This is a genomic window from Cupriavidus taiwanensis LMG 19424 (assembly GCF_000069785.1).
GTDB lineage: Bacteria > Pseudomonadota > Gammaproteobacteria > Burkholderiales > Burkholderiaceae > Cupriavidus > Cupriavidus taiwanensis.
This window is the reverse complement of record NC_010528.1, coordinates 561,783-788,183: the sequence shown is the minus strand read 5'-3', so window position 1 is coordinate 788,183 and position 226,401 is coordinate 561,783. Positions and strand designations below refer to the sequence as shown.

Annotated in this window: 205 protein-coding genes, 1 tRNA gene and 1 pseudogene (2 of these 207 running past the window's edge); 99 read left to right on the top strand and 108 right to left on the bottom strand. The window is 68.0% G+C overall.

Features of this window, described 5'->3' with window-relative positions:
- On the top strand, positions 1–1,995 hold the 3' portion of the coding sequence (gene cphA, locus RALTA_RS03670) for a cyanophycin synthetase (RefSeq protein ID WP_012352070.1). Its footprint begins 576 nt before the window's first position; the window shows 1,995 of its 2,571 coding nt (coding positions 577–2,571); its start codon lies beyond the left edge, outside the window; its stop codon occupies positions 1,993–1,995.
- A gap of 60 nt (positions 1,996–2,055) precedes the next feature.
- Here cphA and RALTA_RS03665 read toward each other — a convergent pair whose 3' ends face one another.
- From RALTA_RS03665 to RALTA_RS03650, 4 genes are all read right to left on the bottom strand, one after another.
- Positions 2,056–2,715 carry an amino acid ABC transporter permease gene (locus RALTA_RS03665; protein ID WP_012352069.1) on the bottom strand — a complete coding sequence of 220 codons (660 nt, stop codon included), beginning with the start codon at positions 2,713–2,715 and terminating at the stop codon, positions 2,056–2,058.
- A 96-nt stretch (positions 2,716–2,811) separates the two neighbouring features.
- The gene (locus RALTA_RS03660; RefSeq protein WP_012352068.1) at positions 2,812–3,633 is read right to left on the bottom strand and encodes a transporter substrate-binding domain-containing protein; all 822 of its coding nucleotides are present in this window, start codon (positions 3,631–3,633) and stop codon (positions 2,812–2,814) included.
- 203 nt (positions 3,634–3,836) lie between these two features.
- Positions 3,837–4,748 (bottom strand): glutamate/aspartate ABC transporter substrate-binding protein, encoded by a 912-nt coding sequence (locus RALTA_RS03655; RefSeq protein WP_012352067.1) that lies wholly within the window; start codon positions 4,746–4,748, stop codon positions 3,837–3,839.
- Between the two features lie 105 nt (positions 4,749–4,853).
- Positions 4,854–6,137, bottom strand: a complete 1,284-nt coding sequence (locus RALTA_RS03650) for a D-amino acid dehydrogenase (RefSeq protein ID WP_012352066.1) — start codon at positions 6,135–6,137, stop codon at positions 4,854–4,856.
- A gap of 144 nt (positions 6,138–6,281) precedes the next feature.
- Between RALTA_RS03650 and RALTA_RS03645 the strand changes: the two genes are divergently transcribed.
- Both RALTA_RS03645 and RALTA_RS03640 read left to right on the top strand, forming a co-directional pair.
- A complete protein-coding gene (locus tag RALTA_RS03645; protein WP_012352065.1) occupies positions 6,282–7,247 on the top strand; it encodes a LysR substrate-binding domain-containing protein in 966 nt (321 codons plus the stop codon).
- A gap of 83 nt (positions 7,248–7,330) precedes the next feature.
- Entirely contained in the window at positions 7,331–8,650 is a 1,320-nt protein-coding gene (locus RALTA_RS03640; protein WP_012352064.1) for a hemolysin family protein, read from the top strand.
- Here the strand turns inward: RALTA_RS03640 and RALTA_RS28980 are convergent.
- The 6 genes from RALTA_RS28980 to RALTA_RS03615 all read right to left on the bottom strand — a co-directional run bounded on the left by RALTA_RS28980 (position 8,532) and on the right by RALTA_RS03615 (position 14,921).
- On the bottom strand, positions 8,532–9,662 hold the full coding sequence (locus tag RALTA_RS28980; protein WP_012352063.1) for a phosphatase PAP2 family protein: 1,131 nt from the start codon (positions 9,660–9,662) through the stop codon (positions 8,532–8,534). The genes RALTA_RS03640 and RALTA_RS28980 overlap by 119 nt on opposite strands.
- The gene (locus RALTA_RS03635) at positions 9,655–10,554 is read right to left on the bottom strand and encodes a DUF1653 domain-containing protein (protein WP_012352062.1); all 900 of its coding nucleotides are present in this window, start codon (positions 10,552–10,554) and stop codon (positions 9,655–9,657) included. Before RALTA_RS03635 ends, RALTA_RS28980 begins: the two co-directional genes overlap by 8 nt.
- A gap of 202 nt (positions 10,555–10,756) precedes the next feature.
- Positions 10,757–10,846: transfer RNA gene (locus tag RALTA_RS03630), tRNA-Ser, on the bottom strand.
- Positions 10,847–10,934: 88 nt separating this feature from the next.
- A complete protein-coding gene (gene serS, locus RALTA_RS03625) occupies positions 10,935–12,239 on the bottom strand; it encodes a serine--tRNA ligase (protein WP_012352061.1) in 1,305 nt (434 codons plus the stop codon).
- Between the two features lie 75 nt (positions 12,240–12,314).
- Positions 12,315–13,709 (bottom strand): replication-associated recombination protein A, encoded by a 1,395-nt coding sequence (locus RALTA_RS03620; protein ID WP_012352060.1) that lies wholly within the window; start codon positions 13,707–13,709, stop codon positions 12,315–12,317.
- 78 nt (positions 13,710–13,787) lie between these two features.
- On the bottom strand, positions 13,788–14,921 hold the full coding sequence (locus tag RALTA_RS03615) for an ABC transporter ATP-binding protein (protein ID WP_012352059.1): 1,134 nt from the start codon (positions 14,919–14,921) through the stop codon (positions 13,788–13,790).
- A 152-nt stretch (positions 14,922–15,073) separates the two neighbouring features.
- Here RALTA_RS03615 and RALTA_RS03610 point away from each other — a divergent pair, with 152 nt between their 5' ends.
- Positions 15,074–16,717 carry an ABC transporter permease gene (locus RALTA_RS03610; protein WP_012352058.1) on the top strand — a complete coding sequence of 548 codons (1,644 nt, stop codon included), beginning with the start codon at positions 15,074–15,076 and terminating at the stop codon, positions 16,715–16,717.
- 104 nt (positions 16,718–16,821) lie between these two features.
- On the top strand, positions 16,822–17,493 hold the full coding sequence (locus RALTA_RS03605; RefSeq protein WP_012352057.1) for a hypothetical protein: 672 nt from the start codon (positions 16,822–16,824) through the stop codon (positions 17,491–17,493).
- Between the two features lie 97 nt (positions 17,494–17,590).
- Here the strand turns inward: RALTA_RS03605 and RALTA_RS03600 are convergent, their stop codons facing one another.
- Together RALTA_RS03600 and RALTA_RS03595 are read right to left on the bottom strand one after the other, a co-directional pair.
- Positions 17,591–18,628: a Fe(3+) ABC transporter substrate-binding protein gene (locus RALTA_RS03600; protein ID WP_012352056.1), complete on the bottom strand. Its 1,038-nt coding sequence runs from the start codon at positions 18,626–18,628 to the stop codon at positions 17,591–17,593.
- 185 nt (positions 18,629–18,813) lie between these two features.
- Positions 18,814–19,167 (bottom strand): hypothetical protein, encoded by a 354-nt coding sequence (locus RALTA_RS03595; RefSeq protein ID WP_012352055.1) that lies wholly within the window; start codon positions 19,165–19,167, stop codon positions 18,814–18,816.
- On the opposite strand from RALTA_RS03595, the gene RALTA_RS30165 reads away from it, so the two are divergent.
- Positions 19,148–19,285: a hypothetical protein gene (locus RALTA_RS30165; protein WP_012352054.1), complete on the top strand. Its 138-nt coding sequence runs from the start codon at positions 19,148–19,150 to the stop codon at positions 19,283–19,285. The two genes, RALTA_RS03595 and RALTA_RS30165, sit on opposite strands and share 20 nt — an antisense overlap.
- A gap of 27 nt (positions 19,286–19,312) precedes the next feature.
- Here RALTA_RS30165 and RALTA_RS03590 read toward each other — a convergent pair whose 3' ends face one another.
- Both RALTA_RS03590 and lolA read right to left on the bottom strand, forming a co-directional pair.
- The gene (locus RALTA_RS03590) at positions 19,313–19,750 is read right to left on the bottom strand and encodes a hypothetical protein (protein ID WP_050976436.1); all 438 of its coding nucleotides are present in this window, start codon (positions 19,748–19,750) and stop codon (positions 19,313–19,315) included.
- Between the two features lie 8 nt (positions 19,751–19,758).
- On the bottom strand, positions 19,759–20,394 hold the full coding sequence (lolA, locus tag RALTA_RS03585; RefSeq protein WP_012352052.1) for an outer membrane lipoprotein chaperone LolA: 636 nt from the start codon (positions 20,392–20,394) through the stop codon (positions 19,759–19,761).
- A gap of 66 nt (positions 20,395–20,460) precedes the next feature.
- Between lolA and RALTA_RS30160 the strand changes: the two genes are divergently transcribed.
- Entirely contained in the window at positions 20,461–21,222 is a 762-nt protein-coding gene (locus RALTA_RS30160; protein WP_145987324.1) for a DUF948 domain-containing protein, read from the top strand.
- Between the two features lie 49 nt (positions 21,223–21,271).
- Here the strand turns inward: RALTA_RS30160 and RALTA_RS03575 are convergent, their stop codons facing one another.
- Complete coding sequence (locus tag RALTA_RS03575) at positions 21,272–23,608, bottom strand: DNA translocase FtsK (RefSeq protein WP_012352050.1); 2,337 nt, start codon at positions 23,606–23,608, stop codon at positions 21,272–21,274.
- A gap of 233 nt (positions 23,609–23,841) precedes the next feature.
- Here RALTA_RS03575 and trxB point away from each other — a divergent pair, with 233 nt between their 5' ends.
- From trxB to RALTA_RS03560, 3 genes are all read left to right on the top strand, one after another.
- The gene (trxB, locus tag RALTA_RS03570) at positions 23,842–24,807 is read left to right on the top strand and encodes a thioredoxin-disulfide reductase (RefSeq protein WP_012352049.1); all 966 of its coding nucleotides are present in this window, start codon (positions 23,842–23,844) and stop codon (positions 24,805–24,807) included.
- Positions 24,808–24,915: 108 nt separating this feature from the next.
- Complete coding sequence (locus tag RALTA_RS03565) at positions 24,916–25,590, top strand: Smr/MutS family protein (RefSeq protein ID WP_012352048.1); 675 nt, start codon at positions 24,916–24,918, stop codon at positions 25,588–25,590.
- A 12-nt stretch (positions 25,591–25,602) separates the two neighbouring features.
- Positions 25,603–26,244: a trimeric intracellular cation channel family protein gene (locus RALTA_RS03560; protein ID WP_012352047.1), complete on the top strand. Its 642-nt coding sequence runs from the start codon at positions 25,603–25,605 to the stop codon at positions 26,242–26,244.
- A gap of 74 nt (positions 26,245–26,318) precedes the next feature.
- Here RALTA_RS03560 and glnK read toward each other — a convergent pair whose 3' ends face one another.
- Both glnK and RALTA_RS03550 read right to left on the bottom strand, forming a co-directional pair.
- Positions 26,319–26,657 carry a P-II family nitrogen regulator gene (glnK, locus tag RALTA_RS03555; protein ID WP_006162803.1) on the bottom strand — a complete coding sequence of 113 codons (339 nt, stop codon included), beginning with the start codon at positions 26,655–26,657 and terminating at the stop codon, positions 26,319–26,321.
- 246 nt (positions 26,658–26,903) lie between these two features.
- The gene (locus RALTA_RS03550; RefSeq protein ID WP_041232066.1) at positions 26,904–28,952 is read right to left on the bottom strand and encodes an NAD(+) synthase; all 2,049 of its coding nucleotides are present in this window, start codon (positions 28,950–28,952) and stop codon (positions 26,904–26,906) included.
- 204 nt (positions 28,953–29,156) lie between these two features.
- On the opposite strand from RALTA_RS03550, the gene RALTA_RS03545 reads away from it, so the two are divergent.
- Positions 29,157–30,398, top strand: coding sequence for a GNAT family N-acetyltransferase (locus tag RALTA_RS03545; RefSeq protein WP_012352045.1), 1,242 nt, complete (start codon positions 29,157–29,159; stop codon positions 30,396–30,398).
- Between the two features lie 12 nt (positions 30,399–30,410).
- Here the strand turns inward: RALTA_RS03545 and RALTA_RS03540 are convergent, their stop codons facing one another.
- Both RALTA_RS03540 and ppa read right to left on the bottom strand, forming a co-directional pair.
- Positions 30,411–30,983: a cytochrome b gene (locus RALTA_RS03540; protein ID WP_012352044.1), complete on the bottom strand. Its 573-nt coding sequence runs from the start codon at positions 30,981–30,983 to the stop codon at positions 30,411–30,413.
- 134 nt (positions 30,984–31,117) lie between these two features.
- On the bottom strand, positions 31,118–31,645 hold the full coding sequence (ppa, locus tag RALTA_RS03535; RefSeq protein ID WP_012352043.1) for an inorganic diphosphatase: 528 nt from the start codon (positions 31,643–31,645) through the stop codon (positions 31,118–31,120).
- Between the two features lie 230 nt (positions 31,646–31,875).
- On the opposite strand from ppa, the gene RALTA_RS03530 reads away from it, so the two are divergent.
- The 5 genes from RALTA_RS03530 (at position 31,876) to RALTA_RS03510 (ending at position 36,753) form a co-directional block, all read left to right on the top strand.
- Positions 31,876–33,312 (top strand): aldehyde dehydrogenase family protein, encoded by a 1,437-nt coding sequence (locus RALTA_RS03530; RefSeq protein WP_012352042.1) that lies wholly within the window; start codon positions 31,876–31,878, stop codon positions 33,310–33,312.
- Entirely contained in the window at positions 33,305–33,547 is a 243-nt protein-coding gene (locus tag RALTA_RS03525) for a hypothetical protein (protein WP_010813008.1), read from the top strand. Before RALTA_RS03530 ends, RALTA_RS03525 begins: the two co-directional genes overlap by 8 nt.
- Positions 33,548–33,592: 45 nt before the next feature.
- On the top strand, positions 33,593–34,351 hold the full coding sequence (locus RALTA_RS03520; RefSeq protein WP_012352041.1) for an SDR family oxidoreductase: 759 nt from the start codon (positions 33,593–33,595) through the stop codon (positions 34,349–34,351).
- A gap of 85 nt (positions 34,352–34,436) precedes the next feature.
- Entirely contained in the window at positions 34,437–35,744 is a 1,308-nt protein-coding gene (locus RALTA_RS03515) for an MFS transporter (RefSeq protein WP_012352040.1), read from the top strand.
- Between the two features lie 172 nt (positions 35,745–35,916).
- Entirely contained in the window at positions 35,917–36,753 is an 837-nt protein-coding gene (locus RALTA_RS03510) for a hypothetical protein (RefSeq protein WP_012352039.1), read from the top strand.
- A gap of 77 nt (positions 36,754–36,830) precedes the next feature.
- On the opposite strand, the gene RALTA_RS03505 is transcribed toward RALTA_RS03510, so the two are convergent.
- The 6 genes from RALTA_RS03505 to RALTA_RS03480 form a co-directional block, all read right to left on the bottom strand.
- Positions 36,831–42,719: a hybrid sensor histidine kinase/response regulator gene (locus tag RALTA_RS03505; RefSeq protein ID WP_041232065.1), complete on the bottom strand. Its 5,889-nt coding sequence runs from the start codon at positions 42,717–42,719 to the stop codon at positions 36,831–36,833.
- Positions 42,720–42,846: 127 nt separating this feature from the next.
- Positions 42,847–45,060 carry a methyl-accepting chemotaxis protein gene (locus RALTA_RS03500; protein WP_012352037.1) on the bottom strand — a complete coding sequence of 738 codons (2,214 nt, stop codon included), beginning with the start codon at positions 45,058–45,060 and terminating at the stop codon, positions 42,847–42,849.
- 105 nt (positions 45,061–45,165) lie between these two features.
- Positions 45,166–45,729, bottom strand: a complete 564-nt coding sequence (locus tag RALTA_RS03495) for a chemotaxis protein CheW (RefSeq protein ID WP_012352036.1) — start codon at positions 45,727–45,729, stop codon at positions 45,166–45,168.
- Between the two features lie 52 nt (positions 45,730–45,781).
- Complete coding sequence (locus RALTA_RS03490) at positions 45,782–46,153, bottom strand: response regulator (RefSeq protein WP_012352035.1); 372 nt, start codon at positions 46,151–46,153, stop codon at positions 45,782–45,784.
- A gap of 38 nt (positions 46,154–46,191) precedes the next feature.
- Entirely contained in the window at positions 46,192–46,707 is a 516-nt protein-coding gene (locus RALTA_RS03485) for a response regulator (RefSeq protein WP_012352034.1), read from the bottom strand.
- Positions 46,708–47,045: 338 nt separating this feature from the next.
- The gene (locus RALTA_RS03480) at positions 47,046–47,216 is read right to left on the bottom strand and encodes a rubredoxin (RefSeq protein WP_010813017.1); all 171 of its coding nucleotides are present in this window, start codon (positions 47,214–47,216) and stop codon (positions 47,046–47,048) included.
- Between the two features lie 241 nt (positions 47,217–47,457).
- On the opposite strand from RALTA_RS03480, the gene hemL reads away from it, so the two are divergent.
- The 5 genes from hemL to RALTA_RS03455 all read left to right on the top strand — a co-directional run bounded on the left by hemL (position 47,458) and on the right by RALTA_RS03455 (position 51,752).
- Positions 47,458–48,750: a glutamate-1-semialdehyde 2,1-aminomutase gene (gene hemL, locus RALTA_RS03475; RefSeq protein ID WP_012352033.1), complete on the top strand. Its 1,293-nt coding sequence runs from the start codon at positions 47,458–47,460 to the stop codon at positions 48,748–48,750.
- A gap of 101 nt (positions 48,751–48,851) precedes the next feature.
- Positions 48,852–49,478: a LemA family protein gene (locus tag RALTA_RS03470; protein ID WP_012352032.1), complete on the top strand. Its 627-nt coding sequence runs from the start codon at positions 48,852–48,854 to the stop codon at positions 49,476–49,478.
- Between the two features lie 13 nt (positions 49,479–49,491).
- Entirely contained in the window at positions 49,492–50,352 is an 861-nt protein-coding gene (locus tag RALTA_RS03465; protein ID WP_041232064.1) for a TPM domain-containing protein, read from the top strand.
- 20 nt (positions 50,353–50,372) lie between these two features.
- Positions 50,373–50,876: a TPM domain-containing protein gene (locus RALTA_RS03460; RefSeq protein WP_025582730.1), complete on the top strand. Its 504-nt coding sequence runs from the start codon at positions 50,373–50,375 to the stop codon at positions 50,874–50,876.
- Positions 50,877–51,080: 204 nt separating this feature from the next.
- Positions 51,081–51,752: a methyltransferase family protein gene (locus tag RALTA_RS03455; protein ID WP_012352029.1), complete on the top strand. Its 672-nt coding sequence runs from the start codon at positions 51,081–51,083 to the stop codon at positions 51,750–51,752.
- A gap of 71 nt (positions 51,753–51,823) precedes the next feature.
- Here RALTA_RS03455 and RALTA_RS03450 read toward each other — a convergent pair whose 3' ends face one another.
- From RALTA_RS03450 to RALTA_RS03440, 3 genes are all read right to left on the bottom strand, one after another.
- A complete protein-coding gene (locus RALTA_RS03450; RefSeq protein WP_012352028.1) occupies positions 51,824–53,083 on the bottom strand; it encodes an MFS transporter in 1,260 nt (419 codons plus the stop codon).
- Between the two features lie 173 nt (positions 53,084–53,256).
- Positions 53,257–55,557 carry a spermine/spermidine synthase domain-containing protein gene (locus RALTA_RS03445; protein ID WP_012352027.1) on the bottom strand — a complete coding sequence of 767 codons (2,301 nt, stop codon included), beginning with the start codon at positions 55,555–55,557 and terminating at the stop codon, positions 53,257–53,259.
- 67 nt (positions 55,558–55,624) lie between these two features.
- Positions 55,625–56,521, bottom strand: coding sequence for a phosphatase PAP2 family protein (locus tag RALTA_RS03440; protein ID WP_240989978.1), 897 nt, complete (start codon positions 56,519–56,521; stop codon positions 55,625–55,627).
- Between the two features lie 323 nt (positions 56,522–56,844).
- Here RALTA_RS03440 and RALTA_RS03435 point away from each other — a divergent pair, with 323 nt between their 5' ends.
- The 4 genes from RALTA_RS03435 (at position 56,845) to RALTA_RS03420 (ending at position 61,477) form a co-directional block, all read left to right on the top strand.
- The gene (locus tag RALTA_RS03435; protein WP_041232063.1) at positions 56,845–57,813 is read left to right on the top strand and encodes a LysR substrate-binding domain-containing protein; all 969 of its coding nucleotides are present in this window, start codon (positions 56,845–56,847) and stop codon (positions 57,811–57,813) included.
- 1,134 nt (positions 57,814–58,947) lie between these two features.
- On the top strand, positions 58,948–60,324 hold the full coding sequence (locus RALTA_RS03430) for a sigma-54 dependent transcriptional regulator (RefSeq protein WP_012352024.1): 1,377 nt from the start codon (positions 58,948–58,950) through the stop codon (positions 60,322–60,324).
- 32 nt (positions 60,325–60,356) lie between these two features.
- Positions 60,357–61,091: a class I SAM-dependent methyltransferase gene (locus RALTA_RS03425; protein ID WP_012352023.1), complete on the top strand. Its 735-nt coding sequence runs from the start codon at positions 60,357–60,359 to the stop codon at positions 61,089–61,091.
- A complete protein-coding gene (locus tag RALTA_RS03420; RefSeq protein ID WP_012352022.1) occupies positions 61,088–61,477 on the top strand; it encodes a GtrA family protein in 390 nt (129 codons plus the stop codon). The genes RALTA_RS03425 and RALTA_RS03420 overlap by 4 nt, the downstream gene beginning before the upstream one ends.
- A 30-nt stretch (positions 61,478–61,507) precedes the next feature.
- Here the strand turns inward: RALTA_RS03420 and RALTA_RS03415 are convergent, their stop codons facing one another.
- Together RALTA_RS03415 and RALTA_RS03410 are read right to left on the bottom strand one after the other, a co-directional pair.
- Positions 61,508–62,530, bottom strand: coding sequence for a glycosyltransferase family 2 protein (locus tag RALTA_RS03415; RefSeq protein ID WP_012352021.1), 1,023 nt, complete (start codon positions 62,528–62,530; stop codon positions 61,508–61,510).
- A 110-nt stretch (positions 62,531–62,640) separates the two neighbouring features.
- Entirely contained in the window at positions 62,641–63,879 is a 1,239-nt protein-coding gene (locus RALTA_RS03410) for a glycosyltransferase family 87 protein (RefSeq protein WP_012352020.1), read from the bottom strand.
- A gap of 1,155 nt (positions 63,880–65,034) precedes the next feature.
- Here RALTA_RS03410 and RALTA_RS03405 point away from each other — a divergent pair.
- From RALTA_RS03405 to RALTA_RS03335, 15 genes are all read left to right on the top strand, one after another.
- Entirely contained in the window at positions 65,035–65,220 is a 186-nt protein-coding gene (locus RALTA_RS03405) for a Flp family type IVb pilin (RefSeq protein WP_012352019.1), read from the top strand.
- An 86-nt stretch (positions 65,221–65,306) separates the two neighbouring features.
- Positions 65,307–65,480 (top strand): Flp family type IVb pilin, encoded by a 174-nt coding sequence (locus RALTA_RS03400; RefSeq protein ID WP_012352018.1) that lies wholly within the window; start codon positions 65,307–65,309, stop codon positions 65,478–65,480.
- Positions 65,481–65,531: 51 nt separating this feature from the next.
- Positions 65,532–66,065, top strand: coding sequence for an A24 family peptidase (locus tag RALTA_RS03395; RefSeq protein ID WP_012352017.1), 534 nt, complete (start codon positions 65,532–65,534; stop codon positions 66,063–66,065).
- Positions 66,066–66,140: 75 nt separating this feature from the next.
- Positions 66,141–67,553 carry an ATP-binding protein gene (locus RALTA_RS03390; protein WP_012352016.1) on the top strand — a complete coding sequence of 471 codons (1,413 nt, stop codon included), beginning with the start codon at positions 66,141–66,143 and terminating at the stop codon, positions 67,551–67,553.
- Positions 67,554–67,597: 44 nt separating this feature from the next.
- Positions 67,598–68,437, top strand: a complete 840-nt coding sequence (cpaB, locus tag RALTA_RS03385; protein ID WP_012352015.1) for a Flp pilus assembly protein CpaB — start codon at positions 67,598–67,600, stop codon at positions 68,435–68,437.
- A gap of 65 nt (positions 68,438–68,502) precedes the next feature.
- Positions 68,503–70,368: a type II and III secretion system protein family protein gene (locus tag RALTA_RS03380; protein ID WP_012352014.1), complete on the top strand. Its 1,866-nt coding sequence runs from the start codon at positions 68,503–68,505 to the stop codon at positions 70,366–70,368.
- A 34-nt stretch (positions 70,369–70,402) separates the two neighbouring features.
- Positions 70,403–70,741, top strand: coding sequence for a hypothetical protein (locus tag RALTA_RS03375; protein WP_012352013.1), 339 nt, complete (start codon positions 70,403–70,405; stop codon positions 70,739–70,741).
- 23 nt (positions 70,742–70,764) lie between these two features.
- A complete protein-coding gene (locus tag RALTA_RS03370; RefSeq protein ID WP_012352012.1) occupies positions 70,765–72,021 on the top strand; it encodes a pilus assembly protein TadG-related protein in 1,257 nt (418 codons plus the stop codon).
- A gap of 9 nt (positions 72,022–72,030) precedes the next feature.
- Positions 72,031–72,540: a TadE family protein gene (locus RALTA_RS03365; protein WP_012352011.1), complete on the top strand. Its 510-nt coding sequence runs from the start codon at positions 72,031–72,033 to the stop codon at positions 72,538–72,540.
- Positions 72,537–72,995 carry a TadE/TadG family type IV pilus assembly protein gene (locus RALTA_RS03360; RefSeq protein WP_012352010.1) on the top strand — a complete coding sequence of 153 codons (459 nt, stop codon included), beginning with the start codon at positions 72,537–72,539 and terminating at the stop codon, positions 72,993–72,995. The genes RALTA_RS03365 and RALTA_RS03360 overlap by 4 nt, the downstream gene beginning before the upstream one ends.
- Before the next feature lie 23 nt (positions 72,996–73,018).
- Positions 73,019–74,212, top strand: a complete 1,194-nt coding sequence (locus RALTA_RS03355; protein ID WP_012352009.1) for an AAA family ATPase — start codon at positions 73,019–73,021, stop codon at positions 74,210–74,212.
- A gap of 58 nt (positions 74,213–74,270) precedes the next feature.
- Positions 74,271–75,641: a CpaF family protein gene (locus RALTA_RS03350; RefSeq protein ID WP_012352008.1), complete on the top strand. Its 1,371-nt coding sequence runs from the start codon at positions 74,271–74,273 to the stop codon at positions 75,639–75,641.
- Between the two features lie 45 nt (positions 75,642–75,686).
- Entirely contained in the window at positions 75,687–76,664 is a 978-nt protein-coding gene (locus RALTA_RS03345) for a type II secretion system F family protein (protein WP_012352007.1), read from the top strand.
- 75 nt (positions 76,665–76,739) lie between these two features.
- Entirely contained in the window at positions 76,740–77,714 is a 975-nt protein-coding gene (locus tag RALTA_RS03340) for a type II secretion system F family protein (protein ID WP_012352006.1), read from the top strand.
- Positions 77,715–77,922: 208 nt separating this feature from the next.
- Positions 77,923–78,696 carry a metallophosphoesterase gene (locus RALTA_RS03335; RefSeq protein WP_012352005.1) on the top strand — a complete coding sequence of 258 codons (774 nt, stop codon included), beginning with the start codon at positions 77,923–77,925 and terminating at the stop codon, positions 78,694–78,696.
- 116 nt (positions 78,697–78,812) lie between these two features.
- Here the strand turns inward: RALTA_RS03335 and groL are convergent, their stop codons facing one another.
- The 14 genes from groL to leuC form a co-directional block, all read right to left on the bottom strand.
- Positions 78,813–80,456: a chaperonin GroEL gene (gene groL / locus RALTA_RS03330; RefSeq protein WP_012352004.1), complete on the bottom strand. Its 1,644-nt coding sequence runs from the start codon at positions 80,454–80,456 to the stop codon at positions 78,813–78,815.
- 47 nt (positions 80,457–80,503) lie between these two features.
- Positions 80,504–80,794: a co-chaperone GroES gene (gene groES / locus RALTA_RS03325; protein ID WP_008644494.1), complete on the bottom strand. Its 291-nt coding sequence runs from the start codon at positions 80,792–80,794 to the stop codon at positions 80,504–80,506.
- Positions 80,795–81,161: 367 nt separating this feature from the next.
- Positions 81,162–81,788, bottom strand: coding sequence for an isochorismate family cysteine hydrolase YcaC (ycaC, locus tag RALTA_RS03320; RefSeq protein WP_012352003.1), 627 nt, complete (start codon positions 81,786–81,788; stop codon positions 81,162–81,164).
- 104 nt (positions 81,789–81,892) lie between these two features.
- Positions 81,893–82,198 (bottom strand): YciI family protein, encoded by a 306-nt coding sequence (locus RALTA_RS03315; RefSeq protein ID WP_012352002.1) that lies wholly within the window; start codon positions 82,196–82,198, stop codon positions 81,893–81,895.
- Between the two features lie 11 nt (positions 82,199–82,209).
- Positions 82,210–82,665: a nuclear transport factor 2 family protein gene (locus RALTA_RS03310; RefSeq protein WP_242405249.1), complete on the bottom strand. Its 456-nt coding sequence runs from the start codon at positions 82,663–82,665 to the stop codon at positions 82,210–82,212.
- Positions 82,658–83,377 carry an ABC transporter ATP-binding protein gene (locus tag RALTA_RS03305; RefSeq protein ID WP_041232062.1) on the bottom strand — a complete coding sequence of 240 codons (720 nt, stop codon included), beginning with the start codon at positions 83,375–83,377 and terminating at the stop codon, positions 82,658–82,660. The genes RALTA_RS03310 and RALTA_RS03305 overlap by 8 nt, the downstream gene beginning before the upstream one ends.
- Positions 83,378–83,379: 2 nt before the next feature.
- Complete coding sequence (locus tag RALTA_RS03300) at positions 83,380–84,186, bottom strand: ABC transporter ATP-binding protein (RefSeq protein WP_012351999.1); 807 nt, start codon at positions 84,184–84,186, stop codon at positions 83,380–83,382.
- A complete protein-coding gene (locus tag RALTA_RS03295) occupies positions 84,183–85,172 on the bottom strand; it encodes a branched-chain amino acid ABC transporter permease (RefSeq protein WP_012351998.1) in 990 nt (329 codons plus the stop codon). Before RALTA_RS03295 ends, RALTA_RS03300 begins: the two co-directional genes overlap by 4 nt.
- Positions 85,173–85,174: 2 nt before the next feature.
- Positions 85,175–86,062: a branched-chain amino acid ABC transporter permease gene (locus RALTA_RS03290; protein ID WP_012351997.1), complete on the bottom strand. Its 888-nt coding sequence runs from the start codon at positions 86,060–86,062 to the stop codon at positions 85,175–85,177.
- A 39-nt stretch (positions 86,063–86,101) separates the two neighbouring features.
- Positions 86,102–87,262, bottom strand: a complete 1,161-nt coding sequence (locus RALTA_RS03285) for an ABC transporter substrate-binding protein (protein WP_012351996.1) — start codon at positions 87,260–87,262, stop codon at positions 86,102–86,104.
- Positions 87,263–87,332: 70 nt separating this feature from the next.
- Positions 87,333–88,256, bottom strand: coding sequence for an NAD(P)-dependent oxidoreductase (locus RALTA_RS03280; protein WP_012351995.1), 924 nt, complete (start codon positions 88,254–88,256; stop codon positions 87,333–87,335).
- 16 nt (positions 88,257–88,272) lie between these two features.
- Positions 88,273–89,265 carry a Bug family tripartite tricarboxylate transporter substrate binding protein gene (locus tag RALTA_RS03275; protein WP_050976435.1) on the bottom strand — a complete coding sequence of 331 codons (993 nt, stop codon included), beginning with the start codon at positions 89,263–89,265 and terminating at the stop codon, positions 88,273–88,275.
- A 54-nt stretch (positions 89,266–89,319) separates the two neighbouring features.
- Positions 89,320–89,958, bottom strand: coding sequence for a 3-isopropylmalate dehydratase small subunit (gene leuD / locus RALTA_RS03270; RefSeq protein ID WP_012351993.1), 639 nt, complete (start codon positions 89,956–89,958; stop codon positions 89,320–89,322).
- Between the two features lie 19 nt (positions 89,959–89,977).
- Positions 89,978–91,393 carry a 3-isopropylmalate dehydratase large subunit gene (gene leuC / locus RALTA_RS03265; RefSeq protein ID WP_012351992.1) on the bottom strand — a complete coding sequence of 472 codons (1,416 nt, stop codon included), beginning with the start codon at positions 91,391–91,393 and terminating at the stop codon, positions 89,978–89,980.
- Positions 91,394–91,442: 49 nt separating this feature from the next.
- Between leuC and RALTA_RS03260 the strand changes: the two genes are divergently transcribed.
- Complete coding sequence (locus tag RALTA_RS03260) at positions 91,443–92,297, top strand: IclR family transcriptional regulator domain-containing protein (RefSeq protein WP_012351991.1); 855 nt, start codon at positions 91,443–91,445, stop codon at positions 92,295–92,297.
- Positions 92,298–92,322: 25 nt separating this feature from the next.
- Here RALTA_RS03260 and RALTA_RS03255 read toward each other — a convergent pair whose 3' ends face one another.
- From RALTA_RS03255 to RALTA_RS03240, 4 genes are all read right to left on the bottom strand, one after another.
- A complete protein-coding gene (locus RALTA_RS03255; RefSeq protein ID WP_012351990.1) occupies positions 92,323–93,162 on the bottom strand; it encodes a dioxygenase family protein in 840 nt (279 codons plus the stop codon).
- Between the two features lie 20 nt (positions 93,163–93,182).
- A complete protein-coding gene (locus RALTA_RS03250; RefSeq protein ID WP_012351989.1) occupies positions 93,183–94,829 on the bottom strand; it encodes a class I adenylate-forming enzyme family protein in 1,647 nt (548 codons plus the stop codon).
- Entirely contained in the window at positions 94,826–95,623 is a 798-nt protein-coding gene (locus RALTA_RS03245) for a citryl-CoA lyase (protein ID WP_012351988.1), read from the bottom strand. The genes RALTA_RS03250 and RALTA_RS03245 overlap by 4 nt, the downstream gene beginning before the upstream one ends.
- 123 nt (positions 95,624–95,746) lie before the next feature.
- A complete protein-coding gene (locus RALTA_RS03240; protein WP_050976434.1) occupies positions 95,747–96,019 on the bottom strand; it encodes a hypothetical protein in 273 nt (90 codons plus the stop codon).
- 285 nt (positions 96,020–96,304) lie between these two features.
- Between RALTA_RS03240 and RALTA_RS03235 the strand changes: the two genes are divergently transcribed.
- Complete coding sequence (locus RALTA_RS03235) at positions 96,305–96,937, top strand: TetR/AcrR family transcriptional regulator (RefSeq protein WP_240989914.1); 633 nt, start codon at positions 96,305–96,307, stop codon at positions 96,935–96,937.
- Between the two features lie 30 nt (positions 96,938–96,967).
- Here the strand turns inward: RALTA_RS03235 and RALTA_RS03230 are convergent, their stop codons facing one another.
- The gene (locus RALTA_RS03230; protein ID WP_012351985.1) at positions 96,968–97,906 is read right to left on the bottom strand and encodes a hypothetical protein; all 939 of its coding nucleotides are present in this window, start codon (positions 97,904–97,906) and stop codon (positions 96,968–96,970) included.
- Between the two features lie 440 nt (positions 97,907–98,346).
- On the opposite strand from RALTA_RS03230, the gene RALTA_RS03225 reads away from it, so the two are divergent.
- On the top strand, positions 98,347–98,775 hold the full coding sequence (locus tag RALTA_RS03225; protein ID WP_012351984.1) for a hypothetical protein: 429 nt from the start codon (positions 98,347–98,349) through the stop codon (positions 98,773–98,775).
- 82 nt (positions 98,776–98,857) lie between these two features.
- Here RALTA_RS03225 and RALTA_RS03220 read toward each other — a convergent pair whose 3' ends face one another.
- The 3 genes from RALTA_RS03220 to RALTA_RS03210 all read right to left on the bottom strand — a co-directional run bounded on the left by RALTA_RS03220 (position 98,858) and on the right by RALTA_RS03210 (position 102,135).
- Positions 98,858–99,145: a helix-turn-helix domain-containing protein gene (locus tag RALTA_RS03220; protein ID WP_012351983.1), complete on the bottom strand. Its 288-nt coding sequence runs from the start codon at positions 99,143–99,145 to the stop codon at positions 98,858–98,860.
- A gap of 249 nt (positions 99,146–99,394) precedes the next feature.
- A complete protein-coding gene (locus tag RALTA_RS03215) occupies positions 99,395–101,653 on the bottom strand; it encodes a xanthine dehydrogenase family protein molybdopterin-binding subunit (protein WP_012351982.1) in 2,259 nt (752 codons plus the stop codon).
- A gap of 17 nt (positions 101,654–101,670) precedes the next feature.
- On the bottom strand, positions 101,671–102,135 hold the full coding sequence (locus RALTA_RS03210; RefSeq protein WP_012351981.1) for a (2Fe-2S)-binding protein: 465 nt from the start codon (positions 102,133–102,135) through the stop codon (positions 101,671–101,673).
- Positions 102,136–102,449: 314 nt separating this feature from the next.
- Here RALTA_RS03210 and RALTA_RS03205 point away from each other — a divergent pair, with 314 nt between their 5' ends.
- On the top strand, positions 102,450–103,544 hold the full coding sequence (locus RALTA_RS03205) for an acyltransferase family protein (RefSeq protein WP_012351980.1): 1,095 nt from the start codon (positions 102,450–102,452) through the stop codon (positions 103,542–103,544).
- Here RALTA_RS03205 and RALTA_RS03200 read toward each other — a convergent pair.
- Together RALTA_RS03200 and RALTA_RS03195 are read right to left on the bottom strand one after the other, a co-directional pair.
- Positions 103,541–104,428 (bottom strand): c-type cytochrome, encoded by an 888-nt coding sequence (locus RALTA_RS03200; protein ID WP_012351979.1) that lies wholly within the window; start codon positions 104,426–104,428, stop codon positions 103,541–103,543. The two genes, RALTA_RS03205 and RALTA_RS03200, sit on opposite strands and share 4 nt — an antisense overlap.
- A 98-nt stretch (positions 104,429–104,526) precedes the next feature.
- A complete protein-coding gene (locus tag RALTA_RS03195) occupies positions 104,527–104,925 on the bottom strand; it encodes a nuclear transport factor 2 family protein (protein WP_012351978.1) in 399 nt (132 codons plus the stop codon).
- 334 nt (positions 104,926–105,259) lie between these two features.
- Between RALTA_RS03195 and RALTA_RS03190 the strand changes: the two genes are divergently transcribed.
- The 9 genes from RALTA_RS03190 to RALTA_RS03150 all read left to right on the top strand — a co-directional run bounded on the left by RALTA_RS03190 (position 105,260) and on the right by RALTA_RS03150 (position 120,150).
- The gene (locus RALTA_RS03190; protein WP_012351977.1) at positions 105,260–108,643 is read left to right on the top strand and encodes a diguanylate cyclase; all 3,384 of its coding nucleotides are present in this window, start codon (positions 105,260–105,262) and stop codon (positions 108,641–108,643) included.
- 98 nt (positions 108,644–108,741) lie between these two features.
- Positions 108,742–109,443, top strand: a complete 702-nt coding sequence (hutC, locus tag RALTA_RS03185; protein ID WP_050976433.1) for a histidine utilization repressor — start codon at positions 108,742–108,744, stop codon at positions 109,441–109,443.
- 173 nt (positions 109,444–109,616) lie between these two features.
- Complete coding sequence (gene hutU / locus RALTA_RS03180) at positions 109,617–111,302, top strand: urocanate hydratase (RefSeq protein WP_012351975.1); 1,686 nt, start codon at positions 109,617–109,619, stop codon at positions 111,300–111,302.
- A 194-nt stretch (positions 111,303–111,496) separates the two neighbouring features.
- Positions 111,497–112,816 (top strand): MFS transporter, encoded by a 1,320-nt coding sequence (locus RALTA_RS03175; protein ID WP_012351974.1) that lies wholly within the window; start codon positions 111,497–111,499, stop codon positions 112,814–112,816.
- Positions 112,813–113,796: a formimidoylglutamase gene (gene hutG, locus RALTA_RS03170; RefSeq protein ID WP_012351973.1), complete on the top strand. Its 984-nt coding sequence runs from the start codon at positions 112,813–112,815 to the stop codon at positions 113,794–113,796. The genes RALTA_RS03175 and hutG overlap by 4 nt, the downstream gene beginning before the upstream one ends.
- A 552-nt stretch (positions 113,797–114,348) precedes the next feature.
- Entirely contained in the window at positions 114,349–115,659 is a 1,311-nt protein-coding gene (locus tag RALTA_RS03165; protein WP_012351972.1) for a dicarboxylate/amino acid:cation symporter, read from the top strand.
- Positions 115,660–115,824: 165 nt separating this feature from the next.
- Positions 115,825–117,780: a sensor histidine kinase gene (locus RALTA_RS03160; protein ID WP_012351971.1), complete on the top strand. Its 1,956-nt coding sequence runs from the start codon at positions 115,825–115,827 to the stop codon at positions 117,778–117,780.
- The gene (locus tag RALTA_RS03155) at positions 117,770–119,089 is read left to right on the top strand and encodes a sigma-54-dependent transcriptional regulator (protein ID WP_012351970.1); all 1,320 of its coding nucleotides are present in this window, start codon (positions 117,770–117,772) and stop codon (positions 119,087–119,089) included. The genes RALTA_RS03160 and RALTA_RS03155 overlap by 11 nt, the downstream gene beginning before the upstream one ends.
- Before the next feature lie 464 nt (positions 119,090–119,553).
- Positions 119,554–120,150, top strand: a complete 597-nt coding sequence (locus RALTA_RS03150; RefSeq protein ID WP_012351969.1) for a helix-turn-helix domain-containing protein — start codon at positions 119,554–119,556, stop codon at positions 120,148–120,150.
- A gap of 4 nt (positions 120,151–120,154) precedes the next feature.
- Here the strand turns inward: RALTA_RS03150 and RALTA_RS03145 are convergent, their stop codons facing one another.
- Together RALTA_RS03145 and RALTA_RS03140 are read right to left on the bottom strand one after the other, a co-directional pair.
- The gene (locus RALTA_RS03145) at positions 120,155–121,240 is read right to left on the bottom strand and encodes an ornithine cyclodeaminase (protein WP_025582827.1); all 1,086 of its coding nucleotides are present in this window, start codon (positions 121,238–121,240) and stop codon (positions 120,155–120,157) included.
- 37 nt (positions 121,241–121,277) lie between these two features.
- The gene (locus RALTA_RS03140; RefSeq protein WP_012351967.1) at positions 121,278–122,156 is read right to left on the bottom strand and encodes a dimethylarginine dimethylaminohydrolase family protein; all 879 of its coding nucleotides are present in this window, start codon (positions 122,154–122,156) and stop codon (positions 121,278–121,280) included.
- A 174-nt stretch (positions 122,157–122,330) separates the two neighbouring features.
- Here RALTA_RS03140 and RALTA_RS03135 point away from each other — a divergent pair, with 174 nt between their 5' ends.
- The 7 genes from RALTA_RS03135 (at position 122,331) to RALTA_RS03105 (ending at position 129,516) form a co-directional block, all read left to right on the top strand.
- Positions 122,331–122,750 (top strand): Lrp/AsnC family transcriptional regulator, encoded by a 420-nt coding sequence (locus RALTA_RS03135; RefSeq protein WP_012351966.1) that lies wholly within the window; start codon positions 122,331–122,333, stop codon positions 122,748–122,750.
- Between the two features lie 157 nt (positions 122,751–122,907).
- Positions 122,908–124,044, top strand: coding sequence for an HPP family protein (locus RALTA_RS03130; RefSeq protein WP_012351965.1), 1,137 nt, complete (start codon positions 122,908–122,910; stop codon positions 124,042–124,044).
- Positions 124,045–124,619: 575 nt separating this feature from the next.
- Entirely contained in the window at positions 124,620–125,804 is a 1,185-nt protein-coding gene (locus tag RALTA_RS03125; RefSeq protein ID WP_012351964.1) for an AI-2E family transporter, read from the top strand.
- A complete protein-coding gene (locus tag RALTA_RS03120) occupies positions 125,804–126,502 on the top strand; it encodes a paraquat-inducible protein A (RefSeq protein WP_012351963.1) in 699 nt (232 codons plus the stop codon). Before RALTA_RS03125 ends, RALTA_RS03120 begins: the two co-directional genes overlap by 1 nt.
- Positions 126,499–127,236, top strand: coding sequence for a paraquat-inducible protein A (locus tag RALTA_RS03115; RefSeq protein WP_012351962.1), 738 nt, complete (start codon positions 126,499–126,501; stop codon positions 127,234–127,236). Before RALTA_RS03120 ends, RALTA_RS03115 begins: the two co-directional genes overlap by 4 nt.
- Positions 127,223–128,899, top strand: coding sequence for a PqiB family protein (locus tag RALTA_RS03110; protein WP_012351961.1), 1,677 nt, complete (start codon positions 127,223–127,225; stop codon positions 128,897–128,899). Before RALTA_RS03115 ends, RALTA_RS03110 begins: the two co-directional genes overlap by 14 nt.
- Positions 128,896–129,516 carry a PqiC family protein gene (locus RALTA_RS03105; protein WP_012351960.1) on the top strand — a complete coding sequence of 207 codons (621 nt, stop codon included), beginning with the start codon at positions 128,896–128,898 and terminating at the stop codon, positions 129,514–129,516. The genes RALTA_RS03110 and RALTA_RS03105 overlap by 4 nt, the downstream gene beginning before the upstream one ends.
- On the opposite strand, the gene RALTA_RS03100 is transcribed toward RALTA_RS03105, so the two are convergent.
- Positions 129,513–130,043 carry a nucleoside 2-deoxyribosyltransferase gene (locus tag RALTA_RS03100; protein WP_041232060.1) on the bottom strand — a complete coding sequence of 177 codons (531 nt, stop codon included), beginning with the start codon at positions 130,041–130,043 and terminating at the stop codon, positions 129,513–129,515. The two genes, RALTA_RS03105 and RALTA_RS03100, sit on opposite strands and share 4 nt — an antisense overlap.
- A gap of 150 nt (positions 130,044–130,193) precedes the next feature.
- Here RALTA_RS03100 and RALTA_RS03095 point away from each other — a divergent pair, with 150 nt between their 5' ends.
- From RALTA_RS03095 to RALTA_RS03075, 5 genes are all read left to right on the top strand, one after another.
- Positions 130,194–131,135 carry a 2-hydroxyacid dehydrogenase gene (locus RALTA_RS03095; RefSeq protein ID WP_012351958.1) on the top strand — a complete coding sequence of 314 codons (942 nt, stop codon included), beginning with the start codon at positions 130,194–130,196 and terminating at the stop codon, positions 131,133–131,135.
- 71 nt (positions 131,136–131,206) lie between these two features.
- Positions 131,207–131,401, top strand: coding sequence for a DUF1059 domain-containing protein (locus tag RALTA_RS03090; protein ID WP_012351957.1), 195 nt, complete (start codon positions 131,207–131,209; stop codon positions 131,399–131,401).
- A gap of 223 nt (positions 131,402–131,624) precedes the next feature.
- The gene (modA, locus tag RALTA_RS03085) at positions 131,625–132,392 is read left to right on the top strand and encodes a molybdate ABC transporter substrate-binding protein (protein ID WP_012351956.1); all 768 of its coding nucleotides are present in this window, start codon (positions 131,625–131,627) and stop codon (positions 132,390–132,392) included.
- Positions 132,393–132,411: 19 nt separating this feature from the next.
- Positions 132,412–133,122, top strand: coding sequence for a molybdate ABC transporter permease subunit (gene modB / locus RALTA_RS03080; protein ID WP_012351955.1), 711 nt, complete (start codon positions 132,412–132,414; stop codon positions 133,120–133,122).
- 22 nt (positions 133,123–133,144) lie between these two features.
- Complete coding sequence (locus RALTA_RS03075; RefSeq protein ID WP_012351954.1) at positions 133,145–133,867, top strand: sulfate/molybdate ABC transporter ATP-binding protein; 723 nt, start codon at positions 133,145–133,147, stop codon at positions 133,865–133,867.
- On the opposite strand, the gene RALTA_RS03070 is transcribed toward RALTA_RS03075, so the two are convergent.
- From RALTA_RS03070 to RALTA_RS03050, 5 genes are all read right to left on the bottom strand, one after another.
- Entirely contained in the window at positions 133,837–134,376 is a 540-nt protein-coding gene (locus tag RALTA_RS03070) for a class IV adenylate cyclase (RefSeq protein WP_012351953.1), read from the bottom strand. The genes RALTA_RS03075 and RALTA_RS03070 overlap by 31 nt on opposite strands.
- A 15-nt stretch (positions 134,377–134,391) precedes the next feature.
- Positions 134,392–134,991 carry a LysE/ArgO family amino acid transporter gene (locus RALTA_RS03065; RefSeq protein WP_012351952.1) on the bottom strand — a complete coding sequence of 200 codons (600 nt, stop codon included), beginning with the start codon at positions 134,989–134,991 and terminating at the stop codon, positions 134,392–134,394.
- Positions 134,992–135,043: 52 nt separating this feature from the next.
- Positions 135,044–135,838 (bottom strand): TOBE domain-containing protein, encoded by a 795-nt coding sequence (locus RALTA_RS03060; protein ID WP_025583632.1) that lies wholly within the window; start codon positions 135,836–135,838, stop codon positions 135,044–135,046.
- 104 nt (positions 135,839–135,942) lie between these two features.
- Positions 135,943–136,767 (bottom strand): tyrosine-protein phosphatase, encoded by an 825-nt coding sequence (locus tag RALTA_RS03055; protein ID WP_012351950.1) that lies wholly within the window; start codon positions 136,765–136,767, stop codon positions 135,943–135,945.
- A 37-nt stretch (positions 136,768–136,804) separates the two neighbouring features.
- The gene (locus tag RALTA_RS03050) at positions 136,805–137,050 is read right to left on the bottom strand and encodes a hypothetical protein (protein WP_012351949.1); all 246 of its coding nucleotides are present in this window, start codon (positions 137,048–137,050) and stop codon (positions 136,805–136,807) included.
- Positions 137,051–137,358: 308 nt separating this feature from the next.
- Here RALTA_RS03050 and RALTA_RS03045 point away from each other — a divergent pair, with 308 nt between their 5' ends.
- A complete protein-coding gene (locus RALTA_RS03045) occupies positions 137,359–138,876 on the top strand; it encodes a DASS family sodium-coupled anion symporter (RefSeq protein WP_012351948.1) in 1,518 nt (505 codons plus the stop codon).
- 43 nt (positions 138,877–138,919) lie between these two features.
- Positions 138,920–139,615 (top strand): transglycosylase domain-containing protein, encoded by a 696-nt coding sequence (locus RALTA_RS03040; RefSeq protein ID WP_012351947.1) that lies wholly within the window; start codon positions 138,920–138,922, stop codon positions 139,613–139,615.
- Positions 139,616–139,662: 47 nt separating this feature from the next.
- Here the strand turns inward: RALTA_RS03040 and RALTA_RS03035 are convergent, their stop codons facing one another.
- From RALTA_RS03035 to tssH, 15 genes and pseudogenes are all read right to left on the bottom strand, one after another.
- The gene (locus RALTA_RS03035) at positions 139,663–140,349 is read right to left on the bottom strand and encodes a TagF domain-containing protein (protein WP_012351946.1); all 687 of its coding nucleotides are present in this window, start codon (positions 140,347–140,349) and stop codon (positions 139,663–139,665) included.
- Positions 140,328–144,152: a type VI secretion system membrane subunit TssM gene (gene tssM / locus RALTA_RS03030; protein ID WP_012351945.1), complete on the bottom strand. Its 3,825-nt coding sequence runs from the start codon at positions 144,150–144,152 to the stop codon at positions 140,328–140,330. The genes RALTA_RS03035 and tssM overlap by 22 nt, the downstream gene beginning before the upstream one ends.
- A gap of 12 nt (positions 144,153–144,164) precedes the next feature.
- Positions 144,165–145,442 carry a type VI secretion system protein TssL, long form gene (tssL, locus tag RALTA_RS03025; RefSeq protein ID WP_012351944.1) on the bottom strand — a complete coding sequence of 426 codons (1,278 nt, stop codon included), beginning with the start codon at positions 145,440–145,442 and terminating at the stop codon, positions 144,165–144,167.
- Complete coding sequence (gene tssK, locus RALTA_RS03020; protein ID WP_012351943.1) at positions 145,439–146,782, bottom strand: type VI secretion system baseplate subunit TssK; 1,344 nt, start codon at positions 146,780–146,782, stop codon at positions 145,439–145,441. The genes tssL and tssK overlap by 4 nt, the downstream gene beginning before the upstream one ends.
- 4 nt (positions 146,783–146,786) lie before the next feature.
- A complete protein-coding gene (gene tssJ / locus RALTA_RS03015; RefSeq protein ID WP_242405247.1) occupies positions 146,787–147,281 on the bottom strand; it encodes a type VI secretion system lipoprotein TssJ in 495 nt (164 codons plus the stop codon).
- Positions 147,282–147,322: 41 nt separating this feature from the next.
- Positions 147,323–147,583, bottom strand: coding sequence for a PAAR domain-containing protein (locus tag RALTA_RS28975; RefSeq protein ID WP_012351941.1), 261 nt, complete (start codon positions 147,581–147,583; stop codon positions 147,323–147,325).
- Between the two features lie 70 nt (positions 147,584–147,653).
- On the bottom strand, positions 147,654–148,073 hold the full coding sequence (locus RALTA_RS03010) for a hypothetical protein (protein ID WP_012351940.1): 420 nt from the start codon (positions 148,071–148,073) through the stop codon (positions 147,654–147,656).
- Positions 148,074–148,140: 67 nt separating this feature from the next.
- A complete protein-coding gene (locus RALTA_RS03005; protein WP_085960188.1) occupies positions 148,141–149,598 on the bottom strand; it encodes a hypothetical protein in 1,458 nt (485 codons plus the stop codon).
- A gap of 105 nt (positions 149,599–149,703) precedes the next feature.
- Positions 149,704–151,165, bottom strand: a pseudogene (locus RALTA_RS03000) (hypothetical protein).
- Positions 151,166–151,266: 101 nt separating this feature from the next.
- A complete protein-coding gene (locus RALTA_RS02995) occupies positions 151,267–153,606 on the bottom strand; it encodes a T6SS effector phospholipase Tle3 domain-containing protein (protein ID WP_012351936.1) in 2,340 nt (779 codons plus the stop codon).
- 33 nt (positions 153,607–153,639) lie between these two features.
- A complete protein-coding gene (locus RALTA_RS02990; RefSeq protein WP_012351935.1) occupies positions 153,640–156,246 on the bottom strand; it encodes a type VI secretion system Vgr family protein in 2,607 nt (868 codons plus the stop codon).
- Positions 156,247–156,376: 130 nt separating this feature from the next.
- On the bottom strand, positions 156,377–156,862 hold the full coding sequence (locus RALTA_RS02985) for an Hcp family type VI secretion system effector (RefSeq protein ID WP_012351934.1): 486 nt from the start codon (positions 156,860–156,862) through the stop codon (positions 156,377–156,379).
- A gap of 128 nt (positions 156,863–156,990) precedes the next feature.
- A complete protein-coding gene (gene tssC / locus RALTA_RS02980) occupies positions 156,991–158,484 on the bottom strand; it encodes a type VI secretion system contractile sheath large subunit (RefSeq protein ID WP_012351933.1) in 1,494 nt (497 codons plus the stop codon).
- Between the two features lie 49 nt (positions 158,485–158,533).
- Complete coding sequence (tssB, locus tag RALTA_RS02975) at positions 158,534–159,067, bottom strand: type VI secretion system contractile sheath small subunit (protein ID WP_012351932.1); 534 nt, start codon at positions 159,065–159,067, stop codon at positions 158,534–158,536.
- Positions 159,068–159,083: 16 nt separating this feature from the next.
- Positions 159,084–161,822: a type VI secretion system ATPase TssH gene (tssH, locus tag RALTA_RS02970; RefSeq protein WP_012351931.1), complete on the bottom strand. Its 2,739-nt coding sequence runs from the start codon at positions 161,820–161,822 to the stop codon at positions 159,084–159,086.
- A gap of 387 nt (positions 161,823–162,209) precedes the next feature.
- Here tssH and RALTA_RS02965 point away from each other — a divergent pair, with 387 nt between their 5' ends.
- From RALTA_RS02965 to RALTA_RS02945, 5 genes are all read left to right on the top strand, one after another.
- Complete coding sequence (locus RALTA_RS02965) at positions 162,210–162,968, top strand: TagK domain-containing protein (protein WP_242405245.1); 759 nt, start codon at positions 162,210–162,212, stop codon at positions 162,966–162,968.
- Positions 162,961–163,482, top strand: coding sequence for a type VI secretion system baseplate subunit TssE (gene tssE / locus RALTA_RS02960; RefSeq protein ID WP_012351929.1), 522 nt, complete (start codon positions 162,961–162,963; stop codon positions 163,480–163,482). Before RALTA_RS02965 ends, tssE begins: the two co-directional genes overlap by 8 nt.
- A 4-nt stretch (positions 163,483–163,486) precedes the next feature.
- On the top strand, positions 163,487–165,367 hold the full coding sequence (gene tssF / locus RALTA_RS02955) for a type VI secretion system baseplate subunit TssF (RefSeq protein ID WP_012351928.1): 1,881 nt from the start codon (positions 163,487–163,489) through the stop codon (positions 165,365–165,367).
- A gap of 2 nt (positions 165,368–165,369) precedes the next feature.
- Positions 165,370–166,410, top strand: a complete 1,041-nt coding sequence (gene tssG, locus RALTA_RS02950; protein ID WP_012351927.1) for a type VI secretion system baseplate subunit TssG — start codon at positions 165,370–165,372, stop codon at positions 166,408–166,410.
- A gap of 62 nt (positions 166,411–166,472) precedes the next feature.
- The gene (locus RALTA_RS02945; RefSeq protein WP_041232277.1) at positions 166,473–167,468 is read left to right on the top strand and encodes a type VI secretion system protein TssA; all 996 of its coding nucleotides are present in this window, start codon (positions 166,473–166,475) and stop codon (positions 167,466–167,468) included.
- A 16-nt stretch (positions 167,469–167,484) separates the two neighbouring features.
- On the opposite strand, the gene RALTA_RS02940 is transcribed toward RALTA_RS02945, so the two are convergent.
- Genes RALTA_RS02940 through RALTA_RS02920 form a run of 5 tightly spaced genes read right to left on the bottom strand, consistent with a single transcriptional unit; the run spans position 167,485 to position 173,616 of the window.
- Positions 167,485–167,709, bottom strand: a complete 225-nt coding sequence (locus RALTA_RS02940) for a formate dehydrogenase subunit delta (RefSeq protein ID WP_012351925.1) — start codon at positions 167,707–167,709, stop codon at positions 167,485–167,487.
- Positions 167,706–168,581, bottom strand: coding sequence for a formate dehydrogenase accessory sulfurtransferase FdhD (gene fdhD / locus RALTA_RS02935; RefSeq protein ID WP_012351924.1), 876 nt, complete (start codon positions 168,579–168,581; stop codon positions 167,706–167,708). Before fdhD ends, RALTA_RS02940 begins: the two co-directional genes overlap by 4 nt.
- A 15-nt stretch (positions 168,582–168,596) precedes the next feature.
- Positions 168,597–171,476, bottom strand: a complete 2,880-nt coding sequence (fdhF, locus tag RALTA_RS02930; protein ID WP_012351923.1) for a formate dehydrogenase subunit alpha — start codon at positions 171,474–171,476, stop codon at positions 168,597–168,599.
- Positions 171,477–171,511: 35 nt separating this feature from the next.
- Positions 171,512–173,074, bottom strand: a complete 1,563-nt coding sequence (locus RALTA_RS02925) for a formate dehydrogenase beta subunit (RefSeq protein WP_012351922.1) — start codon at positions 173,072–173,074, stop codon at positions 171,512–171,514.
- On the bottom strand, positions 173,071–173,616 hold the full coding sequence (locus tag RALTA_RS02920; RefSeq protein WP_012351921.1) for a formate dehydrogenase subunit gamma: 546 nt from the start codon (positions 173,614–173,616) through the stop codon (positions 173,071–173,073). Before RALTA_RS02920 ends, RALTA_RS02925 begins: the two co-directional genes overlap by 4 nt.
- A 161-nt stretch (positions 173,617–173,777) precedes the next feature.
- On the opposite strand from RALTA_RS02920, the gene RALTA_RS02915 reads away from it, so the two are divergent.
- A complete protein-coding gene (locus tag RALTA_RS02915; protein ID WP_012351920.1) occupies positions 173,778–174,878 on the top strand; it encodes a substrate-binding domain-containing protein in 1,101 nt (366 codons plus the stop codon).
- Here RALTA_RS02915 and fdxA read toward each other — a convergent pair.
- The gene (gene fdxA / locus RALTA_RS02910) at positions 174,875–175,204 is read right to left on the bottom strand and encodes a ferredoxin FdxA (protein WP_012351919.1); all 330 of its coding nucleotides are present in this window, start codon (positions 175,202–175,204) and stop codon (positions 174,875–174,877) included. The genes RALTA_RS02915 and fdxA overlap by 4 nt on opposite strands.
- A 137-nt stretch (positions 175,205–175,341) precedes the next feature.
- Positions 175,342–175,809, bottom strand: a complete 468-nt coding sequence (locus RALTA_RS02905) for a hemerythrin domain-containing protein (protein WP_012351918.1) — start codon at positions 175,807–175,809, stop codon at positions 175,342–175,344.
- A 333-nt stretch (positions 175,810–176,142) separates the two neighbouring features.
- Here RALTA_RS02905 and RALTA_RS02900 point away from each other — a divergent pair, with 333 nt between their 5' ends.
- Together RALTA_RS02900 and RALTA_RS02895 are read left to right on the top strand one after the other, a co-directional pair.
- Entirely contained in the window at positions 176,143–176,790 is a 648-nt protein-coding gene (locus tag RALTA_RS02900; RefSeq protein WP_012351917.1) for a recombinase family protein, read from the top strand.
- 46 nt (positions 176,791–176,836) lie between these two features.
- A complete protein-coding gene (locus RALTA_RS02895; protein WP_012351916.1) occupies positions 176,837–177,268 on the top strand; it encodes a hypothetical protein in 432 nt (143 codons plus the stop codon).
- 16 nt (positions 177,269–177,284) lie between these two features.
- Here RALTA_RS02895 and RALTA_RS02890 read toward each other — a convergent pair whose 3' ends face one another.
- The 8 genes from RALTA_RS02890 to RALTA_RS02855 all read right to left on the bottom strand — a co-directional run bounded on the left by RALTA_RS02890 (position 177,285) and on the right by RALTA_RS02855 (position 185,431).
- Complete coding sequence (locus RALTA_RS02890) at positions 177,285–178,232, bottom strand: glycosyltransferase family 4 protein (protein ID WP_012351915.1); 948 nt, start codon at positions 178,230–178,232, stop codon at positions 177,285–177,287.
- Positions 178,225–179,232 (bottom strand): glycosyltransferase family 9 protein, encoded by a 1,008-nt coding sequence (locus tag RALTA_RS02885; RefSeq protein ID WP_242405258.1) that lies wholly within the window; start codon positions 179,230–179,232, stop codon positions 178,225–178,227. The genes RALTA_RS02890 and RALTA_RS02885 overlap by 8 nt, the downstream gene beginning before the upstream one ends.
- A 116-nt stretch (positions 179,233–179,348) precedes the next feature.
- Positions 179,349–180,335: a glycosyltransferase family 2 protein gene (locus RALTA_RS02880; protein ID WP_012351913.1), complete on the bottom strand. Its 987-nt coding sequence runs from the start codon at positions 180,333–180,335 to the stop codon at positions 179,349–179,351.
- Complete coding sequence (locus RALTA_RS02875) at positions 180,322–182,079, bottom strand: carbamoyltransferase family protein (RefSeq protein WP_012351912.1); 1,758 nt, start codon at positions 182,077–182,079, stop codon at positions 180,322–180,324. Before RALTA_RS02875 ends, RALTA_RS02880 begins: the two co-directional genes overlap by 14 nt.
- The gene (locus RALTA_RS02870) at positions 182,060–183,301 is read right to left on the bottom strand and encodes a glycosyltransferase family 9 protein (RefSeq protein ID WP_012351911.1); all 1,242 of its coding nucleotides are present in this window, start codon (positions 183,299–183,301) and stop codon (positions 182,060–182,062) included. Before RALTA_RS02870 ends, RALTA_RS02875 begins: the two co-directional genes overlap by 20 nt.
- A complete protein-coding gene (locus tag RALTA_RS02865; RefSeq protein ID WP_012351910.1) occupies positions 183,298–183,951 on the bottom strand; it encodes a D-glycero-alpha-D-manno-heptose-1,7-bisphosphate 7-phosphatase in 654 nt (217 codons plus the stop codon). The genes RALTA_RS02870 and RALTA_RS02865 overlap by 4 nt, the downstream gene beginning before the upstream one ends.
- Positions 183,948–184,718 (bottom strand): SDR family oxidoreductase, encoded by a 771-nt coding sequence (locus tag RALTA_RS02860; protein WP_012351909.1) that lies wholly within the window; start codon positions 184,716–184,718, stop codon positions 183,948–183,950. The genes RALTA_RS02865 and RALTA_RS02860 overlap by 4 nt, the downstream gene beginning before the upstream one ends.
- 200 nt (positions 184,719–184,918) lie before the next feature.
- A complete protein-coding gene (locus RALTA_RS02855) occupies positions 184,919–185,431 on the bottom strand; it encodes a hypothetical protein (RefSeq protein ID WP_012351908.1) in 513 nt (170 codons plus the stop codon).
- 387 nt (positions 185,432–185,818) lie between these two features.
- Between RALTA_RS02855 and RALTA_RS02850 the strand changes: the two genes are divergently transcribed.
- Genes RALTA_RS02850 through RALTA_RS02835 form a run of 4 tightly spaced genes read left to right on the top strand, consistent with a single transcriptional unit; the run spans position 185,819 to position 189,884 of the window.
- On the top strand, positions 185,819–187,090 hold the full coding sequence (locus RALTA_RS02850) for a glycosyltransferase family 4 protein (protein WP_012351907.1): 1,272 nt from the start codon (positions 185,819–185,821) through the stop codon (positions 187,088–187,090).
- Between the two features lie 52 nt (positions 187,091–187,142).
- A complete protein-coding gene (locus RALTA_RS02845; RefSeq protein WP_012351906.1) occupies positions 187,143–188,171 on the top strand; it encodes a UDP-glucuronic acid decarboxylase family protein in 1,029 nt (342 codons plus the stop codon).
- Between the two features lie 29 nt (positions 188,172–188,200).
- Positions 188,201–188,965 (top strand): PIG-L deacetylase family protein, encoded by a 765-nt coding sequence (locus tag RALTA_RS02840; RefSeq protein WP_012351905.1) that lies wholly within the window; start codon positions 188,201–188,203, stop codon positions 188,963–188,965.
- Positions 188,966–188,981: 16 nt separating this feature from the next.
- Positions 188,982–189,884: a glycosyltransferase family 2 protein gene (locus RALTA_RS02835; protein ID WP_012351904.1), complete on the top strand. Its 903-nt coding sequence runs from the start codon at positions 188,982–188,984 to the stop codon at positions 189,882–189,884.
- 21 nt (positions 189,885–189,905) lie between these two features.
- Here RALTA_RS02835 and RALTA_RS02830 read toward each other — a convergent pair whose 3' ends face one another.
- Positions 189,906–192,608 carry an ABC transporter transmembrane domain-containing protein gene (locus RALTA_RS02830; RefSeq protein WP_012351903.1) on the bottom strand — a complete coding sequence of 901 codons (2,703 nt, stop codon included), beginning with the start codon at positions 192,606–192,608 and terminating at the stop codon, positions 189,906–189,908.
- 219 nt (positions 192,609–192,827) lie between these two features.
- On the opposite strand from RALTA_RS02830, the gene RALTA_RS02825 reads away from it, so the two are divergent.
- A complete protein-coding gene (locus tag RALTA_RS02825; protein ID WP_012351902.1) occupies positions 192,828–193,436 on the top strand; it encodes a UdgX family uracil-DNA binding protein in 609 nt (202 codons plus the stop codon).
- Positions 193,437–193,442: 6 nt separating this feature from the next.
- On the opposite strand, the gene RALTA_RS02820 is transcribed toward RALTA_RS02825, so the two are convergent.
- On the bottom strand, positions 193,443–193,724 hold the full coding sequence (locus RALTA_RS02820) for a hypothetical protein (RefSeq protein ID WP_012351901.1): 282 nt from the start codon (positions 193,722–193,724) through the stop codon (positions 193,443–193,445).
- Positions 193,725–194,015: 291 nt separating this feature from the next.
- On the opposite strand from RALTA_RS02820, the gene RALTA_RS02815 reads away from it, so the two are divergent.
- A complete protein-coding gene (locus RALTA_RS02815) occupies positions 194,016–194,399 on the top strand; it encodes a hypothetical protein (protein WP_012351900.1) in 384 nt (127 codons plus the stop codon).
- A gap of 188 nt (positions 194,400–194,587) precedes the next feature.
- Here the strand turns inward: RALTA_RS02815 and RALTA_RS02810 are convergent, their stop codons facing one another.
- Entirely contained in the window at positions 194,588–195,529 is a 942-nt protein-coding gene (locus tag RALTA_RS02810) for a quinone oxidoreductase family protein (protein ID WP_041232058.1), read from the bottom strand.
- Between the two features lie 213 nt (positions 195,530–195,742).
- Here RALTA_RS02810 and RALTA_RS02805 point away from each other — a divergent pair, with 213 nt between their 5' ends.
- Positions 195,743–196,756 carry a LacI family DNA-binding transcriptional regulator gene (locus tag RALTA_RS02805; RefSeq protein ID WP_012351898.1) on the top strand — a complete coding sequence of 338 codons (1,014 nt, stop codon included), beginning with the start codon at positions 195,743–195,745 and terminating at the stop codon, positions 196,754–196,756.
- A gap of 214 nt (positions 196,757–196,970) precedes the next feature.
- Complete coding sequence (locus RALTA_RS02800; RefSeq protein WP_012351897.1) at positions 196,971–197,915, top strand: LysR substrate-binding domain-containing protein; 945 nt, start codon at positions 196,971–196,973, stop codon at positions 197,913–197,915.
- Positions 197,916–197,969: 54 nt separating this feature from the next.
- On the opposite strand, the gene RALTA_RS02795 is transcribed toward RALTA_RS02800, so the two are convergent.
- The 7 genes from RALTA_RS02795 to xseA all read right to left on the bottom strand — a co-directional run bounded on the left by RALTA_RS02795 (position 197,970) and on the right by xseA (position 206,069).
- Complete coding sequence (locus tag RALTA_RS02795) at positions 197,970–199,061, bottom strand: porin (protein ID WP_012351896.1); 1,092 nt, start codon at positions 199,059–199,061, stop codon at positions 197,970–197,972.
- Between the two features lie 55 nt (positions 199,062–199,116).
- Entirely contained in the window at positions 199,117–199,509 is a 393-nt protein-coding gene (locus RALTA_RS02790; protein WP_012351895.1) for a 5-carboxymethyl-2-hydroxymuconate Delta-isomerase, read from the bottom strand.
- Between the two features lie 2 nt (positions 199,510–199,511).
- Positions 199,512–201,248, bottom strand: a complete 1,737-nt coding sequence (locus RALTA_RS02785; protein ID WP_012351894.1) for an amidohydrolase — start codon at positions 201,246–201,248, stop codon at positions 199,512–199,514.
- Between the two features lie 60 nt (positions 201,249–201,308).
- On the bottom strand, positions 201,309–202,289 hold the full coding sequence (locus RALTA_RS02780; protein WP_012351893.1) for a tripartite tricarboxylate transporter substrate binding protein: 981 nt from the start codon (positions 202,287–202,289) through the stop codon (positions 201,309–201,311).
- 45 nt (positions 202,290–202,334) lie between these two features.
- On the bottom strand, positions 202,335–203,429 hold the full coding sequence (locus RALTA_RS02775) for a porin (protein ID WP_012351892.1): 1,095 nt from the start codon (positions 203,427–203,429) through the stop codon (positions 202,335–202,337).
- Positions 203,430–203,901: 472 nt separating this feature from the next.
- The gene (gene sodB / locus RALTA_RS02770; RefSeq protein WP_012351891.1) at positions 203,902–204,483 is read right to left on the bottom strand and encodes a superoxide dismutase [Fe]; all 582 of its coding nucleotides are present in this window, start codon (positions 204,481–204,483) and stop codon (positions 203,902–203,904) included.
- Positions 204,484–204,683: 200 nt separating this feature from the next.
- Positions 204,684–206,069 (bottom strand): exodeoxyribonuclease VII large subunit, encoded by a 1,386-nt coding sequence (gene xseA / locus RALTA_RS02765; protein WP_012351890.1) that lies wholly within the window; start codon positions 206,067–206,069, stop codon positions 204,684–204,686.
- 1,084 nt (positions 206,070–207,153) lie between these two features.
- Between xseA and RALTA_RS02760 the strand changes: the two genes are divergently transcribed.
- The 7 genes from RALTA_RS02760 to RALTA_RS02730 all read left to right on the top strand — a co-directional run bounded on the left by RALTA_RS02760 (position 207,154) and on the right by RALTA_RS02730 (position 212,476).
- On the top strand, positions 207,154–207,774 hold the full coding sequence (locus tag RALTA_RS02760) for a MotA/TolQ/ExbB proton channel family protein (RefSeq protein ID WP_012351889.1): 621 nt from the start codon (positions 207,154–207,156) through the stop codon (positions 207,772–207,774).
- A 23-nt stretch (positions 207,775–207,797) separates the two neighbouring features.
- Entirely contained in the window at positions 207,798–208,223 is a 426-nt protein-coding gene (locus RALTA_RS02755; protein ID WP_012351888.1) for an ExbD/TolR family protein, read from the top strand.
- 135 nt (positions 208,224–208,358) lie between these two features.
- Entirely contained in the window at positions 208,359–209,462 is a 1,104-nt protein-coding gene (lpxK, locus tag RALTA_RS02750) for a tetraacyldisaccharide 4'-kinase (RefSeq protein ID WP_012351887.1), read from the top strand.
- Positions 209,443–209,646, top strand: a complete 204-nt coding sequence (locus tag RALTA_RS02745) for a Trm112 family protein (RefSeq protein WP_012351886.1) — start codon at positions 209,443–209,445, stop codon at positions 209,644–209,646. Before lpxK ends, RALTA_RS02745 begins: the two co-directional genes overlap by 20 nt.
- A gap of 10 nt (positions 209,647–209,656) precedes the next feature.
- Positions 209,657–210,466: a 3-deoxy-manno-octulosonate cytidylyltransferase gene (gene kdsB, locus RALTA_RS02740; RefSeq protein ID WP_012351885.1), complete on the top strand. Its 810-nt coding sequence runs from the start codon at positions 209,657–209,659 to the stop codon at positions 210,464–210,466.
- A gap of 393 nt (positions 210,467–210,859) precedes the next feature.
- Positions 210,860–211,525, top strand: a complete 666-nt coding sequence (gene adk, locus RALTA_RS02735; protein ID WP_012351884.1) for an adenylate kinase — start codon at positions 210,860–210,862, stop codon at positions 211,523–211,525.
- A gap of 192 nt (positions 211,526–211,717) precedes the next feature.
- Entirely contained in the window at positions 211,718–212,476 is a 759-nt protein-coding gene (locus RALTA_RS02730; protein WP_012351883.1) for a 3-hydroxyacyl-CoA dehydrogenase, read from the top strand.
- Between the two features lie 18 nt (positions 212,477–212,494).
- Here RALTA_RS02730 and RALTA_RS02725 read toward each other — a convergent pair whose 3' ends face one another.
- Complete coding sequence (locus tag RALTA_RS02725; RefSeq protein WP_012351882.1) at positions 212,495–213,301, bottom strand: helix-turn-helix transcriptional regulator; 807 nt, start codon at positions 213,299–213,301, stop codon at positions 212,495–212,497.
- Between the two features lie 159 nt (positions 213,302–213,460).
- Here RALTA_RS02725 and RALTA_RS02720 point away from each other — a divergent pair, with 159 nt between their 5' ends.
- A complete protein-coding gene (locus tag RALTA_RS02720; RefSeq protein WP_012351881.1) occupies positions 213,461–214,240 on the top strand; it encodes a class I SAM-dependent methyltransferase in 780 nt (259 codons plus the stop codon).
- Positions 214,241–214,271: 31 nt separating this feature from the next.
- Here RALTA_RS02720 and RALTA_RS02715 read toward each other — a convergent pair whose 3' ends face one another.
- Positions 214,272–215,189, bottom strand: a complete 918-nt coding sequence (locus tag RALTA_RS02715; protein ID WP_012351880.1) for a LysR family transcriptional regulator — start codon at positions 215,187–215,189, stop codon at positions 214,272–214,274.
- A 104-nt stretch (positions 215,190–215,293) separates the two neighbouring features.
- On the opposite strand from RALTA_RS02715, the gene RALTA_RS02710 reads away from it, so the two are divergent.
- Positions 215,294–216,319 (top strand): bile acid:sodium symporter family protein, encoded by a 1,026-nt coding sequence (locus tag RALTA_RS02710; protein ID WP_012351879.1) that lies wholly within the window; start codon positions 215,294–215,296, stop codon positions 216,317–216,319.
- A gap of 75 nt (positions 216,320–216,394) precedes the next feature.
- Here the strand turns inward: RALTA_RS02710 and RALTA_RS02705 are convergent, their stop codons facing one another.
- Positions 216,395–217,915, bottom strand: coding sequence for an N-acetylmuramoyl-L-alanine amidase (locus RALTA_RS02705; RefSeq protein WP_012351878.1), 1,521 nt, complete (start codon positions 217,913–217,915; stop codon positions 216,395–216,397).
- Positions 217,909–218,421 (bottom strand): tRNA (adenosine(37)-N6)-threonylcarbamoyltransferase complex ATPase subunit type 1 TsaE, encoded by a 513-nt coding sequence (gene tsaE, locus RALTA_RS02700; protein ID WP_025583544.1) that lies wholly within the window; start codon positions 218,419–218,421, stop codon positions 217,909–217,911. The genes RALTA_RS02705 and tsaE overlap by 7 nt, the downstream gene beginning before the upstream one ends.
- 16 nt (positions 218,422–218,437) lie before the next feature.
- Between tsaE and queG the strand changes: the two genes are divergently transcribed.
- Positions 218,438–219,652 carry a tRNA epoxyqueuosine(34) reductase QueG gene (queG, locus tag RALTA_RS02695; RefSeq protein WP_012351876.1) on the top strand — a complete coding sequence of 405 codons (1,215 nt, stop codon included), beginning with the start codon at positions 218,438–218,440 and terminating at the stop codon, positions 219,650–219,652.
- A 20-nt stretch (positions 219,653–219,672) separates the two neighbouring features.
- Here queG and RALTA_RS02690 read toward each other — a convergent pair whose 3' ends face one another.
- Positions 219,673–220,566 (bottom strand): AEC family transporter, encoded by an 894-nt coding sequence (locus RALTA_RS02690; RefSeq protein ID WP_012351875.1) that lies wholly within the window; start codon positions 220,564–220,566, stop codon positions 219,673–219,675.
- A 359-nt stretch (positions 220,567–220,925) separates the two neighbouring features.
- Here RALTA_RS02690 and RALTA_RS02685 point away from each other — a divergent pair, with 359 nt between their 5' ends.
- The 6 genes from RALTA_RS02685 (at position 220,926) to plsY (ending at position 225,302) form a co-directional block, all read left to right on the top strand.
- The gene (locus RALTA_RS02685) at positions 220,926–221,468 is read left to right on the top strand and encodes a chalcone isomerase family protein (RefSeq protein ID WP_242405257.1); all 543 of its coding nucleotides are present in this window, start codon (positions 220,926–220,928) and stop codon (positions 221,466–221,468) included.
- Positions 221,469–221,572: 104 nt separating this feature from the next.
- A complete protein-coding gene (locus tag RALTA_RS02680) occupies positions 221,573–222,541 on the top strand; it encodes a tripartite tricarboxylate transporter substrate binding protein BugE (protein ID WP_012351873.1) in 969 nt (322 codons plus the stop codon).
- 103 nt (positions 222,542–222,644) lie between these two features.
- Complete coding sequence (locus tag RALTA_RS02675; RefSeq protein WP_012351872.1) at positions 222,645–223,124, top strand: methylated-DNA--[protein]-cysteine S-methyltransferase; 480 nt, start codon at positions 222,645–222,647, stop codon at positions 223,122–223,124.
- The gene (gene xerD / locus RALTA_RS02670) at positions 223,121–224,059 is read left to right on the top strand and encodes a site-specific tyrosine recombinase XerD (RefSeq protein ID WP_012351871.1); all 939 of its coding nucleotides are present in this window, start codon (positions 223,121–223,123) and stop codon (positions 224,057–224,059) included. Before RALTA_RS02675 ends, xerD begins: the two co-directional genes overlap by 4 nt.
- Before the next feature lie 19 nt (positions 224,060–224,078).
- The gene (locus RALTA_RS02665) at positions 224,079–224,570 is read left to right on the top strand and encodes an aminoacyl-tRNA deacylase (RefSeq protein WP_012351870.1); all 492 of its coding nucleotides are present in this window, start codon (positions 224,079–224,081) and stop codon (positions 224,568–224,570) included.
- Between the two features lie 123 nt (positions 224,571–224,693).
- On the top strand, positions 224,694–225,302 hold the full coding sequence (plsY, locus tag RALTA_RS02660) for a glycerol-3-phosphate 1-O-acyltransferase PlsY (RefSeq protein WP_012351869.1): 609 nt from the start codon (positions 224,694–224,696) through the stop codon (positions 225,300–225,302).
- Between the two features lie 140 nt (positions 225,303–225,442).
- Here the strand turns inward: plsY and RALTA_RS02655 are convergent, their stop codons facing one another.
- On the bottom strand, positions 225,443–226,401 hold the 3' portion of the coding sequence (locus RALTA_RS02655) for an ATP-binding protein (protein WP_012351868.1). 313 nt of this gene lie beyond the right edge of the window; only the last 959 of its 1,272 coding nucleotides appear in the window; its start codon lies off the right edge, out of view — the gene reads right to left on this strand; it ends in the stop codon at positions 225,443–225,445.

Below are 226,401 nucleotides of genomic sequence, written 5' to 3'. Positions count from 1 at the left end.
CGCACCAGCGCCGTGGCCGAATCGATCGCGCAGGACAAGGAACTGACCAAGTCCCTGCTGCACGCCGCCGGCGTGCCGGTGCCGCTGGGCCGCTCGGTGCGCAGCGCCGAGGAAGCCTGGGCCGCGGCACAGGAAATCGACGCGCCGGTGGTGGTCAAGCCGCGCGACGGCAACCAGGGCAAAGGCGTGGCGGTGCGCATCCGCACCCGCGAGGAAGTGATGACGGCCTACGAGGTCGCCTCGGACATCAGCTCCGACGTGATCGTCGAGCGCTATATCCCCGGCCACGATTTCCGCCTGCTGGTGGTCGGCAAGCAGTTGGTGGCGGCGGCGCGCCGCGATCCGCCGCAAGTGATCGGCGATGGCGTGCATACGGTGCGCCAGCTGGTCGACGAAGTGAACCGCGACCCGCGCCGCGGCGAAGGCCATGCCACCTCGCTGACCAAGATCCGCTTCGACGATATCGCGCTGGCCACGCTGGCCAAGCAGAACCTGACCGCCGACTCCGTGCCGGCCGCCGGCACCCGCGTGGTGCTGCGCAACAACGCCAACCTGTCCACCGGCGGCAGCGCCACCGACGTGACCGACGACGTCCACCCGGACATCGCCGCGCGCGCGGTGGCCGCGGCGCAGATGGTGGGCCTGGACATCGCCGGCGTCGATGCGGTCTGCGAGACCATGCTCAAGCCGTTCGAGGAACAGGCCGGCGGCATCGTCGAGGTCAACGCCGCGCCGGGCCTGCGCATGCACCTGCAGCCGTCCTACGGCAAGGGCCGCGCGGTCGGCGAAGCCATCGTCTCGACCATGTTTGCCGACGGCGACGACGGCCGCATCCCGGTGGTGGCGGTCTCCGGCACCAATGGCAAGACCACCACGGTCCGCCTGATCACCCACATCATGGCCACCAGCGGACTGCGCATGGGCATGACCGGCACCGATGGCGTCTATATCCAGGGCGAGCGCATCGACACCGGCGACTGCAGCGGCCCGCGCAGCGCGCGCAACGTGCTGCTGCACCCCGACGTGGACGCCGCCGTGTTCGAGACCGCGCGCGGCGGCCTGCTGCGCGAAGGCCTGGCCTTCGACCGCTGCGACGTGGCGGTGGTCACCAACGTCGGCGAAGGCGATCACCTGGGCCTGTCCTACATCAACTCGGTGGAAGACCTGGCGGTGCTCAAGAGCGTGATCGTGCAGAACGTCGCGCCGCACGGCATGGCCGTGCTCAACGCCGCCGACCCGATGGTGGTGCGCATGGCCGACGCCTGCCCCGGCAGCGTCACCTTCTTCGCGCACGACCCCGACCAGCCCGCCATGGCCACGCACCGCGCGCAGGGCAAGCGCGTGGTGTTCGTCGATGGCGCCGAGATCGTCGCCGGGGAAGGCGATGCCGAAGTGCGCATCGCACTGGCCGAGATCCCGCTGACGCGCAACGGCACCATCGGCTTCCAGGTCGAGAACGCGATGTCGTCGATCGCCGCCGCGTGGGCCCTGGGCATCGACTGGTCGGTGATCCGCCGCGGGCTCGCCACCTTTGTCAACGACGCGCAGACCGCGCCCGGACGCTTCAATGTGTTCGATTACCGCGGCGCCACGCTGATCGCCGACTACGGCCACAACCCGGATGCGATCCTGGCGCTGTGCAACGCGATCGAATCCATCCCCGCCAAGCGGCGGGTGGTAGTGATCAGCGGCGCGGGCGACCGCCGCGACGACGACATCCGCCGCCAGACCCAGATCCTGGGCGGCGTGTTCGATGAGGTCGTGCTGTACCAGGACCAGTGCCAGCGCGGCCGCGCCGACGGCGAAGTGCTGGCGCTGCTGCGCGAAGGCCTGCAGGGTGCGCAACGCGCCAGCCAGGTCGAGGAGATCCGCGGCGAGTTCCTGGCCATCGATACCGCGCTGTCGCACTTGCAGCCGGGCGACCTGTGCCTGATCCTGGTGGACCAGGTGGAAGAGGCGCTGGGGCATATCGCCGGCCGTATCGCGCAGGGCTAACGGTGCGTTGATGCAAAAAAGGCCAGCTCCGTGGAGCTGGCCTTTTGCCTTGGCGCGTTCTCAATGCCTGCCCGGCAGCGACAACCTCCGTTCCAGCTTGTGCTGCAGCCCGGACAAGGCCGTGCTCAGCACCCAGTAGATCGCCGCGACTGCCAGGTAGAGCGGCAATGGCTGGTAGGTGGCGGCAATCACCTCCTGCGCGGTGCGCAGCAGCTCGGTCACGGTGATGACCGAAACCAGCGACGTATCCTTGATCAGGCTGATCAGGCTGTTCGACAGGCTCGGCACCGCCAGGCGCAGCGCCTGCGGGCCGATCACGTAGCGCAGCGCCTGCGCCGGCGTCAGGCCCAGGCTGTAGGCGGCCAGCCACTGCCCACGCGCCACGCCGAGGATGGCGCCGCGCATGCTCTCCGACAGATAGGCGCCGACGTTCAGGCTCAGCGTCAGCACGCCCGCCGGCGTCGGCTCCAGTGCGATGCCGATCCCGGGCAGCCCGTAATAGACCACGAAGATCTGCACCAGCAGCGGCGTGCCGCGCATGATGCTGACATAGCCGCGCGCCACCGCCTTGAGCACCCGGCTATGGCTGATGCCCATCAGCGCCACCACTGTGCCCAGCATCAGCCCGAACACCATCGACCACAGTGCGAACTTGATGGTCAGCAGCGTGCCCTGCAGCAGCACGGGCAGGGAGTCGATGACGAGCTGGAGAGCGGACATGGCGTGGCGGCGCGAAAAGGATCAGCAATAAAGGCACAAAGCAAAGCGGCGCGGCAGCCATGCAGGCCGCCGCGCCGCGACATGATACCGCCCTGATTACTTGACCGGCTTGCCGGCGGGCTTGGTCACGTCGGTGCCGAACCACTTCACCGACAGCTTGCCGAGCGTGCCGTCCTTGGCCAGCTCATCCAGTGCGTGGTTGATCGCCTGCGCGAACTTGGGGTTGTCCTTGCGGAACGGGATGGCCACCTGCGTGGTGGCACCCGCCACGATCGCGCCCGGCCGCAGCGGCAGGTTGGTGGTCTTGACCAGGTACGCGACCATCAGCCGGTCATTCAGCGCGGCGTCGACGCGCTGTGCCGCCAGGTCGCGCAGGTACTCCGGCGCGCCGGGATAGGTCTTGACGTCGATGCCGGCCACGGACTTGGCCAGGTCGTTATAGTTGCTGCCCAGGCTGACGCCCAGCTTGTGGCCCTTCAGGTCTTCCAGCGACTTGAACTGGCGCTTGTCATCCTTGCGCTGGATCAGCTGCGCATCCGAGTAGACGTAGGGCGTGGAGAAATCCAGCACCTGCTGGCGCTGCGGCGTGACGTTGACCTGGTTGACGATCACGTCGAATTTGCCCGCCTGCAGGCCGGCGATGATGCCGCTCCATTCAGTGGTGACGAACTCCGGCTTGACGCCGAGCTTGCCGGCCACCGCCCGCGCCACGTCGACGTCGAAGCCTTCCAGCTCGTTCTTTGCGCCACGGAAGCCGAACGGGGGATAGGTGCCCTCCAGCCCGATCTTCAGCACGCCGGCCTGCTTGACGGTGTCGAGCAGGTCGGCGGCATGGGCCGCGGTGGCAGCCAGTCCGGCGCCGGCCACCAGGGAAGCGGCCAGCAGGGATTTGAACCAGCCAGTACGAAGCGATCGCATATGTTCTCCAGTCGATGCGGATAAGCAGTGTGGGGCAGCGCCGGCCGGCCTCTTTTGGAGCGCCGCCGGCTGTTGTGCTGCTATGAGCCTATATCGGGCTCAACACTACCGCAAACACTATCGAATGCTAAATATCGATTCATCATGGCTAAATAACCGCGAGGCCCGGTTCCCCTCCCGCGGTCCGCCCCGCCCTACTCGGCCTACTGGTAAGCCTTGTCGTTGGGCGCCGCAAACAGCGCCTTCATGTCGGCCGACAGCGGATAATTCATGTTGATGCCGCGCGGCGGGATCGGTGCCATGAACCACTTGTTGTACAGCTTCTCGGCGCGGCCGCTGGTCTGCAGGTCGGCGATCACGCCGTCGGCCAGCTTCTTGAACGAGGGATCGTCCTTGCGGAACATGCAGGCGTAGTTCTCGGTCTGCAGCGGCGCGCCCACCACCACCCAGTCGGCCGCGTTCTTGGCCTTGGTGCGCTCCCCATACAGCAGCGGCTCGTCCATCACGAACGCGGCGGCACGGCCGGTTTCCAGGATCAGGAAGGACTGGCCGTGGTCCTTGGTGCTGATCAGGTTCATGTTCATGGCCTTCTCGCCGTTCATCTTGACCAGCAGGCGCTCGCCGGTGGTGCCGGCGGTGGTGACCACGTTGCGGTCCTTCAGGTCGGCAAACTCCTTCACGCCCGAATCCTTCTTGGTCAGCATCTTGATGCCGTAGACGAACAGGCTGTTGGAGAACGCCACCTGCTTCTGCCGCTCAAGGTTGTTGGTGGTGCTGCCGCATTCGATGTCGATGGTGCCGTTCTGCACCAGCGGGATCCGGTTCTGCGAGGTGATCGGGGTCAGGCGCACCTGCAGGTTGGGCATCTTCAGCTCGCTCTTCACCTTGTCGACGATCTGCAGCAGGATCTCGTGCGAGTAGCCCATGACCTCCTTGCCGTCGGTGTACGAGAACGGGATCGACGATTCGCGGTAGCCGAGCGAGATCACGCCGCTGTCCTTGATCTTCTTCAGCGTGTCGCCGTCGGCGGCATGGACGGCGCCGGCGGCCAGCAGCAGCGTGGCGGCCGCAAGCGCGCGGCGGGTGGCGGATCGGTGGGGGTGCAGCGTTTGCATGTGGCGCTCCTTGTAGTGGGGCTTGGTCATTGAGGCATGTTTCATGGACAGCTTCAGGTACTGCGGACTTACCGGTACGGCAATAACCCATGCTCGGCCGCGGCGCTAGGCGCGCGCCGCGTCGAAATCTTCTGCGTCGATGGCGGGGCGGCGCCCCGCCAGGCGGTCGGCCAGCAGGCCGGCACTGCCCATCGCCAGCGTAAACCCCAGCGCGCCGTGGCCCAGGTTGAGCCAGAGCCCCGACACCCGCGACGGTCCCACCAGCGGCAGGCCGTCCGGCGTGGCCGGGCGCAGCCCGGCCCACGGCTGCAGCTGCGCCAGCGGCTCGTCCGGCACGATGCCGGGAAACAGCGCGCGGGTCTGCGCCACCAGCGTCCCGACCCGCTCCGGATCGATGCGGGTGCCGCCGCGCACCAGGTCGGCCATGCCCGCCACCCGCAGTGTATTGCCGATCCGGGCATAAACGATCTTGTTGGCGAAATCCGTCACGCTGATATGCGGCGCCCGCGCGCCGCCGGCCAGCGGCACCGTGATGCTGTAGCCCTTGAGCGGCCACAGCAGCGGGCGTACGCCCAGCGGACGCAGCAGCGGCACGCTGCCAATGCCGCCCGACATGATCACCACGTCGGCGGGCACCACGCCGGCCGGCGTACGCACCCCGGTGACGCGCCCACCCTGCTGCACCAGCCCTTGCACGACGGTGCCAAAGCGCAACGACACGCCGGCGTAGGACCCGTCTTGCAGCAACCGTGCCAGCGACAGGCAGAAGCGATGGCAGTCTCCCACCTCTTCGCTCGGGGTATGGATGGCGCCGGCGATCTGGTCGCGGATACCCGCCAGCGCGGGCTCCAGCGCCACGCAGGCGTCGCGGTCCAGCGCCTGTTGTTCGCAACCCAGGCTGGCCTGGTAGTCCAGCAGCCGGCAGGCCGACTCAAACGCCGCCGCGTCGCGGTGCACCACCAACTTGCCGCGCCGCGCAAAACTGAAGCCGGCGCCGCCGTCGTCATGCTGGTGCCGGGCCACGAAGGCCTGCATCAGGTCGCGCGAATAAAAGCCCAGCCGCAGCAGCTTGCGCGTGGTCGCCTCGCTGGTGGCAGCGTTGCAGGCCGACATGAAGGCGGCCAGCCAGCGCCATTGCGCCGGGTCCGCCGCCGGGCGAAAGCGCATCGGCGAATCGCGCCGCAGCAGCCAGCCGGGCACCTTGGCCATCACGCCCGGTCCCGCCAGCGGCGCCACGTAGCTGTAGCTCAGTTGCCCGCCGTTGGCAAAGCTGGTCTCCTCGCCGGGCCCGTCGTGGCGCTCCAGCACCGTCACCTGGTGGCCATCCTCGGCCAGGCGCCATGCCGTCGTCATGCCCACCACGCCCGCGCCCACGATCACCACCCGCATTGCCTTTCCTTTGCTTGCGTTCATCAGGCAGAGCGTAGTGCAAGCGCGCCGGCTTGCCCAATGCGAATACGTGCCAGAATATGTCTTCAGGCTATGGCCGTGACCGCCGCCTTGCCCCGCCCTTTCCACCACACCCCAGATGCCATGCGCCTGCGCCAGATCGAAGTGTTCCGCGCCGTGATGCTGACCGGCACCGTCAGCGAGGCCGCGCGCCTGCTGCACGTGTCGCAGCCGGTGGTCACACGCGTGCTGCAGCATGCCGAGGCCTCGCTAGGCTTCCGGCTGTTCGAGCGCGTGCGCGGGCGGCTGCAGGCCACGCCCGAAGCCAACGCGCTGTATGGGGATGTCGAAAGGCTATACGGCGAGATCGAACGTGTGCGCCGGGTCTCGGAAAGCCTGCGCCACAAGGGCGCCGGCCGGCTGCGCGTGGCCGCGACGCCGAGCCTGGCCAACCCGCTGCTGGTGCCGGCGGTACGCAGCTTCTGCGCTCGCCACCCCGACACGCAGGTGCAGGTGCTGACGCACCATACCGACGAGATCGTCGGCGCGCTGCTGGCCAACCAGATCGACCTGGGCTTCGCTTTCGCCCCGCCCCGCCACGAGGCCATCTCGAGCGAGCCGGTGGCCAGCGGCCGCATGCTGCTGGCGGTGCCGCGCGCGCAGCCGCTGCCCGCCGGCGGGCGCCGCCGCGTGGTGCCGATGCAGCGGCTGATGGAGCGGGCCTTCATCGGCTATGACGACAACAGCTCGCTGGGCCTGCTGGTGCGCCAGACCCTGGCCCGGCACGCGCTGGAACCGCGCTCGACGCTGGAGGTGCAGACCTACTCGCTGGCGCTGGCGCTGGTCGACGCGGGCCTGGGCATGACGCTGCTGGACCAGTACACCGCGCTCAGCGCCAGCGCGGAGCGCGTGGCGCTGCACGACGTGGCGCCGGTGCTGCCGTTCGAGATCCAGATGCTGCGCGCCAGCCACCGCGCCGGCTCCAGCCTGGCCGACGACCTGCGCGACCAGTTCGCGCTGGCCGCCGCGACGCTGGCCGCAACGCTGCCGCTGCGGCTGGAAGCGCCGACCGCAAGCTTCGACGCCGCCCCCGCCAGGCGCCGCGACTGACGGGAGCACAGATTGACAGCCGCGCGCGCCGTGCACCATCATCAAGCCGCCTGCAGGCACAACCTGCCAGCGCAATCCTGCCTATGTTCGTCCTGACCCTGATCCTGCTCGTCCTTGTCAGCGCCTTTTTCTCGATCTCCGAGATCGCGCTGACCGCTGCCCGCCGCACCAAGCTGCAAGTGCTGTCCGAGCGCGGCGACGGCCGCGCCACGCGCGTGCTGCTGCTCAAGGAAGAGCCCGGGAATTTCTTCACCATCGTGCAGATCGGGGTCAACAGCGTCGCCATCCTGGCCGGTATCCTGGGCGAGAAGCATGTGTCCGACCTGCTGCTCGAAGCGCTGTCGCCCTATATGCAGGTGGTGCACGCGCAGCGCGCCGCCAACATCGGCTCGTTCCTGATCGTGACGCTGCTGTTCATCCAGTTCGCCGACCTGATCCCCAAGCGCATCGCCATGACCTTTCCCGAGGCCTGCGCGCTGGCGGTGATCGACCCCATGCTGACGCTGCTGCGCGTGCTCAGGCCGCTGGTCTGGGTCTTCAACGCCGCCGCCGACGCCATGCTGCGGCTGCTGCGGCTGCCGACCAAGCCGGTCGACCAGATCACCACCGAGGACATCGCCGCGATGGTCGATGCCGGCGCAGAGGCCGGCGTGCTGCACAAGCATGAGCTGCACCTGATCGAGAACGTGTTCGAACTCGACTTCAAGGGCATCACCGCGATCATGACGCCGCGCGACGAGGTGGTCTACCTGAGCCTGGACGAGCCCGCCGACAGCGTGCGCCGCAAGCTGGTCAACCAGCCGCATGCGCAATACCCGGTGTGCGGGCACGACCTCGACGACGTGCAGGGCTATATCGACTCCAAGGACATCCTGCAACTGCTGCTGGCCGATGAAAGCGCCTCGGTGATGGGCAATATCGGCCGCCACCACGACAAGAACGTGCTGGTGATCCCCGACACGCTGACCCTGTCCGAGTCGCTGACGCGCTTCCGCGAGATGCACCAGAGCTTCGCCGTGGTCATGAACGAATACGGGCTGGTGGTGGGCATTGTTACGCTCGACGACATCGTCGGCGCGCTGATGGGGGACATCCTCTATTCGAGCGAAGACGAGCAGATCGTGCGGCGCGACGACAGCTCATGGCTGGTCGATGGCCTGACGCCGCTGGTCGACCTGAAGAAGGCGCTGGAGCTCGATACGCTGCCCGGCGAGGACTACGTCGATACCGCGGCCGGGCTGGTGATCTATGCGCTCAAGCGCATCCCGAAAAAGTCCGAGTCGATCACCGTGGCGGGCTATCGCTTCGAAGTGCTGGACATCGACCATCACAAGATCGACCAGTTGCTGGTGTCGCGCCTGCCGCAATCAACGGAGCCGGACGCAGCGGCAACGCCTGCGTAGCAGCGTCGGCCTGGCGATAGCGCTGGAGCGTATCCGGCAGCCGGGACCACGCCACGTAGCCGAACGCCGCCACCACCGCGACCGCCGCCACCACGCCAAGGCGCGACGGCGCCACCGAGCCATGCGGCGCCGGCCCGTGCAGCGTGCGGTAGGCCGTGCCAAGCAGCGCGATCCACGCCAGGCCGAGCGCATAGCCCGCGGCCACATCGGACAGCCAGTGCATACCCAGGTACAGCCGCGACACGCCGATCGCCGCCACCGCCACCACGGTCAACGCCAGCACCGGAATGCGCACGCGCCACGGCTGGCGCAGGCACATCAGGAAGGCCAGGAAGCCGTACGTCACCATGCTGCTGGTGGCGTGACCGCTGGGGAACGAGTACGACTCGAGGCCGCTGTAGATGCTGGCCGGTCGCACGCGCGCCATGCCGAGCTTGAGCGCCATCACGCAGGCGCGCGCGCCGAGCAGCGCGGCGGCCCAGTACAGCGCCACGGTCCAGGCCCGGCGCCAGCACAGCCACGCAAACACCGCCACGCCCACCGCCACGGAAATGCGCGCGCCGCCCAGCTCGGTCACGGCCACCATCGCCAGGTCTAGCCAGTCGGTGCGCAAGGCCCGCAGCCACGCGAACACCTGATGATCGATGCGCACCACCTCGGCGTTTTCCGCGACCTCGCCAGCGAGCCAGACCAGCACGCCGCCGCAGGCCAGCAGCACGGCACCGGCCAGCAGCACCAGCAGCAGCTCGGCCATGTCGCGCTCGAGCACGCGCAGCGTCATCGCGCCCATCCGCCGCGGTCGCGCGCCGACCCGCGACGACAGCGCGCCCGCGCCCCACGCGCGCCAGCGGTCCAGCCAGCGCACCACGGGCCGCAACAGGGCGACCAGCAGCGGCACCAGGCTGAGCAGCAGCAGCGTTACCAGCGCAAACAGCGCCAGCAACCCCAGCGCCGTGCCGGGTGTGAGCCAGCCGTGGATCAGGCCGCTTGCATGCGCTGCCGCGTCAGTCACCAGCCGCCTCCGCCGCGGCCACGCTGCGGGCGATATTGGCCCGGGCCGGGGCCTCGCAGTCCGCGAAGGCCGCGGTCAGGAACAGTTGCGGGCGCTGCGCCAGGTGGCCCAGGAATGCCGCGCGCCGGCGCATGAATTCTGCAAGCAGCGCATCGCCCTGCTTGCCGGTGCGCGCGGCCAGCAGCGCGTGGTTCTCGGCAAAGACGTCCTGGCTGTGGCGGTCGAACACGTCGGGCGGCGCGGCCAGCCTGAACAGGTCGAGATCGAGCACGATTGCCGCATCCGCGCTGCTCGGGCGATGCTCGCGCGTATCGAGCACGATCTGCGCGGCGCGCTCCCGCACCCCGCGCGCCTCGCCGGGCGCGATCGTATCGATCATGGCGGCCGAGGCGGCTTCGTTGTGCTCGCAGCCGGCCACATAGACCGCGTCGTGGCACAGCACCGCCAGCGCCTGCGCGCGGTCCAGCGCCACGCCGCGCGCGTGGGCGGCCTCGAACATCTCCAGGATATGGCGGCGGTCATGGTAGCGGCGGTACGGCGTGTCGTGCAGCGCCAGCACGTCGAGCACCGCCTGGCGCGGCAGGAAGTCCAGGCAGGCCAGTGCCGCCGGCCAGTCGGGCGCGAAGCGCGGCACCTTGCCGTGCGGCGTCGCCACCGGTTCGCTGAACACATCGGCGCGGCGCACCCACAGCAAGGACGGATCGCGCATGGCGCGGTAGACCACCACCGGCGCCAGGTCGGCCTCGAAGCGGCCGATGCCTACGGCGGTGTAGGCACCGCCCTTGTAATGCCGGTAGGGCATGCCGTAGACGAGGTCGGGATCGGCCGGCAGTTCGGCCGGATCGCCATGAAAGGCCGGTGCGGTCACCGGGCGGTCGGAGGGCTGGGTCATGATGCGGATCCTGCGTTGCGGATCGCCATGATAGTGCACCGGCCGCCGCGCCCGGGGGGACCGCCGGTAACGACGGTGCGCCGCCGCGGCACAAGCCCGGCCGCGGAAAAAACAAAACCGACGCGCACTTTCGTGGGCGTCGGCCTGAGTTTTACTACGCTGTTGTTGCCTGCCGGTGGTCGATGCCGACAGCTTCTTGTTTTGGCGGAGAGGGTGGGATTCGAACCCACGGTACCGTCGCCGGTACGCCTGATTTCGAGTCAGGTACATTCGACCACTCTGCCACCTCTCCGGTAACTTGTTGCCGTGTGGCGAAACCGAAATTATAGCCATGCTCTGCCAGCCGATGCAAGAGGCTGGCGGCAGTTTTTTTCGGCGCCTTACAGTTCCGGCTCCAGGCGGGTGGTGCCGCCCATGTACGGCTGCAGCGCGGCCGGCACCGTGACCGAGCCGTCGGCGTTCTGGTAGTTCTCCAGGATCGCCACCAGCGTGCGGCCGACCGCCAGGCCCGAGCCGTTCAGCGTGTGCACCAGTTCCGGCTTGCCCTGCCCCGTGCGCATGCGGGCCTGCATGCGGCGCGCCTGGAAATCGCCCATGTTGGAGCACGAGCTGATCTCGCGGTAGGTGTTCTGCGCGGGAATCCAGACCTCCAGGTCGTAGGTCTTGGTGCTGCCGAAGCCCATGTCGCCGGTGCACAGCACGATGGTGCGGAACGGCAGCTCCAGCTTCTTCAGGATCGCCTCGGCATGGCCGGTCAGCTGCTCGAGTGCGTCGAAGGACTGGTCGGCGGGCACCACCTGGACCAGCTCGACCTTGTCGAACTGGTGCTGGCGGATCATGCCGCGGGTGTCCTTGCCGTACGAACCGGCTTCGGAGCGGAAGCACGGCGTATGCGCGACGAAGCGCAGCGGCAGCTTATCGCCGGCGACGATGGCATCGCGCACGATGTTGGTCAGCGGCACCTCGGCGGTTGGGATCAGGTAGAAGTTCTCGATGCGCTCCCCTTCCTCGCTACCCACCTTGCGCGGCACCTTGAACAGGTCTTCCTCGAACTTGGGCAGCTGGCCGGTGCCGCGCATCGACGCGGCGTTGACGATGTACGGCACGTACATCTCGGTGTAGCCATGCTCCTGCGTGTGGGTATCGAGCATCAGCTGCACCAGCGCGCGGTGCAGGCGCGCCATGCCGCCGCGCAGCATCGAGAAGCGCGATCCGGTGACCTTGACCGCGGTGTCGAAATCCAGCCCCAGCTTCTCGCCCACGTCGACGTGGTCGCGCACGGCAAAGTCGAACTGGCGCGGCTCGCCCACGCGGCGCACCTCGACGTTCTGGGTTTCGTCGTTCCCCACCGGCACGCTCTCGTGCGGCAGGTTGGGAATCGACAGCATCAGCTCGCCCAGGTGCGCCTGGATCTCGTCCAGCCGCGCGGCCGAGGCCTTGAGCGTGTCGCCGATGCCGCCCACTTCCGCCATCACGGCCGAGGCATCCTCGCCCTTGCCCTTCAGCATGCCGATCTGCTTGGACAGGCTGTTGCGGCGCGCCTGCAGTTCCTCGGTCTGGGTCTGCAGTTGCTTGCGTTCGGCCTCGAGTGCCTGGAACGCCGCCACGTCGAGTTGGAAGCCGCGCGTGGCAAGGCGTTGCGCCACGGCGTCGATGTCTTTGCGGAACAGCTGGATGTCGAGCATGTTGCTAAGGTGGAGTGCAGGGCCAGCGACATGCCGGCGGACCCGCCATTTTACTGCACACCCGTTAGCAGGCCGTCAAACCTGTTCGCCGGACTTGCCGCCCTTGCCGTCGCCCCTCGCGCCGTCCTTCCCGCCGTCCTTCGCCCTGGCGGCGCGCTGTTCGCGATGCCAGGCCTCGTCCAGTTCGCGCAGGTGGCGCAGCTTCTCGGCGATCTTGCCTTCGAGCCCGCGCGGCACCGGCTGGTACCAGCCCTGCGCCTTGAGGTCGTCCGGAAAGTAATGCTCGCCGGCGGCATAGGCCTCCGGTTCATCGTGCGCGTAGCGGTAGGCGTGGCCGTAGCCCAGCTCCTTCATCAGCCGGGTCGGCGCGTTGCGCAGGTGCACCGGCACCGCGCGCGACTTGTCCTTGGCGACGAAGGCGCGCGCGGCGTTGTAGGCGTTGTAGCCGGCGTTGGACTTGGGCGCGACGGCCAGGTAGATCAGGGCCTGGCCCAGCGCCAGCTCACCCTCCGGCGAGCCCAGCCGCTCGTAGGTCTCGGCCGCGTCCAGCGTGATGCGCGCGGCGCGCGGATCGGCCAGGCCGATATCCTCCCACGCCATGCGCACGATGCGGCGCGCCAGGTAGCGCGGGTCGGCGCCGCCGTCGATCATGCGGCAGAACCAGTACAGCGCGGCGTCCGGGTCCGAGCCGCGCACCGACTTGTGCAGCGCGCTGATCTGGTCGTAGAAGGCATCGCCGCCCTTGTCGAAGCGGCGCAGGTTCTCCGACAGCGCACTGCCCAGCAGCGCGGTATCGATCTGCGCGGCACCGGCATTGCGCGCGGCGCGCGCGACGATCTCGATGTTGTTCAGCAGCTTGCGCCCGTCGCCGTCGGCCGAGGCCACGATCAGCTGCAGCGCTTCGTCCTGCCAGCCGACGCCGCCCAGTTCCTCCGAGGCCCGCAGTGCCAGCTGGGTCAGCTCGGCATCGTCCAGGCTCTTGAGCACATAGACCGCCGCGCGCGACAGCAAGGCGCCATTGACCTCGAACGACGGATTCTCGGTGGTGGCGCCGATAAACGTGAACAGGCCGCTTTCCACATGCGGCAGGAATGCATCCTGCTGGCTCTTGTTGAAGCGGTGCACCTCGTCGACGAACACCAGCGTGCGCCGTCCATGGGCGCGGAACTGCTCGGCCCGTTCGACCGCCTCGCGGATGTCCTTGACCCCCGACAGCACCGCCGACAGCGCGATGAATTCGGCGTCGAACGCATCCGCCATCAGCCGTGCCAGCGTGGTTTTGCCCACGCCGGGCGGCCCCCACAGGATCATCGAATGCGGCTCGCCGGACTCAAACGCCACGCGCAGCGGCTTGCCCGGGCCCAGCAGGTGCTGCTGCCCGATGACCTCGTCGATGGTGCGCGGGCGCAGGCGCTCGGCCAGCGGTTGCCGGGAACGGTCGGGAGATTCGGAAAACAGCGTGTCCGCCACGGTAGTCAGGCCCTGTCAGTGCGCAAGATGCAGAACGCCACAGTGTAGACCATCGGCAGCGGCCGCCGGCGCGCGCGCTCAGGCGGCAAACGCCACCACGTCCTCGATCTCGACGCGGATGCCGATGCGCTCGCCCACGGCATGGTTGTGGTGCGAGGGCACCAGCGCCAGCACACGGCCGCCGCTGGCCAGGCGCAGCGTGTACAGGATCTCCGCGCCACGGAAGGCCTTGTGCACCACCTCGGCACGCATCGGGCTGGCGTCGTCGTGGATGATGTCGTCGGGACGCACCAGTACGTCGACCGCCGCGCCGGCAGGCAGGTCCAGCGGCACCGCCGGGCGCAGCAGCCCCAGTTCCAGCTCGATCTGCGCGCTGTCGCGCACGCGCCCCGCCATCAGCACGCCCTGGCCGATAAAGCCGGCGACAAAGCGCGATGCCGGGCGGTGGTACAGGTCATGCGCACTGCCCCATTGCTCGATGACGCCGTCGTGCATCACGCCGATCTCGTCGGCCATGGCAAAGGCTTCATGCTGGTCGTGCGTGACCAGGATGGCGGTAGTGCCCTGCGCCTTCAGGATCGCGCGCACCTCCAGGCTCAGCCGTTCGCGCAGGTCCACGTCAAGGTTGGAGAACGGCTCGTCGAGCAGCAGCAGTTCCGGGCGCGGCGCCAGCGCGCGTGCCAGCGCGACGCGCTGCTGCTGGCCGCCGGACAGTTCGTGTGGATACTGGCGGCCGGCACCGGCCAGGCCCACCAGCTGCAATACCTCTTCCACCCGCGCCGCGCGCTCGGCCCGGCTGGCGCGGGTCAGGCCGAAGCCGACGTTGGCCGCCACGTCCAGGTGCGGAAACAGCGCGTAGTCCTGGAACACCATGCCGATTCGGCGCTGCTCGGGCGCCACCAGCGTGCCTGACGATGACACGGTCTGGCCGTCCAGCACGATGCGCCCATCCTGCAGCGGCTCGAAGCCCGCAATCGCCCGCAGCACCGTGGTCTTGCCACAGCCGCTGGGGCCTAGCAGGCAGGCGACATGGCCGCGCGCCACCGAGAACGACAGGCCCTTGACCACGGCGTGGCGGCCGAAGGCGTGGCGGATACGATCCACCTCGATGACGGCCGGGGCGGGGACAGCGGCACCCGGGGCATCGGCACGGGAGGCCGGACGGCTGCGGGCCTGGGCGCCGGGCAGTCGTGAATAGGAATCGGTTCGCATGTGCGCATTATAGGGACGTGCGGAGTCCCTGCGGCCCGCGTACGCCCTCCCCGTGGCGCGCCGACGGTGCCGGCATTGCTAGAATGCGTCAGCCCGCACACCGCGCCACCAGGCTCGGGTTCGGCGGGCGGCACTTTGCTCACTGTTCCCGCATGCTTCTGTCCAGCCGCCGCCATTTCCACCCCCTGACCCTGGCCACCGTGGCGATGGCGCTGCTGATCGCGGTGCCGGTGCTCGTGATTGCGTCCGCCGTGCTGCTGCCCGCCGGCGATACCTGGCGCCACCTGATCGACACGGTGCTGGCCGAGTACGTGCTCAATACCCTGTGGCTGCTGGGCGGCGTTGCTGCCGGCGTGCTGCTGCTGGGCGTGACCAGCGCCTGGCTGGTATCGACCTACCGCTTCCCGGGCCATGCCGTGATGGAATGGGCGCTGGTGCTGCCGATGGCGATGCCGGCCTATGTGATTGCCTACGCCTACACCGACGCGCTGCAGTTCGCCGGCCCGGTGCAGGGCTGGCTGCGCGAGCTGACCGGCTGGCGCGCGCGCGACTACTGGTTTCCGGAGATCCGCTCGCTGGGCGGCGCCATCGCGCTGTTCTCGCTGGTGCTTTACCCGTACGTCTACCTGACCGCGCGCGCCGCCTTCCTGCAGCAAACCCAGAATACGCTGGAGGCCGCGCGCCTGCTCGGCCACGGCACCTGGAGCCGGCTCTGGCGCGTGGTACTGCCGCTGGCGCGCCCGGGCATCGTCGCCGGCACCGCGCTGGCGATGATGGAAACGCTGGCTGATTTCGGCACGGTGGCCTATTTCGCCATCCCGACCTTCTCCACCGGCATCTACCGCGCCTGGTTCTCGCTGGGCGACAAGAACGCCGCGGCGCAGCTGTCGGCCTGCATGCTGCTGTTCGTCGCCGCGATCCTGCTGATGGAGCGCGCCAGCCGCGGCCGCGCGCAGGTGTTCGGCAACCAGCGCCGCGCCGCGGCCTGGACCCTCGACGGCCCCCGCGGCTGGCTGGCGCTGGCGGCGTGCCTGGTGCCGGTGCTGCTGGGGTTCCTGGTCCCCGCGCTGATGCTGTGTCGCATGGCCCTTACCGATGGCGACGCGCAGTTCGGCCCGCGCTTCGTCGGCCTGGTGCGCAACAGCTTCCTGCTGGCCAGCGTCACCGCGCTCGCCGCGGTGGCGGTTGCGCTGGCGGTGGGCTACGCCGCGCGCGCGGTCAACGGCAAGCGCAGCTGGCTGATGCGCGGCCTGACCCGGGTGTGCGGCATGGGCTATGCGCTGCCGGGCTCGGTCATCGCGGTGGGCGTGCTGGTGCCCGTGGCGCGGCTGGACAATGCGCTGTCGGCCTGGCTGCAGCAGCAGTTCGGGGTGTCAGCGGGACTGCTGCTGACCGGCGGCATCGCCGCGCTGGTCTATGCGCTGCTGGTGCGCTTCCTGGGGGTGGCGCTGCAGACCGTCAATGCCGGACTGGGCAAGATCACGCCCAGCATGGACGCCGCCGCGCGCAGCCTGGGCCACGGCCCTGGCGCCACGCTGCGGCGCGTGCATTTGCCGATGCTGCGCGGCAGCCTGCTGACCGCCGCGCTGATCGTCTTCGTCGACGTGATGAAGGAATTGCCGGCCACCTTCGTGATGCGGCCGTTCAATTTCGACACCCTGGCGGTGCAGGCCTACAACCTCGCCGCCGACGAGCGGCTGACCGAGGCCGCTACCGCCTCGCTGGTGATCGTGGCGGTCGGCCTGCTGCCGGTGATCGTGCTGTCGCGCACGATCCGCCGCCAGGCGCAGCGCTGAGCCGCGACGGTCGCGCTAAAGTCGCGCCGTTTCCGCGCCGATAGCCTCTTATGGCCCGGCAACCGCCCGGGCGGACCCGCGGCGTGCCCGCCGCGCAAGAGCCTATGCTGCGATATCACATCCTGCTGTTCAAGTTGAACCGGCTCAGCCGCAACAAGCTGAGCGGCGTGGAAGAAGTCTCGCTGGCCGGACAGCTGGCCGAGATGATCGGCGCGGCCGACACCGCCGCGCGCGTGATCGACGACCTGTTCGATCATGACAACCCGCAGGTACGCCGCATCGCCCTCAATGCGATCCGCCGCGCGCGGCAATTCTCGGCGCCCGCGCTGCAGCCGGCGCTGGTGCGCCGCATGGCCGATGCCGAGGCGGCGGTGCGCCACGATGCCGTGTGGATCGTGCAGGAAACCCGCATGGACGGCGCCGAGCTGCGCGCCGCGCTGCGCCGCCTGGCCGGCAAGGTGCAACTGCCGTGGGACGCCGAACGTGCCCGCGCCAATCCCGGCGACACCGCGCTGGCCGCGCAGGTGCGCGCCCGCATGGCGCTGGACAAGCTGCTGGAGAAGAGCGCCGCGGAGCGCAACCAGGCACTGGCGGCGATGGCGCTTGGATCGACCTCGGACCAGCCCTATGCCGAAGGCACGGTTGGCCATAAAGGGCTGCTGCATCGGGCGCTGGTGCGCCGGCAGGCGGGGCGGCGGCTCAACAGCAGCGTCAGGCTGACGTTCCGCAAGGTCGAACCGACGCAGGTGACGGGAAACAAGCGGTTTTTGCTGTGACAGCAAGGTCTGGCTGCTGACGACTTGGCAACCGCATGTTTGCAACCACTCCCGCGCGCGGGAGTGGGAGCAAACCAAGGCAAGCAATCCTTCGGCTTTACTTGAACCCAGCCCGATCCACCAGCTTCTGCGCCTGCGGCTGGTACTTGCCCAGCTCGGCCACGTTGATGGCATCGGACTTGAACTCGCCCAGCGCTTCGAGCACGGGGTTGTTGACCTTCACGCCCTTCACCACCGGCCATTCGTTGTTGCCGTCGGCGAAGTAGCGCTGCGCCTCATCGCTGGCCAGGTACTCCAGGAACTTGACCGCCGCTTCCTTGTTGGGCGCGTGCTTGAGCATGCCGCCGCCGGAGACGTTCATGTGCACGCCCTGGCTAGACTGGTTGGGCCACACCACGCCCAGCTTTTCGGCCACGGCCTTGTCTTCGGGCTTGGTCGACTTCAGCAGGCGCGCGATGTAGTAGGTGTTGGCGATGGCCACGTCGCACTCGCCGGCGGCAACCGCCTTGAGCTGGTCGGTGTCGCCGCCCTTGGGCACGCGCGCCAGGTTGGCGGCCACGCCGCGCGCCCATTGCTCGGTGCGGGCCTCGCCGTCGTGGGCGATCAGGCTGGAAACCAGCGACAGGTTGTAGACATGGCCGCTGGAACGCGTGCAGACCTTGCCCTTCCACTTGGGATCGGCCAGGTCTTCATAGTTGGCGACGTCGCCGGCCTTGACCGCGGCCTTGTTGTAGGCGATCACGCGGCCGCGGGCCGAGAAGCCGAACCACTCGCCGTTGGGATCGCGGTAGTTGGCCGGAATGCGCGACTCCAGCACCTTCGACTTCACCGGCGCGAACACCCCGGCCTGCTGGGCGCGCCACAGGCGCCCGATATCGACCGTGATGAACACGTCCGCCGGGCTGTTGGCGCCTTCATTGCGGATGCGTTCCAGCAGCGGATCTTCCTGGCCTTCGATGCGGTTGATCTTGATGCCGGTCTGCTTGGTGAAGTTGGCGTACAGCGCCTCGTCGGTCTGGTAGTGCCGCGCGGTGTAGAGGTTGAGCACCTTTTCCTGGGCCGCCGCGGCAAGCGGCAGCGTCAGCAGGGCCAGTGCCGCGGCACGCGGCAACAAGGTTCGGATGGTGGTTTTCACGCGGTTGGCTCCCCAGCATGGTTTTGGGCAGCCGCCGGGCACTCCCAAGGCCGCCCGGTGTTTGGATTCCGGTCAGCGGAAAACAATATTGATTCTTGTTCAGGCGGTCAAATTACATTTCTGTCATGTTGGCCGGCGCTTGCGCCGGCTCAAGATGACTCGTCAACAACGGCACGCAGGCGGCCTCAGCCGCGCCGCACCCAAACCACCTTGCCGGCCTTGATGCCAAGCGTGCGCCGCTGCGGGTTGTAGTCCATGGTGCCCGGGAATTGCTGGCCGTCGCGTTCGCCCAGGCGCCATGCGCAGCCCTGCAGCAGGCCGATGACCTCGGCCTCGGGCCTGCTGACCAGCGCCTCGTCAGCCAGCTTGTCCGCGGCACAGCCGGCCGGCGTGCCGAGCGAACCTTGCGGGCCGGGCGCCGGTGCCGGCGCTGCCGGCTCCGTCGGCGCGGCCGCGCAGCCTGCCAGCAACGCGCCGCCCGCGGCCAGCCACAGCAGTTGATGGGTCCGGCTGCGCATCATGGCAAGCATCGTAATCATTGGGGGGTTCCTGTCAGGGTTGGCGAGTCAGAGGATTCTGGAGGATATCGTCGCGGCGTATGACCGGTTCGCCAACCAGCGCGATGGCGAGCTGAAGATCGCCATCAAGCCGCACTGAGCGAAGCCGCACTGAGCGGGCGAGGTGCTAGCCCCTGGCGCGGTCGGCCAGGGTTTTCATCGCATCGGCCGGCAGCGGGCCGTGGCAGGTACGCTCGCCGCCGGCTTCGCTGACCACCAGCCACACCTGTCCGGGCTTGTCTGTCGGGTGCAGCAGCCAGGACGCGCCGCGCGCGTTGCTGCTCGGCGGCAGGTCTTCCAGCACGCCGGTGCTGGCTGATTGCAGCATCACCGCGCATTCGTTGGCCGGCACGCGCGTGGCCGAGAGGAAGGCCGGATTGCCGACCACCTCTTGCAACGCCGAATCCGGCGCGCGCAGGAAGGCATCGACATCGAACTTGCTGGCGCCACCGCCGCTGCTGGCGCATGCCGCCAGCGCCAGCACCCCGGCACAGGCCAGCAACACCTTGCCAGCATGGCGATACGTTGCGCCAGCGCTTGCCGACCCTTCGTGCGCATCCATCATGGCGGCCCTCATTGCTTCATCACGTCGGCGCCCTTGGGCACCGTGAACCGGAACGCATCGGCCGCCAGCGGCGGGTTCTTCTGCATGCCGGTGAAGGTCAGCAGCGTAGTGTTGCCGAACGCATCGCGCAGCTCCATCGCCTCGAGATTGCCGGCCTTGAAACCGATGCCGATGCGCTCGAACTGCGTGTCCTTGGCCTTGGGCGTCAGCTCCAGCCATTCCACGCCATCGCGCGTCGGCCCGTTCCTGACCACGAAGTTCTTGTCGAGGTCGTTGCTGCCGAACAGGATCGCCGCCGGGCTGGAACCCAGCGCGCCGTCGAGCTTGCGCTCGGTGACCTGGTTCAGGTCCTTGTCATAGATGTACAGGGTCTGGCCGTCGGCCTGCAGCAGCTGCTCGTACGGCTTGGTATAGCGCCAGGTGAACTTGCCCGGGCGCGAGAACACGAAGGTGCCGCTGGACGTGCCGGTCACCTTGACATTGGCGCCCTGCCCCTTGACCTGGCGCTGCGTGAATTCGCCGCGCGCGCTCTTCACGCCGGTCACAAAGCTCTGCAGCTGGTCGGTGGCGGCGGCATGGGCCGGCGCCTGCATGGCGAACATCGCCAGCGCGGCGCAGGCCGACACGAGGATGCGGTTGCGCATGATCTGGATCCTGGTTGTTATCGAATGCGTTGCCACGGTGCGGCGCCTGCTCAGGCAGCCCGCTGTATGGTCAACGTCTGGTTAGAGCAGGCAACTGGTGCGGGATTCCGCGCCGCGGGTAACCGGATATTACGGCAGATGGTGCGCGAACTGCGCCGGTTCGGGCACGAAAACTCTCAATTTGCGGTAAAGGGGCGAGTCAGGCGAAATTCGTATCGAGACGAAACACATCCTTACCTGCCTTGGAAGACAATGCCAAGCATGCACGTAGAGCACTCGCCACGCTGCCTCTTGCCTGTTGCTTCGCCGGGAGGCGGCCAGACACACTGGGCCGGCAATATGACCACAAGCAAACCTACGGCCGGGCGTCAGCCATTCCGGCACGACGCCCGGCGCCTTGACCGCGACGAGATGAAGAGGATCGCGACGCGCCAGGTCAGGATCGAACTCGAAGCCCGGCAGGAAAAGAACGCTGCCAAGCCTGTAAATCCTGCCATGGTAGTCACGGGCATTCTGGCCGGTATAGCGTTCGTCTTTTCCGTGATGTCGTGGCTGAATGAGAGCACCCAGGACAAGATCGACAAGGCCACTGGGCCGCTCGCCTCCGGGATAACGGAGATGGATCGCCGCCTCACGGGTCGCCTCGATGCTGTCGATGCACGCATCGACCGCCTGGAGGTGCGGGTCGAAAAGGAGTTTGAAAACGTCAACGCCAAATTAGAGAGCGTCAATGCGAAGGTCGACAACGTCAACACGAAGGTCGAGAACCTCAACGCGAAGGTCGAGAACATCAACGCGAAGCTCGATTTGGTGCTCAAGCGCCGCTAGCACACAGGATGGGCAATCTACGGCTAGCCGGGATGCCCGCCTCTGCTAGTCACTCATCATCCCGCGCGGCAGCACCGCCCTGTACCAGGATGTCGCGGTTGCCGTTGCCCGACATGGCCGAGACCAGCCCGGCCTTCTCCATGTCCTCGAGCAGCCGCGCCGCGCGGTTGTAGCCGATGCGCAGGTGGCGCTGCACCAGCGAAATCGACGCGCGCCGGTTCTTCAGCACCACCTCGACCGCCTGGTCGTACAGCGGATCGGCTTCGCCGCCGCCTCCGCCGATGCCGGCGCCGCCGCCAAAGCCGTCGCCACCGCCGCCGTCATCGGTCAGGCCGCCTTCCAGGATGCCCTCGATGTAGTTGGCCTCGCCGGATTCCTTGAGCTTCTCCACCACCCGGTGGACTTCGTCGTCCGAGACAAAGGCGCCGTGCACGCGCACCGGCAGGCCGGTGCCTGGCGCCAGGTAAAGCATGTCGCCCATGCCCAGCAGGGTTTCGGCGCCTTGCTGGTCGAGGATGGTGCGCGAATCGATCTTGCTGCTGACCTGGAACGCGATCCGGGTCGGCACATTGGCCTTGATCAGGCCGGTGATCACGTCCACCGACGGGCGCTGCGTGGCCAGCACCAGGTGCAGGCCGGCGGCGCGCGCCTTCTGCGCGATGCGGGCGATCAGCTCTTCCACCTTCTTGCCGACCACCATCATCAGGTCGGCCAACTCGTCGATGACAATGACGATGGTGGGCAGCTTTTCCAGCGGCTCGGGCGCGTCCGGGGTCAGGCTGAACGGATTCGGGATCTTCTCTTCCTTTGCCGCGGCCTCGTCGATCTTCTTGTTGTAGCCGGCCAGGTTGCGCACGCCCAGCTTGCTCATCAGCTTGTAGCGGCGCTCCATCTCGCCGACGGCCCAGTTCAGCGCGTTGCCGGCCTGGCGCATGTCGGTCACCACCGGGCACAGCAGGTGCGGGATGCCCTCGTAGACGCTCATTTCCAGCATCTTCGGGTCGATCAGGATCAGGCGCACGCTTTCGGGCTTGGCCTTGTACAGCAGCGACAGGATCATCGCATTGATGCCCACCGACTTGCCCGAGCCGGTGGTGCCGGCCACCATGCAGTGCGGCATGCGCGCCAGGTCCGCCACCATCGGCTTGCCGGCAATGTCCTTGCCCAGCGCCATGGTCAGGCTGGACGCGCTCTCGTTGTAGACCTGCGAGCCCAGGATTTCCGACAGGCGCACGGTCTGGCGCTTCGGGTTGGGCAGCTCCAGCCCCATGTAGTTCTTGCCGGGGATGGTCTCGACCACGCGGATCGACACCAGCGACAGCGAACGGGCCAGGTCGCGCGCCAGGTTCACCACCTGGCTGCCCTTGACCCCGGTGGCGGGTTCGATCTCGTACCGGGTGATGACCGGGCCCGGGTAGGCCGCCACCACCTTGACCTCGACGCCGAAGTCCTTGAGCTTTTTCTCGATCAGGCGCGAGGTGAATTCCAGCGTCTCGGCGCTGACGGTCTCCTGGTGCGGCGGGATCGGGTCCAGCAGCGACAGCGGCGGCAGGTCCGAGTCCTGGATGTCGGCGAACAGCGGCTGCTGCTTCTCGCGCTCGACGCGCTCGTGCTTGGGCACCGCCTGAGGGCGCACGATCTGCACCGGCGCCGCCTCTTCGATGCGCACGCGCTGCACCTCGACGGTTTCCTTGCGCTCGGTCTTGGCGGCCTCGCCGATGATGCGGTCCTGCTTGCTCTCGCGGCGGGCCTTGAAGCCCAGGAACAGGGTTTCGACAAAGCCGCCGATCTGCTCGGCCACGGTCAGCCACGAGAAATGGAAGAACAGCGACAGCCCGATCGCCAGCAGCAGCAACAGCAGCAGGGTTGCGCCGGTAAAGCCCAGCGCCACCTGCAGCCAGCCGCCGAGCAGGTCGCCCAGCACGCCGCCGGGGGCGCGCGGCAGCGCGGCGCGCAGCGGATACATGCGGATCGCCTCCAGGCCCATGCTGGAGAACAGGGTCAGCACAAAGCCGATCCAGCTGACGGTAACGCCCTGGCGGTGCAGGCTGTGGTCGGTGCGTTCCGGCAGCTCGGCGGTCAGCGTGCGCCAGCCGCGCCAGCAGCGGCGCACCAGCAGCACCGCCAGCCAGTAGGCGGAAAAACCGAAGATGAAGAACAGCACATCCGCCACCCAGGCGCCGACGCGGCCGCCCAGGTTATGGATATCGGCCACCTGGTTGGCATGGGACCAGCCCGGGTCGGTCTTGCTGTAGCTGGCCAGCACGCACAGGAAACCGAGCGTGACAGCCAGCAGCAGGAACCAGCGGACTTCGCCCAGCAGTTTGCCGATGCGGGATGGCAAGGCTGAGGGATCGGTGCGGGTGGTCGTGGTAGCTCGGGCCATGCCTGGTTGAAACTCGCGTGTTAGGGGATTCCGGAGGGTTTCGGACCGATGCCGCCAGCGCCCGGCGGTCACTCGGCAGGTGACTGGCAGGCATCGTGGCGGCCATTTTAACGTGGCCCGACACTATCGCACCCATTGGAATTTGCAACAGTGAGCAAATGCGGCTCCTCTTATAATGTCGCTTTCGAGCAATGCCGGTGGGCACCATGCCGCACCGGCCACAGGAACGCATCATGGCAAAACACGCAAAAGTGCTGATTCTCGGTTCCGGTCCCGCCGGCTACACCGCCGCGGTCTACGCGGCCCGCGCCAACCTGGAACCGGTGCTGATCACCGGCCTGGCCCAGGGCGGCCAGCTGATGACCACCACCGACGTCGAGAACTGGCCGGGCGATGCCAAGGGTGTCCAGGGCCCCGAGCTGATGCAGCGCCTGCTGGCGCACGCCGAGGAATTCAAGACCGAAATCATCTTCGATCACATCCATACCGCGAAGCTGGTGGACGAGCACGGCAAGCCGGCCCGCCCCTTCACGCTGATCGGCGACGCCGGCGAGTACACCTGCGACGCGCTGATCATCGCCACCGGCGCCTCGGCCCAGTACCTGGGCCTGCCGTCCGAGGAATCCTTCATGGGCCGCGGCGTGTCCGCCTGCGCCACCTGCGACGGCTTCTTCTACAAGAACCAGGAAGTGGCCGTGGTCGGCGGCGGCAATACCGCCGTGGAAGAAGCGCTGTACCTGTCGCATATCGCCAGCAAGGTCACCGTGATCCACCGCCGCGACAGCTTCCGCGCCGAACCGATCCTGGTCGACCGCCTGCTGCAGCGTGAAAAGGAAGGCCGCGTGGTGATCCGCTACGACAGCGTGCTGGACGAAGTGCTGGGCGACGAGTCCGGCGTTACCGGCATCCGCGTGCGCGGCACCAAGACCGGTCAGACCGAAGAGCTGAAGCTGGCCGGCGTCTTCATCGCCATCGGCCACAAGCCCAACACCGACCTGTTCACCGGCCAGCTGGCCATGGAGAACGGCTACCTGGTGACCAAGTCGGGCCTGCAGGGCGACGCCACGGCCACCAGCGTGCCGGGCGTGTTCGCCGCCGGCGACGTGCAGGACCACGTCTACCGCCAGGCCATCACCAGCGCCGGCACCGGCTGCATGGCCGCGCTGGACGCGCAGCGCTTCGTCGAAGCCCTGAAGTAAGCCCCCCGCCGGCGGCCATTGCCGCCGCCGGCGCGTCACCCGGGCACGGGCCCGCCCGCGGCCCCGCCAGTCGATATAATCGGCGCCGAGCCTCCGGAGATTTTTTCAATGACGCACGGCGCCCGCAAACCCGACCGACCGCCCCAACGCCTCGGCCTGAACGACCTTGCCAGGCTGCGCGACACCCTCAAGGCCGAGACCGAGCGCCGCGAGGCCGAGCGCCTCGCCGCCGAGCAGGCGGCCGCGCGCGCCCGCGCCGAGGCCGACGTCTTTCGCACCAGCGTGGGCCAGGTCAGCCAGCTGCGCGACCGCAACCGCGCCCACCATCCCCCCAGCAAGCCCGCCCCCGTGCCGGTGCAATCCCAGCGCAACGACCAGGCGGTGCTGCAGGCGTCCCTCTCCGACGAATTCGATGTGGAAAGCCTGCTCGAAACCGACGAGACGCTGTCATTCCGCCGGCCTGGCATCGGCATGGACGTGGTGCGCAAGCTGCGCCGCGGCGAATGGGTGCCGCAGGACAAGGTCGACCTGCACGGCCTGCGCAGCGACGAGGCGCGCGAGGCGCTGGCCGAGTTCCTGCGCCGCTCGGTGCGCAACGGCGTGCGCTGCGTGCGCGTGATCCACGGCAAGGGCCTGGGTTCGCCCGACAAGCTGCCGGTGCTCAAGGGCAAGGTGCGCAGCTGGCTGGTGCAGAAGGAGGAAGTGCTGGCCTTCGTGCAGGCGCGCGAAGCCGAAGGCGGCGCCGGCGCGCTGATGGTGCTGCTGCGCCAGCCGCGCGCCTGACGACACGCCCGGATGCACGTTCCGCTCGCGTTGCTGATGGGGCCGCTGCCCCTGATCCTCCACATCATGGAGGTGATCGGCGTGCTCGCCTTCGCGGTCTCGGGGGTAGTCGATGCGCGCAAGCAGCGCCTGGACGTGGTCGGCACCTTCGTGGTGGCCTTTGCCACCGCCTTCGGCGGCGGCACCGTGCGCGACGTGCTGCTCGACCGGCGCCCGTTCTACTGGGTCGACCATGAAGGCTATGTGCTGCTGATCTTCGTGATGTCGTTCGGCGCGTCGTTCGTGCTGCGCGTGGTCAGCCGCGTGGCTTCGGACCGGGCCATGATCGTGGCCGACGCCATCGGGCTGGGCCTGTTCTCGGTGACCGGCGCCTCGCTGGCGCTGGTGGCGCAGATGACTCCCACCGTGGCGGTCATGATGGGCATCATCTCCGCCGTGTTCGGCGGCGTGGTGCGCGACGTGCTGTGCAATGAAGTGCCGATGATCCTGCGTGACCGCTCGCCCTATGCCACCTGCTCGTTCATCGGCTGCTGGATCTATATCGGACTGACCTGGGTCGAGGTACAGCAGGAGGCGGCGCTGCTGACCGGCGCGCTGGCGATCATCGCCATGCGCCTGGTCTCGGTGCGCTATGGCTGGAAGCTGCCGAGCTGAGCTGGCGGCCGGCGCGCACGCACCAATGAAAACGCCGCCCTGCAAGGCGGCGTCTCGCTGAGCTGGCCGATGGCTCAGACGGCGGCTTCGTCCTGCTCGCCAGTGCGGATGCGGATCACGCGCTCGATCTCGGTGACGAAGATCTTGCCGTCGCCGATCTTGCCGGTGTGGGCGGCCTTGACGATGGCGTCCAGCACGGTGTCGAGCTGGTTCTCGGCCACCACCACTTCGATCTTGATCTTGGGCAGGAAGTCGACCACGTACTCGGCGCCGCGGTACAGCTCGGTATGCCCTTTCTGGCGGCCAAATCCCTTTACTTCGGTCACCGTCAGCCCGGTCACGCCGACATCAGCCAGGGCTTCACGCACCTCGTCGAGCTTGAACGGTTTGATGATGGCGGTAATCTGCTTCATGACTGGCCCCTGTTTATCGTTTGTTCACGCGCCTGGCGGCGCATCGCCGCGGACGCGGCGCTCTCCGGAGGGCATTTTAACAGCCCTTGGGCGCTTGCATTTTTGCCTGCGGCACATGCGGCGCGGCGGTTGCGTGGCCAAGCGTGCATCCGGAGCCGTCCGCGCCTGTGGATAACCCTGGGGACAGGCACTGGAGAACCTGTGCACAACGCCGCACTCCAGCACCATGTCCGCCGACCGCGGCGCTCAATCCGGCACCTTCTCCAGGTCCGCGAGCCACACCACCGACTCCGAGTCGCTGGGCGCACGCCAGTCGCCGCGTGGCGACAACGAGCCGCCCGACCCCACCTTGGGCGCATTCGGCACGCACGAGCGCTTGAACTGGCTGGTGCGGAAGAAGCGGTCCAGGAAGATCGCCAGGTTGCGCTTGATGTCGGGCAGGCCGTACTGGTTGCGCGCCACGTGCGGGCCGTTGGGCCAGATGCCGCGCTCGCGGTCGCCCCAGGCATGCAGTGCCAGGAAGGCGATCTTGGACGGGGTAAAGCCAAAGCGCAGCGTGTAGTAGAGGTTGAAGTCCTGCAGCTCGTACGGGCCGATGGTGCTTTCGGTCTTCTGCTCGGGGCCGTGGTTGCTGTCGCCGGGGACCAGCTCGGGGCTGATGTCGGTGTCGAGCACCGCCAGCAGCACGTCCGAGCCGCCCGCGCCGACCTGCCCGGTCTCGGCGACCCAGCGCACCAGGTGCGAGATCAGCGTCTTCGGCACGCTCGCGTTGACGTTGTAGTGCGACATGTGGTCGCCCACGCCATAGGTGCACCAGCCCAGCGCCAGCTCGCTCAGGTCGCCGGTGCCGATCACGATGGCATGGTTGTAGTTGGCCAGCCGGAACAGGTGGTTGGTGCGCTCGCCCGCCTGCACATTCTCGAAGGTCACGTCGTAGACCTTTTCGCCGGCGGCATAGGGGTGGCCCAGGTCCTTCAGCATCGCCAGGCACGATGGCCGGATATCGATCTCGGTGGCGGTGCAGCCGACCACCTGCATCAGCTGGCGCGCCTGCTGCAGCGTGCGGCCGCTGGTGGCAAAGCCGGGCATGGTGTACGCGAGGATATTGGCGCGCGGCAGGCCCAGCCGGTCCATCGCCTTGGCGCAGACCAGCAGCGCGTGGGTGGAATCGAGCCCGCCCGAGACGCCGATCACCACCTTGCTGATCTTGCTTGCGGACAGCCGCTGCACCAGCGCCTGCACCTGGATGTTGTAGACCTCCATGCAGCGTTCGTCGCGCTGGCGCGGATCCGCCGGCACGTACGGGAAGCGCGCCACGTTGCGCTCCAGCGGCAGCGACTTTTCCAGCGTCAGGTCGAGCGGGAAGCGCACGACGCGGAACTGGTCCACCTCGGCCTTGTGCCGCCGCACCGAGTGGCCGAAGGTCACCTGGTGCATGCGCTCGCGCGAGAGCCGCTCGACGTCGATATCGGCGAACAGCAGGTGCGAGGTGTCGGCAAAGCGCTCGGACTCGGCCAGCAGCTCGCCGTTCTCGCAGATCAGCGCCTGGCCGTCCCAGGCCAGGTCGGTGGACGACTCGCCCTTGCCGGCCGAGGTGTACAGGTAGGCCGCCAGGCAGCGCGCCGACTGCTGCGACACCAGCTGGTGCCGGTAGCCCGACTTGCCGACCACGATATTCGATGCCGACAGGTTGACCAGCACCGTAGCCCCGGCCAGCGCCGCGAACGACGACGGCGGGATCGGCACCCATACGTCCTCGCAGATTTCGGCGTGGAAGCGGAAGTCGGGGATGTCCTCGATGTCGAACAGCAGGCCGGCGCCGAACGGCACCTGTTGGCCCAGCAGCTCGATCGAATCGACCGCGGCGTTGTCGGCGGCGCTGAACTGGCGCGCCTCGTAGAACTCCCAGTAGTTGGGCAGGTAGGTCTTGGGCACCACGCCCTGGATGCGCCCGCGCGCCACCACCACGGCGCAGTTGAACAGCTGGTGCTCGACCCGCAGCGGCATGCCCACCACCAGCGCCACCGGCAGCTTGCGCGAGGCTTCGACGATGGTCGCCAGCGCCGCCTGGCAGGCATCCAGCAGCGCGCGCTGGTGGAACAGGTCGTCGCAGGTATAGGCCGACAGCCCCAGTTCCGGGAACGCGACCAGCACGGCGCCGCGCTGCGCCGCCTGCGTCGCCAGGGCAATGGTCTCGTTGGCGTTGAAGGCCGGGTCGGCGACGCGGCAGACCGGCACGCCCACCGCGACGCGCGCAAAGCCGTGCGAATACAGGTTGAAAAACAGGTTTTTCATATCGGGCCTTGGTATTGGGGAGTCGTGCGGCGGCCCGTGGGACCAGCCGCAAGCGTGCGGATCGCCCGGTGCATCCATGGATGCCTGGGAAAGCACTATTGACCAGGACGCTCCATTTTACGACGCCGGCCCCCCGCCTGCCGCGTGCCACCCCGGCGCGGGGTTTCCGGTAGACTCGACCGGTCCACAAAGGGAACTGGTGCAATGCAGTCTGAATCATGCGTGCCCGGGCAAGGCCAGCCGGCACGGCAAACGCGCAGCGAAGCGGGCGATGCCGCCCCGGAGTACCGTACCGAGATCGTCTCCGACCTGGGCCAGGTCGATGCCGCGGCCTGGGACGCCCTGGTGGGCCGCCACGCCGACGCCACGCCCTTCCTCAGGCACGCCTTCCTGCACGCGCTGCACGTCAGCGGCAGCGCCTGCGCCGAGACCGGATGGCATCCGCGCTACCTGACGTTATGGGCGCCGTCGGCGGCGGGCCGCCCGGAGCGGCTGGCCGCCGCCATGCCGCTCTATGCCAAGGCGCATTCCTATGGCGAGTATGTCTTCGACTGGGCCTGGGCCGACGCCTATGCGCGCAACGGCATCGAGTACTACCCCAAGTGGCTGGCGGCGATCCCGTTCACCCCGGTACGCGGCGCGCGGCTGCTGGCCGAAGACGCCCATGCGCGCCGGCTGCTGCTGCAGGTGGCGCTGGCGCTGGCCGCCGAGAGCCAGATGTCGTCGCTGCACATCCTGTTTCCGGACGAGGCCGAGGCCGCGCTGATGGAGCAGGCCGGCATGCTGATGCGGCACGGCGTGCAGTTCCACTGGACCAACGACGGCTACGGCAGCTTCGACGACTTTCTCGCCACGCTGTCGCAGAAGAAGCGCAAGAACATCCGCGCCGAGCGCCGCCAGGTGGCGCAGGCCGGCATCACCTTCCGCCGCCTGCGCGGCGCCGAGATCGACGACGCGGCGTGGAAGTTCTTCAACCGCTGCTATCGCCAGACCTACCGCGAGCACCATTCCACGCCCTACCTGAACCTGGACTTCTTCCGCCGCATCGGCGCCGCCATGCCGCAGCACCTGCTGCTGGTGATCGCCGAGCGCGCCGGCCAGCCCATCGCCAGTTCGCTGGTGGTCTACGACGCGGCGCCCGAGGTCAGCACGCTTTACGGGCGCTACTGGGGCGCGCTGGAATACCACCCGTGCCTGCATTTCGAGACCGCGTATTACCAGCCGCTCGAGTTCTGCATCGAGCACGGCATCGGCACCTTCGAGGGCGGCGCACAGGGCGAGCACAAGATGGCGCGCGGCTTCCTGCCGGTGCCCACGCGCTCGGCCCACTGGCTGGCGCACCCGGCATTCGCCGATGCCGTCGAGCGCTTCCTGGCGCGCGAGCGCCAGGGCATCGACGCCTACCTGGACGAGCTGGGCGAACGCAACCCGTTCGCGCGTGCCTGACGCCTGCGTCGCTCAGCGCCACATGCGCCGCAGCGTGCCGTCGCCCAGCATGTAGTGGTGGAACAGCGCCGCCATCGCGTGCAGGCCAATGACCAGGTAGAACGCGGTGCCCAGGGTTTCGTGGATTTCCTTCACGCTGTCCTTCAGCGCCGGGTCGGGCGCGACCAGCGCGGGCACTTCGATCCCCAGTGCAGGCAACGCCAGCAGATGGCCGCCGGCATTCATCGCCAGCAGGCCCAGCAGCGGCTGCGCCAGGATAAACAGGTACAGCACCCAGTGCATGGCTGCGCCGGCGCGTTGCATCCAGCGTGCGCCCGGCTCCGGCGCGGGCGCGCCGCGCAGCAGGCGCCACAGCAGGCGCGGCACGGCCAGCACCAGCACCAGCGCGCCGGCCCATTCATGCACCGCCATGGCGAGCGCGCGTGGCGGCGTGCCTTTGGCGAAGCTGCCCTTCAGTTCGATCGCGGCATAGGCCAGCGCCACCAGCACGAACACCGCCCAATGGAACGACACCGCCAGCCTGTCATAGCGGCGCAACGACGGCAGCGTCTGCGGCGAAGCCTGGATTTCGGTGACGGGATGCATAAGGACTCCTGTTGTCATTACCCGCACAGCGTAGCGCACGCCGCCTGGCCGGGTCCTAACGTGTATCAAGCGCGCGGCAATAAAAAACCCCGCCTAAGCGGGGCTGCTGCAGATCGGTTCAGCGACGGTTCAGCTTACTTCTTGTAGTTGGCGACGCCGTCGGTGATTTCCTTGTGGGCTTCCTCGATGCCGGCCCAGCCTTCCACCTTGACCCACTTGCCGGCCTCCAGTGCCTTGTAGTGCTCAAAGAAGTGCTTGATCTGGTCGAGCAGGTTTTGCGGCACGTCGGAAAGGCCCTTCATGTAGGCGGTGGCCGGCGACAGCTTGTCGACCGGAACGGCGACCAGCTTGGCGTCCACGCCGGACTCGTCGGTCATCTTCAGCATGCCGAGTGCACGGCACCGCACCACGGCGCCGGCCAGGATCGGGAACGGCGACAGCACCAGCACGTCCACCGGGTCGCCGTCGCCCGACAGCGTCTGCGGGATGTAGCCGTAGTTGGCCGGGTAGCGCATGCCGGTACCGATGAAGCGGTCGACGAACAGCAGGCCGGTTTCCTTGTCGGCCTCGTACTTCACCGGATCGCTCTGGGCCGAGATCTCGATGATGACGTTGAAATCGTTGGGGATGTCCTTGCCCGGGGATACGAGATTGAAGCTCATGCGGTTCTCCAGATGCGTGCGGTGTGTGTTGGATGGCGGGCATTATAGCGGCTCATGCCTGACCGGTTGCTGACAAGCCGCCGCCCGTTCTGACTTCGCAGGCCCGCTGCAACGCGTTGCAGCGACGCCGGCGTCGGCGATAATGGCGCATTCTTCAGCCGTCGCTGAATAGCGCAGCGCCCCCGCTGCCCAGCCTTCTCTTGTTGCACCCTGTTGCCCCGGAGCCACCCATGCACGCCCAGCACTTCGTCGCCAACCGCCTGATCGCGCCCGACAACGGCCTGCGCATCAAGGTGTTCGATCCGTCCAACGGCGAGCCGTTCGCCGAGATCGCGCGCGGCAACGCCACCGATATCAACGTCGCCGTCCATGCGGCGCGCCAGGCCGCCGACGGTGCCTGGGGCCAGATGGCCCCGGCCGAGCGGGTGCGCCTGCTCAACCGCGTCGCCGTGGCGCTGATCGCCCACGAAGAGGAACTGGCCGCGCTCGAGGCGCGCGACACCGGCAAGCCGCTGCGCCAGGCGCGTGCCGATGCCCGCGCGGTCGCGCGCTACTTCGAGTTCTACGCCGGTGCGGTCGACAAGCTGCACGGACAGACCATCCCCTACAACCCGGGCTACACCGTGCTGACGGTGCGGGAGCCGCACGGCGTGACCGGCCACATCATCCCGTGGAACTACCCGCTGCAGATCTTCGGGCGCAGCGTCGGCGCGGCGCTGGCCGCCGGCAACGCGTGCGTGGTCAAGCCGGCCGAGGATGCCTGCCTGTCGCTACTGCGCGTGGCGGAGATCGCCGCCGAGGCCGGCCTGCCCGAAGGCGCGCTCAACATCATCACCGGCTACGGCCACGAGGCCGGCGCAGCGCTGGCGCGCCACCCCGGCATTCAACACATCTCGTTCACCGGCTCGCCCCAGACCGGCAAGCTGGTATCGCAACTGGCCGCCGAGAACCACGTGCCGGTCACGCTCGAGCTGGGCGGCAAGTCGCCGCAGATCGTATTCGCCGATGCCGACCTGGACGCGCTGGTACCCGTGGTGGTCAACGGCATCGTGCAGAACGCCGGCCAGACCTGCTCGGCCGGCAGCCGCCTGCTGGTGGAGCGCCCGGTCTACGACCTGCTGCTCGACCGGCTGGCTTCGGTGTTCGAATCGCTGCGCGTGGGCCCGTCGGAACTGGACCTCGAATGCGGGCCGCTGATCAGCCGCAAGCAGCAGCAGCGCGTGTGGGACTTCGTCTCGGATGCGCAGCACGCCGGCGTGGCGGTGATGGCGCAGGGCCAGATCGTGGGCGAGGCGCCCGAGGCCGGCTACTACCAGGTGCCGATGCTGTTCCGCGACGTGCCGCCCGCGCACCGGCTGGCGCAGGAAGAAGTGTTCGGCCCGCTGCTGGCGGCCATGCCCTTCGACACCGAGGCCGAAGCCATCGCGCTGGCCAACGGCACGCCCTACGGGCTGGTCGCCGGGGTCTGGACCCGCGACGGCGGGCGCCAGCTGCGCCTGGCGCACAAGCTGCGCGCGGGCCAGGTCTTTATCAACAACTACGGCGCCGGCGGCGGCGTGGAGCTGCCCTTCGGCGGCAGCGGCCAGTCCGGCTACGGCCGCGAAAAGGGCTTCGAGGCCCTGTACGGATTCACCACCCTGAAAACCATCGCCATTCAACATGGGTAACATTAATTTCCTGTCGGTCGCCTTTGCCATCTTCTTTTTCTGGATGGCCTGGCATGTGCGGAACAAGCGCGCCACCAATCCTTCCGGCATGCCGCGGCTGCAGGTGTTCAAGCGCAAGTGGGGCGACGTGGTCGGCGACCGCGTGCACTGGTGCCTGTATGTCGCGCTGCCGTTCCTGCTGGCGCTGATGATGGTGGCGAATGCCCTGAGGGGGCGCGGGCCGTTTTCGCACTAGCCCCGCCTTGCACCGAACATCACCAAGATACTGAGGAGACAAGCCATGAGACTGGCCAACAAGGTAGCGATCGTCACCGGCGGCGGTTCCGGCTTCGGCGAAGGCATTGCCCACACCTTCGCCCGCGAAGGCGCCAACGTGGTGGTGGCCGACCTGCGCGAGGATGCCGCCGAGCGTGTCGCCGCGGCGATCCGCGACGCCGGCGGCCGCGCCCGCGCGGTGCGCGCCGATGTCTCGCGCGAAGCCGACACCGAGGCCATGCGCGACGCCGCCCTTTCCGTCTTCGGCGACGTGAACATCGTCGTCAACAACGCCGGCACCACCCATCGCAACAAGCCCATCCTGGAAATCACCGAAGACGAGTTCGACCGCGTCTATGCCGTCAATGTGAAGAGCATCTACTGGTCGGCGCGCGCGTTTATCCCGCATTTCCGCCAGCGCGGCGGCGGCGTGTTCGTCAATATCGCTTCTACCGCCGGCATCCGGCCGCGGCCGGGGCTGGTCTGGTACAACGGCAGCAAGGGCGCGGTGATCACGGCGAGCAAGGCCATGGCCGCGGAGCTCGGCCCGGACAATATCCGCGTCAACTGCGTCAACCCGGTGATCGGCGCCACCGCGCTGCTCGAGGAATTCATGGGCATGCCCGACACGCCCGAAAACCGCGCCAGGTTCCTCGCCACCATCCCGATGGGACGCATGTCGACGCCGCAGGACGTGGCCAACGCCTGCCTGTACCTGGCCTCGGACGAAGCCGCCTTCATCACCGGCACCTGCATCGAAGTGGACGGCGGCCGCTGCGTCTGAACCCGCGCCAGCTTTCCCGCTTGCCCAGTCGTACGGTAGCTGCAAGAACGCGTCATACAGAAACGCCATTTCCTCAGGAGACAGCATGACAACGACCGCAGTGAACCCCGGCGTCAGCGACGCCGCCTTTGAAGACGCCACCTACCGCAAGGTGAGCTGGCGCCTGGTGCCCTTCCTGTTGCTGTGCTACGTGGTGGCTTACCTGGACCGCGTCAACGTGGGCTTCGCCAAGCTGCAGATGCTGAACGACCTGAAGTTCAGCGAGACCGTCTACGGCCTCGGCGCGGGCATCTTCTTCATCGGCTACTTCCTGTTCGAAGTGCCGAGCAATGTGATCCTGCACAAGGTGGGCGCGCGCATCTGGATCGCGCGCATCATGATCACCTGGGGCGCGATCTCGGCGGCGATGATGTTCGTCACCACGCCGACCATGTTCTATGTGCTGCGCTTCCTGCTGGGCATTGCCGAGGCCGGCTTCTTCCCCGGCATCATCCTGTACCTGACCTACTGGTACCCGGCCAACCGGCGCGGGCGCACCACCACCTTCTTCATGACCGCGATCGCGCTGTCGGGCGTGATCGGCGGGCCGCTGTCGGGCTGGATCATGCAGTCGTTCGACGGCCACAACGGCTGGTCGGGCTGGCAGTGGATGTTCCTGCTGGAAGGCATTCCGTCGATCCTGGTGGGGCTGTGGGTGCTGGCCTACCTGGATGACCGCATCGCCCACGCCAAGTGGCTGACGACCGAGGAAAAGGCGCTGCTGGAGCGCAATATCGCCAGCGACAACGCGCACAAGGAGGACGCGCCGATCCGCACCGTGCTGGCCAGCCCGCGCGTGTGGCTGATGAGCGCGATCTACTTCTGCTTCGTGATGGGCCTGTACGGCGTCAGCTTCTGGCTGCCCACCATCATCAAGCAGACCGGAGTCAAGGGCGCGCTCGACATCGGGCTGCTGACCGCCATCCCCTATGGCTGCGCGGTGGTCGGCATGGTGCTGATGGCCTACAGTGCCGACCGCAGCGGCGAGCGCCGCTGGCATATCGCGCTGCCGGCGCTCGCTGGCGCGCTGGGACTGGTGCTGTCGGTGCAATGGCACGGCGACACCACGCTGGCGATGGTGGCGCTGACGCTGGCGACGATCGGCATCCTGACCACGCTGCCGCTGTTCTGGAGCCTGCCCACGGCGTTCCTGGCGGGCACCGGCGCGGCCGCCGGCATTGCGCTGATCAACTCGCTCGGCAACCTCGCCGGCTTTCTCAGCCCGTATGCGGTGGGCTGGCTCAAGGACCTGACCCATAGCACGGATTCCGGCATGTACCTGCTGGCCGTGTGCCTGGTCGTGGGCGCCGCGCTGACCCTGTCGGTGCCGAAGCGCCTGGTGAGCCAGCCATGAAGTCGCGCGCGCGTCGCTTACCGGCCGAATGCGCCGTCGGCTGACGCGGATGTAGGACCACGCCCGGCAGTGTCGCCTGTTCCTGGGCCCTAGCATGGAAAAGAGACACCCGGAGTGATCCCGACGGGGTCCTCCGGGGTATCTGATTCCCAAGCTTGCCCAGGAGGCCACGATGCCGCAACTGCCCCCGTTTGCCCCTACCCGTTCACTACAGGTTGTCGAAGCGCGCCTGGCACGCCGCACGCGCGTGAAACGCCTGGTGCTCGCGCTCGGCGCCGGCGCGGTCGCCCTGCTGGCCCTGGTGCCCGCCGCCAGCCATGCGCAGGCACCCGTGGTCGATGCCAACCCCGCGCCGGCAACCCCGGCCGCGCCAGCGACTGCTGCACCGGCCCCTGCGCCAGGCGCCATGGCACCGACGCCAGGCGTCACCACGCCGCCCGCCACGAGTGTGCCGCCAGCCGCCACCGTACCGCCTGCCACCACCGTGCCGCCAGCGGCCACCATGCCGCCTGCTGCCGAGCCCGCACCGGGCATAGCGGCGCCGGCCACGGCTGCCCCGCCGCCGACCGCCTCACCGATGCCCGCGCCCACCGGCACGCCGCCGGCGGTGCCCGCGCCACCGCCCGTGGCAGCGCCGGCACAGCCGCGCCCGCCCCTGACCGTGCCGCCTGCGCCGCCGGCGCGTGACGCGATGGTGCAGCGTCAGGCCGGCCAGGTGGCCTATATCTGCGGCGGCGTGGCCGAAGACGAGCAGGTCGCGCTGCAGTCGCAGGCGCGCAAATACAACATGAGCCTGCTGTTCACGCAGGGCGCGCGCGGCGAGTACCTGTCGGATGTCGACGTCAAGCTGATGCGCGGCGGCCGCGAAGTCGCCAGCTTTGTCGCGGACGGACCGCGTTGCCTGTTGAAGGCGCCCTCGGGCACCTACAACGTGCGCGCGACCTACCAGGGCCGGACCAAGACCATGACGGTCAGCACCAATAGCAAGAATGCGCAGATGCGGTGGTAGTGGGGCTGAAGCACTGATGCGCTTTGCATGACCGCTTGGGTACTCCCTCTCCCGCTTGCGGGAGAGGGGAGCAAACCCTAGCCTGGTGCCCCATCCCCCAGCATCTGCGCCACCGACCCCGCCGTCCCCGCCGCCCGCTCGCCCAGCAGCCGGTGCAGCGTGCCCAGCAGTTCATCCTCGTTATACGGCTTGCCCAGGTACACGTTGACGCCGATTTCCTCGGCGTAGCGCCGGTGCTTGTCGGCCGTGCGCGAGGTGATCATCACCAGCGGCAGATGCGCGGTGCGCGCGTCGGAGCGCACGTTGCGGGTCAGGTCGAAGCCGTCCATGTGCGGCATCTCGATATCGACCAGCATCGCATCCGGCATCACGTCCTGCAGTTGCTTGAGCGCGTCGACGCCGTCGCGCGCCAGCACGACGTGGTAGCCGGCGCGGCCCAGCAGGCGCTGGGTGGCCTTGCGCACGGTCAGCGAATCATCCACGACCATCACCGTGGCCTGCACCGCGAGGCCGGGCACGGGCTCGGCGGTGCCGTCGTTCGCCAGTTCCGCGACCGCGCCCATTCTCGGCGGCACGGGTGGCGGCGTCACGGCAGGCGCCTGTGGCGCTTGCTGCAGCGCCGGCGGATCCAGCGGCAGGGTCCGGCCGCGCTCGCGCACAAAGCGCTGCGCCAGCACCACCGGGTTGTAGATCAGCACGATCTCGCCATCGCCAAGCGTGGTGGCACCGGCGATGCCCTCCAGCCGTGCCAGGTGCGGGCCGATGTGCTTGACCACCACTTCGCGGTTGCCGACCACATCGTCCACATGTACGGCGACCCGCTCGGCGCCACTGCGCACCACCACCACCGGCGAGTACTTGCGCCCGCCGCTCACGGCCTGGCCTTGTTCCAGCAGGGCGCCGAAGTAAAAGAACGGCACCTCGGCGCCCGCTACGTTCAGGTTGCCGTGGTTGTATGCGTCCAGCAGCGACGGCGCCCGCAGTTGCTGCACCTGGTCGATCATGCCGCTGGGCACCGCATAGCGGCGCCCGCCCAGCGCGATCACCAGCACCTGCGTGATGGCCGTGGTCAGCGGCAGGTGCACGGTAAAGGTGGTGCCCTGCCCCGGCTGCGACGCCAGCGTAATGCGCCCGCCGAGCGCGACGGTCTCGGCGCGCACCACGTCCATGCCCACGCCGCGGCCGGCCAGCTCGGACACCGCCTGCGCGGTGGAAAAGCCGGGGGTGAAGATCATCTCGGTCAGGCGCGCCTCGCTGGCGTCGTCGTCCGGCGCCAGCAGCCGGCGCTCGACCGCGCGGGCGCGGATGCGCGCCAGGTCCAGCCCGCCGCCGTCGTCGATGAAATGCAGCACCACCTCGTTGCCTTCCTGCTGCACCTCCAGCGTGAGCGCGCCGGTGGCGGGCTTGCCCGCGGCGCGGCGCTGCGCGGCGGGCTCGATGCCGTGCGCCACCGCGTTGCGGATCAGGTGCTCGATCGGGCCGGCCATGCGGTCCAGCACCGAGCGGTCGATCTCCACCGTGCCGCCCTTGATCAGCAGCCGCACTTCCTTGCCGGTCTCGGCCGCGGCCTGCCGCGCCACGCGATAGAGCCGCTCGGCCAGCGCGTCGAACTGCACCATGCGCGCCTGCATCAGTCCGCGCTGCAGCCCGCGCGTGAGCCGTGCCTGCGCGGCCAGGTCGCCGGCCGCGCGGTCGAAGCCGCGCTGCAGGTTCTGCTCGACGGTGGCCACGTCGTTGACCGACTCGGCCATCATCCGCGTCAGTTCCTGGAAGCGCGTAAAGCGGTCGAACTCGAGCGGATCGAATTCCTGCTTGTGCTGCGCATCGGCAATGCGCGAGGCCATCTGCGATTCGGCCTGGATCTCGATCTCGCGCAACTGGCCGCGCAAGCGCGCGACGTTGTCGTTCAGTTCGCCCAGGTAGGCGCGCATCGCCTCGAGCTCGCTGTCCAGGCGCGCGCGCGTGGCGCCGACCTCGCCGGCCTCGTTGATCAGCGTGTCGAGCGCGCGCGCCTGCACGCGCACCAGCGCGCGCTGCGGCTCGGCCGCCGCCAGCGGTGCGAGCGGAGCCAGCGCAGCTGCCGGCGGCATCGGCACCATCACGTCGGATGGGCCGGGCACCACGGGCAGTGCGGGCGCAGGCGCCTCTGCGGACGAATCGCCAGCCCCGTCGGCGGCTTGAGGCTGTGCCATGGCGGCGTCGGCCGCTGGCGAGGGCTCGGCCAGCCCGTTGACCACATCGGGATCGTCCGCCGGCAGCAAGCGGCCGGCCTGCAAGGCTTCGGCATGTGCGAGGATGCGGTCGTACCAGGCGTAGAGCCGCTCGAACACCTTCGCCGCGACCGGCTGCTGCGCCTGCCCGCGCAGCGTGCTGTCGAGCAGCGTCTCCATCTCGTGCGCGGCCTGCCCCAGCGCCATCGCGCCGGCCATGCGGGCGCTGCCCTTGAGCGTATGCAGCGCGCGCAGCACCAGGCCTCCATGGCGCGCGTCGTCGGGCGCGGCTTCCCAGCCGCGCAACAGCTTGCCCAGTTCGGGCAGCGAGCCCTGCGCCTCTTCCAGGAAAATCTGCACCAGGGCCGGATCCGGTGCGGCGCCGGCGTCGGCGGCCGGCGCCTCGGGCGCGCGCTGCAGCGTTGGCGCGGTCGGCAGCGCGATCACCACCGCATCGTGCGCGGTGACAGGCGGCGCTGCCGGGGCTTCATCAGCTGCCTCGGCTTCGGCAGCCGGCGGCAGGCGGCCAAACACTTGCGCCATGGCGTCATCGGCCTCGGTCGGCGGCGGCGCGGGCAGCGCCACGCGCGGGCGCAGCAGCGCGCGCTCGCCGAACTCCACCAGGCTGCGGCGCAAGGCGGCATCGGCCTGCGGCCAGATGCCGGCGGCAAACTGGTGCAGCATGCCGCGCATGCGCTCGGCGGCCTGCTCCAGCAGGCGGAAATCGCCCGCATGCATCGCCACCGGATGCGAGCCCAGCTGCAGCAGCAACGCTTCCAGCGCCTCGGCGATCTCACGCACCGGCTCCAGGCCCACGGTCGATGCGCTGCCCTGCAGCGTGTGCGCGACGCGCAGCGCCAGCTCGCTCGGGCACGGGTGGGCTTCATGCCGCCATTCGGAGATGTCGGTGGCAAACTGGCGCAGCAGGTCATCGGCCTCCTGCAGATAGACGTTGTACAGCGCCAGGCCGATGCGCACCGGGCCGATGACCTTGTAGTGATCGTCCTCGTCCGACAGGCCGCCGGCCAGGCGGAACGGGATCACGTTGTCGTCGGACGTGCCGGTGTCGGCAGAGGCGCCGGTCCCGGTGTCCGCGCTTGCGGCCGCCTCCGCATGTTCGTCCGGCGCGTCGTCGCCGGCCACTTCAGGCGCGGCCGGCGGCATCTCCGTGGCGGTACCGGCATCGCGCACCGCTTCGGCGGCCGCGACCAGCGGCGCGATGTCGTGCCACGCCGCGGCATCGCCGTGCAGCCGCGCCACCCACGCCGACAGCTCGGCGTGGGCGCGACGCAGCAGCGCCAGCAGCGCCGGAGCGGGCTCGCGCGCTTCGGCCAGCCACAGGTTCATCACCTGCTCCACCGCCCACGCCGCTTCGCCGTAGCGATGCAGGCCGACCATGCGGCTGGAGCCCTTCAGCGTATGGAACGCGCGCCGCAGCCGGCTGAGCATGTCGGCATCGCGCAGCGCCTCGACGCCGGTGCCAAGGTCGCCGGCGATGCCGGCCAGCACCTCGTCGGCCTCGTTCAGGAAGATGTCGAGCAGTTCGGCATCGAGGGCGGCATGGTCGCCGGCCGCGGGCACGGCCGGCGTGGTGGCGCTGGCCGGCACCGGCGCGGGCTCCGCCGGGATGGCGGCAAGCGCCATCACCATGCGCGCCCCGGCATCGTCGCTGCCGGCTAGCCAGGCGTTGCATTGCGTGATGGCGTCGGCGGCCTGGCGGCGCAACGCGGCATCGTCATCGATGGCGGCCTGGTCAGCCAGCGCCTGCAGCGCGGCGCGCAGCCGCTGCACCGCCGGTGCATCGGGCACGGCACCGGCGCGCAAAGCTTCGTCGGCGGCAGTGCGCGCCGCTTCCAGCGGATCCTGCGGCGCCTGTGCGTCGCCGCCGGGCGCGGCCTCCGGCAATGCGTCGGCGCGGCGCGCGCGGCCGAATTCCAGGGCATCGGCGAACGCATGGACCACGCCCAGTTCCGCCGCCACCGTGCGCAGCAGCGCCGAGCGCGCGCTGGCGTCGGCAAGCTCGCCGCCATCGGCAAGCCGCGTCCTGACGGCGTCCACCGCGGCGCTGGCGTGCGCGGCCTCGCCAGCCAGCGCGGTGGGCAGCGCCGGCGACGCCTGCAGCTGCGCCAGCGTTTGCGCCAGCGCGGCGAAGGCCTGTTGCGCGTCGCGCAGGTGCGCGGCGCCGTCGGCCCGCGCCGCATTGCGGTCATAGCTGTCGAGCCAGGACTCGCCGCTGTCCAGTTGGGCGCGCAGTTGCGCCACGGCTTCGCTGCGCAGCGCCTGCGCGCGCGCCTCGTCGACCATGCGCGCCAGCCAGGCCGGCGCGGCGGCGGCAGGGTCTGCCAGGCAGGCGGCCAGCGCTTCGCACTGTGCGGCGAAGCGCGCCGCGGCCGGATGGGCGGACTGTCCGTGCACGCGCCACGGCAGCGCCAGCGCGCGCGACAGGAACAACGCGATGCCGGCGGGGCCCAGCGCATCGCCGGCGCCGCGCTCGCGTCCCGGCATGGCGGCCTGCGCCAGGCAACGCTGCAGCGCCGGCTGCGCCAGCGGCTGCGCGGCCTCGGCCAGCGCCGCCAGCGCGATCTCCCACGCGGCCTGGTCCGCGGCGGCGGCGCGTTCCAGCCCGGCCGCGGCCTGCTGCAGGTTGCGCGTGTCGATCGGGTCGAGCCAGCCGTAGTAGCGCAGCCGGAAATCGGCATGGGCCTGCGCGTGGGCGGCATCGAGGCGGAACGCCGCCAGGGTGCGCGCGATATCGGCGCGCAGCGCCGCCGCGTCGCCATCGCCTCCTTCAGCCAGCCCGCTGCAGACCAGCAGGAACACCGCGTCGTTCAGCAGCGCCTGCGGCACGCGCACATGGCCCTGCTGGTACTGGCGCAGCAGCAGGTTGGCGCGGCCGGCAAAGCGCTTGGCCAGCAGGTCCGAAGGCAGCAGGCCCAGCGCCAGCGCGCGGCACACCAGCCCCAGCACATGCCAGACGCCGCGGTCGGGATGGTCGGCGGCGCGGCGCGCTTCCTGCTCGTTGGCGCGCAACGCATCCAGCGCCGCGTGCAGCGGCAGCCAGGCTTCGCGCAGCAGCGCCGCGTCGGCGCACGGCGTGGGCAGGCGCAGCGCCTTGAGCAGGGCCGACTCGAACTGCTGGCGCGCGCGCGTGACCGCGGCCGGCCCCTTCGCCGGCAGCAGCATGCCGGGCAGCATCTGCAGTTCGTCGAGCCACAGGTCGGCGGGGTGCACGCGTTCCTCGCCCAGCGTGGCAAGCACGGCGGCATAGGGCTGGAACAGGCGCAGCGGGGCCTCGTCGTCGCCGGCCATCAGGTCATCGACATACTCGGCCAGCGCCTGCACGCCGGCGCGGAATACCGCCAGCGCCTCGGGGCCGGCGGCAACGGTGCCGGCGTCGATGGCATCGAGCAGGCGGCGCAGCGCCTGGCAATACGGATCGGTCCCGCGCAGCCCGACGATATGCACGGCACCGGCCGCCTGGTGCAGATGCTGGCCGGCCAGCCGCAGCGAGGTGGTATCGCGCGCGCCCAGCGCCTCGGGCGCCTGGCACACTTCATCGACATAGTGGCCCAGCTCCGCGGCGGCGTCTTCGAGCGCGCTGCGCAGGCTGGGTGCCAGCCACGCCAGGCCGGACAGGTCGCGCGCGGCGCCGCCGTCGGGCACCGGCTGCGCGCTCGCCGGCAACGGTGCGGGTTCGGGTTCAGGCAGGGCGTCGGCGGCGGCAACGTCGCGCGGGACGGGAACATTCAGGGACATGACGGCTTCCAGTGCGGCGCCGGCACGGCAGCCGCAGGCCGCCCGCCGCAACGGGCGGCGGACGCGGAGTTGGCATAAGGCGCGGGGCCGCGGTGCGCGGAAGCGGTCGCAGGCGTCATCCGGCCACTCAGGCGATCTTGAAGCGCGACACCGAGTTGCGCAGCTCCTCGCTCAGCAGCGTCAGCTGGCGCACCGATTGCGCGGTCTGGCGCGTGCCGGTGGTGGTCTGCTCGGTGACCTGCAGAATGCGTTCGATATGGCGCGCCACGGTGGTGGCCAGGTCGGCCTCGTGCGAGGTGGACTGCGAGATCTGCTCGATCAGCTCGGCCAGCTGGCGCGACACGCGCCCGATCTCGACCAGCGCGGCACCGGCGTGGTCCGACAGCCGCGCGCCTTCGACCACGCCCTGGGTGCTTCGCTCCATGGCGTGCACCGCGTCCTGGGTATCGGTCTGGATGGTGCGGATCAGCGCACCGATCTGCTTGGTAGCCTCGCCGGAGCGTTCGGCCAGCCGCTGCACTTCTTCGGCCACCACGGAGAAGCCGCGCCCGGCCTCGCCCGCCGACGCCGCCTGGATGGCGGCGTTCAGCGCCAGCACGTTGGTCTGCTCGGTAATGTCCGAGATCAGCTCGACGATTTCACCGATCTCCTGCGACGACTCGCCCAGCCGCTTGATCCGCTTGGAGGTTTCCTGGATCTGCTCGCGGATGTCGTTCATGCCGGCAATGGCGTTCTGCACCGCCTGCTGGCCCTGTTCCGCGGCGGACAGCGAGGCGCGCGCGACGTTGGCGGATTCGGCCGCGCCACGCGATACCTGCGTGATGCGGTCGGCCATCTCCACCACCGACTCGCCGGTCTGGCGGATCTGGCGCGACTGCTCTTCGGTGGTCGACACCAGCTGGGTCGAGGTGGCCTGCACCTGCCCCGAGGCCTGCGTCACCTCGCCCGCGGTCTGCTGCACCCGGCCGACCAGCTCGCGCAGTTCTTCCACGGTGTAGTTGACCGAGTCGGCGATCGCGCCGGTGATGTCCTCGGTCACGGTGGCCTGGCGCGTCAGGTCGCCGTCGGCGATGTCCTGCAGCTCGTTCATCAGCTGCAGAATGGCCTTCTGGGTGTTGTCGTTGTTGCGCTTTTCGTCGAGCCGGCGGGCCTCGGCCTCGCGCTCGCGCGCTTCGGCTTCCAGTGCGCGCATGCGCGAATCGCGCAGGTACAGCGCGGCCAGCCCGACCAGGCACAGCAACGTCAGCGCCGCCGACACCACGGTCGCGCCCAGCGTCAACGGGCGGCTCCGCGCCGACTCCGCATACGCGCGCTGAAGCGCCGACAGTTCGGCGCGCAGCGCCTCGTTGTCGTTGAAGATCTGCTGCTGGGCGCGCTTGGCGGCGATCAGGCCGGGCAGGTTCTGCAGGATGGTCTGGGTGGTCTTCTGCACGGCCTCGAAGTGCTGCGACAGCTGCTGCAGGTAGCCGCGCGTCTCCTCGTCGGTGGCGGCGGACAGCCGCAGCGCCTCGCTGCCGTTGAGCAGGCCGTCCAGGGTCTCGCGGAAGGTGTTGGTGTCCTTGCCCAGCAGGAATGCGGTCTCGGGGTTGACGCCTTCGCCGGCCAGGAACTCGTTCAGGTTCTTGCCCAGGCGCTGGGTCAGCATCACCAGCTGCGCCGAGGCCGCCACCTCGCGCGCGTTGGCGCCGGACTGCAGCTTGATCGCGGCCACCTGTTCGGCCGCTTCGAGCAGCTCGGGGTTGGAGGCGTTGAAGATCTGCAGGGTCTGGCCGATGGTGGTCAGCACCGGCTGCTGCGCCAGCACGTCGGCGGCGCTTTTCTCGGAACGCTGCCAGGACTGCATGGCAGCCTGCAGCAGCGGCTCGGCCGCGCCGGTGGTGGCGCGCACGCGCTTTTCGTCGCTGCCTTCCTGCAGCGCCTTCAGGTCGCCAGACAGCGCGTCCCGGGACTGGCGCAGCTGCGTGAAGGCCTGCGCATTGCCCAGCAGCGCGACCGGCACCGCCTTGCCCAGGCGCTGCGAGTGCATCAGCATGTCGCCGGCCACCTCGATCTGCGCGGCGGCGTTGTTGGCGATGCGGTTATCCAGGTACACCGAGCCCAGCAGCGCCACCAGCGACACCACCACGCCCACGGTCAGCAGCCGCTGCTGCGAGGCGAACGGCATGCGGCCGAGCCAGCGGCCGAGGTGCTCCAGCGGCGTCGCACCCAGTCCCGCCGCGGCGGGCGGCACGGGCGCGGGCTCGGGACCCGCTGCATAGGCGATGTCCGGCCCACCCGCGAGGCTGGTGGCAGCGTCGGCTGCCGGCGTGCGCCGGCCCAGCCTGAATGTCTTGAAACCCATGGCACCCTCTTCCGTTTTATCGTTGTCATCCCCGGCGGCTCGTGCCGGGTGCGGCAGGCGCTGGCCTGCGCGCCGTCATTGTCCGTGCCTGGCGTGACCGGCGCCTCAGGCGGCCGCGCGGCCTGCTTGCAGGAAGGCCGGCGCGTCCAGCAGCGCGCGCACGTCCAGCACCTGCCAGTCGCGGCCCTCGCGGTCGGCATAGCGCGGCCCTTCCCATGGCGACGCCGCATCGGGTCCGGCGGCGGCAGCGTCGCCGTGCGGCAGGCCCAGGTCCGCCGCATGGCGCAGCCCGGCCACGCGCGTGGCCAGGATCGCGCAGGCGCGTTCCGCGTCGCGCGACAGCACCACGATCTTGCTGCCTGGCTGCACGGGCGTGGGCGCGCCGCCGCAGAACAGGCTGAAATCGATCACCCCCAGCAGGCTGCCGCGCGCGTTGACCAGGCCGCTGTACCACGGCTGGGTCAGCGGCACCGGGCTGGGCTGGCGCATGTCCAGCACCTCGCCGGCATCGGCCAGCGGCACCAGCCAGTGGCGCGCGCCCACCTGCAGCGCCAGGTAGCTGTCGGCGGCCGGCAGGCTGCGCGCCTCGCGCAGGCGCCGGGCCAGCATGGCCTGGTAGTCCTGCAGGCGCGTGTGGCGGGCGCGGAGGTCTTGGCGTGGCGCGTTCATGGCGGTCCCCGGAACAAGTGGCAGTGCTTGCCGTGCGGCCGGCGCTGGCGGCTCAGTGCGCCAGCGCGGCGATCTTGCCCAGCAGCTCTTCGCCGTCGACGGGCTTGACGATGTAGTCAGACGCGCCCTGGCGCATGCCCCAGATGCGGTCGGTGTCCAGGCCCTTGCTGGTGCACATGATCACGGGGATGTCCTTGAAGCGGTCGTCGCGCTTGATCGCGCGGGTGGCCTGGTAGCCGTTCTGGCCCGGCATCACCACGTCCATCAGGATCAGGTCGAAGGCTTCGGCCTGCAGGCGGGCGAAGGCCTGCTCGCTGTTGCTGGCGACCGCAACCTTGAAGCCGCGCTTGCCGAGCAGGTCGGACATGAACAGGGCTTCGGTCGGGGAGTCGTCGACGATCAGGATCTTGTGAATGGCGGTCATGAGGTTTTCCTTCGATTCGTACATGGCGTGGCTGCCGTTCAGGCGGGCAACGCCTCGCCCGCGGGCCGGCATGGCAGGCAGGCCTGCACGGCCTGCAGCAGCGCGTCGCGGGTAAATGGCTTGGCCAGGTGGTCATGCGCGCCGACCAGGCGGCCGCGCGAGCGGTCGAACACGCCGTCGCGCGACGACAGCATGATCACGGGGATGGCATGGAAACGCGGGCTCTTCTTGATCAGCGAACAGGTCTGGTAACCGTCGAGCCGGGGCATCAGGATGTCGCAGAAGACCAGGTCGGGGTGCAGCTCGCCCACCTTGGCCAGCGCCTCGAAGCCGTCCTCGGCCAGCATCACCTGGTACCCGGCCTGCATCAGGAAGATCTCCGCAGTACGGCGGATGGTGCTGGAATCGTCGATGACCAGCACCTTGCGGCGCGGCGGCGAAGCGGTCTCTGGCGTGAGATCCGGCGCGGTATCCGGAACAGGAACGCCAGGCGCCACACCCTGTGCGCCGGCGGTATTGACCCGCTGGTTTTCTTCTATATGAGCGACCCGCATGTTGTTCCCGCGACCAGCGGCTCCTGGCGGAGCGCCGGCAAGCACCAGAGAACACCCGTGCGGAGCAACGCGACCCATGCGCGCCCCCCACGGACCCCCAAATTCTTTTTATTTCCCTTCCAAGGCCGGACCGAGCCCGGCAGCGGCGATGCGTGATCCCCGCATCTGCCCGCCGTCCTCCCCACCGCGGGCGGAGGGACGGCCAGTCACTTTTGCAACAGAGTGTGACAAGACGCCGGGGGGCCGTCAATCCGGTGCGGCCAGCCCCCGGCGGCGTTCTGTCGCATCGGCGCGACGGGCGCGCCGGCCGTGTCGTTGTTCTTCTGGATAGAGGCCGCTCAGATCGCGACCATCTCGAAATCTTCCTTGCGCGCGCCGCATTCCGGGCAGGTCCAGTTGATCGGCACGTCTTCCCAGCGGGTGCCGGGGGCGATGCCGTCTTCCGGCGCGCCTGCGGCTTCGTCGTAGATCCAGCCGCAGATCAGGCACATCCAAGTCTTGTATTCCATAACAGGCTCTGGCCACTCTCCATTAAAATCCAGCGCAGATGGTACCGAAACCGTGCCGCCGGCGCCAGCCGCGCGAGGGCCGGAATCGGGCCAGATCCGCCGTGTTCGCACCCGTTAGCGCCTTGTTAGCGCACGATTGGCAGGCAATTGCAGCGAACTTCCGCTGTTTTTGCCGCATGTCAACGTCCGGGCCCAGGCCCGCCGAGCACGATCCCTGCAGTCCAGTCCTCACCTCAACGCCATGTCCCGTAATCAGCAGCTTTTCGACCGCGCCCAGCAGACTATCCCCGGGGGCGTCAATTCGCCCGTGCGCGCCTTCCGTTCGGTAGGTGGCACGCCGCGCTTCATCACGCGCGCCGAGGGGCCGTACATGTGGGACGCGGACGGCCAGCGCTATATCGACTACATCGGCTCGTGGGGTCCGATGATCGTCGGCCATGCCCATCCGGAGGTGGTGCGCGCGGTCCAGGAAACCGCCGCGCACAGCTTCTCGTTCGGTGCCCCGACCGAGGCCGAGATCACCATGGCCGAGGAAATCTGCAAGCTGGTGCCGTCGATCGAGCAGGTGCGCCTGGTCTCCTCCGGCACCGAAGCCACCATGAGCGCGCTGCGCCTGGCCCGTGGCTTTACCGGCCGCGACCTGATCATCAAGTTCGAAGGCTGCTACCACGGCCACGCCGACAGCCTGCTGGTCAAGGCCGGTTCCGGCCTGCTGACCTTTGCCGACACCACCCGCAACGCCCCGTCGTCGGCCGGCGTGCCGGCCGACGTGACGCGCCACACCATGGTGCTGGAGTACAACAACGTCGAGCAGCTGGAACAGGCCTTCGCCAAACATGCCGGCGAGATCGCCGCGGTGATCGTCGAGCCGGTGGCCGGCAACATGAACCTGGTGCGCGCCAGCGATGCCTTCCTGCAGGCCATGCGCGAACTGTGCACGCGCGACGGCGCGGTGCTGATCTTCGACGAAGTCATGACCGGCTTCCGCGTGGCGCTGGGCGGCGCGCAGGCGCACTACGGCATCCGCCCCGACATGACCTGCCTGGGCAAGGTCATCGGCGGCGGCATGCCGGCGGCGGCCTTCGGCGGACGGCGCGACATCATGGCCAGCCTGGCGCCGCTGGGCGGCGTGTACCAGGCCGGCACGCTGTCGGGCAACCCCCTGGCGGTGGCGGCAGGCCTGACCACGCTCAAGCTGATCCAGGCGCCCGGCTTCTATGACCGCCTGGCCGCGCAGACGCGCAAGCTGGCCGACGGCCTGGCCGAAGCCGCCCGGGCGGCGGGCGTGCCGTTCTCCGCGGATGCCGTCGGCGGCATGTTCGGGCTCTATTTCCGCGACGGCGTGCCCGCCAGCTTCGCCGAAGTCACCCAGAGCGACACTTCCCGCTTCAACCGCTTCTTCCACGCCATGCTTGACCACGGCGTCTACCTGGCGCCGTCGGCGTTCGAAGCCGGCTTTGTCTCCGCGCAGCACGACGACGCCATCCTGGACGCCACCTTCGACGCCGCGCGCAAGGCCTTCGCGGCGGCCTGACGCCATGCGGCCCGCCCGGCGCCAGGTTGCGCCGGCGGCCCACGCGTGACGGCAAGGGCGGTGCGCTACACTTGGAGTTCGTCCAATCGCCGGAGCCTCCGATGCGCGCATCCTCGTCCCCTTCGCTGTCCACCCGCTCGCCGCTGTCCGTGTTGCGCTGGCTGGTGCTGGCGGTCCTGGCCAGCCTGCTGTCGGCGTGCGGCTACAACGACTTCCAGGCCAAGGACGAGGCGGTCAAGGCGGCCTGGGGCGAAGTCATCAACCAGTACCAGCGCCGCGCCGACCTGATCCCCAACCTGGTCAACACCGTCAAGGGTTACGCCTCGCACGAGCGCGAAACGCTGGAAGCCGTGACCAAGGCGCGCGCCGCCGCCACCAGCATCCAGGTCTCGCCCGAAACCCTGAACGACCCCGAAGCCTTCAAGCGCTTCCAGCAGGCGCAGGGCGAACTGTCCGGCGCGCTGTCGCGCCTGCTGGCGGTGTCCGAGAACTACCCCCAGCTCAAGGCGGATGCCTCGTTCCGCGACCTGCAATCGCAGCTCGAGGGCACCGAGAACCGCATCACCGTGGCACGCCAGCGCTATATCGCCGCCGTGCAGCAGTACAACGTGCTGGCGCGCAGCTTCCCGACCAACCTGACGGCGATGATCTTCAAGTACCCGGTCAAGCCTTCGTTCACGGTGGAAAACGAGAAGGCCATCTCCACCCCGCCGGCGGTCAAGTTCTGACGGCATGGCAGCCATGCGCCATCTCCGGCGTTGGTGCGCCCGGCACGGCTGGCTGGCCGCCGCCCTGCTGTGGCTGGCGTCCCTGCTGGCCGTTCCGGCGCTGGCGGCCGACGGCTTCGTCGCGGTGCCGCCGCTGACCCAGCGCGTCACCGACCTGACCAACACGCTGACGCCGCAGCAGCGCGGCGCGCTGGAAAACGTCCTGGCCGAATACGAGCAGCAGCGCGGCAGCCAGATCTTCGTGCTGATGGTGCCCACCACCGATCCGGAGCCGATCGATGCGTACAGCATCCGCGTGGCCGACGCCTGGCGCGCCGGGCGCCAGGGCATCGACGACGGCGTGATCGTGCTGATCGCCAAGGACAACCCGCCCGGCCTGCGCAAGATGCGGCTGGAGGTGGGCCGCGGCGTGCAGGGCTCGCTGACCGACGCCATGTCCAAGCGCATCCTGCAGGACGTGATGGCGCCCCACTTCCGCCAGAACGATTTCTACGGCGGCCTGGCGGCGGGCATCTCGGCGATCCAGGCCACCATCGACAAGGAAGGCCTGGCCGCGCCGCAGCGCAAGGCACAGCAAGCCTCGGCGCTGGACGAATGGCTGCCGGCGCTGCTGCCGCTGGCGATCATCGTGTTCTTCTTCCTGAGCGCCATCCTGCGCCGGCGCGGGCCGCAGATCGTCACCACCCGGCGCGGTCGCGACGTGATCGCCGGCGGCCTCGGCGGACTGGGCGGCTACACCATGGGGCAAGACTGGGGCCGGCGCAGCGGCGGCTGGGGCGGCGGCGGCTTCGGCGGCGGCGGTGACAGCGGCGGAGGCTTCGGTGGCGGGGGCGGAGGCGGCTTCGACGGCGGCGGCGCGTCCGGCAACTGGTGACAGCACGAGGAACGACGACCATGCCGCATCTCAAACGCGCCCTGCACCATATCGCCACCACGGCCGGCACCACCCGCAAGTATTTTCCGCCGGAAGCGCAGCAGCAACTGCACCACGCCGTGCATGCCGGCGAATCCAGCCACCGCGGCGAGATCCGCGTGGTGATCGAGGCCAGCCTGCCGGTCGGCCACGCCTGGGCAGGGGTCACGCCGCGCGAGCGCGCGCGCTTCCTGTTCGGCGCGCTCGAAGTCTGGAACACCGCGGACAAGACCGGCGTGCTGCTCTACATCAACCTGGCCGACCACGCCGTCGAACTGCTGGCCGACCGCGGCATCGATGCCAGCGTGGGGCCCGCCACCTGGCGCGAGCTGTGCGATGAACTGGCGCAGGGGCTCCGGCAGGACCTGTCGGTGCGGCCGGTGCTGGCCACGGTGGCGCGCATCCATGGCTTGCTGGCCACGCACTTCCCGTCGGACGGCGGGCCTAACCCGAACGAGCTGGACGACCGGCCGGTGTTTCTCTAGGGTAGCGCCGCTGCCCATCTATTCGCAACGGCGGTCGCTGTGGCATCCGGACATTGGTCGGCATGCCTAAGGTGCCCGCGCGTTCCATTGGAGAAACATACTTCTACCCGATATGGCGCCTGTCGCGCGCGGGCTACCCTTGGTGGACAGCTGCACTAAAGCCAGCGAAGCGGAGCGCCAAGCTTCCGCGTACAAGGGGAAGCCATGCAGGAATACCAGGCATACAAGGATCAGTGCGGCCCTGGCCTCGCGACCAAAATAAATCTTCGGGAATTCCTGATCGAGGCCGGTCTCAGAAGCACCACCGCCATACTGCTTGCTGGGTTCGCATACGTGGCGGTCCAGCAATGGCTCGCTGACCCGACGCGAATCACGCTGCTGCTGCTGGTGTTCGCAAATTGCCTGACCCTCGGGCTATCCCTGTTTGTCAGGGTTCCCAAAAAACGAGACTGGCATCCGGTCACCGTCCTCTGCTCGCTAGGCGCTTCCTACTATTTCCTTGCCATTCAGCTGGCGCCGGGGGATCGCCTGGTACCGGAAATATTTGGCGCTGGCCTTCAAGCCGCAGGGCTCGCCTGGCAAATCTATGCAAAGTTCACGCTTCGGTTTTCGTTCGGGATACTGCCTGCCAATCGCGGCATCGTATCGCACGGGGCTTACCGAATCGTGCGGCATCCGATCTACCTGGGATACGCCATTGCTGACATCGGCTTCCTGCTTACGAATTTCGGCGTGCAAAACTTGCTGGTCTATGCCGGACTATACGCCTTGCAGTATGTCCGGATCACTCGGGAGGAAGCGCTGCTCTCTAACGATTCCGAATACCTTCGCTATCGCGAAAAAGTGCGGTACCGCGTATTGCCGGGCATTTACTGAGGATTCGCCCGGCGACTGGAGCGCGATTCCGGCTCGTCTGCGATAGCCCGAGGGGATCGCGCCAGTCGGCATCAACGAGGTTGGCGCGCCCCCATCAGGTACCACACGGCCGCCAGCATCTGAAGTACCACTAGTCCGCCCCACGCCGTCAGGTGCGCGGCCTTCGGGTAATGTCCGGCGGTCGCGGCCCAAAAATCCAGCACGTGGCCCACGCCCACCTGGCAGGCAAAGGTCGACAGGAACACGGTCAGCGTCAAGGCAGTCGTTGCCCGACCGATCAGTGCATCCGGGAAGCTGCGCGCCAGCACTGCGTAGGTCAAGATGCCACTGGAACCGAACACGCCGTAGGCCGCCCACATCAGAACCGGCGGCAGCGGCACCTCAGCCATCAGCAGCAGCTGGACCACGATAAAGCCAGTCATGCCGGCGCCGGCAAAGGCATAGAGGCTCACGCCCAGACGCTCCAGGTGGCGCGCGGCCCAGCCCGAGCCGACGCAGCCTGCCATCATGGCAAAGCCGATCACCGACACCAGCCGCGCGCTGGTGCCTGCGTCGTAGCCCGGCACATCGCGCAGGAAGGCGCCCACCCACAGCGTCTGCACCGCCAGGAATACGCCCTGGTTGAGCAGCGTCAGCGGCACCACGCGCCAGAAGCGCTCGCTGCCCAGGATCTGGCGCGTGCCGCGCAGCTGCTCGCGCAGGCTTTCCTTGCCGACCCGGGGCTTGTCCGGCGCGCTGACCCACAGCAGCGCCGCCATCGCCAGCGACACGCAGGCGAGGCCGATGCTGACCGTGCGCCAGTCGGTATACGACAGCAGCCAGGTCAGTGGCGTGCCGACGAGCACCGCACCAAGGCCGCCGATGGCCATCACCACGCCGTTGAGCAAGGGCATGCGCGACAGCGGGAACCACATTGACAACGCCTGGATCGCGGCACCCAGGCACACCGACACGCCCACGCCGATCAGCAGCCGGCCTGCGGCCAGTCCTGCCATGCCGGGCGCGAGCGCGAACACCAGCGAGCCGGCCACCGCCACCAGCAGCATCGCCGCCTCGGTGCGGCGCGGGCCGTAGCGGTCCAGCAGGATGCCCGCCGGCAGCTGGGCGCAGGCGAAGCCAAGGAAATAGAAGCTGGTGAGCAAACCCAGGTCACCGGCATTGAGGCCGAGTTCACGCGTCAGATGGGGGGCAAAGCCCAGGTTGACGCCGCGGAACAGATAGGAAATCAGAAAGCCCAGCGAAAACACGGCCAGCACGCGCCAGCGGGCGTGCGCACCGGCTTCGGGCCGCACCTGCGGGGATGTGGAAGACAAGGTGGAAGTCGTAGTCATATGGCCTGCATTGTCTTCCCTCTGACATGGCAAAGCCAACGAAAGATACCCACCGCAATTGTGAATAGAATTTGACGTCCATGGCGAAGCGATTTTCCGCCGATGGCGAGCGCACCCTCCGTAAATGAACTGGATGCTCAGCCGATTGCGCTGGAGAGCAGCAAGAACGACGTTCAGTCAAGCCGGAGCGGCTGACGCCATTCGGTGCCCATATTGTCATCAGTGATTGGCGTCAGCCCGGCCGTCCTGGCCAGGATGCGCGGGCAAGCCTCCATGGCATCGACGCTTCCCGATCCGCCGCCCTGCTCAATGGATCGCCACACGGCATTCAAGGTATCGGTCAGCACGCGGCCCTGCTGGCGACTCGGATCCAGGATAGGGCGGCCGTCGATGCGATAGGCTTCCAGCGTGCGTCGCCAGTGCTCGAAATCCCACGCCAGCGGCGCGCGCGACACCACCATATGGTTGCTGAAGCGCGCTCCATAGGGAAACGCCAGGCATGCAGTTCGTTGGGCCCGTTCCGAGTCAGTGGTGTTGTAGTACAGAATGCCGCTTCGCTTCAGATGGTGATCGGCCAGGCGCAGAAACTCCACTGACAGCAGATTGGTGGCATTGGCCCGAAAATGCCAGGTGGTATTCGAAACGATGGCGTCGAAGCGACGCTCCGGATGCAGGCGAAGCCAGCGGCGGCCGTCGTCGACGACGATGGTCACCTTGGGATTGCGGAGAACCGAGGCCACCTCCGGATTGCGGGCAAGCAGTTCCACATAGCCCGGATTGATCTCGACAATGGTCAGCGAGCGGACTTCCGGGTTGTTGGCGATCACCTGCGCCCACGATCCCGAGGAAAGGCCGATCATCAGCACGTCGCGTGGGTGAGGATGGAACAGGTTCAGCGCGTAGGGCCGCAGGATTCCGTTGGTGTCATGCACCAGGTCCACGTTGAAGCGGCCGTCGTACATGCCGCCACCGTACACAGTGCCTTCCTGGTCCACTGTGATGATGCCGCTGCGATTCTCGATCACTTGCACAAAGGGTCCCCTGGCTTCGGGCGCGCCTTTCCACAACAGTGTTTCCAGCACTGTCCCGCTAAGCGGGGGCAGTGCCACCATGGCCAGCACGCCCGTTGCGCAGGCGGCTCCACCGTGCCAACGCTTCAGGCGCGATGGCAAGGGCAAGCAAGCATCCAGCAACAGCGAACACGCCACCCCGGCGCCGACCAGCACCACGGCAATGCTGACCAGGCCCATATGCTCCATCAGCACGAAGCCGGTGACGACGCTGCCCGCGGCGGACCCGACGATATTGGCAAGATAGAGCAGCGCGGTACGCATGCCGGCGTGACCGTCGGCCGCGACACCCCAATGGGCCAGGCACGGAAGCAGCGAGCCCCAACTGCGTGCCACCAGGTACACCATCAGGAGCAAGGCACCGAGCAGCACACCATTAGGGAGTTGCAAATGTGCCAGCACGGGCAAGAACAGCAGGCCCGCCAGGTTGGCTTTGAGCAGCGCGCCCGCCAGGCGCCGCATGCCGTGCTCGATCGCGCCGTCACACCATTCGCCCGCCTGGCGCGACCCTGAAGCAATGCCTACCAGGAACGCGCCCAGGATGGCGCAGAAGGCGAAGGCGCTGCCGCCCGACGCATAGGAGACCGTACGGAAGAAGAAGATCTCATACGACAGCGAAATGGCTCCGCCGATACAGGCCAGCATCAAGACGACAGGGAATTTCAACGCAGGCGCGGTCGTTGGTGTATTCACGGCCCGCTTCCGGCTGACGTGCAGGCCCTTGCCTTCGCGCCAGTACGTGAACAGTGCTCCGAAAGCGACCGCAATATTCAATCCGACCGCCACATATACCGCGCCTTGCATGCCCAGGAAGGGAAACAGCACTACCGCGCAGGCAAGGCAGGCGGCCCCCGCGCCCAAGGTGTTGACGTAGTAAAGCAGCCCCACCGAATTGCCAACATTGCCGGAACGCGGCGCCAGGTGGCCGACAAGCACCGGCAGGGTGGCGCCCATCAGCAGCGTCGGCACCAGCACCAGCGCCAGCGTCATGGCCGCTGTCACAGCCAAGGGCAAGCCAAGCACCAGCGTACCGACCCGATCGAAAATGTCGAGTGACACCAGACCAAAAACGCCGGTAAGGAGTTCGATGGCAGCGAGCAGCGGAAGCAGTGCCAGGCCGCGCCGCCTCGATAGCAGTCCACCCGCAAGGCTGCCCAGACCGAGCCCGAGCATGAAAGCGGTAACGACTATCGTCACCGACTCGATATTCACGCCGAGAATGCGGAACAGCGCGCGCTGCCAGACCAACTGGTAGATTAACGCGGGGAAGCCAGAGAAAAAGAAGAGCACGCAAAGGATTCGCCGCCAGCGCACTTCCTGGCCTGGCGTTGCCGCACGGGGCCGGCCCAATGCTTCCCGGGTTCCCGCCGGGACGGCGGCATCGATGGGATTGCCTGGTTCCATGACCCTTCCCCGAAGGTTATTGTTATCGTTGCCCGCTGGCCGACGCTCTCCCGCGCCCGCCTTCCCCTCAAGCCAGCTGTGCCGGCGCCGCTTGACCGAGCCTCGCCGGCGTGCGCCGCCCGGCGAATGCATGCAGCATGCCTGCGGTCAACGCCCATAGCCCGACACCTGCGACCACATCCACAAGGTAGTGCCCTCCCTCCGTGGGCGTGGAAAGAATCATCAGGCCGTTCAATACGCAAGCCAGGACGAAACCGATCTTCGACCAGCGCATCGCCTGGATAAAGATCAGGGCCAGCGCGGTGTGATAGGACGGCAGCGAAACCAGGCCCTGCATTTGACCCAAATCGAACACCTGCAGGGTGCCGTCGCGCAATTGGGCGAAGTGCGCGACCGTGGCAAGCTCGTCTGCACTGGCCATGCCGTAGCTGACATAGGCGCCGGCCGCGGGCCAAGGCGCGGCGATCAGCAACAGCAGCACGCAAGACAACATCAAATTCGCAAGGAACTCGCGCAGATAGCTGGCCTGCCCGAGCAGACCGGTCAGGATGGGAATGAGTACCAGCTGGGCGAGTCCGCTGATGTAGGCAAGCTTCAGAACGTAATCAATACCCGGATGGGCACGCACCCAGGCGTATGTCCGCGGCCAGTCAAAGCCGAGCACCTGATCGAGCGCCGCCAGCCGGCCATCCACCAGCGGGGGCGCCAGTGTCACCAGCAGATATGACATGACACCCATGACGTTGGTGAAAGCGATCAGCAGCGCGCCGCTGTGCGCCACCAGCGCCAGACGCCGATAGTGCAATCCGCGCAACGTAGCGTCGATACGGGGATGGGAGGCGATCAGGCCCAGCGTCATGGCAATCGCAGCCAGCACAGCCACGCCAAGGCAACTACCGCTCAGGCTGGCGCTGGTCACGGAACGCCCGCTCGCGGCGAGCCAGGCTCCGTCGAGTGCCAGCACAAGCAAGACCACTCCCCATCTCAGCGCATCCCCACGGGTAAAGACCCGAGTCCCCGTTGTCATTCTTGTCGCCCCCCGGCATGACCTGACGGCAATTCGCGATGCGTCGTCGCCAGGCAAAGCTGATAGGGGCAAGATACTGTGCGGCGTGCAGGACAGGCATCGTCCTTTAGGCGAATCAACCTTAAGAGCTAGGAGACCACGCGCCGCCTCCATCGCCGGCAGTCAATTCGCTGTCGTCCAATGTCCCGCAGGTCCTTGCCGTGATTCCCTTCGGGGGCAACCGGAAATTCCGCGGCAATTGTGAGTAGAATTTGACCACCATGGCCAAGGCCCCAGCCAGAGCTTCCACACGCCCCGTCCACCTGCCGCCGCTGCAAGCGCTGCGTGCACTGGAGGCCGCCGCGCGCCACCGCAGCTTCTCGCGCGCGGCCGAGGAGCTGGCCCTGACCCACAGCGCCATCAGCCATCACGTCCGCGCGCTGGAAACCAGCCTCGGCACCAAGCTGTTCCAGCGCAGCGGCAGCCAGATGGCGCCCACCAGCGTCGGGGCGCGGCTGGCCGAACAGGTGCGCGGCGCGCTCGACGACATCGAAAGCGCGCTGCGCGAGGCTGGCAACAGTGCCGGGCCGCCGGTGATCCGGCTGCAAGTCAGCGTGATGGCCGACCTGGCCAATGCCTGGCTGATCCGGCGCCTGCCCAGCCTGCACGCCCAGGTGCCGTCGCTGGACCTGCACTTGCGGCTGCATGCGGAGATCACGCCCCCGGACCCATACAGCGTCGATGTCGGCATCTGGCACCAGCGCATCGACCTGCCCGGCTTCGAGTGCCACAACCTGATCGAAGACCACGTGATCGCGGTGGCCAGCCCGGCGCTGCTGGCGCGCTACCCGGGCTTTACGCTGGCCGACGTGCCGCGCCTGCCGATGCTGCGCTTTGCCCTGCGCCCGTGGCGCGACTGGCTCGAGGCCGCCGGCCTGCCCGGCGACGAACCGGAGCGTGGCCCGATCTTCCAGGACGCCGGCCTGATGCTGCAGTCCGCCGTGGCCGGCCTGGGCGTGGCGACGGCGCGCGCGCAGCTGGCGCACGACTACCTGGCCAGCGGCGAACTGGTGCAGATCGGCCCCACGCGGATCCCGTCGAGCCTGCACTACTGGGTGACCTGGCGCGAAGGCAATCCGCGCGAGAAGGCCATCCAGCAGTTTCATGCCTGGCTGCAGGAACAGGTGCGGCTGGAAGGCGCGCAGGCGTCCACGCTCGCCGCCGGCAATGCCGTGCAGTTTCATCCGTGAAATTGTTTGGCCCCGCGATGTTGGCAATACGAATCATTTTCGTCTAGGCCCGCCAAATCAAAGGCTTGTCGCCTGTCAGGCCCACCCGCCCCGTACCACGCAAGAACCCCGACGCGTGGTCGGCACGATGTCCGAGTTTCACGGATGCAACCATTTGGTCCCGCTTGCCAGCCTGCGTGGAAATCTTGCTCTGCCCATCCAAACAGATGAGAAGCGGCTGAGCTGCCCAGCCACGATTCGTCCGAAGGCCTGTCAACGCGCCGGTTTTCTCCATCCCGCCAGTACTGCCCGCGCGTGCGCGGCACCAAAAGGCTGAGGTCGGCGCGGTCGCCCCATGTCGGCGAAAGATGTATGCCCTTCAAATCCTTGTAACGGAAATGAAACTGTTTTGCGGGATGGTGAGGTGCAGTATCGGAGCCCTCCGTCACGGGTGTTTCCAATTTTGCACTCCCTCGTTTAGGTGGGCCCTGCACGCTGGAAATGCCTCCTCCCGCACCCCATCCGCCGAATCCGTGCCCGATACGTTGCTTTGCCGCGGATAGATTTTTTGCGTTGCAACACGAAATGCCCGCGCGGCGTAACAAGAGCGGAACGTTTTGCGCCGCGCCGCGCCGGCGATGCCTCCACCCAGATATCGCATTACCTTTCTTTTCAATGACTTACCACGCTCTGGCACAGTCGTCGCAGATATGTCGGCGCGAACAGAAGCCCGGCACAAAGGGGAAGTCTGAAACGAGAGCGGCAAGCACACTGGCACGCGTTCGCCGAGGATCAGTTTCAGGACGACCCCCGCAACCCAGGGCGGGGAATTGGACTGGCGCTGTAAGCGGGGGCCACGCGGCAGGAACTGGCCCGCATCGGCACCCGCCATGACATGGGGTCGACAAGATAAAGCGGAGGTCATTCAGGCGCACGGGCCGCGAGCGCAAGCAAGCGGTCCGTGCCACCTGAATCCCGCGGCAAGCCGGCATGCCGGTGCGCCCGGACAAGAACGGGGTGGAACAACAGAAATTGGGGAGCGCGCCGCGCGCGGCATCGCCACGATGCGGCCGGCGCAAGCCTTAGAGCCAACGGGACCAGCGGCCGGCCATGCCGGCCGCCAGTTCCGCAAAAACAAGAATCCGGGGAAATCTCATGAGCGCGTACGCCAACCGCCCGCTGCTGTACCTGTCGCAGCACCATGACGCCACGCTGTGCCGCCTGTTCGCCCAGCGCGGCTGGAAAATCAGCTTTGCGTCGAACCTGCAGGACCTGCAGGCCATGCCTCCGACCAGCCAGCCCCTTGCCGCGCTGCTGGACCTGCAAGGCGGTTTCGGCGATGCCGAACTGGAAACCTTCGAGCCCTGGCTGGCGCAGCGGCATATCGGCTGGATCGGCATCGTCGCCGGCCAGCACGCGCTGAGCGAAACCGCGCGCCGCTTGCTCGGCCTGTATTTCGTCGACTACCACACCGCGCCGCTGGAGCAGCCGCGCCTGGCCGAGGCCCTGGGTCATGCGCTCGGCATGGCCCGGCTGCGGCCCGGCGCGCAGCATGAAACCGTGCGCACGGCCCGGCCCGACGGCATGATCGGCAGCTGCCCGGCCATGCAGTCACTGTTCCGCGGCATCGAGAAGGTGTCGCGCTGGGATACGCCGGTGCTGATCTCGGGTGAGTCGGGCACCGGCAAGGAACTCGCCGCCCAGGCCATCCACCGTGCCTCGGCGCGCGCCTCGCGCCCCTTCATTGCGGTCAACTGCGCGGCAATCCCGCCTACGCTGCTGATGTCGGAACTGTTCGGCTACGAGCGCGGCGCCTTTACCGGCGCCACCAAGCGCAAGCCCGGGCGCATCGAGATGGCACAGGGCGGCACGCTGTTCCTCGATGAAATCGGCGACATGCCGATCGAAAGCCAGACCAGCCTGCTGCGCTTCCTGGAGACCGGGCGCATCGAGCGGCTGGGCGGCACCGAGTCGGTCGAGGTGGACGTGCGCATCATCTCCGCCACCCACGTCGACCTGGAAGCCGCGATCGCCGCAGAGCGCTTCCGCGGCGACCTGTACCACCGGCTGTGCGTGCTGCGCGTGCGCCAGCCGCCGCTGCGCGAGCGCGGCAGCGACATCCTGCTGATTGCCGAACACGTGCTGGACACCGTGCGCAAGCAATCGCCGGCGCGCATCCGCGGCTTCTCGCCGATGGCGCTGCGTGCGATCCAGCTGCACACCTGGCCCGGCAACGTGCGCGAACTGATCAACCGCATCCGCCACGCGGCGGCCATGTGCGAAGACGGCGTGATCCAGCCCGACGACCTGGAGCTGGCCGCCCCCGCCGAAGACCGCCCGCTCACGCTGGCCGCGATCCGCGAGGCCGCCGAGCAGAACGCCATTGTCGAAGCGCTGCAGCGGCACCATGAACGGCTGATCGACGTGGCCGCCGAACTCGGGATTTCGCGGGTGACGTTGTTCCGGCTGATGCGCGACTACAAGCTGCAGGTGAAGAAGGGAGACCTGGGGTTGATCTGCGTGCAGGGCTAGCACCGCCACGCTCCCATTGAAGGATCGGATCCATGTCCCCTGACGCGTACCTTGAAATGGCCGACACCGAGGCCAGTCATTGGTGGTTCCGTGGCCGGCGCGAGATCGTCGCCACCATCCTCTCTGGCCTGGCCTTGCCGCGCCAGGCGTCGATCCTCGAGATCGGCGCGGGCACCGGCGGCAATCTGGCGATGCTGTCGCAATTCGGCCAGGTCAGCGCGGTGGAAATGGACGGCACCGCACTTCGCCTGGCACGCGAGAAAGCCGGCGACGCCTATGACCTGCGCCTTGGCAAATGTCCCGACCAGATGCCGTTCGCAGGGCACAGCTTCGACCTGGTCTGCCTGCTCGACTGCCTGGAGCACATCGCCGACGATGCCGGCTCGCTGGACTGCGCGGCCAGGCTGATGAAGGCGGGCGGCGCGGTCTTCCTGACCGTGCCCGCCTACCAGTGGCTATGGAGCGCGCACGACGTCTTCCTGCATCACCAGCGCCGCTACAGCAAGCGTTCGCTGCACGCGCTGGCCAGCCGCTGTGGCCTGCATGTGGAACGGATGTCTTACTTCAACACGATGCTGTTCCCGCTGGCCGTCGCCGCGCGCATGGGCGACCGGCTGCGTGGCAGCCGCCACGCGACCGGCGCCGGCCTGCCGGCCGCGCCGGTCAACCACGTGCTGCACCGCGTGTTCCGCGCGGAGCGCCACTGGCTCGCGCGCGGCTCGCTGCCGTTCGGCATTTCGCTGATGGCCGTGCTGCGCGCATCGTGAACGCCGGCGGCACCGCGCCCGGGCTGCACCGCTTCACGCGGTTCGTGGTGTCCGGCGCCACCTCGACCGGCGTGCATGTCGCCATCACCGCCACGCTGGTGAACCTGCTCGACGCCTCGCCGGTAACGGCCAACGGCCTCGCCTTCGTTTCCGCCACGTTGTGCTCGTACTTGCTCAATACCCTGTGGAGCTTCTCCTCGCGCCTGCACCACCGCACCCTGCGGCGTTTTGCCGGCGTCTCGCTGCTGGGGCTGGCGCTGACCGTGGGTATTTCGTGGACCGCGCAATGGCTGGGGGCCAGCTATTGGACAGGGCTGGCTGGCGTGGTGCTGACCGTGCCGATGCTCACCTACCTGCTGCACCGGACCTGGACCTACCGCGATTGAGCCGCCGCAGGACATCCGCGGCGGCGGCCTTCAGCGGCCATTGCTGACGTGGCCGCGATCGATGCGGATCACGCGCCGTCCCGACGCCACGCTCCTGCCCTGCCCGGTTTCCTGGTAACGCCGGCGCACCAGGTAGATCGGCCGGCCCTTGGCCTCGTCGTAGATGCGGCCGACATATTCGCCGACCACGCCCAGGCCGATCAGCTGGATGCCGCCGAGAAACAGCAGCACCGACAGCAGCGACGCATAGCCCGGGACATCGATGCCCAACACCAGCGTGCGCGCCACGATAAACGCGCCGTAGCCGAACGCCCCCAGCGCGATCGCCACGCCGATGTAGGTCCAGCTGCGCAGCGGCATGGTGCTGAAGCTGGTGATGCCCTCGAGCGCGAAGTTCCACAGGCGCCAGCCCGAGAACTTGGAATGCCCGGCGCTGCGGGGCTCGCGCTCGTACGGCACGATCACGGTGCGGTAGCCAACCCAGGCGAACAGGCCTTTCATGAAGCGTCGCCGCTCCGGCAATTGCTTGAGGGCGTTGACCACCACGCGGTCCATCAGGCGAAAGTCTCCCACATTGACTGGCAGCTTCTGGTCGGACAGCTTGTTATGGACGCGGTAGTAAGCACCTGCCGTCACGCGCTTCAGCCAGGAATCACACGCCCGGCTGCTGCGCTGCGCCAGCACTACCTCTGCGCCTTCGCGCCAGCGCCTGACCAGTTCGGGGATCAGCGAGGGCGGGTCCTGAAGATCGGCGTCGATCGGGATCACCGCATCGCCCAGTGCCTCGTCCAGGCCCGCAGTCAGGGCCGCTTCCTTGCCGAAGTTGCGCGTCAGATCAACGACCCGCACGCGAGGATCCCGGTGCGAGTATGCAATAAGCTGGTCCAGGGTGTCGTCCGAGCTGCCGTCATTGACCAGCACGAGTTCGAAGCGGATCGCATCGATGGCTTCGAGCACCGGAATGACACAGTCGAAAAACCTGCCGATGCTGTCCGACTCGTTGTAGCAAGGCACCACCAAGGAAAGCAGCCTGACATCATATGGACCCGACATGGTTTTTCTCCCCGAGACGCCGCATCTTGTGCGCGTCGTGTCATGCTTGCGCTATCCAGCGCTTGTCTTCGGCCCGGCGAAACTATCGGATAGCCGCCGTAGCTCTGTGATCAGGCATCGCCCGATGCCTTGCCAGCCCGTTCCAGCCGGACGCGCCAGACGGCAAGCGCCAGCGCCAGCAACAATACGAGCGGCATCATCGGTATCCCGACCCACTCTCCCGCCAACAGGCCGTACAGAGGCAGCAGCCACAACAGGATCAGCAGCTCGCGCTCGCCGGGCAGCCAACCGTGGCGATGGGCATGAAGGCCCAGCCATGCGATGGCGATACCCAGGAAAGCCAGGTCGTAGTCGTAAAGGTAGGGAGGAACCAACAGCATGGCAGTACATAGCAGCGCTGCACGCAGTGCAAAGCTGCACGGGCGTGACCAAGCGTAGATCACCGCAGCCACTGCCGCGCAGGCGCACGTCGCATGCATGACATAGGGCACGGCAACGCCTCCGAGCAGCAGCTTGACGGCCGCAAATACCGTTGGCATCCGCACCAGCATTGCCGAACCGTCCTCGACCGCCGCGCGTGCAACGCCCGTTGCTTTCAGGAATGCGAGAAAAGGTTCGACCCCGAAGCACACCAGCGACAGGACGGCCAGCGCCGTCGCGCTCGCTATCAGTCCGAGCAACGCACGCCATGCGCCCGCGCAGAACAAGGCAAGCGGGAACATGATCGCAAGGTGTGGCTTGACCGTAAGCAGCCCGAGCAACATCCCGGCCAGCATCGGGCGCCGGTGCAGGAGTGTCAGAGCCAGGCCGGCGGTGCCGGCCAGCCAAAGCGAGTTCTGCCCAGTCGCAACGCCGATGGCGACGCCCGGGAATCCTAATGCGGCAATCCAGGCGCCGCGCCACGGCAATGTCCGGGACATTGCCAGCCCGTACCAACCGAAGCCCCCCAACAGGAACACCAGGGCAGCGCACCAGTAGGGCAACAGGCCAAGCGGCAGCAGAGGCAGCAGGAATGTAGGCGGATAAAACCATGGCAGCTTGCCATCGCCGGCCGCCAGGTCAGGCATGACTGAGATCTCTCTGGCGTGCAACAGGTCAAAGTTGTACGGCGCTGCTGCGCCCTGCTCGAGCGCCACGCTCGCCGCACTCCAGAAGACGACAAAATCCGCGCCCGGCTGGATGAGCCCCGGAACAGTCAAGACCCAGGCTCGGAACATCCAGATACCAAGGAACGACACGTAGCAGATCAGCCCCGCGCACGTATACAGCCATAGACGGCCCGCATCGAGCCAGTGCCCGCCTGGCGCGCCGATCGGTTGCTTGCTGTCCATCAGGTTAGGGAAAGCCATGTCGCTCGCTCCGCAGACTCACGTTGTCGCGCAGCCGCCGCTGCCCGTGCTCGATCGCAGCGTGTAGCGTGCCTGCCTGCGTGCAAGCATGCGCACGCGCCATCGACCTCGCAGGAGCGCCGCCAACAGCCGGCCTCCGCGGTTCAGTGTTGTCGCTCAGGCGGGGGAACGCAAGCCAGCGGGGATGCCTGGACGCGCACCTTCCCGGACTCAGCGAGCGCATCCTCGCACGACGTTTCCATCCTGAATCATGAGGCCTGGTCTGGCGTGGAACGTCGATGCCACAAGGGGTAGCGAGGATCCTGCAGCCTCTTCTCAAAACAGCTCGCAGGGTACCGCGCAGCCGTGATGTTTCTATTCGGAAACGCTGGCACCAGGCAGCGCTTCCTCATCCATCAGGCGGCCCAGGGCAGCGACGCTCAGGCGAGCGGGCCAGGCAGGTCATCCAGGCGCCCGAGGCACTGCACGCGGCCCACCTCACGGGCTCATGCTTTTGGCTGAGTTCAGTGCGCCATGCCGGCCGGCAGCGAGCGGTGCGCCGGGATGTGCACTAGTGCATCGGTCGAGTCATCCGAATTAGCTTGCACGGCGCGCGTTTCCGGCTGGCAACGAAGCACGCCCGGAACGCCGCTGCGGTGCAGAACAGGCACGCACCGATGCCGCACCGATAGCTGGAAAGCCTTGTGGGACAACGGCTTCACGCCAGCTGGCCCGCGCCTTGCCTATGCCAAGGCACGCTGCATCGCCATCAGCATCGGGGTTGCCGCGATGCCGGCGCGATCTGGCCGACAACACAAGAAATATACGGGGAGCTTCACCATGCCTGCCGTCCACCAATCGGCGTTGCCGCACATGCAAGCCAGGCACCCTGCCGCTGCCCGGCTGGGCGGCAGCGTGCCGTTCCGTTGCATGGCCCGCGCCCAGCATGCACAGCATGCTGCGCGATGCATGCACGCCTCGGCAGAGCGTCGGTTGCAGGCGCGCAGCCCTCTGGGGATGCACGGTCCTGGCCGCTGGCCGTTCCATGCGTGCGCCATCTGCGCGCCGCCCGCCTCGCGCGCCCGCCGGTTTTGAGCTGGCCATGCCAGCTTTCCCATACAGCGGTTTCGCTGTCCTGCAGTACCGAGTGGTTCTTCTCGATCAAAGGAGATTGTCATGCAAGCCCTGACCACCATGTTCCAGCAGTTCCTGCGCGACGAAGACGGGGTAACGGCCATTGAATACGGCCTGATTGCCGCTCTCATCGCCATTGTCATCATCGTGTCGGTCCAGACCGTTGGCACGCAATTGAACAGCGTGTTCAGCAAGATCGGCAGCTATCTCACGTCGGCCAACACCTGACCGGCGCGCCCGCATGGTCGTCCGCAAGGCCGGCCATGCGGGATCCACCACGCTCAACGTAGCACTGACGCTAGCAGGAGCGCGCGATGCAAAAGCTCTTCACCGCCATATCGAAGCTATCGCATGACGACGCAGGCGTCACGTCCATCGAGTACGCGTTGCTCGGCATGCTGATCGCGGTCGCCATTGTCAGCACGGTCTCGACGGTCGGCGACGCCGTGAAGCTCATGTACGAAATGATCGCCTCCAGGATGCCTTGACGCATCCGGACCAACGAACACGCTGCCATCCAACCTTGCCAGCCTGACGCCATGCAATCCGCCACTCTCGCGACCTTAGTGGGCCCCATCACGATCGGCATCGTGACGATAGCCGCGGCCATCGACCTGGACCGTCGTCGCATTCCGAACTGGCTGACTTTCGGCGCATGGCTCGCGGCCCTGCCGATGCAGGCAGCCATCCACGGCATGACCACGGGGTCGCTCGCATGGCTCTATGGCTGGCTGGCCGGCCTGGCGATATTGCTGCCTTTCTACCTTCTGCGCGGCATGGCCGCGGGCGACGTCAAGCTGATGGCAGCCGTGGGCGCCTGGCTTGGCGCAGGCATGGTGCCGAAGATCGCGCTTGCGACCTGGCTGATCGGCGGCGTCTGGGCGCTGGCGCTGATTCTGTTCACCGGCCAGGCCCGCGCAACGCTGTCGAGGGTCGGCCACATGCTGCTGAGCATGGCCGTTCAGCATCGCGCAGCGCCCACGCAAAGGGAGGCCAGGACATCAGCCGGCTCCCTGCCCTACGGCGTTGCCATCGCAGCAGGCACGCTGGCCATGCTCTTTGCCGGCACGTGAGGCGGCCATGACTATCGCGCCGGCCGCGGCGGGCGCGCTGAAGTGAACTTGCGGATCAGAATACAGGGGACGGCAATGATCGAGCATCACGAATCGCGCCACGCCACGCGGCTCCTGGAGCCCGTCGCGAGCGGCAGGAGCGCCGAACATGACACGCTGCCGCTGCCGGCCTGGTACGCGCTGCCGCGCACCGTCGCCGACACCGGCCTGGACATCGCCCAGCTGCTGGGCCTGTTGATGAAGGCGGCCTACCTGCACCGTACTGTCACGCTGGCGGTACTGACTGACACGCTCAAACTGCCGGCGCTGGTGGTGAATGAAGTGGCCGCCGTGGCCGTGCGCGAACGCTTGCTGGAAGTCGCGCATCGTGGCGCCAGCGACCTGGACGTCCGCTTCCGCCTCACCGACGCGGGATATGCGCGCGCGGCGGAAGCGTCTGCGCGCTGCAGCTACCTGGGAGCGGCGCCGGTCACGCTGGAGGCCTACATAGCCGCCGTCACTAGCCACTCGGTCAGCCATGCAAAGGTGGGCAAGGCGGATGTCACTGCCGCCTTTCACGACCTGGTGGTTCCGTCCCGCCTGCTGGACGCGATCGGCATGGCACTCAATACATGCCGCGCGCTGATGATCTATGGTCCCGCCGGCAGTGGCAAGACCTACCTGGCGCAGCGCCTGGGCATGCTGTTGCCCGGCGCCGTGCCGGTGCCGCACGCCATCACCGTCGCCGGAGAAATCGTCCAGGTCTTTGACCCGCTGGTGCATGTTCCCTTCGACAACAGCGACGCGTCGCTGGCGCATCGCTCGCTCGACCGCCGCTGGGTCTTGTGCCATCGCCCGGTGGTGCTGTCGGGCGGGGAACTGACGCTGTCCATGCTGGACCTGCGCTATGACCGCACTGCCGGCTTCTACCAGGCGCCCCCGCACATGAAGGCCAACAACGGCATCTACATCGTCGATGACTTGGGCCGCCAGCTGGTCGGTGTCGCCGACCTGCTCAACCGGTGGATCGTGCCGCTGGACCGGTCAGTCGACATGTTTACGCTGAACACGGGCGTGCGCTTCTCCGTGCCGTTCGACGTCTGGCCGGTGTTCTCGACCAATCTCGAACCGGCGGCGCTGGGCGACGATGCCTTCCTGCGCCGGCTGGGCAGCAAGCTCTATGTGGGGCCGTTGTCGGTGGACGACTACCGCGAGGTCTATCACCGCACCGCCGCCGAGTTCGGACTGACCAGCACCGACGCGGTCTTCGGCTTCCTGGTCGACAACCTGCACTACGCCAGCGATACGCCCTTGCTTGCCTGCATCCCTCGTGACCTGCTGCGTCTGGTGGATTCAGGCGTGCGGTACCACGGCCACGCCGCGCAGGTCACTGAAGCCGGCCTGCTGTCCGCCTGGCAGAGCTACTACGGGTTGCGCACCGCGGCCGCGCCGATGCCGCCTCCGGACACAACGCACCAATGGGCGGACGATCACCGCGCCGCAAGCTGAATTGCACTACCGAATACTCGGGACAACTGTAGGGGAGAGTCATCATGAAGAACACACGCGCAATCCTGATGCTGCTGATCGCCCTGGTCGCCGGCGTGGCCGCAGTGGTATCGGCGTCGCGATGGCTGGTCCAGCAGTCGTCCAGCTCAGTCAAGCAGGTGGTGGTGGCGGCCAATGACCTCAACCTGGGCCAGCCGCTCAACGGCGCCCAGTTGCGCATGGTCAGCTGGCCGGCGGGCAGCGTGCCGCCCGGGGCCTTCACTGACCTGAAGGCGCTGGAAGGACGCGTGGTCCGCACCAGCCTGCAGCGCGGCGAGCCCATTCTCGACGCCAAGCTTGCGCCGGTCGGCACCAAGGGCGGCCTGTCGGCGGTGATCAACGACGGCAAGCGCGCCATCACGGTCCGCGTCAACGATGTGGTGGGGGTGGCCGGCTTCGCGCTGCCGGGCAACTACGTCGACGTGATCGTCAACACCAACGAGGAAGCGAAGAGCAGCCAGAACAGCAGCATCTCGAAGATCGTGCTCGAGAAGATCCTGGTGCTGGCGGTCGCACAGCAGGTCAGCCGCGACGAAACCCAGCCCAAGGTGGTCAACGCCGTGACGCTCGAAGTCACGCCCGACCAGGCCGAGAAGCTCGACGTGGCGCGCAGCGTAGGCACGCTCTCGCTGGTGCTGCGCAACCAGATGGACGTGGCCGACATCAGCACCGGGGGCGCCACCAAGGGCACGCTGCTGGGCAAGGCACCGGAGGCGCCGGCCAAGGTTGTGACCAAGACCGAGACCCGCACCGTGGTGAAGACGCGCACGGTGGCGGCAGCGCCCGCACGCGGCAACTGCGTCGGCGTGCTGTCAGGCATGCAGGGCGGCGTCGAGTGCTTCTGAGCACCGGCACCATGGCATCCAACGAATTCCGAGCCGCAATACAGCTCTCCGGGGGGAGACTCAAAATGAACCAGACACGATCCGACGCCGCAGGCGGCACCCGCATCCTGGTGCTGGCCGCCATCCTCTGCACGCCACTGGCCGCCGCGGCGCAAGCCGCGGTCGAGGCAGGCAACCTGACCAAGGCCACCGCACCGGCTGCCGCCAAGGCGCCGCAGGGCCCGATGCAAATGACCATCAGCATGACGCCCGGCGCCGCGCCGGCCGCGCAGGCTCCGGCCGCGCCTTCGGCGGAAGCGCGCGGGCCCAACTGCACCGGCGCCATCCGCAGTGAATCCAGCGTGGTGGTTCCGGTCGGCAAGTCGCAGCTGATCACGCTGCAGGAGCCGGTACGCAACCGTACCCTGGGCAACCCCAGCGTGGTGCAGGCCACCATGGTGTCGCCGCAGACGCTCTATGTGCTTGGCCGCACCGTGGGCACCACCAACATGATCGTGCAGGGCCGCAGCGGCAGCTGCAGCATCATCAACGTGGTGGTCAACGCCGATTCCGGCGGGCTGCAGACCTCGCTCGGCCAGCTGCTGCCGGGCGAGCCTGGCATCCGCGTGACCACCGCCGCCGACAATCTCGTGCTGACGGGCAGCGTTACCAACGCGCAGGCGGCGCAGCAGGCCATGGAGATCGCACAGGCCTACGCCAATGCGGCACAGGGCGGCGACGGCAACAAGAAGGGCAGCGTGCTGAACATGATGTCGGTCGACACGCCGCAGCAGGTGATGCTTGAAGTGAAGGTCGCCGAAGTGTCCAAGACGCTGCTGAACCAGCTCGGTTCCGCGGTGAACCTGCAGGGCGGCTTCGGCTCCTGGAGCGGCGGCCTGGTGACGTCGCTGCTGACCGGCGCGTCGGCGGCGGTCTTCGGCAGCAAGGCCAACAACCGTCCGTTCGAGTTCGCCCTCGACGCGCAGAAGAACGACAGCCTGGTCAAGATCCTGGCAGAACCGAACCTGGTTACCATCAGCGGCCAGGAAGCAAGCTTCCTCGCGGGCGGCAAGATCTATATCCCGGTGGCGCAGGCCAACGTGCTGAACGGCGCCGGCACCGTCACGCTGCAGGAAGAAGAATTCGGCGTGGGCCTGAAGTTCACGCCCACGGTGCTGGCCAATGGCCGCATCCACCTGAAGGTGGCACCGGAGGTGTCCGAACTGTCGCCGACCGGCGCCACCATCCGTGGCGGCACGCTGGCGGGCCAGACCATCCTGCCGGTGATCACCACCCGCCGCGCCTCCACCACGGTGCAGATGCGCGACGGCGAGAGCTTCGCCATCGGCGGCCTGCTGACAGACAGCGCGCGCGGCTCGCTCAAGGCGCTGCCGGGTGCCGGCGAAGTACCGGTGCTGGGCACGCTGTTCCGCAGCACGCAATACCAGCAGGACCTGTCCGAGCTGGTATTCATCATCACGCCGCGCCTGGTCAAGCCGATGCAGACCAACAACTACCCGCTGCCGACCGACAGCTTCTCCGCGCCCAACCCGCTGTCGCTGTACTTCATGGGCAATATGGAAGGCGACGGCAAGCGTCCGACCCAACCGGCCCCGGCACCGTCGCAGCCCGCCGCGCCGGCCGCGGTCCCCGCCGCACCGCCGGCGGCACCGCGCAGCGAAGGCGCGCCGACCACCGCGGTCTCGGCCGTGCCGACCGGCAGGCCGCTGGACGAGCCGACGCCGGCTGCACCGCCGGCCCCGGCGGCAGCCAGTCCGCGTCCGTCCCCGCTCGCCCCCGCTGCCCCCGCGCGCAGCAGCGCGGTGGCGCCGGCACCCGCGGAGGACGCCGCCGCGCGCATTGCCCGCATCGAAGCGACCGCCGCCCGGCTGGCGCAAGCCAGGACCGCGGCGGCGGGCACCACCGGCCGCACCGCATCGGGCGGCAACTGACCCGACGCGCCAACCGCAGAACCGGAGAACGACCATGAACAAGACCCTGAAGCTTTCGCGCAGCGCCGCCGTCGTGGTGCTGGGCGGCCTGGCCTGCCTCGGCCTGTCGGGCTGCATGACGACTACGCCCGTGTGGGACGGCCAGCGCGGCGTGGCGCTGGCCACCGTCACGCAGATGCAGATCATCAATCCCGACGCGCCGGCCGGCCTGCCGACCGTCACCGGCACCGACGGCAAGACCGCCGTGGCGGCAATGAAGAACTTCGACCGCTCGCTGTCCAATGGCCAGCAAGGCGGATCGCCGTCCATGACCATCGACTTCGGCGCCGGCGGCTATGGCGGCGTTGGCATGAGTGGCGGCGGCAGCCGCTGAACCACAGGACCGCGGAGGCTATCATGTCTACATCGGGCTTCGCACGGACCACGCTGACACGGCGCAGACGCCAGCGTGGCGCCGTGGCGATCATCGTCGGGCTGTCGCTGGCCGTGCTGATCGGCTTTGTCGGGCTGGCACTCGACCTGGGCAAGCTCTATGTGACCAAAAGCGAACTGCAGAACAGCGTCGACGCCTGCGCACTGGCGGCCGCGCGCGATGTCACGGGGGCCACGCCCCTGCTCGTGTCCGAGGCCGCCGGCCTGACCACCGGCACCCGCAACGCCGCCCTTTTCCAGGGCAAGGCCGTGGAGATGTTCGAGAACCTCAACGTCTCGTACAGCGACACCCCTGACAACACCTTCTATACCAAGGACAAGGTCCCCTACTCGCTCGACAAGATCAAATACGTCAAATGCACGGCCGAGCGCACCGGAATTGCCCAGTGGTTCATCCAGGTCCTCAACACGCTGCCGGGGATGAATATCCAGCCCAGCACCGTCAATGCGATGGCGGTCGCCACCACCACCAGCGCGCAGACGGCCTGCGCCATCCCGGTCTACATCTGCACGCCGCAGACCGCGAATCCGGTCAGGACCGCCTACAACCGCGGCGACTGGATCAAGTCGAAGGACGAGAAGGATCCCTACGGTCCCGGCAGCTTTGGCTGGGCTGACCTGACTCCTCCCGGAGGCGGCGCCTCCGAACTGGCGGACTTGCTGGCCGGCTCCGGACAGTGCGACCTGTCGGTAGTGGGCTCCAAGGTCGGCCAGCCGGGCAGCATCTCGTCGCTGATACCGGCGTGGAACACCCGCTTCGGCATCTATACAGGCTCCTACAAGGGACCGCAGGACGGCACACCGGACTTCACCGGCTATGCCTACAGCGTTACGAAATGGAATCCGCCGAACGGCGGCAACGCCTACGCCGACTTCATCCAGAAGCGCGGCACCAACGAGCCGTACCAGACCGACACCAACAGCGGGCTGTCGACCCAGGGCTCGGCTTCGACCAAGGCGGTCCATCAGGCCGGCGCCGACCGCAGGCTGGTACAGGTGCCGGTGGTGAACTGCAATGACCTTGCCTCGACCAAGCAGGCCACGGTGGAATCCTGGGCCTGCATGCTGATGGTGCAGCCGATGCAGAATCCCAGCATCAAGGACGTGACCTACATCGAGTACCTTGGCGATTCGAAGGATCCCACCAGCCCGTGCGCGACCCAGGGCGTGCCCGGAGCGAGCAACGGCAAGGGCCCTCGCGTGCCGGTGCTGGTGCAATAGGAGCCGATCATGAAGCGATGCAGGCAACGCAGGGGCAATCGCCGCGGCGCGGTCGCCGTGGAGTTCGCGCTGGTCCTGGTGCCCTTGCTGACGCTGGTGACCGGCGTGGCGGAGTTCGGCCGCGCCATCTACCAGTACAACGCCCTGGCCAAGGCCACGCGTGACGCGGCGCGCTTTTTGTCGCAGTACGCGCCCACCGAGCCCAACTACCCGGTGGACAAGGCCAAGTGCATTGCCGTCTATGGCAAGACCACCTGCGGCGGCACCGCGCTGGTGAACGGCCTCAGCACGTCGATGGTGGTGGTCTGCGACCGGGTGGATTCGAGCGGCTGCGCCGGCAAGCAGTTTGCCAATGTCGCCATCTACGAAGGCGGCGGCAATTCCGGCACGCCGGCGGGCACCATCAATCTGGTGGCAGTGAAGATTTCGGGCTTCACCTACTCGCCCATGCAGCGCTACCTCAATGTGGGCGCGCTGGCGTTCTCCGACATCACCACCGTAATGAGGCAGGTGCTATGAGCCCGATCCGCGCCCCGCGCCCACGTTCTGGCCAGGCCGGCGCAGCCGCCATCGAGTTCGCGCTGGTCGCCAGCATCTTTTTCATGCTGCTGATCGGCATTGCTGAATTCTCGCGCGTGCTGTTCTACTGGAACACTGCCGGCGAAGCCACCCGGCTGGGCGCACGCATCGCCGTGGTGTGCGACGTCACCGACACCGCCATCAAGGACCGGATGACGCTTCTCATGCCACTGCTGAAGGCCAGCAACATCCAGGTCGCCTACGAGCCGAGCGGCTGCGACGCCGACGCCGACACCGCACGCAATTCCTGCCGCTCCGTCACCGTCAGCGTGGCCAACGTCTCGGTCAAGACCTTTATTCCGGTGGTGCCGATCACGGTGTCGCTGCCTCCGTTTACGACCACGCTGCCGCGGGAAAGCCTCGACTCCTCCACCAGCGGCAAGATCTGCAACTAGCGCGCATGAACCAGGAGCACGCCATGCTCAGAATTCTGATCGTTTCCGAAGACGCCGACCGGCTGGCCGAAATCCACCGGATCAGCGCCACGGTGGGCAACTTCCAGGCCATGACGCTGCAGGAGGGCCTGGGCCGCTTCCCCTTGCATGCCAGCCGGCTGCGCCTGGCCGACCTGTTGATCCTGGAGTTGCCCGCCATCAGCGCGCAGCAAATGCAGGCGGTCGAACTGCTGCGCCAGCAGCATCCCGGGCTGCCGTGCATCCTGGTCACGCCGGCGCCCGGTTCGGAGGTGCTGATCAAGGCGATGCGCGCCGGTATCCGCGACGTCCTCCCATGGCCGCTGGACAAGGCGCAACTGTCCGAGGCGCTCAGGCGCGTGGAAGCCACTCACGTGCCGCGCGCGCAGGACACCGCGCAGGTCATCTCCATGATCTCCTGCAAGGGCGGTGCCGGCACCAGCTTCATCGCGGCCAACCTGGGCGATGCGCTGGCGCGGCATCTGGGCAAGCGCGTGCTGGTGGTCGACCTGAACCGCCACTTTGGCGACCTGACCTATATCGTCAGCGACAAGATCCCGCCGTCGACGCTGCCCGAGATCTGCAGCCAGATCGACCGCATGGACAGCGCCTTCCTCGAGGCCTGCCTGGTGCATGTCGACAACGGCTTCGACATGCTGGCCGGCGCCGCCGACCCGGTCAAGGCCAGCCAGATCCAGAAGGACAAGCTCGAGTGGATCCTCTCGGTGGTACAGCCGGCCTACGACTTCGTGATCTTCGACCTGGGCCAGACCATCGATCCGCTGTCTATCGGCGTGCTGGACCACAGCGACCGCATCTGCGTGGTGGCCGAGCCCGCCATCTCGTTCGGTCGTCCGGGGCGCAGGCTGCTCGACATCCTGAGCGCCCTGCACTACTCCGCCGACAAGGTTCGCCTGGTGCTCAACCGCACCGGCCGCAAGCACGAGATGCCGCGCGCCACCATGGAAGAAATCTTCGGCGTGAAAGCCGCCTTCACCCTGCCCGACGACCCGGCGGCCGTGGACGAGGCCATCAGCCACGGCGAGCCGGTGGCCAAGCTGAGCCGGCGCAGCGCCATGACGCGCGCGCTCCACGCCATGGCCACGCAGCTGTGCGCCCCGGCCGAGGCCGAGCGGCGCACCCGTGCCGAAACCGTATCGCCGCTGCGCCGGCTGATGCTGCGGGCGAAGAGCACCTGATTCCACCAATTGCCCCGACAGGCCACGGTCAGCCGCACCCGTCAACGAGGAGTCCATCATGTCGATCCGAGAACAACTGGCCAATGCCGGGCCCGCCTTCGCTGCCAACGGCCACGCCGCGATCCAGTTTGCGACCTCGGCCGCCTCCGTATCGGGCGGCTACCACCAGCTCAAGCGCGACGTCCACGAGACCGTGCTCGACCGCGTCGAGCTGGAGCGGCTGGCACGCTATCCGCAGGAACAGGTGCGCCAGGAGATCACCGCGCTGGTCAACCTGATCGTCGACGAACAGAAGGTGCTGCTCAACGACACCGAGCGCCGCCAGCTGACCGTCGAGATCTACGACGAGATGTTCGGCTTCGGCCCGCTCGAGCCGCTGCTGAAAGACCCGACCGTGTCGGACATCCTGGTCAACACGGCGCGCCAGACCTATGTCGAGCGGCGCGGCAAGCTGGAGCTGACCGACGTCGTGTTCTACGACGACGCGCACCTGATGAAGGTGATCGAGAAGATCGTGTCGCGCGTCGGGCGCCGCATCGACGAAACCAGCCCGATGGTCGACGCGCGCCTGCCGGACGGCTCGCGCGTCAACGCCATCATTCCGCCCTCGGCCATCGACGGGCCGCTGCTGTCGATCCGCCGCTTTGCCGTGAATCCGCTGCAGGTGGCCGACCTGGTCAACCTGCGCAGCCTGACGCCGCCGATGGCGCAACTGCTGCAGGCGCTGTCGCAGGCCAAGGTCAACGTGCTGGTGTCGGGCGGCACCGGCAGCGGCAAGACCACGCTGCTGAATATCCTGTCCGGCTTTATCCCGGAAGACGAGCGTGTGGTCACGATCGAGGATGCCGCGGAACTGCAGCTGCGCCAGCCCCACGTGCTGCGGCTGGAGACGCGGCCGCCCAACATCGAAGGCAAGGGCGAAATCACGCAGCGCGCGCTGGTGCGCAACGCGCTGCGCATGCGCCCGGACCGCATCATCCTGGGCGAAGTGCGCGGCGGCGAGGCGCTGGACATGCTCAACGCGATGAACACCGGCCATGAAGGCTCGCTGACCACCATCCACGCCAACACCCCGCGCGATGCGCTGACACGGCTGGAAAACATGGTCAGCATGGCGGGCCTGACCATGCCGGCCAAGGCCATGCGGCAGCAGATCGCCTCGGCCATCACGGTGATCGTGCAGGCCGCGCGCATGACCGATGGGCGCCGCAAGATCATCAGCATCCAGGAAATCACCGGCATGGAGGGCGACATCATCAACATGCAGGAGATCTTCACCTTCCAGCGCACCGGGGTGGACAAGGACGGTACCGTGCGCGGCAACTTCCGCGCCACCGGGGTCTATCCCAAGTTTGCCGAGCGGCTGCGCGTGTTCGGCGTGGGACTGCCTGACGATACCTACGACCCCGCCAAGCGCTACGAAGTCTGACCCGCCACGGCCCATGCCAATACGATCCATCCGGGGGAGAAACACATGAGCACGATCTTCTACGCCTTCGGCATCCTGCTGTTCGTCGCCGTGGTGCTCTGCGTCGAGGGCATCTACCTGTGGTGGAACAATGCCCACGGACCCGCGGCCAAGCGTATCGAAGCGCGGCTGCGGGCGCTGTCGGCCGGCGGACACGTCGGCGCCGAGCAGCTCTCGATCCTGAAGAAGCGCCTGCTGGCCGACTCGCCGCGCCTGCAGCAGTGGCTGATGCGGGTGCCGCGCATCGGCGCGCTGGATCGCTGGCTCGAGCAGTCCGGCAGCACCTGGTCAGTGGCACAGTTGTTCGGGTACTGCGCCCTGGTGGTGCTGTGCACGGTCGCACTGATTCCGCTGTTGCCGCTACCGGCTTCACTGGTGATGCTCGGCGCGGTGCTGGCCGCCATGCTGCCGGTGCTGCACGTGGTCCACCTGCGCGCCAAGCGGCTCAAACAGCTCGAAGCCCAGCTGCCCGATGCGGTCGACATGATCAGCCGCGCCCTGCGCGCCGGGCACTCGTTCAGCGGCGCCCTCAGCATGGTCGGGCAGGAAATGAAGGCGCCGATCGGGCCGGAGTTCCGCACCACCTTCGAAGAAATCAACTACGGCGTGGCGCTGGACGAGGCCATGACCAACCTGGCCATGCGCGTGCCGGTGGCCGACCTGCGCTACTTTGTCATCGCAGTCCTGATCCAGCGCGAAAGCGGGGGCAACCTGGCCGAAATCCTCGACACGATCGGCACCATGGTGCGCGAGCGCCTGAAGCTGTTCGACAAGATCCGCGTGCTGTCGGCCGAAGGCAAGCTGTCGGCATGGGTGCTGGGCCTGCTGCCCTTCGGCACCGCCGGCATGATCCTGGTGATCAATCCCGGTTTCATGAACGTGCTGTGGGAAGACCCGCTGGGGCTGCGCATGATCGGCGGGGCGCTGGTGTCGATGACCTTTGGCGTGCTGTGGATGCGCAAGATCATCCGGATCCGGGTCTGAGACACCGGCAGCGATGATCTCGGCGCAACACCAGAAGAAGCAGGGCTTGGACAGCCATACTGACGGGAGTCCATCATGCAAGAGATTTTCCAGGGGTTCCAGGGCGACCAGGTGATCGTGCTCGCACTGATCTTCGTGGCCGCGTTCGGCACGGTGTTCGGCGTGCTTTATGCACTCGCGCCCCATCGGCTGCGCGGACGGGCCGAGCAGATCGCCGGCCAGGCGGGCCCGTTCGAGGCTGACCAGGGCCGCCAGCAGGCGCTGATCGAAAAACTGGTGAAGTGGGCGCAGCCGATATCGCGGCTGTCGTTGCCCAAGGAGGGCTGGGAGAACTCGCAGCTGCGCGTGCGTTTCATGAATGCCGGCTGGCGCAGTGCGAGCGCCGCGCCGCTGTACTTCGGCGCCAAGACGGTACTTGCCGTCGCCCTGCCCATGCTTGGCCTGCTGGCGGTCAGCAGCCAGCCCGGACAGCAAAGCCAGCAGCTGATGTTCGCACTGCTGGCGTTGCTTGGCGCCACAGGCTACTACCTCCCCAACGTAGTGCTTGCCCGCAAAGTCTCCCAGCGCCAGCGCACCGTCTTCGAAGAATTCCCCGACGTGATCGACCTGCTGACCGTCTGCGTCGAGGCCGGCCTGGGCCTGGACGCGGCGCTGATGCGCGTGGCCGACGAGCTGGCGCTGCGCTGCCCCGTGCTGGCCGATGAACTGCAGCTGATGCTGCTGGAACTGCGCTCGGGTTTTTCGAAGGAAAAGGCACTGACCAACCTGTCGTTGCGCACTGGCGTGGAGGACGTGGACAAGTTTGCGTCGATGCTGATCCAGGCCGACCGCTTCGGCACCAGCCTGGGCGAATCGCTGCGCGTGCTGTCCGACATGCTGCGCACCAAGCGCCGCATGCGCGCCGAGGAGCAGGCCGCCAAGATTGCGCTGAAGCTGCTGTTTCCGCTGATCTTCACCATCTTCCCGTCATTGCTCCTGGTGTTGCTCGGGCCGGCCTTCATCCAGATATATCGCGTGCTGCTGCCGACCATGGCAGGACAAGGAGGTTAAACCCCCGGGGAACCCCGACAGTTTCCCCCGGCTGTCTCCCGGTGCAATGCCGGCAAGACAGTCACTTGCCCGGAACCCAGGTTCCGGGCTTTTTTGCTTTGCGAGGCGGATCCCGGGGCTTGACCGGACGGGCTGGCTTCTGAAGAATGCAGGCAATCCCCCCGGCGCCGAGGTCACGCAGCGCCCGCCCTACCCGCCTGGAGTCCCGATGAAGCTACGCATCCTGAGCGACCTCCACATCGAACACAACCTGCCCCAATCCGTGCCCGCATGCGACGCCGACCTCGTGATACTGGCCGGCGACATCGCCAACGGCCGCGACGGCATCGACTGGGCCATCGGCACGTTCAGCCAGCCGGTGGTCTATGTGCCGGGCAACCACGAGTACTACGAGAGCAATTTCGACACCGTCGACCAGCAGATGGCCGAGGCCGCGGCAGCGCATCCGCGGGTGCGCCTGCTCAATGGCGACGTCGCGGAATTCGACGGCGTGCGCGTCATCGGCACCACGTGGTGGACCGACTACACGCTGTTCGGCACCGACCGGCGCGACGAGGCAATGCAGGCGTGCGCGAAAGCGATGTACGACCACCGCTTGATCGAAGTCCGCGGCGACGACGGCCACATGCGCCAGTTCACGCCGCAGGACGCGCTGGCACGCCACCTGGCCGCGTCCGACTGGCTGTCGGCGCAGCTGGCGCGGCCATACGCCGGCAAGACGGTCGTGGTCACGCACCACGGCCCGGACCTCGGCAGCCTGGACCCGCGCTTCTCGCACGACCTGGTCTCCGGCGGCTTCCTGTCACGCCGCCCAGACCTGGTGGCGCAGGCGGACCTGTGGATCCACGGCCATACCCACACCAGCTTCGACTACTGGGTCGACAACTCGCGCGTGGTGTGCAACCCGCGCGGCTATGTCAGCCGCCGTACCGGCGAGCTGGAGAACAAGTCGTTCGACTGGTGCTGCGTGGTAGAGGTCTGACGCGCGCCTGCCCGCGCCCTACCGCGCCGGCCATCCAAACAAAAACCCCCGCGGACTCGCGTCCGCGGGGGTTTTTTATCGCAGCCTGCCCTGGCGGGCAGTGGGCTGGGGATGGATTACATCATGCCTTCCATACCGCCCATGCCGCCCATGCCGCCCGGCATTGCCGGAGCCGACTCTTCCTTCGGCGTTTCGGCCACGGCGCAGTCGGTGGTCAGCATCAGCGAAGCCACCGAAGCGGCGTTCTGCAGTGCGGTGCGGGTGACCTTGGTCGGGTCCAGCACGCCCATTTCCACCAGGTCGCCGTACTCGCCCGAAGCGGCGTTGTAGCCGTAGTTGCCCTTGCCTTCGATGACCTTGGCAACGACCACCGAAGCTTCTTCACCGGCGTTCAGCACGATCTGGCGCAGCGGCTCTTCCATCGCGCGCAGCACGATCTTGATACCGGCGTTCTGGTCGGCGTTGTCGCCTTGCAGAGCCGAGATCGCGGCGCGGGCGCGCAGCAGGGCCACACCACCGCCGGGGACGATGCCTTCTTCCACCGCAGCGCGGGTGGCGTGCAGGGCGTCTTCCACGCGGGCCTTCTTTTCCTTCATTTCGACTTCGGTGGCAGCGCCAACCTTGATCACGGCAACACCGCCGGCCAGCTTGGCCACGCGCTCTTGCAGCTTCTCACGGTCGTAGTCCGAGGTCGCTTCTTCGATCTGGGCGCGGATCTGCTTCACGCGGCCTTCGATGCCAGCAGCGTCGCCGGCGCCATCGATGATGATGGTGTTTTCCTTGCCGATTTCGATGCGCTTGGCCTGGCCCAGGTCGTTCAGGGTGGCCTTTTCCAGCGTCAGGCCGACTTCTTCGGCGATGACGGTGCCGCCGGTCAGGATGGCGATGTCTTCCAGCATGGCCTTGCGGCGGTCGCCGAAGCCCGGAGCCTTGACGGCGGCGGTCTTCAGGATGCCACGGATGTTGTTGACCACCAGGGTCGCCAGGGCTTCGCCCTCGACGTCTTCAGCGATGATCAGCAGCGGGCGGCCGGCCTTGGCCACTTGCTCCAGCACCGGCAGCAGGTCGCGGATGTTGCTGATCTTCTTGTCGAACAGCAGCACGAACGGGTTGTCCAGCGCGACAACCTGCTTTTCCGGGTTGTTGATGAAGTACGGCGACAGGTAGCCGCGGTCGAACTGCATGCCTTCCACGACTTCCAGCTCGTCGGCCAGCGACTTGCCGTCTTCGACGGTGATCACGCCTTCCTTGCCGACCTTGTCCATGGCTTCGGCGATGCGCTCGCCGATCGAGGCGTCGCTGTTGGCCGAGATCGCGCCGACCTGGGCGATTTCCTTGCTGGTGGTGGTGGGCTTGCTGATCTTCTTCAGCTCTTCCACGGCAGCGCCGACAGCCTTGTCGATGCCGCGCTTCAGGTCCATCGGGTTCATGCCGGCGGCGACGAACTTCATGCCTTCGCGCACGATCGACTGGGCCAGCACGGTTGCGGTGGTGGTACCGTCACCGGCGTTGTCGCTGGTCTTGGAAGCCACTTCCTTGACCATCTGGGCGCCCATGTTCTGCAGCTTGTCCTTCAGCTCGATTTCCTTAGCCACGGACACGCCGTCCTTGGTCACGGTCGGCCCGCCGAAGCTGCGCTCCAGCACCACGTTGCGGCCCTTCGGGCCCAGGGTCACTTTAACGGCGTTGGCGAGGATGTTCACGCCTTCGACCATCTTGGCACGGGCGGCGTCGCCGAACACTACGTCTTTTGCTGCCATGTTCTGAATCTCCTGAAATCTGTACGGGTGGGGCTACAAGTAACGGATTACTTGTTGACCACGGCCATGATGTCTTCTTCGCGCATGACCAGCAGTTCCTGGCCATCCACCTTCACGCCCTGGCCGGCATACTTGCCGAACAGCACGCGATCGCCGACCTTGACGTCCAGGGCGATGTTGTTGCCCTTGTCATCCTTCTTGCCGGGACCGATTGCCAGCACTTCGCCTTGATCGGGCTTCTCGGCAGCGTTGTCGGGAATCACGATACCGGACGCGGTCTTGGTTTCGTTGTCCAGACGCTTCACGATCACGCGGTCGTGCAGAGGACGCAGATTCATACGGACTCCTAGATACAAAGTGAGTTTTTGATCACAAATCGGCCGGCTACCGAGGCGACGGCCGTCAGAAATGTTCAGGTGTCGCAGAGGGCTGTTAGCACTCCCCCCTGACGAGTGCTAATTATAGGGACGGGGTAGGGGCATTTCAAGACAGGCGCCGGATGCGGGTTTTCCCGGGGACTGGCGCAGCGCACATGGGCAGCGCATATGGGGGGCGGATGGCGCCGGAAGCGATTCCGGCGCCCAGTGCAATCATGTCGGTGATGCGGCACGAATCGGACTCGCACCGCATCGACTGCGGAATAGGCCTTATTGCCTGCCATTGGCCAGCGCGGCGCCAGGGGCTTCGCGCGTGGCCGGGGTGATGTTATTTGCCGCCCTTCACGGTGGTGTACGCCGTAATCAGGTTCCGATAGTCGGGAATATGGTTGGAGAACAAGGTCCCCAGCCCCTCGATGTCGTTGCGCCAGTCGCGATGAAGCTCGCAGGCAACGCCGAACCACGTCATCAGTTGGGCGCCGGCCTCGGCCATGCGGTGCCACGCGGATTCGCGTGTCACCTCATTGAACGTTCCCGATGCATCGGTCACCACGAACACATCGAAGCCTTCTTCGATCGCTGACAATGCCGGAAACGCCACGCAGACCTCAGTCACCACGCCGGCGATCAGCAACTGCTTCTTGCCGGTTGCCTTCACTGCCTTGACGAAGTCCTCGTTGTCCCATGCATTGATCTGCCCGGGGCGCGGAATGAAGGGCGCATCGGGGAACATCGCCTTCAGTTCCGGCACCAGCGGCCCGTTGGGTCCGTCCTCGAAGCTGGTGGTCAGGATCGTAGGCAGCTTGAAATACCTGGCCAGATCGGCCATGGCGAGAACGTTGTTCTTGAACTTGTCGGGGTCGATGTCGCGCACCAGCGACAGCAGGCCGGCCTGGTGATCCACCATCAGTACCGCCGCCTGGTCCTTGTCCAAACGCTTGTAGGTCTTGCTCATCTTCCTCTCCTGTGAATGCGCGTCCGGTTCGGTTGGACACGCGTGGTGAAATCTTCTGCATGGCGCTGCAATCCATGCACGGCTGCCTGCTCACGCCCGGTGAACTAAAGCGGGCGCTGTGCGCCTGGATAGTTGTCCACCCGCAGCAGGAACGGATGGATGTGGATCTCTTTCCACACGCCCGCCCGGTGGAATGGATCGGCCCGGTTGAAGTCGATGACCTGCTGCTTGTCCTGCGCACGCACAAGGAACAGGCTGCCGATCATGCGCGCGCCATCGTCGGACATCAACGGCCCGCACATCACGCACCGGACCTCCGCGGTTGCCAGGTAGGCGCGATGTGCGTCGTAGCTGTCGAGCCGGCGCTGCAGGGCATCGGCGTGGTCAAGGCAATGAATGATGAAGTCCATATCCCATATACCTATTGAAATGCCTGGCCTGGCGCCGCAGCAGCCGGCGCGGGGATCGGCGTCGAGGCCCACGCCAGCATCTGCCACGCGCCCTCCTGCCGCTTCCACACGCTGAGGAAGCGGTTGTCGAGCGTGCGCTCCACGCCGTCGACCACGGCAACCAGCAAGGCCTTGCCCTCCATCACGGCGATGTCGTTGTAGATTTCCTGCCCGACCTCTCGTACCGATGCCTGCAGGTAGCGCACCCGCCCGCTGCGCAGCGATGCCAGGTATGCCTGCTTGTCTTCGCGCAACGCCGAGGAGTGGGTATAGCTGAGTTCATCCGCAAGCAGGCCTTCCAGCCCCGCAATATCGCCCGCGAGCATCGCGCGGTATCGCGCGGCATCCGCCTGCCTGAGCGCAGCGAGATCTTCCATATACCCTCCGGTCTTCGTGTCCGTTTTGCCCATGCCGGTGCCCTCAGCCATGCAGATACGCCTTCACCAGCGTCTTGTCGTTCAGCAGCGCCTGCCACTCTCCGCGCCGCACTTCGTGGATCACCCGCCCCACCGAAAGCACGTAGGCGCGGTCGGTCATCTCCGCGGCAATCGCCACGCTCTGTTCCACCAGCACGATGCTCAGCCCGCGCTCGCGCAGCCGGTTGAGCACGGCCAGGATTTCCTTGACGATGCGCGGCGCCAGGCCCGTGGTCAGCTCGTCCATGATCAGCAGGTCGGGCTGCAGCAGCAGCGCGCGGGCGATCGCCACCATCTGCTGCTGCCCGCCCGAGAGCAGGCCAACCTGGCCGCCGCCGCGCTCGCGCAGCAGCGGGAACAGTTCGCAGACTTCGTCGTGCGTGAAGCGCATGGCGCCACCGCGCGCGCGCCTGCCGGCTTGCTCGGCAAGGCGCAGGTTGTCGCGCACCGACAGTTCGCCGAACAGGTTGCGGTTCTCCAGCACTACGGCAATGCCATGCTCGAAGCGGCGATGCCCCGGCACGTGGCCGATTTCCACCCCGTCCTTGACGATGCTGCCCGCCAGCGGCCGCACCAGCCCCGACAGCGTGCGCACCAGCGCGGTCTTGCCCGCGCCGTTGGCGCCGACCACGGCCACCGCCTCGCCCCGCCCCACCTCGATGTCGATGTCATGCAGCACTGGCACGGGGCCGTAGCCGGCGCGCAGGCCTTTCACTTTCAGCATGGTCAGACTCCCATATAGGCTTCGCGCACGCGCGGGTCGGCCTGCACGGCCTGCAGCGTGCCGCTGGCAATGATTTCCCCGTAATACAGAACGTGGGCGGTGCCGCAGATCGTCATCAGCCCCATGTCGTGCGACACCAGCAGGATGGTCATGCCTTCGCCGTTCAGTCGCAGGATCCACGCGCGCAGCAGTTCGATTTCCTCGCTGTTCAGCCCCGAGGACGGTTCATCGAGCAACAGCAGGCGGGGTTCGCCGATGCAGGCGCGCGCCAGCTCGACGATGCGGCGCTGGCCCGCGGGCAGCGCGCCGGCACGGTGCTGCAGCAGGCCTTCCAGACCGAACTTTCGTGCGCATGCCAGCGCGGCTTCGTGCATCGACTGCAGCTCGCGCCGCGACAGCGGCGAACGCAGCATCGCATGCACCACGCCCGAACGCGTGGCCTTGTGGCAGCCGGCCATCAGGTTTTCCAGCACCGTCATGTGCTCGAATACCTGCGGCGTCTGGAACGTGCGCACCAGTCCGGCGCGGCTGCGCTGCTGCACGCTGTCGGCGGTGATGTCGCGCCCCGCCAGCAGCACCTTGCCGCCCCTGGGCCGCAGAAAGCCGGAGATGATGTTGAAGCAGGTGGTCTTGCCACTGCCGTTGGGGCCGATCAGGCCGACGATGCCGCCGGCCGGCACATCGAACGCAACATTGCGCAGCACGTCAAGGCCGCCAAAGCTGTGCGCGACCGCTTCGACCCGCAGCAGGGCCTGCGCGCCTGCCGCACCCGCGGCACTGGTGCCGAATTCAGCGATGGCGGATTTCATCGGACCTCCTTCAATGCGGGGTTCTGCGTGCGGCCGAAGCTGCGGCGATGCAGGCGGCCAGCCATGCCCGCGAGCCCACCCATGATCCCGCCGGGCATCAACGTGACCACCAGCACCAGCACCGCGCCAAACAGCACCTGGTGGAAATCCCCCAATCCGCTCAGCAGCTCCGGCACCAGCGACACAAACAATGCGCCGATCACCACGCCGTAGGTGGAACGCGCGCCTGCCACCACCGGCACCAGCAGGAACACGATCGAGCGCTCCACCGTAAAGCTCTGCACGCTGACGAACGACACATAGTGTGCAAACAGGCTTCCTGCCAGCGAGCCGAGCATGGCCGACAGCACGAACATCGCGGTCTTCAGCCGGTGCATGTCGATGCCGAGCACCTGCGCTGCCGGCGCCGCATCGCGCATGGCGCGCATGGCCAGGCCGGGGCGGCCCCTGACCAGGTTGTCCACCAGCCAGAGCAGCAGCGCCACCAGTGGCCAGGCAAAGTAGTAGTAGCGCTCCGGCGTATCGAGCAGGAAGCCGAACAGCGACAGCTTGGGGATGCCACCGATGCCCAGCGTACCGCCGGTCAGCCAGTCCCATTCGAAGAACAGCACATTGGCGATGCTGCCGACGGCCAGCGTCGCCAGCGCCAGGAAGAAGCCGCCCAGGCGCAGCACCGGCAGGCCGATCGCCGCGGCCAGCGCCGCGCTGGCCAGCAGGCCCGCCGCGGCACCGGCCAGCGCCGGCCATCCCAGCACCGTCGTGCAGTAGGCCGAGGCATAGGCGCCGATGCCATAGAACGAGGCCTGCGCAAGGTTGACGATGCCGCATTGCCCCAGCAGCAGGCCGACGCCCAGGCCGCCCACGGCCAGGATGGCGGCGAAGTTGAGCAGGTCGATGTGGTGGCGCGACAGCAGTTGCCCGGCCAGCGCCCACGCTACCACCGCGGCCACCACCAGCCAGCGCGTGGCGTTGGATGATGCATTCATGCTTATCCTCCCTTGCGCCCCGCGCGGCCCAGCACGCCGTTGGGGAGCAGAATCATGATGACGACCAGGATCGACAGCGCGACCACGTCGCGATAGCCCGACGGAAATCCCACCACCGCCAGTGATTCGGTCAGCCCCAGCAGCAGCCCGCCCACCACCGCGCCCAGCGGATTGCCCAGCCCGCCGAGGATGGCCGCGGCAAAGCCTTTCAGCGTCAGCCCGATGCCCATCTGGTAGTTCATCGACAGCAGCGGTGTCACCAGCACCCCCGCGACGGCGCCGAAGCCGCCGCCAAGCAGGAAGGTCAGCGTGCGCATGCGGCGCACGTTGATGCCGGTGGTGGTGGCCCCGTCGGGGTCCAGCGACGCCGCCGTCATGGCCAGGCCGACCAGGGTCTTGGTGTAGAACAGCCTCAACGCCGCCACCAGCAGCACGGCAATGCCCACCAGCGCCAGGGCGTGCACGGGCGCGGTCGCACCCAGCAGCTCCACCACACCCTCGCCGCCGATGGCCGGCAGCAGGTGCGAATCACGCCCGCCGAAATACAGCGCCGCGGCCGACAGCGCGAACGCCAGGCCGATGGTCAGCAGCAGGAAGCTCTCCTCGCCGGCGCCGCGGCGCATCATCGGGCGCACGAACAACGTGTCGATGGCCAGGCCGCTGGCGGCGCCGGCGGCAATGCCGCCGGCAATCGCCACCGGATAAGGCAGGCCCAGCGACTTGAGCGCGAATACCGCAACCAGCGCGCCGATCACCGCAAACTCTCCCTGCATCGCATTGACGATGCGCGTGCCCTTGAAGATGATCGATATGCCCACGCCGATCAGCGCGTAGACGAAGCCGTTGGTGATCCCGGACAGGACCGCCTGGATAACTAGGGTGTCAGACATTGCCGATCCTTTTGCCGATGCGTTTTGCCGCTACACCGGCTAGGGCCGGGCCTTGTAGTCCAGGCGCACGAACTGGCCCTTCTGCAGCTTCGAGTAAGTAAAGCCGGCCAGCGTCATGCCGCCCATATCGGGCGCAGAAAAGTCATAGCCCATCGTGACGCCCTGGTAAGGCCGGCGCAGCGCGCCGCAGAGCTTGTCGCCGGCCACATCGGCGCCCGCCGCCTTCAGGCCGCTGGCCAGCGCCATCACCGCATCCCAGCCCACGGCGGCGAAATGCTTGGGCAGCTTGCCGTACTCCTTACGGTAAGCCTCGACAAACTCCTTTTGCGCCGGCAGCGGATCTTCGGAAACGATGAACTCGGGATGGATGATGTTGTCGGCGGCCTCGCCCATGCCCTTGACGGTCTCGTAGGTGGCGGTGCCGTGCACGGAGATGATCGGCGCTCCAACCTTCAGCTGGCGCACATTGCGGAACGGCGCGGGCGAGGTCGAGATGACGACGATCGCGTCCGGCGTGGCGGCCTTGAGCTTGGCAGCCTGCGTAGTGACGTCGGTGGCGGCGATCTCGAATTTCTCGACCTGGACGAAGGTGACGCCGTACTGGCGGTCCAGCGTCTTCATGCTGCTCCACACCACCTGCCCGTAGCCCGAATCGTGCAGCACGCCGATGCGCTTGAGGCCGTTGTCGCGCGCATAGGACAGCACCGCGCGCGCATTCAGTTCCTGCGAGGGCGTCAGGTGGAAGACGCAGGTACGCTCGCGTTCCACCGCCGGCCCGAGTCCGGAGAACGCAAACAGCGGCACCTTCTGCGCCTGCGTGATGCCGCCGATGGCCACGGTCTGCGCGATGCCGGACGGGCCGACGATGGCGCGCACCTTGTGCGTGTGCAGCAGTGCGTTGGCCTTGGCCACGGCGGTATCCGGGCTGGAGCCGTCGTCCTCGACGACCAGCTCCAGCGGCCGCCCGCCGATACCGCCGCCGGCATTGATGACTTTCTGCGCCAGCAGCGCGCCTTCGCGTTCGGCCAGCCCCACGGCGGCGAGGCCGCCGGTCGTTGAAAACAGGCCGCCGATGCGCACCGGCTCCGCGCCGGGCCTGGCCTGGGCCAGCGCCGGCTGCTGCGCCAGCCCGAACATCACTCCGGCGACAGCCGCGCACAGGACGCCGTGCGGCGTCCGGATGATTTGCTTGAGGTTCATGTCTCCATCCTTTTTGTCATGATTCATGGGTTCCGGGCGCGCTCTCGTGGCGCGCCTCAGTTGACGGCGGCTAGCGCGCCTCCCCGTCCGGCGCACTGCTCCAGGCCGGCACATCGGCCAGCGCGGCAATGTCGAGATGGCTCAGGTCGCGCTGCTGCATCATCCCCAGGTACTGCCGCACCAGCGACGAGATCGGCAGCGCCACGGCGTTGTCGCGCGCCACGGCAAGTGCCAGGTCCAGGTCCTTCACCACCAGCGAGATCGGCCCCGCGGCGCCGTATTCGCGCTGCTTGAGCTTGTCGGCCTTGGTGCGGTAGTGCGCGCTGCCGACGATGCTGTCATTGATCGCATCGACCATCAGCGCGCGGTCCAGCCCGGCGCGCTCGCCGAAGGCCAGCCCTTCGCCGAGCACCGCGGTGCTCATGAACACCATCATGTTGATCATCAGCTTGATCACCCGCGCCTCGTCGCCGCCGCCGACATAAGACTGGCGCGCGGTCAGGCAGGCCAGCAGCGGCTGCACCGCAGCGAACGCCTCGCGTGGCCCGGACACAAAGCAGCTCAGCTGCGCGCTCGCGGCCAGCGACACCGTGCCGGACACCGGCGCGCGCAGCCAGCTGGCGCCGCGCTGCGCCAGTGCTTCGGCCACCTCAGCCGAGGCTTCCGGCGATACCGTGCTCATGTCGACAAAGACCTGGCCCGCGGCCGCCGCAGCGGCAATGCCGCCGTCGGACAGGAACAGCGCGCGCAAGCTGCTGTCATCGAAGATGGTAGAGAACACCACATCGGATTGCGCTGCCGCATCCCGCGCGGACAGCGCGGCATTGGCACCCGCTGCAACGACCGGCTCGCACTGGGTGGGCACCTTGTCGAACACCGTCAGCGCGTGGCCGGCCTTCAGCAGGTTCAGGCACATCGGCCTGCCCATGGCGCCGATTCCGATCCAGCCGATGCGCGGCGATGACGAGGTGCGTTCGTGATTCACGTCTTTCATGTCCTTGCCTTCCTGCCTACTCGACCTTGACGCCCGACAGCGAAACGACCTTGCGTGTCTGCTGCGTCTGCGTCTCGATGTAGCGCGCAAACTGTTCCGGCGTCAGCTTCATCGGCACCATGCCCTGCGCCGCAAAGTGCTTCTCGACAAAGTCCTGTTCGTCGAGGATTTCGCGGATGGTGGCATTGAGCTTGTCGACCACCGCGCGCGGCACCTTGGCCGGCGCCAGCACGCCGTAGACCGCGGAGATGTTCATCTCCTTGTAGCCGGCTTCTTCGAAGGTGGGCACTTGCGGCAATGCGCGCGTGCGCTTGTCGCCGCTGACCGCCAGCACCTTGAGCTTCTTCGCCGCGACAAAGCTCTGGATCGTCGGCAGCGCCGGGAACGTCATCAGGATCTGTCCGCCGACGACATCGGCCACCGCGGGCGCTGAGCCCTTGTACGGCACGTGCACGAGGTCCGTGCCGGCCAGCTTGTTGAACAGCGCGCCCATCAGGTGCGGCTGGCTGCCGGCGCCAAACGAGCCGTAGCTGAGCGCCTGCGGGCGGGCCTTGGCATAGGCCGCCAGGTCCTTGACGCTGTCTACCGGCAGGCTGCCCGATACCGCCATCACCAGCGGCACATAGCCGATCGCCGCCACCGGCGCGAAATCGCGCGCGACGTTGTAGGACACCGAGGGCAGCACCACCGGATTGAGCACGAAGGTGGCGTCGTTGGTCAGCAGCAGCGTGTAGCCATCGGGCTGCGCCTTGGCAACCGCGTCGGCGCCGATCACGGTGTTGGCGCCGCTCTTGTTCTCCACTACTACCGGCTGGCGCAGCTTCTCGGACATGCGCTGGGCCAGTTGCCTGGCGATGATGTCGGTGGTGCCGCCGGGTGCGTACGGCACCACCATGCGGATCGGCTGTGCGGGATAGGCCTGTGCCAGGGCGGTGCCTGCGCCGGCGAAGCAGGCCAGGCCAAGCAGGGCCGCGCACAGCGTGCGAGGGGTGTGAGTGTTCCGGTCCATCATGTCTCCATCTGTCGTTGTGGGGCTTTCCGGCTCGTGCGGCCGGATCTCCGTTCAGTTGAACAACCAGGGTTCGCGCTGCCGCCGCGCTTGTTCGTATGCGTCGATCTGCGCGGCATGGCGCAGCGCGAGGGCGATATCGTCCAGCCCGTTGAGCAGGCAATGCTGCTTGAACGAGTCGAGCATGAAAGGGATCACGTCACCGGCCGGCGTGATGACTTGCTGTGTGGCCAGGTCCACCTTCAGCCGGTAGCCGGGCGTGGCGGCCACTTCGGCAAAGAGGCGGTCGACCACCTCGGGCGCCGCCACGATCGGCAGCAGGCCGTTCTTCAGGCAGTTGTTGTAGAAGATGTCCGCAAAACTCGGGGCGATCAGCGCGCGCAGGCCGAAGTCTTCCAGTGCCCACGGCGCATGCTCGCGCGAGGAGCCGCAGCCGAAGTTCTCGCGCGCCAGCAGGATCGACGCGCCGCGGTAGCGCGGCTGGTTCAGCACGAAGTCCGGGTTCAGCGGCCGCGTGCTGCAGTCCTGCCCGGGCTCGCCGTGGTCAAGGTAGCGCCATTCGTCGAACAGGTAGGGGCCGAAGCCGCTGCGCCGGATGGACTTCAGAAATTGCTTGGGCAGGATGGCATCGGTATCGACATTGGCGCGGTCCAGCGGCGCGACAAGGCCGTCCAGGGTGGTAAAGGCTTTCATGGCTCGGCTTCCTCCGGGGTTACAAGGCGCGGACATCGACGAAATGCCCCGCCACGGCGGCCGCGGCGGCCATCTGCGGGCTCACCAGGTGGGTGCGCCCGCCCGGTCCCTGCCTGCCTTCGAAATTGCGGTTGGACGTGGACGCGCAGCGTTCGCCCGCCGCAAGGCGGTCGTCGTTCATGCCCAGGCACATCGAACAGCCGGGCTCGCGCCATTCGAAGCCGGCCGCGATAAATACCTGGTCAAGGCCCTCGGCCTCGGCCTGGGACTTGACCAGGCCCGAGCCCGGCACCACCAGTGCCTGCCGGATGCGCGGCGAGACATGCCGGCCCCGCACGACGTCCGCCGCGGCGCGCAGGTCTTCGATGCGCGCGTTGGTGCACGACCCGATAAAGACCTTGTCCACCGCGACGGATTCGATCGGCGTGTTCGGCAGCAGGCCCATGTAGCGCAGCGCCGCCTCGATACTGTTGCGCCGCACCGGGTCGCGCTCGTCGCGCGGATCGGGAACGCGTTCGCCGACGGGCACCACCATTTCCGGCGAAGTCCCCCACGTCACGTGCGGGCGGATGGTGGCGGCGTCCAGATCCACCACGGTGTCGAAGGTCGCGCCCGGATCGCTGTGCAGCGTGCGCCAGTATTCGACGGCCGCGTCCCACATCCGGCCCTGCGGGGCCTGCGGGCGGCCGCGCAGGTACTCCAGCGTGGTCTCGTCCACGGCGACCATGCCGGTGCGCGCGCCGGCCTCGATCGCCATATTGCATACGGTCATGCGCGCTTCCATGCTCAGGCCGCGGATGGTGCTGCCGGCGAACTCGATGACATGGCCGGTCGCCCCGGCCGTGCCGATGCGCCCGATCAGCGCAAGCGCGATGTCCTTGGCGGCAACACCCTTGCCCAGCTCGCCTTCCACGCGCACCAGCATCGACTTCGGCTTCTTCATCCACAGGCATTGCGCGGCCAGCACCTGCTCCACTTCCGAGGTGCCGATGCCGAACGCGAACGCCGCGAAGGCGCCGTGCGTGGAGGTATGCGAATCGCCGCAGGCGATGGTCATGCCCGGCAAGGTCGCGCCGCGCTCCGGCCCCACCACGTGCAGGATGCCCTGGCGCGGATCGTCCATGCCGAAGTTGACGATGCCGTTCTCTTCGCAGTTGCGGTCGAGCGCGTCAACCTGCGCGCGGCTCACCGGATCGGCGATGCCCTGGCTGCGCGCGGTGGTGGGCACATTGTGGTCGGCGGTGGCCAGCACCGAGGCGGCGCGCCACACCTTGCGCCCGTTCAGGCGCAGCCCTTCGAAAGCCTGCGGACTGGTCACCTCGTTGACCAGGTGGCGGTCGATATAGACCAGCGCGGGGCCGCCTGCCTCCTGGTGGATCACGTGGCTGGCCCAGAGCTTGTCGAGCAGGCTCGCGGGGCGGTTGGGGTCGGTCATGATGTCTCCTTGCTGGTCCTCAATTCATTGCTGCGGATAGAATGCGTGCATGACTTCCGCCGCCAAACCCACTGCCCCCGCCGACAACGACCCTCCGCGCAAGCTCGAGGAAGGCCATCGCGACTACGTTGCGGCGCTGGCGCGCGGCCTGGCGGTGATCCAGGCATTTACCGACACCACGCCGGAAATGACACTGAGCGAAGTCGCCCAGGCCACCGGCATGACGCCCGCCAGCGCGCGCCGTGCCTTGCTGACGCTGCAGGCACTCGGCTACATCGGCGCCAACGGACGGCGCTTCGTGCTGCTGCCCAAGGTGCTGTCGCTGGGTGCTGCCTTCCTCAGCTCGATGAACCTGCGCGACATCGTCCAGCCCTTCCTGCAGGAAGTGGCCGAGCGCTTCCGCGACTCGGTCTCGCTCGCCATCCTCGACGGCGACAGCGTGGTCTACCTGGCGCATGTGCCCAGCCAGCGGCGCATTGCGTTCCGCGCCTCGGTCGGCTACCGGCTGCCGGTGCATTGCACCTCGCTCGGTCTCGCCTTGCTGGCCCATGCGTCCAAGGCCCAGCAGAACAAGGTCCTGGACAAGGCGCCGTTCCAGAAATTCACGCCGAAAACGCTCAGCGACGCGGATGCGCTGCGCGCGGCGCTGGCACGCACGCTGGAACAGGGCTATGCGGTCCAGGATGGCCAGCTCGAACTCAACGTCCTGTCGATCGCCGTGCCCGTGCGCGACCCGCAGCAGCGCGTGATCGCCGCCATCAACTGCTCCACCGAGACCGAGCGCACCAGCCCCGAAGAGCTGGTCGCGACACGGCTGCCGGCACTGCGCGAAGCGGCCGCGATGATCGAGGCCGCCATCCGGCGGGCACCCACACTGGCGCATTCGATCCTGGCGGCTTCCTGAGCGGCGCGCGGCTTGCAGCGCCACTTCAGGCCGGCACCTCCGGTTCGATCGCCACATCCAGCGTCAGCAGCTGGTAGCCGTCACGCTGCGGATGGGGCCTGACTTCGACGATATGGTCTTCGATGGTCGAGAAGATGCAGTCGACCGGGTTGGCGGGGTCGCCCTTGAAATAGATCTGCGACGTCAGCGTGCGGTAGCCCGGCTGCACCACCCGGTAATGGATATGCGGCGCGCGCTGGCGGTTGCGGCCCAGGCGCCGCATCAGCACCCCCACTTCCGTGTCCTCGCGCCCGATGATGTAGCCGCCCGGCCGCACCGTGAAGATCTGGAAGCCACCCTCGCCATCGCAGCGCAGCTTGCCGCGCAGGTTGTCTTCGGACTGGGAGTCGTCTTCGTTCTCGTAGCGGCCGAACTGGTTGGGCTGCCACACGATCAGCGTGGCGCCCGGCACCGGCTGGCCCGTGCGCGCATCCAGCACGCGGCCGCGCACCTCCAGCCGCTGCCCAGGCTCCTCCGCCGTCGCCAGGTGGCAAGGGTTGCTGCCTTCGGCGACCTGGTCCTTGGGGAACGGGCCAGTCACGTTCTGCGGCGTGGCTTGCTCGCCGGTGCGCGCCAGGTCCAGCGCGCGCATGGTCAGGCCCATCATGTCGCACAGCATGATCAGCTCGTCCTGCGCGGCCACCCGGCCCAGCCAGGCGGCAATGCGATAGAGCTGCGCATCGGTCAGCTGCAGTTCGTCGAGCATGGCGTGGAAATGCCGTAGCGCGATGCCGAATTGCGCCTGCAGGGTAGCGTCCGAGCCGGGCGCGCCGTGGCACATGGCGGCCAGCGCGCGCTGCAGGGTGTAGTTGTCCTGGGTACTCATTGGTTGTCTCCCTGTTCTGATTATTGGCTGGCGGCCGACAAGTCGACCGCGCGCGCCAGCAAGGTCCGGTCGCCCTTCAGCTTGTGCTTGGCGGGCTTGTGCGTCGGCGTGTGGGGGATCGCCTCGACGGTGGCGATATAACGCGGCAGCTTGTGCACGGCCAGACGGCCGCGCGCCCAGGCGAGCAGTTCGGCGGCATCCGCCGTCTGGCCGGGGCGGAACTGCACCGCCAGCAGGATTTCTTCCTCGCCTAGCTCCGCCGGCACGCCGATGGCCGCCGCTTCTTCCACCGCCGGATGCTCGCCGAAGATGCGGTCGAGCTCGGCGCCCGACACGTTCTCGCCCTTGCGCCGGATCACATCTTTCTTGCGCGCGACAAAGACGTAGTAGCCGTCCTCGTCCTGCCGCACCAGGTCGCCGGTGGCGAACCAGCCGTCGCGGAACGCCGCCTCGGTCTGCGCCGGGTCGCGGTAGTAGCCTTGCATCAGCGTAGGCGTGCGGATCAGCAATTCGCCCTCGCCGCCCGGGGCCACGTCGTTGCCCTCGTCGTCGACGATGCGGGCCTGCGGCGCCGGCACCGCCGGATCCGGATGCGGCGAGATCAGGCCCATGGTGCCAAGCTTGTGCGGGCCGTCGAACGGATTGGCGATCACGCCCGGGATTTCCGTCATGCCATAGCACTCGATCAGGCGCGGCACGTGGAACTCGTGCTTCATCACGCGCACCATTTCCTGGGTCTGCGGCGCGATGAACATCTTGGTGATGCGGTGGCCGGGCACGAACTCGGCCCGCGGGCGCCGGGCCAGGATGCTGCCGGCTGCCGCCACCAGGTTCACCTCCGTGGCGCCGGTCTCGGCGGCAAAGCGCCAGAACGACGACGCCGAGAACTTGCGCACCAGCACCAGGCAGCCGCCGCATGCCAGCGCCCCGCCCACCGAATACATCAGCGCATTGATATGGAACAGCGGCATCACGCACATCACGCGCTCGTCGGGCTGCAGTTGCAGCCGGCCGACGAAGGCTTCGGCGGTCAGCACGTAGCCGCGGTGGCTGTGCATCGCGCCCTTCGGAAAGCCCGTGGTGCCGGAGGTGTAGATGATCAGCGCGGTATCCCGTTCGCCGCCATCGTCGACGGATTCGCCGGCGAACTGCCCGGTGGCCGCCGCCATCGACTGCTCCAGCGTCGGCACACCATGGTCGCCAGGCTCGTTGGCGCGCAGCCAGACCGCCCCGCCGAGCGCCCGGGCGATGGCCGCACCGGTTTCCAGCGTAGCCGGCGCGCACACCAGCCCGCACACCTGCGCATGCTGGAACACGTACAGCGCCTCGTCCAGGCGGTATTCCGGGTTGGCCGGCACCATGGTCGCGCCGATGCGCGCGAGCGCAAACATCAGCACGACCGTGGACGGATGGTTGGCGGACAGCACGCCAACGCGGTCACCGCGGCGCACATGCATGGCCTGCGCCAGCCATCGCGCGGCCTGCGCGATCCTTCCCTCAAGCTCGCGATAGCTCCAGGTCTCGCCCTCGAACAGCAATGCCGGCTTGTCCGGATGCGCCGCCACGCGGGCCGCGAGGAAACCGGTCAGCGTGAAGTCGTGCGCAGGGTACTGCCTGAGCACGTCGAGCGGCGCGATCGTGCCGGTGCGGGAGGCGGGCGCGTTCATGATGCTTGCGCCGGCGCGGCGCTGTAGGCGATGGCGTGCTCGGCGGCATCGGCCAGGATGAAGCCGATGGGCTGGCGGCGTTCCTCCTGCAGATGGGCGATCAGGCTGGCCACGCGCGCGAGCATCGGGACCCCCTTGAGCGCTGTGGCGGGATAGCCGGCATCGAGCAGCACTGCGGGGATCGCGCCCGAAACATTGAGCGGGAGCGGCTTGCTGTAGTGCTCGGGCACGGCGGCGGCGACCGCTTCCAGCGCGGCCACGTGATCACCGGCGATGTCCAGTTCACGCGCAACGGCCAGCAGCCGGTGCGCGCGCGGATCTCCCTGCTTGTGCGTGGGATGGCCAAAGCCGGGCAGCGGCTTGCGCGCCTGGCGCACGGCCCGGACCACCGAGTTCGCGCTCTCGGCCAGCGTGCCGTGTTCCCGCCCGGCAAGCACCTCCGCAAGCAACTGGCCCGCGGTTTCCGATGCGCCCAGGATCACCGAGCCACAACCCAGCACACCAGCCGCCACGGCGCCCTGCAACGCATCCGGCGCGGCGGCCAGCGTCATGCGCGCGGCCTGCACCGAGGGCACCAGGCCATGCTCGGCGATCGCCACGAGGCAGGCGTCGGTGATCGCCACCAGCTTGGGGTCGGGCTCGCGGCCGGTCAGCAGGAACAGGAAGTAGGCGGTGAAACCGGTCTTGCCGATCAAGGCCTCGCTCAGGTCCTTGCCATGTACCGACACGCCGTGGATATCCACCTGCGCGATGCTGGTTTGCCCGGGCGCCCGGGGGGATTTCGCGTCCGTCACGTTGTCTCCGTTTTTGCGCTACGCGCAACTTAATGCGTTATACGAATTATTCTAGGCGGGGGTGCGGGCCTCCGCAAGAACGGTAAACCCGCACACGCCATCGTCAAAGGCGCCGCTTCCTGCTCAGGCGCCATCCGTGAACGGGTCACCGCCGCCAACCCGGGCAAGCGCGCCGTCGGTGAATACATCGATTTGCCGCGCGCCATCCACAAACGGATCCGCCTTGCGTACGGCGATCCGGCGGAATTGCTCATCCGCGAGCCGGCCGGACTGCAAACGCTGCAGGGACTGGGCGACATGTCCACCGTTTGTGTAGACGTCGGGGGCCTGCACCGCCGCATGCGCCCCGGCTGCCACTACCCCCATCACAACAACGCCAATCAATGCCTTTTTCATCACTTGCTCCTGTGTCATTTGAGAAGAACCTGGTGTCGGTCGGGTCGCTTTTCCCTCCCGCCCACGACCTGAATATATACAAACCGTACCGTACGGTACTAAATAAAACAGAAAGTCTTGCTCAAATTTTTTGAAGTAACTTGCCGCGGCGTGCTTGCCACGTGGAGCACGCAGGCATTTGGTAGACTGCGCGGGGCGCCAGCGCCCATCCCTTCCCCTACTGGCTACCCGATGGCATCACCCGCAAGCGATACCGACACCCCTGGGCACCGCCCGCCGCCGCGCATGACGCGCCGTGGTGAAGAGAAGCGCGCCCTGATCCTGAGCACGGCTGCCGACATGTTCCTCGAACATGGCTACGACGGCGTCAGCCTCGATGACATCGTCAAGGCATGCGGGGGTTCCAAGACCAACGTCTACAGCTATTTCGGCGGCAAGGACGGGCTGTTCGTGGCGGTGGTGGAGCGGCTGTGCGACCGCTTCCTGGAAAAGACCGAAAAGAGCGTGGACGTGTCGCACTGCGAGGCGGCGGAGGGGCTGGACAAGATCGCCCACAGCTTCCTGCAGTCGTTGCTGGAGGAACGCCACCTGGCCTTCCTGCGTTTGATCTTTGCCGAATCGCGGCGTTTTCCCGCGTTGGGAACCGCCTGGTATACGCGCGGCCCGGCGGCGACCTGCGCCTATGTAGCGGCCTTCCTCGACAGCCGGCAGGCAAGCGGCACGCGGCTCTCAGCCAGCCCGGAGGTCAGCGCCCGCCTGTTCCATGGCATGGTACTGGCCAGCGTGCTGCACCGTACGCTGGCCACCGGCGTCCGCCCGGACGACACGGAAATCGATGCGCTGGTCCGCGACGCCATTGCGGTGATCGTGCCGGCCGTTGATGCCGGCGCGCCGTCGGCTCTACCTCGGAAGCGATAGCCCAGGCGCTGCCGGGACAGGCGCGCGGCGCTAGAAACTCGCGGCCAGGCCAAACGACACGCCCGAGACGTTGTTGCCGAAGACATAGCGCACCACCGCGCGGATACGGGTCACGAAGACCTCGTGGGCACTGGTGTCGAGCTCGAGGCCGGTGCCCAGTGTGGTGAGGTAGTTGAACCCCAGCGCACCGGCCTGGCTGCCGAAGTAATGCGAGTGCGACAGTTCCAGCACGTAGCGCACCGGCCGGTCGAGCGCGCGCATGCCGGTCGGCGCGCGCCAGCGCGCGTACAGGCTGGCGGTCTGTGCGGCGGACGAAGCCTCCAGGCCGGACGAATCGCCGAAGCTGCGCAGGTAGATGTTGGTATAGCGCAGTTCGACGTCAATATCGCGGTTGTCCCGGTGGCTTTCCCAGTCGAGCATCACCGATCCGCCCAGGCCATAGGCGTTCATTGTGCCGTCGTCGAGGAAGGCGACGTCGCGGTCGGTCTTGTGCTCGACCGCGAACTGGGCGATGGACAGGTCGCTGGCGACACGCCCGAGCGAGGCGTTGAAGATGGGGCGGAACACCAGTTCCTTGCTCGGGATCAGCGGAAAGTCCCAGCCGACGCCGACGGTGCCGGCGAACGTGTTCCACTTGGTCGGCAGCTTGCGCGATTCCAGCCCGTTGGAGGCAACAAAGGTGGGATCGTAGCGGTTGTAGGCGATCGACCCCTCCAGATAAAGCGGAAACGACTGGCTCAGCGTAAAGCCCCCGCCCAGCTGCCACAGGGTCAGGTCCGGGCTCTCGGTGTTGGCATTGGTGATGGAAAGCGAGCTGGAAGCGAGGTCCGGCACGACCGCGAACGACATCAATGTCAGCACCGCACTGGCGTGCTTCTGCACATTGGTGCCGACCACACGAAACGCCGGCTCGGCCTGCGCCAGCGCGGGCCCCGGCGCGGCCGCAAGGCCCGCCAGCAACATGAACATCAGTGGGCCTTGCGCTCGCATCGTTCCTCTCATCGGCTCCTGCGCCATCGCACGCGGCATTGACACCGTGCCCACGGCGTCAATGCCAGCTGGTCCAGGCTGGCGGACCGGGGCGTCACGCTTCGTGTGGGCCATGGTGGCGGAAGTGCCGCCACCGCAGAAGTGAATCTTATTGAGGCCGAATTAAAGAATCTTGAACGGGTATGCCGCGCCCGGCCCAGGTCGCCCTGCCCGCCCGCCACGCCAACAGGGCGGCCAGCCTGCCGCCGCGCTTGTAGGAACAATTCCGGCCTCGCATCGGCGCATGCCCGACAGCGCCAGGCCCACCTGCTGCCTAGACTGGCCTTGTCGCCGCATGGCCTGCCAGGCAGGCGTGTGCGGCATACGTCGCCGGAACGGTCCCGGGCCGGCGCTTCCGACCCTAACCCTGGAGGTATTCCATGGATCCGAAACAACCCGCTCGCCATACCCGAATCGCCAGCGTGATTGCAGCAGGCCTGGCAGGCCTCGGCTGTGCCGCGGCCATCGCACAGACCACCGCCACGCCCGCAACGCCCGCGACGCCGGCAACCCCTGCCGCGCAGGGCATGTCCGCAACACCCGCGACGCCCGCCATGCCAGCAACCTCGGCCAGCCCGGCAGGCGGACAGGCCGCCGCACCCGGCGTGACCCAGATCCAGCCGCCCAAGGACCCGCTGGTCGAGCGGCGCGAGGCACGCCGCGAGGCCGCCGCCGAATACAAGGCGAAGAAGAAGGCCGCCAAGGGCGAGTACAAGGACGAAGTCGGCGCTGCAAAGCAGGAGCGCAAGGTCGAGAACAAGGCAGCGGATGCCGCGGCTCGGCAGGAAATGGCTGCGCCGAAGCAGTGACGCAGCAGCGGCACGGTGCGCCGCAAGGCATGCGCCGCCGCGCCAATGCAAACGGGCCCCGCGGGGCCCGTTCGTGCGGCACTCAGTCGGCCAGGCCGCTGGCGTCGATATAGCCCAGCGCTTCGATCACGGCACGCCGCGCCTTCAGCACATAGCAGACCCGCCGCTCCTGGATCGACAGCGCCAGCACGTCGGCCTGAACCAGCTCCGAGAACACATGGCCGGCACGCCCCAGGCTCAGTCGCGCCAGCTGCGCCAGGTCAGTGGCCGGCAGCCCGGCTTCGCCGGCTTCCAGCAGCGCGCGGCAGATGCGGACGCGCGCGGGTTCGGTCATCAGCGCCAGCGTCAGGGTACTTTCCTGGGTCTCCATGATCACACCTCGGTCTCCGGGCACGGCACCCGGGCCGAGGATACAGGGGCGTCGGGGGCGATGCGGGGGTCACTCTTGCCGCGCAGCCGGGCGCGCGCGGTTTTTCCCGTTCTACGCGGCTCGTCCCGCAAAGGCAATAGGGTGCTGCCACGGCCCGGCGCACACTGGCGCGATTACAACAGCACGCCGGCCAGCCTCCCGGGCGGACGCGCGGTGCCCGCGCGTATCCGCCCGGTGGCCCGGCCGCGCTCAGGCCATCACAAACGGCAATTGCCGCTGGCGCTTGCCGGTCAGCGTGAACAACGCATTGGCTACCGCGGGCGCGATCGGCGGCACGCCGGGTTCACCCAGCCCGGTGGGGTTCTCCTGCGACGGCACGAAGAACACGTCCACCACCGGCGCATCGGTGATACGCGGCGGCGGATAGTCGGGGAAGTTGCTGTTCTTCACCGCGCCGTTCTCGATCTCGATGGCAAACCCGGGCTTGGTCATGGCCAGCCCGAACACGCACGCCCCCTGGATCTGGGCTTCGGCCGACATCGGATTGACCACGCGGTTGGCATGCACGCCGGCGGTCACGCGGTGCACGCGCGCCTCGCCCTTCACCAGCGAGACATCGACCACATAGGCCACCACGGTGCTGAACGACTCATGCACCGCCACGCCCCAGGCATGGCCCTTGGGCAGCTTGCGCTTGCCATAGCCGGACTTGTCCACGGCGAGCTGCAGCGCGGCGCGGTGGCGTGCATGCTTCTTCTCGTCGAGCCGCGCCAGGCGGAACGCCACCGGGTCCTGCTTCGCGGCGGCGGCCATCTCGTCGGCCAGCGTTTCCTTGACGAAGGCGGTGTGCGTATTGCCGACCGAGCGCCACCACAGCACCGGCACGTCCACCTGCGGGTGGTGCACCGACATCTGCAGCGGCAGGTCATAGTCGTTCTCGACAATGCCCTCGGTCATGGTGGCGTCGACGCCGTTCTTGACCATGAAGGGCTCGAACGGCGTGCCCTTCAGGATCGACTGGCCGACGATGGTGTGCTGCCAGCCCACCACCTTGCCCTGCGCGTCCAGGCCGATGCGGGCGCGGTGCAGGTGCAGCGGGCGGTAGTAGCCGCCGCGGATATCGTCCTCGCGGCTCCACACCACCTTGAGCGGCTCGGTGTGTCCCGCGCCGACCCAGGCCTTGAGCACGTTGGCCGCTTCGACGATGTAGTCGGAAGTGGGCACCGCGCGCCGGCCGAAGCCGCCGCCGGCCATCATGGTATTGAGCACCACCTTGTCCGGCGACAGTCCCAGCGTGCGCGCCACCGCGGCCTGGTCGACGGTCTGGAACTGCGAGCCCACCCAGACCTTGACCGCTTGCACCTTGCCGCCGGCCACTTCGGGCTGCAGCGTGCAGTTCAGCGGCTCCATCGGCGCGTGCGCCAGGTACGGGAAGCGGAAGTCCGCTTCGATCTTGCGCGGCGCGCGCTGGATCGCCGCGGCGATATCGCCTTCCCCCGCGCGCGCGACGGTGCCGGGCTGGCCCGCCAGCTTCGCGTATTCCTCGAACAGGACCTGCGACGATACCCGGGAACCGGCGTCTTCCCACTGGACCTCTAGCGCGTCGCGGCCCATCTTGGCGGGCCAATAGCCGCTGGCGATCACGGCCACGCCGCTGCCGCCGCGGTCGACCGGCACCTGCAGCACACCGAGCACGCCCGGCACCGCACGCGCCTTGTCGGCGCTGAAGCTCTTGACCTTGCCGCCAAAGCGCGGCGGGCGCGCCACCACCGCCACCACCATGTCCTTGAGCTGAGTGTCGATGCCGAATGGCGTGGTCGCCTCCATCTTGCCGCGCGCATCGAGCCGCGGCGTGGGCTTGCCGATGATGCGGAACTGCGCCGGATCCTTCAGCGTGACCTGCTGCGGCACCGGCAGCTCCATCGCCGCCGGCGCCAGCTCGCCGAAGGTGGCGCGCTGGCTGCCGGACGTGATCACGCCCTGCTCGACCTTGCAACTGGCCGGATCGACCTTCCAGCGCTGCGCCGCGGCGGCAACCAGCATCGCACGCGCGCGCGCGCCGAGTTCGCGGTACTGCTGGAACGAGTGGTTCAGCGCGGTGGAGCCGCCGGTCATCTGCATGCCGAAGCCGGGGTCCTTGTACGGATCGCCCGCCGGGGCCAGCGTCGCGCGCACGTTGCGCCAGTCGGCATCCAGCTCCTCGGCCAGCGCCATCGGCAGCGCGGTGTGCACCCCCTGGCCGAATTCCAGCCGGTTCACCGCCACGGTGACGGTGTTGTCCGGCGCGATGATCAAAAACGCCTGCGGCGCCGCCGGCGGCGGCTTGGGCCTGGCGCCTTCCTGCGCCTGCGCCAGCGGTGCCATGCCCAGCGCCAGCCCGCCGCCGGCCAGGCCGGTCAGCTTCAAGAAACTGCGGCGGTCCAGCGTCGCCACGCCGGCGTCGGCATGTGCTTCGCCGCTGTTGCCTGCCTGGCCGCCGGCCAGGGCTTCGATGCCTCGGATACGCATATCGGTTCCCTCCCCGCTCAGGCCAGCGCGCGGGCGGCGTCTTTGATCGCCGCGCGGATGCGCTGGTACGTGCCGCAGCGGCACAGGTTGCCGGCCATGGCCTGGTCGATGTCGGCATCGGTGGGCCGCGGCTTGCTGCGCAGCAGGCCGACGGCGCTCATCACCTGGCCGTTCTGGCAGTAGCCGCACTGCGCGACATCGTGCTTGAGCCAGGCGTCCATCACGGCGCGCCCGACGCGGTCGGTGCCGATGCCTTCGATGGTGGTGACGCGGGCACCGGCGACCGCGGAGGCCGGCGTCACGCAGCTGCGCGTGGCCTGGCCGTTGACGTGCACGGTGCAGGCACCGCACGCGGCCATGCCGCAGCCGAACTTGGTGCCGGTCATTGCCAGGTTGTCGCGCAGTGCCCACAGCAGCGGCGTGGATGGATCCACGTCGACTTCACGGGTCTTGCCGTTGACGTTGATGGAGAGGGTGGTCATTTGGGGGACACTCCTTGGGTACGTTGCCCGCTGGTCATTGCCTTTGCGCCGCAGCCTGGCGCAACGGACAAGTGAGGATAGTGCAATTTCCGGCACCTTGCCGGGCGCTGTGCGCACTCACGTGCCGTCAGCGCCGGTTGCACGAACTTTGTGCAACGAACGGCTGTCCCTCATGGATTGCCCCTGCGATCCGGCGGGATCCGGTTCCTGCCACTGAAACAGTGCCCTCGACTATTCCAGAAAATCCGTTATCCGCAGCCGGTACCGCCCCGGCCCCGAACGCGGCCACGCCCGGCACCGCCGTCTCGCCAGCAGTGCGCGCGCGCGCCGCGCCATCGCCTTCGATAGCGCGGCTCGACGGCATCCAGGCCTTGCGCGGACTGGCCGCCGCGCTGGTGGTGATCTACCACTCCGGGCTCACGCTGGGAGGCGCCAACGCGCCGGTGCTGAACTGGCTGACCCACAACGTGATCAAGCGCGGCCATGTCGGCGTGGATGTGTTCTTCGTCATCAGCGGCTTCATCATCGCCTGGGTCGCGGTGCTGGCCCGGCCCCGGCCGGAACGCCCGCTCAGCTTCATGATCCGGCGCCTGTGCCGGCTGGCGCCGCCGTACTGGACCATGTCGGCCATCCATGCGTTGCTGCTCAACCCGGTCACGCCGGCGATCTTCGCCGCGTCGCTGGCATTCCTGCCCACCTCCACCGGACATGCGCCCTATTACGGCTATCCGGCGCTGTACGTGGGCTGGTCGCTCAACTACGAGCTGGCGTTCTACGCGGTGTTCGCGCTCGGGCTGCTGCTGGCGGGCCGGCGCGCGTTGCTGGTGGTGCTGGCGGTGTTCGCTGTGTTCACGCTGGTGCTGCCGTGGTGGCGCTTCGGCACGCTGTCGGCCGATCCCGCACAGGGCTACGCGTTCGCGGCGCCGTGGCTGGCCATGGTCAGCAATCCGCTGGTGCTCGAGTTCCTGCTGGGCTGCGCACTGGCGTGGGCGTACGCGCGCTGGCGTCAGTTGCTGACGCCACCATTGGCGCTGGCGCTGCTGGTGATCGGCGGCACGGCCTTCGTGCTGTCGCTGCCGCTGGTCGGGCCCGATTTCAGCCTGGCGGGACGCGGCTTGCCCGCCGCGCTGCTGGTGGCGGGCGTGGTCGCGGCCGAACACACCGGCATGCTGCGCGTGCCGCGCGCGCTGATCGGGCTGGGCGAACTGTCCTATGCCCTCTACCTGACCCACCCCACCGTGATCGAAGCGGTCAAGCGCGTGATGCCCGAGCTGCGACCGGACCAGACCGCCATGCAGCTGCTGCGCTTTGCCATCGATGCGGGCCTGGCACTGGTGCTGGCCTGGCTGCTGCACCGCTGGGTCGAACTGCCGGGCATTGCGGCGGGCCGACGGCTGGCACGTGGCTAGGATGGCGGCAAGCCCGCCAGGAACAGGTACAGGGCCGTCAGCTCGGTATCGTTCATGCGCCCGAAAGAATCGAACGGCATCACGCGGCTGAGCGCGGTGCCGTCGGGCCGCTTGCCGCTGCGCATCATCTCGATGAACGCGGCCGGCTCGGCGTAGCGGGCCATCGCGCCGCCGGGCACGGGGCGCAGGTCAGCGGCCGCGGGCCAGTCCGGCGGCGCCCCGGGAATCTTGCCGCCACGGAACGCCGGCCCGTGGCATCCCAGGCAGACATTGGCCACATAGGCGCCATAACGCGGCGTCGGCTCGGGCACCAGCGCGGCCTGCGCCGGCAGGCTATGGTCGATCTTGGACGCCGCGTCCTGCACCACTCCCACGCCATACAGCGCACGCACCAGCCACGGCATGGTGATTTCGGCAGGCGCGCCCATCGCCGCGGGCAGGCTGCGCAAATAGCCGACCAGCGCGCCGAGGTCCTCGTCGCTCAGCCGGTTGTAGTCTTCGCTGGGCATGATCAGCAGCGGGCGCAGCGAGGGCGCCACGCCATGGCGGATGCTGCGCACCCAGTCCACCGGCTGGTAGGCGGCGATGTCCGGATTGGCGCGCGTCAGGTCCGGCGCGCGCACGCGCAGGCCGCCGGGGTCGTCGATCACCTGCTTGCCGCCCCCGCCGGCGCCATGGCACTCCATGCAGCCGCGGGATTCATACAGGTACTTGCCGTGGGCGATGGACGCGGGGTCCTCGCGGATGACGACGGGCGCAACCTGGACCTCGACCACACGCTGCGCCTTGCGCTCGCCCACCCATGCCGCGCCGTACGCCGCCGCGGCGGCGACCACGGCCGTGCCCGCAAGCCCCCATGCCGCCATCCGCAGAATCCGCGCCATTTGCCTTCCCCTGTCCGCCGCACTGGATGCCGCAGCTTGCGGCCAGTGCCCCGGGGGCTGTCGGTGGGAAAGGCAACATAGCGCAGCGCCTGCGGCGCTCAGGCCAGCCCGGCCGGCGCCCGGTCGATGAATCCGGTCATGCGTGCCAGCCGGCCATCGGCCGACACCGTGGCAAAGTCGGTGCCGACCACCAGCGCGGCTTCGCCGGCGGGGCCCAGTTCCCAGGAAAAGCGCAGGTGTTCCCCGTGCGCATCGACCGGGCTGACGCGGGTGAAGCGGAAACCGGGAAACTTCGCCTGCACCGCGGCGATCATCGCGTCGATGCCGGCATGGCCGTCGCCCCGCATCAGCGGATCCACATAGCACGCCGTTTCCGTCCACGCCGCCGCGATCAGCTCGCGCCGGCGCGCGGCATCGGTCTCGTTCCAGGCGGCGAGGTAGCGGTCGGCAAGCGTGGCGGCGTGTGCGACCTGCGGGGACTGGGTGGCAGCGGACATGGCGTTCTCCTTGGGTTGGGTAGACAAGCACTCAGGGCCTGGCGTCAGGCCATGGCTGCATGATCGGCGCGGGGGCGCGGCGGCGCGATTACCGGGGAGGTTATCGGCGCGGACCCCGGCGCTTGCCGCCCTACCAAAAAATCGCCCCCAGCACCAGCGGCAAGTAACCCCCAACCTGCCCCCTGTCCTGCCGATGGCCATGCGCTTATCCTCGCTACATTGCCCCTACGCTGGGCGGCAGTCTGTCCGGGCGTCCGGGGGCATGCCACCGGGGCGCGCCGGTCACGCCGCCTCCTTCCCACCGCATCGCACCGCCTTTGCCTCGTTCTCGTCCATGACGCCCGACACGGCTCCGCCGATCCACCCGGCCGCTCCAGCCCCTTCCGCCGCGCCGCGCCGATGGCTGCCCTTGCTGCTGGCGGGCGCCTGCTACTTCGTGCTGGCCGCGGCGGCGCTGTGGCTGGCGCGGTTGCCCGGCACCGTGGCCTCGGTGTGGCTGCCCAATGCGTTCGGGCTGGGCCTGCTGCTGCAGCGGCCGCGCGCGGAGGGGCCGTGGCTGCTGGCCGGCATGCTGGTGGCCAGCGTGCTGGCCAACCACGGCGCCGGCGACAGCATCGGCACCGCGCTGATGCTGACCGGTGCCAACCTGGCGGAGATGTTGTCCGCGCTGCTGCTGTTGCGCCTGCTGGACCGGCATGGCTTTACCGGACGCCACGGGCCGCTGGCCGAATTCGCGGTGATGCTGGCGGTCGGGGGCATCCTGGCGCCGATGGTCGGCGCCACGGCGGGCGCGGCTGCCATCGCCGCGGTTCAGGGCAGCCGCTTCGCGCCGGTGTGGTGGACGTGGTGGCAGGCCAGCGCGCTGGGCATGGCGCTGCTGCTGCCGATGATGCTGTCGACGACGGCGGTGCGGGTGCGCGCCGCCGTCGCGCGGCCGATGCTGGCGCCGCAGGCAGGCGCGCTGGCGCTGAGCCTGGCCATCGGGGCCCTGGCGCAATGGCAGGGGCACGACCCGTTCGCCGCGATGTCGCTGCCGCTGGTGCTGCTGGCGCTGGCCGGCAATCCCTTCGCCACCGCGCTGCTGGCGCTGGTGGCCACGCTGTGCCTGCAGGCACTGATGCTGCTGTCGCACCGCCATGAAGCGGTGCCGCTGTCGGCGGCCGTCATCATGGTGCTGCCGGTCTGCATCGCCTACCTGACCGAGCAGAACCGGCACGGCCGCGCCAGCCTGCGCAGCAGCGACAAGCGCTTCCGCCAGGCCATGGAGCATTCGGCGATCGGCATGGCGCTGGTCGACATGGACGGCCGCTGGCAGACCGTCAACCGTGCCATGACCGAGCTGCTCGGCTACAGCGCGGCCGAACTGCGCGAGCTGAGCTACCAGCAGCTGACCCATCCCGACGACCTCACCGGCGACCTGCGCCAGGTCGCCAACCTGTTGTCCGGCAAGGTGGAGGCCTATCGCCTGGAAAAGCGCTACCGCCACAAGGACGGCCACTATCGGTGGGTGCTGCTGGCGGTCTCGCTGGTGCGCGACGAGCAGACCGGCGAGCCGCAGCACTTTATTACGCAGGTAGAGGACATCCACGCGCGCAAGCTGGCCCAGCAAGAGCTGGAACGGTTGTCGCGGCGCATCCAGCTGGCGGTGGAGGCGGGCGGCGTGGGCATCTGGGAGTGGGACCTCGCCGGCGCCGGCATCACCTGGGATGCGCGCATGCATGCGTTGCACGGCACCGATCCCGCCGCCGGCGCGCCGCTGCCGGAGCAATGGATCGCGCTGCTGCATCCTGACGATGTCAGCCGCGTGCGCGGCGAGATGCGCCTGGCCATCCGCGGCGACGCGCCGTTCGACACCGAATACCGCATCGTGCGCCCCGGCGGCGAGGTGCGCCACGTGCGCGCCATGGCGATGGCGACCCGCGGCGCCGACGGCACCGCCCAGGCACTGGTCGGCACCAACTGGGACACCACCGAGCAGCGCCGGCTGACCGAGGCGCTGTTCGAGGAGAAGGAGCGCCTGCATATCACGCTGCGCTCGATCGGCGATGCAGTGATCTGCACCGACGCCACCATGCACGTGACCTTCATGAACCCGATCGCGGAACAGCTGACCGGATGGACCATGGCCGCCGCCACGGGCCTGCCGCTGGAACGGGTCTTCCGCATCGTCGACGAAAGCACCGGCGAGCCCATCCCGAGCCCGGTCGAGGCCTGCCTGCGCACGCTCACGCCGGCCTACCTGCAGGAAGGCGCCGTACTGCAGAGCCTGACCGGCGAGCGCCACGACGTGCAGGACTCCGCCGCGCCGGTGCTGACCGCGCGCGGCGAGGTGCTGGGCGCGGTGCTGGTGTTCCAGGACATCACCGCCGCGCGCGCGCTGCAGCGCGAGCTGGCGCGCTCGGCCATGCATGACGCGCTGACCGGCCTGCCCAACCGCACCTGGTTCGAGAAGCGCCTGCGCGAGTCGTGCGACGCGGCGCGCTTGCACGGCCACCGCGCGGCGCTGTGCTTTATCGACCTGGACCGCTTCAAGATCGTCAACGACACCGCCGGCCACGGCGCCGGCGACGTGCTGCTGCGCGAGCTGGGCTACCTGATCCGCAACCATGTGCGCCCCGACGACGTGCTGGCGCGGCTGGGCGGCGACGAGTTCGCGCTGCTGCTCAAGGACTGCACCGTCGACCAGGCCGAGCAGGTCTGCCAGGGCGTGATCGACGCCATCCGCGGGCGCCGCTTCCCGTGGGAAGGGCGCGTGTACGACGTCGGCGCCAGCATCGGCATCGCCGCCATCGACCTGGACGTGCCGCCGGTCAGCGAACTGATGAGCCGCGCCGACGTGGCCTGCTATGCGGCCAAGGCCGCGGGCCGCAGCCGGGTCTCGGTGTACCGCCGCGACGAGAGCGACGCGCGCCGCCACCACCGCGAGCTGGAAGTGGCCGCCGGCATCCACTCGGCGCTGGAAGCCAACCGCTTCCGCCTGTTCGCGCAGGAGATCCGCGCGCTGCAGCCGGAACAGAACGAAGACGGCAGCGGCCACCGCCATATCGAGATCCTGGTGCGCATGGTCGACGAGCACGGCGAGCTGATCCTGCCCGGCGCTTTCATTCCCGCTGCCGAGCGCTACGACCTGATGGGCCATGTCGACCGCTGGGTCATCCGCAACGTGCTGCGCGGCTACGGCGAGCGGCTGCGCGCGGTGCCGGGGCTGTCGGTGTCGATCAACCTGTCGGCCAACTCGCTGGGCGAGCCCTTCCTGCTGCCGTTCCTGCATGCCGAGCTCGAAGCCAGCGCCCTGCCCGCCCATCGCATCCGGCTGGAGATCACCGAAACCGCGCTGATCAACAACATGGCGGCAGCCAACCGCCTGGTGGCGGAAATGCGGCGCGCCGGGTGCACGGTGTCGCTGGACGACTTCGGCTCGGGCCTGTCGTCGTTTGCCTACCTGAAGCAGTTTCCGGTGGACTTCCTGAAGATCGACGGCAGCTTTATCCGGCAACTGGCCGACAACGCCGTGGACCGCGAGATCGTCAGCTCGATCAACGACATCGGGCACCGGCTGGGCGTGCGCACGGTGGCGGAATGGGTGGAGGACGAACGCACCCTCGATGCGCTGCGCGCGATCGGCGTGGATTACGCGCAGGGTTATGCGATCGGGCGGCCGGTGGCGCTGGACGTGTTCCTGGCCGGCTGCGCGCAGCGCAATGCGCAGGCCTCGTAGCCTGCCTGTCCACGATACGACCGTGATACATTCGGCGCCTGTCACATGGCCGCCTGGCCGAATCCAAGGGGAACCCGTTGTCGCTCGTGTCCGACCCGATGCCGGCGCCGCTGTACGCGCGCGTCAAGCAGCACATCAGCAGCCGGATTGCTGACGGCAGCTGGCCGCCCCATCACCGCGTGCCGTCCGAGACCGAGCTGGTCGAGGCGCTAGGCGTCAGCCGCATGACGGTGCACCGCGCGCTGCGCGAGCTGACCGCCGAGGGCATGCTGGTGCGGCTGCAGGGCGTCGGCACCTTCGTTGCGGAACCCAAGCGGCGCACCGCGCTGTACGCGGTCAACAATATCGCCGACGACATCGCCGCGCGCGGACACCGCCATCGCGCCCGCGTGGTCAGCCTGGAAGCCGAGCGCGCCGGGCCGGCGCAGGCCGCGGCACTGGAAGTCGCACTGGACGCGCGCGTATTCCACTCGGTGATCGTCCACTACGAGGACGACGTCGCCATCCAGCTGGAAGACCGCTATGTCAACGCCGTAGTCGCGCCGGACTACCTGGCGCAGGACTTCAGCAGCGAAACCCCATACCAGTACCTGTCGCGCATCGCCCCGCTGACCGAGGGCGAGCACGTGGTCGAGGCCGTGCTGGCGCTGCCGGAAGAGTGCGAACTGCTGGCCATCGCGCGCGGCGAGCCGTGCCTGCTGATCCGCCGCCGCACCTGGTCCGCGGGCCGCGTGGTGACGTCGGTGCGGCTGGTGCATCCGGGTTCGCTGCATCGGCTGGAAGGCCGGTTCACGTCCTAGGCCAGGTGCCGCCATCGGAACCTTTTCCGAATAAGTAAGGAAAGCGGCGCATCACGCCGACCCATCCTACGGGATTACCCCGATTCATACGCACTTGTATATACAGGAATATACATGCCTATGCGTTGACCCAAAGCGCGCGTTCCAGACCCGCAAGACCGAAGGAGTATCCCGTGACCCAGACCCCCACCCATTCCACCCGTTTCCGCGACACCGAAATCCGCGCCCCGCGCGGCACCACGCTGACGGCCAAAAGCTGGCTGACCGAAGCGCCGCTGCGCATGCTGATGAACAACCTCGATCCCGAGGTGGCGGAGAACCCGAAGGAACTGGTGGTCTACGGCGGCATCGGCCGCGCCGCGCGCAACTGGGAATGCTATGACCGCATCGTCGACGCCCTGACCCGCCTGGAGGACGACCAGACCCTGCTGGTGCAATCGGGCAAGCCGGTCGGCGTGTTCCGCACCCATCGCGACGCGCCGCGCGTGCTGATCGCCAACTCCAACCTGGTGCCTCACTGGGCCAACTGGGAACACTTCAACGAGCTCGATGCCAAGGGCCTGGCCATGTACGGCCAGATGACCGCCGGCAGCTGGATCTACATCGGCAGCCAGGGCATCGTGCAGGGCACGTATGAAACTTTTGTCGAAGCCGGCCGCCAGCACTACAACGGCGACCTGAAGGGCCGCTGGGTGCTGACCGCGGGCCTGGGCGGCATGGGCGGCGCGCAGCCGCTGGCCGCGACGCTGGCCGGCGCGTGCTCGCTCAATATCGAATGCCAGCAGAGCCGCATCGATTTCCGCCTCAAGACCCGCTACGTCGACGAGCAGGCCACCGACCTGGATGACGCGCTGGCCCGCATCGACCGCTACACCTCGCAAGGCAAGGCGATCTCGATCGCGCTGTGCGCCAATGCCGCCGAAGTGCTGCCCGAACTGGTGCGCCGCGGCGTGCGCCCGGACATGGTCACCGACCAGACCAGCGCGCACGACCCGCTCAATGGCTACCTGCCCGCTGGCTGGAGCTGGGACGAATACCGCGAGCGCGCGCAGCGCGAGCCGGCCGTGGTGGTGAAGGCCGCCAAGGCCTCGATGGCCGCGCATGTGCGCGCCATGCTGGACTTCCAGAAGCAGGGCGTGCCGACCTTCGACTACGGCAACAATATCCGCCAGATGGCCAAGGAAGAAGGCGTGGCGAACGCTTTCGACTTCCCCGGCTTCGTGCCCGCCTATATCCGCCCGCTGTTCTGCCGCGGCATCGGCCCGTTCCGCTGGGCCGCGCTGTCGGGCGATCCGCAGGACATCTACAAGACCGACGCCAAGGTCAAGGAACTGATCCCCGATGACGCGCACCTGCACCGCTGGCTCGACATGGCGCGCGAGCGCATCAGCTTCCAGGGCCTGCCGGCGCGGATCTGCTGGGTTGGCCTGGGCCTGCGCGCCAGGCTGGGCCTGGCGTTCAACGAAATGGTCCGCAGCGGCGAGCTGTCGGCGCCGATCGTGATCGGCCGCGACCACCTGGACTCGGGCTCGGTCGCCAGCCCCAACCGCGAGACCGAGGCCATGCAGGACGGCTCGGACGCCGTGTCCGACTGGCCGCTGCTGAACGCGCTGCTGAACACCGCCAGCGGCGCCACCTGGGTCTCGCTGCACCACGGCGGCGGCGTGGGCATGGGCTTCTCGCAGCATTCCGGCGTGGTCATCGTGTGCGACGGCACCGATGAAGCCGCCGCGCGCATCGCCCGCGTGCTGCACAACGACCCCGCCACCGGCGTGATGCGCCATGCCGACGCCGGCTACCAGATCGCCGTCGACTGCGCTCGAGAGCAGGGGCTGGACCTGCCGATGCTGCGCGACTGACCAAAGCTCACGAACCTGATGTTTTCTCCCCTCTCCCGCTTGCGGGAGAGGGGCGGGGGAGAGGGCGGACGCTCGCAATGGCGATACGCTGTCCTCTGTGGAAACGCCGGCCCTCTCCCCCGGCCCCTCTCCCACTTGCGTGGGAGAGGGAGAAAACAAACCGATTACACCAAGCCCCACTGGGAGACAACCGCATGCCACCCGATATCACCGCGCCCGCCTACGATGGTGCCGCCGGCGCCCAGGCCGGTGCTCACACCGCCGCCCTGTCGCGCACGCGCGCGATTGCCGCCATCACCATCGGCAACGGCCTCGAGTTCTACGATTTCGTCGTCTACAGCTTCTTTGCCACGCTGATCGGCCGCCTGTACTTCCCCGTCGACAACCCCACCGGCCAGCTGCTGATGTCGTTCGCCACCTTCGGCGTCGGCTTCCTGATGCGTCCGCTGGGCGGCCTGCTGATCGGCATGTACGCCGACCGCGCCGGCCGCAAGCCGGCGGTGGCGCTGACGCTGTGGCTGATGGGCCTGAGCTCGCTGATCTTCGTGGTCACGCCGCCGTACGCGCAGATCGGCATCCTCGCCCCGGTCATGGTGGTGATCGCGCGGCTGGTGCAGGGCTTCGCCATCGGCGGCGAGATGGGCGCCTCCACCGCGCTGCTGCTGGAATACGCCGACGACCGCACGCGTGGCTTCTATACCGCCTGGCAGCCGTTCAGCCAGGGCCTGGCCGCGCTGCTGGGCGCCGTTACCGGCCTGGTGCTGAGCAACGTGCTGGCACCGGCCGAACTGGAATCGTGGGGCTGGCGCCTGGCCTTCCTGATCGGCATCCTGGTGATCCCGGTCGGCCTGCTGATCCGCCGCCGCCTGGAAGAGACCGCCACCCCCGCCCATCACGCCGAACACGCCGAGCAATGGCCGCTGCTGCGCCGCCATGCGCGCGAAGTCTTTGCCAGCATCCTGCTGATGATCGGCCTGGCCTCTTCCACTTACATCGTGGTCTACTACCTCAGCAACTACGCCGTGAGCGTGCTGAAGATGCCGCTGTCGCTCGGCATCTGGGCGGGCTGCGTCGCCGCGGCGGTGCAGGTGGCGCTGTCGCCGTTCGCCGGCTGGCTGGCCGACCGCGTCGGCCGCAAGCCCGTGGTGCTGTGGTCGCGGGTGGCGCTGCTGGCGATGGTCTATCCGGCCTTCGTACTGATCAATGCCGAGCCTTCGCTGGCGCGGCTGCTGGTGGTGGTGGCCTGCCTGTCGGTGCCGATGTCGATGACCGCGCCGGCATCGATGGTGCTGGTCAGCGAGGTGCTGCCCAAGCGCCTGCGCGCCACCGGCCTGTCGATCGCCTACTGCGTCGCCATCGCCATCTTCGGCGGCTTTGCCCAGTACTTCTCGACCCAGTTGATCCAGGCCACCGGCAACGCCAACGCCCCGGCGCTGTACGTGATCGGCTGCGGCCTGGTGTCGCTGCTCGGCCTGCTGATGGTGCCCGAAACGCTGGGACGCCGGCTGAAATGAGCGACCTGGCAGAGTTCGCGCCGGTGACGGAGGCGACGGCCGCCACCGGCCCCGATACGGTCTGGCGCGGCCGCCGCGATACCGGCGAGGCCGGCGACACCCGTCGCCTGTTCGATATCGTCGCCGGTCCCGACACGCCGCGCACGCCCGGCGTGCCGGTGCTGCTCGGCTTCTGCTGCGACGCCGGCGTGGTGCGCAACCAGGGCCGGCCCGGCGCCGCCGGCGGCCCGCGCGAGATCCGCCGCGCGCTGGCCGGCGTGCCGGCGCACGGCATCGGCCGCCTGATCGACGGCGGCGACGTCCACTGCGAAGGCGATGCGCTGGAGCACGCTCAGCAGCGGCTCGGGCAAGCCGTCGCCGCCGAACTGGCGGTCGGCGCCTGGCCGCTGGTGCTGGGCGGCGGGCACGAAGTGGCCTGGGGCACGTGGCAGGGCCTGCGCATGCACCTGGACGCGCGCGGCGACCGCGGCCGCGTGCTGATCGTCAACCTCGACGCGCACTTCGACCTGCGCGCCAGCCGCCCCGGCAGCTCCGGCACGCCGTTCGACCAGATCGCCGCCGACTGCCGCCAGCGCGGACTGCCGTTCGACTACGCCTGCCTGGGCGTCAGCCGGCTCGCCAATACCGCCGCGCTGTTTGCGCGCGCGCACGCGCTGGGCGTGCGCCATGTCGAGGACACCGAACTGCAGGAGCGCCACCTCGACGCGCGCCTGGCCGAGCTGGAGCGCTGGGTCGCCGATGCCGACCACGTCTACCTGAGCATCGACCTCGACGTGCTGCCCGCCGCGGTGATGCCCGGCGTCTCGGCCCCGGCCGCGTACGGCGTACCGCTGGCGGTGGTCGAGGCCATCGCCACGCTGCTGCGCGACAGCGGCAAGCTGCGTGTGGCGGACATTGCCGAGTTCAACCCGCTGTACGACCGCGACGGCTGTGGCGCGCGGGTGGCGGCGCGCCTGGGCTATCGGCTGGTGGGCGGCTGACATCCCGCCACCGGCGGATTCCAACCCACCGACATCGGCCGTCGACCCGCCCGTCCTCCTTGCGGTCCCCTCCCGCGCTTCGGGAAAGGGAAGCAAACCGGCAGCAATCCCACCCCTCTCCGCACCCCAAAACCCTCGGGTTAACACCTAGAACGCCGTTCGGATTCCCGAACGGCGCCTTCGCCAGCAGATCCGGTTTTCCGAACCAGGCGCCGGCATCACATTATTTTCCCCTTTGTATTCAATGGCTTGCAGTGCTGCGGCGAGACCTTTGCGCTGGCACGGCGCGTGCAATATAGGCCGCCGCTCACAGCGCCCGACAGGTACGCCGGCACGCCCCCAGCGTCCCGGCCGATGCCGAAAAACAAAGGAGGACACACCCATGACCGACCCCGCCTTGCCCACCCCCGTCGCCATCCCGGCGCACCCCCGGCACCTGCTGCCGCGCTGAACCCTGACACGGCCGGCCCGGCGCCCCGACGTCGCCCAGCCTTCCTGCAATACACAGTCGCCCGTCCCTTCCCGGGAACGGGCGCACAGGCCTGATCCACGATGAAACTGAATCGACTGCCCACCCTGATCTTCATTGCGATGCTGCTAGGCGTGCTGGCCGGCACCGCCGCGCACAACCTGGCGCCGGATGCCGCCACCGCCAAATCGATTGCCGACCACCTGTCCATCCTGACCGACATCTTCCTGCGGATGATCAAGATGATTATCGGCCCGCTGGTGTTCGCCACGCTGGTGGCCGGCATCGCCAGCATGGGCGACGGCCGCGCCGTCGGCCGCATCGGCATGAAGGCGATGATGTGGTTTATCGGCGCCTCGGTCACCTCGCTGCTGCTCGGCCTGGTGATGGCCAACCTGCTGCAGCCCGGCCACGGCATGAACCTGGCGCTGCCCGCGGCCGACGCCACCTCGAACCTGAAGACCGGGGCGCTGAACCTGCGCGACTTCATCGCGCACGTGTTCCCCAAGAGCTTCGTCGAGGCAATGGCGCACAACGAGATCCTGCAGATCGTGGTGTTCTCGCTGTTCTTCGGCTTTGCGCTGGGCACCGTCAAGGACGGCGTCGGCAAGCCGGTGCTGCAAGGCATCGAAGGCCTGGCCGACGTGATGCTGAAGGTCACCAACTACGTGATGGCGTTCGCCCCGGTGGGCGTGTTCGGCGCGATCTCGGCCGTGATCACCGCGCAGGGGCTGGGCGTGCTGGTGGTCTACGCCAAGCTGCTGGGCAGCCTGTACCTGGCGCTGGCGCTGCTGTGGGTGGCGCTGATCGCCGGCGGCTACTGCTTCCTCGGCCGCGACGTGTTCCGCCTGCTCAGGCTGATGCGCGCGCCGCTGATGATCGGCTTCGCCACCGCCAGCAGTGAATCGGCCTACCCTAAGGTGATCGACCAGCTGACCCGCTTCGGCGTCAAGGAGCGCATCACCAACTTCGTGCTGCCGCTGGGCTACTCGTTCAACCTGGACGGCTCGATCATGTACACCTCGTTTGCCGCGCTGTTCGTGGCGCAGGTGTATGGCATCCAGCTGTCGCTGACCCAGCAGATCACCATGCTGCTGGTGCTGCTGGTCACCAGCAAGGGCATCGCCGGCGTGCCGCGCGCCTCGCTGGTGGTGGTCGCCGCCGTGCTGCCGATGTTCGGCCTGCCGGAGGCCGGCATCCTGCTGGTGCTGGGCATCGACCACGTACTCGACATGGGTCGCACCGTGACCAATGTGCTTGGCAATGCGATTGCCACCGCCGTCGTCGCCAAAAGCGAAGGCGCCATCGGCGCGCCGGTAACGTCCGGGGAGGATGAACCCGCCGCGGATACCACCACCGGCCTGGCACCTGCCCAGGTCCTCGCGGCCAAGTAACACTGTCCGCCAGGCGCGCCAGGGCCCGGTTGCCGAACAGGCAACCGGGCCTTTTTGCATTCTGGCGGCCGGTACCCCCCGTTGGTGTGGTAAAAGTAGGCTCCCGCGCCCGGCTCCAGCCATTGCCGGCGCGGCGGCTTTGCCACCTGCCTCGCCCAACACCTGATGACCGGCCCGCTCCACCCTTCCGGCGATACCCCCCGCGCCACCGCCGCCAGCCCCGCCGCTCATGCCGCGGCCAACGGCTCGCGCCTGCCCTACGGCCTGCGCGGCGCCGCGCCGCTGCTGGCGCTGCTGGCGCTGGCCGTGCTGGTGGGGTTGGCGGGCGCGCTCGGCTACCGCTACACCTACGACACCGCGCTGGCGCGCCAGGCCGAACGCGGCCAGGTGCAGCTGCGGCTGTACACGCAGGCGCTGGAAAGCGAGCTGGCCCATTACGACTACGTGCCCGGGCTGCTGTCGCTGGACGAGCGCATCGCCGCGCTGCTGCTGCGGCCCGACGACGCCGCGCGCACCGCGCGCGCCAACGAATACCTGAGCGCCCTCAACACCCGCGCCGGCACGCGCGTGATCTATGTGCTGGATGCGCACGGCAAGGTGCTGGCCACCAGCAACTGGCAGCGCCCGGACAGCTACTTCGGCGAAGACCTCAGCTTCCGCCCCTATTTCCGCTCGGCGATGGAGGGCCAGCTGGGCCGCTTCTACGGGGTCGGCACCACGCGCAGCGAATCCGGCTACTACCTGTCGGCGCCGCTGGGCGAACGCGACAACCCCGTCGGCGTGGCGGTGGTCAAGATCGGACTGGAGCCGCTGGAAAACCGCTGGCAGGGCGCCGACAGCCAGATGCTGCTGACCGACGAGAACGGCGTGGTGATCCTGGCCTCGGACCCGTCGTGGAAGCTGGCCGCGCTGCGCCCGCTGTCGGCCGAGGTGCGCGAGCGCCTGGCGCGCAGCCTGCAATACAACCGGGCCCCGCTGCCGCAACTGCCGCTGGCCCCGGTGCGCAAGCTCGACAACGGCAATGGCAGCAGCAGCGACGAACTGGTACGCCTGCGCCGCGGCCCGCCCATGCTGGCCCAGCATGCCGCGCTGCCAGGCACCGACTGGCAGCTGACGCTGCTGACCAATACCTCTCAGGCGCGCGTGGCCGCGCTCAACACGGCGGCGCTGGCCGGCGTGCTGACCGCCTTCGTGCTGCTGCTGGGCGCCGCCTGGAACGTGCGCCGGCGCATCATCAACGAACGGCTGGCGGCACGCGCGGCGCTGGAGGCGGCCAACAGCGAACTCGAACGCAAGGTGGCCGAACGCACCGCCGACCTGTCGGCCTCTAACCAGCGACTGCAGACCGAGATCGCCGAACGCATCCGCGCCGAGACCGTGCTGCGCCAGGCCCAGGACGGACTGCTGCAGGCCGGCAAGCTGGCCGCGGTCGGGCAGATGTCGACCGGCATCGCCCATGAGCTGAACCAGCCGCTGGCGGCGCTGCGTACCATCTCCGGCAATACCGGCAAATTCCTCGAGCGCGGCGACTACGCCACGGTGCGCGCCAACCTCGACACCATCATCGGCCTGGTCGAACGCATGGGCCGCATCACCGGCGCGCTCAAGTCGTTCGCGCGCAAGCCCGCCAACGGCAGGCGCCAGGCGAAGCTGGCCGAGGCGGTGGACAACGCGCTGTTCCTGCTGCAGACCCGCGTCGACGCCGTGCAGCCGGCGCTGCAGCGCGATGTCGATCCGGCGCTGGCGGTGGTGTGCGACCCCAACCGGCTGGAACAGGTGCTGGTCAACCTGCTCGGCAACGCGCTCGACGCGGTCGCCGGCAAGCCCGACCCGCGCATCGCGCTGCACGCGCATGTGGCCGGGGGCATGGTTCACCTGACCGTACGCGACAACGGCGCCGGCCTGTCCGAAGAGGCCTTCGCGCGGCTGTTCGAACCGTTCTTCACCACCAAGCCCGCCGGGCAAGGGCTCGGGCTGGGGCTGACGCTGTCGGCCGGCATCCTCAACGAGAACGGGGGCAGCCTGTCCGCAACCAACCATCCCGATGGCGGCGCCTGTTTCACGCTGGTGCTGCCGCTGGCGCTGGAGCCCAATCCACAGGATGTCGAACATGCCGGCTGATCTGACCGTACTGGTCGTCGAAGACGATGCCGACGTGCGCCTGGGCTGCGAGCAGGCGCTGCGCCTGGAGGGCATTGCCACGCGCGGCGTGGGCAGCGCCGAGGCGGCGCTGCGCGAGGCCGGTCCGGGCTACGCCGGCGTGGTGGTCAGCGACATCCGCCTGCCCGGGCAGGACGGCATGGCGCTGCTGGCGCAATTGCGGGCGCGCGATCCCGCGCTGCCGGTGATCATGATCACCGGCCACGGCGACGTGGGGCTGGCGGTGCAGGCGATGAAGCAAGGCGCCTACGACTTCCTCGAAAAGCCGTTCTCGCCCGAGCAGCTGGTCGATGCCACCCGCCGCGCGCTCGAGCAGCGCCGGCTCGCGCTGGAAGTATCAGAACTGCGAGAACGTCTGGCCGGGCGCGAAAAACTGGAAACCCGGCTGATCGGCCACTCTCCCGCGGTCGAGCGGCTGCGCCGCCTGATCGCCGACCTCGCCGGCACCGACGCCAACGTGCTGATCCACGGCGAGACCGGTACCGGCAAGGAGCTGGTCGCGCGCTGCCTGCATGAGGCCAGCCAGCGCCAAGCGCGCAACTTTGTCGCGATCAACTGCGGCGGCCTGCCCGAGCAGCTGTTCGAAAGCGAGATTTTCGGTCATGAGGCCGGCTCTTTCACCGGCGCCGCGCGCCGCCGCATCGGCAAGATCGAGCATGCCGAAGGCGGCACGCTGTTTCTCGACGAGATCGAGAGCATGCCGATGCCGCTGCAGATCAAGCTGCTGCGCGTGCTGCAGGAGCGCGTGGTGGAACGCCTGGGATCGAACCAGCCGGTGCCGGTGAACACCCGCGTGGTGGCCGCCACCAAGGCCGACCTGCGCGCGCTGTCCGATGCCGGCCAGTTCCGCGCCGACCTGTACTACCGCCTCAACGTCATCACGCTGGAACTGCCGCCGCTGCGCGAACGGCGCGAGGACGTGCCGGCATTGTTTGAACATTTCGTCGCGCAGGCTGCGTTGCGCTTCGAGCGCGACGCGGTGCCGGCCACGCCGGCGGAACTGTCGGCGCTGGTGGCCTACCCGTGGCCGGGCAATGTGCGCGAGCTGCGCAACCTCGCCGAGCGCCATGTGCTGGGCCTCGGCTGCAACCCCGGCCAGGGCGTCACCGCACCCGAGGCGATGCCCCTCGCGCAGGCCGTCGAGCAGTTCGAGCGCGCGCTGATCGCCGACGCCATGCGCCGCCACGACGGCAACCTCAGCCGCGCCAGCGAAGCGCTGGGCGTGGCCAAGACCACGCTGTTCGACAAGGTGCGCAAGTACGGATTGTGAAACAGACGGCAACGCGGTTTGCAGCGGTACCGATAAACGGAACCGTTAATCTGTGAAGCGCCCGCTGAATTCAGCAGGCGCTGCAGACATTGCAGTCATTGGGAACCATGGCGAAGCTGGCAGGTCTGCACTGACAACCTGTTGTCATCACAATGCACTCAATGTGCGTTAAGAAACAAAAGCCCCGCAGATTTATGTTTTTTCTTACAGATACTTTGTCGTTTGCGGCATATTATTAGCTTCCAGCAAATCCAGCATCGGGGCATCCAATACATTGGGATCGCGCTGGGCTTGCTGGAAATGCACAAAAGATCAAAACAACCACAAAAAGCAGCCTGGCCAGCGGGGGAGCGGGCCGGGCACACAGGGTCAGTCAACTGTTGGCAGTGACAAACGCGCGGCGCCAGTGCCAGGGGCCGCGTGCGCCATGACGGCGCGACTGCCTATGGACTACGGGTGATGGGATGAAACTTGATCCGGCACTGGCTGAAAAGCCTTACTACAGCACGCGGACAGCGGCAAAACTGCTCAACGTCTCACTGGGCACCGTCCAGAAGATGGTCGAGCGCGGCGAACTGGGGGCCTGGAAGACCAACGGCGGCCATCGGCGCATCCACAAGGAAACCGTGCATCGCCTGCTGGCGACGCGCATCGGGCCCGAAGCGGCATCGCCGCACGGGCTGGACCTGGTGGTGTTCCATCCCAACCACCAGGAGGCACAGCGCATCCACAGCCAGCTTGCCAAATGGGGCCTGCCGCTCAAGAGCGTGGTGGTCGACGATGTGCTCGACACCGTCATTACTTCCGTCAGCGAGCATCCGCGCGTGGTGCTCTACTACGTCGACGAGCTCAACGACGCCGAGTCGGCCACCGTCGAGAAGCTGCAGAACTTCTTTGCCAGCCAGCATGTGATCTTCGCGGTCATCACCAACCGCCAGGCCTATGACGGCGTGGCGGATGCCCTGCAGCACTGGGGCATCATGGTGTTCCTGAAGACGCCCTCGCTCGAAGAGGTCAAGGGCTTCCTGCGGGCGCAGCTGATGATGGGCCGCGCCGCCTGACGCTTCAGGCCACGGCCGCCGGCCGCGGCACTGCCCGTCCGGCATCGCTGCCGTCCGCCTGCGCCAGCATCCAGCCGTACAGGTTGCGCGGGTCGGGCGGCATCGCCACCAGTTCCACCGCGGTGCCGGCGCGGTGCGCCTGCGCCGCGGCGTAGAGCCAGCGCAGCGCGGCATAGTCTTCCAGCGCAAACCCCACCGAATCAAACACGGTCACCTCGTCCGCCGCGGCGCGGCCGGGCGCGTGGCCGGCCAGCACCTGCCACAGCTCGGTCACGGGCGCGTCGGCGGGCAACTGCTGGATCTCGCCCTCGATGCGGGTCTGCGGTTCGTACTCCACCACGATGCGCGCGCGGCGCAGGATATCGGCATGCAGCTCGGTCTTGCCGGGGCAGTCGCCGCCGACCGCGTTCAGATGCATGCCGGGCCGCACCATGTCTGGCGTCAGGATGGTGGCGCGGGTCTTGTCGGCGGTGACGGTCGAGACGATGTCCGCGCCGGCCAGCGCGGCCTCGATCGAATCGGCGCGCCGGATGGCAAGGCCGGGCACGGCGGCCAGGTTGCGCCTCAGCCGCGCGGTAGCGGCGGGGTCGATGTCATAGGCCGCGATCTCGCGCACGCCCAGCATCGCCTGGAAAGCCAGCACCTGGAATTCCGCCTGCGCGCCATTGCCGATCAGCGCCATGGTGGCCGCGCCGGGCCGCGCCATGGCGCGCGCCGCCAGCGCCGAGGTGGCCGCGGTGCGCAGCGCGGTGGCCAGCGTCAGGTCCGCCAGCATCAGCGGAAAGCCGGTCTCCACCTCGGCCAGCAGGCCGCATGCCATCACGGTGGGCATGCCGTGCTGCGCATTGCGCGGATGGCCGTTGACGTACTTGAACGCATACTGGCTGCCGTCGCTGACCGGCATCAGCTCGATCACGCCGCGCGCGGAATGGCTGGCCAGCCGCGCGGACTTGTCGAAATCGGCCCAGCGCGCAAATGCCTGGCGCACCTGCGCGGCCAGGTCGACGATGGCGGCCTGCGGGCCGATCGCGGCCACCAGCCTGGCGACATCGGCCGCGTCGAGGAACAATGTCCGGACGGTGTTCTTCATGACCCGCTCTCCCTGGCTGTTCATGCCGAGCCTGCGTTCACGCGGCCGCCGCGGCGAAGCCGCCGCCGCTGCTGCGGTCCAGCCGCAGGGTCATGCAATAGGCGCCCCCGCCGGACAGCATGAACGGCGACAGGTCGACCTCGTGCAGCTGGTAGCCGCGCCGCCGCAGCTCCGTGCGCAGGTGCGGCGTGGTGCGGGTCATCACCACCTGGTCGTCCAGGTTGACGGCATTGACGCTGAAATGGCGCAGGTCGTCGGCGCTGGCCTCGATGCGCAGCCGCGCCGGCACGCGCGCGCGCAGTTCGCGCAGCGCCGCTTCGCTGAAGGCGGGCGGGTAGTACAGCACCTCGCCGCCCGACAGCGGGCAGAAGCACACATCGAGGTGGTAGCTCTGCTCGGTGGCCAGCTCCAGTGCCACCACGTCCTTGCCGAAATAGCGCGATACCGCCAGCGCCGCCTCGTGCGACGAACGTGGGCCAAAGCCCGCCCAGAAATGGCCGCGCGCCGCGTCCCAGATGCAATCGCCGGCGCCTTCCTGGTAGCACCCTTCCGGCAGCAGCGCGACCTCATCGAGCAGCCCCCGCTCGCGCAGCTTGCCGAAGATGTCGGCAAACGGCGCTTCCTCGCCGCGGCGCTGGGGATAACGGAAGCGCGCCAGCAACGCGCGGCCGTCCAGCACGACGGCGGCATTGGCCGGAAACACCATGTCGGGCAGCCCAGGCGCGCCAGGCGCCACCTCCACCGCAAAGCCCGCGCGGCCGAGTGCCTCGCGCAGCACCTCGAACGACTGCATCGCATTGCGGTGCATGCCACGCGGATCGCGCGCCCACGCGGCCGGGTCCATCCACGGATTGATGCTGTACGACACGTCGTAGAAAGTGGGCTCGACTAGCAAGATGGTCGGGGTCTGGATCACGGCGGCTCCTGGGCGGCATGGCGGGCGATGGCTCCGTTCGGAAATCCATCGGTTGATTCAATTCTGGTGCAAGGCCGCGTTAGCCAAAAGCCAGCAACTTGTCCAGTTTGCGCCTACCATTAGGCAAAGTGCCAGCCTATGCTGGCGTTTTGCCAATCGCCCCCGCGCCGCCCCATGGATGCCATCGACCAGCAGCTGATTTCCCTCCTGCGCGACAACGCGCGCACGCCGGTAACGGCACTGGCACAGGCGCTGCGCGTATCGCGCGCGACCGTGCAGAACCGCCTCGACAAGCTGGAGCAGGAAGGGCTGATCGTCGGCTATACCGTGCGCCTGCGGCCCGAAGCCGAGTCGCACCGCATTCGCGCCTGGATGACGGTCGCCGTCGAGGGGAACAAGACCCGCACGGTGCTGCAAGCGCTGCGCGGCGAGCCCAACGTGCAGGCGCTGCACACCACCAACGGCCGCTGGGACATCATCGCCGAGCTGCGCGCCGACACCCTCGAGGCCTTTGACCGCGCGCTGGACCGGATCCGGCTGATCGACGGCATCAGCGCCACCGAGACCAGCATCCTGCTGTCGACCTACAAGTAAAGCCGCGGGGGCCCCTCATCCGGCCGTGCCTCACCCTGTCGCGCCCTTGTGCGGTGCGGCATGCCCCATCACCGGGATGCGCTGCACCAAGGGCGACCCGATATATCACCCCGTGATATATTACGTGCACCATTCCAAAGCGCCCCCCGACCCAAGAATGCCAACCGCCCCCGTTTCCGCCCTGGCGCATAACGCCCGTGCCTGGCTGCGCACATTCGTTCCCTTGCCGGTCGCCGCCAGCCGCAAGGAGCGCCTCAAGAGTTGCTTCGGCGCGCTGCTGGGCCTGCTCTGCACAGAGTGGATCAGCCACCAGACGCTGGGCGGCTTCAATCCCTGGTTTGTCGCGCCAATGGGCGCCTCGGCGGTGCTGCTGTTCGCCGTGCCGTCGTCGCCATTGGCGCAACCGTGGTCGATCATCGGCGGCAACCTGATCGCCGGGGTGGTCGGCGTGGCCTGTGCGCGCTGGATCCCCGACCCCGGCCTGGCCGCCGCCGTCGCGGTGGCCGTCGCCATCGCCCTGATGTTCCAGTTCCATTGTGTGCATCCGCCCAGCGGCGCGGTGGCCATCACCGCCGTCTTCGGCGGGCCGGCGGTCAGTGCGCTGGGCTTCGGCTTCGTTGCCGTGCCGGTGCTGTTCAACTCGATGCTGATGCTGATGATGGCGCTGGCCTTCAACAACCTGTCGCGCCGGCGCTATCCGCATCGCCCGCCCGAACCCGCGGTGCAGCACGGCACCAAGGACCTTCCACCCACCCAGCGCGTCGGCGTGACCCGCGCGGACCTGGATGCGGCACTGAAGGTGCGCGGCGAATTCCTGGACATCGAGGAAGACGACCTCGAGCAGATCCTGGTGGCGGCGCAACTGCGCGCCTATCGCCGTCATTTCGGCAACGTGCTGTGCGGCGAAATCATGTCCCGGGACGTGATAACGGTAACGCCCGACCAGCCCGCGCACGAAGCCGGCCACCTGCTGTCGCGGCACCGCATCAAGGCCCTGCCGGTGGTCGATGCGACGCGCAAGCTGGTAGGGATCGTCACGCAAAGCGATTTCTTTGCGGCGCAGCGCGATACCGGCGCGCGGCGTCTGGCCGGCACCGTGCGCAACCTGATGACGCATGCCGTGGTCACGGCGCGGCCCGAGCAGCCGATGGTGGAACTGGCGCAGGCCTTCTCCGACGGCGGGCTGCATCATGCGCCGGTGATCGATGACCAGCGGCGCGTGGTGGGGATGGTGACGCAGTCGGACCTGGTGGCGGCGTTGCTGAAGAGTGGGGTGATGGCGGTACCGGATTGAGGCTGGGTTGTCCTTGCACGCCCGACTTCGTGGATGCTCCTCTCCCCCGCCCCTCTCCCGCGCGCGGGAGAGGGGCGCAAACAAGCGGGCAACAAAAGCCAGACGGGTCGCCCGCGACAACGCGTGCGAGCGCAGCGACGCACTCCTGCCACAGCAGCAGACCTGAGATAGGGAGCGCGCGCAGCGCAGCCGAAGGCGTCCCACCAATAACGTGATAAGCAGGCTGCCACCGACCTAAAGTCGGGTTCGTCCATCCGACCCCGAACGCCAGGCACCTCCCGGTAGCGTCAGCAGGGTCGAATCACCACCAGCACGACCGCGAGTCACCACCGCCAGAACCACCAACGCCGCCTTGGCCAGCCGCCCAGGCGACGCGCTCTTTGCCTCCTTTCTGTCGCTCGGACAGAAAGGAGGTCGCCGGCTACGCCGGCGAAACAGCCACGCCCGCCAAGCACGACACCACCCCGCAAGGCAAAGACCCAAGCCCACGTTTCACAGCCGCTCCTCCCCCATAAGCTATATTTACGCCGTCCCCGTCACACCCAACCCCCAGGGGACAAACGGAGACCCCGACCATGAGTTCCGGCCAGTTGATCGAAAAAATCGCCGCCGTCTTCGCGCTGATCGTGCTGATCGGCGGCTCGCTGCTGGTTCTGGCGCCGTTCACCACGGCCCTGCTGTGGGGCGCGATCCTGGCGTTCAGCTCCTGGCACCCCTACACCGTGCTGTCGCGCTGGCTCGGCAACCGGCGCGGGCTGGCCGCGCTGATCTGCGTGCTGCTGGCGACGGTGATCGTGCTGGGCCCGTTCGTCTATGCCGGCGCCAGCTTCTCCGCGCACCTGGACGACCTCGCCGCGCTGGTCGACCGCTATATGGAGCAGGGGCTGCCGCAGCTGCCGCTGTGGCTGAGCAGCCTCCCCTATGTCGGCAGCTACCTGCAAAACTCGTGGGACAGCGTGATCAATGCCGATTCCGAAATGGTCGCCAACCTGCGCAAGCTCATTGCGCCAGTCGGGCACGTGCTGCTGGGCGCGGGACTGTCGATCGGCGCCGGTCTGGGGCAGCTGGCGCTGTCGATCATCCTGGCGTTCTTCTTCTACACCGGCGGCGAGTTCGCCATTGCCTGGCTGCGCGCCGGCATGCGCCGCATCGCCGGCGAGCGTGCCGACCACCTGCTGGAACTGGCGGGCAGCACCGTCAAGGGCGTGGTCTACGGCGTGCTGGGCACCGCCTTCATCCAGGCCGTGCTGGCCGGCATCGGCCTGTGGATCGCGGGCGTGCCGGGCGCCGCCATCCTGGGCTTCGTGACCTTTTTCCTGTCGGTGGTGCCGGTCGGGCCGCCGCTGGTGTGGCTGCCCGCGGCGCTGTGGCTTTACCACACCGGCGCCACCGGCTGGGCAATCTTCCTGGTGGTGTGGGGCGTGGGCGTGGTCAGCATGGCCGACAACATCGTCAAGCCGCTGCTGATCAGCAAGGGCACCGGCATGCCGCTGATCTGGATCATGCTGGGCGTGCTCGGCGGCGCGCTGGCGTTCGGCTTCCTGGGCGTGTTCATCGGCCCGACGCTGCTGGCGGTGGCCTATGCCCTGCTGCGCGACTGGACCATCGGCTCGCAGGGCGAGCTGCAGCGCGACCTGCAGCAGGGCGCGGCGCTGGCCCCGGCGCAGGTGCCGGCCGCGCCGCCGGCACCGGCTTCGGCCCCGGCCGTGGTCGACAACCCCGATGTGCCGCCGGCGGCCACCGGCAAGCGGTCCGGCTGATGGCGGCACACGACGCGCCCGGTGCGCGGCCCGACCCCCTGCTGCCCGACACCTCGCCGGCCGCGCTGCACCGGCTGGTGGCGTGCGAATACTGCGACGCCGTCTACGAGCGCACGCCAATCTCCCCCGGCGAACGCGCGCTGTGCCTGCGCTGCGGCGGCCAGCTCTACCGCGAGAGCCGGCGCCAGTACCAGCGCCTGCTGCCGCTGGTGATCACCGCGCTGGTCCTGTTCCTGATCTCCAACGCCTACCCCATCGTCGAGATGGACCTGAAAGGAGTGCGCACGCAGACCACGCTGCTGGGCGCGGTGCAGGCGCTCTATGCGGACCAGATGGCGCTGGTGGCCGCGCTGGTGTTCGCCACCACCATCCTGTTCCCGCTGTCCGAATTGCTGATGATGATCTACCTGCTGGTGCCGATGGCGCAGCACCGCATGCCGGCCGGCTTCGACCGCATCGTGCGCGGCATCCGCCAGACCCGGCCGTGGGGCATGATCGAGGTCTTCATGATCGGCGTGCTGGTGACGCTGGTGAAGCTCTCGACCATGGCACGCGTGCTGCCGGGCATCGCGCTGTGGTCGTTCGCCGCGCTGGTGATCGTGCTGGCGGCGATGCTGTCGTTCGATCCACGCGACCTGTGGCGCCATCTCGAAACGCCGGATGACAACGCCGCGGCGGCGGACGAGGAGCGCCGATGACGCAACCGCAGCGCCCGCCGCCGCCCGCCGGCCGCCTGGCCCGTCCGCGCCAGCTCGCGCGCGACGTGGTGGCGGAACTGACCGATGACGACGAGAGCACCCCGCTGCCGCAGGTGCCCACCGCCAGCCGGCTGGGCCTGGTGTCGTGCCACGCCTGCGACCTGGTCAGCCCGCGCACGCTGGAAGGCTCGCCCTGCCCGCGTTGCGGCGCGACCTTGCACCATCGCAAGCCCGACAGCGTGGCGCGCACCTGGGCCTTCCTGCTGGCCGCCTACATCCTCTATATTCCTGCCAACATGCTGCCGGTGATGGTGACCCAGTCCATCCTCGGCACGCAGCAGGACACCATCCTGTCGGGCGTGATCTACCTGTGGCTATCCGGCTCGCACATGCTGGCCGTGCTGGTGCTGATTGCCAGCATCGTCGTGCCGCTGCTGAAGATGGTGATCCTGACCTTCCTGCTGCTGTCCGTGCATTTCCGCTCCAGTTGGCGGATCCGCCAGCAGACCCGGCTGTACGGCCTGGTGGAGGTGATCGGCCGCTGGTCGATGCTCGATATTTTTGTGGTGGCGCTGCTGGCCTCGCTGGTGCGGGCCGGGGCGCTGGCCACCATCATTCCCGGCGGCGGCGCGCTCGCCTTCGGCGCGGTCGTGGTGCTGACCATGCTGGCCTCGCTCAGCTTCGATCCGCGCCTGCTGTGGGATTCGCTGGAACCTGACAATGCCCGACACTGACAACCAAGCCCCGGCGGGCGCCATGCCGACCTCCGCGTCCCCTTCGCCCCCCTCGCCATCCCCGTCCGGCCTGCCGCGGCCCGAGCGCCGCCGCCGCGCGCGCTGGCTGCCCTCGCTGGTGTGGCTGATCCCGATCGTCGCCGCGGTGGTCGGCATCTCGCTGCTGGTGCACACGCTGGCCTCGCGCGGACCCGAGATCACCGTCACCTTCCGTACCGCCGAAGGCCTCACGCCGGGCAAGACCGCGGTGCGCTACAAGGACGTCGATATCGGCCTGGTCAAGTCGGTGCGGCTGGCGCGCGACCGCTCGCATGTAGTGGCGACGATCGACCTGAGCAAGGATGCCGAGAATTTCGCGGTCGCCGACACCCGCTTCTGGGTGGTGCGCCCGCGCTTCGCGGCCAGCGGCGTGTCGGGACTGGAGACGCTGCTGTCCGGCGCCTATATCGGCGTCGACGCGGGCAAGTCGAATGAGTCCGCGCGCGACTTCAAGGGCCTGGAAGTGCCGCCGGTGGTGACCACCGACGCTTCCGGCAAGCAGTTCGTGCTGCGCGCGTCCGAGCTGGGCTCGCTCGATATCGGCTCGCCGGTCTATTACCGGCGCGTGCTGGTCGGCCAGGTGGTGGCCTACCAGCTCGACCCCAACGGCCGCGACATTACGCTGCGCGTGTTCGTCAACAAGCCCTATGACAAGCTGGTCACGGCCGACACGCGCTTCTGGCATGCCAGCGGGGTCGACCTGAAGCTCGACGCCGGTGGCCTCAAGCTGTCGACGCAATCGCTGGTGACGGTGCTGCTGGGCGGCGTCGCCTTCCAGGCGCCGGACCACACCACCGCCACCGACGCCGCCGCCGAAAACACCCAGTTCCTGCTGGCCGCCGACCAGGCCGAGGCGATGAAGGAGCCGGAAGAGCTGGCGCCGACGCTGGCGGTGCTGAATTTCGACCAGTCCGTGCGCGGCTTGTCGCCGGGTGCGCCGGTGGACTTCCGCGGCGTGGTGGTGGGCCAGGTGCGTTCGATCGGCATCGAGTTCCAGCGCGAGAAGCGCGCCTTCCGCATGCCGGTGGTGGTCGAGCTTTACCCGTCGCGCATGGGCTTCCGCGAGCGCGACGTCGAAGACCGCGAGCGCGCGCGCAAGATCATCCAGGGGCTGATGCAACGCGGCATGCGCGCGCAGCTGCGCACCGGCAACCTGCTCACCGGCCAGCTGTACGTGGCGCTCGATTTCTTCCCCAAGGCGGCGCCGGTCAAGGTAGACCTGGACGCGCCGATTCCGGAGTTCCCCACCACCCCCGGCGCCTTCGACCAGTTGCAGGCGCAGGTGGGCGACATCGTCAACCGCATCGACAAGGTGCCGTTCGACCAGATCGGCCAGGACCTGCGCACCACGGTGGCCAGCCTGAACAAGACCCTGGCCACCGCCGACAAGCTGGTGCAGCAGCTCAACGGCGATGTCGCGCCGCAGGTGCTGGCCGCGCTGCAGGACGCGCGCAAGACCCTGACCGCGGCCAACGGCACGCTGGCGTCGGACGCGCCGCTGCAGCAGGATACGCGCCGCATGCTGCAGGAGCTGACGCGCACCGCCACGTCGCTGCGCACGCTCACCGATTACCTGGAACGCCATCCTGAAGCGCTGCTGCGCGGCAAGCCGGAGAAAGAATGATGAAGCGCCTTTCGCTCACGCTGGCCTGCGCCAGCTTCGCCGCGGCGGTACTGGCAGGCTGCGCCTCGCCCGAGCCGCGCTACTACACGCTGGCGCAAGGGCCGGCGCCGGTTGCCGCGCCGGCGCCGGCAGCCGCGCCGTCGACCGACACCCTGTGGCTGGAGGTCGCGCCGGTGCGCGTGCCGGAGCGCCTCAACCGGCCGCAACTGGTGGTGCGCGATGGCCAGAACGGTAGCGGCGGCGATGCCGGCGTGCGCCTGCTGGACCTGTCACGCTGGTCCGCGCCGCTGCCGGACGAGCTGCGCGATGCGCTGTCGCAGCGCCTGCAGGCCACGCTGGGCGCGGTCGACACCTACCAGCAGGGGCTGTCCGACGTGCAGCCGCTGTACCGCATCACCACCGAAGTGCTGCGCCTGGACGCCGAGGTGGGCCAGCGTGCCGGCGCCACCATCAACTGGACCGTGCGCCGGCTGCCCGACGGCAAGGTGGTCAGCGGCAGGACCCAGGCCGAGCTGCCGGCGCCGGGCGCGGTCGACGGCGTAGTCGCGGCCTACCGCGAGATCGTGGCGAGTACGGCCAGCGATATCGCGGCCGGCGTGCAGGCGCTGCGGCGCTAGCCACCGCCGCGGACGGCCGCGTCGATGTCGTGGCGGGCGGCGGCCATGGCCGCCAGGCATTCGGCCGCTCCGCCCTGCACCAGCCGGACCGGACACGCCAGCATCAGGTTCTTGCCCAGCCCGAAGTCCTCGACGGTAAAGCCCCGCGCATCGAGCGGCGTGCCGTCGGCATCGGTGGCCACCGTGACGCGCTCGCGCAGCGTGCCGGCATCGGTGCTGTAGGCCCACACGGGCTTGCCCAGCGCCACCGCAAAGCCGACTTCGAACGCCGTGCCGGAATCCGCCTCGCCCGGGCCGCGGAAGTCATCCAGGTTGGCCATCACCAGGTCCGCGCGCCGCAGCAGCGCGATGTTGGCGTCATAGATCCAGCGTGCGGTGTCGGGGCCGGACAGGCCTTGGGGCGCGGACTGGTCGAGCGGATACAGGCCGGTGAAGCCATGCGCCGCGCACAGCGCCTTGAGGTGCTCGCCCCAGGCGCGCGCATCCTTGCGAAACACGTCAAAGCCGGCGAGGTAGATGGTGGTCATGGCACGTGGAAGCAGCGTGGGGCGGCGCCAGGCCGCGAGGCTTGCAGCATAACGCGCCGCCCGAACATCGCACAGCTTGCGCGCCCACGTCCGGCCGGGCGCCGGCGCCTGCGCTAACATTGCCGCTCACGCCTCGACCTCCTCCTACCCATGCCCGCTCCCCAGATCGTCCAGGTCGGCCCGCTCGCGCCGCAGACCAATGCCATCCTGCAACAACAGTACGGCGCCGCGGCGCTGTGGCAGCAGGCCGATGCGCTGGCCTGGGCGCGCGGCGAGGGACAGCAGGTACGCGTGGTGGTGACCTCGGCGCGCCACGGCTGCAGTGCCGCGCTGATCGATGCGCTGCCGCGCCTGGAGGCCATCGTCAGCTTCGGCGTCGGCTATGACGCGATTGCGCTGGACGCCGCCCGCGCGCGCGGCATCCAGGTCAGCAACACGCCCGACGTGCTCAACGACTGCGTCGCCGACCTCGCCTTCGGGCTGCTGCTCGACGCGGCCCGCGGCATCGCCCATGGCGACCGCTTCGTGCGCGCCGGGCGCTGGCCGCAGGGCGGCTTCCCCCTGACCACGCGCGTCTCCGGCAAGAAGCTGGGCATCGTCGGCCTGGGCCGCATCGGCGAGATCGTCGCGCGGCGCGCGCAGGGCTTCGACATGGAAATCGCCTACCACAACCGCCGCCCGCGCCAAGGCGCGCCGTGGCGCTTCGAAGCGGACCTGAAGGCGCTGGCAGCGTGGGCAGACTTCCTGGTGGTGGCCACCGTCGGCGGCCCTTCGACCGCGGGGCTGGTGTCGCGCGACATCCTCGACGCGCTCGGCCCGCGCGGCATCCTGGTCAACGTCTCGCGCGGCAGCGTGGTCGACGAGGCGGCGCTGGTCGCGGCGCTGGCAGAAGGCCGGCTGGGCGGCGCGGGCCTCGATGTGTTCCAGGACGAGCCCAACGTGCCGCCGGCGCTGCTGGCCATGGATCATGTCGTGCTGGCGCCGCACGTGGCCAGCGGCACGCACGAAACGCGCGCCGCCATGACCGCGCTGACGCTGCAGAACCTCGACGCGTTCCTGGCCGGCGGCAAGGTGCTGACGCCGGTGCTGTAGCGGCCGGGCGGCCTGCCTATACTGGATTCACCGGTTCCAGCCCAAGCTGCGGGCCGGGGTCAGGAGGCATCATGGCACGCAAGTTTATCGATTGCCGCGAGTATCCGAGCGACACCCACTGCACGGTCGCGCTGAGCGCCGACAGCGAGGACGAACTGCTCGAAGCCGCGGTCCAGCACGCGGTGGCGGTGCACCAGCATCAGGACACGCCTGAGCTGCGCAGCCAGTTGAAGTCGATGTTCAAGGAAGGCACGCCGCCGGCCTGAAGCCGGCAAGGCTGGCGCCGCGCAGGCGCCAGCCGTTCCCGCCCCGGGGGTTCATTCGCAGCCCCTGATACAGCACTTATGCCGGTTGGAATACCGCTGATACCCGTCATGGCGCATCATTGACGCCGCGCTATATACAGACGTATATTGCGCCTGACAGTCCACCCCCTCCGGCCTCGTCTCGCCTGCCTTGCATGCCGGCGGCCGCTTCCCAAGGATTCCGATGCCTGTCTTCCGTTCCCGCCGCCGCGGGCTGCTGCTGGCCGCCGCGATGCTGGCGCTGGCCGCCCCGCCCGTCTTCGCCGCCGACCTGGTGGTATCCGCCGCGGCCAGCCTGACCAACGCCTTCCGCTCGCTGGCCGAGTCCTACGAGCGCGCTCACCCCGGCACGCATGTTGTGCTGAACTTCGGCGCCTCCGACGTGCTGATGCAGCAGATCGTGAAGGGTGCGCCGGCGGATGTATTCGCCTCCGCAGACCAGGAGGCGATGAACAAGGCCGAGGCCGAAAAGGTGATTGCGCCAGCCTCGCGCCGCAACTTCGCCGCCAACCAGGTGGTGCTGATCGTGCCGGCCGACAGCAAGCTGCCGATCGCCTCGCTGCAGGACCTGACGCGCCCGGAAGTCCGGCGCATCGCCTACGGCAACCCGGCTTCGGTGCCGGTGGGACGCTACACCCGCGGCGCGCTGGAAGCGGCCGGGCTGTGGGACGCGGTCGCCGCCAAGGGGGTGCCGGCGCAGAACGTGCGCCAGAGCCTGGACTACGTCGCGCGTGGCGAGGTCGAGGCCGGCTTCGTCTTTGCCACCGACGCCACCGTGATGCCCGACAAGGTCCGGGTGGCGGTGCGCGTGCCCAGCCGCACGCCGGTGACCTATCCGATCGCCGTCACCAGCCAGGCGCGCCAGCCCAAGGAAGCGGCGCAGTTCGTCGACTATGTCGCTTCGCCGGAAGGCCAGGCGATCCTGTCGCGCTTCGGCTTCCATAAGCCCTGAGGCCGCGCCGAAGCACGCCATGGATGCCGTCTGGGTACCGCTGCTGCTGTCGCTGAAGGTGGCGGGCTGGGCCACCGCGCTGAATGCCGTGCTCGGCGTCGGCGCGGCCTGGGCGCTGGCACGCTGGCGCTCGCCGCTGCGCGACGTGGTCGACGCGGTGCTGACGCTGCCGCTGGTGCTGCCGCCGACGGTGCTGGGCTATTACCTGCTGGTGCTGGTGGGGCGCCGTGGCGTGTTCGGCGAGTGGCTGGCGCGCCTGGGCATCGAACTGGTCTTTACCTGGCAGGGGGCGGTGCTGGCTTCGACCATCGTCGCCTTTCCGCTGGTGCTGAAGTCCGCGCGCGCTGCCTTCGAAGGCGTCGACCACCAGCTGGAAAACGCCGCGCGCGTGCTGGGCGTGCCCGAAGCCGGCATCTTCTTCCGCGTCACGCTGCCGCTGGCGGCGCGCGGCATCATCGCCGGCGTGCTGCTGGCGTTTGCGCGCGCGCTGGGCGAATTCGGCGCCACGCTGATGATCGCGGGCAACCTGCCCGGGCGCACGCAGACCCTGTCGGTGGCCATCTACGAGGCGGTCCAGGCCGGCGACGACAACACCGCCAACCTGCTGGTGCTGGTGACTTCCGTCACCTGCGTGCTGCTGCTGGTGATTGCCGGGCGCCTGGTGCCGGCGGCCGCGCGCCATCCCGCTGAAGTCTATGAACGCCGGCGCTTGCGCCCGCGCGTCCGCTAACGAAAGGGCCACGCAGATCGCCATGAGCATGCACGTCAGCATCCGCAAGCAGATGGTCTCGGCCGACCGCCACTTCGGGCTGGATATCGAGTTCGATTCGGCCAGCCGTCGCATTGCGCTGTTCGGCCCTTCGGGCGCCGGCAAGAGCCTGACGCTGCGCGCCATTGCGGGCCTGCTGACCCCGGACAGTGGCCGCATCGTGCTGAACGGCCGCACCTTGTTCGATGCCGACGCCGGCATCGACGTGCGTCCGCAGGAGCGCCGCGTGGCCTACCTGTTCCAGGAATATGCGCTGTTCCCGCACCTGACCGTGGGCCAGAACATCGGCTTTGGCCTGGCGCGCGGCTGGCGCAATCCGCGCCGCGGCGCTGTGCATCCGCAGGCGCAGCGCTGGATCGATGCCTTCGGCCTGGCAGATATCGCCGGCAACTACCCGGCGGAGATCTCCGGCGGCCAGAAGCAGCGCGTGGCGCTGGCGCGCGCGCTGGTGGCGCAGCCCGACATCGTCCTGCTCGATGAACCGTTTTCGGCGCTGGACCCCGCGCTGCGCGCGCGCATGCGGGCGGAGCTGCGCACCCTGCAAGCCAGCCTGGACGTGCCGATGCTGGTGATCTCGCACGACCCCGCCGATGTCGAGGCGCTGGGCGAACACGTGCTGGAAATCCGCGAAGGCCGCATCTTCGGCAGCGGCACCGGACGCCACCATCCGCCGGTCTACGCGCCGGCGTCGGCGCGCGTTGCCTGAGCCGCGCGCAGCAGATCCACGTACGCACCTTCGACCAGATCCGAGGTGGGGACGCCCAGGCGGGCCATCAACGCATGTGCCTCGGCCACGCCGTCCGCTACGCTTTCCGCATCGGCCAGCACCACTTCCAGCTCCAGGAAATCGCCCAGCGCTTCGACGCGGTCCAGATGCACGCGCGTGCGTCCGGCCAGGTACAGCGTGCGCAGCTTGCGCACCCGTCCGCCCTCGCCGTGCGCGGCGGCCAGCGCGGCGCGCAGCGTGCCGGGCGAAGGCGTCGGCGACAGGATGTAGAAGCTCTCTTTCGGGCCGGCCGCATCGGCGCGCGCATAGAAGATCAGTTCGCCGCGGTCCGGTGCGAACTCGCGCAGCTTGAGCCGCCCGTTGGCGCAGCGGAAGAAGGTATCGTCCTGGCGGATGTATTCGGGCCCGTGGTCGGCCAGCGCGGCGGCGCGCGGCAATAGCGCCTCGACGCTGTCGATGCGGGCCTTGATCTCGACGTTCCTTGGCATCCGTGCTCCTTCGGTTCAAGCCATCAGCAAACGCGCGGCAATCACCCACATGGTGATGCCGATCACCACCTCCAGTACCTGCCACGCCCGCGGCCGCGCGAACACGGGCCGCAGCAATGCCGCGCCATAACCCAGCGCAAAGAAAAACAGGAACGACGCGGTCATGGCGCCCGCGGCAAATTCGCGCGCATGGCCCGCGAACTGCGTCGACACCGAACCGATCAGCATCACCGTGTCGAGATACACATGCGGATTGAGCCAGGTGAACGCCAGGCACACGGCCAGCGTCGGCGCCAGCGGCCGCGGCGCAGCATCACTGGGGTCCAGCGCCGCGTTCGAGCGCCAAGCCGCAATGAAGCTGCGCGCGCCATACCAGACCAGGAAGGCCGCGCCGCCATAGCGCATGGCGTCTCCCAGCCATGGCAGCGCGCGGATCATCACGGCAAACCCCGACACGCCCAGCAGGATCAGCAAGGCGTCGGAGAGCGCGCACACCAGGCACACCCACAACACATGCTCGCGCCGCAGGCCTTGCCGCAGCACGAACGCATTCTGGGAACCGATGGCGAGAATCAGGGAAAGACCGAGGGAAAAGCCAGCCAGCGCGGCGTGCATTGCGAGGGGAACGACATGCTTTGGGGGCGGCTATTATTGCACGCCGCGGCAGTCATCCCACCACGCCGAGGATCACGCTCGAGGCCTTGAATATCGCCACCGCGGCCACGCCAGCCTGCAGCCCCAGCGCCTCGACGCTGCCGTTGGTGACGATCGCGGCCACCGTGCCGCCGCCGTCGAGTTCGATCACCACTTCGGCATTCACCGCGCCGGGCATCACGCGCGCCACCACCCCCGCCAGCTGGTTGCGCGCCGACAGCCGCATCCCCGGGTCGGGCAGTCCCACCAGCACCGACGACGCCTTGATCAGCGCAAAGGCCTCGACGCCCTCGGCCAGTTCCAAAGTCTCCACGCTCTCGTGCGTGATGGTGGCGACGATGCGCTGCCCGCCGGGCAGCTCCAGCACCACTTCGTCGTTGACCGCGCCACCGCGCACGCTGGCAACGCGTCCGAACAGCTTGTTGCGCGCACTGGTCTTGATCATCATTCGCCTCATCAGGTGGATATCGTCGGCGACGCCTTCGCCGAGCCGCGACAGCTGCGCCACGAAGCGCCGGTGTTCGTCCTCGAGCACGCGATAGGTGCGGATCAGCTGCTCGCCGCGTGCAGTCAGGCGCGTGCCGCCGCCGCCCTTGCCGCCCGCGGCGCGCACCACCAGCGGCTCGCCGGCGCTGTTGTTCATCGCGTCGATGGCGTCCCACGCCGCCTTGTAGCTGATGCCGACGGCGCGCGCGGCCGCCGTGATCGAGCCGTGCTCGCCGATGGCGGCGAGCAGCGCGATGCGGTCCTTGCCGCCCCAGTCCTGCGAGCCGGAGCGGAACCAGATGGCTCCCTGGAGTTCAAGCATGTGGGGTCGGGTGCCGCTGGCCGGCACCGCAATGAAGTCGGAAACGCGGTTATGGTAATCCGATTCGGCGGCAGGCCCCTGCGCAGACAGCGGCAAGCTGCCAGTCAGCCGGCCAGGTAGTGCGCGCGCAGCTGCGCGACGTCGACCTGCAGCGCGTCGTGCAAGTAGTTGCCGACGCTGCCCCAGCCCGCTTCGATCGCCTGCATCGACGCCTCGAGATAGCTGGCACGGACTTCCAGCAACGGCATCATCACCGCGGCATCGACGCCGAGCGCGCCCATCTGCGCCAGCGCCGCCGCGTTGAACTGCGCGTTGCGCTGGTTCGATTCCAGGTAGTTGGCCAGGATATCGTCCTGGCCGACGCCCAGCGCCGCCAGCAACAGCAGCGCGGCAAAGCCGGTGCGGTCCTTGCCCGCGGTGCAGTGGAACAGCAGGGTCTTGCCGCCCTGCACGGTCTGCATGAAGCCGCCGAAGGCGGCGCGGTAGCGCACCGGGAAATCGCGGTAGACCTCGAGCATGAACGCATCCATCTGCGCCGGCGTGCTGGCGCGCAGGCGCGGCATCAGCACATCCATCGCCATGCTGCCTTCCAGCACGGGCACCGCCTGCCAGCGGAAGCGCTGGCCGAAGGCCGCTTCGCCCGGCGACTTCTCGCCGGGCGAGCGGAAATCCACCACCATGTCGAGCCCGAGCGCCTGCAGCCGCTCCAGGTCGGCATCGCTCGCCAGCGCCGGGTTGCCGCTGCGGTAGAGCCGGCCGTGGCGCACGCGGCGCCCTTGCGCGCCAACCAGTCCACCCAGGTCGCGCGCGTTGCTGATGCGCTCGAACACCAGGTCTTGCACGTCCTGCGCGACAGCGGTCGCCGCCGGAGCTGGCGGCATGGCCGCGAGAGCATGCGGGCATGCCGCGCGTTGAAGCCACTTGAGCATTGTTCGTTCCAGATTATCGTTGCCCGGCGCGCGCGCATCAGCGTGCGCGGTACGCCGGCACATGCCAGCGCAGGTGGCAGCCGGCGATATAGCGCCGGTCCAGCCGCGCCACCGGCTTCCAGACCGTCAGCGCGCCGGCGTCGATATCGACCCACGCCCAGGGATGCCTGGGGTCGCCTTCCTGCACCAGTTCCACCGAACGGATCTTCGCATACCGCGCCAGCGCCTTGCGCAGCGCCGCCGGATCCATCCCGGCCTTGAGACCGCGCACTAAAACCTTCATGGTCGGCTCCAATTATTTCAGATCACTCCGGCTCGCGCATCACACGCCCCGACGCCCAGCCCGGGCCAGGCCATGCGGACTACCGCCGGGAGCCTTGTATGGCAAGCCTCTCACTGGTATGACGCGTGCGGCGGCGGGAGAATCCGGTGATATGCCATGGCCTTGATCTTGCGCATGACGGGCGTAACTATCCCGCCGCGGACCTCGACATCGCCCGCTGCGGCGCGGAAAATTTCAGATAAGTCCGACGCGGCCGCCGCGCCAGCAGCAAGGCCGCTTCGGGCACATCCACTACAAGGACGTCGGCGATGCCAGAACTTCCCGCCTCACAACCGCCCGCCCCCGCCGCCCCGGTCGCGGCCACCCCCACACCGAAGCTGACCCTGCACTGGGGCCTGTTCGCGGCCGCCGCGGCGCTGATCGCGGTGCTGGCGATCCCGCAGCCCGACGGCCTCACCATTGCCGGCCAGCGCATGCTGGCGATCCTGGCGTTCGCCATCGTGGTGTGGATCACCGAGGCGGTGTCGTACGAGACCAGCGCCATCATGATCACCTCGCTGATGGCCGGGCTGATCGGCTTGGCCCCGACCGTCAGCGACCCGTCGGTCCAGTACGGCACCTCGAAGGCGCTGGGCATGGCGCTGGCCGGCTTCTCCAATACCGCGCTGGCACTGGTTGCGGCGGCGCTGTTCATTTCCGCGGCGATGACGGTCACCGGGCTGGACCGGCGCATCGCGCTGGTGACGCTGTCGGCAATCGGCACCAGCACGCGCCGCATCCTGATCGGCACCATCGCGGTCACCATCGCGCTGAGCCTGGTGGTGCCCAGCGCGACCGCGCGCAGCGCCTGCGTGGTGCCGATCATGATGGGCGTGATCGCCGCGTTCGGGGTCGACAGGAAGTCCAATATCGCGGCCGGCATCATGATCACGGTGGCACAGGCCACCAGCATCTGGAACGTCGGCATCCAGACCGCGGCCGCGCAGAACCTGCTGACGGTGGGCTTCATGGACAAGCTGCTGGGCGAGCGCATCACCTGGCTGCAATGGCTGATTGCCGGAGCGCCGTGGGCGATCGCGATGTCGGTGGTGCTCTATGTCCTGGTGCGCTGGCTGCTCCCTGCCGAGACCGAGGCCGTTCCTGGCGGCAAGGAAGCGGTGCAGCGCGAACTGTCCGCGCTGGGCCCGATGAGCGCGCCGCAGAAGCGGCTGGCCGCGGTGTCGATCGGCCTGCTGCTGTGCTGGGCCACAGAAGGCAAGCTGCACAGCTTCGACACCGCCACCGTGACCTTTGTCGGGCTGGTCATCCTGATGCTGCCGCGCATCGGCGTGATGGACTGGAAGACCATGCAGCAGCGCACGCCGTGGGGCACGCTGATCGTGTTCGGGGTCGGCATCAGCCTGGGCACCGCGCTGCTGTCGACCCAGGCGGGACAGTGGCTGGGCCAGTTCGTCGTCACCCATTCCGGGCTGGCGGCACATGGCGCGTTGCTGGTCTTTGCGATCCTGTCGGCCTTCCTGATCCTGATCCACCTGGGCTTCGCCAGCGCCACCGCACTGACCGCGGCGCTGCTGCCGATCCTGATTTCGGTGTTGCAGACCCTGCCCGGCGACATCAACCGGGTCGGCATCACCATGCTGCTGGGCTTTACCGTCAGCTTCGGCTTCATCCTGCCGATCAACGCGCCGCAGAACATGGTGTGCCTGGGCACCGAGACCTTCAACGGGCGGCAGTTCGCGCGCATCGGCATCCCGGTCACGATCGTCGGCTACGCCATGATGCTGCTGTTCGCCGCGACCTACTGGCGCTGGCTGGGCTGGGTGTAGCCGGACTCGCGCGGGGCGCGCGGCGGCTGGCACAATACGCGCCATGAAAAGCCTCTGCTCCGCCCTGCTCAAGCTGCTGCTGCTCGCCGCGATCGGTGGCGCGCTGCTGGCCGCCATCGCCATCCTGGCCGCCAACCGCCAGCTGCCGTCGCTCGACGCGCTGACCGCCTTCCGCAACACGCCGGACTACGTGCCCATCGCCAGGATGCCGCGCGCGCTGACCGAGGCGGTGGTTGCCATCGAGGACGAGCGGTTCTATGTGCATGACGGCATCGACTACGTCGGCGTGATCCGCGCGGGGATCGCCAACCTGTCGGACGAACTGTCGCAGGGCGCATCGACCATCACCATGCAGGTGGCGCGCAACTTCTACCTGTCGCGGGAAAAGACCTACACGCGCAAGCTGTACGAGGTGCTGCTGTCCTACCGGATCGAAAAGGCCCTCAGCAAGGACGAAATCCTCGAGCTGTACCTGAACAAGATCTACCTGGGACAGGGTGCGTATGGCTTTGCCGATGCCGCGCAGACCTACTTCGGCAAGCGGCTCGACCAGCTGACACTGGCTGAATGCGCGATGCTGGCGGGCCTGCCCAAGGCGCCGTCCGCGAACAACCCGGTGGCAAATCCGCGGCGCGCGCGCCTGCGGCAGGAGTATATCCTGCGGCGCATGCTGGAGCTGGGGCGGATTTCGCGGGGCGAGTATGACGGGGCGTTGCTGGAGCCGTTGCGGTTGCAGTGATGGCGAGCAATGGCGCGCGCCACGCATTCCCCGTCTTGGGAAGGTGATCAGAGGCCGGCCACGATGCGGCGGATGGACGCCAGCCCGTCAATCTCGAAAGGGCCACGGCCCGTGGCCTGCCAGACGCTGCCAAGGCTGCCATGGCGCAGCACGCCAGGAGGCAGGCGGCCGGACATTGCGCCGGGCGCGAGCGAAAGCCGCAGGCGATCGCGCCATCCCGGCCGGTGCCGGGCCCACAGGGCGTCGACTGCCGCGGCCAGGCAGGTTCGGTCCGCCGCGCGCGCGTGGCCGTGTATCAATTGCGCCAGCTCCGCCAGCCACTGCGCAGGCGCGGCAAGGACATGGCCCGCCCATCGCGCACTGGCGGACTGCCAGACTACCAGCGGGTAGCGCCGCCCGACCCGGTCATGCGAGGCCGCAATGACACCGACCAGGTAGCCGCGCCCGCCGGGAAACTGCAGGCCGTCTGACCGCAGCACAAACTGGCAAGGCTCGCCGTGGCCCAGCCGGCACGGGCCTGACAGGCTCGGCGGGGTCAGGTGCAGCCATTGCCGGACCGGGTCATTCGCAGCATGCGATGGCTCCCGCAACGGCAAGGCGTCGTCCCGGCCATCGAAGCAGTTGCGCCACGCCTGCACCTGGTCCAGCGAGGCGCGGTGCCGGACAAAATCCCGTTGCCCGGGCAACTTGCCGAACATCGACGGTGCGGTGATCACCCGGACCTCCCCGGGCATTGGAAGCCCTGCAGCAGGCCGGTGGTCCAGGGATTGGCCAGGCTGCCGGTATTGATATCGAGCTTCGCCTTGCGGCCGTCGAAGTCGTACTCGGCCATGAAATGGCTGGCCGAGGCGGAACCGGCAAGGCGGCCCCTGGCGATCACCCGCATCAGGGCCCACGGGCCGTTGGCCGCCAGCGTCGAAGTGTCCGGGCGAATCCGCGGGCTGGCGCTGATCTCGGCCCCTTGCCCGCCCCGTGGTCCGGGCCAGGTCACCTTGAGCGGGATAACCGGCCCATGCACATAGCGCTGGCTCTGTCCGTCAAAGTCCATATTGAGTTCGACGATCTCGGGGTCGAGTTCCACCACCTTCAGGTCGACTTTCCACGCCATCTTCTTCGCGCCCGGATCCCGGAAGAACACTTCCCGGATCTCCCTGGCGCGCTGGAATGGAACCAGGCTGGGGCCAGCCACGGGCGGCACGTCGGGCGCGCTCAGCCTGTAGCGCCAGGGCGAGATGGTGGTATCCACGTGCGGCGCCAGCACCTTCTGGAAAAAATCGTCCAGTACGCCGCCCGCGGCGAAGACGCGGGCAAAGTCTTCCGGGTCCACATCCTGCGTGGACGTCGGCGTGAACGGATACTTGCCGTCGATGGCACTGCGGCAGCTCTCGCCGATAACGGCGTCCATCTGCGCGATCAGGATATCGCCCACGCCCTTGTTGACGTCCCGGGCGCCCTGCACGACCAGGTCTGCCAGCACAGCGTTGAAGGGTGCAGGCAGCTTGGCCGCCTCCATGCGCAGCTGCTCGCCGGCCTCTGCCGGCGGCGGCAGGTTGCGGGTGCTCAGCGCATTGTTGGCGACGACCAGGCTGGTGTAGTAAGCGTTGACCATGCCGGCGATTCCATCCAGTTGCGGCTTACCGGCGGCAGCCGGCGCGTCCGGCGCCGACAGGTCAGCCTGGCCGGTCACCACTTCGCGCAGCGCGGCGAAGCGGTTGTCGACCAGTTCACGTTCCTGGCGGGCCTCGGCGCGCACGCTCAGTGCACTGGCCTTGCCGGTCTTCTTGTCCAACGCCGACAGCGCCTTCTCCGCAAGAGACTTGTCTTCGGGCTCGACCTGGCGGCTGAGCGTGGTCTCCTGCACCGCCGCCCGCCCCAGCCGTGCAAGCGGGGAATCCGGCGCGGCAAAATTACGCAGGATCTCCAGATCAAACGCCAGGTTATTGCCCGTCACCGTCCGGATGTCACCGAGGAACTTTTCCCAATGTTGGGCATACTCGTTCAGGTAGAGACGGCGAATCTCGCGCGTGAGCGGATCGTTGCCCGCAAGCCTGCCGACGGCACCGTCAACCGTTTTTTTTTGAGCCTCGCGCCCCTCTGCACGCCCCATCACCCACGCGTCCATGGCCCGGGCTCTGGCAACGAACTCTGGCAGGCGGGCATTAAACACGTCATGGTAGCCGGCGTAGGTGAAAAGGCCGGGGATGCCGCGCTCCAGCGGCTCACCGCTGGCGCGGGTGAAGACCGTGCCGGCCTGGGGACCGACCGCGCGCACCAGCGTGAAATCCTGTGGCGCCTCCTCGGTCATGGCTGCCTTGGCACGTTCGTACACGCGCTCCGTCGAAGTGTTGCCATCCAGGAAATCGCGCGCCGAGCGGATCAACGCCTCGTTCCTGGCGTACGGTGACTGGACCGGACGCTTGCCGTCCAGCAGGCTGTCCAGGTGCTCCAGTACCGCCACCCTGCCACCGAAAGCGTCCGCCCCGCTTCCCGTGGCCCAATCGCTCTGCACCCAGCTACGCACGTCGGACGCATTGAACTTGCCCGCGTCGTGCAGCATCAGGTAGACCCGCAGGGTATCGTAGGTCGCCTTGGCGTCGCGCTGGTTGACCGCAGCCGACAGCACCGACTCGACCCGCCGCACCAGGTACGGCACCAGCAGATTGTCCTGCAGCCGGGCATGGGTCAGGATCGCGGCGTCCAGCACCGGCGGCACGCTGTACAGGCCATAACGCCAGTCGACAGACGGATCGGCCAGGTCCAGTCCGGCATAGGCAGGCAGGTCGCGCGCGGCCGCCAGCACTTCGGGCATGGCTTCCGGTGCCGGCTTCTTGTAGAAGGACGTCACGGTCGCTGCCAGCGCCTTGGCTTTGTCCTGCACCTGATCCAGATAGCTGCGGTTATGGCCAAAGCTGGCATACAGCGACCCGGCCAGCCACAGGAAGATCACCAGTGCCAGCACATGCCCGAGCAGCCGCAGCAGGCGGAAGCGGAACTCCCAGCGCAGGTTTGGCTTCACCAGATGAGCTTCGGGCACGATGATGCGCTTGAAGACGTCCTGCAGGAAGTAGCTGCGGTTGCCGGTGGCCGGATCCGTGGCGGCGCCGGCAGCCCCGGTATCGGAAGGCGCGATGCCACGCACCTGCCTGATGACGGTGCCGGCATCCGCTACCACTGCTGCGCCGGTTTGCGCGGCGCTGGTAAAGTACACGCCGCGCAGCATGGCGCTGCGCTCAGTGTCGTCATACCGCGAGTCCAGGAATATCTGTTCCAGCATAGCGACCAGCGGCTCCGTCACGCTCGCAAGCTCATCACTCAGGGCGTAGAGTGCCTTGCGCCGGGTCAGATCAAATTCCTCATACAGCCGCCCGTCCAGCCCTGCCTCCAATCGCGTCACCAGAGATCGCATCTCCTCACGGCACAGCGCCCAAGGATCAACGGCCGGCTGTCCCGGCCGCCGCCTCGCCATGGCTGGCAAGGTAAAGCCCCAAGGCTGGGCTCGTCCTTCGCTGGTCAGGTACTGGAAGTAATCAGCGAAGCCCGCAAGCTGGTCGAGCTTGGTCACCAGCACGTAGATGGGAAACTGGATGCCCAACGCTTCGCGCAGTTCGGCCAGGCGTGCCCGGATGCTTGCCGCTTCCACCACACGCTGCTCGCTGGAGTGTCGAAGCAGGTCCTCCACGCTGATCGTCACCAGCGCGCCATTGATCGGGGCCCTGGCGCGGTACTTGCGAAGCAGGCCAAGGAAGCCTCTCCATTCAGCCGGGTCGGTCGCCGAACCCGATTCCTGCGCGGTGTAGCGGCCGGCCGTGTCGATCAGCACCGCCTCATTGGTGAACCACCAGTTCGTCTGCTCGGTACCATGCCGCGCGCGCGCCGCCGCACTCATCTGCTCGGCGATGGGGAATTGCAGCCCGGCGTTCAGCAACGCCGTCGTCTTGCCGGCTCCCGGCACGCCAACCATCATGTACCAGGGCAACTCGTAGAGATAGCGTCGGCCCTCGAAGAGGCGAGCCACCCTGCTGCCGGTGCGCATGCTCTTGAGCTGCCGCAGCGCAGTCTGGACCGCCGCGTTCAGCCTGGCAATGTCTTCCTTGGCCACCACTTCCTGCCGCTTGCTGCCAAAGTTCAGCAGACTCTCGACAAAGGTCTTGTCCGTGCGCGCACGCTGCCAAAGCAGGTACAACAGGTATGCGGCGAACACAAACACAATCGCCGCGATCAGCAGGATACGGACGGAAGCCGGTTCCAGCGGATGCATGGTGCCAATGGCCAGTAACGAACCCGCATGCCAGATCAGCAGGCACAGGGCAGCAGCACCGATGGTGGATACCGGCCAGCCAAGCAGCCAGAACAGCGCCAGCGCGAGCAACAGCACGATGAGCGCTGCACGCGCTCCGGTGCCCGCAAGCGGACGCATGCCATTGAAGCCAAGCAGCGGCCCGATAAACCAGATGGCTGCCGCGACCACGAGCACGGCAATGAAGGCCAGTGTGTGCCGGGAGAACAGCACTGCGCCAACTCGTTTCAGAAATTCCATGCCTGACCCCGATTACTGCGTGACAACGATCTCGACCCGGCGATTCCTTGCCCGGCCGACTGGCGCCTTGTTATCGGCAAGCGGCTGCGAATCCCCCTTGCCAATCGCTTCGAGCCGGTTCTTTGCGACGCCCTTGCTGGCCAGGTACTCGGCCACGGTCGCCGCACGCTCTTCCGACAGCGCCTGGTTCGAGGGATACTTCGCCGTCTTGATGGGAACGTTGTCGGTGTGCCCGATCACGGTCACCTTGCCGGTTACCTTGCTGACCTCTGCCGCAACCTTGTCCAGCAACGGCAGGATCTTCTCGCTGACGTCCGCGCGGCCGCGGCCGAACATGTCATCCCCGCGGAACGTGATGGCGCTGCGCGTCGCATCCTCCTGCACGCTGACAACCCCACGCGCAATCTCGTCCCTCAGCAACTCGGCGAGGCGCAGCGCCCTGGGCGGCTCCGGTGGCGTTGCCTTGCCAATGGCGAGGATCTGCTGTTCGAGGTCGTGGGTGCGGAACAACAGCTGGTACTTGTACCAGGCGAACAGGCCAAAGACTGCCAGTGCCAGCACCGACACCGTGACCCACACCGGGACCGTACGCAGCAGCCTCAGCCGCCCCGCGTCTGCGCCCCGCCAGTGCGGTGACAGGTCCCGCGGTACGCTTTCACGCGTTCCGCTGATCAAGTGCAGCAGGCGTTGCCGGATCGCGTCGAGTTGCCGGTGACCATCGGCGTGGCCGGCATACCGGCCGAGAAAACCGAGCGAGAGGATGTGATAGATCACCTCGATCACATCGATGTTCTCCGACTGGGATGTCAGCAACCTCCCCAACAACAGGAACACCTTCTCGCCGCCATCGTTCTCGCCGTGCAGCTGGATCAGCAAGCTATTGGTCGCCCAGGTATGCCGCCCCCAGGACATGCCGTTGGCCGCTTCATCCAGTGCTGTGCACAGGCAGTACTGCGCAGCCAGAACGTGCTCGCGCCGAATATTGGCGCGATCGCAGAGCGACTGAAAGTCCTTCGCTTCCCGCACCAGGATGCGCTTCAGCGCAGCCACCTCGTCCTGTCGCAGCGAGGCCGGCATGTCGGCCAGAGCCCGCAATAGCGGCCGAGCCGCGGCGAGCAACGGATTTGCCTTGCTGCGGATCTCATCAACCCGATGCTCAACATCCCTTCGGGCGCCGTCCTGATGGACGGCCCCCGCCGCGGCGCGCGGGCTTGCGTGGTCTTTCGCTCTGGCATGCGGGGCTGCCTGCTGTTCCAGCGGAAGGTCACTCGACACAAGTGGCTGGCTCATTGCCGCACTCCCCACAGTTCCATGCGCAATTCAGGAAAGGTCCCCGCCACGTGCAGCGCCAGCCCGCCGTACTGCGCCACCTGATCCCAGAGGGGATGCTGCTGCGACAGCTCAAAATAGACATGACCAGCATGGAACGGAATCTGACGGGGCGGCACCGGCAGGGGCTGCAGCGGAATGCCAGGAAGATGGGAGCGAACCAGTTCCGCCAGGCGCCCGGATGGCCCCACCTTGGTCTGGGCCGGGAACTGCTGCTGCAACAGATCCGCGGGAATCTGCGCGGCGACTGCCAGCACAAAAGTCGGGAAGCGGCTGATCTCGCTCGGATCCAGCACTGCCAGCCGAATCCCGTGAGACTGCTCCGTGATGTCAATCCGCTGCGCGGCGCGCTCCAGCACCACATTGAGCAGGAAGCGCAGGTCATCTACCAATGGCTTGAGGCAAAGATGCGGGGCATCGTGCCGATAGGCAGCATGCCCCGCAGGCCGACGGGTCTGGGTGCGCACGAACGTCGACAGTTCCCCGGACAACGCCGCCAGGTGCATGTACAACGCCTCTGGCGACGCGGCCTTGGCATGCAGCAAGTGGGTCAGAATCGGCTCATACCGGTTCAGCAATTGGAGAATCAGGTATTCCGATACCTCGGCGGCATCCCCGCCCCGCATTGAGGCAGCAGACAGACGCTCCGCCATCGCATCGGCCCTGAGATGCACGAGGCCGTGGATCTCGGTAAGCCACGCCTGAAGCAATGCGCTGGCGGCGTAGACATTGACCGGCGGAATCAGTGCCGCATCCAGTCTGGCACTGCCATCGGCGCGAATTTCTGCCACGCTTGTCAACGGCAGGCCAAGCCAGGATTCGGAAAGCTCTCTCTCCGGCAATAGCCGAAGACGCAAGTCTGCCAACTGCACCAGTTTCGGTCCCTGTGCGATCGAATTGGCATCCAGCAGCTCGTGCTCAAAGGCACGGTAACGCGCCAAGGAGTCCCTGGCATCCCCGAAACTCATCTCTTCCGCATTTGGCGTGCGAATCGGCACCGCAAGATAGATGATCTGATTCAGGTGCTCGGGCAGCAGCGCAAGGGGTGCCGGCACTGCCGTGTGAGCAGGGGCATCAAAGGGCGTGCCGTCCTGGAAAATCCCCGCGGCGCTTGCTACCACCAGCTTGCCGAGCGAGAGCGCTTCGGCATCGATCGAGAAATGGTGAAAGCCCCAGAAGAACGGGCTCAGCGCGGCGCTACGCTTGTGTGCGTAGTGTTCCAGATAGCGCTCCTGTTGCTGAAAGAGTTGCGGGCGCAGGAACAAGCCTTCGCTCCAGACGACCTTGTTGTACCAGCTCATGGATTCAATCAGGTTTGGAAATGGTAGTGGTCTGCTGGTCCAACGAGACTTGCAGCTTGACCTTGCGTGCCGGCATTGCCATGCGATACCACGCAGCCTCCGGGGCTGGCGGCAGTTTGTAGACGGATCTCCAGGTGGCCTTGCCCAGCTCCCTGTACCCGACCAGGAAACCGATGGCCTGCGTATCCGCATTCAGCTTGCGCTCGATCTCACGCGACTCGCCGGGACGAAGGATGAATTCGTCGCGTGCCAACAGATCCTGCGTCAGCAGTGTCTTGTCCGCGTTTTCCAGCGAGTAGTAGTCCGCATTTTCAAAGGCGCTGGCGGTCTTGAGTTCATAAACGCGAACCAGGACCGGCGACGGCCTGCCCTTGTCATCAGGGTTGACGGTGTCCCTGGCGGTCACGGCCAGATCCAGCTTCATCTGCTCGCGCTGCGCGGGCACGCTGGAACATGCCGAGCTGAGGACCAATACCGCGATCGGGCCGAGCAGCAACATGGATCTCGCCGTCCTGTTCCCTGTCAGAAACGCCTTGCGATTCATGTGCCTACCCGCGCGGACACCGAGCCCATCAGCACTGCGCCGCATTCCGTCGCATCACCGCTGGCCGCACCCGGCACGCCATCAACCTTGTACAGTCCCCTTACCTGCGAAATCCGGCTGATCCCGTGCAAGGGACAACTGACGGCGTCCCCCATGCATGCCATGGGGCGACCATTGATCTTGCGGCTGGGCGAGCCAGCCAGCACGAAGCCACCATGCGTGTGGCCATCGCCAACCACAACAATGGAATTTGCCATGGATTTCCTTGCTCCCAGGTAATGGACGTACTGACCGCAATGGCAGGCGCGAACTTCGCCTGCAGCGTAATCATTTGCATGACGCAATCATCTTCCCGGCCGAGGTCGGGCTTGCCGCATCAAAGAAGGCTTTCAGGTCGCTATAGCTCTGTGGTGGCCTGGCCAGCCGAATCAGACCATGGCATTCACTTTCTTTCGGTGCGCTGGCTTTATCCACGCACGCGCCGATCGCCTTGGAAAGCCTGTCCTCCTCTCGATCCACGCCGAAGTCGACATAGGCGCCGTGGACGTCCGCACGCAGCGCTGGATAGGTCTGGGCACACCCTTCGATCATGGCAAGCATGGTGGCCATCGCCGCCGCCTGTTGCATCGCTGCCTGGCTTTGCAGTTCAGTCAGTTGCCCGGGTGTGATATCTGCCCTGGCACGGGCAGAAAGCAGGCAGGTCGTCGCAGCGAGAACGACCGTAGTGAGCCGAATGGGATTCATCATGGCAGAGCTTCTCCTTGTTGGTGGTCTTTGGCACGAGCGTTCATTTGACGACCATACGTCCATGTGCTTAACGTGCAGCCGTCTGCTTGCCGAACCACGGGTAATAGGCAGTCGTCCTGCCCCGCGCCCGCGGCCATTCCTTGGGCGGTTCGCGCCTGGTCCAGCCTTCCGGTGGCGCCACCAGCACCGTCCACGCATCGTTGGGATCCGCCACGCTGGTGACGACTGCGCTATGCCCGGTCTGGTCCGCATATGCGACCGCGTAGGCAATGTTCAGTCCCGCGCTGGCCGAGCGAGCCGGGCCCACCATATGTTCGGAGACGCTGCGGAAGTCTTTCAGGTGGTCCAGGTCCGGCCACTGCTGATGCACCGCCGCGCGCAGCGGCGCGAGCGCCGTATTCACATTGGGTGCGCGCCGGTCCATGTCGTGGTACACCCGGTCAACGGGATGGGCCTGCGGCGCCTGCGCTTGCACGGCTTGCAACAGGCCCTGCCACGCGCCGCCAGGGGCAGCGGCCTTCGCCCCGATGCCGCCCTCGTGCTGCTGCGGGGTGTACAACGCCGCCAGCGGCGCATAGCCCCAGTCCGCGCTGGGATGCCCCAGGATCAGCAGCACCGAGTTTTCGTTGGTCTGCTCGCCCTTCGGGTAGTTGGGCGCGTCCATGGTGTACACCCATACCGTCTTCTTCGGGTTGGCGTTCAGGTAGGCAATCGCCGCCTGAAGGTCATGGAAGCCCACCGTTTCCGCGCCAGCCATCACCGTGACATTGGCCAGCTTCGGTTCGGGAAAAGCCTCCAGATCCATTGCCTCAGCTGCGCCATAGATCTCCATGAAGAACAGCCGGCGTGCTGCGTTAAGCGTGAAGGTGGGCAGGCCGATTACCAAGTCGGAATCGCTTGGCAACCCTCGCTCCAGCCCGCTTCGATAGTTGTAGACCTTGACGAAGAGGTCATTCATGCGCGCCTCGGCGTGTTCCTCGTTCTCCGCCAACATTGAGGGGGCCGGCATGCCAAGTTCAATATGTTGAGCGAGTTCGTCACGGCCGTTCAGATACCGATCCGACTCCTTGATATAGGTCGGTGTATTGATCCATGCTCGCGGGATGCCGGCGAACACCCTGATGTCGGCAAAGTCCGGCCGTCGCGTGCCGTTCCGGATTGAATAGAAGTAATTCCCGTTGACCGCCGTGTGATAGCCCAGTGGATAGAGCGGTTCACGGATCAGGGCATTAAGGGCTTTCCAATAGACCGGATTGGGATTGTCATCCTTCCAGACCGGATTGACCCCGCCGACGAGCAACCCCGGCGCGTCGCCGAGCTTCAGATGCGGGCTGTCCGTATCGGACGGATTGCGATCCGCCAGCCCCTGCGCCCACAACAGGTTCCAATGGGTCGGGTAGTCCTTCCACATCAGCGGATTCATCCACTGCACCCCAAGTACATACGCGGCCGGCGCGTTCGGGCCGCTCGCGGGTGTGCGCGCAGCAAGTGGATACGGCGACGGATCTCGGTGATAGTTGGACATGGGCTTTCCCGATGAACAGGCCGACAGGAGCACCGCGATGGCAGCGCTCATCATCACGGCAATCGCGCGCAGGACCGTCACCTTGTTTATGCAAGTGGCCATCGTTCAACGCCGGTCCGTCTGCTTGCCGAACCACGGGTAATAGGCAGTCGTCCTGCCCCGCGCCCGCGGCCATTCCTTGGGCGGTTCGCGCCTGGTCCAGCCTTCCGGTGGCGCCACCAACACCGTCCACGCATCGTTGGGGTCCGCCACGCTGGTGACGACTGCGCTATGCCCGGTCTGGTCCGCATACGCGACCGCGTAGGCAATGTTCAGCCCCGCGCTGGCCGCACGAGCCGGGCCCACCATATGTTCCGAGACGCTGCGGAAGTCTTTCAGCTGGTCCAGGTCCGGCCACTGCTGATGCACCGCCGCGCGCAGCGGCGCGAGCGCCGTATTCACATTCGGCGCGCGCCGGTCCATGTCGTGGTACACCCGGTCAACCGGATGGGCCCTGCGGCGCCTGCGCTTGCACGGTTTGCAACAGGCCCTGCCACGCGCCGCCAGGGGCAGTTGCCTTCGCCCCGATGCCGCCCTCGTGCTGCTGCGGGGTGTACAACGCCGCCAGCGGCGCATAGCCCCAGTCCGCGCTGGGATGCCCCAGGATCAGCAGCACGGAGTTTTCGTTGGTCTGCCTGCCCTTTGGGTAGTTGGGCGCGTCCATGGTGTACACCCACACCGTCTTCTTCGGGTTGGCGTTCAGGTAGGCAATCGCCGCCTGAAGGTCATGGAAGCCCACGGTTTCCGCGCCAGCCATCACCGTGACGTTGGCCAGCTTTGGTTCGGGGAAAGCCTCCAGATCCATTGCCTCAGCTGCGCTATAGATTTCCATGAAGAACAGCCGGCGTGCGGCATTGAGCGTGAAGGTGGGCAGGCCAATCACCATGTCCGAGTCATATGGAAGTCCCCTTCGAGGCTGACCGCCATAGCCGGTATAGTTCTTCACAAAGTAGTCCGCCATACGCGCCTCGGCATGCTCCTCGTTCTCCGCCAGAATCGACGGCGCCGGCATTCCCCAATCAATCTGTTCTGCCAATCGGTCCCGGCCATTCATATATCGATTAGACTCCTTGATATATGTTGGTGTATTGATCCACGCCTGTGGCATGCCAGCGAACAATCTGATGTCGGCAAAGTCCGGCCGTCGCGTGCCGTTCTGGATCGAGTAGAAGTAATTCGCGTTGACCGCCGTGTGGTAGCCCAGCGGATAGAGCGGCTCACGGATCAGGGCATTAAGGGCTTTCCAATAGACCGGATTGGGATTGTCACCCTTCCAGACTGGGTTGACGCCGCCGACGAGCAGCCCCGGCGCGTCGCCGAGCTTCAGATGTGGGCTGTCCGTATCGGACGGATTGCGATCCGCCAGCCCCTGCGCCCACAACAAGTTCCAATGAGTCGGGTAGTCCTTCCACATCAATGGATTCATCCACTGCACCCCAAGTACATACGCGGCTGGCGCGTTGAGACCCCTCTCGGGTGTGCGCGGAGACAGTGGATACGGCGACGGATCGCGGTGATAGTTGGACATGGGCTTTCCCGATGAACAAGCCGACAGGAGCGCTGCGATGGCTACTGCGGCCATGGCGATGGCAAGACGGTTGATGGGTAGTGAGCGTCGATCAGTAGTGTTCATCGTGCCCTCCCTGCAAGATCTGCCCCGCCGAAGGCCGGGTCATGCTCGGTGGGCCGCTGACGTCTAATTTCAGAAGGCATCTGTGAAAAGCGGCTGTCCGAGCGTTCATCATCCATACCAAGCGCCCCCGGAACATCGGCCTTGTAATCCTTTTGACTCTCCAGAAAATCTCCATTGATTCGACCGGAACCGTAGTACCAACTCCATTCCTTCATTTGATCGTCTTGCGGATCACAACGTCGCCAGTCCGCCAGTCGCCGCAGCCACTTCAACTCCCTCGTCGGCATCATGCAGATCCCCACATCCACGTCATAGGCGAGCACCTTTTCGCAGTGCACCGGATTGTTCAGAATGGTCGAGTGGTTCGTGGCATTCAGGTCCACCGCGTACTTCAGGAAGTACTCGCGCTTTTCGGTATCGAACTCGCGGAATTCCGCATACTTGTCCCCCGTAAGATCCCCGCCATCCTTCATCTGCTCAATGGCCGCCTCATAGGGGTTCCCCGCCTTGCGCCGGGCCAGCTGACGCACGCTGGCATTGTGTTCATAGCGCAGCGCCGCTTCGTCGCTGTAGTCCGCCGCGCCTTGCCCGGCGCCCCGGTACTTGTCGTAAATGTCGTCGCTCCTGCCCGCCGGATTGAGCGCATCCGTGTGCGACTCCGGCCCCTGGTTGAAGATCCCTTCCACTTTGCCGGCTTTCGCGCTTTGCCCGCCATCGTCAGGCGCCCGCTTGTCAGCGTGATACAGGTGAATCGCCCGCGGTGCGATGGGCTCCTTCACCGCCGGGGCATTGATCGGCACGGTCCAGCCGTTCGGCGGATCGGCGTTCACTGGCACATAGTTGACATGCCCGAAAGTCGTCACCCGTAGCAGGCCGAAGGCAATCTCATAAATGCCACCGAGCACGGTCGCACCGAGTTTTTCTCCGAAGCTGCGCTGGTCGTCCTGCCATACCCGCGTCAGATGAAAGCGCAATGGCAATGGCTTGCGGTACCAGAATGCATTACCGTCGCCCTGGACCGGATCGACCTTCGACGGGTTGCCCTTGTCGTAATAGACGAAGTTGCTTGGCTTGGCGCCCACTTCGAATGGCATCTGGCCATACTTCCCCGGATTTCCCTGGGCCCACACACGCTGGAACAAGACCTCGGCATGATGGGCGAAGGCATAGGGGCGATCGCCGCGCGCCTTGGCCGACTCCAGCATGTCGTGATCAGTGCCGGCCAGCACCTCTTTCGACAGGCCAAGCCAACCCATGCCCTGCACGGTGCTCACTGAAATCACTTGATCGTGGGGATTGCTATAGAGAAAGACGTGCCTGCGCGTCTGACGCTCGCAGCTGTCTTGCCCGGCCGTCCAGGGATCTTCCCCCTCCCTGGGACGCCGGGTTGGCGTCAGGGCGTTGACGCAATCGTCGCTGGCATGATCAAAGGTAGAGCTACCAACGATCTCGAAGAAGCGATCCAGCGTCTTGCGCCGCGCATACACGGTGACGCGGCCCAGGTCCGTGTCGGCGTTGTACTGCCCGAAGTTATCGAAGAAATTCGGCAGCACGCTGTATGGCGGATTGGCGAGTACATAGGTGTCCGCCACGCCATCCCCGCCGAAATCGTGCTTGCCAATAAATGCCGAAGCCATGCCGATCATATTGCCTTGGCTGTGACAAACCACCGTGACCGGACACACCTTGCCATAAGCATCGATATGCTTGACCCGGACTTGGGCCACCAGCGCGGCCAGGCGCCGCGCGGCATGGGCGCCATAGTGGCGTGGAGGGCAGGCGTAGATCAGCCGGCTTGTCTCCGTATTCAGGTCCTGCGCCTGCAACCCCGCAAACAGGTCGGTGACCGTGCCGGTGGACCACAGATCCGGCAGGGCCGAGCATCCGTTGGCGAAGGGACCGCCGCCCCAGGCATTGTCCTCGTCGAGCAGGATATTCTTTCCAACCTTTTTCAGATCCGCCTTGTTCGCCGCATAGCCCCAACGGAAGCGGATCACAGGGCTTTGGTCGGCATCGGCTACAAAGTTGTCCGCATCAACGTCTCGCGACAAGTAGCCTTTGGGTGTCAGTTCCGGCAGATACTGCGCTGGCCGTAGCGCCCCCATATCGTACGTATCGCCTACGTCCCCGCGCTGCTGGCGCTGATTCAAGCCTTTGCACAGCCCCTCTTCGGCGCTGGCGAACCATTCGCCGTTCGAGTTGACCCCATGCACGAAGATGATGATGCCGGGCAATGTCTTCAGGTCGAGCTTCCGGAGCGCCTTGCTTGGGACGTGAATGTCGTCGGCGCTGGCGATCGGGTTGGCGCCTGGTCTGGTTCCTACGGGTGCATTCATATCTGATTCCGTGACAATCAATGCGAAGCAGGCTCAGTACAGCTTGGGCGCAAATATCTTTACGCTCACCGCCTCGATCAGCTCCGAAGCAGACTGCGCGGTTTCGCCAGCCGCATTGGTTACGCCTTCCACCACAGTGCCGTCTGCCTTGACGATCTGGTAGGGTGCATTGGCGACCGGCCGCTCAAGCTCGCCTGCCTTCAGCAGGAACTTCCGGCCCGCTTCACCCTGGCTAAACTGCGGCAACGGTCCGCTCAGTCTGGACGGCCCGACGATGTCGAAATCCGACGTATGCAGCACGATCCCACCAGGACCATGGATTTCAACCTTGCCTCCGCCGATGCGGATACCGGCGCCGTCCGCTGTCATCAGGCTCAGGCTCTTGCCCGCATTGAGGACGATGTTGCCGTCGGTGGCGGTCACCACCACGTTCTGCCAGGCATTCGCTTCGATGCTGGATTTCTGCGCCTGCAGAACCAGGTTGCCCTGGTGCGCGATGCCGCGCAGCTCACCGCTGTGTGCGAAGAACCCGATTCCCTGCCCCGCATTGACAACGAACTGCTGCCCTGCGGTCATTTGCTGGTTCAACCGTGAGACGGTGTCGATATGCTTGCCGGCATACGTCGTCAATATCTTGGGCGTGGCCAGTGCCATGCCCGCCGGCGCATAGGCACCAATCAACGGCCGGCCGCCCTCACCCGGTGCGTCCTTGCGGTTGTTGGCGCCAGCGTCCCACTCCCTCACGGCCCGCACGAGTTCGGCCTGCGGATCCGTATCGGCGGCCAGTCCTTCATGGGCATGGCCATAGTCGCCCAATGACTTCGCCGCCTCCAGCGCCGCCTCCATGCAGCGGATGAACTCATCGCGCGACAGGTGCCCGCCCATGGCGCCTACCTGCCCTTCGGCCGTGACGAACAACCCCTTCGCACCCCGTATGGTCCCGTGACCATCGGTGCGCAGATCAAAACCTTCACCATGCCTGTCCTTTCGCCCGGCGTGGTCCGGCACCCCGGTCAGGTAGCCCAGGTTCAGTTGCGATGCCTGGTGATCCGAGGACAGCTGCGCCTGGATCTGGTCCTGCGTGTCGTCCAACAACAGGTGGTTGTGGCGCCCGCCAAACAGCTCCTTGCTGCGGATCCCCGACAAGGCATGCTGCCCCGGCAGCGCCCACGGCGGCAGGTTGAGCTGGTTCGGCGCTCGCCCGACAATCACCGGACAGTCCGGATCGCCGTTGATGAAGGCAACAATGACCTCTTGCCCGATCCGCGGAATATGCATCGCGCCGAACTGGTCGCCCGACCAGCCGTTGACCACCCGGATCCATGGCGACGAGTTCTCGTCGTACTTCCCGTAGCGGTCCCATTCGAATTGAATGATCACGTTGCCGTGATCGTTGCACCAGATCTCCTGGTTCTTCGGGCCGGTCACCACCGCCCGCTGCACGCCGGCCACGTATGGTTTGCCGACAGTGCGCGGGGGGCGGAAGACTTCATCGGTGGGGTGGGCTTCAAAGGCAACGCGGCACGAAAACTGTTGCCCGCTACCGGATTCGCCGCCGACATCCTCCAGGTCCAGCGTCGCACCGGTCACCAGGTACTCGCGGTTCATCGCCGGGTTGCTGTGATTGCTCACCAGGTAGGTGCAGCCCGCCGCCACTCCGCGCAGCGCACCCACGCCACGTGCGCGCCGGCCGCGTGAGCGGCGTTCTTCCATGCGAATCCGCGCGCGCATTTCGCCCACCGCCGGGTCGATGTAGTCGCCCGGGTACTCGTAGCGTTCAAAATCGGCAAAGCTGGTGTCGCGCGGCTGGCTGTTGCCGGTGGTCAGGTCCGCGCGCGGTTTGCGCGGATCGTAGTCGTTCAGCGTCACCTTGCCCGTGCGCAGCCGGTTGACCGGATCGAAGCGGACCAGATGCTCCTGATCGATCTTGAAGCCACGCGGATAGAGCGGCAGCGTGCGATAGGCTTCGCTGGGAAACGCGCGGTACGCGCCCGACTCGGCGGCCAGGATCAGCCGATGGTGTCCGCCGTCATGCTCGAAGAAATATGTAATGCCATACTCTTCGGTCAGGCGCTGGATGAAATGCGCATCGGTCTCGCCATGCTGCACCTCCCAGTCGAGCTTCGGGTACACTGAGGTATCGAGGCGCTTCTCCACCGAGAACGGGTAGTCGGCAAGCACCTCGTCGAGGATCTCGATCACCGTCTTCTTCTGGAAAGGCTTGAAATCCGACGTCTGCGTCGCGAGCCACAGCCAGGGGCGCAGCGTGAACCGGTACATGCGATTCTCCGCCACGCCGCCGACATGCTCTATGTCGGAGATGACGCCGGTGATCTCGCGATGTCCAGGCCCCACCCCACCCAACAGGCCGGTGCCCATGCCATCGAGTTCGATGGTGACAGTCATCTCGCGGCCGATCATCGCATCGGGATCCGTCTCGGCAAGGTACTGTTCCGCGGCAGGCGAGACCGCGCGCAGGTCTACCTTATAGGTGAAGAGTTCACTCAATCCCTCATGGCCTGAGATCCTCACGAACTCCAGCTGAGGCTGTCCCAACAGATCGGGAATCGCCGCGCTGGAGACGCTGACGGTGCGATTCCGCCCAACGGCCAGGTTCTTCAGGTTGTTTAGCGCACTCATGAGGTCAGCTTTTTCACGGCCGCCTGGAGGCGTACCGTTGTCATCCGCATGGATTCCGCACTCGGTCAGTGCCAGACGCCTTGGCCTCGCCAGCTCCAACACTTGCAGCAAGCGAGGCCGGTCATGGCGATCAGGCTTCCTTGTTGCCCTTGATGTCGTAGCCCGCGGTCACCGCCCCGCCGCTGCCGCCCTGGGCGTTCTGCACCACATACTCCTGCTTGACCCTGGAGAACGACAGCGCCACCTGCTCGCGCATGCGCACTTCGTCATCCACCGAGCCCTTGGGGCTCACCCTGGTGACGATGACGTCGGTCATGGTGAGCTTCAGGTATTCGAGCGGATTGCCGCCTGCCTTGCGCACCACCAGCACCGCCTCGTTGATGTGCTTGCCGGTCAGGCAGTACTTCATCAGGTTGGGCGAAGCGCGATCGATGAAGTGCTCGAAGGACAGGTCCGACACGGTGGCCTTGCCGGCGCCGCCGCCGCTGCCCGCGTGCATGGTGGACTGTTGCTCGATGCTCCAGTCCCAGGCCAGCACTTCGATTTCATTCTTGTGCGAGGCATCCTGCGACTCGCCATCGATGCCGTTGATCTTCAGGAAAATGTCCTGTGCCATTGCAGAACTCCTTCACGTTAAGACGGAACTGCAGACAAGAGCCACAGCCAGTGCCGCGCCCCGATCAGGGTCAGGGGCGCGATACCTCGGCGTGGAACTACCGGTACGTTTGAACGCCTGATCAACGTTCAGGCGGCGTCCTTGACCGACGGCAGGCGCGCCACCAGGCGCAGCGAGACGGTCAGGCCCTCGAGCTGGAAGTGCGGACGCAGGAAGAACTTGGCGCTGTAGTAGCCGGGGTTGCCTTCCGTTTCCTCGACGACCACCTCGGCTGCCGCCAGCGGTCGGCGGGCCTTGGTCTCCTGCGACGAGTTGGCCGGGTCGGCATCGACGTAGTTCATGATCCATTCGTTGAGCCAGCGCTGCATGTCCTCGCGCTCCTTGAAGGCACCGATCTTGTCGCGCACGATGCACTTCAGGTAATGGGCAAAGCGAGAGCAGGCGAACAGATACGGCAGGCGTGCCGACAGGTTGGCGTTGGCGGTCGCATCGGCGTCGTAGTACTCGGCTGGCTTCTGCATCGACTGGGCACCGATGAACGCTGCGTAGTCGGTGTTCTTGCGGTGCACCAGCGAGATAAAGCCGTTCTTCGACAGTTCGGCTTCACGGCGGTCCGAGATGGCGATTTCGGTCGGGCACTTTATGTCGATGCCACCATCGTCGGTGGGGAAGGTATGGCACGGCAGGTTCTCGACCACGCCGCCGCTTTCGACGCCTCGGATCAGCGTGCACCAGCCATAGAGCTTGAAAGAGCGGTTGATGTTGACCGCCATGGCGTACGCGGCATTGCTCCAAACGTACTTGCGGTGATCCGCACCGTCGGTGTCTTCTTCGAAGTCGAATTCATCGACCGGATTGGTCTTGATGCCGTAGGGAAGACGCGACAGGAAACGCGGCATGGCGAGGCCGACATAGCGGGCGTCTTCCGAGTTGCGCAGGCTGTTCCACGGCGCATATTCCAGGTTCTGGAATATCTTGGACAGGTCGCGCGGATTGGCCAGCTCCTGCCACGAATCCATCTGCAGCACAGACGGCGAGGCGCCGGCAATGAACGGGGCATGAGCCGCCGCCGAGATCTTGGCCAGCGAGCCAAGGAGTTCGACGTCGGGCGGCGTGTGGTCGAAGTAGTAGTCGGCCACCAGGCAGCCGTATGGCTCGCCACCAAGCTGGCCGTACTCTTCTTCATAGATGCGCTTGAAGAACGGGCTCTGGTCCCAGCCGATGCCCTTGTAGCGGCGCAGGGTCCGGCGCAGGTCTTCCTTTGACACGTCCATCATGCGGATGCGCAGCTTGTCGTCGGTTTCGGTGTTCGAGACCAGGTGGTGCAGGCCGCGCCAGGCAGACTCCAGCTTCTGGAAGTCCTCATGGTGCAGGATCAGGTTGATCTGCTCGGACAGCTTTTTGTCGATGGCGCCGATGATGGCTTCGATGCTCTTGTAGGCATCATCGCTGATGGTGAACGAGCTGGCGAGCGCCTGCTCGGCCAGGGTCTTGACGGCGAGGTCGACGGCCTCGCGCGCCTGGTCGGTCTTGGGCGAGAATTCGCGGCTGATCAGCGCGGCGAAGTCGGAATGGTCAGCGCTCGCGAGCGCTTGCTGTTGTGCTTGTTGGACGGAGGCCATGGAATCCTTGCTTGATGAGGTGGTTCAGGTAGGCAAGCAGCCGATCCATTCAGGACTGCGGCGATTGAGGTTCGTCGTCACCTACCCCGGGCTTTGGCGCCTTGGCAAGCGACTGCAGCAGCGCGGGATCCTGCAGCAACTGGTTGATCAGCGACTCGGCGCCCGACTTGCCATCCATGTAGGTCTGCAGGTTGGCGAGCTGGGTGCGGGCTTCGAGCAGTTGCCTGAGTGCATCGACCTTTCCGGCTACCGCCGCGGGGGAGAAATCTTCGATGCTCTCGAATGTCATGTCGACCATGAGTTGGCCGTCGCCGGAGAGCGTATTGGGCACCGCAAACGCCACGCGCGGCTTCATGGCCTTCATGCGCTCGTCGAAGTTGTCGATATCGATCTCGAGGAACTTGCGATCGGCCACCGCCGGCAGCGGCTCGGCCGGCTTGCCCGACAAGTCGGCCAGCACGCCCATCACGAAGGGCAGCTCGATACGTTTCTCCGAGCCATAGACTTCGACGTCGTACTCGATCTGCACGCGCGGCGCGCGATTGCGCGCGATGAATTTCTGCGAACTGTTCACAACAGACATGGATCTCCCCTGCGGGTTACATGGACATGCCGGTCGGCATCAAGCCGATCCGGGCCTCGGGACACTCCGGCACAACGGCATCAAGGCCAGCGCGGTATTCGGTGTGGTAGGCAAGCCCGGCAGGCGCGCGGTCGGCAACGCGGATCCCGATGGCCGCGAGCTCGCGCTTCTCGGACAGGGCCAACAGCCACAGGCGCGCCAGTTGCGGCTGGATGACCTGCTCAATGAAGCCGATCAGCTGCCGGGCGCCGGTCTCGCCGACCGGGCAGCGCGCCACGATGAACTCGACTACCGGTTCGTCGTAAGTCAGCACAATGCCGTGCTGATGCTGCATGCGCGCCACCACGCGATCGAGATGCAGGCGCACGATGCGGCCGAGGTTGTCGGCCGTCAGCGGCAGATATGGCACGACTACCAGCCGCCCAAGGAACGCCGCCGGGAACACCTTGCGCAGCTCGGGCATCAGTGCGTCGCGCAGCGCGGCTGGCTCAGGCATCAGCGCCGGGTCTTCACAGAGGTGCGCCAGCAGTTCGGAACCGGCATTGGTGGTAAGCAGCAGGATGGTGTTTCTGAAGTCGATATGGCGCCCCTCGCCATCCTCCATGTAGCCCTTGTCGAAGACCTGGTAGAAGACTTCGTGGATATCGGCATGAGCCTTCTCGACCTCGTCGAGCAACACGACGCTGTAGGGCCGGCGGCGCACCGCTTCGGTCAGTACGCCCCCTTCGCCGTAGCCGACATAACCCGGGGGCGCGCCCTTGAGCGTCGAGACGGTGTGCGGCTCCTGGAATTCCGAGAGGTTGATGGCGATGAGGTTCTGCTCACCGCCGTAGAGGGCGTCGGCCAACGCCAGCGCCGTTTCGGTCTTGCCAACTCCCGACGGGCCTGCCAGCAGGAAGACCCCGACGGGCTTGCCGGGGTCGGCCAGTTGTGCGCGAGCGGTCGTAACGCGCTCCCCGATCTGGCTCAGCGCATGGCCTTGCCCGATCACGCGTTCGCCAAGTATCTGCGGCAACTGCATCACGGTCGTCACCTCGTCCGCGACCATGCGCCCAACGGGGATACCCGTCCAGTCGGCGACGATGGCGGCGACCACGCGTTCATCCACTTCCGTGTACACAAGCGGCGCATCCGCTTGCGCGGCATGAAGCTGGCCCTCGAGCTCAGCCAGGATTCGTTGCGCCGGTGCCGCGAGCGGCGATGCATCCGGCGCGGACTGCACCAGTGCGTGCCGGCGGGTGACCAGGTCGTTCGCCAGACCGCGCACCCGCTCCCATCGCGCCGTGGCCAAAGCCAGGTCGGCTTCGAGCTGTTCCCGCCGGGCTCGCGCCAGCCCGATACGCGCAGCGTCCGGCCGGCCCAGGCCGGATTCGCGCGCCAATAGCGTGGATTCGGCGTCGGCCGCGGCGAGTTCATGGCGCAGATGTTCGACTTCTGCCGGCGGTGCGTGCAATGACAGGCCGACGCGTGCACAGGCGGTGTCAAGCAGGCTGATCGCCTTGTCGGGCAACTGCCGCGACGGGATAAAGCGATGCGACAGCCTGACGGCGGCGCGCACCGCCTCGTCGCGGATCAGTACCCCGTGATGCGCCTCGAACGTCCGGACCAGACCCCGCACCATGGCGACCGCCCTGGCTTCGTCCGGTTCCATGACCTGCAGGACCTGGAAGCGGCGGGTAAGCGCCGGGTCCTTCTCGATGTGGCGCTTGTATTCGCTCCAGGTGGTGGCGCCGATCGTGCGCAGTACCCCACGCGCCAGCGCCGGTTTGAGCAGGTTGGCGGCATCGCCGGTGCCGGCCTGGCCACCGGCGCCAACCAGCGTGTGGACTTCATCGACGAACAGGATCACGGGCGCCGGGGATTTGGCTGCTTCCTCGAGCACGCCCTTCAAGCGCGCCTCGAACTCGCCCTTCATGCTGGCGCCCGCCAGCAGCGCACCCACGTCGAGGCTCAGCAGCCTGACGTCCTTCAGGCTGGGTGGCACCTCACCCGCGGCAACGGCCAGTGCCAGCCCCTCGATGACGGCGGTCTTGCCGACACCTGCTTCGCCGGTCAGAAGCGGGTTGTTCTGACGGCGGCGCAGCAGGATGTCCGTCATGGTGCGGATCTCATGCTCACGGCCGATCACCGGATCCAGCCGGCCCGCGCGCGCCGCCTCGGTCAGGTCGCGACAGTACCTGCCGAGGGCAGACTTGCCGGCACTGGCAGATGCCATCGCGCCACTGGCTTCACCCGGTGTGGCGGGTACCAGGCCGCTGCCGTCATAGGCCGCTTCACGGCTTTCGGGCGATTGCGCGATGAGCGCCGGTGCCATTTCCACCAGGTCATCGGGCCGCAGTTTCGCGAACTGGCTTGAGATGCCCAGCACCGTACGGCGCAACTCCGGTGTCTTCAGCAGCGCAGCGAGCAGGTAGGCGCCGCGGACGCGGTCATCGGAAAAAGCCAGCGTCGCATAGACCCAGGCCCGCTCGATCGCCGACTCGAGCTGGAACGAGAAGTCGCTGATCGAGGTGGCGCCGGCAGGCAACGCGGCCAGTGCGCGGGTCAGGTCGGCGTCCAGCACGGACAGGTCGGCGCCGGCATGGCGCAGCATCCGCTGCAGGTCGCCATCCGGGGCCTGCAGCAGCTGGTGGAGCCAATGCACAAGCTCCACGTAAGGGTTGCCGCGAAGCTTGCAAAACGCCGTCGCACTTTCGATTGCCTTGAACAGCGTGAGATTGAGCCGGCCGAATAACGCTTGGCGCGAGATATCCATTCGTTGCCTTTTCCTGGCGATTCCCGTGAATGAGAGAACCGCCGTTGCGCGGAAATTTTTATTGGTATTTTTAGGATATGTCCAAAACCATACGCCAGGCAAACCCGTCACCAGGATTCCCAGTCGCTCAGCCGGATCCGAGAAGAAGTTATAACTCTTTGATTTTAATGCGCTTATACATCGGTCGCGCGATTAACACGGCTTGCGGACGCCGACAATGACTTAACCCCGTGGCCGCAGTAAATATTACGATTTTTGACATTTCATATCTGCATGCCTCTTTTCAAAGAGAGCCGTCTATAAGGAAATCCTTAAACCCTCATCATCCATTTTTAATCTAGATTTAAAGGATTCTTAATAGGAAAATTCCGCTTAATTTTGAATGTCATGATGCGTGAATTCCGGATTATGATCGGACGCTTTCCACAGCGAATACCCTCACGTGACTGGGCGATGATCAACTGGCAGAACCGTACGACAGACATCGATGCCGTCAACGCACGGCCCGGCGGTGATAGCACTCCGCCCGGCCCTTCGGATGTACCCGGCGCGACGCAGCCAGCTGCGGCCGATCCCTACGCGCTGGTAAAGCCAGCCGGCGGCAGCGCGGTTTCGGACGTAGTTGCCGCTGACCCAGCCGACGTGCTCGACCAGCTCAGGCAGGAGGCCGAAGCGGCGCTGCGGGATCCCAACTACGTCAGCGCGCACGCCGGTTTCGCTGCGCCACGGGCAGGTCCGGTGCCGTTGCTGGCCGAAGGTGACGCAAGGCCGGTGCAAACGCTGGCGCGCGAAGCGGACCATGGCGATAGCCTGATGGACATGCTGGCCGCGACTGGCCACACGGATTTCATGGCCGGCGCCGGCACAACCCCTGAAGCTCACGAGTTCTTATCAATGCCGGCTGTACCCGACGTACTGTGGCTGTTCGCTGGCGAGATGGCTCCCGCACGTCGCCGTGGTGTCACGGCAACGCTTACCCGCCGCGAGCACCACCTGGTCTCGATGGACAGCGCCTACCGCCCCGCTCCCGCTACAGCACCCCAGCATGACGGCATCCGCCCTTGCGGCGAGACCCGGTGGACCGATGCAAAGGACGCCGCCATGCCGGATGCCGCCCCGCTCACCGTCGGCGCGCAGCATGGCTGAACACCGCCCGCCGCGCCGCCCGCATTCGCAACTGCTGCCGACGCTGCTGGACCGGCTGCGCGACGACGCGCCCCGGCGCCAGACGGAAAGCGCCGACGAGTACACCGTCACGCGCGCCCAGATGCGCGAGATCATCCAGCGCGATCTCACCTATCTGCTCAACACCACCAATCGCGAGGATGAAATCGATCGCAAGCGTTATCCCGCTGCTGCCGCATCGACCATCAACTACGGCGTGTCTCCGGTCGCCGGCAGTTATCTGGCCGAACACAAGTGGAGCGATATCGTCACCATCGTCAGGCGTGCAATCCTGGATTTCGAACCCCGGCTCATCCCCGGCTCGCTGGAAGTGAAGCCGCTCCTGAAAGAAGATGCGCCACGACGCTACAACACCCTGGTGTTCGAGATCAAAGGCCTGATCCATATGAACCCGTATCCGATGGCGTTCACTGCCCAAAGCTCGCTCGACCTGGAGACCAGCCGGATGAGTGTCCAATCTATCCACGCCAGCTGACGCCATGGATCCGCAACTGCTCGATTACTACAACCGCGAGCTCGTCTACATGCGCGAGCTGGCCGGTGAATTCGCCAGACAGCACCCGAAGGTCGCAAGACGGCTGGGCATGCAGGGCATCGAGGTGGCCGACCCCTACGTGGAGCGCCTGATCGAGGCATTCTGCTTCCTGTCGGCGCGGACCGAGATCAAGCTTGACGCAGAGTTCCCGCGCTTCACGCAGCGTCTGCTGGAGGTGATCTACCCCAACTATGTGGCGCCGACGCCATCGATTGCGGTCGCGCAATTCCATCCCAGCCGCGGCGAAGGCGATTTTGCCCATGGCGTGGAGGTTCCGCGCGGCACGGAGGTCAACGCGGCGGCGGCGCCTGGAGAGAAGACGGCCTGCCAGTTCAGGACCACGCAGCCGTTGATACTGTGGCCGCTTGAGATCACCGAAGCGCGGCTCACCGGCATTCCGCCCGATGTACGGGGTCCGGAGCGCTATGTGCCCGCCCATGTGACAGTCCAGGGTGCCCTGCGCTTGCGCCTGCGCTGTACGCGAGACGCCACCTTCGATCAACTGCCCGGCCTGGACCACCTGCCGGTCTATCTGCGCGGCGACGACCTGATCGCCTCACAACTGTTCGAACTGTTGCACAGCGCCGGTGTGGCGACGCTGATCGGCGAGCCCGGGACCATGAGCGAGCGCCCCTGCGCGGTGACGCAGGATGCTGTCAGTTACGTGGGAATGGGACCGGGCGAAGGCGCGCTGCCCTTGCAGTGGAACAGCTTCCACGGGCACAACCTGTTGCATGAGTACTTCGCTTGCCCGCAACGCTTCTATTTCTTCGGCCTCAACCAGCTTGCTGAGGGCCTGAGCCGGATCCGCGGCAAGGAAGCCGAGATCGTCGTGCTGCTGTCGAAGCCGCCCGGGGATCTGACCAGCAAGGTCGACCGCGACCAATTCGCGCTGTATTGCACACCGGTGGTCAATCTGTTTCCGAAGCGCACCGATCGCATCGAGGTCACGCCGGGGCGCGCCGAATTTCATCTGGTTGCCGACCGCCAGCATCCGCTGGACTACGAAATCTATGCCGTCAGGCAGCTTTCGGGCCAGAAGTCCCAGCACAGTGCCGGCCTGGACTTCCAGCCGCTCTTTGCCACGCTGAACAGTGACGAGGGCAATCACGGCCGGTACTTTTCCGTGCGGCGCGAGCGTCGGCTGATCTCTGAGCAGGCACGCAAGTACGGCACGCGCACGGCATACGTCGGCACCGAGCTGTTCGTATCCCTGGTGGACCAGCATGAGGCGCCTTACCCGGATGCCTTGCGCTATCTTTCGGTGGAGTCGCTGGTCACCAATCGCGACTTGCCCAATCTGGTACCGCGCAATGGCCGGCACGACCTGACCCCGGCGGCTTCCATCCCCGTGGACGGCATCGGTCTGATCCGGCCGCCGTCGGCACCCCGGCCACCGTACGCCGACGGCGAAATGGCCTGGCGCCTGATACGGTTGCTGGGCTTCAACTACTTGTCCCTGACCGACCTGGAGCACCGCTCGGGCGGCCAAGGCCTGCGCGACATGCTGCGGCTGTTCGTAGCGAACGACGATCTCACGCACCAGGGGCAGATTCGGAGCCTGATCGGCGCGAACGTGAAGCCGGTCATGCGTCGGCTACCCGGCAATGGCCCGTTGATCTATGGCCGCGGTATCCAGTGCCAGCTCACCGTGGACGAAGGCGGCTTCTCCGGCATCAGCCCGTACCTGTTCGGCGTAGTGCTGGAGCATTGGCTGGCGCGCCACGTCTCGGTCAATGTCTTCACCCAAACCGAACTGCACTCCATGCAACGCGGCCTGGTGCATCGTTGGCCCGTGCGCATGGGCGGCCGCGGCGCCGTGTAGCCATGTTTGAGAACAACCGCGACGATGCGCCGCCCGGGCCCGTGACGACCGCCGCACCGGGACACTATGCCGGCCAGGCACCCTGGAAGCTGAGCTTTCTGGGGCTCCTGCGACATCTGTCCGCCACGCACCCCGCATTGCCCCCGATCGGCCTGGCCAGCCTGCCACGCGACGAGCCCTTCCGGGCTGGCCAGCAGGCCGCGCTCACCTTCGCGCCTCGCGAGATCGCACGCATGGAGATGGTGTCCGGGCGGTTCCAGGTGCAGTTGTTTGGCCTGGGCATGCTGGGGCCCAACGGGCCGCTGCCGATCCACCTGACGGAAATCGTACGCGAGCGCAGCGAGGCCCACCGGGACAGTGCCACCGCAGACTTTCTTGACCTGTTTCACCATCGCGCCTTCATTCAGTTCTATCGGGCATGGGCAGGCGCGCAGGCCGCCGCTGGCCTCGACCGGCGCGACGATGAGGTGTTCTCCCGCTATATCGGCTGGCTGGCGGGCAATGAAACCGAAGACATCGCGCACAGCGCGCTGCCCCCTCACGCCCGGCTCGCTGCGAGCGCACACCACGTGCGCGAAGCGCGCAACCCCGACGGCATTGCGGCCACGCTCTCCCACTTTTTCGGGGTGCCGGTCAGGCTTGAAGAGTACGTATTGCACTGGATCGCCGTCGATCCGGCCGAGCACTGCCGCCTGGGGCACGCGGGCACCGCAGGCGTGATGGGACTGGGCGCCATGCTGGGCGAAATGGTGCCGGACCGCCAGCACAAGTTCCGCCTGGTAATCGGGCCGCTCGGGCTGCAACAGTACCTGAACTTTACGCCCGACGGCAGGGATCTTCCGACGCTCATCGAATGGGTGCGCGCCTTCGTTGGTTTCGAGTTCGTCTGGGACGCCGAGCTGCAGGTAATGCCGGACGCGGCGCCCCCCGCGGTGCTGGGCTCGCAGGAGCGCCTTGGCTGGTCCACGTGGCTGGGCGAACCGGATCGCGACCGCGCCATCACCGGGATGGTATTCGAGCCCGAACACTACGCAACACGATGACCAGAAACACCAGAGCCAAGCCCGCCTCGATGCCAGGCCCCGACCTGGCCTTCCCCGAACTACTGGAGCCGGTCGCACGCGAGAAGCCATGCGGTGACGACCTGGAATACGACCCCGAGTTCGTCCTGCTGATGGCCAGGGCGGCGCCAAAGGCGGAGGCGCAGTACGGCAACTTCGTCAGCGAGCCCGAAGCCGTCAACTGGGCGGATCTGGAACGCGACTGCCGGCGCCTGCTGCTGCGCACGCGCGACATCCGCATCCTGGTGCTGTGGCTGCGCTGCCGTACCCGGCCGGGCATGGCAAGCGGCCTGCGCGACGGACTCGCGACCCTGGCGTGCATGCTGGCGAAATGGCCGGATGAAATCCATCCGCAGTTGCTCGTCGATGGCGAGGCCGATCCCGCGATGCGCGCCAATGCGCTGGCAGCGCTGACGGATCCGGAAGGGCTGATGCGGGACATTCGCGAACTCGTCATCACCGGCAACGCGGCGCTTCGGCTGCAGATCCGGGATGTCGAGCGCTCGCTCGGCATGCCGCGGCCCGCCGACGCCCTGGCACCGGAATCGGTACGGCTGCAGCTGCAGGCGCTGCGCCAGCAGAACAGCCCTGCCCTCGCGGCCCTGGATCAGGCCGCTGGTCATGCAGCGGCTATCGACCGCTGGGCCAAAGCCAATCTGCGGGAGAACGGTCCTGACTTGAGCCCGTTGCTAAAGCTGCTTGGCATGCTGACCACCTCGGTCGCGACCGCGCCGGCACCGCCTGCCGCTGCGGCAGCAGCGGCGGCACGAGCCTGCGTGTCTGCCGATTGCCCTTCCGATAAGGGTGCGGCCGGCAGTCCTTGTGCCAGCGCAGCCGCCGTGCACCCGGACAAGCCGGAAGATCGCGATGCCGCGCTGGCCGGCATCCGCGGCGCGCGTGACTGGTTCGAGCGCCACGAGCCCAGCAGTCCGGTGTCACTGCTGCTCAGGCAGGCCGAACGGCTGGCCGGCAAGCGCTTCGATGAGGTGTTCCAGGCGATTCCCGCCGAGCTGGTGGCGCGCTGGTCGCAGGACATATAGCGAGGACCGGCGCCCGCTACTCCAGCATGGCCCGATGCCTGCCCAGCGCCTCCTGCACGATCTCCAGCAGCCCGCTGCCGGCCTCGGCGTCGACATGCCCCAGCAAGGCCCGGCGCATGCGCGGTTCCCAGAAGCGCTTGATATGCCCGGCGATATCCGAAACGGCTTCCTCGCGATCGGGCATGGCTTCGAAGAAGCTGCCGATCTGGTTGGCCATGGTGATGAGGTTGTCGATCTTCATGCCGGGGTCTCGTGGGTGCTGCCGTGCTGCAGTCGTTGGGGGTGGGCGTAGACCACGTGCGCGCCGGGGCGCACGAAGCCGGCCAGGGTGATGCCGGCCTGTTCGGCCAGGCGCACCGCCAGCGCGGTGGGGGCGGACACCGCCGCCAGCACGCCGGCGCCGATGGCGGCGGCCTTCAGGACCATCTCATAGCTGGCGCGGCTGGTGACCAGCACCGCGCCGCCGGCGATGTCTTCGCCGCTGCGGGCAAGCGCACCGGCCAGCTTGTCCAGCGCGTTGTGGCGGCCCACGTCCTCGCGCACCATCGAGACATGGCCATCCGCGCGCAGCCAGGCGGCGGCGTGGGTTGCGCCGGTGTGTCGCTGCAAGGCCTGGCGCAGCTGCAGCTGCACGAAGGCGGCCTGGACCACATCGGTATGGAAGCTCGCCGTGCTCCGCACCGGCGCAGGAGTCCGTATCACCTGTTCCAGCGATTCCGTACCGCATAGCCCGCAGCCGGTCCGGCCAGCCAGCGAGCGGCGCCGGTCCTTGAGCCGCATGAAGGCGGCCGAGGCGATGTCCAGCTGCACGGCGATGCCATGCGCGCGCGTGTCGATCTCGATGTCGTAGACCTCGCGCGCGCTGTCGACGATGCCCTCGCTCAGGCTGAAGCCCAGCGCGAAGTCTTCCAGGTCGGCCGGCGTCGCCAGCATCACCGCGTGCGAGATGCCGTTGTACTCCAGCGCCACCGGGACTTCCTCGGCGACCTCGTCGGGCCCGAGCATCAGCTCCGCGCCGCGCCAGCGGTTGACCGCAAAGGTGCTATGCGTAGGGGTCGCGGCGGCTTCCGCCGCGGCCGGATGGCGTTCCGGCGACTGCATGCAGCGCATCATCGCATGGTCCTCCCCTCAGCCCGCGGCCTGCGCCGGATCGGCGCTGGCCGCCTCCAGCAGCCGCAGCTGCGTGGCGTTGAAGTCCTGGTACTGCCGCTGCCACGCCGACGGCTGCGCCACCGGCAGCACCTGCACCGCGGTCACCTTGTACTCGGGGCAGTTGGTAGCCCAGTCCGAGTTGTCCGTGGTGATCACGTTGGCGCCCGACTCGGGGAAGTGGAACGTGGTGTAGACCACGCCCGGCTGCATGCGCTCGCTGACGATGGCGCGCAGCACAGTGTCGCCGGCCCGGCTCTGCACCCCGACCCAGTCGCCGTCCTTGATGCCGCGCTCTTCGGCATCGTGCGGGTGGATCTCGAGCCGGTCCTCGGCATGCCAGTGGACGTTGTCGGTGCGCCGCGTCTGCGCGCCGACGTTGTACTGGGACAGGATGCGCCCGGTGGTCAGGATCAGCGGGAAGGCACGCGTGACCTTCTCGCTGGTGGGCACGTACCTGGTGATGATGAACTTGCCCTTGCCGCGCACGAAGGCATCGATATGCATGGTCGGCGTGCCTTCCGGCGCGTCAGCATTGCATGGCCACTGGATGCTGCCGAGTTCATCCAGGCGCTGGTAGCTGACACCGGCGAAGGTCGGCGTCAGCCGCGCGATCTCGTCCATGATTTCGGACGGATGCCGGTAGTCCATCGGGTACCCGAGCGCATTGGCCAGCAGCATGGTGGCCTCCCAGTCGGCATAGCGCGCCTTGGGCGGCATCACCTTGCGCACGCGCGAGATGCGGCGCTCGGCGTTGGTGAAGGTGCCGTCCTTTTCCAGGAACGACGAGCCCGGCAGGAACACATGGGCATATTTGGCGGTCTCGTTCAGGAAGATGTCCTGCACCACGATGCATTCCATCGACGACAGCGCCTCGGACACGTGCTGCGTGTTCGGGTCCGACTGCACGATGTCCTCGCCCTGGCAGTACAGGCCCTTGAAGCTGCCCGCCAGCGCGGCCTCGAACATGTTGGGGATGCGCAGGCCCGGCTCGGGGCTGATCTCGACATTCCATGCCGATTCGAACAGGCCGCGCACGGTCGTGTCCGACACGTGGCGATAGCCCGGCAGCTCATGCGGGAACGAGCCGATATCGCACGAGCCCTGCACGTTGTTCTGCCCGCGCAGCGGGTTCACGCCGACGCCCTCGCGGCCGATATTGCCGGTGGCCATGGCAAGGTTGGCGATGCCCATCACGGTGGTCGAGCCTTGCGCGTGCTCGGTCACGCCCAGGCCGTAGTAGATTGCGGCGTTGCCGCCGGTCGCGTAGAGGCGCGCCGCGCCGCGCAGCTGTCCGGCGGGGATGCCGGTGACGCTCTCCATCGCCTCGGGCGAGTTCTCCGGCAGCGCGACAAAGTCGCGCCACTGCTGGAACGCGCGGTTCTCGCAGCGCTCGGCAATGAAGGCTTCGTTGAGCAGCCCTTCGGTGACGATCACATGCGCGAGCGACGTCACCAGCGCGACGTTGGTGCCGGGGCGCAGCTGCAGGTGGAAGTCCGCGCGGATATGCGGCGAATCGACCAGGTCGATGCGGCGCGGATCGACCACGATCAGCTTCGCGCCGGCGCGCAGTCGCTTCTTCATGCGCGAGGCGAACACCGGGTGGCCATCGGTCGGGTTGGCGCCGATCACCATGATCACGTCGGCCTTCTCGACCGACTTGAAGGTCTGCGTGCCCGCCGATTCGCCCAGCGTCTGCTTGAGGCCGTAGCCGGTCGGCGAATGGCACACGCGCGCGCAGGTATCGACGTTGTTGTTACCGAATGCGGCGCGCACCAGCTTCTGCACCAGGTAGCCCTCTTCGTTGGTGCAGCGCGATGACACGATGCCGCCGATGGAGTCCTTGCCGTGCGTGGCCTGGATGCGCTTGAACTCGGACGCGGCATAGTCGATGGCCTCTTCCCACGATACCTCGCGCCACGGATCGGTGATCTTCGCCCGGATCATCGGCTTGAGAATGCGGTCCTTGTGCGTGGCGTAGCCCCAGGCGAAGCGGCCCTTGACGCAGGCGTGGCCCTCGTTGGCCTTGCCGTCCTTGTACGGCACCATGCGCACCACTTCGTTGCCCTTCATCTCGGCCTTGAACGAGCAGCCCACGCCGCAATAGGCGCAGGTGGTCACGGTGCTGTGCGAGGGCTGGCCCAGCTTGATGATCGAGGTCTCGGTCAGCGTCGCGGTCGGGCAGGCCTGCACGCAGGCGCCGCACGAGACGCAATCCGACTCCATGAACGGCTGGCTGGTGCCGGGCGAGACGCGGGAATCGAATCCCCGGCCGCTGATGGTCAGCGCGAAGGTGCCCTGCGTTTCCTCGCAGGCGCGCACGCAGCGGTTGCAGACGATGCACTTGGACGGGTCGTAGGTGAAGTAGGGATTGGACTCGTCCTTCTTCATCTGCGTGTGCGTCGCGATCGGTTTCGCGTCGGGGCCGCCGTCGTTGTAGCGCACCTCACGCAAACCCACCACGCCGGCCATGTCCTGCAGCTCGCAGTTGCCGTTGGTGGGGCAGGTCAGGCAATCGAGCGGATGGTCGGAGATATACAGCTCCATCACGCCGCGGCGCAGGTCGGCAAGCTTGTCGCTCTGGGTCTTCACCTTCATGCCGGCTTCCACCGGCGTCGTGCACGAGGCCGGATAGCCGCGGCGCCCCTCGATTTCGACCAGGCACAGCCGGCACGAGCCAAAGGCTTCCAGGCTGTCGGTGGCGCACAGCTTGGGGACGGCGATCTGCGCTTCCATCGCGGCGCGCATCACCGAGGTGCCGGCAGGCACGGTGACGCTGACGCCGTCGACCTCCAGGGTGACCATGTCGGTCGAAGGGCTGGCGGGGGTGCCGAAATCGATCTCGTTGCGGGCGTTCATGGCGGTTTGTCTCCCGTGTCTCTGCTGGACCTGGCTCAGGCGGCCCTGGCCGGATTGGATGCGAGGCCGAAGTCCTCGGGGAATTCATTCAGCGCGGACAGCACCGGGTACGGCGTCATGCCGCCCATTGCGCACAGCGAGCCGTTGAGCATGGTGTCGCACAGGTCGCGCACCAGTTGCACATGCCGCACCGGCTGCTCGCCGGCGATGATGCGGTCCATCACTTCGACGCCGCGGGTCGAGCCGATCCGGCACGGCGTGCATTTGCCGCACGATTCGATCGCGCAGAACTCCATCGCGTAGCGCGCCTGCTTCGCCATGTCGACAGTCTCGTCGAACACCACGATGCCGCCGTGGCCGACCACGCCGCCGAACGCGGCATAGGCTTCATAGTCCAGCGGCACGTCGAAGCGCGACTCGGGCAGGTAGGCGCCCAGCGGCCCGCCCACCTGCACCGCACGGATCGCGCGGCCGCTGCGCGTGCCGCCGCCGTAATCGACCAGCAGCTCGCGCAGCGTGACGCCGAACGCCTTCTCCACCAGCCCGCCGTGGCGGATGTTGCCGGCCAGCTGGAACGGCAGCGTGCCGCGCGAGCGGCCCATGCCGTAGTCGCGATAGCACTGCGCGCCGCGCGCCAGGATCACTGGCACCGTGGCCAGCGAGATCACGTTGTTGATCACCGTGGGCTGGCCGAACAGTCCCTTCAGCGCCGGCAGCGGCGGCTTGGCCCGCACCACGCCGCGGCGGCCTTCCAGGCTTTCCAGCAGCGCGGTTTCCTCGCCGCAGACGTAGGCACCGGCGCCCTTGCGCACTTCGAGGTGGAAGCGCTTGCCGCTGCCGCGAATGTCGTCACCGAGCCAGCCGGCGGCGTTGGCGATGCCGATTGCGCTCTCCAGCACCGCGATCGCGTGCGGATATTCGGAGCGGCAGTAGATATAGCCCTGCTCCGCACCGACCGCGAGGCCGGCGATGGTCATGCCCTCGATCAGCATGAACGGGTCGTCCTCCATCACCATGCGGTCGGAGAACGTGCCCGAATCGCCTTCGTCGGCATTGCAGACGATGTACTTGACCGCGGCTTGCGCGCCCAGCACCGTCTTCCACTTGATGCCGGTCGGGAACGCCGCGCCGCCGCGGCCGCGCAGGCCGGAGTCGGTGACTTCCTGCACGATCTCGGCGGGCTGCATGGCGAGCGCGCGCTCCAGGCCGGCGTAGCCTTCGTGCGCGCGGTAGTCGTCCAGCGACAGCGGATCGGTGATGCCGACGCGGGCGAAGGTCAGGCGCTCCTGACGCTTCAGGAACGGGATCTCTTCGGTTAGGCCATGCGCCAGCGCGTGCGCGCCGCCCTGCAGCAGCCCGCCGTCGAAAAGCCCCGGCACGTCGGCCGCGCTGACCGGGCCATAGGCCACGCGTCCGGCGGCGGTCTGCACCTCGACCAGCGGCTCCAGCCAGAACATGCCGCGCGAACCGTTGCGCACGATGCGCACCGCCTCGCCGCGCGCGGCGGCCTCGCGCGCGATGGCTCGCGCGACTTCATCCGCGCCCAGCGCCAGCGCGGTGGAGTCCCGCGGCACAAAGACAGTGGTGGTCGCGCTCATGCCTGGACCTCCGCCTCTGCCGGTGCCGCCGTGGACCGCGCGCGCAGCGTGCGCACCAACGCGTCGAAGCGCGCGGCATCGACATAGCCGTGCAACTGCTCGCCCACCATCACCGCCGGGCCGCAGGCGCACTGCCCCAGGCAATAGACCGGCTCGAGCGTCACTTGCCCGTCCGCGCTGGTTTCATGGAAGCCACAGCCCAGCGCGCGCTGCGCATGCTCGGCGAGCGCCCCGGCGCCCACGGCCTGGCATGCCTCGGCGCGGCATACCTGCACCACGTGCCGGCCGGCGGGCTGCTGGCGGAAGTGATGGTAGAAGGTGATCACGCCATGCACTTCGGCGCGCGACAGGTTCAGCGCGCGCGCGATCACGGGCACGGCGGTGTCGGGAATAAAGCCCTGGGTGTCCTGGATCTCGTGCAGGATCGGCAGCAAGGCGCCCGGCATGTGCTGGCGTGCCGCGACGATGGCGGCAATGCGCGCGGGATCGGGGGATGCCGCGGCATCGGGAGCACGTGGTGCGTTGGGGGCGATGTCTGGCATGGCGTCTCCTGTGAGGGCTCGCCAGGACCGGCGGCAAGGCCTGGCCGGATCCCGCTTATATGCTATTTTTTTCCTATTTCCGGGCTATCGGATCGCCGTTTCGCCCGTTAGGCGGACTATATGAGAGTGACAGCGGCCCTTCAATAAGCTATTTTCTACATATGATCCGCATCTCGATCCACCCCCATCTGCAAATCCGGGACGACGCCCGGCCGGGCGGCGAACCCCTGGACGTGTCCAGGCTGGTCGCCCTGCTCGGCCATATCGGCGACTCGGGCAGCATCAGCCAGTCCGCCCAGGCGGTGTCGCTGTCGTACCGCTATGCCTGGGGCATCCTGCGCGATGCCGAGGCGCTGTTCGGCGGTCCGCTGATCGACAAGACGCGCGGGCGCGGCAGCGCCCTGACGCCCCTGGCGCAGCAGTTGGTGTGGGCCAGCAAGCGGATTGGCGCCCGGCTGTCGCCGACGCTGGACAGCCTGGCGTCCGAACTCGAGATCGAGCTGAAAAAGCTGATGGCGCAGCCGGAGGCGACGGCGCGGCTGCATGCCAGCCACGGCTTCGCGGTGGCGGCGCTGCGCGACTTCCTCGACGAGCAGCAGGTGCGACACGACCTGAAATACTGCGGCAGCGTCGAGGCGGTGGCGGCGCTGGCCGAAGGCGCGTGCGACATCGCCGGCTTCCACGTGCCGGTGGGCGAGTTCGAGCACGGCATGTGGCGCCACTTCACCACCTGGCTCAAGCCCGAGACGCACTGCCTGGTGCACCTGGCGGTGCGCAGCCAGGGGCTGTTCGTGCGGCCGGGCAACCCGCTCGGCATCCACACACTCGAGGACCTGACCCGGCGCGAAGTCCGCTTCGTCAACCGGCAGGTCGGCTCAGGCACGCGGCTGCTGCTGGATCTGATGCTGGCGGCGCGCGGCATCGACAGCGCGCGCATCGAGGGCTACAGCAACGGGGAATTCACGCACGCCGCGGTGGCGGCGTACATCGGCAGCGGCATGGCGGACGTGGGCTTTGGCGTGGAGACCGCGGCGCGGCGCTTCGGGCTGGCCTTCGTGCCGGTGATCAAGGAGCGCTACTTCTTTGCGATCGAGCGCGCCAAGCTGCGCAGCGCGGCGCTGGCCGGCGCGGTCGGGGCACTGACCAGCGAGGCCTTTCGCCAGCGCGTCAATGCGCTGCCCGGCTATGACGGCACCCTGACCGGCACCGTGCTGACCTTGTCCGAAGCCTTCCCGGACTACCTCGACACGCCGCAGCGCTAGCGCCGCAGCAACGACAGGCGGTCAGGATGGCCGGCCCACTGCTCGTGGTCCGGCAGCGGTCCCTTCGCCTGCGTCAGCGGCAGCCAGTCCGGCCGTCGCGACAGCTCGGCGTTGAGCGCGAGGAAATGGCGCTGGTCTTCCGGCAGGTCGTGCTCGGAATAGATCGCACCGACCGGGCACAGCGGCACGCACATCGAGCAGTCGATGCATTGGTCAGGATCGATGGCAAGGAAGTTCGGCCCTTCGTGGAAACACGACATCGGGCAGACCTCGACACAGTCGGTGTGGCGGCACTGGATGCAGGCATCCGTCACGACAAACGTCATTGGGGCAGTTACGGCACGGCAGTCAATCAGAGGGGGATCGTAACGCCCGGCCGATGCGCGCGGGAGGCACCGGCTTGTGCAAGTCCTTCAAATCCGCTGAAGCGGCGGGGCGCCGCACGCGCCCCGGCATCGCCGCGTCATGCCGTCTCGCGCATCAGCTCTTCCTTGCGCGCGGCCATAGCCTGGGCCACGTCGCGCAGGTCGACCTTTTCCTTGATCACATTCTTGAACAGCTCGCCTTCCTCTTCCTCGATGTGGTGGGAGACGTATTCCGACAGCACCGTGAAGTTGGCCTCGAGCATGTCGCCCGCCGGATCCTCTTCGATCGCCGCGATCAGGTCCTTGGCCACCTGGTGCTCGACCTGCGCCTCGTCCAGCATGGCGTCGATCTCTTCGCTAACGCCACGCAACGCCGGATAGAAGATTTCTTCCTCGATGGTGGCGTGCACCGTCAGCTGATGGCACACCTCGAGCGCGATCGACTCTTTCTCGTCGCGGTCCTCGGTGTCCTTGAACGCCTTGAACTGCTTCTTGGCGGCACGGTGGTCGTCCATCAAGGCACCGAGGGCCTCGGCCTGGTCTGCGGGGATCTTCGATTTGTCCACGGTTCTCTCCTGGTGGGGAGCCGGCACTCCGGCTTCGCTCCGCAAGGTGCAGGTTCCGTGCCCATGCCGCCTCCAGCGCCGTGGCGCGCGCGCGGCGAGCCGCCCGCGAGTCATTGCAATTCCTGCGCGAAGCCTTGTAATTGTGCCCGCGGCGGCGCGTGGGCCAACGCATGCGCGCCCGCATCGGTTTTCCGCGCCGGCATGACGTTGCGCCACCCGGCGCGAGCACCGGCGCGCGCGGCATGAAAGTTGCGGCGGATACCGCAAGCCGGAACGAAATCCCTCTGCCCGGAGCGCCTCAAGAAGCGAGCGGCCCCACGCCCCGATACCATCATGCCGACCACATTCCTCTACTCCAATTGCGCCGATGCACCGTCGGCCATCCAGGACGAACTGCAGGCCGCCGGCGCCGCCGGCTATGGCGTCGACCCGCAACACGTGTTCTGGGAGGCAGCGCCCGCATCGGTGCCGGCATTGCAGCGCCCGCGCCTGCGCGCGCTGCAGCACCAGGTGCAGCCGGGCGACGCGGTGGTGGCGCTGCGCCTGTGCAGCCTGGGCTGGAGCGTGCCTGAAGTGTTGAACACGGTCCGGCGCTTCCGCCTGCTCGGCGTGGCGCTGTACTGCGTGCAGCTGTCCCGCGCTGACCTCGCCAGCGCGACGCCGCCCGAAGCGGTCGAGGTATTGCGTGCCGTGGCCGCGCTCGAAGGCGCCACCCGAAGCGTGCGCGTGCGCGAGAGCCTGGCCGCGGCCAAGGCTATGGGGCGCCAGGTCGGCCGTCCGCCCAAGCACACGCCCGAGCAGCGCCACGCCATACTGAGCGCGCTGTCCGCGGGCTATTCGGTCAGCGAGACCGCGCGGCGCTTCAACACGTCCCGCCAGACCGTGCTGCGCATCCGGGCCGCCGAGCCGCTGGCCCAGCGTGCGGCAGCGATCGCCTTGGCCGACACCGAAGAGTCCGCCACCGAGGCGGCGGCAGAATGAAACCCGCCGCCGCAACGCGCGCTTCGGCGGCGCCTGGCCGGCTGCCATGACCGACCGGTCGCCTGACGCCACGGACCTGCCTGGGGCACTTGTCGATGCCACGGCGCCGGCCGGGACCATACCCCTGCCCGCGCGCTTCGCCAGGCCTACCCTGCTGCTGGAAACCCTGCTGGCCACGCGGCTGGAGCTGCTCAGCCGCGACCACCCCTGGCCGCCGCATACGCTGGCGCAGCGGCGCGCCGTGCTGATGCGGCTATGGGAGCAGCGCGCGCCGGGGCTGTTCGAGCAGGACGGCACCGCCGAAAGCATCGAGCGCTGCCTGCAGGCCGCGTTTGCTGAAGCGGCCGCCGGGCGCAGGCTGGAAGCGGCGCTGCAGTTCAAGCGCGCGTATTACCTGGTGTGCTGCACGGCATCGTCGAGTAGCCGAGCCCGGCTGCATGGCAGCCACAACGGCGGCAATAACGGCTTGCCCGGCTAGCCAGCGCGTGCCGTGTTCACGCGCACACCGCACGCAGCGTCTCGTCCCACTCCGCAACGAAGCGCCCGATGCCGAAGCGCTCGCGCGCCACCCGGCAGCCGCGCTCGCCCCAGACCCGCGCCAGCTCCGGATCATCCAGCAGTTCGCGCATCACGCTGACTAGGACCTCGATGCGCGTATCGACATAGCCGTTGTTGCCGCTCTGGATCACGGTGGCCAGCTCGGTGGTGGCAAGGCCGACCACCGGCACCCCCAGTGTCATCGCTTCCACGACCGCCAGCCCCAGGCTGGTGTAGCGGATCGGATTGAAGAAGAAGCGGTAGCGCGCGACAAAGGCCGCCAGTTCCGGGTTGGCGACCTCGCCCAGCCCGCCCGCCTCTTGCGCCGCCATGCCGACCAGGTCCAGCGGCACCTGTTCGCGCACGCGCGCGAACAGGTCTGCGCCGAGCCGGCGGCCGCGCCGCGACAGGTTGTTGACCACGCTGATGCCGCGCGCCAGTTCGCCGCTGTAGCGCACCGCCTCGTCGACCAGCACGCCATGTTCGATCACGCGGCACGGCGTGACGCCGCTGTCCCACATCAGCGCATTGAACGGCGTCACATGCACCAGCAGCATCGACGGGTCCTGCACCGGATGGCGCGTATTGGTGGGATGCTCCTGCGGCGGATCGTGCTCCAGGTAGATCGCCGGCAGCGCACGCTGCGCGGCGCTGAGCAGCGCGACGCGGTCATGCTCGTAATGGTGGCGATGCTGGTACAGCACGCAGTCGAAGTCGCTGGCCGGAACGGCGTCGTAAGGCACCTCATGCACGTTGGCGCCCCACGGCAGCGCGCCGCCGGCGCCGGCATAGCCGGGCGTGCCGTCGTCGCGCGTGACCAGGTACAGCTCGTGGGGGATCTGCGACAGGTAATACAGATAATTCCCGTGCACGTGCCAGGTCAGGATGCGCAGCCGCCTAGCCATGGCTGCGCTCCCGAGCTGCCAACGCCAGCGCGGCTTCCACCACGCTGGCCACGCTGATGTTTGCCGCGCACGGGTGTCCGGCGACCGGGCAACACTGATGCATGCACGGACGGCATGCCGGCTGGTCGGCCAGCACGCGGTGCAGCGTGGTGTCGAGCGGCGCCCAGCGTGCGCTGTCGCTGCCGCAGGAAACCACCACGCTGGGCGTGCCCACCGCCGCGGCAATATGCGAAGCCCCGGTGTCATTGCACAACAGCAGCCGCGCGCCCCGGATCAGCGCGGCCAGCGTGCCGAGCGCGGTCTGCCCGCACAGGTTCACCACCGGCTTGCCCAGGCGCCGCGCCAGCTGGCCCACCAGCGCGGACTCGTCGCGGCTGCCGGTCAGCACCACCTTCACCTGCCAGTGGCGCCGCAGCGCGCGCCCTGCCTCGGCGAAGCGCTCCACCGGCCAGCGCCGCGACAGCATGCGCGCACCGGCGTGCAGGCAGATGTATTCGCCGGCAACCAGCCCATGCTCCGCAGCCAGCAAGCGCCAGCTGGCATGGTCGAGCGGGCGCAGCGGAAACGCCAGGCTGCGGTCCGTGCACGGATAGCCCAGCGCCTGCATCAGCGCCAGCAGCCGCTCCACTTCGTTGCCCTGCGGCCACGGTACCAGCACGCCGGCGCGGTTGCAGCGCGCCGCGGCGGGATCCGGGCAGAAGCCGGCCATGCGCCGCGCCCCCAGCCGCTGCACCACGGCGTTGGTGAGCGCGCCGCTGCCGTGCAGCTGGATCGCGAGGTCGAACCGCGCCGCATGCGCGGCCGCGTAGAACGGGCCCGCGGCGGCTTCGGCGCACGGTTGCTCGGGCATCCCGGGCGCGCCGGGAAACACCATCAGGTCATCCACCAGCGCGCTGAAGCGGGATACGAACTCCTGCGCCCACGGCAGGCCGATCAGCGTGATGCGGGCATCGGGCTCGCCCGCGCGCAGCGCCCGCAGCGCCGGCACCGCGCACAGCATGTCGCCGAGCTGCAGCGCGCGAAAGACCGCGATGCGCCGCGCGCGTACCGGCGCCGTGCGGCGCCGCGACCGATGCTGTACCAGGGGCAACGCCGTGACCGGCTCGACGCATGCATTCATAGGAACACCACCCGGAACGCCAGCGCGCCGCGCAGCCGCCAGTACAGCGACAGCGGCGGTATCAGCATGGAGGTGACGGCCATCTCGGCCACATGGGCCGGCGTCAGCGCGGCGCCGCGCAGGCGCCGCGCGCAGAATGCCACGGTAAATCCCAGCCACGACAGGCCCGCTGCCGCGGCCACGGCGGGCGCGCCTGCCAGCCACGCGATCGGCGCGGCCAGCAGCGCCAGCACCGTCGCGTAGTAATGCCAAGGCGGCACGCGCCGGATGCGCTGCCGGTACAGGCGCGGATGCTTCTTGTACAGCAGCGCGTCGAAGTACACCTTCGCCTGGGCCGCCATGCTGCTGCCCCACGCGGCGGGCCGCACCGGATGGGCCACTACCGCCGCCGGCGCGCGCCCCACCGGGCAAACCTGCTCGATCAGCCGGAACTGCAGGTCCGAATCCTCGCGCCAGGCGCGCGTGAAGCGCTCGTCAAAGCCGCCGATGCGCTGCAGCGCATCGCGCCGGACGAAGCAATTGGCGGTGACAAACTCCGCGTGCGCGAGACCCCCGGTATCGCGCTCGTGGTCGGTGGGCCGTGCCGGCAGCGGCACGGTCACGGTGCCGGCCACCGCGCAACACTCGGGCTGGCCCGCCAGCGCCGCGCAGCCGGCTTCGAGCCAGCCCGGCTCCGGCACGGTGTCGTCGTCGGTGAATGCGATCACCGGGGCCAGCGCGCGGCGCCAGCCCGCATTGCGCGCGCCCGACGGCCCTTGCGTGCCGGGCACTGGCACATAGCGCAGCGCATGATGCGGATGCTGCGCGGCCATCAGCGCCACCAGCCGTTCGATGCGGGCTTCGCAGCCATCGTCGGCGATAAGGATCTCGTAGTCCTGCGCGGGCAGGCGCTGCGCGCACAGCGCCTGCAGGCAGCGCGCCAGCAGCGCCGGGCGGCGCCAGGTAGGTACCACCACCGATACCCGTGGCTCAGGCCTTTGCATGGGCACCTCCCGCAGGCTTCTCCAGCAGGAACGGGCCGATCACCAGCGCGTCCAGCGGCGAGGTCCAGAAGCACTCGACCGCATCGCGCGGCGTGCACACGATCGGTTCGCCGCGCGTGTTGAACGAGGTATTGACCAGGATCGGCACGCCGGTGCGGCGCTCGAACGCGGCCAGCAAGTCATAGTAGGCCGGGTTCTGCTCGCGGCGCACAGTCTGCACGCGCGCGGTACCATCGACATGGCAGACCGCGGGGATGCGCGCCGCCTGCTCGGGGCGCACGTCGTAGATGAACAGCATGAACGGCGCCTCGCCGCGGCCGGGCTTGGCCGCGCTGAACCAGTCCGCGGCGCGCTCCTGCATCACCACCGGCGCCACCGGGCGGAAGTCTTCGCGGTCCTTGATCTGGTTCAACCGCTGCTGCATGCCGGGATCGATCGGCGAGGCCAGGATCGAGCGCGCGCCCAGCGCGCGCGGGCCGAACTCCATGCGACCCTGGAACCAGCCGATGATCTTGTTCTGCGCCAGCAGCTCGGCGGTCTGCCCTGCCAGGTCGTCGAGCCGGCGGTAAGGCAGCCTGGCCCAGTCGAGGAAGGCCGCGATCTCGTCCTCGCCATATGCCGGCCCCAGGTAGGCGTGTTCCATCGACCATTGCCGCGCCGGACGTCCGCGCTGCAGGAAGTCGATCCACAGCGCCGCGCCCAGCGCGGTGCCGGCGTCGCCGGCGGCGGGCTGCACCCAGACCTCGTCGAACGGGCTCTGGTCACGTACGCGCGCGTTCATCACGCAATTCAGCGCCACGCCGCCGGCCATGGCCAGGTGCCGTTCGCCGGTGGCCTCGGCCAGCCAGGTGGTCATGCCGACCACGGTTTCCTCCAGCACCTCCTGCAGCGAGCGCGCGATATCGAAATGCGCGGCGCCGAAGGCCTCGCCGCGCTGGCGCGGCGGCCCCAGCAACGCCGCCAGGTCCGGTTGCGACACGCGGTAGCCGCCTTCGGCATCGCGCCGGACCATGTCGCGGAACACGCCGAGATGCGCGGGCTTGCCGTAGGACGCCAATGCCATCACCTTGTACTCGTCCGACGAATGCAGGAAGCCCAGGTGGCGCGTAACGCGTTCGTACAGCAGCCCAAGCGAGTCCGGCAGGTCGATCTGCTTGATGCGCCGGTACGCCTTGCCGTCGAACACGCCGTAGCTGGTGGTGGCGCGCTCGCCGCGCCCGTCCATGGTCAGCACTGCGCAGCGCGCGAACGGCGCCGCCAGAAAAGCGCTGGCTTCATGCCCCATGTGGTGCTCGACGAAATGCCAGCGGAACGGCCCGTCGTGGCGCACGCCCCGGAAGCGCGCGGCCAGGTGGTGCGGCGCGCCGCTGGCCAGTTGCCGCGGCGCGTTGACCACGTACGACAGGAACAGCGGGTCCCACGGCGACTCATGCCCGCTGGCGGCACCGTGCGCCGACGGCTCCAGCGGCAGCGTCACGGTGGCGTCATGCCGGCGCGCGCCCAGCATCAGCGCGGGATCGAAGGCATAGGCGACATGGTCGACGTCGCGCAGCGCGATGCCGGCCTCGGCCAGGCAATAGTCGATGGCGTGGAACGGCAGCTCCCACGCCGTGAACGGCACCGGGCGCTTGCCGTGCTTGATGTGGGTGAAGCGCTCGTCCTCCGCCGCGGCGATGACCTCGCCATCGCGCACCAGGCAGGCGGCAGAGTCATGGTAGGCGGCGTTAATGCCAAGGGTGTACATGTTCAGCCTCGTCGTGTGGGAGGTGGCGGGTTGCACTGTCGTCCGGCATCGCCGGCACGGCATCGAACTCAGGAGGCGTCGCAGCGGCTGCGCCCACGCCCGGCCACGGCAGTTCGACCGCGGGCATGCTGTCGGGATTGCCACCCAGCAGCGCCAGCGCGGCCTGCACCGCGTGCGCGGCCGGCACATCTTCCAGGCAGCGATGGTGCCCCTGCGGACACATGCTCTTGTAGCAATAGCGGCACGGCACATCGGCAAACAGCGTGCGGTGCGGCACCTGCCACGGCGTGTGCTGCGGGTTGGTCAGCGCGTACAGGTCCACCACCGGCGTGCCCAGCGCGGCGGCGAGGTGGACCGGCCCGGTGTTGTTCGACACCAGCAGGTCGGCGGCTTCGATGAGCGCGCCCATTTCGCCCAGGCGCAAGGCGCCGGCGAGCGGCACCACGCGCGCGTGGCCGGCAGCGGCGCAGACCGCGCGCACGATGTCGTGCTCGGCGGCATCACCGGTCACCAGCACGTGCGCACCGGCTTTCACCGCGAGCGCGTGCGCCACCTGGGCAAAGCGCGCCGGCGGCCAGCGCCGCGACGGCGCGCTGGCGCCGGGATGCACCACCACCACCGGCCCGCTGCGTCCGCCGCGGATCGCGGCCAGGCGCCCCGCGACGGCGCTGCGGTCCGACGCCAGCACGCGAAAACGCAGGCGCGTATCGCGCGCGACGGCTCCCACCTGCGCCACCAGGTCGAGCTGGCGCTGCGCCTCGTGGCGCGGACGCTGTCCCGGCAGCGTGCCCGGCTCGGTGTCGGGAATCCAGTCGCTCAGCAGCGTGTACGGGTTCTCGCGGCAGCAGGCCAGCCGCAGCGGAATGCCCGCCAGCGCGCACAGCACCGCGGCGGGCAGGGGGCTCTGGCTGTAGACGGTAAAGATCACGGCCGCGTCGAAACGGAAGCGCGCCAGCCAGCGCGCGCACGCGGCGATCTCCGGTCCGGGAGCCGGTGCCACCTGAGCCTCGGTGTGCCTGGCCCACGGTGCGTCCCACGCCAGCACGCGACTGACCATCGGCAGGTGCGGCGCCAGCGCCGCCGCGCTGCGCGAAGTCAGCAATGTCAGCCGTCGGCCCGGCAGCGCCTCGGCCAGGGCCTGCATCGCCGGCGTGCTCATCAGCACGTCGCCCATATTATCGAGGCGCACGCACAGCACGCTGCGCGCGGATTGCCAGTTCATGGCGCCTCCGCATGGGATGGCGACGCGGCCTTCGATGCTGCCGCGCCGGCCGGGTCCGCGGCCCGCATGCGCGCAACCACCAGGCGCGCGGCGGCGTCGAGCGTGCGCACCACGTAGTCAGCCTGGCGCGCGGGCGACAGCTGCCATTCGGTCTCGTTGCCGCAGTCGACCAGCACGGTGGTGCACCCGGCGCGGTTGCCGGCCTCGACGTCGTTCAGGATATCGCCGATCATCCAGGACCGCGCCAGATCGAGCCGCCATGCCGCGGCGGCCTGCAGCAGCATCCCGGGCATGGGCTTGCGGCACAGGCACGCGCGCGCGTAGGGAGCGACCCGCCCTTCAGGATGATGCGGGCAATACAGGAAGCCGGCCAGCACGGCGCCATGCTCGGCAAACATCGCCGCCAGCCGATCGCGCACCGGCACCAGTTCTGCCTCGGTATGCAGGCCATGGGCCACCCCGGGCTGGTTCGTCACCACCACCAGCGGCACGCCCAGGCCGCCCAGCAGCCGCAGCGCGGCGGGCGCGCCTGGCGCAAGCCGCATGCGCGCCGGATCGACGTTGCAGGGGACGTCGTGCAGCACGGTGCCGTCCTTGTCGAGCAGCACCGCGGCGCTGAGCTGGCGTCCGGAAGCGCTGGCGGAGCTCATGGCCACGAGGTCTCCTTCATCGGCAGCACCATCACCTCGGGGATCACGGTTTCATCGGGCTGCGTCAGCACGAAGCGCACTGCGTTGGCGACATTGGCCGGATCCTGCAGGTTGCCCTGATCGATATCGGGAAAGCGGTCGAGCAGGAACGGCGTACGCATGCCGCCCGCCACGATGGCCGACACCTTGATCCCGTGCGGGCGCAGTTCCGCGTGCAATGCGTGCGAGAAGCCAAGCAGGCCCCACTTGGTGGCGTGGTAGGCCGAAGCATTGGGCCACGCGCGCTTTGACGCGGTCGACGCGATGTTGACGATATGCCCCCCGCCCTGCGCCTTCAGCAGCGGCACGGCGGCATGCGTCATCAGATAGGGGCCGTACAGGTTGACCATCAGCACCTTGCGCCAGGTCTCGGCATCGACCTCATCCACCGGCAGCGTGATATCGATGGCGGCGTTGTTGACGATGCCGTCGAGGCGCGCCCCACGCGCGCGCACGGCTTCGAAGGCGGCATGCACGGAGGCGGGATCGGAGACGTCCAGATGCAGCGGCCACGCTTGCGCGCCGGCCTCGGCAAGGCCGCCGGCGCTGTCGCGCGCAAGCTTGTCGTCGATATCGGCCACGATCACGGCGGCGCCGGCGGCGCTCAGCGTGCGGCAGATGGCGGCGCCCAGGCCCCTGCCCGCGCCGCTGACCAGATAGGTGCGGTCCTGCAGCGGCATGGCGGACTCGGTGTACGCGGCGGGTCGTGGCGGAGGCGAAGTTTGCATGGTGGTTCCCTGGCGATCGGTGTGTGGTGAACAGTGATTCGGACAACGAATCGGACATCGGTGCTGGCACCCTGCCGGCTGCGGCATGCTGCGTTCAGGACAGGAATTTCCAGGTGCGCAGGCTTGCTGCCGGTGCGAAATGTGTGCCAACAGTCAGGCGAACGCACCGGTGCGGCAGACCGCAGGCCATCAGCGGCCCATCAGCCGGCCGGCTGCGCGCTTGCGCAAGACCCTTGCGCCACCGCTCGCAGCAGCATCGCCACGCAGCCGGCAAAGGCCTCGTCGTACCACGCATTGGCACCGCTGACGGCGACCACGATGCCGTCCACCACGGCGGCACCGCCGAGCAGCGTGTCATCGCTGCGCAGGCGGTGGGGGCTGCAGTGGATTACCTGCGCGCTGGCCATGCCGGTGCGCCAGCTCAGGCTGGCCTTGGCGCGCGCATAGCGGCTGTAGTCGGCATCCCAGGCTTCTCGCGACGGCAGCGAATGCTCATAGAGAATCGCTTCCTCGAACGCGCAATCGCCCGGCTGCAGCGTCGGATCCATCACGACGACATGCATGCAGCCGCTTTCGCCGACAGCCTTGTCGCGCAGCGAGGCTTGCAGCATCGGTAGCGCGAGTTCCACCGCGCGCCGCGCCGCGGCGGGATCGCTGAAGCGGCTGGCGCCGGCCTGGGAAGCGCGGGGCGGCTGGCCCGCAGCGGGGGTCATGGGCATGGGCAACTCCATCGATGGTTGAAGGGCAGGCGGTCGGCCAGTGCGTGCAGCAAGGCCTGCATGAGCGCCATCGACGCAGCAAACATCGGGCCGGTTGCAACGCTGCGCAACGCGGGGTCGCAAGTGAAAGACCGGTAAGCGCAAATTACAAAGGGGCGGCGTAAGAATGACCAAAACGCCCGATGGCGCCCTTGGTGCGTCTTCTGGGCTATGCGGTTCTCGCTCTCAACGAGAACCGCTATATCGCTTCTCCATCGGTTCCCCGATCGGCAGCAAGATTTGTGGGATTGTCCGTGCCGCACTGGCACGCTAGCTGCAGGGGCCACCACCTCCTGGCCGGTACCCTGCGTTGCGGGCGGCCGCAAAATACCGGAGCCCACCATGCGCAAGATCGCGCTGATCAGCGAACATGCCTCGCCACTCGCCAGTGTCGGCAGTACCGACTGCGGCGGGCAGAACATCTATGTGGCGCATCTTGCAAGGCAGCTTGGCAGCCGCGGCTATCAGGTCGATGTGTTCACGCGCCGCGACAAGGCGCTGTTGCCAGAAGTGGTGGCGTTCGCACCCAACGTACGCGTGATCCATGTCACGGCCGGACCGCCGGTGCAGATCCCCAAGGAACAGTTGCTGCCGTATATGGAGGACTTCGGCGCGTTCCTGGCCGACTTCGTGCGCCGCGACGCCACCGGCTACGATGTGCTCCATGCCAACTTCTTCATGTCCGGGCTGGCTGCGCTACGGGCCCGCCACACGCTGGGCATACCGCTGGTGATGACCTTCCACGCGCTGGGCAAGGTGCGCAGGTTGCACCAGGGCAGCACCGACGGCTTCCCCGACGACCGCTTCGCCATCGAGGACACGCTGGTGCGCGAGGCCGACTGCGTGGTGGCGGAGTGTCCGCAAGACCTGGACGACCTCGTCAGCCTGTACAGCGCCGATCCGGCGCGCGTGCAGACCGTGCCGTGCGGCTTCGATGCCGCGGAGTTCGCGCCGGTGCCGCGTGACGCGGCACGGCGCGCACTGGGCTGGCCGCTGCACGGATTTCGCGTGCTGCAGCTGGGCCGGCTGGTGCCGCGCAAGGGCATCGACAACGTGATCCGCGCGCTGGGCTGCCTGCGGCGCGACACGGACCTCGATGCCACCTTGTACGTGGTGGGCGGCAACGCCGAGCAGCCCAGTGTGCAGGCCACCCCGGAAATCGGCAGGCTGCAGGAGGTAGCCAGCGCCGAAGGCGTGGCCGAACGCGTGGTGTTTACCGGCCGGCGCGGGCGCGACACGCTGCGCCTGTTCTACAGCGCCGCGGATGTCTTCGTGACGACCCCGTGGTACGAGCCCTTCGGCATCACGCCGGTGGAAGCGATGGCGTGCGGGGCTCCGGTGATCGGCGCGGACGTCGGCGGCATCCGCTCCACGGTGGTGGACGGGCACACCGGCTTCCTGGTGCCGCCCAAGGCCCCGGCGGCGCTGGCGGCGCGGCTCGCGCAACTGGCCGCGAACCCCGCGCTGGCGCGCAAGCTCGGCGAAGCGGGCCGGCGCCGCGCGCAGGCGCATTTCACCTGGGCCGGAGTGGCGCGGCAGATGGAGGCGGTCTATGCGCGCGTCTGCGCCGGCGCGCCCGTGCTGCAGGCGGGGGCCCGCCGCGTGGCGGCCTGACGCCGGCACCGCGGCACGCCCGCACAAGCAAGCCAATCCAAGGAGAACGGAAATGAAGGAAAGCGATCGCAAGCGCATCCTGGTCACCGGCGGCGCGGGATTTCTCGGCTCGCACCTGTGCGAGCGGCTGGTGCGCGCCGGCCAGGACGTGCTGTGCGTGGACAACTTCTACACGGGCACCAAGGAGAACATCGCGCACCTGCTGGGCCGGACCAATTTCGAGCTGCTGCGCCACGACGTCACCTTCCCGCTGTACGTGGAAGTCGACGAGATCTACAACCTCGCGTGCCCGGCCTCGCCGGTGCATTACCAGCACGACCCGGTGCAGACCACCAAGACCAGCGTCAACGGCGCGATCAACATGCTGGGACTGGCCAAGCGGCTCAGGGCGCGCATCCTGCAGGCGTCCACCAGCGAAGTCTACGGCGACCCCGAGCACCATCCGCAGCAGGAAGGGTACTGGGGCCATGTCAATCCGGTGGGCATCCGCTCCTGCTATGACGAAGGCAAGCGCTGCGCCGAGACCCTGTTCATGGACTATCACCGCCAGCACGGACTGGACGTGCGCATCGCGCGCATCTTCAACACCTACGGGCCACGCATGCACCCCGCCGACGGCCGCGTGGTATCGAATTTCATCACCCAGGCGCTGACCGGGCAGCCGCTGACGGTTTACGGAAACGGCGCGCAGACGCGTGCATTCTGCTATGTCGACGACATGGTCGATGCGCTGGTCCGGCTGATGGAAGCTCCCGCGAGCGGCACGCCCGTCAACCTGGGCAACCCGTGCGAGACCACCATGCTGGAAATTGCGCAGGCGGTGCTGCGCGCCACCGGCTCGCCCTCCCGGATCGAGATGCGCCCGCTGCCGGCCGACGACCCGCACCAGCGCTGCCCCGACATCACGCTGGCGCGGCAGCTGCTCGGATGGGAGCCGACCACCGCGCTGGAACAGGGGCTGCGCCGCACCGTGGATTACTTTGCCGCGCGGCTCGCTGCCCAGGCGCATGCCGAAGGGGCGCCCGGCAACGTGGTGCCGGTGTCGGCCACCGCGCGCGAAGCGCGTGCCGCGCTCAGTTGACGGCGTGCCGGAGCGCGCGAGGGGACGCCATGGGCACGGCGATGGTGGTCGATCTCGCCGCCGCGGTGACCGTGATCTCGCCGCACCTGGACGATGCCGTGTTCAGTTGCGGCGGCCTGATCGCGGCGGCGCGCGCGGCGCGCGTGGTGACGGTATTCGCGGGCGTGCCGCCCGCCGACATGCCGGCCCCTGACTGGGACCAGGCCGCCGGCTTCGCCAGCGCCGAGCAGGCGGTGCTGTCGCGCCGGCGCGAGGACAACCACGCGCTGACCATGCTGGGCGCGCACGCGGTATGGCTGGATTTCTGGGACAGCCAGTATGGCCGCCACTACACCGCCCGACAGCTTGCCGACGCCCTGCACACCGTGCTGCTGACCCAGACCGAAGGCGTGGTGGTGGCTCCGCTCGGGCTGTTTCACTCCGACCATGGCCTGGTGCATGACGCCTGCCGGCTGCTGATGCTGGCCGCGCATGCGTCGGGTCCGGCGTGGAGCGCGCCGCGCGCGCCCCCGGCCGCGGCCGCGGCGGCCCCGCGGGTGCAGTGGCTCTACTACGAGGACGCGATCTACCGGCGCATGCCCGGCCTGCTGCAGCAACGGCTGGTGCAATGCGGGGACAGCGGCCTGCGCGCCACCCCCGTCAACCTGCCCGTGACGCAGTACCTGACGCAGAAGAGCTACGCGCTGAATGCGTACCAGAGCCAGCTGCAGCTGTTCAGCGAAGACAAGCTGTGCGACCTGTGCGCGCCCGAACGCTACTGGATACTGGAGCCGGCAGGCGCCGGTCATGACTGAGCCAAGCAAATTCCCGATGCCGATTCCCACATCTGCTTCCCCTGCCAGCCATTGTTCCGGGCCTTTCGACATCAGCGTGGTGGTGCTGACGCATAACCGGCGCGATTCGGTGCGCACCGCGCTGGCGCGACTGAGCGCGCTGCCGGAGCGCCCGCCCATCGCGGTGGTCGACAACGCCTCGGACGACGGCACCGCGGCCATGGTGCGGCGCGAGTTCCCGCACGCCGCGCTGCTGCGCAGTGCGCACAACCTCGGCGCGGCCGGCCGCAACCTGGGCGCGGACTGGGCCAGTACCCGCTATGTCGCCTTCTGCGATGACGACTGCTGGTGGGCGCCCGGATCGCTGTCGGCGGCGTGCGCCATGTTCGAGCGCCATCCGCGCGTCGCCGCGCTGACGGCGCGTATCCTGGTGGGCGAGCATCGCGGCGAAGACCCGACCTGCACGCGCATGGCGGCCAGCCCCCTGCCCTCGGCCATGCTGCCGGGGCGCGCCATCCTGGGCCTGATGGCGGGCGCCACCGCGTTCCGCACCGATGCCTTCCGGCAGGCCGGCGGCTACCACCCGCGCCTGTTCCTCGGCGGCGAGGAAACGCTGCTGGCGCTGGACCTGGCTGCGCATGGCTGGCAGCTGGTATACGCGCCGCAACTGGTGGTGCACCACCATCCCAGTCCGCTGCGCAATCCGGCGCAGCGCCGTTCGCTGCTCGCGCGCAATGCGATCTGGTCCGCCTGGCTGCGGCTGCCCTGGCATGTGGCGCTGGGCGAGACCGCGGCGGCATTGCCGCAGCTGTGGCGCTGCCAGGGATGGCGCGGCCTGGCCGAGGTGCTGGGCGGCATGCCCTGGGTATGGCAGGAGCGGCGCGTGATCCCGCCGGAGGTGCTGAAGCTGCGCCGCCGGCTGCACGAGACGCGCGCCTGAAGCGCAGCGGTAGCGGCCGCGCTACGCTTCCTGCGTGTCTTGCGTGGCGCGCACCGCCAGCGAACGGATCGCCGCCACCAGCTCGCCCACCCGCACGGGCTTGGACAGGTGCAGCTGGAACCCGGCCATCAGCGCGCGCATGCGGTCCTGCGGCTCGGCGTGCCCGGACAGCGCGATCGCGGTCATGCGCTTGCCCAGCGGCACCTGCATCTGCGCTTCCAGCCGCCGCACCCGGCGCAGCACGGTGTAGCCGTCCTCCTCGTCGAGCGCGAGGTCGCACAGCAGCACCTGCGGCCATTGGCCCGGATGCGTACCCGCCAGCAGCGCGATCACGTCATCGCCACGCTGCTGCGCAATCGCATGGGCACCGTAGTCTTCCAGCGAGGCGCTCAGCACCTCGCGCGTGGGCTCGTCGTCGTCCAGCAGCAGCACGCGCAGGCCCTTGAGCGCCTGCGCATCCGGCGCCTCCGGCACGGCTTCGGCGCTGTGCGGCGCGGCCGGCGCGGGGCGCGGTTCGCTCTCTTGCACGGCGCGCATCGGCATCAGCATCTGGTAGGCGTGCGCGGGCCCGTCGGCCGACAGCGTGACGCCGTGCTCGGCCAGCCATTCATGCAGGCCCTGCACATCCGGCAGCGGCAGATCGCCCGGCGTGGCGGACAGCCGCAGGCCGGCCTGCCCGTCAAGCCGCTCGAGCCGCAGCTCCAGCCGCCCGCCCGGCTCGATGGTGGCGATCATGTGCTGGCATAGTTCCCAGATCGCCTTCTGCAGCACGCCGGGATCGCCGGTGACGCGCAGCTCTGATTCGCTCTGCACCGTGAACAGGTTGATATGGCGCTCGGCAATCAGCTCGCGCAGCCCGTCGACCACGCTGGCCACCAGGATCTCCAGGCGCACCGGCTGCAGCGCGAGGCGCCGTTCGGCGCGTTCCAGCTCGCGCTGCTGCTGCTGCAACTGCCACATCTGGGTGTAGATGCCGCCGCGCTCGAGCAGCGTGGCGTGGTTGCCGTCTTCGACGATGCGGCCATGCTCCATCACCAGGATGCGGTCGGCATCGACGATGGTCGAGAGCCGGTGCGCGATGATCAGCGCGGTGCGTCCGCGCGCGACTTCGGACAACTCCTGCTGGATCGCGCGCTCCGAGCGCGTGTCCAGCGCCGAGGTGGCCTCGTCGAACACCACGATGGGCGGGCGCTTGAGCATCGCGCGCGCAATTGCCACGCGCTGGCGCTCGCCGCCCGACAGGCGCACGCCGCGCTCGCCCACCTGGGTTTCATAGCCGTCGGGCAGGCGGTCGATGAAGGCGTCGAGCTGCGCGGCGCGTGCCGCTGCGACGATGTCGGCGCGGGTGGCGCCTTCGCGGCCATAGCCAATGTTGTAGGCGATGGTGTCGTTGAACAGGATGGTGTCCTGCGGCACGATGCCGATCAGTTCGCGCAGGCTGCGCTGGGTCACCAGGCGCAGGTCCTGTCCGTCGATGCTGATGCTGCCGCTGTCCGGCTGGTACAGCCGGAACAGCAGCCGCGCCAGGGTCGACTTGCCGGAGCCGCTGCCGCCCACCACCGCCACGGTCTGGCCGGCGCCGGCGCGGAAGCTGACGTCCCACAGGGTCTGGTGGCTGGGGTCATAGCTGAAGTTGACGCGGTCGAACACGATCTCGCCGCGGCTCACGCGCAGCGGGCGCGCGGCCGGCGCGTCGCTGTCCTCGCCGGGCTTGCCGTGGGCGTCGAGCAGCGCGAACAGCCGCTCCACGTTGGTCATGGCGTCGTTGGATTCGCGGAAGATAAAGCCCAGTGTATTGAGCGGCAGCACCACCTGGATGATGTAGGCGTTGATCAGCACCAGGTCGCCCACCGACAGCGAACCCTGGATGACCCGCTGGGTGGCGAGCAGCATCACGGCGCCCACGCCCACGGCAATGCACAGGCTCTGCCCGATATGCAGCGCCGACAGCGCATACTGGTTTTCCACGCTGATGCCGACCCAGCGCTGCAGCATCTCCGACAGCCGCCGGGTTTCGAAGGACTCGCGCGCAAAGAACTTGACGGTGTCGTAATTGAGCAGGCTGTCCACCACCTTGCTGTTGGTGGTGGCCTCGACCGCATTGACCTGGCGCTGCACGCGCATGCGCCGCTGCGTAAAGACGTAGGTGAAGCCGGCGTACAGCACGAACACGCCCAGGATAATGGCGGCAAAGGCCGCGCCATAGGCGCCGATCATAATGGCCAGCACCGACACGATCTCCATCAGCGTCGGCACGATGGTGAAGACGGCCACGCCGAGCAGGAAGCCGATCGCCGCGGTGCCCTTCTCCAGGTCGCGGATCACGCTGCCGGTGGCACGCTGCGCGTGGAAGCGCGCGCCCAGCGCATGCAGGTGCGCAAAGGCGCGCTCCATGAAGGCCGCCACCGTGCTCTGCGTCACATAGGCAAAGACCACGTCGCGCAGCTCGCTGAAGGCATTGCCGAGCAGCCGCAGGATGGCATAGGCCAGCACCAGGAACACCGGCATCGCGACCAGGCCGAGGCGCGCGGCATCGGTACCGGCCGCGGCCGGCGTGACCTCGTCGACCACCAGCTTGAGCATCAGCGGCACGGCCACGGCACAGGCCTTGGCCAGCAGCAGCAGGCTCACCGCGACCAGCACGCGGGCGCGGAAGCGCCAGATCGCGCGGAACAGTTCGGCGGCAATGCGGCGCCGGGAAGCGGGGCGGATGGTCTGGGACATGCGCGCGGTTCAGGCCTCAGGCGTTTGATGCGGCAAGGCAGGGAACCCGGCGCGGCTTGCCGTGGCGTGGCCGTCGCGGGGTCTTGGGAGAAGGCAAGTTCCATACCGATGTGGCAGCGGCGGTGACGGCGCAGGGGCGGCCCCGCGCGGCTGCCATGGCGTGAAACCTGCTGCAAACCGGCAGCAGCGCACCGCGCGCGCCGCCCCATTGCATCAGTCATGCCCGAACGCAACAAGCCCCCTGTCAGCCGCGGCGAACTCAACGAATGCCGGCGCTGCCCGTTGTGGCGCAACGCCACGCAGGGCGTGCCCGGCACCGGCGCGGCCCACGCGCGCATCATGCTGGTGGGCGAGCAGCCGGGCTCGCAGGAAGACCTGCAAGGCTCGCCCTTCGTCGGACCCGCCGGACACCTGCTGGATGAAGCGCTGCAGGCCGCGGGCCTGGATCGCGACAAGCTCTTCATGACCAATGCGGTCAAGCATTTCAAGTTCGAGTGGCGCGGCAAGCGCCGGCTGCACAAATCGCCGGCGCAGCAGGAAATCGAGGCCTGCAACCTCTGGCTGGAACGAGAGCTGGAGAAGGTGCACCCCACAGTCGTGGTAGCGCTGGGCGCGACCGCGGCGCGCGCGGTGCTGGGCCGCAAGAGCGTAACGCTGGCGGGCATGATGGAGACGCCGGTGGAGCATGAAGGGCGGCTGGTCATCGCTACCTACCACCCCTCCTTTGCCCTGCGCCAGCGCAGCGACGAGGCGCGTGCCGCCGCCTTCGACCGCATCGTGCGCAGCCTGCAGGCAGCGGCGCGCCTGGCACGCGGCGGGAAGCCGTGAGCGGAATCAGGACCGGTTGACAGTCGGCGGCGCGTCGGGATCCCGGCTGCCGGGATCGTGCAGGTCACGCGCCTTCACGCCCGGTGGCATCTCGCCCTTGCCGGCCTGGTCCGGCTTGCGCCCTTTCTCTCCGTCCTTGCGGCGTGATGCCGCATGCTCCCAATCGGCCCTGGCGCGTTCGCGCGCGCGCTGGTTGTCCGCGGCGTTTTCCTTCAGTTCACGGTCATCCAGGCCCTGGCGCCGATCCAGCGCCGGATCGTTCGACGTATCGTGCTTGCTGTGCTTCATGACGCCTCCGGTGAGGTGGGCCGCTATCGCGGCCAACGCCCGAAGTGCGCGCAACTTCCGTTCCCGCACGGATTTCGGCGGCCAGGGACCGCGCGGGCCGGAACCGCGCCCCCCGACGCCGGCGCCACCTTGTAACAACCGCCGGCGCTTGTAGAAAGTGCGTTGCGCCGGTCCGTTGCCGGACCGGGCACTGCAGCGTGCGGGATGGCCCGGCAAATGCTTTTGCCGTACCAGCATGCCCCCTTTACACCGCTTTACACAGCGGAACGCCCGCGTTACAGGAGTATCCAGATGCAATTCACGATCCCACGCGCCGCAGCGATTGCGCTGCTTTGCGCGTTCGCCGGCGGCACCCTGGCGCAGCCGCCCGAAACCGGCGTGCGTACCGACAAGGGCCCCAAGGGCAGCCAGACCGTACCGCCGCCGGGTGCCGGCGTGGCACCGGGCAGCACACCGGGCGCCACACCCACCAACCCGGGCGGGCTGGCCAAGGATCTCGGCGACGTGCCCAAGGAGCCGCACACCGCGGGCGGCCTGCCCGGCCGCGACAAGCCCAAACCGGCCTCGGAAAGCGCCGGCAAGGTCGACCGCGACGGCCTGCACGGCAAGCCGCGAACGGGCAGCGGCGGGGCCTCGATCGACCAGACCCGCGTGCCGGACGCGAAGGGCCGCTGATTCGCTTCAGCAACCAGGGCTACCGTGGACGCATCACGCCAGGCAGCCCGACCCTGGCCCTGGGGACATCGCAAAGGGGATTGCCTCGCTCGCCGGGGGCGATGCCGGCTTCGCGACCGGCGTGAACCGGCCGGTCGACGGCGGCTCGAGGATCTTGCGCGGACCATTGCGCCAGGCATGACGCGTCTTCAGGGCACCAGCACGAAGCGCTGCCGCGCGCCCTGCGCCTGCGCCGCCCACACGCGCCCGACCGCTTCCAGCGGCTCGGCGACGATGTCGATCTCCATGCGCCCGGCGGCGGTATGCCGGCACAGCTCGGCGTAGGCCTGCGCCTGCGCCTCGATAGGCGCGTGGTAGTAGGCGAAGCCCATGATGTCGAAGCACGCCTGGCGCGCGGCAGCGCCGGCAAAGGTGATGGTCGGCGCGACCGTGGTGCCGATATGGACAAGGCGCCCGCCATGGCCTAGCGCCAGCAATGCGGCTTCGGCGGGCGCGCCGCACAGGTAGTCGAGCACGATATCGACGCTGCCGCCGGCCGCATTGCGGTAGGCGTCGACCAGGTCGCCCGGCTGGTCGAGCGGCACCACCGCGTCCGCGCCCAGCCGGCGGGCACGCTGCAGCGCGCGTACGTCGCGCCCGGCGGCAATGACGCGGCCGGCGCCCAGCAGCCTGGCCGCGGCCACCGCCAGCAGCCCGGAGATGCCGGTCGCCCCAAGCACCAGCACGGTCTCGCCCGGCTGCATGTGCGCGCGCCACGACAGCGGCAGCCACGCCGCGAGGCCGGCGTTGCCCAGCGCGGCCGCGCGGGCGTCGTCGATGCCGTCCGGCACCGGGAAGGTCAGCGCCGGGTCCACCAGCGCGCGCTGCGCCATCGAGCCGTACGGCGCGCGCGGCGCATTGACATTGAAGTAGACCCGCTGCCCGTCGGCGAGGCGCCCCACGCCTTCGCGCCCCACCACGAAGCGGCCCGCGCCTGGTTTGATGTAGTGGCGGCCTTCGGCAATCGCCATGTCCAGCCGCGTGAGCGCGGACGCGGAAACCTTGACCACCACCGTACCGGGTTCGGCGACCGGGTCGTCGAACTCCTGGTACACCGGCGCCTGGCCCGCGAACGATACCGCTGCTTTCATCTCTGTCTCTCCTGTTGCTGGCCCGGGCCGGCTGCGGCTTGGCAATGCCGCCCGGGCAGATTACAATGCAATCGATTGCACGACAAGCGCAAGGCCTGCTGGCATCCGGGCCGATTGTAGGAACCGCCGCGGCCTTGCGTCCAATCCACTTTTTGCCGGTATCCCGATAACCAGGCGGTATGGCGCAGCGCCTGCCGCACATGGCACACAGCGATGAGCAAACCCACCATCAAGCAGATTGCCCAGGCGCTCGACGTGCATCCGTCGACGGTATCGCGCGTGCTCAATCCGCAGACCCGCCACCGCATCGGCGACGAACTGGTGGCCCGCGTACTGAAGGCGGCACAGGACCTGCACTACTCGCCCAACCGCATTGCCGCGGCGCTGCGCACGCGGCGCTCGGGCACCATCGGCGTGGTGGTGCCGGACATCGGCAGCCCGGTGTTTCCGCCGATCGTGCTCGGCATCGAGAACGCGCTGGCGCGGCACCGCTATATCCCGATCGTGGCCAATGCCGGCGGCGACAAGGCGCGCCAGACCTTTATCGTCGACCAGTTGCTGGCGCGGCAGGTCGACGGCCTGATCCTGGCCACCGCCGAGCGCAACGACCCGGTGGTGGACCATTGCCTGGCGCAGGGCGTTCCGCTGGTGATGGTCAACCGCAGCGACGATGCCGGGCGCGTTTCCAGCATCGTCGGCGACCACCGCCAGGCGATGGCGCTCGCCGTCGGCCATCTGCACGCGCTGGGCCACCGGCGCATCGGTCATGTGGCCGGACCGGTCAATCTCTCGACCGGCCATGAGCGCGAAGCAGGCTTCCTGCAGGCGGTGGCGGAGCTGGGCCTGGCTGCGTCGCACTGCCCGGTGGTGCGCGCGCCGGCCTACACCGAAGCGGCGGGCCAGGCCGCCTGCGCGCAGCTGCTGTCGCGCCGCAAGCGCATCACCGCGGTGGTGGCCGCCAATGATTTCCTGGCGCTGGGCTGCTACGCGGCGGTGCGCGCCGCCGGCGGCAGCTGCCCGTCGGACCTGTCGGTGGTGGGACACAACGACATGCTGCTGATGCATGCGGTGTCTCCCGCGCTGACCACCATCCGCGTGCCATTCTACGAGATGGGCACGCGCGCCGCCGCGTTGATGCTGGGGGCACTGGACGGCAGCGCCACCACCACGGCGCGGACCCTGCTGGCGCCCGAACTGGTGGTGCGGGCTTCGACTCGGCCCGTGTAAGGCGGTCGCCCCGAGGCAATGCCGTTCAGTTAAGGAATCAGACACTACCGTCATTCCCGCGCAGGCGGGAATCCGGCGTTTTTTGGAAGTCACTGGGTTTCCGCCTGCGCGGGAACGAACAGGGGTTAACTGAACGGCATTCGTCGCCCGAGGGCGCTTTTTTTGGAAATTTTGTGCAATCGATTGCGCACGTTCACCGCAGTAGAGCTACGCCATGGACCTCCGACAACTTCGCTACTTCAAGGTGCTGGCCACGCTGCAGCACTTCGGCCGCGCCTCGGCGGCGCTGCATATCGCGCAGCCCGCGCTCAGCCGACAGATCCGGCTGCTCGAGGAAGAACTGGGCGTGCGCCTGCTGGAGCGCCACGTGCGCGGCGCCACGCCCACGCCAGAAGGCCTGGTGCTGCTGGACCGCGCGTCCTTCCTGCTGCGCTACGCCGATCAGGTCAAGGTGGACATCGCCGACCTCGCCGCGTCGCCGCGCGGGCTGGTGGCGCTGGGACTGACGCCGGCGCTGGCGCCGCTGCTGTTCATCCCGCTGGCCGAAGCGCTGCGCGAGCAGTATCCGGAGATCCGCCTGCGCCTGGTGGAGAATTTCGCGCCCGCGCTGCAGGATGCGCTGCTGCAGGGCACGCTCGACGTCGCGCTGCTGAGCGGGCCGGTATCGAGCCCCGGGGTTTCGGCGGTGCCGCTGGTGGCGGAGAGCCTGTGCGCGATCGGTCCGTGGGGCGATACCGCGCTGGGGGATGGGCCGGTGGAGATGGAACAGCTGCAGGACCTTCCGCTGATCCTGACTGGCGTGCCCAAGTCAGGCGTGCGGCTGGCGCTGGAAGCGCTGGCGGCGCGCCAGGGGCTGGAGCTGCAGGTCTCGATGGAAGTGGAATCGATCGAGGTAGCCCGGCGCCTGGTAGCGCGCGGATTCGGCTGGACGGTGCATTTTGCCGCGGCAATACGCGAAGAACTGCAGGCGCAGCGGCTGCAGGCAGTGCCGATCCGGGGGCTGGAGCTGCATCGGATGATCGGCTATGCCGCGGCGCGGCCGCCGTCGCGGGCTTCGCTTGCGGTGATGGAGACGCTCAGGCGGGTGGCGAGGGATCTGGCGGTGGAGGGGGATTGGCCGAATAGCCGGCTGCTGGCGGAGATGGCGGAAGGCGATTAGGAGGGCTGGCTGTTTGGCTTAGATGCCATGCAGCCCCAGCCCGGACAGGCCTTCCTAAAACACGTGCTTGACCCCCACCATCGTGCCAAACTGCGACGCCCCCGGCCTGGGATTGGACCCAGCCGCCCCGGCACTCACTGACTGCGCCAGCTGCCCCCCGTTATCGATAAATCCCGCCGTGGCGTAAACCGAAGTCCGCTTGGAGAACGCATAGGCGCCACGCACCGCGTACAGCATGGCCTTGTTGGCGCTGTCGTGGAACTTGAGGTAATAGACCTGCCCGGCCAGCGTGAAAGCCGGCGTAATGTCGTAGGCCATGCCGCCGTACCAGAGCTGGCTGCGCGGCGTCGCGCTGCCTTCGTTGTCGCGGCGGATCACGCCCACGCCCAGCTTGGCGCGCGACAACAGCACGTAGCCGCTCAGCGACAGGCGATCATCGCTCAGCGACTTGTTGCCAAGCCCGCCGAATGCACCCGGCCCGCCGCGCAGCGAGTCATAGGCAGCGGTGACGCCCCAGCCCTTGTGCTCATACTGGATCAGCGCCGACCATTCCCGGCAGGCAGACTTGCTGGCCGGGTTCTCGCCCGCGCAATTGGTGCCGGCCGGGCTGGGGCCGGCGTTGACCGCATCGCGCCCGAAGCTGTAGGTAGCGCCAATGGTCAGGCCGCCGAAGGTGCCCTTGTAGGCCAGCGCGTTGTCGGCACGCGTATTCGGCAGGTAGCTGTCGAGCGATGCCGCGCCGTACACGTTAGGGCCAAGGATGTCCGAGTCCAGGTTGGCCCAGAACAGCATGGTGTACTGACGCCCCAGCGACAGCTGCCCCCACTTGCCGCTCAGCCCGACCAGCGCTTGCCGCCCGAACAGCCGACCGCCCTGGTTGGCACCGCCGGTATCCGGGGCGAAGCCTGACTCCAGCACGAACACGCTCTTGAGCCCGCCGCCCAGGTCCTCGGTCCCGCGCAGGCCCCAACGCGACGGCACGGTGCCGGTCAGGGTCGGCATGCGCACCAGGCTGTCGCCGCCCGCACCGACCTTGTTCACGTATTCCACGCCGGTGTCGATCACGCCGTACATCGTCACGGACTGCGCCGCGGCCAGCGTCGGGGCCAACGCAAGCAGCGCGGCCCCCATGGTTCCGAACTTCATTTGCTGTCTCCTCTTTTGGGCTGTCTTGTCGTTGTGGTGGAACGCGGCCGCTGCCCTATGCAGCCGTGGTGCTGTAGCGCTGGTGAATGTTGTTAAGGCTGCGATAGGCCCCGGCAAACTCCCGCAACTCCAGCGACAGCGCCAGATACCGGCGCCGGTATGGCTCGGCGAAATGCGCGGTCAGGCAATCGAACATGGCGGTGACGGTGCGGTCGAGCACGTCTTGCGGGCGCCCCGCCGCTACCGCCAGCGTCACGTGGACGAAGGCATCGTCGCCGCTGCCGTCGGCCATGCGGTAGGACTCCAGGCAAACCGCGCGCGCACGGATGCCGCCTGGCGCAAACGCGCCGGGCTGCGCAAGCAGGACCGCGCTCAGCCCCGCCAGCAAGGCATCGATGCGCGCAACCGGCGCAAGATTGCGGGTGTATTCGACGGTCAGGTGCGGCATGCTTATGGCCTGCGCTGCGCTCGCGGGGCCAATGCCTGGCGCGCGGCGAAGGCGCCGTCGCCATGCACCACTTTCCCGTCGACCATCGTCAGCACCGAACGGATGCGATGGATGTCTTCAACCGGTACGGTCAGGTAGGGCTTGTCGAGCACCGCCAGGTCGGCCAGCTTGCCCGCCTCCAGCGTGCCGCGCGAAGTCTCATCGAACGAAATCCAGGCCGCGTTGGCGGTGTACAGCCTCAGCGCTTCCAGCCGCGAGAGCCGGAAGTCCTCCTTGCGCCGGACTTCCCTGCCGATCGAATAGCCGCCGACGTGGAACTCCAGCGCGCGCCAGACCCCGGGGATGCCGATACGCGTGGCATCGGTGCCGCCGGCCACTTTCAGCCCGTGCTGCAGGGCCAGGCGCACGGGCGGAGCGGCCTCGGCCACATGGTGGTCGTTGGCGTGGCCGATGGCGCTGGCCTCGAAGTACGGCCCCATCTGGACCGTGTAGGCAAGCCCGAGCGCCTTCATGCGCCGGAACGTTTCCGGCTTGCCGGTGTTCAGGTGGGCCATGGCCCAGCGCAGCTTGCCCAGGTCATGGCGCTTGCCCACTTCCTCGAACACATCCAGGATCGCGCTGGCGGCATCGTCGGTATAGGCGTGGATCTCGACCGGATAGCCGCGGCTGGCGGCAAAGCTTGCCACCTTGAGCAGTTCCTCGCGGTCCTTCGCCGACGGCTGGAATCCGGGCCCCATCTTCACGCCGTCGTCCATGCCGAACACCAGCATTTCGCCCGGTCCCAGGAAGCGCAGCTTGCCGTCGCCCAGCCGCGGCGGCAGGAAGGCCAGCGTGTTGCGGAACCACTCGGCCTCGTTGCCCGCGACCAGCGTCGGGATGCGGTAGCCCACCCGCAGCGACAGGCTGTCTTCGCGCCACAGCGCGAACAGCGGATCGTACGCGGCGCCCGGCCCGGCGGTAGGGTCGATCAGCGCGGTAACACCGAGGCTGTTCAGCCGGCCGAAGAAGGCCTGCAGGCTGGCCTTGGGGTCGACCTGGCTCTGCGCCAGGATGCGCCCGAACAGCGCCGACAGCGGCCGGATCGCGCCGAAGACCCGGCCGGTGAGACGGCCGTCGCTGTCGCGCTCCATGCGGATGCCGGGCGGCAGCGCATCGGGCTGGTCGAGCTTGAGCACCTCGATCGCCTTGGCGTTGACCAGCGCGTAGTCGTACAGGTACTGCACGTAGGCCGGATTGTCGGGCAGCAGCGCGGTCAGCTCGGCCGGCGTGGGGGCGCGCTTCTCGGTGAACTGGTCGGGGTGCCACGAGCCGGTCACGGCCACCCACTTGCCCGGGCCGCGCGCCTGCGCGGTCTGTCGCAACTGCTCCAGCCCGGCGGCCAGGCTGGTGGTCTCGCCTTCGTACCAGTAGGTCTCGAAGGCATAGCTCTGGCCGCCGCGGATGGCGTGGATATGGGTGTCGATCAGCCCCGGAATCACCGTGCGCCCGCCGAGGTCGATGACCTCGGTAGCCGGGCCGGCCAGGCGGCGGATTTGCGGGTTGGCGCCCACCGCGACGATACGCTCGCCGCGGATGGCGATGGCCTGCGCCACCGTATCGCCGGCGTCCATGGTAAGCACCGTGCCGTTGACCAGGATCCGGTCCGCCTGCGCGGCGGCGGCCTGCGCCTGTGTTCCCCAGGCCGCCATCAGGCAGCCCACCGCCATGGCATGTGCCAGGGCCCGTGCAATGCATCGCATAACGGTATTCCGTGTGTCAGTGGAAGGGGCGCCCGCCGTGCGGGCGCCAGTGCTGCGCCGTTACTGGCCCGGCTGCGCGCCCGAGCGCTTGACGATGGGCTCGAGCTTGGCGATGTCGGCGGCGATCAGCTTGTCGAACGCGACCGGGGTCGAGGGCTTGGCCTCGGCGCCTTGCGCCACCAGCTTCTCCCTGGTCGCCGGCGCGCTCAGCGCCTGCTGCATCGCCGTGTTCAGGCGCGCCACGATTTCCTTGGGCGTGCCCGCCGGCGCCAGCACGCCGAACCAGGCATCGAACACATAGCCCGGCACGCCCGCTTCGGCGATGGTGGGCACGTCCGGCAGCGACGGCACCCGCGCCGCCGTGGCCACGCCCAAGATGCGCAGCTTGCCCTCCTTGACGAACTGCAGCGCGGTGATGGACGGGGCGAAGAACATGTCGACGCGTCCGCTGATCACATCGGTGATGGCCGCCGGCGCGCCCTTGTACGGGATATGCCGCGTCTGCACGCCCGCGGTCACGTTGAACAGCTCGCCGCTCAGGTGCGACGAACTGCCGCTGCCCGCCGAGCTGTAGGTCACCGAATCAGGCTTGGCGCGCGCCGCGGCCAGCAGGTCCTTGAGCGTGCGGTACGGGCTGGAGGCGCTGACCACCAGCAGGTAGGGCATGGTCGCGACCGTGGAGATGCCCTTCAGGTCGCGCGTGGTGTCGTACGGCAGCTTGGGGTAGAGCGTGGGATTGACCGCGTGCCCGGCGGAGGTCAGCAGCAGCGTGTAGCCGTCGGCGGGCGCCTTGGCCACCACCGCGGTGCCGATGGTGCCGCCGGCGCCGGGGCGGTTGTCGACGACGATCTGCAGGTTCGACGAGGTGCTCATCTCCGCGCTGACGATGCGCGCGAGCAGGTCGGTGGCGCTGCCGGCGGCAAACGGCACGACCATGCGGATCGGCTTGTCGGGATAGGTGTCGGCGTGCGCCGCGCCGGGCAGCAGCGGCAGGCACAGTGCGGCGGCCAGCGCCGCGCGCAGCATGTGGCGGAATTTCATGTGGGGTCTCCTTGATCTCGGGTAATGGCCTGAGGCGGGCCTCGTTCAGAACACGTGGCGCATGCCTAGCGCAAAGGTCTGCGGATCGGCGCCGGCGGAAATGCCCAGCTCGTTGATCGCAAAGTCGTAGGTGGCGTTTTTCTTGTTGAAGATGCGGCTGTAGAAGCCGAACACCGAAGTGCGCTTCGACAGCGGATACTCGTAGCCCAGCGTGGCCTGCACCGCGCCGGTATCCGGGCCGCTGCGGAAGAAGCCGACGGTCTCGGTGGCGTTGCCGCGGCCGTTGCCGGCAAAGCCGACACCCGCGCGCAGGCTGCCGGTCCACAGCTTCTGCACCACCGAGGCGTAGTACGCATCGCGCTTCAGGTCGCCGGTGGCGGTGCGGTAGTGCAGCCGCTCGTAGATCGCCGAGACCTTGGTGGTCGGGAACTGGTACGACAGGCCGATCTTCATGCCTTCGTCGTCGCGGCCCGCGGTCTGGTAGTTGTTGTGGCGCTCGTAAGCCAGCACCACGTTCAGCGGGCCGTTGTCATAGGCCCCGGCGAACGACCACAGGCTGGGATTGCGCGGCACCGTGGCGCGCTCTTCATTGACGCCCCAGGTCACGCCGCCGCTGAAGCCGTTCCACTTCGGGCTGCGGTAGTGCAGGCTGTTCTTCTGGCGGCGGTCGAAGGCGCTGGTGTCCTGGATGTTGTCGGAGGTCGGGGTCGAGCCGTTGCCGATCAGCGCCATATACCCGGCCGTGGTCGGATAGAACGGGTCGTAGGACGACGTGGCTTCGAGGTAAGCCGTGGTCCAGTTGCCCATGAAGAAGCTGCCGGCCGAGCCAGCCAACCCAACGCGGGTATTGCGGCTGGCCAGTTGCCCGCTGCCCGTATCCAGGGAGATATTGCTTTCGATCTGCCAGATCGCCTTCAGACTGCCATACAGCGCCTCTTCGCCGCGCATGCCGAACACCGAGCGGTTATTGGTCAGGCGGCCGGTGCCACCCAGCTTGGTGCCATCGGAGGCCGTCGACGCATCCGAATACTCCATCGACGTATTGAGCCTGCCATACAGCGTGACGTGGTCCTGCGCCGAAGCGGCGGTGCAGCAGGCCGCGAGCGCCGCAAAGATGGCGCCCGCAAGGGGGTTCTTCATGTTGTCTCCAGTGTCGGTCTTGCGCCTGTCCGAATCGATACGGGGATGCCTGCCCCGCCCCGTGCACGAAATCGCGGGCAGCAGCAACCCCTGCCCGGACTACGGCATCAGCAATGTCTGGATTCTTGATTGCGCTATCTCATGCGGCGGATGTACGCGGCGATGCAGCGTGAGGGGGATTCTAGAAATCGGGTATCGCAGCGTCCATTCGCATTTTCTTTTGGTCGCCATACCGATTTGTTATCGTGGTGGCCGACCATGCCGGCATGGACATCGGCAGCATAGGGCGCGGGCGCGGGGCCCGGTAGTGGGCGGTAGTGTGTCGCTGTGTTCCAGCGATGGGACGCCGTCGACACAGGCGATGCGGGGGGTGCGCAGTGCGTGGAGCGTGCGCCAAATGCGGAATCGGACGGACAACAAAAAAGGGCCTGGCGGCCCTTTTTCGATTTCTGCGGTGCGGACGATCCGTGGATCAGCCAGCGAAGTTCTTGCCGGCGAAGTCCCAGTTCACGACATTCCAGAATGCCTCGACATACTTCGGGCGGGCATTGCGGTAGTCGATGTAGTAGGCGTGCTCCCACACGTCGCAGGTCAGCAGCGGCTTGGCGTCGGTGGTCAGCGGCGTGGCGGCGTTGGAGGTGGACACCAGGTCCAGCGAGCCGTCGGCCTTCTTGACCAGCCAGGCCCAGCCCGAACCGAAGGTGCCGACGGCAACCTTGGTGAACTCTTCCTTGAACTTGTCGAACGAGCCCCACTTGGCGTTGATGGCATCGGCCAGTGCGCCGGTCGGCTGGCCGCCGCCGTTGGGCTTCAGCGAATCCCAGTAGAAGGTGTGGTTCCACACCTGGGCAGCGTTGTTGAAGATGCCGCCCGACGACTTCTTGACGATCTCTTCCAGGGTCGCGTTCTCGAACTCGGTGCCCTTGATGAGGTTGTTCAGGTTGGTGACGTAGGTCTGGTGGTGCTTGTCATGATGGAACTCCAGCGTCTCCTTGGAGATGTGCGGAGCCAGGGCATCATGCGCGTACGGAAGCGGGGGGAGCTTGTGTTCCATTGTTCTGTCTCTGTGGGTTGGGGTTGTTGGGTCCGGAATTGCCGATTGTAGGGGACTTGCAAGGCCCACGCAAACCGCGGCGCAAAGCCCCCTGCTCCGATGTTAGTTTGTCCGCGCGCGGCTTTCCGGGAGATTTCGGCGCGGTCTTTCGGGCCTGTGCCGCACGCGCATGGGAGGCGTTCCCGGCGCCGCGCGGCGGCTCAGAATTCGGGCAGCTTGGCCTGCACGCCGGCGATCGCCAGGTCGGCCACGCCCTCGGCCAGGTGCGCTTCGACCACGCTGCCCGCGCGGATCTCGGCGGGGGCGCGCAGCGCGCGTCCGCGCTGGTCCAGCAGCACCGCATAGCCGCGTTCCAGCGTGCGCTGCGGCGCCAGCAGCTCCAGCGCGCCCGCGCTGCGTGCCAGGCGCTGCGCGGCGCGCTCGTGCTGGCGCAGCGCGGCCGCCTGCAGCCGTTGCCACAGCCGCGCGACGCCGGCGTGGGCAGCGAGCGCGTCGGGGCGGCAGGCGCGCCAGCGCATTGCCAGCAGTTGCTGGCGATGGCGCTGCGACACCACGGTGTCACGCAATGCCGAGCGCAAGTGTCGCGCCAGATTGTCGACCTGCGCGCGGCGCTCCTGCAACTGCGCCTGCGGGCTGCGCACGCGCCGCGCCAGCCAGTCCAGGTGTTGCGCGCGCAGGTCCAGTCCGCGGCGCAGGCATTGCCTGAGCGCATCGCGCGCGCGCAGGGTCTGCGCGAGCAGGTGCGAGCGATCCGGGCTGACCAGCTCGGCCGCGCCGGTGGGCGTTGGCGCACGCACGTCGGCGACAAAGTCGGCAATGGTGAAATCGGTCTCGTGGCCCACGCCCGAGACCACCGGCAGCGTGCAGCGCGCAATCGCCTGCGCCACCACCTCTTCATTGAACGACCACAGGTCTTCGATGCTGCCGCCGCCGCGGCACAGGATCAGCACGTCGCATTCCGAGCGCGCGGCCGCGGCATCGAGCATGTCCGCGATTTTCTGCGCCGCGCCCGCGCCCTGCACCGGTACCGGATAGACCACCACCGGCACATGCGGCGCGCGCCGCCGCAGCGTGCTCAGCACATCGCGCAGCGCCGCGGCCTGCAGCGACGTGACCACGCCGATGGCGCGCGGCTGCGCCGGCACCGGGCGCTTGCGCTCCGGCGCGAACAGCCCGGCCTGCGACAGCTTTTCCTTGAGCCGCAGGAAGGCTTCATAGAGATTGCCGAGTCCGGCGCGGCGCATGGCCTCCACGCCAAGCTGCAGTTCGCCGCGCGCCTCGTACATCGAGACCACCGCGCGCACTTCCACGGCCTCGCCCTCGCGCGGCTGGAAGTCGACATGCTGGTTGCGTCCGCGGAACATCACACAGCGGATCTGCGCCCGCGCGTCCTTCAGCGAGAAATACCAGTGGCCGCTCGCCGCGCGCGTGAAGTTTGAGATCTCGCCCCGTACCCAGGCGAGCGGAAAGCTGCGTTCGAGCACGCGCGCAATGGCGTGGTTCAGTTCGCCGACCGGGATCACCTCGCGGCCGCTGCGCGGCGCGGTGAAGGAAGGGTCACGCGACAAATTCGGCAAGTCAGACATGGGCAGTCCGCGGGGATGCGGCGTAGATCAGACATGTCCACAGCATAACTGCAATGTCAAGGGGGTAGCGCTGATGGCAGCCTGCTGCCCCGAAAGCCGCATGAATTGGTGCAAGCCTTTGATTCTTATGCAATTTATGAGCACAACAAAAATTAGGCAATATAACCATTTTTCTTTTGCATCAACCACTTACAAGGCGGCCAAAGGCCTTGTTCACAAAGTTATCCACAGCGTCTCTGGATAAAAAGCGCCTTATATTTCACTCTCCAAGGCAACGTGGCGCCTAGCACGCTTATTGATCGCGCCAAGCGCCTTGGCATTCGCCCCGGCGGCGCGACACCCCTAGCGGCATCCGCGTGACACGTTTCTGCTGCGATTGCACATTTTCGCGGCAGCGCCGCAAAAGCTCCTTTAATTCAGATGGTTAGATCGCTTCTCCCGGAATTGTCCACAGGCCATCCACAGTGCTCTCCCTTGCCGCTGTGGACAAACCCCGATTTTCTAGGAGACAGGGCGCCGCGAGACCCGGCAGCGGACCATACGACCGTTTGCCCGTTTTTTAGGCAGCAGGATGTACCGCCTTTCGAATCAAGGACTTATGCAATTTTTCAGGTAGCTTTCCACAAGCCCTCCACAGCACTGTCCCGCTGACGTGTGGAAAGCGCGGTCGAAAAGTGCTCCAGCGTACAGAAAGGCGGCCGCACGCTGTGGCAGCCAGCGCCACGGCACGTGCGCGATGCGGCGCAGCGCATCGCGGGCGGCATTGCACAAAATTTAAGCAGGGTCGCCTTTACCCTTTTCGATCAATGGTTTAGCCATCTTGTCCGGCAGCTTTCCACAATCGATCCACAACACTGTCCCTGTCCGCTGTGGAAAGCGGTGCTCCGCGCGGTCCGCACGCGATGCGTGCCGGAGACAGGCGCGCACCGTCGCTTGCCGCGCGCCGGAGCGCGAGTTAGAGTGGCGCCTGATTTTTTTAGAGCAATGCCGGAGCGCGCAGCAAGGCACCCTGCCCACGCGCCTCAAGGCATGCCGGCTGGTGGTTTGGGGTTTCGTTATTCGGTTGTCGATCCCGGGGGTCCAATTGTTTTCCATCATTCAAGCGGCCGGCTGGCCGATCTGGCCGCTGTTGCTCGCCTCTGTCATCGCGCTGGCGCTGATCGTGGAACGCTTCCTGTCGCTGAAGCGCAGCAAGGTGCTGCCCGCCAGGTTGTATGAAGAAGCGCTGGCGGCCGCGCAGCAGCGCCGCGCCACGCCGGAAGTGGTCAACACGCTGGAACAGAATTCTCCGTTGGGCCGTGTGCTGGCCGCGGGGCTGCGCCACGTGGTGCTGCAGCCGCATACCTCGCGCGACGCCGCCAAGGACGTGGTCGAGGAAGCCGGCCGCGTGGTCGCGCACGAACTCGAGCGCTACCTGAACGCGCTTGGCACGATCGCCTCGGTGGCGCCGCTGATGGGGCTGCTGGGCACGGTGATCGGCATGATCGAGATCTTCGGCAACCAAGGCGGCACCGGCACCAGCCCCGAGCAGCTGGCGCACGGCATCTCGGTGGCGCTGTACAACACCGCCTTCGGCCTGATCGTGGCGATCCCGGCGCTGATCTTCTGGCGCTACTTCCGCCGCCGCGTGGACGACTATGTGGCCGAACTGGAATTCCGCGCCACCTCGTTCCTCGACGCCATCCTGCCGCAGCGCCGCGCCTGAGCGCCGCACGCAAAGCGAACGCCATGCACTTCCGTTCCCGCCAGCGGCGCGAAGAGCCGGAGATCAACCTGATTCCGCTGATCGACGTGCTGCTCGTGATCCTGATCTTTTTGATGATCACGACCACGTACTCGCGCTTTACCGAGCTGCAGATCCAGCTGCCCACCGCCGACGCCGAGCGCGCGCGGCAGCAGCCGCAGGAGATCGTGGTGTCGGTGTCGTCGCGCGGCGTCTACTCGGTCAACAAGCAGGTGATGGAGCAGAAGGACGTCACCAGCCTGGCCGACCGGCTGCGCAGCGCCGCGGGCGCCGGCGGCCAGCCGCCGGTGGTAATCGTCAATGCCGACGCCCAGGCCACCCACCAGGCCGTGGTCAACGTGATGGAGGCCGCGCGGCTGGCCGGGCTGTCGCGCCTGACGTTCGCCACGCAGAGCGCGCAGCCGCGCTGAGCCCGGGCCGCGCGCGGCCGGCGGGCTTGCCCCATGCGCACGGCAATGCCCATAATGGTTGGGCCGCCCCCGAGGGGCGAAGCCGCGCGCGCACTACAATCGCATCCCGACCATCGACTCTCGCCCGCCGCGTCCATGCCCGTTCCCCGCCATGCCCTTGCCGACTTCGTGACCGCCCAGTGGCAACGCCGCGGCTGGTTCGCGTGGGTCATGCTGCCGTTCTCGCTGCTGTTCGGCGTGGTCGCGCGGGTGCGCCGCCACGGCTACCAGCGCGGCTGGTTCAAGTCGACGCGGCTGCCGATGCCGGTGGTGGTGGTCGGCAACGTCACCGTGGGCGGCACCGGCAAGACCCCCGCGGTGATCGCGCTGGCGCATGCGCTGACCGAGGCCGGGCTGCGGCCCGGCGTGGTTTCGCGCGGCTACGGCGTGCAGCTCAAGCACCCGCGCCGCGTCAAGCCGACCTCGCAGGCCGGCGACGTCGGCGACGAACCGCTGCTGATCGCGCGCGCCACCGACGTGCCGGTCTGGGTCTACCCCGACCGCGCGCTGTGCGCCCAGGCCATGCTGGTGTCGCACCCCGGCATCAACGTGCTGCTGCTCGACGACGGCCTGCAGCACTACAAGCTGCAGCGCGACTTCGAGATCGTGATGTTCGACGCGCGCATGGGCGGCAACGGCCTGATGCTGCCAGCGGGCCCGCTGCGCGAGCCGCTCTCGCGCCCGCGCGACGCCACCCTGATCAATGACCCCACCTTCCGCGCCACGCCCGACCGCCCCGGCGTGTACGGCATGCGCCTGGAACTGGGTGACGCCTGGCAGCTCGCCGATCCCGCCATGGCGCGGCCGCTCAGCGCCTTCGCCGGCCGGCGCGTGCTGGCCGCGGCCGGCATCGGCAACCCCGAGCGCTTCTTTGCCAGCCTGCGCGGCGCCGGCCTGGCGCCGAAGACGCTGCCGCTGCCCGACCACTATGACTTCGTCGTCGACCCGTTCGTCGACCATCCCGACGCGCTCGATGCGGACGTGATCCTGATCACCGAGAAGGATGCCGTAAAATGCGAGCGCTTCGACGACCCGCGCATCTGGGTCGTGCCCACCAGGCCCGTGATCGATGCGGGCCTGATCGATAAAATCCGCCGCGCCGTGCAGGCGCAAATCCAACCCGCGCCGACCGCGCCGGCCGCCGCGAGCGGCGCCGCCGGGCGCAACGAGGAACACCGAGATGGACAACCGGCTGCTTGAAATCCTGGTCTGCCCGCTATGCAAGGGCAAGCTGGAATACGACCGCGCCGCGCAGGAGCTGATCTGCCACGCCGACAAGCTGGCCTACCCGATCCGCGACGGCATCCCCGTGATGCTGGCCGACGAGGCCCGCCAGTCGGTGCCCGGCCGCGTGATCGAGCCGGACGCGCCGGCGGGCAACTGAGCAGCGCGCCATGACCGTCCCCGCCTTTACCGTGGTGATCCCGGCGCGGCTCGCCTCGACCCGCCTGCCCGACAAGCCGCTGGCCGACATCGGCGGTCGGCCGATGGTGGTGCGCGTGGCCGAGCGCGCGCACGCGTCGTCGGCGCAGCGCACCGTGGTCGCCACCGACGCGCCCGCGGTGGCGCAGGCCTGCGCCGCGCACGGCATCGAGGCGGTGCTGACCCGCGCCGACCACCCCTCGGGCACCGACCGGCTGGCCGAGGTCGCGGCGCAACTCGGGCTGGCCGATGACGCCATCGTCGTCAACGTGCAGGGCGACGAGCCGCTGATCGAGCCGGCGCTGATCGACGAGGTGGCGCTGCACTTGGCGCACCACGCGGACTGCGCCATCGCCACCGCGGCCCATCCGCTGCACGACAGCGCCGAAGTGTTCAACCCCAACGTGGTCAAGGTGGTGTGCGACGCCGCCGGCCGCGCGCTGTATTTCTCGCGCGCGCCGATTCCGTGGGCGCGCGACGCGTGGTCCGGCGTGCCGGCCATGCCTGCCGCGTCGGCCCGGGTGCCGCTGCCGGACATGCCGGTGCTGCGTCATATCGGCCTGTACGCCTATCGGGCCGGCTTCCTGCGCCGCTTCCCGACGCTGGCGGCGGCGCCGCTGGAGCAGACCGAGGCGCTCGAGCAGCTGCGCGCCATGTGGCACGGCGAGCGCATCGCGGTGATGCAGACCGCCGCCGCGCCCGCGCCCGGGGTGGATACCCAGGCCGACCTCGACCGGGTGCGCACGCTGTGGGCACAGTCGATGGCCCAGGAAGGGCCCTGACAGACACCTCCGCGGGGCTCGCACGTCCGGGCTGCGCGCGCACCTGCCCGCTCCGGTCGATTCTGCTGCAACCGAACCGGGGCGCCGATTTCGGGCCGAATCCCCGCTGCCTCATGGCATAATGCTTGCCGATACAGAGCCGCCCCGCTGGCGCGAGCAGTCGCGCCGCCGGCCAAGGCTCGGTGGGGAGATAAAGATAGAGCCCGTCCGGTGCGCCGCGCCGCCATCCCCCTGGCAGCCGCCGCCGGCCGTACGCGTGGGTACGCCTGAGCCGTGCCCGCGCTGAACGCAGTCAGCGCGCACCGGGACCGCAGTCAGTCTCGCGTCAACTTACGGCGTTACCCTCCTTCTGATCTCCCGCCATACCAGATTAAAAACTCTGAGGACCCGTAAATGCGTTTGATCCTGTTGGGCGCGCCCGGCGCTGGCAAAGGCACGCAAGCCAAGTTCATCTGCGAAAAGTTCGGCATTCCGCAAATCTCCACCGGCGACATGCTGCGCGCCGCGGTGAAGGCCGGCACGCCGCTGGGCGTGGAAGCCAAGAAGGTCATGGACGCGGGCGGACTGGTGTCGGACGACATCATCATCGGCCTGGTGAAGGACCGCCTGAAGCAGGACGACTGCAAGAGCGGCTACCTGTTCGACGGCTTCCCGCGCACCATTCCGCAAGCCGAGGCGATGAAGGACGCGGGCGTGGCGATCGACTACGTGCTCGAGATCGACGTGCCGTTCGACGCCATCATCGAACGCATGAGCGGTCGCCGCGTACACGTGGCATCGGGCCGCACCTACCACCTCAAGTACAACCCGCCCAAGACGGAAGGCGTCGACGACGAGACCGGCGAGCCGCTGATCCAGCGCGACGACGACAAGGAAGAAACCGTCAAGAAGCGCCTCGACGTCTACTCGCAGCAGACCCGTCCGCTGGTGGACTACTACTCGGCCTGGGCGGCCAACGGCGACCCCGCGGCCAAGGTGGCGCCGCCGAAGTATCGCAAGATCCTGGGCGTGGGGAATGTTGACGAGATTACCGCGCGGGTGTTCGAGGCGTTGAAGTAATCGACTCGCTGGACCAGACAGTCAAGAAAGCGGCCTTCGGGCCGCTTTTTTTTGTTCCGGCCTTTGCGGCACGCACAGGTGCTTGAGCGCACCGCCGCCCGATTTCTCCCGGGCCCCTTGCACATCGGCCCGGCCTCCGTACAATGCGCTTAACGTTTACGTAAACGGAAACCACACCGAGGAGACACGACCGTGGAAATCAAGGACAACGTATTCATCATCACCGGCGGCGCCTCAGGCCTTGGCGCGGGTACGGCCCGCCTCCTTGCCGAATCCGGCGCCAGGGTCGTCATCGCCGACCTGAACGAAGCCGCGGGCCAGGCGCTGGCGGCCGAGACCGGCGGCCGGTTCGTGCGCTGCGACGTCACCTCGGAAGCCGATGGCCAGGCCGCGGTCGCCGCGGCGCAGTCGCTCGGCCGCCTTGCCGGCCTGGTCAACTGCGCCGGCATCGCCACCGCCAACAAGACGGTCGGCAAGAACGGCCCGCATCCGCTCGATGCCTTCGACAAGACCATCCGCATCAACCTGATCGGCACCTTCAACATGATCCGCCTGGCCGCCGCGGCGATGGTGCAGAACGCCCCCGACAGCGAGGGCGAGCGCGGCGTGATCATCAATACCGCCTCGGTGGCGGCCTTCGACGGCCAGATCGGGCAGGCGGCCTATGCCGCGTCCAAGGGCGGCGTGGTCGGCATGACGCTGGCGATCGCGCGCGACCTGGCGCGCGACGGCGTGCGCTGCATGACCATCGCCCCGGGCCTGTTCGAAACCCCGATGCTGCTGGGCATGCCGCAGGAGGTGCAGGACGCGCTGGGCAAGATGGTGCCGTTCCCGTCGCGGCTGGGCCGGCCCGCCGAATACGCGAAGCTGGCGCGCTCGATCATCGAGAACCCCATGCTCAACGGCGAAGTGATCCGCCTGGACGGCGCGATCCGGATGCAGCCCAAGTAAGCGCTGGCAGCTGCCCGCTCAGCCGGGCAGCAGCATCACCAGCATCAGTCCCGGCGCCGCCGCGGGCACCAGCGTCAGCTGCTCGAACTGCAGCGTGCCCTGGCGCGGATGGCGAAAGCCGCGGCGCCCGCCCTCGCGGTCTTCCACGTCCTGCGACAGCCAGGCAGCGCGGAACTCCGCGCTCTCCGCCATCAATCCCTCGATCAACGCCCGCGTCGGTGCCGCGTCGGCGTGGCGGATGCTGTGCGCGCGAAATTCGGCCACCAGCCGTGCGGCGCGGTGCGGCCAGTCCTGCACCAGCGCCTGCAGCGCCGGCGACAGGAACATCGCGCGCAGCAGGTTGCGCTCGGTGCCAGCGGCGTCGAGCCAGCCGGTGAACAGGTCCGCGGCCGCGGCGTTCCAGGCCAGCGCGGTCCATTGGCGGTCAAGCAGGTAAGCCGGCCCGTCGATGGCGTGCACGCTGGCCAGCACCGCGGGCGGCACCGGCTCGCCGGCGGCGTGTTGCGGGTCGCGCCGCCCCGCCAGTTCGAACAGATAGGCGCGCTCGGCACGCGACAGCCGCAGCGCCCCGGCCAGGCTGGCCAGCGCGCGCGCCGACAGCGACACCGGCCGGCCCTGCTCCAGCCACGTCACCCAGGTCGTACTTAGTCCCGCCAGTTGCGCGACCTCCTCGCGTCGCAGCCCCGGCGTGCGCCGGCGCTGGCCGGGCGCCACGCCCACGTCCGCCGGCGCCAGGCGTTCGCGGTGCGCGCGCAGGAAGGCGCCGAGCACGGCCTCGCGCGAGGCTGGCGAGGATGGATCTGCAGTCTGGATGGTTGGCGGCATGGCAGGCTGGTGGCGCTTATACCAGGATAAAGCGGTGACTTGTACCGGGAAAATGAGCCGCCTACAGTATGCCGAACCCGCCTCGCGGGCAAGCCCCCTCCCCCGACAACAAGACCGCCCGCCGGCCTCACCCGGCAGCGGCCCAAGGAGCTCAGCACCATGCAGCAACAGGAACTCGTCGCCGCCCAGTTCGGCGCCACCGCCAGCGCCTACCTCACCAGCGCGGTCCACGCCAGCGGCGCGGATCTGCAGCAACTGAAGGACGAACTGGCTGCACTGATTCCCGCGGCCAACCGCCCGCGCAGCCGCGTGCTCGACCTCGGCTGCGGCGCCGGCCATGCCAGCTTTGCCGCCGCGGCGGTGGCGGGCGAGGTGACCGCATACGACCTGTCGGCCGACATGCTGGCCGTAGTCGAGGCCGCGGCACGCGAGCGCGGGCTGGCCAACGTGCGCACCCGCCAGGGCGCGGCCGAGCAATTGCCGTTCGACGATGCCGGCTTCTGCGCGGTGGTGTCGCGCATGAGCGCGCACCACTGGCGCGACGTGCCGGCCGCGCTGGCGGAAATCCGCCGCGTGCTCAAGCCCGGGGGCAAGGTGGTGCTGATCGACATCGCCGGCGCGCCGGATCCGCTGCGCGATACCTGGTTGCAATCGGTCGAGCTGCTGCGCGATCCCTCGCATGTGCGCGACTACACGCCGGCGGACTGGCGCGCGATGTTCGAGGCGGCGGGCTTTGCCGCGGACGCCATCGCGGTATCGGAGACCTGGCGCATCGGCATCGACTTCGACAGCTGGGTACAGCGCATGCGCACGCCGGCGGTGGCGGTGGACGCGATCCGGCACCTGTGGCAGGTGGCGCCCGCGGAAGTGCGCGAGCACTATCGCGTGCAGGACGACGGCAGCTTTGCGCTGGAAGCGTTGATGGTCACCGCGCGCTGACCGGGCGCGGCCGGCTTACGACGCGGCCGGCTCAGGCCGCGGCGCTGACGGCCGGCGCCTCGGCCCGCACGGTCAGGCCCCGCACCAGTTCCCACACCGCCGCCGCGGCCGGCGACAGCGAGCGGTCCTCGCGCCGCACCATGACGATGCTGCGCTCCTCGCGCGGCACCAGCGGGCGCCACACCAGCGGCGACGCCGCCGGCAGCGGCAACGAGAATGACGGCAGCACCGAGGCGCCGATGCCGGCCTCGACCATGCCGAACACACTGGCCGAATGGCCCAGCTCCTGCACCACCTGCGGCACCACGCCGTGGCGGCCGAACACGCGGTCGATCAGCGGCCGGCTGCCCGAGGCAAAGTCCAGCAGCACCAGCCGCATGCCGTGCAGCGCCGACCACGGCACCGATTCCGCCTGCGCCAGCGGATGGTCGCGCCGGCAGACGAAGCAGAACGGGTCGGTCGCCACCGGTGCCACCAGCAGCCCGTCGCGCACCAGCGGGTCGATCAGCACGCCGAAGTCCACCGCGCCGGCGCGCACCTGCTCCAGTCCGTCGGCCTGGACGTTGTCGCGCACGGTCAAGCGAATCTCGGGATATTGCGCGGCGCAGGCGGCCACGTAGAGCGGCATCAGCCGTGCCGAAATCGTCGGCGCGCCGGCTATCACTACACGGCCCCGATAGCGCTCACCGAGCTGTCGCGTTTCTTCGAGGGTGTCGTCCAGTTGCCCGAGCAGGCGCTCCAGCGCCGGTGCCAGCGCATGGCCGGCTTCGGTCAGCACCACTTCGCGCGTGGTGCGATCCAGCAGGCGCACGCCGAGCGCGTCTTCCAGCTCCGCGACGCCGCGACTGACCGCCGGCTGCGTCAGTCCGACAGCATCCGCGGCCCGGCTGAAGCCACCGCTGCTGGCCACGGCAAGAAACACGCGCAACTGCCGCAATGTGTAATTCATGCAACAAGCGGATAAATAGATTCTATAAATGAATTTGCATTCTAGACCTGGCTAGCGTCCAATACTAGGCAAAACCCTAACATCGCAGGATTTCACCCGCAGTCATGTCCCGTATTGTCCGCAACCTCAAGAAGCTCTATGACCTGATCGACGGCTTTGTGCTCGTCATGCTGACGGCCATTGCCATCGCGCTGGCCGCGCCCCAACTTGGTACCGGCGACGGCCCGCTGCACCTCGGCGTGGTGACCAGCCTGGGCGTGGCGCTGGTGTTCTTCCTGCACGGCGCGGCGCTGTCGCGCGACAAGCTGGTGGCGGGCGCCAAGCACTGGCGCCTGCACGTGTTCGTGCAGGTCTTCACCTACGTGGTGTTCCCGGTGGTGGGCGCGCTGCTCATGCTGTCGCTGCGCAATACGCTGCCGGCCGACCTGCTGCTGGGCGTGTTCTTCCTGTGCGCGCTGCCGTCCACGGTGTCGTCGTCGGTGGCCATGACCTCGATGGCCCGTGGCAACGTCTCGGGCGCGATCTTCAACGCCACCATCTCGGGCCTGATCGGCATGCTGGTGACGCCGCTGCTGATGGGGCTGGTGATCAGCGCCAGCGGCGCCTCGATGCCGCTGGGCAAGGCGCTGACCGGCGTGGCGCTGCAGCTGCTGCTGCCGTTCGCGCTGGGCCAGCTGTTGCGCCCGCTGATCGGCAACTGGCTGGCCAAGAAAAAGCACATCACCAACAAGATCGACCGCGGCGTGATCGTGCTGATCGTCTACTCGTCGTTCTGCGACGCCACCGCCGAGGGCCTGTGGCACCAGTACCAGTGGCAGACCATCGGCGCGGTAATGGGGATTGCCGCGGTGCTGCTGTTCGTGGTGCTGGGCTTCACCACGCTGACGGCGCGCCGCCTGGGCTTTTCCGTCGAGGACGAGATCACCGCGGTGTTCTGCGGCTCGAAGAAGAGCCTGGCCAACGGCATCCCGATGGCCAAGATCCTGTTTGCGGGCCATCCGGCGCTGGGACTGCTGGTGCTGCCGCTGATGGTCTATCACCAGTTGCAGCTGATCGTCTGCTCGGTGATCGCGTCGCGCTATGCTAACCGCGATGCGTTGCTGGAGGACCCGGCCACGGCGCGGGCCTGAAGCGCGTGGCCATGAGAAACGGGGCATGCCCAAGGCATGCCCCGTTTCTTTTGTGCCTGCCGCCAGTGGGGCGGATCAGACAGACGGATTCTTCGACAGCGGCGGATTGCGCGCGAAGTACGAACGGATGCCTTTCAGGATGGCATTGGCCAGCTGCTCCTGGTGCGCGTTGTCATTGAGCTTGCGCTCCTCTTCCGGATTGCTGATAAACGCGGTCTCGATCAGGATCGACGGGATGTCCGGGGCCTTCAGCACGGCAAACCCGGCCTGCTCGACGTGGGCCTTGTGCAGCTTGTTGATGCCGCCGATCTCGCCCAGCACGGCCTTGCCGACCTGCAGGCTGTCGTTGATCTGCGCGGTCGTCGACAAGTCCAGCAGCACGCGCGCCACCTGCGCATCCTTGTTGCCCATGTTGGCGCCGCCGATCAGGTCGGAGGCATTTTCCTTGTTGGCCAGCCAGCGCGCCGCGGTACTGGACGCGCCGCGCTCGGACAGCGCGAACACCGACGCGCCGCGCGCCTCGGGCGACAGGAAGGCATCGGCGTGGATCGACACGAACAGGTCCGCCTGCACGCGGCGCGCCTTCTGCACGCGCACGTTCAGCGGCACGAAGAAATCGGCGTCGCGCGTCATCATCGCGCGCATATTGGGCTGCGCGTCGATCTTGGCGCGCAGGCGGTGCGCGATCTGCAGCACCACGTCCTTTTCGCGCGAGCCGGCCGCGCCGATCGCGCCCGGGTCTTCGCCGCCATGGCCGGGGTCGATCGCCACGGTCAGCAGCCGGCGCATCTTGAACGGGCGCTCGGCGGTGGGATTGTCGCGTGCGACCGGCGGCACCACGGGCGCGTTCGGGGCCGGCACCGGCGGCACCGGTGCGGTGGACGGTGTCGACGGCCGCGGCCGGGCCGCGGCCACCGGCGGCGGCAGCGGCGCGGTGGTGGGCGGCACTTCGCCCTTCTCGTCGAAGCGGCGCACCAGCGCGCCGATGGCGTCCTCTTCCGCGCCGGCCGGAGCGCCGGCGATGCCTTCCGCGCCCGGCGCGGGGGCCGAGGTGGCAAAGCGGCGCTGCTTTTCCTCGGTGTCGCGCACCAGCTTCCACAGCGGGTCGGGCGGGTTGACCGGATACAGGTCGAACACCAGCCGGTTGCGGTAGCTGCCGATGGGCGCCAGCGTGAACACTTGCGGCGCCACGTTTTCCTTCAGGTCGAACACCATGCGGACCACGCGCGGGCGGTTCTGGCCGACGCGCACGGTCTGGATATACGGGTCGTTCGGGGTGATCTTGGCCACCAGCTCGCGCAGCGTGGGCGACAGGTCGAGGCCGTCGATGTCCACCACCAGCCGGTCGGGGTCGCGGATCATCTGGTGCACCGCGGCCAGCGGCGTATCGGATTCGATGGTGACGCGGGTGTAGTCCTCCGCCGGCCACACGCGCACCGCGACGATGCCGGCGCCCGACGCGATCTGCGGACCGGCCAGCGTCAGCACGGCGGCGCCGGCGCCCAGCTTCAGCGCCTGCGCCATCCATTTGCGGCGCGCCTGCAGCAGGCCGTCGGGTCCATCGGGGCGGTCGGTGGCAAGTCGCTTGATCAGCATGCGTTCAGCAAGGTAAGTCCAGTGGGAGTATAGGCGCGCATGGTCGCGATCCGCCGCTCGCCGGCGTCATCGGCGCCGGCCATGTCCGATTGGAGCAACACGTGCAGGTCCGGTTCCCCCAGCAGGCGCCCGGCCTTCTCCGGCCACTCGACCAAATTGAAGGCCGGCTCTGCAAAGCAGTCTCGAAAACCCGCGTCGAGCCACTCTTCGGGATCGGCAAAGCGGTACAGGTCGAAGTGGTAGACCGTCAGCGGCGAGCCGTCGGCGCGGGCGACTTCATAGGGCTCGCACAGCGTGTAGGTCGGGCTGCGGACCTTGCCCGCGTGGCCCAGCGCCCGCAGCACGGCGCGCGACAGCGTGGTCTTGCCGGCGCCCAGGTCACCCGACAGCTGCACATGGACCGTGCGCGGCGGCATCGCCTGCACGGCGGCGGCCAGTGCGGCGCCCAGGCGCGCGGTGGCGGCTTCGTCGGGCAGCGTCAGGGTGCGTTCTTCGAGCAAGGGCATTGCGTACAATTCAGGAATGATCGACCGAGTCGCCCCAGGGCAGGCGGATGCGCCGCCCACACCAGTACCAGATACCAGCGGCCACGCGGCCGCGGGCCCGGGGGAGCTTGCGGCGCTGGCCGCGTCGATCCGCGCATGGGGCGCGGCGCTGGGCTTTGCCTCGGTGCGCATCGCCGATGTCGACCTCGCGCACGCCGAGCCCGGACTGCTGGCCTGGCTGGCGCAGGGCTGCCACGGCGACATGGATTATATGGCCAACCACGGCCTGCGGCGCGCCCGTCCGGCCGAACTGGTGCCCGGCACGGTGCGCGCGATCGTGGCGCGCATGCCCTATGTCCCGGCCGCCGGCGCGCACGCGCAGGCCGCCGACTGGCGCCGCCACGAGCTGGCGCGGCTGGACGACCCGGCCACCGCGGTAGTGTCGCTGTATGCGCGCGGGCGCGACTACCACAAGGTGCTGCGCAGCCGCCTGCAGCAGCTGGCCAGCCGGATCGAGGCCGAGATCGGCAAGTTCGGCTACCGCGTCTTTACCGATTCGGCCCCCGTCATGGAAGTGGCGCTGGCGAGCCAGGGCGGTCTCGGCTGGCGCGGCAAGCATACGCTGCTGCTGGACCGCGACGGCGGCTCGATGTTCTTCCTCGGCGAGATCCTGGTGGACATCCCGCTGCCCGCCGATCCGCCCGAATCCGGCCATTGCGGCAGCTGCCACCGCTGCCTGGACATCTGCCCCACGCGCGCCATCGTCGCGCCCTACCGGCTCGATGCGCGCCGCTGCATTTCCTACCTCACCATCGAGCACAAGGGCGCGATCCCGGTGGAATTCCGCGCGCCGATGGGCAACCGCGTCTACGGCTGCGACGACTGCCAGCTGGCCTGCCCGTGGAACAAGTTCGCGCACGTGGCCACCGTGCCGGACTTCGATGTGCGCAATGGCCTGGACGCGCCCGACATGGTGGCGCTGTTCCAGTGGACCGAAGCCGAATTCAACCAGCGCCTCGAAGGCAGCCCGATCCGCCGCATCGGCCATGAGCGCTGGCTGCGCAATCTGGCGGTGGGGCTTGGCAACAGCCTGCGCGCGGCCCGGTCGGGCACGCGCGCCGAAGACGCGGCCCTGGCCGCGCGCATCCGCGCCGCACTGCTGGCGCGGCGCGAGGCTGCCACGCCGCTGGTGCACGAGCATATCGACTGGGCCCTGGCACAGGGCGGACCGCCGGCGCAACAGGCCGGCTGATCCGGGATGCCCCGGTCAGGTCAGCTCACCAGCGCCAGCCACAGCGGCGTGGTCACGATCGCCCCCACCGTCATCAGCGAGATCGTCGCGGCCACCATCGGTCCGTTGCCGCCCATGCGCACGGCCAGGATGTAGGCACTGGAGGCGGTCGGCAGCGAGGCGTACAGCACCACGATCTGGTACTGCAGCACGGTCAGCGGCAGGTGCCGCCCCACCAGCCAGGCCACGCACGGCATGGCCAGCAGCTTGACGCCGGTCCACCACGCCACCGGCCCGGCGGTGCCGGTGGCGCCGCTGATCTGCAGCCCGGCGCCCACCGTCATCAGCCCCAGCGCGGTCGACGCCGAGCCCAGCCGGTTGAGCGTCATGCCCAGTACCTCGGGCGCGTGCAGCCCCATCATATTGGTCGCCAGGCCGCCGGCGGTGGCCAGGATCAGCGGATTGCGCGCCAGTTCCTTCCACAGCGCGGCCTGGCCATGCCGGGCCAGCGCCCACACCGCCAGCACGTTGCACAGCGGCACGGTGCAGCCGACGATCACCGCCATCAGCGCCAGCCCTTCGGAACCGCCCAGCCGCGAGGCCAGCGCCAGCCCGATATAGGAATTGAAGCGGAACGCGGTCTGCAGCCCCGAAGCAAAGCTGACCGCATCCGGGCGCAGCACCCATTTGACGGCGTAACCGCCGGCCACGCCGGTGGCCAGCACCAGCATCGCCAGTCCCAGCATGGCCGAGGTCGAGGAGAAATCCAGCACCGCGGTATTGGTCGACTGCAGCAGCAGCGCCGGGAACAGGACAAAGTAGACCAGCCGCTCCACCCCGCCCCAGAAGGCGCGGTCGAAGGGGGAATAGCGCACCAGCAGCCAGCCGATCAGGATCAGGCTGAAGTCCGGGACCAGCAGGAGGGCGGAAGACATCGAGGGTTGTTGTTGTGGTGGCAGGGGCGTGGCGCTGCAACTGCCCGGGCAGCCGTCGCACAGAAACAGCAGCGGGGAGAGATAACGGCAAAAAAGCCTGAATGTGCAGACTAGGGCAGATACGGATAGGTATTCTTCCAGATTTCGGGCAGCATGGCATGCCAAGTTGTACGCCTGCCGCCATGTTGTCCCGCATCCGTTCCGCGCGCCTGCGCGTGGACACCCTCCTCCGCTCCCGCTTCTGCCTTGGCTTCCGCCTTGGCTTCCGCCTTGGCTTCTGCCTTGGCTTGCGCCCTGGCTTCCGCCCGGGCCGCCGCCTGCGCCTGGCCGTCGTGCTGGCGGCGCTCGGCGCCGCGCCCATGGTGCATGCCGTGCCGGGGCCGGCGCGCGCGGTCGAGATCGAAGGCATGCGCTTCGACGATGCGGCGCGCGTGGGCGGCAAGGAGCTGCAGCTCAATGGCGCGGCCCTGCGCACCGGCTTCCTGAGCAAGGGTTACGTGGCGGCGCTGTACCTGGAGGAAAAGGCCCGCAACGCGGCCCTGGTACTGGGCACCTCCGGCGCCAAGCGGCTACAGTTACGCATCCTGCGCGAGACCGAGCCGCCGGCCGTGGTGCGCGCGATCCGCCAGGGCATGCGCGACAACCACAGCGAGGCGCAGATGCGGGGGCTGGCGGCGCGGCTGGTACAGTTCGAGCGCACCCTGGGCGAGATCGGCACCGCGCACAAGGGCGACGTCATCAACCTGGATTTTTCCCCGCAAACGGGGACGGTCGTCGCCATCAACGGCACGCCGCGCGGCCGGCCGATCCCCGGCGAAGACTTTTACCAGGCCCTGCTGCGGGTGTTCCTGGGCGAACGCCCGGTCGACGCCGGCGTCAAGCGCGGCCTGCTGGGCGGCTGACCCCAGATTACGCTGCCGGCGCACCGCCCGACCTGTGGCACTGCGACGGTTTTTTTGCTTCCGGGCGGCACCCTGCCCGGATTTCTGACGGGAGACATGATCTCATGCAAGCTGGCAAACTCGCACTGACCCTGGCCCTGGCCGCCGCCGCCACCGCGGCGCACGCCCAGAGCTACCCCACCAAGCCGATCCGCCTGATCATTCCGTTCGCACCCGGCGGCACCACCGACATCGTCGGCCGCGGCGCGGCGGACCAGATGAGCCGCATCCTGGGCCAGCCGGTGGTGGTGGAAAACCGCGCGGGCGGGGGCGGTTCGATCGGCGCCGACGCCATCGCCAAGGCCGCGCCGGACGGCTACACCATCGGCATCTCCACGGTCTCGACCATGGCCGTGAACCCGGCCTGCAACCCCAAGCTGTCGTACGACCCGATCAAGGACTTCAAGCCCATCACCAACCTGGCCAACGTGGCCAACGTGATCGCGGTGAACCCTAACTTCCCGGCCAAGAACTACAAGGAATTCCTGGCCGTGCTGAAGGCCAACCCGGGCAAGTACTCGTACGCGTCGTCGGGCACCTGCGGCTTCGGCCACATGCTGGGCGAGCAGTTCAAGGTCTCGACCAAGACCTTCATGGTCCATATCCCGTACCGCGGCGCGGGCCCGGCGCTGAACGACGTGCTGGCCGGCCAGGTGCCGATCATGGTGGACAACCTGCCGTCGTCGATGCCCTACATCAAGGCCGGCAAGCTGCGCCCGCTGGTTGTGGCCTGGAACAAGCGCCTGGACTCGCTGCCGGACGTGCCGACCTTCGGCGAAATGGGCCTGAAGGAGCCGAACGATCCGGCCTGGTACGGCCTGGTGGCGCCGGCCGGCACGCCTGACGACGTCATCAAGAAGCTCAATGAAGCCGCCGTCAAGGCCCTGCAGGACAAGGACTTCCAGCAGCGCCTGCGCACCGCCGGCGCCGAGCCGTCGGGCAACACGCCGGCGCAGCACGCGGCCGAGATCAAGAAGGAATTCGACAAGATGAAGAACCTGGTCAAGGTGCAGAACATCAAGCTGGAGCAGTAATCCGGCCGGTGTGACGTCATCCGCAAGGGGCCGCCGCGAGGCGGCCTTTTTTCTGCCCCGCCAAAAAGCACTAAAATCCAGCATTCGCCCCAGCCCGACCGCCATGCCCGCCACCTACGACGCCATCCTTTCCGCCCCGTTCGGCAAGATCGGCGTGCGCACGGACGGCGCGCGCATCCGGGCCATCGTGTACCTTCCCGGGCACGTCGAGGGGCTTGCTCCGGCGGATGCGCTGACGCAGCGGCTCGCCGAGCAGCTGGCGGCCTATTACGACGATCCCGATGCTGTCTTCGACGTGCCGCTGGCCGCGGCTGGCAGCGCGTTCCAGCAGCGCGTGTGGCAGGCCATCTGCGCGGTGCCGCGCGGCGCGACCACCACCTACGGCACCATTGCCGACACCATCGGCGCGATGCCGCGCGCGGTCGGCCAGGCCTGCGGGCAGAACCCGTTCCCAATCCTCGTCCCCTGCCATCGCGTGGTCTCGGCGCGCGGTATCGGCGGCTTCTCGCACCACGCCGAAGACGGCTTCTACCTCGACGTCAAACGCTGGCTGCTGCGCCATGAGGGCGCCATGCTGATATGAGCGGCGCTCCGGCGGCAGCCGAGCCCACCGCCGTCGCCAGCGCTGCCGACGTGGCCCTGGTCGGCCGCTTCTGCGATGCGCTGTGGCTGGAAGACGGGCTCTCGCGCAACACCATCGACGCCTACCGGCGCGACCTGACGCTGCTGGCGCGCTGGCTGCAGCATGAGCAGCGCGGCGAGCTGCTCGACGCCGACGACGGCGCGCTGTCGGCGTACTTCAGCGCGCGCCACACGCAGACCCGCGCGTCGTCGGCCAACCGGCGCCTGGCGGTATTCCGCCGCTTCTACCAGTGGGCGCTGCGCGAGCACCTGGTGCAGGTTGACCCGTGCCTGCTGCTGCGCCCCGCCAAGCAGCCGCCGCGCCACCCCAAGACCCTGAGCGAGGCCCAGGTCGAAGCGCTGCTGGAAGCGCCCGACACCGAGACGCCGCTGGGCCTGCGCGACCGCACCATGCTCGAGCTGATGTACGCCAGCGGGCTGCGCGTGTCCGAGCTGACCCAGATGAAGACCGTCGAAATCGGCCTGAACGAGGGCGTCGCGCGCGTGGTCGGCGGCAAGGGCGACAAGGAGCGGCTGGTGCCGTTCGGCCAGCAGGCCGGCGACTGGCTGCGGCGCTACCTCGCCAGCGCGCGTCCGGTGCTGCTGGCCGGGCGTGCCTGCGACGCGCTCTTCGTCACGCAGCGCGGCGAAGGCATGACGCGGCAGGCCTTCTGGCACCTGATCAAGCGCCATGCGCGCGATGCCGGCGTGCATGCCCCGCTGTCGCCGCACACGCTGCGGCATGCCTTTGCCACGCACCTGCTGAACCACGGCGCCGACCTGCGCGTGGTGCAGCTGCTGCTGGGCCACGCCGACATCTCCACCACCCAGATCTATACCCACGTCGCCCGCGAACGCCTGCGCGAGCTGCACCAGCAGCATCATCCGCGCGGCTGAGCGGCACACAGCGATCGCCATGAGCAAGACCAAGCATGTCTCCGAAACCCCTGCCACCCAGTTCCTGCGCAAGCACGGCGTAGCCTTCGGCGAACACCCCTATGACTACGTCGAGCACGGCGGCACCGGCGAATCGGCGCGCCAGCTGGACGTGCCCGAGCATGATGTGGTCAAGACCCTGGTCATGGAAGACGAGCGCGCGCAGCCGCTGGTGGTGCTGATGCACGGCGACTGCTCGGTCTCGACCAAGAACCTGGCGCGCCAGACCGGGCGCAAGAGCGTGCAGCCGTGCAAGCCCGAGGTCGCGCAGCGGCATAGCGGCTACCTGGTGGGCGGCACCTCGCCGTTCGGCACGAAGAAGCGCATGCCGGTATATGTGGAATCGACCGTGCTGGACCTGGCGCGCATCTATATCAACGGCGGGCGCCGCGGCTACCTGGTCAGCCTGGACCCGAAACTGCTGCCCACGCTGCTCGACGCGCAGCCGGTTCAGTGCGCGCTGCCGGACTGACCTTGCGGCCGTCTTGCCCCACTTCAGGCCGAAGCAAGCCTCCGCGCCAATCGGGGAAGTCACGGTCGTGGCGAGGCCCCTGCCGCGCTACAATCGCGCCAGCCTGAAAACATCCCACTCCACATGGCCAATCTGCTTTTCGCCCTTGCCGCCTACCTGATCGGCTCCGTTTCCTTCGCTGTGGTCGTCAGCAAGCTGATGGGGCTGCCGGATCCGCACTCCTACGGCTCGGGCAACCCCGGCGCCACCAACGTGCTGCGCACCGGCAACAAGAAGGCCGCGATCCTGACGCTGATCGGCGATGCCCTGAAGGGCTGGCTGGCGGTGTGGCTGGCGGCGCGCTTCGGCCCGGCGCACGGCCTCAACGACACCGGTCTCGCCATGGTGGCGCTGGCGGTGTTCCTGGGCCACCTGTTCCCCGTGTTCCACCGCTTTGCCGGCGGCAAGGGCGTGGCCACCGCGGCCGGCATCCTGCTGGCGATCGACCCGATCCTGGGCCTGGGCACGCTGGCCACCTGGCTGATCATCGCGTTCTTCTTCCGCTATTCGTCGCTGGCGGCACTGGTGGCGGCGATTTTCGCGCCGTTCTTCCACGTGCTGATGAACGGCGTGGATGTGATGGCCGGCGCGATCTTCGTGATCAGCGTGCTGCTGATTGCGCGGCACCGGCAGAACATCGCCAAGCTGCTGGCGGGGAAGGAGAGCCGGATCGGGGAGAAGAAGAAGGTTTGAAGGTGTGAACGCAAACTGCTGAGAGCGTCCGACCGCTGCTGGTTTGCTCCCCTCGCCCGCTTGCGGGAGAGGGGAGCCTTTGCCAGGGGTGGTGGCAAGCCCCAGCCGTACCGCACTACACGGTTTTTACCAAACGGTCACTAGACCGTAGCCGCCCCAAACAGCATCTCCACCCGCAGCCCGCCCCCTTCCGCATTCACCAGGTTCAGCTTTCCCCCCGCCTGCCGCACCAGCCGGTCGACGATCGCCAGCCCCAGCCCGGAATGCGCATTGCCGCCGCGCGCCGGATCCAGCCGCACGAACGGCAGCGTGGCGCGTTCCTTGTCGTCGTCGGGAATGCCGTCGCCCTGGTCTTCCACCACCAGCATGTAGCCGTCCGGCGTGCGCGAGGTCGCGATGCAGACCGGCGGCTTGCCGTAGGCGTAGGCGTTGTCGACCAGGTTGCCGACGATGCGGTCCAGCTGCGTGGCGATCATGCGGAAGCCTTCGCCGGCGTCCAGCGACAGCACCACCTGGCGCTCTTGCTCGGCCAGCGAGGCGGCCAGCTCGTTGACGCGCCGGTCCACCGGCACCGGCCGCGCGGTCGACTCGCTGGTCTGCGCGAAGCTCAGGAACTGCTCGACGATGGCCGCCATCGAATCGACGTCGCGCGTGACCCCCGCGGCCGCCTTGGGATCGGCCAGCATCTCGGCGCGCAGGCGCAGCCGCGCCAGCGGCGTCTTCAGGTCATGGGCGATGCCGGCCAGCATGGTGTTGCGTTCCTGGTCGATGCGCGCGAGGTCGGCCACCATGCGGTTGAAGCGCTCGATCAGCTGGCGCAGCTCGTGCGGCCCGCGCTCGCGCAGCGGCGGCACGGCGTGCTGTCGTGACAGCAGCGCCGCTGCGTTGGCCATGTCGCGCACCGGCCGCTGGATCTGCCACGCGATCAGCACGGCGAAGACGATGGCGACGCCGACCACCAGCATCACCCCCGGCACCAGCCGGTTGTCCGGCGGCGGGTTGTGGACCCACAGGATCGGCATCGCGATCCAGTCGGCGCGGCTCGGCAGCTTGATCCAGATGCGCGGGGTGGTCTCGTCCTCGAGCCGGATCTCGGTGC

Coding starts and splice junctions, on each gene's coding strand:
- tssG (WP_012351927.1), top strand. CDS start 165,370: ATGTTTGAGAACAACCGCGACGATGCGCCGCCCGGGCCCGTGACGACC.
- ycaC (WP_012352003.1), bottom strand. CDS start 81,788: ATGAGCAAGACCTACAAGCGTTTGGACAAGGACCAGGCGGCGGTACTG.
- RALTA_RS03525 (WP_010813008.1), top strand. CDS start 33,305: ATGGGTAACATTAATTTCCTGTCGGTCGCCTTTGCCATCTTCTTTTTC.
- RALTA_RS03550 (WP_041232066.1), bottom strand. CDS start 28,952: ATGAAAAACCTGTTTTTCAACCTGTATTCGCACGGCTTTGCGCGCGTC.
- fdhD (WP_012351924.1), bottom strand. CDS start 168,581: ATGATGCGCTGCATGCAGTCGCCGGAACGCCATCCGGCCGCGGCGGAA.
- RALTA_RS03120 (WP_012351963.1), top strand. CDS start 125,804: ATGGCGGCACACGACGCGCCCGGTGCGCGGCCCGACCCCCTGCTGCCC.
- RALTA_RS02985 (WP_012351934.1), bottom strand. CDS start 156,862: ATGGCACAGGACATTTTCCTGAAGATCAACGGCATCGATGGCGAGTCG.
- modA (WP_012351956.1), top strand. CDS start 131,625: ATGCCTGTCTTCCGTTCCCGCCGCCGCGGGCTGCTGCTGGCCGCCGCG.
- RALTA_RS03605 (WP_012352057.1), top strand. CDS start 16,822: ATGCTGCGATATCACATCCTGCTGTTCAAGTTGAACCGGCTCAGCCGC.
- RALTA_RS03610 (WP_012352058.1), top strand. CDS start 15,074: ATGCTTCTGTCCAGCCGCCGCCATTTCCACCCCCTGACCCTGGCCACC.
- tssK (WP_012351943.1), bottom strand. CDS start 146,782: ATGAGCTGGTACAACAAGGTCGTCTGGAGCGAAGGCTTGTTCCTGCGC.
- modB (WP_012351955.1), top strand. CDS start 132,412: ATGGATGCCGTCTGGGTACCGCTGCTGCTGTCGCTGAAGGTGGCGGGC.
- RALTA_RS03095 (WP_012351958.1), top strand. CDS start 130,194: ATGCCCGCTCCCCAGATCGTCCAGGTCGGCCCGCTCGCGCCGCAGACC.
- RALTA_RS03115 (WP_012351962.1), top strand. CDS start 126,499: ATGACGCAACCGCAGCGCCCGCCGCCGCCCGCCGGCCGCCTGGCCCGT.
- RALTA_RS02705 (WP_012351878.1), bottom strand. CDS start 217,915: ATGCTGATCAAGCGACTTGCCACCGACCGCCCCGATGGACCCGACGGC.
- RALTA_RS03315 (WP_012352002.1), bottom strand. CDS start 82,198: ATGGACTTCATCATTCATTGCCTTGACCACGCCGATGCCCTGCAGCGC.
- RALTA_RS02850 (WP_012351907.1), top strand. CDS start 185,819: ATGCGCAAGATCGCGCTGATCAGCGAACATGCCTCGCCACTCGCCAGT.
- RALTA_RS03560 (WP_012352047.1), top strand. CDS start 25,603: ATGCACGTTCCGCTCGCGTTGCTGATGGGGCCGCTGCCCCTGATCCTC.
- RALTA_RS03435 (WP_041232063.1), top strand. CDS start 56,845: ATGGCCAAGGCCCCAGCCAGAGCTTCCACACGCCCCGTCCACCTGCCG.
- RALTA_RS03500 (WP_012352037.1), bottom strand. CDS start 45,060: ATGGGTTTCAAGACATTCAGGCTGGGCCGGCGCACGCCGGCAGCCGAC.
- RALTA_RS03495 (WP_012352036.1), bottom strand. CDS start 45,729: ATGAACGCGCCACGCCAAGACCTCCGCGCCCGCCACACGCGCCTGCAG.
- RALTA_RS03230 (WP_012351985.1), bottom strand. CDS start 97,906: ATGTTCATGTTGCTGGCGGGCCTTGCGGCCGCGCCGGGGCCCGCGCTG.
- RALTA_RS03150 (WP_012351969.1), top strand. CDS start 119,554: ATGAAACTTGATCCGGCACTGGCTGAAAAGCCTTACTACAGCACGCGG.
- leuD (WP_012351993.1), bottom strand. CDS start 89,958: ATGAAAGCCTTTACCACCCTGGACGGCCTTGTCGCGCCGCTGGACCGC.
- RALTA_RS03295 (WP_012351998.1), bottom strand. CDS start 85,172: ATGAATGCATCATCCAACGCCACGCGCTGGCTGGTGGTGGCCGCGGTG.
- RALTA_RS02680 (WP_012351873.1), top strand. CDS start 221,573: ATGCAAGCTGGCAAACTCGCACTGACCCTGGCCCTGGCCGCCGCCGCC.
- RALTA_RS03400 (WP_012352018.1), top strand. CDS start 65,307: ATGCAAAAGCTCTTCACCGCCATATCGAAGCTATCGCATGACGACGCA.
- RALTA_RS03240 (WP_050976434.1), bottom strand. CDS start 96,019: ATGAAAAAGGCATTGATTGGCGTTGTTGTGATGGGGGTAGTGGCAGCC.
- RALTA_RS03410 (WP_012352020.1), bottom strand. CDS start 63,879: ATGGCTTTCCCTAACCTGATGGACAGCAAGCAACCGATCGGCGCGCCA.
- RALTA_RS03075 (WP_012351954.1), top strand. CDS start 133,145: ATGAGCATGCACGTCAGCATCCGCAAGCAGATGGTCTCGGCCGACCGC.
- RALTA_RS03430 (WP_012352024.1), top strand. CDS start 58,948: ATGAGCGCGTACGCCAACCGCCCGCTGCTGTACCTGTCGCAGCACCAT.
- RALTA_RS03005 (WP_085960188.1), bottom strand. CDS start 149,598: ATGTCCAACTATCACCGAGATCCGTCGCCGTATCCACTTGCTGCGCGC.
- RALTA_RS03455 (WP_012352029.1), top strand. CDS start 51,081: ATGCAGGAATACCAGGCATACAAGGATCAGTGCGGCCCTGGCCTCGCG.
- groES (WP_008644494.1), bottom strand. CDS start 80,794: ATGAATCTGCGTCCTCTGCACGACCGCGTGATCGTGAAGCGTCTGGAC.
- RALTA_RS03380 (WP_012352014.1), top strand. CDS start 68,503: ATGAACCAGACACGATCCGACGCCGCAGGCGGCACCCGCATCCTGGTG.
- RALTA_RS03390 (WP_012352016.1), top strand. CDS start 66,141: ATGATCGAGCATCACGAATCGCGCCACGCCACGCGGCTCCTGGAGCCC.
- RALTA_RS03425 (WP_012352023.1), top strand. CDS start 60,357: ATGTCCCCTGACGCGTACCTTGAAATGGCCGACACCGAGGCCAGTCAT.
- RALTA_RS03635 (WP_012352062.1), bottom strand. CDS start 10,554: ATGACCCAGCCCTCCGACCGCCCGGTGACCGCACCGGCCTTTCATGGC.
- RALTA_RS03345 (WP_012352007.1), top strand. CDS start 75,687: ATGAGCACGATCTTCTACGCCTTCGGCATCCTGCTGTTCGTCGCCGTG.
- tssH (WP_012351931.1), bottom strand. CDS start 161,822: ATGGATATCTCGCGCCAAGCGTTATTCGGCCGGCTCAATCTCACGCTG.
- RALTA_RS03360 (WP_012352010.1), top strand. CDS start 72,537: ATGAGCCCGATCCGCGCCCCGCGCCCACGTTCTGGCCAGGCCGGCGCA.
- fdhF (WP_012351923.1), bottom strand. CDS start 171,476: ATGAACGCCCGCAACGAGATCGATTTCGGCACCCCCGCCAGCCCTTCG.
- RALTA_RS03575 (WP_012352050.1), bottom strand. CDS start 23,608: ATGGCCCGAGCTACCACGACCACCCGCACCGATCCCTCAGCCTTGCCA.
- RALTA_RS02840 (WP_012351905.1), top strand. CDS start 188,201: ATGGGCACGGCGATGGTGGTCGATCTCGCCGCCGCGGTGACCGTGATC.
- cpaB (WP_012352015.1), top strand. CDS start 67,598: ATGAAGAACACACGCGCAATCCTGATGCTGCTGATCGCCCTGGTCGCC.
- RALTA_RS03445 (WP_012352027.1), bottom strand. CDS start 55,557: ATGGAACCAGGCAATCCCATCGATGCCGCCGTCCCGGCGGGAACCCGG.
- RALTA_RS02875 (WP_012351912.1), bottom strand. CDS start 182,079: ATGTACACCCTTGGCATTAACGCCGCCTACCATGACTCTGCCGCCTGC.
- RALTA_RS03310 (WP_242405249.1), bottom strand. CDS start 82,665: ATGGCTGAGGGCACCGGCATGGGCAAAACGGACACGAAGACCGGAGGG.
- RALTA_RS02830 (WP_012351903.1), bottom strand. CDS start 192,608: ATGTCCCAGACCATCCGCCCCGCTTCCCGGCGCCGCATTGCCGCCGAA.
- RALTA_RS03365 (WP_012352011.1), top strand. CDS start 72,031: ATGAAGCGATGCAGGCAACGCAGGGGCAATCGCCGCGGCGCGGTCGCC.
- RALTA_RS03055 (WP_012351950.1), bottom strand. CDS start 136,767: ATGCTCAAGTGGCTTCAACGCGCGGCATGCCCGCATGCTCTCGCGGCC.
- lpxK (WP_012351887.1), top strand. CDS start 208,359: ATGCCCGTTCCCCGCCATGCCCTTGCCGACTTCGTGACCGCCCAGTGG.
- hemL (WP_012352033.1), top strand. CDS start 47,458: ATGTCCCGTAATCAGCAGCTTTTCGACCGCGCCCAGCAGACTATCCCC.
- RALTA_RS03650 (WP_012352066.1), bottom strand. CDS start 6,137: ATGCGGGTGGTGATCGTGGGCGCGGGCGTGGTGGGCATGACGACGGCA.
- RALTA_RS03090 (WP_012351957.1), top strand. CDS start 131,207: ATGGCACGCAAGTTTATCGATTGCCGCGAGTATCCGAGCGACACCCAC.
- RALTA_RS03655 (WP_012352067.1), bottom strand. CDS start 4,748: ATGCAAACGCTGCACCCCCACCGATCCGCCACCCGCCGCGCGCTTGCG.
- RALTA_RS03665 (WP_012352069.1), bottom strand. CDS start 2,715: ATGTCCGCTCTCCAGCTCGTCATCGACTCCCTGCCCGTGCTGCTGCAG.
- RALTA_RS03355 (WP_012352009.1), top strand. CDS start 73,019: ATGCTCAGAATTCTGATCGTTTCCGAAGACGCCGACCGGCTGGCCGAA.
- trxB (WP_012352049.1), top strand. CDS start 23,842: ATGGCAAAACACGCAAAAGTGCTGATTCTCGGTTCCGGTCCCGCCGGC.
- RALTA_RS02690 (WP_012351875.1), bottom strand. CDS start 220,566: ATGTCTTCCGCCCTCCTGCTGGTCCCGGACTTCAGCCTGATCCTGATC.
- RALTA_RS03225 (WP_012351984.1), top strand. CDS start 98,347: ATGGATCCGAAACAACCCGCTCGCCATACCCGAATCGCCAGCGTGATT.
- RALTA_RS02790 (WP_012351895.1), bottom strand. CDS start 199,509: ATGCCGCACCTGACCGTCGAATACACCCGCAATCTTGCGCCGGTTGCG.
- tssE (WP_012351929.1), top strand. CDS start 162,961: ATGGCTGAACACCGCCCGCCGCGCCGCCCGCATTCGCAACTGCTGCCG.
- RALTA_RS03110 (WP_012351961.1), top strand. CDS start 127,223: ATGCCCGACACTGACAACCAAGCCCCGGCGGGCGCCATGCCGACCTCC.
- RALTA_RS03255 (WP_012351990.1), bottom strand. CDS start 93,162: ATGAGTACCCAGGACAACTACACCCTGCAGCGCGCGCTGGCCGCCATG.
- RALTA_RS03415 (WP_012352021.1), bottom strand. CDS start 62,530: ATGTCGGGTCCATATGATGTCAGGCTGCTTTCCTTGGTGGTGCCTTGC.
- tssC (WP_012351933.1), bottom strand. CDS start 158,484: ATGGCCTCCGTCCAACAAGCACAACAGCAAGCGCTCGCGAGCGCTGAC.
- RALTA_RS03250 (WP_012351989.1), bottom strand. CDS start 94,829: ATGAACGCGCCCGCCTCCCGCACCGGCACGATCGCGCCGCTCGACGTG.
- serS (WP_012352061.1), bottom strand. CDS start 12,239: ATGCTCGACATCCAGCTGTTCCGCAAAGACATCGACGCCGTGGCGCAA.
- RALTA_RS03100 (WP_041232060.1), bottom strand. CDS start 130,043: ATGACCACCATCTACCTCGCCGGCTTTGACGTGTTTCGCAAGGATGCG.
- RALTA_RS02780 (WP_012351893.1), bottom strand. CDS start 202,289: ATGAAATTCCGCCACATGCTGCGCGCGGCGCTGGCCGCCGCACTGTGC.
- RALTA_RS03460 (WP_025582730.1), top strand. CDS start 50,373: ATGCCGCATCTCAAACGCGCCCTGCACCATATCGCCACCACGGCCGGC.
- RALTA_RS03540 (WP_012352044.1), bottom strand. CDS start 30,983: ATGCATCCCGTCACCGAAATCCAGGCTTCGCCGCAGACGCTGCCGTCG.
- adk (WP_012351884.1), top strand. CDS start 210,860: ATGCGTTTGATCCTGTTGGGCGCGCCCGGCGCTGGCAAAGGCACGCAA.
- RALTA_RS03490 (WP_012352035.1), bottom strand. CDS start 46,153: ATGACCGCCATTCACAAGATCCTGATCGTCGACGACTCCCCGACCGAA.
- RALTA_RS03125 (WP_012351964.1), top strand. CDS start 124,620: ATGAGTTCCGGCCAGTTGATCGAAAAAATCGCCGCCGTCTTCGCGCTG.
- RALTA_RS03595 (WP_012352055.1), bottom strand. CDS start 19,167: ATGATTACGATGCTTGCCATGATGCGCAGCCGGACCCATCAACTGCTG.
- tssM (WP_012351945.1), bottom strand. CDS start 144,152: ATGGAATTTCTGAAACGAGTTGGCGCAGTGCTGTTCTCCCGGCACACA.
- lolA (WP_012352052.1), bottom strand. CDS start 20,394: ATGCGCAACCGCATCCTCGTGTCGGCCTGCGCCGCGCTGGCGATGTTC.
- RALTA_RS03590 (WP_050976436.1), bottom strand. CDS start 19,750: ATGATGGATGCGCACGAAGGGTCGGCAAGCGCTGGCGCAACGTATCGC.
- tssF (WP_012351928.1), top strand. CDS start 163,487: ATGGATCCGCAACTGCTCGATTACTACAACCGCGAGCTCGTCTACATG.
- RALTA_RS03135 (WP_012351966.1), top strand. CDS start 122,331: ATGGATGCCATCGACCAGCAGCTGATTTCCCTCCTGCGCGACAACGCG.
- RALTA_RS03190 (WP_012351977.1), top strand. CDS start 105,260: ATGACGCCCGACACGGCTCCGCCGATCCACCCGGCCGCTCCAGCCCCT.
- RALTA_RS02890 (WP_012351915.1), bottom strand. CDS start 178,232: ATGGCTAGGCGGCTGCGCATCCTGACCTGGCACGTGCACGGGAATTAT.
- RALTA_RS02710 (WP_012351879.1), top strand. CDS start 215,294: ATGTCCCGTATTGTCCGCAACCTCAAGAAGCTCTATGACCTGATCGAC.
- RALTA_RS03210 (WP_012351981.1), bottom strand. CDS start 102,135: ATGACCACCCTCTCCATCAACGTCAACGGCAAGACCCGTGAAGTCGAC.
- RALTA_RS03395 (WP_012352017.1), top strand. CDS start 65,532: ATGCAATCCGCCACTCTCGCGACCTTAGTGGGCCCCATCACGATCGGC.
- RALTA_RS02915 (WP_012351920.1), top strand. CDS start 173,778: ATGATCCGCATCTCGATCCACCCCCATCTGCAAATCCGGGACGACGCC.
- RALTA_RS02920 (WP_012351921.1), bottom strand. CDS start 173,616: ATGCCAGACATCGCCCCCAACGCACCACGTGCTCCCGATGCCGCGGCA.
- RALTA_RS03530 (WP_012352042.1), top strand. CDS start 31,876: ATGCACGCCCAGCACTTCGTCGCCAACCGCCTGATCGCGCCCGACAAC.
- sodB (WP_012351891.1), bottom strand. CDS start 204,483: ATGGAACACAAGCTCCCCCCGCTTCCGTACGCGCATGATGCCCTGGCT.
- RALTA_RS03235 (WP_240989914.1), top strand. CDS start 96,305: ATGACGCGCCGTGGTGAAGAGAAGCGCGCCCTGATCCTGAGCACGGCT.
- RALTA_RS03035 (WP_012351946.1), bottom strand. CDS start 140,349: ATGCCCGGGGAGGTCCGGGTGATCACCGCACCGTCGATGTTCGGCAAG.
- RALTA_RS03305 (WP_041232062.1), bottom strand. CDS start 83,377: ATGCTGAAAGTGAAAGGCCTGCGCGCCGGCTACGGCCCCGTGCCAGTG.
- RALTA_RS02715 (WP_012351880.1), bottom strand. CDS start 215,189: ATGAATTACACATTGCGGCAGTTGCGCGTGTTTCTTGCCGTGGCCAGC.
- RALTA_RS03510 (WP_012352039.1), top strand. CDS start 35,917: ATGCCGCAACTGCCCCCGTTTGCCCCTACCCGTTCACTACAGGTTGTC.
- RALTA_RS03370 (WP_012352012.1), top strand. CDS start 70,765: ATGTCTACATCGGGCTTCGCACGGACCACGCTGACACGGCGCAGACGC.
- RALTA_RS02805 (WP_012351898.1), top strand. CDS start 195,743: ATGAGCAAACCCACCATCAAGCAGATTGCCCAGGCGCTCGACGTGCAT.
- RALTA_RS02885 (WP_242405258.1), bottom strand. CDS start 179,232: ATGCTGTGCGCGGTGCCGGCGCTGCGGGCGCTGCGCGCGGGCGAGCCC.
- RALTA_RS03470 (WP_012352032.1), top strand. CDS start 48,852: ATGCGCGCATCCTCGTCCCCTTCGCTGTCCACCCGCTCGCCGCTGTCC.
- RALTA_RS02745 (WP_012351886.1), top strand. CDS start 209,443: ATGGACAACCGGCTGCTTGAAATCCTGGTCTGCCCGCTATGCAAGGGC.
- RALTA_RS03145 (WP_025582827.1), bottom strand. CDS start 121,240: ATGAAGAACACCGTCCGGACATTGTTCCTCGACGCGGCCGATGTCGCC.
- RALTA_RS28975 (WP_012351941.1), bottom strand. CDS start 147,583: ATGGCAAATTCCATTGTTGTGGTTGGCGATGGCCACACGCATGGTGGC.
- xerD (WP_012351871.1), top strand. CDS start 223,121: ATGAGCGGCGCTCCGGCGGCAGCCGAGCCCACCGCCGTCGCCAGCGCT.
- RALTA_RS03375 (WP_012352013.1), top strand. CDS start 70,403: ATGAACAAGACCCTGAAGCTTTCGCGCAGCGCCGCCGTCGTGGTGCTG.
- RALTA_RS03275 (WP_050976435.1), bottom strand. CDS start 89,265: ATGGACCGGAACACTCACACCCCTCGCACGCTGTGCGCGGCCCTGCTT.
- RALTA_RS02965 (WP_242405245.1), top strand. CDS start 162,210: ATGATGCGTGAATTCCGGATTATGATCGGACGCTTTCCACAGCGAATA.
- RALTA_RS03565 (WP_012352048.1), top strand. CDS start 24,916: ATGACGCACGGCGCCCGCAAACCCGACCGACCGCCCCAACGCCTCGGC.
- RALTA_RS02925 (WP_012351922.1), bottom strand. CDS start 173,074: ATGAGCGCGACCACCACTGTCTTTGTGCCGCGGGACTCCACCGCGCTG.
- RALTA_RS03200 (WP_012351979.1), bottom strand. CDS start 104,428: ATGGCGCGGATTCTGCGGATGGCGGCATGGGGGCTTGCGGGCACGGCC.
- RALTA_RS02835 (WP_012351904.1), top strand. CDS start 188,982: ATGCCGATTCCCACATCTGCTTCCCCTGCCAGCCATTGTTCCGGGCCT.
- RALTA_RS02755 (WP_012351888.1), top strand. CDS start 207,798: ATGCACTTCCGTTCCCGCCAGCGGCGCGAAGAGCCGGAGATCAACCTG.
- RALTA_RS02870 (WP_012351911.1), bottom strand. CDS start 183,301: ATGAACTGGCAATCCGCGCGCAGCGTGCTGTGCGTGCGCCTCGATAAT.
- RALTA_RS03045 (WP_012351948.1), top strand. CDS start 137,359: ATGCCAGAACTTCCCGCCTCACAACCGCCCGCCCCCGCCGCCCCGGTC.
- RALTA_RS02880 (WP_012351913.1), bottom strand. CDS start 180,335: ATGCAAAGGCCTGAGCCACGGGTATCGGTGGTGGTACCTACCTGGCGC.
- RALTA_RS03485 (WP_012352034.1), bottom strand. CDS start 46,707: ATGCGGGTCGCTCATATAGAAGAAAACCAGCGGGTCAATACCGCCGGC.
- tssB (WP_012351932.1), bottom strand. CDS start 159,067: ATGTCTGTTGTGAACAGTTCGCAGAAATTCATCGCGCGCAATCGCGCG.
- hutG (WP_012351973.1), top strand. CDS start 112,813: ATGAGCGACCTGGCAGAGTTCGCGCCGGTGACGGAGGCGACGGCCGCC.
- RALTA_RS02940 (WP_012351925.1), bottom strand. CDS start 167,709: ATGAAGATCGACAACCTCATCACCATGGCCAACCAGATCGGCAGCTTC.
- groL (WP_012352004.1), bottom strand. CDS start 80,456: ATGGCAGCAAAAGACGTAGTGTTCGGCGACGCCGCCCGTGCCAAGATG.
- RALTA_RS02825 (WP_012351902.1), top strand. CDS start 192,828: ATGCCCGAACGCAACAAGCCCCCTGTCAGCCGCGGCGAACTCAACGAA.
- RALTA_RS02820 (WP_012351901.1), bottom strand. CDS start 193,724: ATGAAGCACAGCAAGCACGATACGTCGAACGATCCGGCGCTGGATCGG.
- RALTA_RS03465 (WP_041232064.1), top strand. CDS start 49,492: ATGCGCCATCTCCGGCGTTGGTGCGCCCGGCACGGCTGGCTGGCCGCC.
- RALTA_RS03300 (WP_012351999.1), bottom strand. CDS start 84,186: ATGAAATCCGCCATCGCTGAATTCGGCACCAGTGCCGCGGGTGCGGCA.
- RALTA_RS02855 (WP_012351908.1), bottom strand. CDS start 185,431: ATGACCCCCGCTGCGGGCCAGCCGCCCCGCGCTTCCCAGGCCGGCGCC.
- tsaE (WP_025583544.1), bottom strand. CDS start 218,421: ATGCCCTTGCTCGAAGAACGCACCCTGACGCTGCCCGACGAAGCCGCC.
- RALTA_RS30165 (WP_012352054.1), top strand. CDS start 19,148: ATGGCAAGCATCGTAATCATTGGGGGGTTCCTGTCAGGGTTGGCGAGT.
- RALTA_RS02995 (WP_012351936.1), bottom strand. CDS start 153,606: ATGAATGCACCCGTAGGAACCAGACCAGGCGCCAACCCGATCGCCAGC.
- queG (WP_012351876.1), top strand. CDS start 218,438: ATGATCGACCGAGTCGCCCCAGGGCAGGCGGATGCGCCGCCCACACCA.
- RALTA_RS03010 (WP_012351940.1), bottom strand. CDS start 148,073: ATGATGAATCCCATTCGGCTCACTACGGTCGTTCTCGCTGCGACGACC.
- kdsB (WP_012351885.1), top strand. CDS start 209,657: ATGACCGTCCCCGCCTTTACCGTGGTGATCCCGGCGCGGCTCGCCTCG.
- tssJ (WP_242405247.1), bottom strand. CDS start 147,281: ATGTTGCTGCTCGGCCCGATCGCGGTATTGGTCCTCAGCTCGGCATGT.
- RALTA_RS02895 (WP_012351916.1), top strand. CDS start 176,837: ATGACCGACCGGTCGCCTGACGCCACGGACCTGCCTGGGGCACTTGTC.
- RALTA_RS03160 (WP_012351971.1), top strand. CDS start 115,825: ATGACCGGCCCGCTCCACCCTTCCGGCGATACCCCCCGCGCCACCGCC.
- RALTA_RS03480 (WP_010813017.1), bottom strand. CDS start 47,216: ATGGAATACAAGACTTGGATGTGCCTGATCTGCGGCTGGATCTACGAC.
- RALTA_RS03050 (WP_012351949.1), bottom strand. CDS start 137,050: ATGAAGGTTTTAGTGCGCGGTCTCAAGGCCGGGATGGATCCGGCGGCG.
- RALTA_RS02860 (WP_012351909.1), bottom strand. CDS start 184,718: ATGCAAACTTCGCCTCCGCCACGACCCGCCGCGTACACCGAGTCCGCC.
- RALTA_RS03660 (WP_012352068.1), bottom strand. CDS start 3,633: ATGCGATCGCTTCGTACTGGCTGGTTCAAATCCCTGCTGGCCGCTTCC.
- RALTA_RS02725 (WP_012351882.1), bottom strand. CDS start 213,301: ATGCCGCCAACCATCCAGACTGCAGATCCATCCTCGCCAGCCTCGCGC.
- RALTA_RS03520 (WP_012352041.1), top strand. CDS start 33,593: ATGAGACTGGCCAACAAGGTAGCGATCGTCACCGGCGGCGGTTCCGGC.
- RALTA_RS02900 (WP_012351917.1), top strand. CDS start 176,143: ATGCCGACCACATTCCTCTACTCCAATTGCGCCGATGCACCGTCGGCC.
- RALTA_RS30160 (WP_145987324.1), top strand. CDS start 20,461: ATGGTCAACGTCTGGTTAGAGCAGGCAACTGGTGCGGGATTCCGCGCC.
- RALTA_RS03195 (WP_012351978.1), bottom strand. CDS start 104,925: ATGTCCGCTGCCACCCAGTCCCCGCAGGTCGCACACGCCGCCACGCTT.
- RALTA_RS02815 (WP_012351900.1), top strand. CDS start 194,016: ATGCAATTCACGATCCCACGCGCCGCAGCGATTGCGCTGCTTTGCGCG.
- RALTA_RS02720 (WP_012351881.1), top strand. CDS start 213,461: ATGCAGCAACAGGAACTCGTCGCCGCCCAGTTCGGCGCCACCGCCAGC.
- RALTA_RS03175 (WP_012351974.1), top strand. CDS start 111,497: ATGCCACCCGATATCACCGCGCCCGCCTACGATGGTGCCGCCGGCGCC.
- RALTA_RS02775 (WP_012351892.1), bottom strand. CDS start 203,429: ATGAAGAACCCCCTTGCGGGCGCCATCTTTGCGGCGCTCGCGGCCTGC.
- RALTA_RS03215 (WP_012351982.1), bottom strand. CDS start 101,653: ATGCGTATCCGAGGCATCGAAGCCCTGGCCGGCGGCCAGGCAGGCAAC.
- RALTA_RS03290 (WP_012351997.1), bottom strand. CDS start 86,062: ATGTCTGACACCCTAGTTATCCAGGCGGTCCTGTCCGGGATCACCAAC.
- RALTA_RS03105 (WP_012351960.1), top strand. CDS start 128,896: ATGATGAAGCGCCTTTCGCTCACGCTGGCCTGCGCCAGCTTCGCCGCG.
- RALTA_RS03165 (WP_012351972.1), top strand. CDS start 114,349: ATGAAACTGAATCGACTGCCCACCCTGATCTTCATTGCGATGCTGCTA.
- RALTA_RS02685 (WP_242405257.1), top strand. CDS start 220,926: ATGGTGCATGCCGTGCCGGGGCCGGCGCGCGCGGTCGAGATCGAAGGC.
- RALTA_RS02665 (WP_012351870.1), top strand. CDS start 224,079: ATGAGCAAGACCAAGCATGTCTCCGAAACCCCTGCCACCCAGTTCCTG.
- RALTA_RS03285 (WP_012351996.1), bottom strand. CDS start 87,262: ATGAACCTCAAGCAAATCATCCGGACGCCGCACGGCGTCCTGTGCGCG.
- RALTA_RS02800 (WP_012351897.1), top strand. CDS start 196,971: ATGGACCTCCGACAACTTCGCTACTTCAAGGTGCTGGCCACGCTGCAG.
- RALTA_RS03280 (WP_012351995.1), bottom strand. CDS start 88,256: ATGAAAGACGTGAATCACGAACGCACCTCGTCATCGCCGCGCATCGGC.
- RALTA_RS03130 (WP_012351965.1), top strand. CDS start 122,908: ATGCCAACCGCCCCCGTTTCCGCCCTGGCGCATAACGCCCGTGCCTGG.
- RALTA_RS03545 (WP_012352045.1), top strand. CDS start 29,157: ATGCAGTCTGAATCATGCGTGCCCGGGCAAGGCCAGCCGGCACGGCAA.
- RALTA_RS03060 (WP_025583632.1), bottom strand. CDS start 135,838: ATGCTTGAACTCCAGGGAGCCATCTGGTTCCGCTCCGGCTCGCAGGAC.
- RALTA_RS02785 (WP_012351894.1), bottom strand. CDS start 201,248: ATGCGATGCATTGCACGGGCCCTGGCACATGCCATGGCGGTGGGCTGC.
- RALTA_RS02845 (WP_012351906.1), top strand. CDS start 187,143: ATGAAGGAAAGCGATCGCAAGCGCATCCTGGTCACCGGCGGCGCGGGA.
- RALTA_RS03260 (WP_012351991.1), top strand. CDS start 91,443: ATGACTTCCGCCGCCAAACCCACTGCCCCCGCCGACAACGACCCTCCG.
- xseA (WP_012351890.1), bottom strand. CDS start 206,069: ATGTCTGACTTGCCGAATTTGTCGCGTGACCCTTCCTTCACCGCGCCG.
- RALTA_RS03220 (WP_012351983.1), bottom strand. CDS start 99,145: ATGGAGACCCAGGAAAGTACCCTGACGCTGGCGCTGATGACCGAACCC.
- leuC (WP_012351992.1), bottom strand. CDS start 91,393: ATGACCGACCCCAACCGCCCCGCGAGCCTGCTCGACAAGCTCTGGGCC.
- glnK (WP_006162803.1), bottom strand. CDS start 26,657: ATGAAGCAGATTACCGCCATCATCAAACCGTTCAAGCTCGACGAGGTG.
- RALTA_RS03155 (WP_012351970.1), top strand. CDS start 117,770: ATGCCGGCTGATCTGACCGTACTGGTCGTCGAAGACGATGCCGACGTG.
- RALTA_RS03340 (WP_012352006.1), top strand. CDS start 76,740: ATGCAAGAGATTTTCCAGGGGTTCCAGGGCGACCAGGTGATCGTGCTC.
- ppa (WP_012352043.1), bottom strand. CDS start 31,645: ATGAGCTTCAATCTCGTATCCCCGGGCAAGGACATCCCCAACGATTTC.
- RALTA_RS02990 (WP_012351935.1), bottom strand. CDS start 156,246: ATGAGTGCGCTAAACAACCTGAAGAACCTGGCCGTTGGGCGGAATCGC.
- RALTA_RS03040 (WP_012351947.1), top strand. CDS start 138,920: ATGAAAAGCCTCTGCTCCGCCCTGCTCAAGCTGCTGCTGCTCGCCGCG.
- tssL (WP_012351944.1), bottom strand. CDS start 145,442: ATGAGCCAGCCACTTGTGTCGAGTGACCTTCCGCTGGAACAGCAGGCA.
- RALTA_RS03405 (WP_012352019.1), top strand. CDS start 65,035: ATGCAAGCCCTGACCACCATGTTCCAGCAGTTCCTGCGCGACGAAGAC.
- fdxA (WP_012351919.1), bottom strand. CDS start 175,204: ATGACGTTTGTCGTGACGGATGCCTGCATCCAGTGCCGCCACACCGAC.
- RALTA_RS02795 (WP_012351896.1), bottom strand. CDS start 199,061: ATGAAGTTCGGAACCATGGGGGCCGCGCTGCTTGCGTTGGCCCCGACG.
- RALTA_RS03645 (WP_012352065.1), top strand. CDS start 6,282: ATGCGCCTGCGCCAGATCGAAGTGTTCCGCGCCGTGATGCTGACCGGC.
- RALTA_RS03515 (WP_012352040.1), top strand. CDS start 34,437: ATGACAACGACCGCAGTGAACCCCGGCGTCAGCGACGCCGCCTTTGAA.
- RALTA_RS03450 (WP_012352028.1), bottom strand. CDS start 53,083: ATGACTACGACTTCCACCTTGTCTTCCACATCCCCGCAGGTGCGGCCC.
- hutC (WP_050976433.1), top strand. CDS start 108,742: ATGCCGGCGCCGCTGTACGCGCGCGTCAAGCAGCACATCAGCAGCCGG.
- plsY (WP_012351869.1), top strand. CDS start 224,694: ATGGCCAATCTGCTTTTCGCCCTTGCCGCCTACCTGATCGGCTCCGTT.
- RALTA_RS03070 (WP_012351953.1), bottom strand. CDS start 134,376: ATGCCAAGGAACGTCGAGATCAAGGCCCGCATCGACAGCGTCGAGGCG.
- RALTA_RS02810 (WP_041232058.1), bottom strand. CDS start 195,529: ATGAAAGCAGCGGTATCGTTCGCGGGCCAGGCGCCGGTGTACCAGGAG.
- RALTA_RS03065 (WP_012351952.1), bottom strand. CDS start 134,991: ATGCACGCCGCGCTGGCTGGCTTTTCCCTCGGTCTTTCCCTGATTCTC.
- RALTA_RS03335 (WP_012352005.1), top strand. CDS start 77,923: ATGAAGCTACGCATCCTGAGCGACCTCCACATCGAACACAACCTGCCC.
- RALTA_RS03350 (WP_012352008.1), top strand. CDS start 74,271: ATGTCGATCCGAGAACAACTGGCCAATGCCGGGCCCGCCTTCGCTGCC.
- RALTA_RS02865 (WP_012351910.1), bottom strand. CDS start 183,951: ATGAGCTCCGCCAGCGCTTCCGGACGCCAGCTCAGCGCCGCGGTGCTG.
- RALTA_RS03505 (WP_041232065.1), bottom strand. CDS start 42,719: ATGTCCCTGAATGTTCCCGTCCCGCGCGACGTTGCCGCCGCCGACGCC.
- RALTA_RS03615 (WP_012352059.1), bottom strand. CDS start 14,921: ATGCGAACCGATTCCTATTCACGACTGCCCGGCGCCCAGGCCCGCAGC.
- RALTA_RS02675 (WP_012351872.1), top strand. CDS start 222,645: ATGCCCGCCACCTACGACGCCATCCTTTCCGCCCCGTTCGGCAAGATC.
- RALTA_RS03640 (WP_012352064.1), top strand. CDS start 7,331: ATGTTCGTCCTGACCCTGATCCTGCTCGTCCTTGTCAGCGCCTTTTTC.